This window comes from Streptomyces sp. NPDC048353 (genome assembly GCF_055587165.1).
The window spans coordinates 489,354-716,102 of the sequence record NZ_JBVJGU010000003.1 but is presented as its reverse complement, the minus strand read 5'-3'; the positions used below and the strand labels follow the sequence as shown (position 1 = coordinate 716,102).

Sequence of the window (226,749 nt, the reverse complement as noted above, 5' to 3'; positions counted from 1 at the left end):
CCCTGCGGGCCGGAGCGGCCGGCTTCGTCCTCAAGGACACCCCGCCCGGCGAGATCGTGGCCTCCGTCCGCCGGGTGGCCGCCGGCGACCCCGTCCTGTCCCCGGCCGTCACCCGCCAGCTGATGACCCATGTCGCAGAACAGCAGCCCCGGACCCGCCGCGCGCACGCCACCGCCCGCCTCGCCGAACTCGCCCAGCGGGAACGGGAGGTCGCCGTCGGCGTCGGCCGCGGCCACTCCAACGCCGAGATCGCCGCCGCCCTCTACATGAGCGTGCCGACCGTCAAGACCCACGTCTCCCGCGTCCTCGCCAAACTCGGCCTCAACAACCGCACCCAGATCGCCCTCCTCGTCCACGACGCCGGCCTCCTGGAGGACGACGGGACCCCGTGAGACGCCCGGGCCCGCCCGCCCGCCGACGTGCCGGGACCGTCCCGACCGCCCGGGAACCCCGCGTCCCGCCCGGCTACGCTGGACCGATGTCGGACATCGATCTGGGGGAGTACGGCCCGGACTTCACCGTGAATCCCCACCCGTACTACGCGAAGATGCGCGAAGCCGGCCCCGTCCACCGGATCCGCACCACGGACGGCAGCCGTCTGTGGCTGGTCGTCGGCCACGAGGCGGCCCGCGCCGCCCTCGCCGACCCGCGGCTCTCCAAGTCACCGTCCGTCGTCGGCATGACCATGCTGGACGAGCGGGTCATCGGCCCCAACCTCCTCGTCCTCGACCCGCCCGACCACACCCGGCTGCGCAGACTGGTCGCCGGGCAGTTCACCGCCCGGCGGGTGGAGAGCCTGCGGCCCCGCGTCGAGCGGCTCACGGGCGAACTCGCCGACGCGATGGCACCGGCCGGACACGCCGACCTGATCGACTCCTTCGCCTTCCCGCTGCCCATCACCGTCATCTGCGAACTGCTCGGCATCCCCGCCGCCGACCGCGACACCTTCCGCGCCTGGTCCAACGAGATCGTCGCCCCGACCGGCGCCGGGCCCGAGGCCGAGGCGATCGAGGGGCTCGCCGCCTACCTCGACTCGCTCATCGAGGACAAGCGCGCCGCCGGCCCCTCCGACGACCTGCTCTCCGACCTGATCACCGCCCGCGCCGAGGACGGCGACCGGCTCTCCCTCGCGGAACTGCGCGCCCTCGCCTACCTCCTGCTCATCGCCGGCCACGAGACGACCGTCAACCTCATCTCCAACGCCGTCCGGGCCCTGCTCACCCACCCCGCCGCCCTCGCTGCCGCGCGCGCCGACCCCGGTCTCCTCGACGGCGTCGTGGAGGAGACCCTCCGCTGGGAGGGGCCGGTGGAGAACGCGACCTTCCGCTTCACCCGGGAACCGGTACGGATCGGGGAGACGGTCATCCCCGCGTACGAACCGGTCCTGGTCTCGCTGGCCTCGGGCGACCGGGACCCGGCGCGCTACCCCGACGCCGACCGCTTCGACCCGCACCGCGACCCCCGGGGCCACCTCGCCTTCGGCCACGGCATCCACTACTGCCTGGGCGCCCCGCTCGCCCGCCTGGAGGCGCGGACCGCGCTCGGCACGCTCCTGGAACGCTTCCCCCAGCTGGAACTCGACCCGGAGGGCGGGGCGCCGGAGTGGCTTCCCGGCCTCCTCATGCGAGGCGTGCGCCGCCTCCCCGTCCGATGGTGAGGCCATGACCGCACTCGATCTCGCACACGCCCGACGGGTCCTGGACGCCCAGCCGTTCAGCCGCCTCCTCGGCGCCCGGCTCACCGCCTTCGGCGACGGGTCCGCCGCCCTGGAGCTCGACCTCCGCGAGGAGCTGCGGCAGCAGAACGGCTTCGCGCACGGGGGAGTGCTCTCGTACGCCGCCGACAACGCCCTCACCTTCGCCGCCGGCACCGCTCTCGGTGGCGCGGTCCTGACCGCCGGCTTCTCCATCCAGTACGTCCGCCCGGCTCTCGGCGTCACCCTGATCGCCCGCGCCGAGGTGGTCCACGCGGGCAAGCGCCAGGCGGTGGTCCGGTGCGACCTGCTGACCGTGTCCGAGGACGGGTCCGAAGCCCTCTGCGCGGTCGCCCAGGGTTCGGTGCTCGCCGCCGACGGCTGACCCCCGGGGCCGTGAAGACAGCCGCGGCGCGAGCACCGACCGGCTGACCGACCGGCCGGGGGAGCCCGCAAGGCCCCCACGCGCGATCCCCGTCAGGCCCCGGTCAGGCCTCCGGCCCGGCCCCGTCCGCGGGGATCTCCGCCAGGGCGACCGGCCGGCGCTCGCGCCGTGACCGCTCGCACGCCTCGGCGATCCGCAGCGCCCGCAGGGCCTCCCGGCCGTCGCAGGGGTTGGGCGCCGTGCCGCGGACCAGGCGTACGAACGCGTCCAGTTCGGCCTCGTACGCCGGGGCGAACCGCTCCAGGAAACCGGACCAGGGCTTCTCGGGGGGCGGCGGGCCGTGAGGCTCGACGGAGGAGAGCGGGGTCCGGTCGTCCAGGCCGACCACGATCTGGTCCCGGTCGCCCGCCAGTTCCATCCGTACGTCGTACCCGGCGCCGTTGCACCGCGTCGCCGTCGCCGTCGCCAGCGTGCCGTCGTCCAGCGTGAGCACCGCCGCCGCCGTGTCCACGTCCCCCGCCGCGCCGAACATCGCGGGACCGGCGTCCGAGCCGGTCGCGTACACCTCCACGACCTCCCGCCCGGTCACCCACCGCAGGATGTCGAAGTCGTGCACCAGGCAGTCGCGGAACAGCCCGCCCGACAGCGGCAGATACGCGGCGGGCGGCGGCGCCGGGTCGGAGGTGGCCGCCCGGACCGTGTGCAGCCGCCCGAGCCGGCCCGCGCGCACCGCCTCGCGGGCCGCGCGGTAGCCGGCGTCGAAGCGGCGCATGAAACCGAGCTGCAGCTCCGTGCCGGCGCTCTCCACCGCCCGCAGCGCGCGGAGGGTGCCCGGCACGTCGAGGGCGATCGGCTTCTCGCAGAACGCCGGGAGCCCGGCCCGCGCGGCGCGCGCGATCAGCTCGGCGTGCGCGGCGGTGGCGCTGGAGATGACCACCGCGTCCAGCGGACGGCCGAGCAGGGCCTCCACGGTCGGCTCGGCCCCGGCCCCGACCGCCCCCGCCACGGCCGCCGCCCGGCCCGGGTCGGCGTCCGCGACGACCAGCGATTCGATCTCCGGGTGACGGGCCAGCACGCCCGCGTGAAAGGCCCCGATACGGCCCGTTCCGATCAGTCCGATGCGCATGGCCCCAAGGTGCTGCCGGCACGACCCCCTGTCAAGGATTTGTCAGGACAATCGGACGTCACCACTTCCTGTCATCTTTTCCTCCGACTACGCTCGCCCCCGTGGCCAAGCAGTCCCCGCCCCCGCCGAGGTCCGTCGCCTCCCTCCCGCACCTCTCCGTCGACCGCACCAGCCCGGTCCCGCTGTACTACCAGCTCGCCCGGCAGCTGGAGGCGGCCGTCGAGAGCGGCGACCTGACGCCCGGCACCCTCCTCGGCAACGAGATCGACCTCGCCACCCGCCTCGGCCTGTCCCGGCCGACCGTGCGCCAGGCCATCCAGACCCTGGTCGACAAGGGCCTTCTGGTCCGCCGCCGGGGCGTCGGCACCCAGGTCGTGCACAGCCAGGTCCGGCGCCCGCTGGAGCTGAGCAGCCTCTACGACGACCTGGAGTCGGCCGGCCAGCGCCCCGCCACCCTCGTCCTGGTCAACCGCGTCGAGCCGGCCACCGCCCGGGTCGCCGCCGCGCTCGGCGTGCCGGAGGGCAGCGACGTCCGCTGCCTGGAACGGCTCCGCGCCGCCCACGGCGAGCCGATAGCCCGGCTGCGCAACCACCTGCCCGCCGGACTGCTCGACTTCGACACCGAACGACTGGAGGCCACCGGCCTCTACCGCCTGATGCGCGGCGCCGGTATCACTCTGCACAGCGCCCGCCAGACGGTGGGCGCCCGCGCGGCGACCCCCGCCGAGGCGGAGCTGCTCACCGAGGAGGAGGGCGCGCCGCTCCTGACGATGGAGCGCACCACGTTCGACGACACCGGCCGCGCCGTCGAGTTCGGGTCCCACGTCTACCGGGCCTCGCGGTACTCCTTCGAGTTCCAGCTGCTGGTCCGGCCCTGACCGACAACCCCGGTGACGGCCGGGCGCACCCCCATGACCGATACTGCAATGCACGCAGAAGGACATAAAGGAGGGCACGGCCTCGTGACCAGGGTTCGGACAGGAGGGGTACGCGCGGCCATCGGCGCCGTGCTCGCGGTGACGCTCACCGCCGCACTCGCCGGCTGCAGCAGTACGGGGGGCAAGCGGGCCGAGGACGCCCGCAAGGCCGCCGCCGCCCAGGGCAGGGCCGCCGTCGACACACCGAGGTGGACCTTCGCCATGGTCACCCACTCGGGCGACGGGGACACCTTCTGGGACATCGTCCAGAACGGCGCCAAGCAGGCCGCCGTCAAGGACAACATCAACTTCCTGTACGCCCACAGCGACGAGGCCCAGCAGCAGGCGCAGCTGATCGACTCGTACATCGCGAAGGGCGTCGACGGGCTCATCGTCACCCTCGCCAAGCCGGACGCGATGAAGACGGCGGTCGCCAAGGCGGTGAAGGCCGGCATCCCGGTCATCACCGTCAACTCCGGATCGGAGCAGTCCAAGGCCTTCGGCGCCCTCACCCACATCGGCCAGGACGAGGCCGTCGCCGGCGAGGCGGTCGGCGAGGAACTCGACAAGCGGGGGCGCAAGAAGGCCCTGTGCGTCCTGCACGAGCAGGGCAACGTCGGCCACGAGCAGCGCTGCGGCGGAGCGAAGAAGACCTTCGGCGGCGACCTGCAGAACCTCTACGTCGACGGCACCAACATGCCCGACGTGCAGGCGTCCATCGAGGCCAAGCTCCAGGCTGACCCCTCCATCGACGCGGTCGTCACCCTCGGCGCGCCCTTCGCCGACGCCGCCGTCCAGGCGAAGAAGACCGCCGGCAGCGACGCGGAGATCGACACCTTCGACCTCAACGCCAAGGTCGCCACCGCCCTCGGCGCCGGGACGCTCGGCTTCGCCGTCGACCAGCAGCCCTACCTCCAGGGGTACGAGGCCGTCGACCTGCTCTGGCTGTACAAGTACAACGCCGACGTCCTCGGCGGCGGCAAGCCGGTCCTCACCGGCCCGCAGATCATCACCAAGGACGACGCCACCGCGCTCAAGGAGTACACCGAGCGGGGCACCCGATGAGCACCACCAGCCCGTCCGGCCTCGACCACGTCGACGAACGGCTGCTGCGCACCTCACCGCTGCGCAAACTGCTCGCCCGGCCCGAACTCGGCTCGGTCGTCGGCGCGGCCGCCGTCTTCCTGTTCTTCGCGATCGTCGCCGACAGCTTCCTGCGCGCCTCCAGCCTCGGCACGGTCCTCTACGCCGCCTCCACCATCGGCATCATGGCGGTGCCCGTCGCCCTGCTGATGATCGGCGGGGAGTTCGACCTGTCGGCCGGCGTGATGGTGACCAGCTCCGCGCTGATCTCCTCGATGTTCAGCTACCAGATGACGGCGAACGTCTGGGTCGGCGTCGGCGTCTCCCTGCTCGTCACCCTCGCCATCGGCGTCTTCAACGGCTTCATGCTGACCCGCACGAAACTGCCCAGCTTCATCATCACGCTCGGCACGTTCCTGATGCTGACCGGTCTCAACCTCGGTCTCACCAAGCTGATCAGCGGCACCGTCTCCACCAAGTCGATCGCCGACATGGAGGGCTTCCCCTCCGCCAGGAAGCTCTTCGCCTCCCAGCTGACCGTCGGCGGCGTCGAGCTGAAGGTCACCATCCTGTGGTGGCTCGTCCTGGTGGCCCTGGCCACCTGGATCCTGCTGCGCACCCGCTTCGGCAACTGGATCTTCGCCGTCGGCGGCGGCGCCGACGCGGCCCGCGCGGTCGGCGTCCCGGTCTTCAAGACCAAGATCGGCCTCTACATGGGCGTGGCCTTCTGCGCCTGGGTCTCCGGCCAGCACCTGCTCTTCTCCTTCGACGTCGTCCAGTCGGGCGAGGGCGTCGGCAACGAGCTGATCTACATCATCGCGGCGGTGATCGGCGGCTGCCTGATCACCGGCGGCTACGGCTCCGCCATCGGCTCGGCGGTCGGGGCGTTCATCTTCGGCATGACCAGCAAGGGCATCGTCTACGCCGAGTGGAACCCGGACTGGTTCAAGTTCTTCCTGGGAGCGATGCTCCTCCTGGCGACCCTGCTGAACGCCTGGATCCGCAAGCGCGTGGAGGCGACCAAGTGACCACGACCCCTCCGCCGGCCCCGTCGCCCGCGCCCTCCGCCGCGCCGGATCCGGCGCCGCTGGTCGAGCTGGACGACGTCAGCAAGTACTACGGCAACATCCGGGCCCTCGAAGGCGTCTCGCTGGAGGTCCACCCGGGCGAGATCACCTGCGTCCTCGGCGACAACGGCGCCGGCAAGTCCACCCTCATCAAGATCATCGCGGGGCTCCACCGGCACGACGCCGGCACCTTCCGCATCGAGGGCGAGGAGGTCTCCCTGGCCAACCCGCGCGAGGCGCTGGACCGGGGGATCGCCACCGTCTACCAGGACCTCGCCGTCGTCCCCCTGATGCCGGTCTGGCGCAACTTCTTCCTCGGCTCCGAGCCCACCAAGGGCGCCGGACCGTTCAAGCGCCTGGACGTCGAGCGGATGCGCCGGACCACCCGCGCCGAGCTGCTGCGCATGGGCATCGACCTGCGCGACGTCGACCAGCCCATTGGCACCCTCTCCGGCGGCGAGCGCCAGTGCGTGGCCATCGCCCGGGCGGTCCACTTCGGGGCCAAGGTCCTCGTCCTCGACGAGCCGACCGCCGCGCTCGGCGTGAAGCAGTCCGGAGTGGTCCTGAAATATGTGGCCGCCGCCCGTGACCAAGGCCTCGGCGTGGTGCTCATCACCCACAACCCCCACCACGCCTACCTCGTCGGCGACCGGTTCATCCTGCTCAAGCGCGGTCTCATGTCGGGCAGCCACACCAAGACCGGCGCCGGCGCCGTCACCTTGGACGAGCTGACCCGCCAGATGGCCGGCGGCAGCGAGCTGGAGGACCTCCGCCACGAACTGGAGCGCCCCTCCGCCACGTGACGGCGCCCCGACACCCCACCTGGCAGAATCGAGCCGATGAGTACCTACCGCGACCTCACCCAGCGCGGCTCCGCCCGGGGCACCGTGCTGCGGACCGTCGGCACCCGCGAACGGCGCTCCCACCTGACCGCCCCGAAGGTGCCCACCGTCGGCATCGACATCGGCGGTACGAAGGTCATGGCCGGTGTCGTCGACGCGGACGGCACCATCCTGGAGCAGCTCCGCACCGAGACGCCCGACAAGTCCAAGAGCCCCAAGGTCGTCGAGGACACCATCGTCGAGCTGGTCCTGGACCTCTCCGACCGGCACGACGTGCACGCCGTCGGCATCGGCGCGGCCGGCTGGGTCGACGCCGAGCGGGCCACGGTGCTCTTCGCCCCGCACCTGGCCTGGCGCAACGAACCGCTGCGCGACGCGCTCGAGTCCCGGCTCGCCGTCCCCGTCATGGTGGACAACGACGCCAACACCGCGGCCTGGGCCGAGTGGCGCTTCGGCGCCGGACGCGGCGAGGACCACCTCGTCATGATCACGCTCGGCACCGGCATCGGCGGGGCGATCCTGGAGGAGGGCCGGGTCAAGCGCGGGAAGTACGGCGTCGCCGGCGAGTTCGGCCACATGCAGGTCGTCCCCGGCGGCCACCGCTGCCCCTGCGGCAACCGCGGCTGCTGGGAGCAGTACAGCTCCGGGAACGCCCTGGTCCGCGAGGCCCGTGAGCTGGCCGCCGCCGACTCGCCGGTCGCGTACAACATCATCGACCGGGTCCAGGGCAACGTCCCCGAGATCACCGGCCCGCTCATCACCGAGCTGGCCCGCGAGGGCGACGCCATGTGCGTGGAGCTGCTCCAGGACATCGGCCAGTGGCTCGGCGTCGGCATCGCCAACCTCGCCGCGGCCCTCGACCCCTCCTGCTTCGTCATCGGCGGCGGCGTCAGCGCCGCCGACGACCTCCTCATCGGCCCCGCCCGGGACGCCTTCCGACGGCATCTGACCGGCCGCGGCTACCGCCCCGAGGCCCGTATCGCCAAGGCCCAGCTCGGCCCCGAGGCCGGCATGGTCGGCGCCGCCGACCTCGCCCGGCTCGTCGCCCGCCGCTTCCGCCGCGCCAACCGCCGCCGGGTCGAACGCCACGAACGCTACGAGCGCTACGCCCAGGCACTGCTCAACGGCACCGCCGGACGCGCCTCCCGCACCACCCAGGACCCGCCCTCATGACCGTCCCCTCCCCGTCCGCCTCCCCCGAGCAGCGGACGAAGCTGCCCGAGGACCGGCGCCACATGATCCGCCGCCGCTGGCTGACGGCGATCATCATCGTCCTCCTCGTCGGCATCCCGGCCGGCTATCTGCTGATCTCCGCGGGCCAGAGCCGCGACAGCGGGCGGGACAAGGAGCGCGAGTCCTCGGCCGCGGGCCTCCAGGACAACTGGCCCTCCCAGATGAAGCGCCGGATCTTCGAGGTCCCCATCCCGGCCGGCAGCACCGACGTCGCCTACTACGAGACGAGCAACTGGCGCACCAGCCGCCTGTACGTCCGGTTCACGACCAGCGCCGGCAAGCTGGACACCTTCCTCGACCGGCTCGGCACCAGCCGCTCCGGCCTCACCGCCGGCGAGGTCACCATCGGCGAGCGCGACGCCTCGATCGTCGGCTGGGACTTCCCGCGCGACCGCGACTGGTCGGGCACCAGCATCACCCGCGACAAGCCGAGACCGGGCCAGGACCTCACCGTCGACCTCACCGACCCGGCGGCCCCGACCGTCTACGTCGTCTCCACCACCACGCCCTGACCGGTGTCCCCCACCCCCGGGACGACACCCCGGAGCCGGTCCGCTCCGGCCGGAGCGCCCTCGTCGGCACACCGCCCCCGGAGCGTGCTCATCGCCCCCCGCCACGGGCCGACCACGGGATGTGAGAGCGTGCAGGGCGTGAGTGAGACACCGACGAACACCCTGCAATACCGCGTCGACGGGCCGGACCAGGCCCCGGTCCTGGTCCTCGGCCCCTCGCTGGGAACGACCATGCACATGTGGGACCGGCAGATACCGGAGCTGACCCGGCAGTGGCGGGTCGTCCGCTTCGACCTGCCCGGGCACGGCGGCGCCCCCGCCCGGCCCTTCACCACCGTCGCCGAGCTGGGCGACCGGCTCCTGGCCACCCTCGACGAGCTGGGCGTCCAGCGCTTCGGGTACGCGGGCTGCTCCATCGGCGGCGCGGTCGGACTCGACCTCGCCCTGCGGGCACCCCACCGGGTCGCCTCCCTGGCCCTGATCGCCGCCTCGCCCCGGTTCGGCAGCGCCGACGAGTTCCGCCAGCGCGGGGTCGTCGTCCGGACCCACGGCCTCGAACCCATGGCGCGCACCGCCCCCGAGCAGTGGTTCACCCCGGGCTTCGCCGCCGGCCAGCCGGCGATCGTCGAGTGGGCCGTCCAGATGGTGCGCACGACCGACCCCGGCTGCTACGTCGGCGCCTGCGAGGCCCTCGCCCTCTTCGACGTCCGCGACGCCCTGGGCCGGATCGGCGTCCCCGCCCTGGTCCTGGTCGGCTCCGACGACCAGGTCACCGGCCCCGCCGAGGCCCGCACCCTGGTCGCCGGGATAGCCGACGCCCGGCTCGCCGTCGTCCCCGGCGCCTCCCACCTCGCCCCGGTCGAACAGCCCGGAGCCGTCACCGACCTCCTCACCGGCCACTTCGCGGGGATCGTCCACGACACCCAGAGCGCCCTGCCCGCCCCGCCGATGCCGCCCGTCTCCGCCCCGGTCGCCCCCGTCGCCGAGATCGCCCCGACGGCGGCCGTCCCCGAGGGAACGGGTTCCGTGCGGCCCGACCCGTACGACGAAGGCCTCAAGCTGCGCCGCGAGGTCCTCGGCGACGCCCATGTGGACCAGGTGCTCGACGACGGGTTCGGCGCCGACTTCCAGGCCCTGGTCACCCGCTACGCCTGGGGCGAGGTGTGGAACCGCGAGGGCCTGGACCGCCGCACCCGCAGCTGCGTCACCCTCACCGCCCTGATCGCCGGCGGCCACCTCGACGCCCTCGCCGACCACACCCGGGCCGCCCTGCGCAGCGGACTCTCCCCGGCGGAGATCCGGGAGGTCCTGCTGCAGACGGCGGTCTACTGCGGGATGCCCGCCGCCGACAGCGCCCTGCGCGTGGTGCGGCGGGTGATCGAGGAGGAGACCACCCCGTAGGGTGGGCCGTTCCATGCCGTCGTGAGGGGGACCCCGTGAAGCTGACGAAGAAGTCGCACGCCTGCATCCGCCTGGAGAAGGCGGGGCGGTCCCTCGTCGTCGACCCCGGCGGGTTCAGCGAGGAGGACGCCGCACTCGGCGCCGACGCCGTCCTCGTCACCCACGAACACCCCGACCACTTCGACGAGGGACGGCTGCGGGCCGGTCTCGAGGCCAACCCGGCGGCCGAGATCTGGACGCTGCGGAGCGTGGCCGAGCAGCTCTCGGCCGCGTTCCCCGGCCGGGTCCACACCGTCGGCGACGGCGACACGTTCACCGCCGCCGGCTTCGAGGTGCAGGTCCACGGCGAGCTGCACGCCGTGATCCACCCGGACATCCCCCGGGTCACCAACATCGGCTTCCTGGTCGACGACGCGGTCTTCCACCCCGGCGACGCCCTGACCCTGCCCGGCCGGCCCGTCGACACCCTGATGCTGCCGGTGATGGCCCCCTGGAACAAGATCTCCGAGGTCATCGACTACGTCCGCGAGATCAGACCGCGCCGGGCCTACGACATCCACGACGCCCTGCTCACCGACCTCGCCCGGCCGATCTACGACCGCCAGATCGGCGCACTCGGCGGCACGGACCACGGCCGGCTGGCCCCCGGCGACTCCACCGAGCTGTGACCGCGCCGCGGCCGCGGACGCGGTGACTGTCACACCCCGCCGTTAGGCTTGCGGCCATGCGCATCGCCACGTGGAACGTCAATTCGATCACCGCCCGGCTGCCCCGCCTCCTGGCCTGGCTGGAGAGCAGCGGCACGGACGTGCTCTGCCTCCAGGAGACCAAGTGCACCGCCGAGCAGTTCCCCACCGACGAGCTGCGCGAGCTGGGATACGCCTCCGTCGTCCACGCCACCGGGCGGTGGAACGGCGTCGCCCTGCTCTCCAAGGTGGGCCTTGACGACGTCGTCATGGGCCTGCCCGGCGCGCCCGACTACGAGACCGCGCAGGAGCCCCGCGCGATCTCCGCGACCTGCGGCCCGGTGCGCGTCTGGTCGGTGTACGTCCCCAACGGCCGCGAGGTCGCCCACGAGCACTACGCCTACAAGCTGCGCTGGCTGGAGGCGCTCCAGGCCGCCGTCGCCGAGGACGCGGCGGGCGGGCGCCCCTTCGCCGTCCTCGGTGACTACAACATCGCCCCGACCGACGACGACGTCTGGGACATCTCCCTCTTCGAGGGCGCCACGCACGTCACCGCCCCCGAGCGGGCGGCGCTCGCCGGTCTGCGCGAGACCGGGCTGACCGACATCGTCCCGCGCCCCCTCAAGTACGACCACCCCTACACGTACTGGGACTACCGCCAGCTCTCCTTCCCGAAGAACAAGGGCATGCGGATCGACCTCGTGTACGGCAACAAGCCGTTCGCCGACGCCGTGAAGGACAGCTACGTCGACCGCGAGGAGCGCAAGGGCAAGGGCGCGTCCGACCACGCCCCGGTCGTCGTCGACCTGGACATCTGACCCCCCGGCGCACGCCGGTCCGCGCGCCGGTGGTTCGCCGCGCGCCCCGGCGCCCGGACGATCTCCGCGCGCCGGGTGGTGCCGGGTGAGGGTCCGGTGCGACGCTGGACGGATGTACATCCCGTTCCTGGACAACTGGCGCAAGCGGCGCGAAGCCGAGAGCACCCCGCTGGCCGCGGCCTTCGACCGTGACCCGGAGGGGATGGGGGAGCTGCTCGCCGAGTGCGAGCTGCTGCGCGCCAGGGCCCAGGAGGCCGGGATCGCCCTGGACGACACCCCGCGCTCGCTCGGGGCGATCGACCAGCTCACCCCGCGCTGGCGCGACGATCCGGAGGAGCTGCCCTGGCTGGGCAATGACGCCGGCCTCTATCTGGGCACGGTGATCGTGCGCACGGTGCCCGGCGCGAGCTGGCAGCTGTGGCCCGGCGGGCAGCCGATCGTCCGGCTGGCCTCCGGCCGGGAGATCAACGTGGTCGAGGCCGGACTCGACTGGGCCGTGAGCGGATCGCCCGAACTCTCCCAGGTGTACGCGGAAGCCGCCGAGTACTGACTGTTTTCCTCACCTTCGGCAGTAAATACGGCTTATCCCCGTTTCATGCGTGTCGGTCGGCACGTCCCTTTTCGTGCTGAATAGTTTGCGCTGACCTCGACACCGCTGAGAAATGGGGCAGGGCAGCGTATGGCCGTCGTCGATCCGTTGATCGAGCTGCGTGACGTCAACAAGCACTTCGGCACCTTGCACGTCCTGCAGGGCATCAACCTCACCGTCGGGCGCGGGGAGGTGGTGGTGGTCATCGGACCGTCCGGATCGGGCAAGTCGACCCTCTGCCGGGCGATGAACCGGCTGGAGTCGGTCGAGTCGGGCGAGATCCTGGTCGACGGACGCCCCCTCCCCGAGGAGGGCAGAGCGCTCGCCCGGCTCCGGGCCGAAGTCGGCATGGTCTTCCAGTCGTTCAACCTCTTCGCCCACAAGACCGTCCTCGCCAACGTCTCGCTGGCCCAGATCAAGGTCCGCGGGCGCAAGCGCGAGGAGGCCGACCGGCGCTCACGCGAACTCCTCGACCGGGTCGGCCTCGCCGACCACGCGGACAAGTTCCCCGCCCAGCTCTCCGGCGGCCAGCAGCAGCGCGTGGCCATCGCCCGCGCACTCGCCATGGACCCCAAGGCGCTCCTCTTCGACGAGCCGACGTCCGCCCTCGACCCCGAGATGATCAACGAGGTCCTTGAGGTCATGCGACAGCTCGCCCGCGAGGGCATGACCATGGTCGTCGTCACCCACGAGATGGGCTTCGCCCGCTCCGCCGCCCACCGCGTCGTGTTCATGGCCGACGGCCGGGTCGTCGAGGACCGCACGCCCGAGGACTTCTTCACCGCCCCGCGCAGCGAGCGCGCCAAGGACTTCCTGTCCAAGATCCTCAAGCACTGACCGGGGAGGGACGCCATGCACCGTACGAAACGAACCCTCGCCGCCCTCGTGCTGCTGCTCGCCGCCGCCGTGACGGCCGCCTGCGGCAGGGAGGGCAGCCCACCGGTCAAGGGACCGCAGCCCGACGCCCTGCCCGTCTACCAAATCCGGACCGACTTCCGGCTGCCCTCCTCCCCGACGTGGGAGAAGGCGAAGCGGCGCGGCCACCTGGTCGTCGGCGTCAAGGAGGACCAGCCCTACATGGGGGAGAGGGACCCCGCCACCGGGACGTTCTCCGGCTTCGACATCGAGATCGCCAAGATGATGTCGGCCTCCCTCGGCTTCGACCCCGCCACCCTCGCGTACCGCACCATCGCCTCCGCCAACCGCGAGACCGCCCTGCAGAACGGCCAGATCGACTACTACGTCGGCACCTACACGATCAACGCCAACCGCAAGAAGCTCGTCGGCTTCGCCGGCCCGTACTACATGGCGGGCCAGTCCCTGCTCGTCCGTACCGACGAGAACGACATCCACGGCCCCCAGGACCTCGACGGCAAACGGGTCTGCTCGGCCGCCGGTTCCACCCCGTACCAGCGGATCGAGAAGGACTACCCCAAGGCCGACCTCGTCGCCTACGACACCTACTCCGTCTGCGTCGACAACCTGCTCACCTTCCAGGTCGACGCCGTCACCACCGACGACACCATCCTGATGGGCTACGCCGCCAAGGCCCCCGACGAACTCAAGGTCGTCGGCAAGCCGTTCTCCCAGGAGCCGTACGGCATCGGCGTCCCGCACGACGACAACGCCCTGCGCTTCGCCCTCGACGACGCCCTCGCCGCGCACGAGAAGAACGGCGACTGGAAGAAGGCGTACGACGCGACCCTCGGCCTGTCCGGGGTGCCCGCCCCCGCGCCGCCCGCCATCGACCGCTACCCGGCGAACTGAGGAGGAGAACGGCGACATGGACGTCCTGACACAGAACTTCTCCCTCTACGGCGACGGCTTCCTCGGCACCGTCGAACTCACCGTCTACGCCTCGGCCCTGGCCCTCGTCCTCGGCTTCCTGATGGCCTCCTTCCGGGTCGCCCCGGTCGGCTCCTTCCGCGTCTTCGGAGCCGTCTGGGTGACCGTCCTGCGCAACACCCCGCTCACCCTGCTCTTCTTCGCCGTGATGCTGGGCCTGCCCCGCTTCGGACTCGTGCTCCCCTTCGAGCTGTTCGCGGTCCTCGCCCTCGGCTGCTACACCTCGGCCTTCATCTGCGAGGTGCTGCGCTCGGGCATCAACACCGTGCCGCGCGGCCAGGGCGAGGCGGCCCGCAGCCTCGGCATGACCTTCGGGCAGACCCTGAGCACCGTCGTCCTGCCCCAGGCGTTCCGCTCGGTCATCCCGCCCATCGGCTCCACGCTCATCGCGCTGGCCAAGAACTCGGCCATCGCCGGAGCCTTCAGCGTCACCGAACTCCTGGGCACCTACAAGACGTTGAGCGAACTCGGCTACAACATCATCTGGACCTTCGTCTGGATCGCCGTCGGCTATCTGATCATCACCCTCACCATCAGCGCGATCTTCAACATCATGGAGAAGCGCTGGGGAGTCGCCCGATGAGCCAGTCCACCGCCCTCTACGACATCCCGGGCCCGCTCACCCGGCGGCGCCACCGGCTCTACGGCGTCCTCTCGACCGTGGTGATCCTCGCCCTGATCGGCTGGATCCTCTCCCTCCTCTTCGACACCGGGCAGTTCACCGAGACCAAGTGGGCACCGTTCACCTACGAGGGCATCCAGGAGCTGCTGCTTCGCGGCCTCGGCAACACCCTCAAGGCCTTCGCCTACGCCTCGGTGCTCTCCCTGGCGCTCGGCGGGATCCTGGCCGCCGGCCGGCTCTCCGAGCACCGGATCCTGCGCTGGGTCTCGACGCTGTTCGTCGAGTTCTTCCGCGCGATGCCCGTCCTGGTGATGATCTTCTTCATCTTCGTCGCGCTCAAGGTCCAGCCGCTGCCCGCGCTCGTCGCCGGACTGACCCTCTACAACGGCTCGGTGCTCGCCGAGGTGTTCCGCACCGGCGTCGACTCGGTCGACCGCGGGCAGCGGGAGGCGGCGTACGCGCTCGGCATGCGCAAGACGCAGGTGATGACCTACGTCCTGGTCCCGCAGGCCCTCCGCGCCATGCTGCCGACCATCATCAGCCAGCTGGTGGTGGCGCTGAAGGACACCTCGCTCGGATTCCTCATCACCTACGAGGAATTCCTGCACGCCGGCAAGCTGATCGCGTCGAACCTCGACTACGACCTGCCGTTCATCCCCGTCGTGATGGTCATCTCGCCGATCTACATCGGCATGTGCGTGCTGCTCTCGTGGTTCGCCACCTGGGTGGCGAGGAGGGAGCGCCGCGACCCCAAGACCAAGGCCGTGGAGCTCCCTCCCCCCGACCGGGGGACGCTGCTGCCGGGCGGGGGGCCTCCCACCGGCGCGTGAGGCGCCACCGGGGACACCGCGGCCGCACGGCGGCTCGCGAGGGGGCCGTACCCGTCCGGCAGCAGCCGGTGATCACTCCTCCCGCAGCGGAACCGACACGTACGACGGGTCGGTCGACGGCGAGGAGAAGGTCAGCTGCGCGCCGGTCGGGTTGTGCTCGATGTAGAGCGGGTCGACCGTGTCCACGACCACGGCGAGACGGTGACCGGCCGGCACGTCGTAGGCCGTGGAGAACAGCTCCAGGTCGACGGTGAACGGCCGGCCGGGCGTCTGTCCGTGGAAGGTGTACGGGGCGTTGCTGACCAGCTTGCCGAGGCCGAGCGGGCCCACGTCGTAGAGGTACGCGACGAGGGTGCCGCTCTCCTTGGTAGAGGTGACCGTGGTGTGCAGCCTGGCCGTGCCGCGCACCTTCCGGGCGGTGTCGTACCGCTCGGACTGCCAGACGCCGGCGAAGGCGCGGGGGAGCAGCGGGATGGAGGCGACGGGCGGGGTGTGGAGGAACTGGTCCAGGAGGTTGGAGAGGAGGACCACTCCGCCGTTGGCGCCGGAGTCGACGTTGGCCCATATCTTCCGGGAGCCGCCGAGCGCGATCCTGGCCTCGTCGGCGCCGACCGACTTCCAGTCGGGGTAGCCCTCGTAGCCGCCGGAGGAGCGGGGCTTGAGCTGGACGGGCTGCTCGCGGTCGATGCCGTTGTCGGCGCCCTTGAGATGGCGGTCGAACCAGCGGTGGGCGTTGGTCCAGGTGTCGTTGGGCAGTCCCAGCAGACCCGTCGCCTCGGCGGTGGCGTGGTCGCCGGGACGGAACTCCAGGCGCTTGGGGCCCTGGAGCTTCTCGTAGAAGGAGGCGTACTGGTTGGGCGGGAAGATGGTGTCGCCCCAGGCGTTCCCGAGCATGATCGCGGCGCCGTTGGCGTTGATCCGGTCCAGGTAGGTGGCGGCCGAGCGCTTCTTGCCCCAGGCGATCATCCCCTCTTCCTTGGTGAGGTCGGAGGAGAGGAAGTCGTCGAGGATGGAACGGAGTTCCGGCCCGGGGCGGCCGGTGAGGAAGCCGGCGCCGCCGAGCAGGCCGGCGGCCTGGCGGTGCTGGGTGCGACCGCTGTAGATCGACTCGATGAGGTCGGCCCAGCCGCTCAGTGCGGCGACGGCCTTGACGCGCTTGTCGTGCGCGGAGGTGAGCAGGCTGATCCCGGCGCCGTACGAGACGCCCGCCATGCCGACCTTGGCGGGGTCGGCGGGGGTGTGGGCGAGCGCCCAGTCGATGACCTTGGTGGCGTCGGCGACGTCCTTGGGGCCCGCGGTCTCGATCTCGCCGCCGGACTGCCAGAAGCCGCGGGAGTTGTAACTCACCACGACGTAACCGGAGTCGGCGAGCTTCTTCGCCTGGGCGAGGTACTCGATCTGGGGCATCGCCCAGCTGGTGGGGAGCACGATGACGGGGTAGCGGGCGGAGCCGTCGGCTCCGGCCGGGGTGACGACGTTGGCCTTGAGGACGGTGCCGCCGTCGCCGGCGATGTCCACGAAGCGGATGCCGGTCTCCGAGGCATGGGCGGCGGGCGCGAGCCCGAACGCCGTCCCCGCCACGAGAGCGGCCGAGACGGCGAGGGCCAGGGGTATGCGCACGGGTCACTCCTCACTGGGGTGTCACTGATGGGGGGCAGTGAAAGTGACCCGACGGTAACCGCGGAGACTTACTCGGGGTAACTGGTCGGTGAGTTACGTGCGGGTAACGATTATTGGACGAGCTGTCAGTTGAGTGCGCTCTTGGAACGCCACTCCGCCCAGGACAGATTCCACTCGCCGTAGCCGTTGTTCAGGGCCTGGGTCCCCTTGGCGTCGGAGCCGGTGATCTCGAAGGGGTCCCCGACCCGCACCGCGTCGTACACGGACCGCGCGTCCGCGTCGCTCATGCCGATGCAGCCCGAGCTCCTGTTGGCGCTGCCGAAGTAGGAGGCGTTCCAGGGCGCCGCGTGCGCGTACATCCCGGACCAGGTCAGCCGCATGGAGAAGTCGACCATCTTGTCGTAGGCGTCACCGAGTCCGACGGTCTCGGAGCGCATGTTGATGGTGCCCTCCTTCGACATGAGCACCGTCTTCCCCCGCCAGGACGCCTTGTCGCCACCGGGCGTACCGGCCGACATGGGCACGTCCTTCACCACCGCGCCGTCCCGCAGCAGGGTCAGCCGGTGACGGTCGAGGTCGACCTTGACGACCTGCCGCGCGCCGATGCCGAAGGTGGTGGTGTAGTCGCGGACGAACCAGCCGCCGGCGCCCGAGTCGACGCCGTTCAGCCGGGCGTCCAGCGTGACCTTGGTGCCCGGCTTCCAGTACTCCTTCGGCCGCCAGTCCACCCTGTCCTTGCCGGACCAGTCGCGCATCCAGCCCCAGGAGCCCTCGGTGCGGTTCGAGGTGGTGACGCGCAGGTGCCTCTCCACCTCCGCCTTGTTCTTCACCGGGTGGTCGAAGACGATCGACAGCGGCTGGCCGATGCCGACGGTGGTGTTCTTGCCGGGCGCCAGTGTCAGCTTGTTGACCTTCTCGGGCGGGGCGGTGGTGAAGGCGGCGGTGGCGCTGCCGCCGCCCGTGTCCTTCGCCTGGATCGCGTAGGCCGTCCCCGGGGCGGCCTTCCGCGAGGAGGTCCAGCTCCGGCCGTCGGCCGCGACCGTGCCGTCGAGCCGCGCACCCCGCGAGTCGGTCACCTCGACCCGGGCCAGCCTCCCCTCGGCGAGGCGCACCACGACCGGCTCGCCCGCGTTCGCGCGCTGACCGGTGAGGTTCACCGAGATCCGCGTCGCCGGCTTGGCCGGCTTGCCGTCGTCGGCCGCCGTCGTCCCGCCGGAACACGCGGTGAGGGCGGCCAGGGCGAGCGCCCCGGCGGCGGCGGTGAGCAGGGGACGCGGGCGTATGCGGTTCACGTGGGACGACCTCCGGTGTGGATCTCTTTCCCGGGGAGAGAGGGCCACGGGGCCGGAAGGGTTGCGACAATCCGATCTTTTTCCCCGATGTCGGATGTGAGACGGGACACGGCCCCACCGGCCCGCCCGGCTGAGCGCACGGGCTCTGCCCGGACACGACCTAGGCGCAGCGGCGGCCGATCGAGGCCAGCAGGCGGCGCATGCCGACGGCGTGCCCGCCCGTACCGACCACCAGCAGCCGGTAGAGAGCGCCCGACGGGCCGGGGAAGGAGGCCCGGCTCTCCGCGCGCAGTCGCGTCCGGCCCGGGCCCGCGGGGTCGAGACGGAAGGTCAGGGCGTACACCGAGAACCGGTGGCGCCCTTCGAGCGCCAGCTCGCGGTCGGGGTCCGCGCGGACCACCCGGAAGCCCGGCAGCGTGGAGCCCGCGACGAGCGGGCGCGGTCCGGACGCCGTGGGGTCGGCGCATCCCACGAGCCGGGCGTAGCGTGCCCCTCCGGGTCGGGAGAAGGTTCCGTCGACCGCGGCGAGCAGCTCGCGCCAGACGGTCTCGGCCTCCGCGGGGACGACGGTCGCGTGCTCGTCAAGGTATGGCAGCGGGGTGAACTCCATCCGACCGTCCCCCCTTTCGTGGTCGTCGGCGCCCGCGACGCGGTCTCACGGCCAGTATCCGCCCGCGTCACCGCCCATGGAGCACCGGCCCCGGCCGGTCTCGTACTCGATCGGGTCCGCACCCCGGCCGTCCGTGCCAAGCTGGTCCCGTGGAGAGTCCGAGCGACGTACCCGGCGTGCCCGATGTCTTCGACCCCCGCCGCTACGCCCGAGGCCTGCCGCACGCGGCCTTCCGGACCCTGCGCGACCGGCATCCGGTCGCCTGGCAGGAGGAGTACGCCGTGCTCGGCTGGCCCCCCGGTCCCGGGTTCTGGGCCGTCACCCGCCACGCGGACGTCGTCCGGGTGCTCAAGGACGCCGCCACCTTCTCCTCGTCCCTCGGCGCCACGCAGATCCGTGACCCCGACCCCGCCGACCTGCCGTTCATCCGGCGCATGATGCTCAATCAGGACCCGGCGCCGGATCCCCACGCGCGTGCGGACGCCGGCGACCGTCATGACCACGGCAGGCTCCGACGGCTCGTCAGCCGGGCCTTCACCCCCCGACGGATCGAGCGCTTCGCGGCCACCGCCCGCGAGCGGGCCCGGACGCTGCTCGCCGCCGCGGCGGAGGCGGGGCCCGAGGTGGATCTCGTCCGCGCGGTCACCGACGACTACGCCTTGCTCAATCTGACCGACCTCCTCGGCGTCCCCGCGCCCGACCGGGGCCTCCTGCTCGCCTGGACCGAGCGGGTCATCGCCTACCAGGACCCCGACGAGCCGCCCGTCCTCGACCCCGAGGGCCGGCCCGTCAACCCGCGCTCCCCGGCCATGCTGGCCGAGATGTTCGCGTACGCCCGGGAGCTGGCCGCGTACAAGCGGCTCCACCCCGCCGACGACGTGATGACCGCGCTGGCGACGGGCGAACTCCGGGACGCGGAGCTGGAGATGTTCTTCTTCCTGCTGACCGTCGCCGGCAACGACACCGTGCGCTCCGCCGCCCCCGGGGGACTGCTCGCCCTCGCCGAACACCCCGGCGAGCGACGCCGGCTGTGGGACGGGGAGGTGTCCGTGGACAGCGCCGTGGAGGAGCTCCTGCGCGTCCACCCGCCGGTGCTCTCCTTCCGGCGCACCGCCGCCCGCGCCACCGAACTGGCCGGTCGGACCATCGCCGCGGGGGAGAAGGTCGTCGTCTTCCACGCCTCCGCCAACCATGACGAACGGGTCTTCCCCGACCCCCTGCGGCTCGACCTCGCCCGGCGCCCCAACCCCCACGTCTCCTTCGGGGACGGCCCGCACGTCTGTCTGGGCGCCCACTTCGCCCGGCTTCAGCTGCGCGTCCTCCACGAGGAGGTGCGGGAGGCGGCGGCGCGGGGCGCCTTCACCCGCCTCGCCCCGGCCGGCCCGCCCCGCCGGCTGGTCTCCAACTTCGTCAACGGCATCAAGTCGCTGCCGCTTCGGGTGCGGTAGCCGTCCGCGCCGCCCGGGTCACGTCGGCGACCAGCTCCACCACGTCGGGTCCGTACGCCTCGGAGTTGACCACCTTCAGCAGGAGCACGAAGGGACCGGAGCCGTAGCTGCGGGCCAGCTTCTCGTGGTGCCGCGCGAGATAGCGGGTCGCCGCCTGGTTGGTGACGGCGAACTGTCCGCAGAAGAGGAAGACCGGCCGGCCGCCCTCGCCGCCCGTGAGCCTCGCGAGGAGGACGTACTCCCGCTCGCCCTGCACCCCGCGGTACACCTCGCCCCCGACCGTGATCATGCCCCGGTCGGGGACCGGATCCGACTCCACGTTCATCGTCAGACCGGGCAGCAGGGAGGACAAATGGGCCGCCATCCGCCGGTTGGAGTACGGTCCGCCGACGCAGAACTCCGTACGGTCGCCGAGGCCCTGGCGCGCCATGTCGTGCTGGACGATGTGGGCTTTCGCCCCGCAGTCCTTTATCAGCGCGGAGAGCTCCAGGAGCGCGGAGACGTCGACGTTGTGCACCGCGGCGTCGCTGCCCGCCTTGCGGTTCATCACCAGGACGCACTCGGAGCCGCTGGGGAGCCCGAAGAACGCCTGCTTGCGCCGGAGCCCGCGGCGCCACGCGTAGGTGCGGGTCAGCCAGCCCAGCGACGCGCTGACTCCGGTCGCGAGCACGCCGAGGACGACATTGCGCAGGTCTTCATTCATGGGCGCGCATGCTAGCGGGGGCGCCGCGGCGCGTCCGAGGCGGTCCTGACGATGCGGCCGCCCGGAAGTTACGCTGCGCGGACGGCTGTTGACTGGAGGTAGGGATGCGTCGTTCCGTGGCCCGCAACGGGTCGGTTCTCGTCGTCGCCACGACCGTGCTGCTGGCGGTGGGGGCGGCGGCCCCGCCGACCGGGGCGGTGACCGCTCCGGCGGCCGTGACCCGGTCCGGCCCCCCGGCCCCCGCCCCCGCGAAGGTACCGGTCGCCGTCGGGTACGGCGGAGCCGTCGCCAGCGTCGACCCGGACGCCTCCGCCGCCGGGATCGAGGTGCTCCGCGACGGCGGCAACGCCGTCGACGCGGCCGTCGCCGTGGCCGCGGCCCTCGGCGTCACCGAGCCCTACTCCGCCGGCATCGGAGGCGGCGGCTACCTCGTCCACTACGACGCCGCGAGCCGCACGGTGCGCACGGTCGACGGCCGCGAGACCGCGCCGCTCTCGGCCGACGCGCGCCTCTTCGTCGAGGACGGCGAACCCCTCCCCTTCGAGGAGGCCATGACCAGCGGCCTGAGCGTCGGGACCCCCGGCACCCCGGCGACCTGGCGGACCGCCCTCGACGCCTGGGGCACCAAGCCGCTGCGCCGCCTTCTCGCCCCCGCCACGCGGCTGGCCCGCGACGGCTTCACCGTCGACCCGACCTTCCGCGCGCAGACGGCCGCGAACGAGGCCCGCTTCCGCGACTTCCCCGCCTCCTCGAAGCTCTTCCTGCCGGGCGGCGCCCTCCCCGTCGTCGGCTCCACCTTCAAGAACCCGGACCTCGCCCGTACGTACGAGAAGCTCGGCCGGGAAGGCGTCGGCGCGCTCTACCGCGGCCCGCTGGCCCGGGACATCGTCGACACCGTGCGCAAGCCGCCGGTACGGCCGGGCGCGACGCGGGTGGTCCGCGCCGGGGACCTGACGGAGCGCGACCTCAAGGTGTACGAGACCGAACGGCGCCGGCCCACGAAGATCTCGTACCGCGGACTCGACGTGTACGGCATGGCGCCCTCCTCGTCCGGCGGCACCAGCGTCGGCGAGGCGCTCAACATCCTGGAGCGGACCGATCTCTCGGCCGCCTCCGAGGCCGCGTACCTGCACCGCTTCATCGAGGCGAGCCGGATCGCGTTCGCCGACCGGGGCCGTTGGGTCGGCGACCCCGCCTTCGAGGACGTGCCCGTCCGCGGCCTGCTCTCGCAGCGGTTCGCGGACTCGCGCGCCTGCCTGATCCGCGACGACGCCGTCCTGACCAGCCCGCTCGCGCCGGGGGACCCGCGCCACCCCGCCGACTGCGCGCGGGGCGGGACGGCGGCGCCGACGACGTACGAGGGCGAGAACACGACGCACCTCACGGTGGCCGACCGGTGGGGGAACGTCGTCGCCTACACCCTCACGATCGAGTCGACCGGCGGCAGCGGGATCACCGTGCCGGGGCGCGGCTTCCTGCTCAACAACGAACTGACCGACTTCTCCTTCGTCCCGGCGAACCCGGCGGTCCACGACCCGAACCTGCCCGGCCCCGGCAAGCGCCCCCGCTCGTCGATGGCCCCGACCATCGTGCTCGACCGGCACGGCCGGCCGGTCCTCGCCCTGGGCTCGCCGGGCGGGGCGACGATCATCACCACCGTGCTGCAGACCCTGACGGGCGTCGTCGACCGGGGACTGCCCCTCGTCGACGCCATCGCCGCGCCCCGGGCCAGCCAGCGGAACCAGACGACGACGGAGCTCGAACCGGGTCTCTGGAACAGCAAGCTGCGCGGCGAACTGGAGGCGATCGGTCACGCCTTCCGGCAGAACCCGGAGATCGGGGCGGCGACCGGCGTCCAGCGGCTGCCGGACGGTCGCTGGGTGGCGGCGGCGGAGACAACCCGCAGGGGCGGAGGCTCGGCGATGGTCGTACGGCCCCGGGGCTGAACCGGGGCCGTTCGAACGGAGTGCCGGAGGTGCCGGGTCAGGAGGGACGGGCGCCGGACCCGGTCGAGCGAGGCGCCGGGTCCGGGTGGTCCCTCGTGGTCGACGACCCGGCCGGTCTCGCGCTTCGCCTGCGGGGACGCCTCCGTCGTGAGCCCATGGTGCCAATTACTCTACCGGTATTAGAATGGGTGGATGGTACGTACCCCCTTGACTCCCGAAGAGCGCGAGCGCGGCGAGCGCCTCGGCCTGCTGCTGCGCGAAGCACGCGGCGACAGGTCCATGGCCGAGATCGCCACGGCCGCCGGCCTCTCCGCCGAGACGCTCCGCAAGATCGAGACCGGACGGGCCCCGACCCCCGCCTTCTTCACCGTCGCGGCCCTCGCCGGCGTCCTCGGCCTCTCCCTGGACGAGGTCGTCACGCGCTGCGCGCTCGTCCCGGTCTGACCCCCGAGCCGGTCCGATTCCTCGGGCGCCCGGAGCCGTGGGGGAGCGGCCCGGGGGCCCTGTGGGGCCTCCGGCCCGGTGGCATAGCCTCGGCCGCATGATGCCCGAGGAGCTGCGACGCGGCCGCTATGTCAGCCTGACCACCTTCCGCAGGAACGGCACCGGCGTGGCGACGCCCGTCTGGTACGCGGTGGAGGGCGACGAGCTGTACGCATGGACCCGTACGGACTCCTGGAAGGTCAAGCGGCTGCGCAACGACCCCCGGGTCACGGTCGCCGTCTGCGACGTGCGCGGGAACGTCGCCCCTGATGCGACCGCGACAGCGGGCACCGCCCGCCTGCTGACCGGCGAGGAGCTGCGCCGGGTGCGCAAGCTGCTGGCCCGGAAGTACACCTGGCAGTTCTGGTTCGTGGACTGGCCCGCCATGGTCGCCCGCCTTGGGAAGCGCCCGCACACCGGCATCGCCGTGACGTTCCCCACCGGCGCGTCCTCTCCTGAAAACCGTCCGTAGCCGCCCCGTAACACGACTGCGGTCGAATGCCCGCGGACCGGAATGTTCCAGTCGAGGGCACGGGCGGTGCGGCGGTATGACGGTGTATCAACTTCCGGCGGAGGTCGGCGCTTTCGCGCGCTGCCTCCGAGAGCTCGCGGGCCGTCTGGATCCGGGCGCGGGCTGGTACGGCGTCTTCGTGAGCCGGGACCCGGAGGGGCTGCGGGCCTGCTTCGACGGCACGGAGATCATGCCCTGGGACCTCGTCGAATCCCTCCTCCAGGACCTGGGGGAGGCGCCCTCCGGACCGACGGCCGCGCGGGTCGGTGCCCGCTACGCCGCGGCGGCCGTGGCCCACGACCGCCGGCCCGGCGGCGCCGAGGCCCTGCGGGAACGACGGGAGCTGAGGGAGCGGGAACGGCGGCACGCCGAGAACCGGGCGCGCGAACTGGGTGCCCTGCTCGACGCCGCCCCGGACTCCCCGGACGCGCCCCGGCTCCGGAACGACCTGGCCTGGGCACGGGACGACCGGCGCCGCGCCACGGCCCGCATCGCCGCGCTGACGGCCCGCCTGCACCGCCTGACCGGCACCCACGACGGCACGGGCGCCGCGGAACCGGGTGGCGGCGGTACGGGAATCGGGGCCACCGCCGCCGAACCGGGCGGCGGTGCGGGACCCGGCGCGGACGCCGTGGACCACGGTGGCGGTCCGGGACCCGACGCGCGCGCCGCGACCGCCAAGCGGCGCCCGCGCGGCGCCCGCTACGCCTGGATGGGCGCGACGGAGGAAGCCCCCCAGGCCGTCGCCGTACCTCAGGCCGTCGCCGTGCCCCCGACCGCCGGGGACCACGCGGCCGCACCGCGCGGCGCCCGGTTCGCCGCGGCCGAGGCCGCCCCCGACCCCCGGCCGCGCCCCCTTCTCCCCGCCGCCGACCTCGCCGCGGCCGAGCGCGCCGCCGGAAACGCGGTGTACGCGCTGGGCCGGCTGCGGGCCCAGGGCCGCAGCGGTGAGGCGCACGCCCTGCTCTGCGAGGCACTGGCCGGTCCGCCCGGTTGGCTGCCCCCGCTCGCCGCGGAACTGCACCGCGCGGGACTCGGCGCCGACTGGACCACCCTGCTCTGGGAGGCGGCCACGCTGCCGCCCGGCCGGCTCGCCGCCGTCGCCGGGGCGCTCGCGGACGCCGGCCGCGACGACGACTGCGATCAGCTCCTCCGCCAGGGCGTGAGCCGTCCCGTCGAGGAGCTGGCCGGCGCCTGCGCCGCCCTGCGCGCCGAGGAGCACCACCCCGAGGCCCGTGCCCTGCTCACCGCCTTCGTCCGGGTGCGCACCCCCGAGGACGCGGCCCGGCTCGCCGCCGTCGACCCGTACACCCTCGTCCCCCAACTCCTCGACGCCGCCGGGACGCTCTCCCCGGCCCACGTCCGGGCCCTGTCCCACGCGCTTCGGGTCGCCGGCCTCGCCGGCGCCTGAAGGCCGGGCGAGCCGCCCTCGCGCCGGTCACATCGGTCACACCGGAACAGGCCCGGACGTGTCGGTGCGTGTCCGACGTGGACCACTCGGGTATGAAACATGATCGACTCCTTTGCTTCGCGGCGGCGGTCTTGCTCCGGGGTGTGACGGGGCTTACGTTCTCCATCTACGCACCGCGTCTACGTGCGTAGAGGCTCTCTGACGCCGTGCCGAAGGAGCAGCTCATGACCGCTGTCGTACGCGCCGCACTCGTCCAGGCGACCTGGACCGGCGACACCGAATCCATGATCGCCAAGCATGAGGAGCACGCCCGCGAGGCGGCCCGGCAGGGCGCCAAGGTCATCGGGTTCCAGGAGGTCTTCAACGCCCCCTACTTCTGCCAGGTGCAGGAGCCCGAGCACTACCGCTGGGCCGAGCCGGTCCCCGACGGGCCGACCGTGCTGCGGATGCGCGAGCTCGCCCGCGAGACCGGCATGGTGATCGTCGTCCCCGTCTTCGAGATCGAGGACTCCGGCTTCTACTACAACACCGCCGCCGTGATCGACGCGGACGGCTCCTACCTCGGCAAGTACCGCAAGCACCACATCCCCCAGGTCAAGGGCTTCTGGGAGAAGTACTACTTCCGCCCCGGGAACATCGGCTGGCCGGTCTTCGACACCGCCGTCGGCAAGGTCGGCGTCTACATCTGCTACGACCGGCACTTCCCGGAGGGTTGGCGGCAACTGGGACTCAACGGCGCCCAGTTGGTGTACAACCCGTCCGCCACCCACCGCGGTCTCTCCTCGCACCTCTGGCAGCTGGAGCAGCCCGCGGCCGCCGTCGCCAACGAGTACTTCATCGCCGCGATCAACCGCGTCGGCCAGGAGGAGTACGGCGACAACGACTTCTACGGCACCAGCTACTTCGTCGACCCGCGCGGCCGGTTCGTCGGCGACCTCGCATCCGACAAGATCGAGGAACTCGTCGTCCGCGACCTCGACTTCGGACTGATCGAGGAGGTCCGGCAGCAGTGGGCCTTCTACCGCGACCGGCGCCCCGACGCCTACGACGGGCTGGTGAGCCCGTGAGCGCCCTCCACGACCGGCACAAGGCCGTCATCCCCGACTGGGTCGCCCTCTACTACCGGGACCCGCTCGAGATCACCCACGGCGAGGGCCGCCACGTCTGGGACGCCGAGGGCCGCAGGTACCTCGACTTCTTCGGCGGCATCCTCACCACCATGACCGCCCACGCCCTGCCCGAGGTCACCAAGGCCGTCGCGGAACAGGCCGGCCGGATCATCCACTCCTCCACGCTCTACCTCAACCGCCCGATGGTGGAGCTCGCCGAACGGATCGCCGCCCTCTCCGGCATCCCCGACGCGCGCGTCTTCTTCACCACCTCCGGCACCGAGGCCAACGACACGGCGCTGCTCCTGGCCACCACCCACCGCCGGTCGAACCAGATCCTGGCCATGCGCAACAGCTACCACGGCCGGTCCTTCTCCACCATCGGCATCACCGGCAACCGCTCCTGGTCGCCCACCGCCCTCTCGCCGCTCCAGACCCTGTACGTCCACGGCGGCGTCCGCACCCGCGGTCCGTACGCCGCGCTCAGCGACGACCGCTTCATCGAGGCGTGCGTCGCCGACCTCGAGGACCTCCTCGGCCACACCCGGGACGTCGCCGCGCTGATCGCCGAGCCGATCCAGGGCGTCGGGGGCTTCACCTCCCCGCCCGACGGGCTCTACGCCGCCTTCCGCCGGGTCCTCGACCGGCACGGCATCCTCTGGATCTCCGACGAGGTGCAGACCGGCTGGGGCCGCACCGGCGACCACTTCTGGGGCTGGCAGGCCCACGACCAGGCCGGACCGCCCGACATCCTCACCTTCGCCAAGGGCATCGGCAACGGCATGTCCGTCGGCGGGGTCGTGGCCCGCGCCGAGGTCATGAACTGCCTGGACGCCAACTCCATCTCCACCTTCGGCGGTTCGCCGGTGACGATGGCCGCCGGCCTCGCCAACCTCGGCCACCTCCTGGAGCACGACCTCCAGGGCAACGCCCGCCGCGTCGGCGGACTGCTCCTGGAGCGGCTGCGGGCCGTCGGCGCCGGAGTGGAGGCGGTACGCGAGGTCCGCGGCCGCGGCCTGATGATCGGCATCGAACTGACCGTACCGGGCACCGACGAGCCGCACCCCGAGGCGGCCGCCGCCGTCCTGGAGGCCGCGCGCGAGAACGGGCTGCTCATCGGCAAGGGAGGCGGTCACAGCACCAGCTCCCTGCGCGTCGCCCCACCGCTCTCGCTCACCGTCGCCGAGGCCGAGGAAGGGGCCGCGATCCTCGAAGCGGCGCTCCGCGCCCTCTAGCCCCACCCCCCGGGCCGCGCCGCCGGCCCCGTCGGCCCGGGGGAGCCCGCCCCCCAAGCCCTCACACCCCAGCGCACCCACCCGGTTCCTGTCAGGGGGAGACCCGTGAGCACCCGTACCCTCATCCGCGGCGGTCTGGTCGTCACCGCCGCCGACGAGCTGCACGCCGACGTCCTGATCGAGGACGGCCGCATCGCCGCCCTCGCCACCCACGGCTCCGACGCGGCCGCCCGCTGGACCGCCGACCGGACCATCGACGCCACCGACCGCTACGTCATCCCCGGCGGCGTCGACGCGCACACCCACATGGAGCTGCCCTTCGGCGGCACCGCCGCCTCCGACACCTTCGAGACCGGCACCCGCGCCGCCGCCTGGGGCGGCACCACCACCATCGTCGACTTCGCCGTCCAGAGCGTCGGCCACAGCCTGCGCGAAGGACTCGACACCTGGTACGCCAAGGCCGACGGCGTCTGCGCCGTCGACTACGCCTTCCACATGATCCTCTCCGACGTCAACGAGCACACGCTCAAGGAGATGGACAAGCTGGTCGAGGAGGGCGTCACCTCCTTCAAGCTCTTCATGGCGTACCCCGGCGTGTTCTACAGCGACGACGGCCGGATCCTGCGCGCCATGCAGCGCTCGGCGGGCAACGGCGGCCTGATCATGATGCACGCGGAGAACGGCATCGCGATCGACGTCCTCGTCGAACAGGCCCTGGCCCGCGGCGAGACCGACCCCCGCTACCACGGGGAGGTGCGCCGGGTGCTCCTGGAGGCCGAGGCGACCCACCGGGCCATCCAGCTCGCCCGGGTCGCCGGGGCGCCCCTCTACGTCGTGCACGTCTCCGCCGACGAGGCGGTGCGGGAGCTTGCCGCCGCCCGGGACATGGGGCTGCCGGTCTTCGGCGAGACCTGCCCCCAGTACCTCTTCCTCTCCACCGACAACCTCGCCGAGCCCGGCTTCGAAGGCGCGAAGTACGTCTGCTCCACGCCCCTGCGGCCCCGGGAACACCAGGAAGCGCTCTGGCGCGGGCTGCGGACCAACGACCTCCAGGTCGTCTCCACCGACCACTGCCCCTTCTGCTTCGCCGGTCAGAAGGAGCTCGGCCGCGGGGACTTCTCCAAGATCCCCAACGGTCTGCCCGGCGTCGAGAACCGGATGGACCTGCTCCACCAGGCCGTCGTCGACGGCCGCATCAGCCGCCGCCGCTGGATCGAGATCGCCTGCGCGACCCCGGCCCGCATGTTCGGCCTCTATCCGCAGAAGGGCACCCTCGCCCCCGGCGCCGACGCCGACGTCGTCATCTACGACCCGCACGTCCGGCAGACCCTCTCGGCGGAGACCCACCACATGAACGTCGACTACTCCGCGTACGAGGGGAAGACCGTCACCGGCCAGGTCGAGACCGTCCTCTCGCGCGGCGAGGTCGTCATCGACAAGCGGGAGTTCACCGGCCGGGCCGGACACGGCTGCTTCATCCCCCGCTCCACCTGTCAGTACCTGAACTAGGAGAAGCAGACGTGGACTTCGGACTCGTCCTGCAGACCGACCCGCCCGCGTCGGCGGTCGTCGGCCTGATGCGCCGGGCGGAACGCAACGGCTTCCGCTACGGCTGGACCTTCGACTCCGCCGTGCTCTGGCAGGAGCCCTTCGTCATCTACAGCCGCATCCTGGAGCACACCACCAGACTGACCGTCGGCCCGATGGTCACCAACCCGGGGACGCGGACCTGGGAGGTCACCGCCTCCACCTTCGCCACCCTCAACGAGATGTACGGCAACCGGACCGTCTGCGGCATCGGCCGCGGCGACTCGGCGATGCGGGTCGCCGGCCGCAAGCCCAACACCCTGGCCCGGCTCGGCGAGGCCATCGGCGTCATCCGCGACCTCGCCGAGGGCCGCGAGGCCGAGGTCGACGGCAGCACGATCCGCATCCCCTGGGTGAAGGACGGCCGGCTCCCGGTCTGGATGGCCGCCTACGGCCCGAAGGCGCTGGCCCTCGCCGGGCAGAAGGCCGACGGCTTCATCCTCCAGCTCGCCGACCCCTTCCTCACCGAGTGGATGGTCAAGGCCGTCCGGCAGGCCGCCACCGAGGCCGGCCGCGACCCCGACGCGCTCACCATCTGCGTCGCCGCGCCCGCCTACGTGACGGCCGACGACTCCCCGGAGGCCCTTGCGCACGCGCGCGAGCAGTGCCGCTGGTTCGGCGGCATGGTCGGCAACCACGTCGCCGACCTGGTCGCCAGGTACGGCGAGCACTCGGGGATGGTGCCGGAGGAGCTGACCGCGTACATCAAGAACCGGCACGGCTACGACTACAGCCACCACGGCCGGGCCGACAACCCCGACACCGCCTTCGTCCCCGACGAGATCGTCGACCGCTTCTGCCTCCTCGGCCCGGCCGAGGAGCACGTCAGGAAACTGCGCAGGCTGCGGGAGCTGGGCGTCGACCAGTTCGCCGTCTACGCCATGCACGACGCCAAGGAGGCCACCATCGACACCTACGGCTCCGACATCATCCCGGCGCTCGCCGACTGACCCCCGTGCCCGCACTCGCGCGGAGTGAGGGCAGCCGCCTCCCGTGACCGGGCCTCGCCCCGTGGCGGGAGGCGACTCCGGGCCACCGGGCCACCACGTGAACGGATGTACGGGGGCGGTCCCCGGTCGCCACCCCGACCACGGGGGGCCCGGGCCGGGCCGAGGAATCGTGCCTCCGAAGCCGCTTGGACCTTTACCTTCCGCTCGCCCGTCCCCTAGCCTGAAGTGGCGCCGATCACATCGGCGATCACCTGCATGTCGTGGTTCCCCATGGAAAAAGCGAAGGATAGGCGGTTGCCGATGGCCGGCACCCAGGACAAGGCCCGCGAATCCGGGACCGAGTCCTCCGAGTACACCCAGCGGCTGGCACGTCTGGAGCAATCGGGACTCAAGAGGTTCCTCCCCACCCAGGCGCCCTACAGATGGAATCTGCGCCGCCTCAAGCTCGGCCGCGTCCTCGACGTCGGGTGCGGCCTCGGCCGCAACCTGCTCAACTGCGGACCGGACAGCGTCGGCGTCGACCACAACGCCCACTCCGTCACCACCTGCCGCGAGCGCGGGCTGAACGCCTACACCCCCGAAGAGCTGGCCAAGGCCGAGGACTGCGGTCCCGGATCCTTCGACAGCCTGCTCTGCGCCCATGTCCTGGAGCACATGGAAGAGGGCATGGCGGTCGACGTCCTCGCGCAGTACCTCCCGCTGGTGAAGCCCGGCGGATCGGTCGTATTGATCACCCCACAGGAATCCGGCTACAAGACGGACGCCACGCACGTGCGCTTCGTCGGCTTCGAGGAACTGCGGCGCCACGCGGAGAAGGCGGGGCTCGACGTCGCCCGGACCTACTCCTTCCCCTTCCCGCGGCCGGTCGGAAAGGTCTTCCCGTACAACGAGTTCGTCCTCGTCGGGACCCTCGCCACCCCCTGAACGCGCCCCACGGACCCGTTGCGACGACGCCCCCACCGGGCGCGCGCGGCGGGTCCGTTCGCGTCCCCGCCGCAGCCGCGCGGGTCCGGTGCCGCGTCCGGCGCCTATTCTTGGTCGTGCCGGTCGCCGGACGGCGGCCGGTGGCCGACGAAGGAGTCCGAACGTGCCGTCGATGCTCGATGCCGTCGTCGTGGGGGCGGGCCCCAACGGACTGACCGCCGCGGTGGAGCTGGCCCGTCGCGGGTACTCCGTCGCCCTGTTCGAGGCCGCGTCCACGGTCGGCGGCGGCGCCAGGACCGAGGAGCTGACCCTGCCGGGCTTCCGGCACGACCCCTGCTCCGCCGTACACCCGCTCGGCGTCACCTCACCCGTCTTCAGGACGATGCCCCTGGACCGCTACGGCCTGGAGTGGCTGCACCCCCGGCTCCCCATGGCCCACCCGCGGGACGACGGCACGGCCGCCGTCCTCTCCCGGTCCGTGGGGGAAACCGCCGCCTCCTTCGGGCCGCGCGACGCCGGGACCTACCGACGGCTGGTCGCGCCCTACCTCAGCCGATGGGACACGCTGGCACGGGACTTCATGTCCCTGCCGCTGACGGCGCTGCCCCGCGACCCCCTCACGCTCGCCCGCTTCGGCCTCGACGGACTGCCCCCCTCCACCTGGCTGCTGCGCCGCTTCCAGGACGACAAGGCGCGCGCCCTGTTCGCCGGGCTCGTCGCCCATGTCATCGCCCCCCTCAACGGCTTCGCCACCACGGCGATCGGCCTCGTCTTCGCGCTGGCGGCGCACGCGGGCGGCTGGCCGCTGCCCCGGGGCGGCTCGCAGTCGATCTCGGACGCCCTCGCCGCGTACCTGAAGGACCTGGGCGGCGCCGTCCACACCGACTTCCACGTCAAGCGGCTCGACGACCTGCCGCCGGCCCGCGCGTACGTCTTCGACACCTCGCCCACCGCCCTCGCCCGGATCGCGGGCTTCGGCGGCCACTACGACCGCTACCGCTACGGCGCCGGCGTCTTCAAGATCGACTACGCCCTGGACGGACCCGTGCCCTGGACGGCCGAGGAGGCACGCCACGCCGGCACCGTCCAGATCGGCCCCTCCACCGCCGAGATCGGCACCGCGCTCCACCAGGCGTCCTCCGGGACGGCGCCCGACACGCCCTTCCTCATCACCGCCCAGCCCAGCCTCGTCGACCCCTCCCGCGCCCCCGAGGGGCGGCACGTCTTCTGGGCGTACGGCCATGTGCCCAACGGCTGGGACGGCGATCTCACCGACGCGATCGAGCGCCAGATCGAGCGCTTCGCGCCCGGCTTCCGCGACCGTGTCCTGGCCCGCGCCACCGCCGGACCGCCCGAGCTCGCCGCCCGCAACCCCAACTACGTGGGCGGCGACATCGCCTGCGGCGCGGCCCGCGGTCTCCAGCTCCTGCTGCGCCCCAAACTGTCCCTCTTCCCGTACCGCACCCCGCACCCCGCCGTCTTCCTCTGCTCCTCGGCGACCCCGCCGGGCCCGGGCGTCCACGGCATGTCCGGCCACAACGCGGCCAAGGCGGTGTGGCGCCGCCTGCGTGCGTCCGGCCGCTGACCGGGGCGCCGTCCGCGTATACGTACGCGGGGGGCGTCCCGGAAATCGGGCGGCGGAAGCGCCCGCCCTCGGGCGAGGATGACCCCATGACCCGTACGACGCCTCCCGGCATCACCCTCGTCCTCGGCGACATCACCGCCCAGCACGCCGACGCGATCGTCAACGCGGCGAACTCCTCCCTGCTGGGAGGCGGCGGGGTCGACGGCGCCATCCACCGCAAGGGCGGCCCCGACATCCTGGCGGAGTGCCGTGCGCTCCGCGCCGGGCACCACGGCCGCGGCCTGCCCACCGGCCAGGCCGTCGCCACCACCGCCGGCCGGCTCGACGCCCGCTGGGTCGTCCACACCGTCGGCCCGGTCTGGTCCCGCGACGAGGACCGTTCCGCACTGCTCGCCTCCTGCTACCGCGCCTCCCTCCGGGTCGCGGACGAGCTCGGCGCCCGCACCGTCGCCTTCCCCGCCGTCTCGACCGGCGTCTACGGCTGGCCTCTGGACGACGGCGCCCGCATCGCCGTCGAGACCGTCCGGGCGACGGCGACGGCGGTGGTCGCGGAGGTCCGCTTCGTCCTCTACGACGAGACGGCGTACGAGGCCTTCGCACGCCACCTGCGCTGACCGGCGCACGTGCGCGGGCGGATCCCGGCTGCCGAACGGACCACTCGCAGAGCCCCGCAACGGCGGCTCGGATAGGGTGACTGCGTAGGAATGACACCCCCCGGGGTTAGGTCGATGCGTTGGACACTGATCAGTCGCGGAGCGGGAAGCCGGGGCGGCCGCCGGCGGCCATCGGATACGCGGGTGTGCTGCGCGAAGTGCTGCCGATCGCCCTGTGGAGAGAGGACGCCGACGGCCGCGTCGTCGAATGGTCCCTCGCCGCCCAGGACCTCCTCGGTTACCGCCCCGACGAACTGCTCGGCCGCCCCGCCACCCCCGTCCTGGTCCCCGAGGCCAACCAGGAACTCGCCGACGACCTGACGCGCCGCGTCCACTCCGGCGAGACCGTCGTGGGCACCCTCCCCGTGCGCCACCGCGACGGCCACGACGTCACCATGGAGATGTGGATCGTCCCCGAGGTCGACCCGCGGGGGCGGCCCGGCGCCATGCTGATCGCGGTCGAGACCTCCGAGGTCCTGCGGATGCGGGACTCGCTCGCCGCCCTGCAGAGCCTCTTCACCCAGTCGCCCATCGGCCTCGCCACCCTCGGCCCCGACCTGCGCTTCCTGCGCGTCAACGACGCCCTGGCCCGGATGAACGGCGTCACCGCCGCCGCGCACCTCGGCAGACGGCTCACCGAAGTGGTGCCCGGCGTCAACGCCGCCGCCCTGGAGGCGACCATGCGCCAGGTGCTGGACCGCGGCGAGGCCGTCGTCGACGTCCGCCGCACCGGCCGCACGCCCGCCGACCCCGACCACGACCGCACCTGGTCCTGCTCGTACGCCCCCCTCCTCGACGGCTCCGGGCGGCGCCTCGGCCTGATCGCCTCCCTCATCGACATCACCGACGGCCAGCGCGCCCTCGTCGAAGCGGAACGCGCGCGCTCCCGCTTCGCACTCCTCGCCGAGGCCGGCGCCCGCATCGGCACCACCCTCGACCTGGGCCGGACCGCCGAGGAGATCGTCCGGGTCCTGGTGCCCCGGTTCGCCGACTCGGCCGACGTCCAGATGCTGGAGGCCGTCCTCGCGGCCGACGAGACCGCCGCCGCGGCCGGCTCCTCCGCCCAGGGCCTGCTGCGCCGGATCGCCGCCGTCTTCCCCGACCCGACCGCCCCCACCGCCCGGCTCACCGTCGGACAGACCTTCCAGATCCCGCTCGGCACGGTCTACGAACGGGTCGTCGCCGAAGGCCGTCCGATGAACCTCTACCACTCCGACCTCCCCGCCCTCTTTCCCGACCCCCGCTCCGCGGCCCTGCGCTCCTACTTCGAAGGCAACATCGGCTCGGCCCGCCTCGTCCCGCTGGTCGCCCGCGGCAAGGTGCTCGGCGCCGTCACCGTCACCCGGGTGTACGGCCGCGAGCCGTTCGACGAGCAGGACTGCGTCCTCGTCGACGAACTGGTCGCCCGCGCGGCCCTCAACATCGACAACGCGCGGATGTACACCACCCAGCGGGAAGCCGCCCTCACCCTGCAGCGGAGCCTGACCAACAGCTCGCTGCCCAAGGTCGAGGGGCTGGAACTGACGGGCCGCTACCTCCCCGCGAGCGACCACGACGTCGGCGGCGACTGGTTCGACGTCATCGCCCTCCCCGAGGGCCGCACCGCCCTCGTCATCGGCGACGTCATGGGGCACGGCATCCACGCGGCCGCCGTCATGGGCCAGCTCCGCACCGTCGTCCGCACCCTCGCCCGGCACGGCGTCCCGCCCACGGAGCTGCTCCGCTCCCTCGACGCCGCCGTCGCCGACCTGGGCGAGGACGAGATGGCGACCTGCGTCTACGCCGTCCACGACCCGGCAACGAGCAGCGTCGTCATCGCCCGCGCGGGCCATCCGCCACCGGCCGTGGCGACGGCCGACGGGGCGATCACCTTCCTGGAGGGCCCGCCCGGCACACCGCTCGGCACCGGCGTCCAGGACTTCCGCACCGACGAGGTGCGGCTGCCCCCGGGCAGCCTGCTGGTGCTCTACACCGACGGGCTCATCGAGGCCCGCGACCGCGACCTCGACCAGGGCATGGACGAGCTCGCCCGGGCTCTGTTCGACCTCGAACGCCCGCTCACCCAGCTCTGCGACGGCATCCTCGAACGGCTGCTGCCCTGCGCCCCGACCGACGACGTCGCCGTGCTCCTCGCCCGTACGCCACTGGGCTGACCGGGGGCTCACCAGGCCAGGCGCTCCAGCGCGTCCAGGTCCGGCACGCCCATCGCCGCCGCCTCCGCCGCGGGCGCCGTGGTCAGCGTCAGCTCCGCCCAGATCACCTTGCCGCGCTCGGTGTACCGGGTGCCCCACCGCTCGGCGAACTGCGCCACGAGGAACAGGCCCCGGCCGCCCTCGTCCGTGGTCGTCGCGTACCGCAGATGCGGAGAGGTGCTGCTCCCGTCGGCGATCTCGCAGATCAGGCGGCGGTCGCGCAGCAGCCGTACCTTGATCGGTTCCGCGCCGTACCGGATGGCGTTGGTGATCAGCTCGCTCAGGATCAGTTCGGCGGTGAAGGCGACGTCCCCCAGCTCCCAGGCGGCGATCTGGGCCGAGGCCGCGTTGCGCACCCCCGAGACGGCGGCCGGGTCGGCCGGCACGTCCCATTCGGCGATGCGGTCGGCGGGCAGCCGGCGGGTGTCCGCCACGAGGAGCGCGATGTCGTCGTCCGGAGCGGGGACGAGCAGCGCCGTCAGGACGTCCGCGCAGGCCTGCTCCGGGCTGCGGCCGGGCCTGGCCAGGGCGGAGCGGAGCAGGCCGAGGCCGGTGTCGAAGTCCCGGTCGCGGTTCTCCAGGAGGCCGTCGGTGAACAGCACCAGACGGCTGCCCTCCGGCAGGGACAGCTCGGTCGACACGAACGGCATCCCGCCCACGCCCAGCGGCAGGCCCGCGGGCAGTTCGGGGAACTCCACCCGCCCGTCGGCGTGCACCAGCGCCGGGCCGGGATGCCCGGCGCCCGCCATGGCGCAGCGGCCGCTGACGGGGTCGTAGATCACGTACAGACAGGTCGCGCCCGTGATCGGATCGCGCTCGGAGCCGACCGGCCCCTGCTCGTCCTCCTCCTGGCCGTTGCCGTTCCCCGTCTCCGGCCGGTCGATCCGGTCGATCAGCTCGTCGAGATGGCCGAGGAGTTCGTCGGGCGGCAGGTCCAGGGTGGAGAAGTTGTGCACCGCCGTGCGCAGCCGGCCCATCGTGGCGGCCGCGTGCAGACCGTGCCCGACGACGTCCCCGACGACCAGCGCCACCCGCGCGCCGGGCAGCGGGATCACGTCGAACCAGTCGCCGCCGACCCCCGCCTTCGCCGGCAGATAGCGGTGCGCCACGTCGACGGCGGACAGCTCCGGCAGCACGCGGGGGAGGAGGCTCCGCTGGAGGGTGACCGCCATCGCGTGCTCACGGGTGAAGCGGCGGGCGTTGTCGATGGAGACGGCGGCCCGTGCGGTCAGCTCCTCGGCGAACGACAGGTCGTCCTCGCCGAACGGCTCCGCCGTCTCCGCGCGCCAGAAGTTGGCCATGCCGAGGACGACTCCCCGGGCCTGCAGCGGCACCGCCACCAGCGAGTGCAGGCCGTAGTCGAGTGCGGCGGCGGCCCCCTCCGGGTCCTGCGCCCGCCAGCCGTCGGCCGCGCCCAGCTCCTCCACCAGGACCGCGTGTCCGCGGTCGAGCGCCGTCGCCATGGGCGTGGTCGGCACGACGCAGCGGATCGGATCGCCCACCGGCTGGAGCGGATGGTCGTCCCTGATGCCGGTGAGCGCCGCCCGGCGCATCTCCGTGTACGCCCCCGAGGGCTCCTCGCCGCGCAGCACCGGCTCCAGCAGCTCGACGGTGACGTAGTCGGCGAACCGCGGCACCGCGACCTCCGACAGCTCCTCCGCCGTGCGCTCCACGTCCAGGGTGCTGCCGATCCGCACCCCGGCGTCGTACAACAGCTGGAGCCGCCCCCGCGCCACCTCCGCCCGGCCGGAGAGCGCGGCGAGTTCGGTGGAGTCCCGGAGCGTCATCACGGTGCCGGTGGGGCGTCCGCGGTACGGCTCGGTGGGCCGTACGTTCACGGCCAGCAGGCGGTCGCCCGCCAGGTGCACCTCGTCCGTCACCGCCCGGCCGGAGGCGAGGAGAGCGGCGGTGGCCGGGTCCAGGCCGAGTTCGGTGACGTGCCGCTGCTCGGCGTCGGGCGGGAGGTCGAGGAGCCGGCGGCCCTCGTCGTTGGCGAGCAGCAGCCGGCGGTCGGCGTCGATGATGAGCACGCCCTCACGGACGGCGTGCAGGACCGCCTCGTGGTGTTCGTTGATCCGGGTCATCTCGACCGGGCCGAGGCCGTGCGTCTGGCGGCGCAGCCGCCTGCTGACCAGCGCGGCGCCGCCCACCGCGAGCAGCAGCGCCCCGGCGGCGGTGCCGAGCAGCAGCGGCAGCTGCCCCTCCACGACGTTCGACACGGCGTCGATCTCGATGCCGGTGCCGACCAGGCCGACGATGTCGCCGTCCTCCGTCCGCACCGGGACGATCGCCCGGACGGCGTCGGTCGGCTCGCCGGTGAAGATCTCGGTGAACGACTCGCCGCCCCGGGCCCGCGCGATGTCGCCGGTGGCGCGCTGCCCGATCAACTCGGGCCGGGCGTCGGTGTAGCGGATGCCGTCCGGGGTCATCACGGCGAGGAAGTCCAGACCCCCGGCCACCCGGGCCTCCTCGGCCGCCGTCTGGAGCTCGGCCGTAGGGTCGGGCGCCCGCAGCGCGTCCACCAGGCCGGGCGCGTGGGCGAAGGCCTCCGCGGCGGCGAGGGAACGGTTCCGCGCCTCGCGCTCGCTGTCGTAACGGGTCTGGAAGACCAGGGCGAGCGCGCCGACCGTCACCAGCAGGACCACGATGACCGCCTGCAGGGCAAACACCTGTCCGGCGACACTGCGCGTCCACAGCCCCCGTGGTCGGCCGAGACGTCCGGTCATGGGGTTCTTCTCGTGGATGTGGCTGTCATCACGGACTCGGCTGTCACCCGTCCACTTCCTCGGCTCGCCGCCGCCGCACACTTTCCTTCCTCCCATGCTGCCCCCGCCGGGCCCGGAAATCGAGGCGGCACCGGCCAGACGAGGTCGATGTCGTTTTCTCGCCAGCCGGGGACGGCCGCCGTCCACGATCCTGGACCCATGCACACCGACACCGAGCGCTGTGTGCGGGCCGTCCGGTCGAAGGACGCCCGCTTCGACGGCGTCTTCTTCACCGCGGTCCTCACCACACGGATCTACTGCCGTCCCAGCTGCCCGGTCGTGCCGCCCAAGGCGGAGAACATGGTCTTCCACCCCAGCGCCGCCTCCTGCCAGCGCGCCGGATTCCGGGCCTGCAAGCGCTGCCGGCCGGACACCAGCCCCGGTTCCCCGGAGTGGAACGTCCGCGCCGACGCCGTCGCCCGCGCCATGCGCCTCATCCAGGACGGCGTCGTGGACCGCGAGGGCGTCCCGGGACTCGCCGCCCGGCTCGGCTACTCCACCCGCCAGATCGAACGCCAGCTCCTCGCCGAACTGGGCGCGGGCCCCCTGGCCCTGGCCCGCGCCCAGCGGGCCCAGACGGCCCGCCTGCTGATCGAGACCACCGCGATGCCCATGGCGGAGATCGCCTTCGCCGCCGGATTCGCCTCGATCCGCACCTTCAACGACACCGTCCGCGAGGTCTTCGCGCTCGCCCCCGGAGAGCTGCGGGCCCGCGTCGGCGGCCCCCGCCCGGGGGGCTCCCGTGTCTCCGCCGGCGCCCCGGCGACGCCGGGTGTCCTCGCGCTTCGCCTGCCGTACCGCGCCCCGCTGAACCCCTCCAACCTCTTCGGCCATCTCGCCGCGACCGCCGTGCCCGGGGTGGAGGAGTGGCGGGACGGCGCCTACCGCCGGACGCTCGCCCTGCCGCACGGCCACGGCATCGTGGCTCTGGCCCCGCGACCCGACCACATCGCCTGCCGGCTCTCCCTCACCGACCCGCGCGACCTCACCCACGCCATCAGCCGCTGCCGCTGGATGCTCGACCTCGACGCCGACCCGGTCGCGGTCGACGAGCAACTGAGCCGCGACCCGCAGCTCGCGCCGCTCGTCGAGCGGGCGCCCGGACGGCGGGTGCCGCGCACCGTCGACGCCGCCGAGTTCGCGGTACGGGCCGTGCTCGGCCAGCAGGTCTCCACCGCGGCGGCCCGCACTCACGCCGCCCGCCTGGTCACCGCGCACGGCGTCCCCGTCGAGGACCCCGAGGGCGGCCTCACCCACCTCTTCCCGACCCCCGCCGCGCTCGTCGGCCTCGACCCCGAGACGCTCGCACTGCCCCGCAGCCGCCGCCACACCCTCCTCACCCTCGTCGAGGCGCTCGCCGACGGCTCCCTGGAGCTGGGCCCGGCCTGCGACTGGGAGGAGGCCCGCGCCCGGCTGCAGGCCCTGCCCGGCTTCGGGCCCTGGACCACCGAGGTCATCGCCATGCGCGCCCTCGGCGACCCGGACGCCTTCCTCCCCGGCGACCTGGGCGTCCGCCGCGCCGCCCACCACCTCGGGCTGCCGTCCACCCCGGCCGCGCTGACCGCCCGCGCCGCCGACTGGCGGCCCTGGCGCGCGTACGCCGTGCAGTACCTCTGGGCCACCGACAGCCACCCCGTCAACCACCTCCCCGCCTAAGGAAGCAGCCCCCGCCATGCCCACCGTCCAGCACCTGGTCGTGGACAGCCCGTACGACGCGCTGACCCTGGTCGCCGTCGACGGCGTCCTCAGCCGCATCCACATGACCGACCAGCGCCACCGCCCGCCGGAGGAGACCTTCGGCGCGCCCGACCCCCGCCCCTTCGGCGAGGCGGTCCGCCAGCTCGACGCCTACTTCGCCGGCGAACTGACCGCGTTCGACCTGCCGTTGAAGCTGATCGGCACCCCGTTCCAGCTTCGGGTGTGGGAGCAGCTGTGCCTGATCCCGTACGGCGAGACCCGGACGTACGGCGAACTGGCCGAGGCCCTCGGCAACCCCGGCGCCTCCCGGGCGGTGGGCCTGGCCAACGGCAAGAACCCGCTCTCCATCGTCGTCCCCTGCCACCGCGTGATCGGCGCGAGCGGTTCCCTGACGGGGTACGGCGGCGGCCTCGGCCGCAAACAGCGGCTGCTCGCCTTCGAGTCCGGCCGGTCCGACACCCTTTTCTGACGCGGACCGGCCCCCGGAGACGCCCCGGGCGGGCGCGTCAAAGCAGTCGGTCCAGGAGCGCCGGGAGCGCGGTGCCGATCGGCTCGCGTACGACCTCGTCGGCGATCTCGTCGTACGGCGTGGGCTGGGCGTTCACGACGACCAGCCGCGCCCCGTGTTCCGCGGCGATCCCCACCAGGGAGGCGGCGGGATGGACCTGGAGGCTCGTGCCGACCGCGAGGAAGACCTTCGTGGCCTTGGCGATCGACATCGCCGTGCCGAGGACGACCGGGTCGAGCCGCTGGCCGAAGAGCACGGTCGCCGACTTGAGGATGCCCCCGCAGTCCCGGCACGCCGGATCGTCCTCGCCCGCCCGCACCCGTTCCAGCGTCTCGTCCATGGGGGACCGGACATGGCACCGGGTACACACCACGGCCCGCGCGGAGCCGTGGAGTTCGAGGACCTTGCGCTCCGACACCCCGGCGAGCTGGTGGAGCCCGTCCACGTTCTGCGTGAGCACCCGGACCGGGTTCCCGCGCTTCTCGAACGCGGCGATGGCCCGATGGGCCACATTCGGCTCGGCACGCCCCACCGGCCCGTCCAGACGCATCCGCCACGCCCGCCGCCGGATCGCCGGATCGGCCATGTAGTACGCGTACGTCACGACCTTCTCGGCCTCCGGGTCGCGCGTCCACTCCCCGTCGGGCCCTCGGTAGTCGGGGATGCCGGAATCCGTGGAGATTCCGGCGCCGGTGAGTATCGCGACCATGGTCATGACCGGAGCGTAGGACCCGGCTCACGGGCGACGCCACGGATTTCCGGCCTCCTCGGCCGCCCGTCCCGGCGGCCTCGGCCCGTCGGCGCAGGGCGCACGAACGGGCCTGTCGCCCCCCGTTTGATCGATCGTCGAGGATCCCGCGCCCCGCTATGGGTGCGAATATCGCCTTATCGGGGGGTGGCACGGCCTCTTCCGCTCCGGATAGGGTCGGCCTCGGCGCGACTGCCTGTTCGAAAGCAAGGGATGCAAGGTGACGGACGGAGCAGTAACCGAGGTCGCACAGGGACGAGCACGCGTGCTCGTCGCGGCCGACAAGTTCAAGGGTTCGCTCACGGCCGTACAGGTCGCGGAGCGGGTCACGGCTGGGCTGCGGCGGGTCGTCCCCGAGCTGGAGGTGGAGACGCTGCCCGTCGCGGACGGCGGCGACGGCACGGTCGCGGCCGCGGTGGCGGCCGGTTTCGAGCGCCGTGAGGTGCGGGTGACCGGGCCCCTCGGCGAGCCGGTGACGGCGGCGTTCGCGCTGCGCGGGACGACGGCGGTCGTGGAGATGGCGGAGGCTTCCGGCCTCCAGCTGCTCCCGCCCGGTGTCTTCGCGCCGCTGACCTCGACCACGTACGGCTCCGGCGAGCTGCTGCGCGCCGCCCTCGACGCGGGCGCCACGAGCATCGTCTTCGGCGTCGGCGGCAGCGCCACCACGGACGGCGGCGCGGGCATGCTCGCCGCGCTGGGCGCGGTCTTCCTGGACGCGGCCGGCGAGCCGGTCGCCCCCGGCGGCGGGCCGCTGCGCGAGCTGGCCTCGGCCGACCTCTCCGGTCTCGACCCGCGCTTCGCCTCCGTCGACCTGGTCCTCGCCAGCGACGTGGACAACCCGCTGACCGGCCCGAAGGGCGCTCCGGCGGTCTACGGCCCGCAGAAGGGGGCGTCCCCCGAGGACGTCGAGACCCTGGACGCGGCCCTCGCCCACTTTGTCACCGTCCTGGAGAAGGCCATCGGTCCCAAGGCCTCGGAGTGCGCCGTCGCCCCGGGCGCGGGCGGCGCCGGCGGCATCGGCTACGGCGCGCTGGTCGGCCTGGACGCGAGCTTCCGGCCCGGCATCGAGCTGATGCTGGACGTCCTCGGCTTCGCCCCGGCCCTGGAGCGGGCCACCCTCGTCATCACCGGCGAGGGCTCCCTGGACGAGCAGACCCTCCACGGCAAGGCCCCCGCGGGCGTCGCGTCCGCGGCCCGCGCGGCGGGCAAGGAGGTCGTCGCGGTCTGCGGCCGCCTCGCCCTCGCCCCGGAGACGCTCGGCACGGCCGGCATCCGCCGCGCCTACCCGCTCACGGACCTGGAGCCGGACACGGAGAAGTGCATCGCCGAGGCGGGCCCCCTCCTGGAGCAGGTCGCGGCGAACATCGCACGCGACTTCCTGGCCTGAGGCGCCGAGGCCCGGCGTCGCGGGCGGGTCGGGCTGACGGCCGGCGGGCCGGTCCGACGGGACCGGCCCGCCGGCCCGGGGCCGGCCTTCCCGTCACGTGCCGGTCTCTCCGTCACGGTCCCGCCCGGCGGTCACGGTCCCGTGGCCACGGGCGGGGGCATGCCACCCCCGCTCGGCGCCCCCGCCCGGTTCGTCCGGGGCGCCGCCGCACACCCCGCTCCGGCGCCACCCGCGCCGCCGGGCCGGAGCGCCGCCCGGCCTGAGCACCGCCGGGCCTGAGCACCGCCCGGCCTGCGTGCCCGACGCCGAGGACCTCCGCCCAGATCGCGCGCAGGGTCTCCTCGACGGATCCCTCCGCGCTCTCGCCGTCCGAGACCGCGTCGGCGGCCCGCCCGGTCTGCGTGCCCGCGCCCCGCCGGGCCTGCGTGCCCGCACCCCGCCGGGCCTCAGCGCCCGTACCCCGCCCGGCCTGTGCCCGCACGGCGCCCGGCCCGAGCGCCCGCCCCCGCCCGCACTCCTCCCGCGCCGCCGCCGTCCCCCTCACCCCGCCGCCGTCAGGCGGAACGCGTCCAGGGCGAGCGTCATCTCCGTCAGGTCCCTCGGTCGCGACAGCGACCGTGACGTCAGCTGCTCCAGGCGCCGCAGCCGGTTGAAGACCGTGTTCCGGTGGCAGTACAACCGCCCCGCCGCCCGCCCCGCCGAACCCTCGCAGTCGAGCCACACGTCCAGCGTCTCCAGCAGGATCGCCCGGTCCGCCGGATCCAGTTCCAGGAGACCGCCCAGCACGCCCGTGATCAGCAGCCCCGCCATCTCCGGCTGCCCGACCACCAGCGCGGCCGCCATCCGCCGGTCCAGCCGGACGATCTCGTGGGACTCCGGCGGGCAGGTGCGCAGTGCCAGTTCCGCGAGCCGGCGGGCCCGGCCCAGCTCCGCGAGGCCCGAGACCACCGGACTGATCCCGCCGGGGCCCGGGCAGCGACCGGTCAGCAGCTCGGACAGCGCGTCCAGACCCGTGCCCTCCGTCAGCGACACCACCCCGATCTCACAGTCCGCCCGCATCCGCCACAGGAACCGCACCCCCGCGCCCTGCACCCGCCGGTGGAACGGCTCCGGCACCTCCCGCCGGTCGTAGCGCAGCACCACCACCGCGTACCGCCCGTGCTCCGGCAGATCCAGGCCCGCCGCCGCCCGCGAGACCACCTCAGGCGTCCGCTGGCCCTGCAACAGCGCGTCGAGCAGCGCCTGCAGCTGCTCGTCCGTACGCCGCCGCAGCTCCAGCTCCGTCGCCCGATAGGCCTCCGACGCCGTGTCCGCCTGCGCGTCCACCGCGTGCCACACCATCGTCGCCGACTGCATCAGCGCCGTCAGCTGCGCCGGATCCGCCGCCGCGCCCTCGATCAGCGCCTCCCAGACCAGATGCCCGGCCGACCGGTACGAGTGCACCACCAGCTCCAGCGGCATCCCCTGTTCCGCCCGCAGCCGGCCCATCTCGTCCGCGTGCTCCAGATCCCGCCGGGGCGAGTCGCGGGGCGCCGAGATCATCTCGATCCCGATCCGCATCGCCTCGTGGGCCTCCTGCCAGTGCTGGTCGTGCGGCACGATCCGGCCGTACGCCGGTTCGTACGCGTGCAGCTCTCTCAGATGCTCGTCCACCAGCTCCGGCAGCCGTGCCAGGAGCGCCGCGCACGCCTGTGCGAGCAGCTTCCAGTCGTCGCCGGTCCGCGGTCTGCGCCGTCCCATGCCCGGAGGATGCCATCCTTCCGCCGTATCCCACAGGCCCCTGACACGCACTGTTGTGCCCGTGCACAACCCGCCGCCGCGCCCGCTGGTCACCGGCAGCGTTTCCGCCGCCGGACGTGGACGGGCGGCCCCCGCGGTGCTGGGGTGAGCGCCACTGAACAGGCCACGGAATCCGAACAGGCCCCGGGAACGGGGCAGGCCGACGCAACGGACAGGCCACGGAGACCGGGCAGGCCACGGAAGGGGAGCCATGGGGGGTACCGCACTCGCGCTCGAGATAGCGGACCTGTCGGCGGGATACGGACCCGTACGCGCACTGCGAAGGGTGTCGCTCGACGTACCGGAAGGCGCCGTCGTCACCGTCCTCGGCGGCAACGGCGCCGGGAAGTCCACGCTGCTGCGCGCCGTCTCGCGCACACTGTCGTTCCACGGCGGCGCCGTCGTCTCCGGCACCGTCCGCTTCGGCGGCCGGGAGCTCGGCGGGCTCGCGCCCGACCGGGTCGTCGCCGCCGGCGTCTCCCAGGTGCCGGAGGGACGCCAGGTCTTCGCCCGGATGACCGTCGAGGACAACCTCCGCGCCGGAGCGCTGGGCGCCCGCGGCGACCGGGCCGCGAAGGCCTCGGCTCTCGCCCGGGTCCACGAACTCTTCCCGGTCCTCGCCGAGCGCGCGGGGCAGCGCGCCGGGCTGCTGTCCGGCGGCGAACAGCAGATGCTCGCCGTCGGCCGCGCCCTGATGGCCTCGCCGAGGCTGCTCCTCCTCGACGAGCCCTCGCTCGGCCTCGCGCCGCTGATGGCGGCCCGGATCGCCGACACCATCCGCGAGATCAACGCCCAGGGCACGGCCGTCCTGCTCGTCGAACAGAACGCCGCGCTCGCGCTGCGCCTCGCCTCCCGGGCGTACGTCCTGGAGGTCGGCGAGGTCACCCTCTCCGGCCCGGCCGACGAACTCGCCGCCTCCGACGAGGTACGCCGCCGCTATCTGGGCGTCGTCGACGAGGACGCCGCCGCCGACGCGGCCGGCGCCACCGCCGCCCATCCGGTGCTCTCCCGCTGGGAGGAGGCCCGATGAGCGACGACGCCACCACCCCGCCGGCCGCTCCGCAGGGCGTCGGCACACCCGTCCCCGCCCTGGAGGTACGGGACGTCACCGTCAGGTTCGCCGGACTCACCGCCCTGGACTCCGTCGGGTTCACCGTGCGCCCCGGCACCGTCCACGCGGTCATCGGCCCCAACGGCGCCGGCAAGTCGACCTGCTTCAACGTGCTCTCCGGGGTCTACCGGGCCACCTCCGGCTCCGTCCGCTTCGGGGACCGGGAGCTCACCGGCCTGCCCCCGCACCGGATCGCGGACCTCGGGGTCGCCCGGATCTTCCAGAACCTCGCCCTCCCGCCCCGGGCCACCGTCGAGGACAGCCTGATGCTGGGCCGCCACCGGCTCACCCGCACCGGCTTCGTCGCCGCCGGGCTCCGGCTCCCCTCCGCCTCCCGCGAGGACGCCCGGCACCGGGCCCGGGTACGCGAGATCGCCGCCTTCGTCGGCCTGGAGCAGCAGCTGGCGCAGCCCGCCGGGTCCCTCCCGTACGGACAGCAGAAGCTCGCCGAACTCGCCCGGGCGCTCTGCATGGAGCCCAAGCTGCTGCTCCTCGACGAGCCCGTCGCCGGGATGACCGCCGACGAACGCCGCCGTACCGCCGCCGTCATCGCCGGTGTGCGCGACAGCCTCGGGATCTCCATCGTCCTCGTCGAACACGACATGGGAGTGGTGATGCGGCTCGCCGACGCCGTCACCGTCCTCGACTTCGGCCGTCGCATCGCCGACGGCACCCCCGGCGACGTACAGAACGACCCGGCGGTCGTCCGCGCCTATCTCGGAGAGGAGACCGCCGAGTGACCACCTTCGCCGAACTCCTGCTCAACGGCGTCTCGTTGGGCTCGATCTACGCCCTCATCGCCCTCGGCTTCGTGGTGATCTTCCGCGCCACCGAGGTCGTCAACTTCGCCCACGCCTCGCTCCTGCTCGCCGGCGGCTACGTCACCGCCGTCCTCCACGAACTCCTCGGATTCTGGCCGGCGCTGCTCGTCGGCATCGCCGGCGCCGCCCTGGTCGGCGCGGCCGTCGAGTTCCTGGTCATGCGCCGCTACCGAGGCTCCGACCACAGCGTCCTCGCCATCGTCACCATCGGCGTCGACATCCTGCTCGCCACCGAACTCACCCGCCGCATCGGCACCGACATCCTCGCGCTCGGCGACCCCTGGGGCGACTCCGTCGTCACCCTCGGCCCGGTCACGATCGCCCAGACCCGGATCGCGGCCTTCCTCGCCGCCGCGCTGCTCATCACCGCGTTCCTGCTGGCCTTCCGCCACACCTCCTGGGGCGTCGCCATGCGCGCCGCCGCCGAGAACCAGGAGACCGCCGCGCTCATGGGCATCCGGCTCGGCCGGGTCTCGCTCGGCGCCTGGGCGGTGGCCGGCGGGCTCGCCGCCGTCGCCGCTCTCTTCCTCACCGTCTTCCCCACCCCCGGCCTGGAGCGCTCCACCTCCCTCGCCGCGCTGAAGGCCTTCCCGGCCGCGATCCTCGGCGGCCTCGACTCCACCACCGGCGCCCTCGTCGGCGGACTCCTCGTCGGCATCACCGAGTCCCTCGCCACCGGCTACCAGGGCGACCTGACCTTCCTCGGCCGGGGCATCGGCGACCTCGCGCCGTATCTGGTGATGGTCGCCGTCCTGCTCATCCGCCCGGCCGGTCTCTTCGGCACGAAGGAGCTGGCCCGTGTCTGACGCGCTGCCCCGCCGCGGGTTCGCCGCCGTCGCCCGCCCCCGGGTCTACGGCTGGGCCGTCGCCGGCCTCGTCCTCGCCGCCTTCCCGTTCTACCTGGACCGCTTCTGGCTCCAGGCCGGCCTGTTCGCCATGGCCGCCGCCATCGGAGCCATCGGCATCAACCTGCTGACCGGCGCCACCGGCCAGCTCTCCATGGGCCACTCCTTCTTCCTCGCCGTCGGCGCGTACGGCTACTGCGCCTTCGCCGGCGACGGCACGGACGGACTGGCCGGCCTCGGCCTGCCGGGCTGGCTCGCCGCCGTCCTCGCCGTCGCGCTCGCGGGCCTGGCCGGCGGGGTGTTCTCGCCGATCGCCGGGCGCCTGCGGGGCGCGTACCTCGGCATCGCCACCCTCGCGCTGATCTTCATCGGCCAGCACGTCCTCTTCAACGCCCACGACCTCACCGGCGGCTTCAACGGCCGGGCCGTGCCACCGCTCAGCCTCTTCGGCCTCACCTTCGACGACAGCGAACTCCTCATCGCCCAGGTGCCGTTCGGCGCCGCCGAGAAGCTCTGGTACCTCGGTCTGGTCCTGCTCCTCGCGGGCGCCCTCTTCGCCCGGGGTGTCCTGCGCGGCCGCCCCGGCCGCGCCATGAACGCCATCCGGGACCACCGGATCGCGGCGGGCGTCATGGGCATCCCCGTGGCCCGCTACCGCGCCGCCGTCTTCGTGCTCTCCTCGATGTACGCGGGCCTGGCCGGCGTCCTCCTCGCGCTGGTCTTCCAGCGCACCGTGCCGGAGTACTTCGGCATGATGCTCTCCCTCGAATACCTGGCCATGATCGTCATCGGCGGTCTCGGCTCGGTCGCCGGAGCGGTGGTCGGAGGCGTCTTCGTCTCCCTGCTGCCGCAGCTCCTCAACCGGTACAGCGACGCGCTTCCCCTGGTCTCCGCCCCCGGGACGGGCGGGATCGCACCGGGGGAGGCCTCGCGCTATCTCTACGGCGCCGCCGTCGTCGCGGTGGTGCTCTTCCTGCCCGGCGGCCTGGTCCGGCTGGCCGCACGGCGCACCACACACCCCTCACGCACCAAGCAACCCTCAAGCACCACGCGATCCTCAGGGGAGGACAGATGAACCACCGACGACAGGCTGTGCGGGGCCTGACCGCCGCACTCGCCGTCCTGGTCACGCTCACGGCCGCCGGATGCAGCTCCAAGGCGAAGAGCGGTGACGACCAGGGCACCGGCGCGGGCGGGGTGAAGGCCGGCAAGGGCGTCACCGACAAGACCATCGCCATCGGCGCGCTCACCGACATGACCGGGGTGTACGCCACCCTCGGCAAGAGCGTCACCCAGGCCCAGCAGCTGTACGTCAAGCAGACCAACGCGGCCGGCGGGATCTGCGGCCGGCAGCTGGAGCTGACGGTCCGCGACCACGGCTACGACCCCCAGAAGGCGCTGTCGGCCTACACCGAGCTGGAACCGAAGGTGGTCGGCTACGCCCAGTTCATCGGCTCCCCGTTCGTCGCCGCCGTCAAGCAGCGCATCGACGGCCAGGACAAGGGGGTCGTCCTGCCGCAGGCCTGGTCGGCCTCGCTGCTCGGCTCCCCGTACATCCGGGTCCTCGGCGCCACCTACGACGTGGAGACGATCAACGCGGTCGACTTCCTGGTCAAGGAGAAGGGCCTGAAGGCGGGCGACAAGCTCGGCCACGTCTACTTCGAGGGCGACTACGGCGAGAACGCCCTGGCCGGCTCGAAGTACGCCGCCGAGAAGGCCGGTCTCACGGTGGTGGAGCAGAAGATCAAGCCCACCGACAACGACATGTCGGCGCAGGTGGCGGCGTTGCGGAAGGAGGGGGTCAAGGCCATCGTCATCAGCGCGGGCCCGCGCCAGGCCGCCTCCCTGGTGGGCGTCGCGGCCGCCGTGAAGCTGCTGGTGCCGATCGTCGGCAACAACTCGGCGTTCGCCCCGCAGCTGCTCGGCACCCAGGCCGGACCGGCGCTGGAGAAGATGTACTGGTTCGCCTCCCCGAGCCTGCCGATCGGCGCGGACACCCCGGCCGCCAAGAAGCTCGTCGCCGACTACAAGACGGCCTACCCGAGCGACACCCTCGACAACGGCATCGTGGCCGGCTGGACCGCGGCCACCGTCTTCGGCGAGGCCCTGAAGAAGGCCTGCGCCGACAAGGACCTCACCCGCGAGGGCGTCGACAAGGCCCTCCTGACCCTGAACGCCCACGACGCCGGCTTCGGCATGACGCACGACTTCAGCGACCCGAAGGCACCCTCGTCACGCGAGTCCGTGATCATCCAGCCGGACAAGACCGTCCCCGGAGGCATGCGCACGGTCCGCGAGCCCTTCGTCTCCGAGGCGGCGCGGAGCTTCACCCCGAAGACGGGCTGACGGGCCCCACGGGGGCTCTCCGGGGCGGGCGGGGCGGGTGGACGAGCATCCGGCCCCGCCCCGCCCCCCCACGACGCACTCTCCAGCGGCTCCGACCGCCTCGCGGCACCGGAGACGAGAAAGGGCCCGGACGCATCAGCGTCCGGGCCCTTTCTCTCTGTCCGTACTTCCGCTACGGCAGCTGGGCCGCGCGAGCCTCCCGGCTCTCGCGGCGGTTGCCGCGGAAGGTGTTCACCCGACGGGCCGTCGCGAAGAGGGGGATCACGGCGCCCATCACGACCTGCAGCGCGCAGCCGGTCTGGAGCAGGAACTGTCCGCCCGGGGCGTCGAACGCCCAGGCCGCCAGCATGCCCATGGCACCGACGATCCAGGCGAGCATCGCCACCGCGAGGACACCCCGCGGCTTGGGGTACTCGACCCGGCTCACCATCAGCCACGCCACTCCGATGATCGCGAGCAGCGTCGGGATGAACGGCAGCTCCAGCAGCACGATCGAGACGACCGTCAGCGCGCCGAAGGGGCTCGGCATGCCCTGGAACATGCCGTCCTTCATCGTCACGCAGGAGAATCTCGCCAGCCGGAGCACCACCGCGAGCAGCACCACGATCGCGGCCACCGCCGAGACCTTCTGCTGCGCGTCGTCCGCGACCATTCCGTACACCAGCACGAAGTAGGCCGGGGCCAGACCGAAGCTGATCAGGTCCGAGAGGTTGTCCAGCTCGGCGCCCATCGGCGACGAGCGGAGCTTGCGCGCCACGATGCCGTCGAAGAGGTCGAAGATCGCCGCGGCCAGCATGAGGATCACGGCGGTGGCGGCGCTGTTGCGCGCCATGCCGTTCTCGGCGCTGCCCGTGAGGTGCGGGATGAGGATGCCGGTGGTGGTGAAGTACACCGCCATGAAACCGCACGTGGCGTTACCGAGCGTGAGGGCGTCCGCTATGGACAGCCTCATCGACAGCGGCATCTCCTCGGCGTCTTCGGCACCGTCCGCCTCGGCGTCGGCGACCCAGTCGCCGGCATGTGTGTCGGGATCAATCACGGTCAATGCGAGTCACCCCCGCGGTCGTGGTCTGACCGACCTCGACAGCGACGTCGACACCTTCCGGAAGGTAGATGTCAACGCGCGACCCGAAACGGATCAGACCGATGCGCTCGCCCTGCTCGACCTTCGTCCCCTGCGGGATGTACGGCACGATGCGGCGGGCCACGGCCCCCGCGATCTGCACCATCTCGATGTCGCCCAGCTCGGTGTCGAAGTGCCAGACAACGCGCTCGTTGTTCTCGCTCTCCTTGTTGAACGCCGGGACGAACCCGCCGGGGATGTGCTCCACGGACGTCACCGTGCCGGCCAGCGGCGCGCGGTTGACGTGGACGTTCAGCGGGCTCATGAAGATGGCGACCCGGGTCCGCCCGTCCTTCCACGGCATGATGCTCTGCACCACACCGTCGGCGGGGGAGATGACCCGGCCCTGAGCGATCTCGCGCTCGGGGTCGCGGAAGAACCACAGCATGCCCGCCGCCAGAGCGGTGGTGGGCACGGCGACAGCGGCCCAGCGCCCGGACCGGCGGGCCCGGGTGAGGCTGAGCGCCGCGGTGGCGACGGTCGGCAGAAGCCACGGCGATGCTCCGCGCGCGAGGCGTACGCCAGCGAGGCTGTCGCGAGGTGCAGAGGTTTGGCTGTGGGGCATGAATGACCTTCGTAGCGGATGATGCCGCACGGGCAAGGGGGACGGCGGCTTTCCGGCGATGCTATCGGTTGCGGGGCGCAACTGGGCAAGCCAGAAGCCGAGTCGGTCGGCCGGAAACCCTCGGCAAACGCTGACAGGGTGTGATCTTCTTCGCGGCCGAACCGACTCAAAAGCGACATCAACCCTGGAAGCGGTACTCCTCGAGCAACCGGCGACCGATGATCATTTTCTGGATCTCGGCGGTACCTTCACCGATGAGCAGCATCGGAGCCTCGCGGTAGAGGCGCTCGATCTCGTACTCCTTGGAGAACCCGTATCCACCATGGATACGGAAGGCGTCCTCGACGACTTCCTTGCAGTACTCGGAGGCGAGGTACTTCGCCATCCCTGCTTCGAGGTCGTTTCGCTCCCCGGAGTCCTTTTTGCGCGCTGCGTTCACCATCATCGCATGAGCGGCTTCCACCTTGGTAGCCATTTCGGCCAGCTTGAACTGGATCGCCTGGTGCTGGGCGATCTGCTTGCCGAAAGTGTGACGCTGCTGGGCATAGGAGACACCCAGCTCGAACGCACGCTGAGCGACACCGCAGCCACGGGCGGCGACATTCACCCGGCCGACTTCGACACCGTCCATCATTTGGTAAAACCCTCGGCCGGTGGTCCCGCCGAGGACCCGATTGGCCGGAATGCGCAGTCCGTCCATGATGAGCTCGGTGGTGTCGACCCCCTTGTAACCCATCTTGTCGATCTTCCCGGGGATGGTGAGGCCCGGGCGGACCTCTCCGAAGCCGGGCTCCTTCTCGACGAGGAAGGTGGTCATCGACTTGTGCGGGGCGGTGCCCTCGGGGTGTCCTTCGTCACTTCGGACGAGAACGGCGACCAGCGTTGACGTTCCGCCGTTCGTCAGCCACATCTTCTGGCCGTTCAGGACGTACTCGTCGCCGTCCTTGACCGCCTTGGACGTGATCGCCGACACGTCCGAGCCGAGGGCCGGCTCCGACATCGAGAACGCGCCGCGCGTCTCGCCGGCCGCCATGCGCGGAAGGAAGTGGTCCTTCTGCTCCTGGGTGCCGTGCTGCTTGAGCATGTACGCGACGATGAAGTGGGTGTTGATGATGCCGGAGACCGACATCCAGCCACGGGCGATCTCCTCCACGCAGAGCGCGTAGGTGAGGAGCGACTCGCCCAGGCCCCCGTACTCCTCGGGGATCATCAGACCGAAGACGCCGAGCTCCTTGAGCCCGTCGACGATCTCCTGGGGGTACTCGTCACGGTGCTCCAGCTCCGTGGCGACCGGGATGATCTCCTTGTCGACGAAGTCCCGGACGGTGGAGAGGATCTCCTGCTGCACATCGGTCAGACCGTGGGTCTGGGCGAGTCGCGCCATGACTACTTCCCCTGTTCCTTGAGCTGGGGGCGGCCGGGCTGCTCGCCGCCGCGCTCCTTGATGTACGTCTCCGTGGGGACCATCACCTTGCGGCGGAACACGCACACCAGGGTGCCGTCCTGCTTGTAGCCCTTGGTCTCGACGTAGACGATGCCCCGGTCGTTCTTCGACTTCGAGGGGGTCTTGTCGAGGACAGTGGTCTCGCCGTAGAGGGTGTCGCCGTGGAAGGTCGGCGCGACGTGGCGCAGCGACTCGATCTCCAGGTTGGCGATCGCCTTGCCCGAGACGTCCGGCACGGACATGCCGAGCAGCAGCGAGTAGATGTAGTTGCCGACGACGACGTTCTTCCCGAAGTCCGTCGTGTTCTCCGCGTAGTTCACGTCCATGTGCAGCGGATGGTGGTTCATCGTCAGCAGACAGAAGAGATGGTCGTCGTACTCGGTGACCGTCTTTCCGGGCCAGTGCTTGTAGACGGCGCCGACTTCGAACTCTTCGTAGGTACGGCCGAACTGCATCGGACTCAGGCCTCCGGGATCTCGAACTTGGTGGTGCGCTCCATGCCCGCGGCGCGGCCCTTGCCCGAGATGACCAGGGCCATCTTGCGGCTGGCCTCGTCGATCATCTCGTCGCCGAGCATCGCCGAGCCCTTCTTGCCGCCCGCCTCGGAGGTGTAGTAGTCGTACGCGTCGAGGATCAGTTCGGCGTGGTCGAAGTCCTCCTGCGAGGGCGAGAAGATCTCGTTCGCCGCGGCGACCTGGTCCGGGTGGAGCACCCACTTGCCGTCGAAGCCGAGGGCGGCGGCGCGGCGGGCGACCGCCTTGTAGCCCTCCTGGTTGCGGATCTGCAGGTAGGGGCCGTCGATCGCCTGGAGGTTGTTGGCGCGGGCCGCCATCAGGATCCTCATCAGGATGTAGTGGTAGGCGTCGGCGTCGTAGCCGGGCGGCTGCTCGCCGACCACCAGGGACTTCATGTTGATGGAGGCCATGAAGTCGGCCGGGCCGAAGATGATCGTCTCCACGCGCGGCGAGGCCTGCGCGATGGCGTTGACGTTGTTGAGGCCCTGCGCGTTCTCGATCTGCGCCTCGATGCCGATCTTGCCGACCTCGAAGCCCATGGTCTTCTCGATCTGCGTGAGCAGCAGGTCGAGGGCGGCGATCTGCTGGGCGTCCTGGACCTTCGGCAGCATGATGCAGTCGAGGTTCTGGCCGGCGCCCTCGACGACCGTGACGACGTCCCGGTAGGTCCAGTGGGTCGTCCAGTCGTTGACCCGCACGACCCGCGTCTTGCCCGTCCAGTCACCCTCGTTCAGGAACTTCACGATGGTGTGCCGCGCCTCGGGCTTGGCGAGCGGCGCGCAGGCGTCCTCCAGGTCGAGGAAGACCTGGTCGGCGGCGAGCCCCTGGGCCTTCTCCAGGAAGCGCGGGTTGGAGCCGGGGACCGCCAGGCACGAGCGACGCGGGCGGAGTCGGTTCACGGGGCTGGTCATGCGGGGACCTCCAGGGGGTCGAGCTTGTTCGCTTTCCGGATCTCGTCGACGATACGGCCGATGATCTCGGTGATTCCGAAGTCCTTCGGTGTGAAGACGGCGGCCACGCCCGCCCGCTTCAGATCCGCGGCATCGGCGTTCGGGATGATGCCGCCGACGATGACCGGGATGTCGTGCGCCCCCGCCTCCCGGAGGCGGTCCAGCACGTCCGGTACCAGCTCGGCGTGCGAGCCGGAGAGGATCGACAGGCCGACGCAGTGCACGTCCTCCGCGAGGGCCGCGTCGACGATCTGCTCGGGCGTCAGCCGGATCCCCTGGTAGACCACCTCGAAACCGGCGTCACGCGCGCGTACGGCGATCTGCTCGGCGCCGTTGGAGTGACCGTCCAGGCCCGGCTTGCCCACCAGGAGCCGCAGCCGGCCGGAGCCGAGCTCCGAGGCCGTCCGCGCGACCTTCTCCCGTACCACGGCCAGCGGCGTGCCCTCCTCGGCCGTCACCGCCACCGGGGCGGAGGAGACGCCCGTGGGGGCGCGGAACTCGCCGAAGACGTCCCGCAGCGCCCAGGACCACTCGCCGGTGGTGACGCCCGCGCGGGCGCACTCCAGGGTGGCCTCGAAGAGGTTCCCGTCCCCGGCGGCGATCGCCTTGAGCGAGGCCAGCGCCTCCTGGGCGCGGGCCTCCTCGCGGTTGTCCCGCCACTCGTGGAGCTTCGCCACCACCCGGGCCTCGTTGGCCGGGTCGACCGTCATGATCGCCGTGTCGAGGTCGGCGGTGAGCGGGTTCTCCTCCGTGGACTGGAAGATGTTGACGCCGACGATCTTCTCGTCGCCGGCCTCGATCCGGGCCCGCCGCTCGGCGTGCGAGGAGACCAGCTGCGACTTGAGGTAGCCGGACTCCACGGCGGCCATCGCGCCGCCCATCTCCTGGATCCGGTCGATCTCGGCCAGGCACTCCTCCACGAGGGAGCCGACCTTGGCCTCGATGACGTGCGACCCGGCGAAGATGTCCTCGTACTCCAGCAGGTCCGACTCGTGCGCGAGGACCTGCTGGATGCGCAGCGACCACTGCTGGTCCCACGGCCGGGGCAGGCCCAGCGCCTCGTTCCAGGCGGGCAGCTGGACGGCACGCGCGCGTGCGTCCTTGGAGAGGGTCACGGCCAGCATCTCGAGCACGATCCGCTGGACGTTGTTCTCCGGCTGCGCCTCGGTCAGCCCGAGGGAGTTGACCTGCACGCCGTAGCGGAACCGGCGCTGCTTGGCGTCCTCGATGCCGTACCGCTCGCGCGTGACCTTGTCCCAGATACGGCCGAAGGCGCGCATCTTGCACATCTCCTCGACGAAACGGACGCCCGCGTTCACGAAGAAGGAGATACGGGCGACCACCTCGCCCCTGCGCTCCTCGGGGACCTGCCCGGAGGCGAAGACCGCGTCGAGCACCGCGATCGCGGTGGACATCGCGTACGAGATCTCCTGGACCGGAGTGGCCCCCGCCTCCTGCAGGTGGTAGCTGCAGATGTTGATCGGGTTCCACTTCGGGATGTGGTTCACCGTGTAGGTGATCATGTCCGTCGTCAGCCGCAGCGACGGGCCGGGCGGGAAGACGTGCGTCCCGCGCGACAGGTACTCCTTCACGATGTCGTTCTGGGTGGTGCCCTGGAGCCGGGCGACGTCCGCGCCCTGCTCCTCGGCCACCACCTGGTAGAGCGCCAGCAGCCACATGGCGGTGGCGTTGATGGTCATCGAGGTGTTCATCTGCTCCAGGGGGATGTCCTGGAACAGCCGCCGCATGTCACCGAGGTGCGAGACCGGGACCCCGACCCGTCCGACCTCGCCGCGGGCGAGGATGTGGTCGGGGTCGTAGCCGGTCTGCGTCGGCAGGTCGAAGGCGACCGAGAGGCCGGTCTGCCCCTTCGCCAGGTTGCGCCGGTACAGCTCGTTGGACGCCTCGGCGGTCGAGTGACCGGCGTACGTCCGCATCAGCCACGGACGGTCCTTCTGGCGCTCAGTCATCTTTGGTCCCGGGCTCAGACGTTACGGAAGCGGTTGATGGCGTCGATGTGCTTGGCCCGCAGCTCCTGGTCGCGCACGCCCATGCCCTCCTCGGGGGCGAGGCAGAGCACGCCGACCTTGCCCTGGTGGACGTTGCGGTGCACGTCGTGGGCGGCCTGGCCGGTGTCCTCCAGGGAGTACACCTTGGACAGGGTCGGGTGGATCTTGCCCTTGGCGATCAGGCGGTTGGCCTCCCACGCCTCGCGGTAGTTGGCGAAGTGCGAGCCGATGATCCGCTTCAGGGACATCCAGAGGTAGCGGTTGTCGTACTCGTGCATGTACCCCGAGGTGGAGGCGCAGGTGGTGATGGTGCCGCCCTTACGGGTGACGTACACCGAGGCGCCGAAGGTCTCGCGGCCCGGGTGCTCGAAGACGATGTCGATGTCCTCGCCGCCGGTCAGCTCGCGGATGCGCTTGCCGAAGCGCTTCCACTCCTTGGGGTCCTGGGTGTGCTCGTCCTTCCAGAACTTGTAGCCCTCGGCGTTGCGGTCGATGATCGCCTCGGCGCCCATCGAACGGCAGATGTCCGCCTTCTGGTCGCTGGAGACGACACAGATCGGGTTGGCGCCGCCGGCCAGCGCGAACTGGGTGGCGTACGAACCGAGGCCGCCGCTCGCGCCCCAGATCAGGACGTTGTCGCCCTGCTTCATGCCGGCGCCGTTGCGGGAGACCAGCTGGCGGTAGGCGGTGGAGTTCACCAGGCCCGGCGCCGCCGCCTCCTCCCAGCTGAGGTGGTCCGGCTTGGGCATCAGCTGGTTCGACTTCACGAGGGCGATCTCCGCCAGCCCGCCGAAGTTGGTCTCGAAGCCCCAGATGCGCTGCTCCGGGTCGAGCATCGTGTCGTTGTGGCCGTCCGAGGACTCCAGCTCGACGGAGAGGCAGTGCGCGACGACCTCGTCGCCGGGCTTCCACGAGTTCACACCGGGGCCGGTGCGCAGGACGACGCCCGCGAGGTCGGAGCCGATGATGTGGTACGGCAGGTCGTGGCGCTTGCTGAGGTCGCTGAGCCGGCCGTAGCGCTCCAGGAAGCCGAAGGTGGACACCGGCTCGAAGATCGAGGTCCAGACCGAGTTGTAGTTCACGGAGCTGGCCATGACGGCGACCAGGGCCTCGCCCGGGCCGAGCTCGGGCAGCGCCACGTCGTCCACGTGGAGCGACTTGCGCGGGTCCTTCTCGCGGCTGGGAAGGCCGGAGAACATCTCGGCCTCGTCCTTGTGCACGGTCACCGCGCGGTAGGACTCGGGGAGCTTGATGTTGGCGAAGTCGGCGGACGTGGACTCCGACGACTGGATCGCGTCCAGGATTTCCTTCACGGGTGTGCCTCCGGCGGTGCGGCGTCCGAGGGGACGCTGAGGGATGCGTCTGGGGTTCTGCTGTGGAGGTGTGCCGTCGGTTCGGCGGGTGGTGCGTGGCTGCGCCGGGTGGGCGCGGAGGGTGCCTGTGACGCAGGCGTCCGGGCGCACAATCACGATCGCTTGTGGGGACAGCCGGCGCACGAGGAGACCTCTGCGCGCCGGCCGCCCGGACAACATCAACGTATGGCACCGCGTGTCACCTGACAAGGCACTGCGTGCCAACAATTTCACTCAGATGCAATCCGCCGGTCACACATGAGCGATGATCGATCGAAGGGCGGTGCAAAACGGACGAAGGCCGCCCCTCGTGGGGACGGCCTTCGCCTGGAAACTCGCCGGTCTCTTCCGGAAGCCGCCGGTCAGTCGCGGGTGAGCGCCTGCTGGATGGTCCGCATGACCTCGTCGAGCGGAGCGTCGGTACGCGCCACGGCCACGACCACCCCGCCCTCGGCGGAGACGGTCGCCGCCGCCTGCGGAGCGGCCGCCCTGGGGGCCGCGGGAGCGGACTGCGGGGCCGACGGCGCCTGCGCCGGGCGGCCGGCGCCTATGCCCGAGCCGAAGGTCTCCCGCACGATCGCGAAGGCGTGGTCCAGCTGCGCCTCCACGTCCCCCTGGCCGCCGGCCCGCAGCCAGCGGCGCAGGACGTGGTTGTGGGCGGTGACCACCGCCGACGCGGCCACCTCGGCCAGCAGCGGGTCGTCATTGCCGTCGTGGTGGTCGCGCTCGTCGAAGTGGCCGAGGAGATAGCGGGTGAACAGCCGCTCGTAGCGGGCCACCGAGGCGATCTCGCGCTCCCGCAGGGTGGGTACCTCGCGGGTCAGCCGGTAGCGCTCCACGGAGACCGCCGGGGACCCCGCGTACATCTTCATGACTTCCTTGATGCCCCGGCAGACGGTGTCCAGCGGGTGCTCGTGCGGCGGCGCGGCGTTCAGCACCGCCTCCGCCCGCACCAGGGTGTCGTCGTGGTCCGGGAAGATCGCCTCTTCCTTGGAGCGGAAGTGGCGGAAGAAGGTACGCCGCGCGACCCCCGCCGCGGCGGCGATCTCGTCGACCGTGGTGGCCTCGTACCCCTTGGTCGCGAACAGTTCCATGGCCGCCGTCGCCAGCTCACGGCGCATCTTGAGCCGCTGAGCGGCCGCGCGGGTGCCCGCCGCACTCTCCTGGGAGTCGGACGGGGACGTGGCACGGGGTGACTTAGCGGCCTTGGACATGTCCTGAACGTACTGCATCAGCGCGGGCGTGTGCCCAGGTGGGGGAGGGTCGCCGGGGTCGCCGGGGGAGCCCGAGGGGCTCAGCAACCCTCCCCAGCCCGCGTACGGATCAGCGTCGGGCATATTCGCGGAAGCCGCGCCCCGTCTTGCGGCCGAGGCAGCCGGCGGCCACCAGGTGCTCCAGGAGCGGTGCCGGGGCCAGGCCCGGGTCGCGGAACTCGCGGTGCAGCACCCGCTCGATCGCGAGCGAGACGTCCAGTCCGACGACGTCCAGCAGCTCGAACGGTCCCATCGGGTAGCCGCCGCCCAGCTTCATGGCGGCGTCGATGTCGTCCAGGGTGGCGTAGTGCTCCTGGACCATCTTGATCGCGTTGTTCAGGTACGGGAAGAGCAGCGCGTTCACGATGAAGCCGGCCCGGTCGCCGCAGTCCACCGGATGCTTGCGGATCTTCGCCGTGACCTCGCGGACCGTGGCGTGGACGTCGTCGGCGGTCAGCACCGTCCGGACGATCTCGACCAGCTTCATCGCCGGGGCCGGGTTGAAGAAGTGCATCCCGATGACGTCCTGCGGCCGCGAGGTGGCGCGGGCGCACGCGACGACGGGCAGCGAGGAGGTCGTGGTGGCGAGCACCGCGCCCGGCTTGCAGATCTTGTCCAGCGTGGCGAAGAGCTGCTGCTTGATCTCCAGGTCCTCGGCGACCGCCTCGACCGCCAGATCGACCTCGGCGAAGGCGTCGAGCGAGCCGGCCGGGGTGATCCGGGCCAGCGTCTCGTCCCGGGCCTCGCCGCTCATCCGGCCCTTGTCGACCGAACGGGTGAGGGACTTGGTGATCCGGGCCTTGGCCGTGTCCGCCTTCTCCTGCGAGCGGGCGGCCAGGACCACGTCGTAACCGGCCTTGGCGAAGACCTCGGCGATGCCCGAGGCCATCGTCCCGGAGCCGGCGACGCCGACGGAGCGGACCGGGCGGGTCGTCCGGCCGGCCGTGCCCCCGTCCTCCAGCGGCGTCAGCGCGTCACGGACCACGGTGGCCGAGCCGGGCGCGTCGTACGTGTAGAACCCGCGGCCCGACTTGCGGCCGGTCAGCCCCGCCTCGCTGAGCTGGCGGAGGATCGGCGCCGGGGCGTGCAGCCGGTCGCGCGACTCGCTGTACATCGCCTCCAGGACGGTACGGGCGGTGTCGATGCCGATCAGGTCGAGCAGCGCCAGCGGACCCATCGGCAGGCCGCAGCCCAGCCGCATGGCGGCGTCGATGTCCTCGCGGGAGGCGTACTTGGCCTCGTACATCGCCGCGGCCTGGTTGAGGTAGCCGAAGAGCAGGCCGTCGGCGACGAAGCCGGGGCGGTCGCCGACCGCGACGGGCTCCTTGCCGAGGGCGAGGGCGAGATCGGTGACGGCCTGGACCGCCGGCGGGGCGGTGAGGACCGAGGAGACGACCTCCACCAGCTTCATCGCCTGGACCGGGGTGAAGAAGTGCAGCCCGAGCACCCGCTCGGGGTGGGCGGAGTCGGCGGCGAGACGCGTCACGGAGAGCGCGTTGGTGCCGGTGGCGATGATCGCGTCGGGCCGGACGATGGAGTCCAGCGCCCGGAAGACCTCCTGCTTGGCCTCGTACGACTCGGGCACGACCTCGATCACGAGATCGGCGTCGGCCGCCGCCTGGAGGTCGGAGAAGGTACGGAACCGGGCGAGGACGTCACGGCGCTCCTCCTCGGTGATCCGCTCACGGGCCACCGCGCGGGCGGTGGAGGACTCCAGGGCGGCGACGGCCCGCGCGGCGGCGACGTCGCTGATGTCGATGCCGATGACCTCACGGCCGGCCCGGGCGAGGACGTCGGCGATGCCGGTACCCATGGTGCCGAGACCGACGACGGCGATGGTGGAGAGAGGGGTGTCCATCAGGGGACTCCAGGGAGAGAAGAGTGACGACTGAGGGCGGCAATGCGGGCGCGCACAGAACGCGCGGGAAAAGGCGACGGGCTCTGTCCCGGAGCCACGTCGAAAACTGCCGAACCGACAAACTCGTACTCACCACGGCTGCGTCACCAGGCCGTTGCGAGCGAAGCGGGGGGTGACCCGCTCACCTGAGGTTAACCGGCGGGTAACGAGCGCGCCAGTCCCGGGAAGTTCGGAAAATGTGATCTGGATCGCGGATACGCTGAACGCCATGGATATCGCCCGTGATCCCGAATTCTGCTCGATGATCGATCGATTGCGGAACGAGATCCACGGCGACTCCGCCGCATTCGAAAAACTCGTCTCCGCCGAAGACGAAAGCCTCTTCGCGGACGTCCTCACCGCGCCGGGGCAGCCCCTGTGGGCCCGCGAGATCGCCGCCTTCCGGCTCGGCCTCGCCGGCGACCCGCGCGCCTTCGAAGCGCTCGTCCTCCTGCTCAACCACCGGGACCCGGAACGCTGTGTCTCCGCCGCGTACGCGCTGACCCGGCTCGGCGACCCGCGCACGGCGCGGGCGGCCGCCGCCCTCGCCACCAACGAACTGCGCGCCGCCTACGCCCTGCTGCCGGTCCGTCTGCTCACCGATCTGCGCGCCCCCGAATCCGTACCGGCCCTGATCACCGTCCTCGAACGACGGCTGGCCGCCGGCGATCCGTACTGGCGCATCGGGCTCGCCTGCGTCGAGGGCCTGGGCGCGCTCGGCGACGACCGCGCCCGCCCCGCCCTCACGGCGGCCCTGCCCCACCCCCGGCTGGCCCCGGCGGCCCGCTCCGCGCTCACCCGACTCGACGGCTAGCGAGAGCGGGCGAACCGGTTCCGGCGGGCGGGCGGCCTCAGCCCGCGTGGCCGAGGAGGCCGTGCAGGGTCGCCCCGGCCGCCCGGTCCCCGGCGGAGCCGCGGCCCCGGGGGGCCTTCGCGGGCTCGGGCTCCGGCAGCGTCGCGCAGACCGCGTCCGCCTCCGCGCCCTCGGCGCCGCGCGGCACGCGCCCGGTGGCGAGGTACGCCTCCAGGTGGCCGTCCACGCAGTCGTTCCCGGCCAGCGACACGCCGTGGTTGCCGCCGCCCTCCTCGACCACCAGGCTGGAGCCGCGGACCATCCGGTGCAGCGCCACGGCCCCTTCGTAGGGGGTGGCCGCGTCGTCCGACGCCTGGAGGACGAGCACCGGCGGCACCGCCTCGTTCGTGACGTCCGGCGGCGTGAGCGACTCCACCGGCCAGAACGCGCAGGGAGCGTTGTACCAGGCGTTGTTCCAGGTGGAGAAGGGCGCCTTCGCGTGCACGTCCCAGTTGTCCTTGCGCCAGACGCTCCAGTCGCGCGGCCACGCCGCGTCCCGGCACTGCACGCTCGTGTAGACCGAGTAGCCGTTGTCGTCCGCGGCGTCGGCCGCCGCGATGCTCGTGTACGTCCGGGCCAGCGGGGCCGCGTCCTTCCTGGTGACGTACGCGGAGAACGCCTCGGCCAGCCTCGGCCAGTAGCCGTTGTAGTACCCGCCGGGCAGGAAGGTGTCCTCCAGCTCGCCCGGGCCGACCTTCCCGCCCGCGGGGGCCGTCCGCAGCTCGTCGCGCATCCGGTACCAGGCGGCCTCCACCGCCGCCGGGTCCGAGCCCAGCCCGTACGTCGCGTCCCGGCGGGCCACCCAGGCCATGAAGTCCTTGTGCCGGCTGTCGAAGGCGTAGTCCTGCGCGAGGTTGTCCTCGTACCAGACGCCCTGCGGGTTGACCACGGAGTCCAGGACGAAGCGCCGCACCCGCTCCGGATGGAGCCGGGCGTAGACCGCCCCGAGGTACGTCCCGTAGGAGTAGCCGAGGTAGTTGAGCCGCTCCGCGCCGAGGGCGGCCCGCAGGACGTCCAGGTCGCGGGCCGTGCTGACGGTGTCGATGTACGGCAGCACGTCGCCGTACTTCTTCCCGCAGGCCGCAGCGAAGGACCGCGCCCGCTCGACGCCCGCCGCCTCGCCCTCGGCTCCGCCCGGTACGGAGTCGTGCCGCACGGGAGCGAAGTGGCCCGGCCGGCAGTCCAGGGCGGGCTCGCTCCTGCCCACCCCGCGCGGGTCGAAGCCGATCACGTCGTACTCCGCCGCCACCTTCGCGGGCAGCGCGGCGGCGACGTACCCGGCGAGGGCCCGGCCGCTGCCGCCGGGCCCGCCCGGATTGACGACCAGCGGCCCCTGCGACTGCTTCGCGGTGTGCGGGACCCGGGTCAGCGCGAGCGTGATCGTCCGGCCCCCGGGGGCGTCGTGGTCCAGCGGCACCTTCAGCGTGGAGCACTGGAGCCGGGGGTAGGCGGCGGTGGCGCAGCCGGTCCAGACGACGGGCGCCAGGGGACGGGCGGTCGGTTCGGGCCGGGGCTCGGCGGACGCGGGCAGGACGGTGACCGTCCCGGCGACCAGTGCCCCAGTGGCGATCAGCATCCCTGCGCGTGAGTTCATAGGGCGTCCGTGCCCGGAACCCGGTGCGGAAGGACCTGTTCCGCCGAGAGCTCACCCGATCAGAGGAGGGTGAGCTGTGTCGGCTCCGCGAGCGCCGGCTCTTCGGGTACGGAGATCCGCCGCGCGGCGCCACGGCGGGCCGGGCCGATCCCGAACTCGTCGGCCAGCTCGTGGACCTGACGGGTGATCCGGCGCTGGTACCAGGTCGGCGCGTAGGCCCCGTCCGCGTACATCCGCTCGTACCGTCCCACCAGGCCCGGGTGGTGCTGCCGCAGCCACGCGAAGAACCACTCGCGCGCTCCGGGGCGCAGATGCAGGACGAGCGGGGTCACGGAGGTGGCGCCGGCGTCGGCGAGGGCGCGGACGGTCTCGCGGAGCTGCTCCGGGCGGTCCCCGAGGAACGGGATCACCGGCGCCATCAGGACCCCGCAGCCGATGCCGTGCTCGCCGAGCGTCCGCACGACCTCCAGCCGCCGCAGGGGCGAGGGCGTGCCGGGTTCGACCGTGCGCCACAGCTCCTCGTCGGTGAAGCCGACCGAGACGGAGATGCCGACGTCGGTCACCTCGGCGGCCTGCGTCAGGAGGTCGAGGTCGCGCAGGATCAGGGTGCCCTTGGTCAGGATCGAGAAGGGGTTGGCGTGGTCGCGCAGCGCCGCGAGGATGCCGGGCATCAGGCGGTAGCGGCCCTCGGCGCGCTGGTAGCAGTCGACGTTGGTGCCCATCGCGATGTGCGCGCCCTGCCAGCGCCGGGAGGAGAGCTGGCGGCGCAGCAGCTCGGGGGCGTTGGTCTTCACCACGATCTGGGAGTCGAAGCCGAGGCCGGTGTCGAGGTCCAGATAGGAGTGGGTCTTGCGGGCGAAGCAGTAGACGCACGCGTGCGTGCAGCCGCGGTACGGGTTCACCGTCCATTCGAACGGCATCCGGGAGGCGCCCGGCACCCGGTTCAGGATCGAGCGGGCCCGCACCTCGTGGAAGGTGATCCCGCGGAACTCGGGGGTGTCGAACGTACGGGTGGTGACCGCGTCCGCGCCGAAGAGCGCCGCCTCGGCCGCGGTGGCGGGGTCGTCGCCCAGATTGTCCCAGCGCATGGCCGCCTCCTCGTTCGTCGATGTCCAGCCCTCCGGCCACAATAGAACATATGTTCCCTTGATCGCCGCAACCCGGATTTGGGAGCCCCGGGCCCAGGTGGTTGGCTGGTGCCCCACCCTGAGGAACCGAGTGCTGGAGGAAGTGCAATGGCGCAGGTCGAGGCCACCACGGAGCGGATCATCGCGGCGGACGCGGAGACGGTGTTCGACGCTCTGGCCGACTACAACGGCACGCGCGCGAAGGTGCTGCCCGAGCACTTCAGTGAGTACGAGGTCCGGGAGGGCGGCGACGGCGAGGGCACCCTCGTCCACTGGAAGCTCCAGGCGACCAGCAAGCGGATCCGGGACTGCCTCCTGGAGGTCACCGAGCCCACCGACGGTCAGCTCGTCGAGAAGGACCGCAACTCCTCCATGGTCACCACCTGGACCGTCACCCCGGCCGGCGAGGGCAGCTCCAAGACGGTCGTCACCACCGTCTGGAATGGCGCGGGCGGCATCGGCGGCTTCTTCGAGAAGACCTTCGCCCCCAAGGGGCTGGCCCGTATCCACGACGCCGTTCTGGCCAACCTGGCCGCCGCCGTGGAGAAGTAACGCTCCGGCGGTCACCGATTCGAGTGGTCTCCCCGCGCCCCCGTACGAGCGCCCCGCGCGCCCAGGGGGCGCGGGCGCATGCGTAAACGCGCTGATGAGCGCCCCAAGTGCCACCCGGCGCAGGGCCGTTCGCGCCCCGTGCCGCCACGGCGACTCCGTACCGCCCGACTTGCTCCCCCTTCGCGCGCAATGCGAAGAATGGCGCGGCGCTGACGCCGTGACGAGGGGAGCAGCACGTGGGTGCGATCACACTGGCGAAGGACGACGTGCCGCTCGTCGCGGGCGACCCTCCCTCCGGCCACCGACCGCCCCCCGGCCCCGACGCGGCCCTCGACCCCCGCCGGGTCCGGCTCGTCTTCTGCGGACTCATGCTCGCGCTGCTGCTCGCCGCGCTGGAGCAGATGATCGTCGCCACCGCCCTGCCGAAGATCGTCGGCGAACTCCAGGGCCTGGACCGGATGTCCTGGGCGATCACCGCCTATCTCCTGACCGCCACCATCGGCCTCCCCGTCTACGGCAAGCTCGGCGACCTCTTCGGCCGCAAGGGCGTCTTCCTCTTCGCGATCGTCGTCTTCGTCATCGGCTCGGCCCTCGCCGGCTGGTCACGGACCATGGACGAGCTCATCGCCTTCCGGGCCGTCCAGGGCATCGGCGCGGGCGGACTCATGATCGGCGTCCAGGCGATCATCGCCGACATCGTCCCGGCCCGGGACCGCGGCCGCTACATGGGACTCGTCGGCGCCGCCTTCGGCCTCGCCTCCGTCGCCGGGCCCCTGCTCGGCGGCTTCTTCACCGACCACGTCTCCTGGCGCTGGTGCTTCTACTTCAACGTCCCCTTCGGCCTCGTCACCCTCGCCGTCGTCGCCGTCGTCCTCAAACTGCCCAAGCCGCGGACCCGCGGGAAGCTCGACGTCCTCGGTACGCTGCTGCTCGCCGCCGCCTCCACCTGCCTGGTGCTGCTCACCAGCTGGGGCGGGACCGAATACGCGTGGGGCTCCCGGGTCATCGTCGGTCTCGGCTGCGGCGCCGCCGCGACGACCCTGCTCTTCCTGGCCGTCGAACACCGCGCCTCCGAACCCCTCATCCCGCTGCGGCTGTTCCGCGACTCCGTCTTCACCCTCACCAGCCTCGTCGGCGCCGTCGTCGGCATCGCCCTCTTCGGCGCCGCCAGCTATCTGCCGACCTTCCTGCAGATGGTCGAGGGCGCCACCGCCACCGAGTCCGGCCTCCTCATGCTGCCGTTGATGGGCGGCATCGTCATCGCCTCCATCGTGTCCGGCCAGCTCATCAGCCGCACCGGCCACTACCGGATCTACCCGGTCCTCGGCGGCGCCGTCTCCGCCGTCGGCATGTGGCTGCTCTCCCGGATGGAGACCGACACCCCACGCCTGCACCACAGCGTCTGGCAGGCAGTCCTCGGCATCGGCATCGGCCTGGTCATGCCGGTCCTCATCCTGGCCGTGCAGAACTCCGTGCGCCCCTCCGACCTCGGCACCGCCACCAGCGCCCACAACTACTTCCGGCAGATCGGCGGCAGCGTCGGCGCCGCCGTCTTCGGCACCCTCTTCGCCTCCCGGCTCGACGACGCCCTCGCCGACTCCCTCCCGCGTACGGCCGGGACGGCGCTGCCCGCCGCCGAATCGATCACCCCGCAGACGGTGCACGCCCTGCCGCCCGCCCTGCGCGACGCCTACATCCAGGCGTACGCGGACGCGATGCCGCGCATCTTCCTCTACCTCGTGCCGGTCCTCGTGCTCGGCCTCGTCCTCGCCTTCTTCCTCAAGGAGAAACCGCTGGTGTCCCACCACACCCCCGCCCCCGAGGCCCCCACCGCCGTCCCCCGGGCCAGGGACGCCGCCGCCCACCCCGCCCCCCAGACCGCCGGGCTCCCCGTCTGCGGCACCGTCCAGCACCACGACGGCAGCCGCGTCCCCCGCGCCGCGCTGACCCTGATCGACGTCCAGGGGCGGCAGATCGGCCGCGGCGGCAGCGGCGAGGACGGCCGCTACGCCCTCAGCGTCCCGGGCCCCGGCGCGTACGTCCTGATCGCCGCCGCCGGCGGACACCAGCCGCAGGCCGTCTCCGTCACCGTCGGCGAACGGCCCGTCGAACTCGACGTCGTCCTCGGCGGAGCGGGCCGGCTGGCCGGAACGGTCCTCACCGCCGACGGCTCGCCGGTACGCGACGCGGCCGTCACCCTCACCGACGTGCGCGGGGAGGTCGTCGCCTCCACCCGCAGCGGACGCGAGGGCGGCTACGTGATCACGGAACTGGTCGCCGGGGAGTACACCCTCGCCGCCAGCGCCCCCGCCTTCCGCCCCGCCGCCCTCCCGGTGAGCGTCCAGTCCTCCCGCGAGACCCGCCAGGACATCGAGCTCGCGGGCGGCGCGGTGCTGCGCGGCACGGTCCGCGCGGGCGGCGGGCGCGCCGTCGAGGACGCCCGCGTCACCCTCCTCGACGCGGCGGGGAACGTCGTCGACACCCTGACCACCGGCCCGGACGGCACCTTCCGCTTCGTGGACCTCTCCTCCGGCGAGTACACCGTCATCGCCGCCGGATATCCGCCGGTCGCCACCGTCCTCCACCTCGCGGGCGGGGGCCGCACCGAACGCGATCTGCAGCTCGGCCACGAGGACTGACGACGGGTCCGCGACCGCTCCGCCGACACTTGTCCACAGGGGTGGTCGCGCCGCCGGTCGCCGCGTACGGTTTCCAGGCATGAAGATCCTGATCAGCGCCGACATGGAAGGCGCCACCGGTGTCACCTGGCCCGCCGACGTGCTGCCGGGCACCCCGCAGTGGGAGCGGTGCCGGTCCATGTTCACCTCGGACGTGAACGCGGCGGTGCTCGGCTTCTTCGACGGCGGCGCCGACGAGGTCCTCGTCAACGAAGCGCACTGGTCGATGCGGAACCTCCTCCTCGAACGGCTCGACGAGCGGGCCGAGATGCTCACCGGCCGCCACAAATCCCTCTCCATGGTGGAGGGCGTCCAGCACGGCGACGTCGACGGCATCGCCTTCGTCGGCTACCACACCGGCGCCGGCGCCGAGGGAGTCCTCGCCCACACATATCTCGCCAACTCCATCACCGGCGTCTGGCTGAACGGCGAGCGGGCGAGCGAGGGCCTGCTGAACGCCCATGTGGTGCAGGAGTACGGCGTGCCGGTGGTCCTCGTCACCGGCGACGACCTGACCTGCGAGGACGCCCTGGGATACGCCCCGGAGGCGCCCAAGGTCGCGGTCAAGGACCACGTCTCGCGGTACGCCGCGGTGTGCCGGACCCCGAGCCGCACGGCCGCCGAGATCCGCGCGGCGGCGAAGGCCGCGACCGCCCTCGCCGTGCGGTACGAGCCGGTGCGCGGCGGCCCGTTCACGGTGGAGCTGGAGTTCGACGCCGAACACCTCGCGGCCGCCGCCACGGTCGTGCCCGGCGTGGCCCGGAGCGGCGAGCGCCGCGTCGCCTACACCAGCGGGACGATGTACGAAGGCATTCGCACGTTCAAGGCGGTCACGACCATCGTCTCGGCCGCGGTGGAGGAGCAGTATGGCTGAGCCGACCCAGCAGCCCGACGCCGAGGCGCTCGACGAGGTGGTGGCCTTCACCTCCGAGCTGATCCGCATCGACACGACCAACCGGGGCGGCGGCGACTGCCGCGAGCGGCCCGCCGCCGAGTACGTCGCCGAACGCCTCGCCGGCGCCGGCCTCGACCCCGTCCTCCTGGAGCGGACCACCGGCCGCACCAACGTGGTGGCCAGGATCGAGGGCACCGACCCGTCCGCCGACGCGCTGCTCGTCCACGGCCACCTCGACGTGGTCCCCGCCGAGCCCGCCGACTGGGCCGTCCACCCCTTCTCCGGCGAGCTCCGCGACGGCGTGGTCTGGGGCCGCGGGGCGGTCGACATGAAGAACATGGACGCGATGGTCCTCGCCGTCGTCCGCTCCTGGGCCCGCCAGGGCATCCGTCCGCGCCGCGACATCGTCCTCGCCTACACCGCGGACGAGGAGGACAGCGCCGTGGACGGCTCCGGCTTCCTCGCCGAGCGGCACGCCTCCCTCTTCGACGGCTGCACCGAAGGCATCAGCGAATCGGGGGCGTTCAGCTTCCATCCGCAGCCCGGCATGACGCTCTATCCCATCGCGGCCGGCGAACGCGGCACTGCCTGGGTCAGGCTCACCGCCCGGGGCAGGGCCGGCCACGGCTCGAAGGTGAACGCCGCCAACGCCGTGACCCGGCTCGCCGCCGCCGTCGCCCGCGTCGGCGCCCACACCTGGCCGGTCCGCCTCACCCCCACCGTCCGGGCGGCCCTGCGCGAACTGGCCGCGCTGTACGGCATCGAGACCGACGTCACCGCCGACGACCTCGACATCGACGCGCTCTTGGAGAAGCTCGGCCCCGCCGCCGCGCTCGTCGCGCCGACCGTCCGCAACAGCGCCAACCCGACCATGCTCCACGCCGGGTACAAGGTGAACGTCATCCCCGGCCAGGCCGTCGCCTACGTCGACGGGCGGGTGCTGCCGGGCGGCGAGGAGGAGTTCACCGAGACGATGGACCGGCTCACGGGGCCGGACGTCGACTGGGAGTTCCACCACCGCGAGATCCCCCTGGAGGCGCCGGTCGACTCGCCGACCTTCGCCAAGCTGCGGGCCGCCGTGGAACGCTTCGACCCGGCCGGACACGTCCTCCCCTTCTCCATGTCCGGCGGCACCGACGCCAAGCAGTTCGCCCGCCTCGGCATCACCGGCTACGGCTTCTCACCACTGAAGCTCCCCCCGGAGCTCGACTACGGCGCGCTGTTCCACGGCGTCGACGAGCGCGTCCCCGTCGACGCGCTGCACTTCGGCGTCCGCGTACTCGACCACTATCTGAAGACGGCGTAGGGGAGTTCGACATGGTACCGACCGGCCCCTACGGCAGCTGGCCCTCACCCATCGACGCCGCCCTCGCGGCCTCGCACGACGGACGCCCCGAATACCTCGGCGCCGTCGGCGACGAGCTGTGGTGGACGGCGCCACGCCCCACCGAAGGAGGCCGGCGCGCCCTGGTGCGCCGCCGGGCCGACGGCGCCGAGGAACAGGTCCTGCCCGCGCCGTGGAACGTCCGCAGCCGGGTCCACGAGTACGGCGGACAACCCTGGGCCGGACAGGCCCGCGAGACCGGCGGCCCGCTGATCGTCTTCAGCCACTTCCCCGACCAGCGGCTGTACGCGTACGAACCGGACGGCGCCGGCGACGCGGCCGTGCCCCGGCCGCTCACCCCCCTCTCGGCCACCGGCGGGGGACTGCGCTGGGCCGACCCGGTCGTCCACCCCGACCGGGCCGAGGTGTGGTGCGTCCTGGAGGAGTTCACCGGGCCCGCGCCCACCGACGTGCGCCGGGTCGTCGCCGCCGTCCCCCTGGACGGATCGGCGGCAGAGGACCGCGCGGCGGTACGCGAACTCTCCGACGGCCACCACCGGTTCGTCACCGGCCCCCGGCTCTCCCCGGACGGCCGGCAGGCCGCCTGGATCGCCTGGGACCACCCCCGCATGCCCTGGGACGGCACGGAGGCGATGCTCGCCGACATCACGGCCGACGGCGTCTTCGCGGACCCCCGGCGCGTCGCGGGCGGACCCGCCGAGTCGGTCCCGCAGGTCGGCTGGACCCCCGACGGGCAGCTGCTGTACCTCAGCGACCGCAGCGGCTGGTGGAACCTCTACCGCGCCGGAGTGGACGGGGAGCCGGTCGCCCTGTGCCCCCGCGCCGAGGAGTTCGGCGGACCGCTCTGGAAGATCGGCCTCGGCTGGTTCAACCCCCTGGCGAACGGCCTCGTCGCGGTCATCCACGGCAAGGGCGCCACCGCCCTCGGGATACTCGACCCGGAGAGCGGCGAGCTGGTCGACGCGGCCGGCCCCTGGACCGAGTGGGCCCCCACCCTCGCCGCGCACGGCAGCCGCGTCGCCGGCGTCGCCGCGAGCCCCCGCAGCGCCTACGAGATCGTGGAGCTGGACACCTGCACGGGCCGGGCCCGGGTCGTCGGCTCGGCCCACGACGACCCGGTCGACCCCGCGTACTACCCCGAACCCCAGATCCGGACCTTCGCCGGACCGGACAACCGCGAGATCCACGCCCACGTCTACCCTCCGCACAGCCCCGACCGGATCGCCCCCGGCGACGAACTGCCGCCCTACGTGGTGTGGGCGCACGGCGGGCCGACGGCGCACGCCCCCCTCGTCCTCGACCTGGAGATCGCCTACTTCACCTCGCGGGGCATCGGCGTCGCCGAGGTCAACTACGGCGGCTCGACCGGCTACGGCCGGGAGTACCGCGAGCGGCTCCGGGAACAGTGGGGCGTCGTCGACGTCGAGGACTGCGCCGCCGTCGCCGAGGCGCTCGCCTCGGAGGGCACCGCCGACCCGGCGCGGCTCGCGATCCGCGGCGGCAGCGCGGGCGGCTGGACCACCGCCGCCTCGCTGGTCGGCAACGACGTCTACGCCTGCGGCACGATCATCTACCCCATCCTCGACCTGCTCGGCTGGGCCACCGACGAGACCCACGACTTTGAATCCCGCTATCTGGAGTCGCTGATCGGGCCGCTCGCCGAGGTGCCCGCCCGCTACAAGGAACGCTCACCGCTGGGCCATGTCGACCGGATCTCCGCGCCGTTCCTGCTGCTCCAGGGCCTCGACGACGTGATCTGCCCGCCCGCGCAGAGCGAGAGATTCCTGGCGGCGATGGCCGGACGGGGCATCCCGCACGCGTACCTCGCCTTCGAGGGGGAGGGGCACGGCTTCCGGCGCGCCGAGACGGTGGTCCGCGCCCTGGAGGCCGAACTGTCGCTGTATGCCCAGACCTTCGGCATCGAACGGCCCGACGTGCCCCGACTGGAGCTGCGGGGGTGAGGGCGGACCGGACGGCGGCGGGCCCGGCGGGTACGGGCGGCCCGACGGGTGCGGGCGGCGCGGCGAGGGCGGGTGGCTCGGCGGGCGTGGGTGGCGCGGGGGGTTCGGTGCGGGTGCTCGTGCGTCCCGCGCGGTTGAGGCCCGGGGCCCGGGTCGCGGTCGTGGCGCCCAGCGGACCCGTCCCCGAGGAGCGCCTCGCGGCCGGCCTCGACATCCTGCGCGGCTGGGACCTGGACCCGGTCGTCGCCCCCCATGTCCTCGAGACCCACCCCGCGTTGGACTACCTCGCGGGTGCGGACGCGGCCCGCGCCCGCGACCTCCAGGAGGCCTGGTGCGATCCCGGGATCTCGGCGGTGATCTGCGCGCGGGGCGGCTACGGCACCCAGCGGATGGTGGACCTGCTCGACTGGACCGCGATCCGGGCGGCGGGCCCCAAGGTCTTCGTCGGCTACAGCGACCTCACCGCCCTGCACGAGGCCTTCGCCGTGCGCGCCGGGCTGGCCACCCTGCACGGTCCGATGGTCGCGGCGGCGACCTTCCTCAACGACCTCCGCACCCAGGAGTCCCTGCGGGCCACCCTGTTCGCACCCGAATCGGTGCGGACCCTCGGGCTGGAGACCGCGCGGGCGCTCGTCCCCGGCCGGGCCCACGGCGTCACCCTCGGCGGCTGCGTCAGCCTGCTCGCCGCCGACCTCGCCACCCCGCACGCGCGGCCCTCGGCCCGGGGCGGCCTCCTGCTTCTGGAGGACGTGGGGGAGGAGCCGTACCGTCTGGACCGCGTCCTCACCCAGCTCCTGCGCTCCGGCTGGCTGGACGGCGTGGGGGCCGTCGGGCTCGGGTCGTGGGCGGAGTGCGGCCCCTACGAAGCGGTGCGCGCGGTGCTGGCCGACCGCCTCGGCGGGCTCGGCGTGCCGGTGGTGGAGGAGATGGGCTTCGGCCACGGCGAGACGGCGCTGACGATTCCGTTCGGGGTGCCGGGGGTGCTGGACGCCGAGACGGGCACGCTCACACTCGACGTACCCGCGCTGACCTGAGGCCCGGCCGTCTGCTCCCCGGACCACGTGCCCGCGCCGGTCTGAGTCCCGGCTGTCCCCAGGGCCACGCCTGCGCTGGCCTGGCCCGGTCTGCCTGGCGGCCTCTGGCGCCCCGTGTCACGGGGCGCCGGGGTCGGCCGGAGCCGGGCCGCCGCCGGCCGTTGGAGCGACCCGACGGCGCGGGCGAACGGCGGCGGGAGCGGTCAGCACAGGGCGGCGTAGCCCGGGCGCACGACCTCGTCGATCAGCCGCTGCCGCTCGGGGAGCGGCAGGAAGGCGGCGTCGAGCGCGGCGACCGTGAACTCCTCGAAGACCTCGGGGCCGTACCCGAAGGCGTCCGCCATGTGCTGGAACTCCTCGCTCATGGTGGTGCCGGAGACCAGACGGTTGTCGGTGTTGAGGGTGATGCGGAAGCCGAGCCGGCGCAGCTCGTCGATCGGGTGCGAGGCGTAGTCCTTCGCCGCGCCCGTCTGCAGGTTGGAGGTCGGGCAGACCTCCAGGGCGATGCGGTTGTCGCGGACGTAGGAGGCGAGGTGGCCCAGGGTGCCGTCCTCGGCGATGTCGTCCGTGATCCGCACGCCGTGCCCGATCCGCTCGCTGCCGCAGACCTGCACGGCCTCGTGGATCGACTCGGCGCCGACGGCCTCGCCCGCGTGGATCGTGAAGTGGCAGTTGTGCCGCTTCAGATGCTGGAAGGCGGGAAGGTGGCGGGCCGGCGGGTTGCCGATCTCGCCACCGGCGATGTCGAAGCCGGCCACGCCGTTCTCGCGGTGCGCGACGGTGAGCCGCGCGATCTCCAGCGAACGGTCGGTGTGCCGCATGCCAGTGAGCAGGGCCCGGACGGTGATCCGGCCGCCCGCGCGGCGCTCGCCCTCACGGAAGCCGTCGTTCACCGCCTCGACGACCTCGTCCAGGGTGAGCCCGCCCTCCAGGTGCTGCTCGGGGGCGTAGCGGACCTCGGCGTACACGACACCGTCCGCCGCAAGGTCCTCGGCGCACTCGGCCGCGATCCGCTCCAGGGCGGGGCGGGTCTGCATCACCGCGCAGGTGTGGGCGAAGGTCTCCAGGTACCGCTCCAGCGAACCGGAGTCGGCGGCGTCCCGGAACCAGACCGCGAGCGCCGCGGGGTCCTCGGTCGGCAGGGAGGTGTAGCCGCACTCGCGCGCCAGCTCGACGATCGTCGCGGGGCGCAGCCCGCCGTCGAGGTGGTCGTGGAGAACGGCCTTCGGGGCGCGCCGGATCCACTCGGAGACGGCGGGTACGGCGGGGGCGGCGAGGTTGTCAGACAAGTGCATGGCGCGGAAGTGTACGCGACGGTGGGCCCCCGCCGCTGTGACGGCGGTGACAGGGGGCGGGCAGGCGGTCGGTAAGGGCGGCCCGGCGCCGCGGCCGAGCGGACCGGCCGCCCCCGCTCGGCAGGGCGCGGAACGCCGCGCGTGGCCGTATCGGAGGGGCTGGGGCTCGCGGAATCGAGCGCTCCGGGGCTCAGTTCGACTGCAGGACGGGCAGCGCCGGCGCCCCCGTCGGAAGCATGTGCTTGGCTGCCAGGACCGGGGTCTCACCGACCCGTACCACCTGGGTGACCAGTACCGCCGGGGTGTCGGCCGGGCGCCCGAGCTGGTCCCCGCGTCGCTGTCCGACCAGGGTCGCGGTGACGCTGCTGTGTGCCCCGAGCGAGACCCCGCGGGAGGAGGTCGCGAGCACCGCCAGCATGGAGACGCGGCCCGGCGCCGGTTCGGTGCGCAGGGCGCGGGCGAAGTCCGGGTGCGCCCGATCCAGGACGTCGTCGGCGGCCGCCCACTCCTGGCTGAGCGCGGCCGCCGTACCCTCTCCGACCAGCAGGGACTCCCAGAACCTCAGCTCGGAACGGGCCGGGGCGAGCAGGTGCTGGGTGGTGAAGTCGGTGGGTTCCTCGACCGCCCGCAGCAGGGCCCGTACCCGCAGCGGCGAGCCCGTGCCGATCAGCTCCTCCAGTGGCTGGATGTGCTCGAAACCGCGCCGCGGCGGGTGGTCGGCGACGGTCCGGCCGACCCCGCGCCGCACCGAGAGCAAGCCGTCCTCCTGGAGCAGCAGCAGCGCCTCCCGCAGCGCCGGCCGGCTCACCCCCAGTTCGCCCGCGAGCTTGGGCTCGGAGGGGAGGGTCGAACCCGGGGGATAGGTGCCGTCGTGGATGGCGTCCGCGATCCGTTCGTAGAGCACCACGACCGGTCGCCGCCGCTGTCCGCTGACTGCCACTGCCCCTCCTCGGCTCACTTGTCGGCAAGTCAACGGTATTCGGATTCACAGGTCAAAGGGTCTTGACGTGTGACGCGCGTAGAGTCCAGCCTGTCTTCGCGCTACTTGTCAGACAAGCTCGGTGGGTGGCGTGCGCAACGACGTGACATCCATGGCAAAGGGGCCGATATGTCAGCCAAATCCGACCTCACGGGCCGCGGCCCCATGCTGGTGGCGATGGTCCTCGCCGTCCTCGGCTACCAGATCAACGCCACCATGCTCAGCCCCGCACTGCCGGATGTCATCGAGCGTCTCGGCACCACCACGGCCGCCGCCGGTCTCTCGCAGACCCTCTTCTTCCTGATGGCGGCCATCGGCCAGGTCACCCTCGCCCGCCTCAGCGACAAGCGCGGCCGCAAGCCGATGATGATCGTGTGCGCCGTGGTGCTGATCGTCGGCAACCTGCTCTGCGTCTTCGCGCCGAACATCGAGGTCTTCATCGCGGGCCGCATCCTGCAGGGCATCTCGGCCGCGATGTTCACCCTCGCCTTCCTCACGCTCAACCAGCTGCTCAGTCCCGCGGGCTTCGGCAAGGCGGCGGGCGTCATCACCGCCGTCAACGGCGGCCTCGCGGGCGTCGACGCCATCGCCGGCGGCCAGATCGCCGACACCATCGGCTTCCGCGGCATCTTCGTCTGCTCCACCCTGATCGCCGTGGCGGGTCTGCTCGGTGTACGGAAGTACGTCCCCGACGTCCCTGCCACCTCCCCCGAGGGCCGTTTCGACTCGCGGGGCATCGCCGCCCTCGCGCTCGGTCTCACCGGCATCCTCGTCGGCCTCGCCCAGGGCGCCGCCTGGGGCTGGACCTCCCCGCTCACCCTCGGCTTCCTGCTGGGCGGCCTCGCCTCGCTCGCCTTCTTCGTCGTCTCGCAGAAGAGCGCGGCCGACCCCGTCATCGACATCGAGGTCCTGGCCTCGCGTCGCGCCTGGCCGCTGCTCCTCACCACGATCTGCACCCTCGGCGGCGCGTTCGGGGCCATCGCGCTCACCATCCCGCTGTTCTCGCAGGACGTCCGCGTCGGCCTCGGCCTCTCCGCCGTCACCGCCGCCGTCCTCTTCCTGACGCCGATCCAGCTCATCGGTGTCATCTCCGCCCCGCTGACCGGCCGCCTCGGCCCGAAGATCGGCTGGCGCACCATCGTCGTCACCGGCGCGATCGCCAACTTCGCGATCTTCCTCTTCGCCACCTTCTTCCTGCACAACGAGTGGATCCTGGTCGCCTCGCTGGCCGCGCTGGGCGTCACCTACGGCGGGTTCATGCTCACCGGCCTCAACGGCCTCGCCGTCACCACCGCCCCAAAGGACAAGCCGGGCTCGCTCTCCGGCCTCAACGGCGCCTGCTTCGGCATCGGGGCCTCGCTCGGCATCGCCCTCGCCTCCGCCATGATCACGGCGGGCAGCGACGCCGGGGGCGTCACCGAGGCGGGCTACCAGCACGCGATGTACGCGGCGCTCGCGCTGCTCGGCCTGGGGGTCGTCACGGCTCTGCTCATCCAGCGGCCGGACCCGGCGGACGCGTCCGAGGACGAGCCCCAGCTGGTCCTCGCCCACCACTGACTGGGCGCGGCGACCCCGCTCGTACCCCGCGGTGGGGCCGGGCGGGGCGGCCGAGCTCCTGCCGCGGCCCCGTCGGGGCCCCGTCGGGCGGGCCGGTGCCGCCGAACACCGCCCGCGTACGCCGCGCGCATCTGCCACCCGCACCCGCCGTCTTCGTCCGCTGTCCCCGTCCGCCGAGTGCCCCGCTCCGGGTGTGGCGTTAGCATGATCGGATGAGCGACGACCCCGGCCGGTACCTCACGGCGGGCCCCCGCGTCGGCCTGCGGGCCTACGCGCTCGACGACGCGGCCGAGTTCACCGCCCATGTCCGCGCCGGCCGCGCGCTGCACCGCCCCTGGCTCTTCCCGCCGGACAGCCCGGCGGCGTACGCGACCTACGCGCGGGCGATCCTGGCGGATTCCGCTCGGGAGGGCTTCCTCGTCTGCGAGCGGGCGGAGGGCGGTCGCCTCGCCGGCTTCGTCAACATCAACAACATCGTCCGCGGAGCGTTCCTCAGCGGGACCCTCGGCTACGGCGCCTTCGCGCACGCCGCGGGCCGCGGGGTGATGTCCGAGGCGCTCGGGCTCCTGCTCCCGTACGCCTTCGGGCCGCTGGGGCTGCACCGGCTGGAGGCCAACATCCAGCCGGGCAACGCCCCCTCGCGCGCCCTGGTCCGCCGCGCCGGGTTCCGTCTCGAGGGCTTCTCGCCCGCGATGCTCTTCATCGACGGCGACTGGCGCGACCACGAACGCTGGGCGATCACCGCACCGCGGACCGGCCCCGCCGATCGCCCCGCACCCCCTGCCGGCTCCTCAGGGCCGGCCGCTCACCGCTTGTAGTTGATCTTCATGGTGTCCATGTCCGTCACGGACGACTTCAGCTCTCCGTGGCCGCGGCCGGATTCCCTGAGCGCGGTCTCCACCCGGTCCTCGGCGATCACCGCCGCCATCTCCTCGCCGTCCTCCGCGTCGGAGACGACGATCAGCCGGTACGAGAAGTGCTTCAGCGCCCTGTCATAGGCGAGCGAGCCCTCGGGCGTGAAGCGCATCCCCGTCAGACCGTGCTCGTCGACCTCGGCGAGGAGCCTGGCCCGGCTCTCCTCCGACAGGCCGTCGAACGTGCCGCGCACGATCACGCGGTAGGTGTGCTGGGGCCGGCTGCTCATGTCGCTCCGTAGGTACGTCGTCGTCGGAGAAGCAGAGTACGGCGGAGAGGCCGAGACGCATACGGAATATTTCGGGGCCCTCGACGCCCCGTCCGACCTCGGTTCGCCACCTCCGTACGGGCTGCTGCCCGCCGAACTGGACACACCGCGCGGTGCGTTGGTCCGCTCCGAGTGGTGCGTCGACTCGGCGTCACGATCTGCTACGAACCGATCTCGGCCCTGATCTCGGCCCTGATCTCGACCCCGACGGCTTCGCCGGGGTGCTCCTCGCCGACCTGGTCGTCTCCGCGCTCACCGGCCCGCCGGCTACGCGTCGGCGGCCGGGCGCCGGTCGACGTATTCGAAGACCGAGCCGTCCGGGTGGATGGCGACGAGATTGCGGCCGACGGGCGTGGGCACCGGCCCGGCGACGATCTTCGCGCCGGCCGCCGTCAGCGCGGTGAAGGCGGCGTCCACATCCTCGACGGAGAGGGTCGCCGCCACCTTCCGCAGCACCTCCAGCTCCGACTCCGGGCCGCTCATCAGCAGGAAGCAGCCGACCGCCGCCACCGACACCCCGCCCCGCTCGAAGCGCAGGGCCGGGCTTCCGGTGAGCCGCTCGTAGAAGTCCACCGCCGGGTCGAGGTCGTCGACGCAGACACGCAACGTGGATCCCAGGATCTCCATGGTGGAGAGCCTAGTTGGCGACCGGCGACGTGTGCCGCGATCTCACTGATCAAGCACGCGGCCGGCTGCCGTTCAGTCGGCGGGCAGGCCGAACCAGCGCAGGAGGACGGGGCGTGCGTCGTCGGGGGCGTCCTCGGGGTCGCGGGCATAGCGCGCGAGCAGGGCCAGATAGTCGTCGTGGAACGAGTCCAGCTCACCCCGCGTGAGGTGGATGAGACTGCGTGAACCCCGCATCCAGCCCTCGGACTCGGCCTGCCCGGCGGTGAACTGCCGGGCAAGCTCGATGTCCTCCTCCATCCGCATGCGGTCCAGCTCGGCCGACATGGCGCGCTCGGCCACCGTCAGCTCACCCTGCGGCGGTCTGCGGATGTCGAGGCCCCGCACCCCGCGCCACCAGCGCTCACGCCCTCCGGAGCGCTCGGGGATGTCCTCGATGAGGCCACTGCGCTCCAGCATGCGCAGGTGGTAGCTGAGCGTCCCGGTGTTCTCCCCGAGGGCGGCGGCGAGCGTGGTCGAAGTGGCCGGGCCCGCCGCGCTGAGGTGGCGCAGGATGCGCAGGCGCAGGGGGTGCGACAGGGCTTTGAGTACCTCGGGGGTGTCGACCGTGCGGTGCGCCGCGGCGTCCGCTGTCCGCTCTTCCGTCATGGCGGCAGTCTAACCGGATGGCAGCAATTTCTCTGCAGAGCTTCCTCTGCAGAGAAATCTCTGCAATGCTCTGTGTATGACGCTGAACCGAGAGACCCTGAACCGCACACTCCGCCGCTTCGCAAGTGCCGCTGCGGCGGCGCTGCTTGCCGGACTCGCCCTGGGTGCCGCACCCGCGCAGGGAGCTGAAGGGGTCGCGGAGCTGCCCGAGTTCGACTTCTCCGCGTGTCCGACCGTCGACGAGCTGCCCGCGGGCGCGGACCCCGGGACCTGGCGCTGCGAGGTCATGCACGCCACGGGCCGTCTGCGCATGGGTGCCATCGACGAACCGCTCACCGAACCCATGAAGATCACCTTCGCGGAGGGCCGTGTGGGCGGTGAATTTCGCCAGGTCTTCGGGAAGATGACAGCCGCGCCGATCCGGGTGGGAGGCACCCCGCTGACCCTGACTCCGCGGTACGGCGGCTACTCGGACTTCCTGTCCGACGACACCCGGCGCGGCGAGTTCGACATTACGTTCGCGATAGGCGTGGCGCACGGGCTGCCGGCCCCGCTGTCGTCTCGCTGTTCGGTGGGCAGCGCGGAGAACGCTGTCCACCTCGTGCTCAAGGACACCGATCCGACCCGGGTGATATCGAAGGATCCCCTGGTCGCCGCGTTCGGTGCCCAGGACGCGGAGTTCGCCGCCCCGGGCACGAGTGGCTGCGGCCCCCTCCGCCGCGTCCTCGACCGGGCCCTGGGCCTGCCGTCCGCGGCGGGAGCGAACGCCTTCGACATGGATGTCACCGTAGCCATCCGGCCTTATGGGGAGACCGGTTCGGGCGCGTGATCGAGGGCGGCCGCCGCGCTGCCGACGGCCTTGGTGACCTCGATCCTGATCCGGACCGTCACGGCGGGCGGGCGGGCGGGCGGGCGGGCGGGCGGATCGGGCAGCGGGCAGCGGGCGTTGGGCGTCGCCGCGCGGTGGTGGCAATCCGCAACGTTGCGGAGTCACGTCCTTCCGTCGCGGTGGCACAGTCGCATCCCGAGGGGGCCGGACGGCCGCCCCGTGCCGAGAGGAGCCACCGTGCCCACCGCTACGCACAGCAGATTCGGCCTGGCCTTGCTGGCCACCGGCGCCGTGGTCGCCGGCACGCTCGCCCTCGCGCCGCCGGCCGGCGCCGCCGGCGGCTCGTGCTCCGGGGCGGGACCGACGACGCCGTGGGGAAAGCCGACGGTCTACTGCGACACCTATGTCACCGCCAGCGTGCACCAGGGCGACACCCCCTTCGAGGGCGACTCGCGTGAGGTCGGCATCCTGTACGCGGGCCGCAACTGGTTCGTGTGCCAGAGCAAGGGCCGGGACAATCCGGTGATCCAAGGCGCCCAGAACAACTGGTGGCTCACGACCCTGGCCGATGTCGTCACGCGTCCCGGCGCCTCCGGCTGGGGCTCGTTCCCCGCCACCGCCGTGGTCCAGGGCGACGCGTGGCAGCCCGTACCCGGCGTCCCGCTCTGCTGACCGCCGCTCCGTCACCCCTCCGTGCCGAGGTCGGTGGGCGGGTCAGGCACCCTCCGTGCCGAGGGCAGTGGAGCCGGTCAGGGGACCCGGCACAGGATCTCGCCGTGCGGCACCAGGAACCACGCGTCCTCCCGGCGCCCCCACTCCCGCCACGCCTCCGCGATCGCGGTGAGACCGGCCGGCGTGGTGTGGCCGCCGTCCACCGCGAGTCGCGCGTAGACGGACTCGGTCGTGCGGTCCGCCCACAGCCCGCTCCACCAGGCACGCTCCTCCGGCGTGGCGAAGCACCACGTGGCTCCGGTCGTGGTGATGTCGGTGAAGCCGGCCCGCCGGGCCCAGGAGAACAGCCGCCGCCCGGCGTCCGGTTCGCCGCCGTTGCCCCGGGCGACCCGGTGATACAGCTCCAGCCACTGCGCCAGGGCGGGCGGTTCCGGGTACCACGCGAAGGCGCCGTAGTCGCTGTCGCGCGCCGCCACCACCCCGCCCGGCCGGCACACCCGCCGCATCTCGCGCAGGGCCCGCACCGGGTCGCCCACGTGTTGCAGCACCTGGTGGGCGTGGACGACGTCGAAGGAGTCGTCGGGGAACTCCAGGGCGTGGACGTCCGCCACCGCGAACCGTACGTTCGTCAGACCGCGCGCGGCCGCCGTCGCGCGCGCCGTGTCCAGGACGTCCCCGGCGGCGTCCACCGCGGTCACCCGGCCCGGGGCCACCAGCGCCGCCAGGTCGGCCGTGATCGTGCCCGGACCGCACCCCACGTCCAGGACGTCCAGGCCCGGACGCAGTTCGGGCAGCAGATAAGCCGCGGAGTTGGCGGCGGTACGCCAGCTGTGCGAGCGCAGCACCGACTCGTGATGGCCGTGGGTGTAGACGGCCGTCTCCCGTGGAGTGCCCGGTGGCGCTTGTCCCGGCGCCTCCCGCGAGGTGTCGCCCTCGGCTGCTGCCGGGGCCTGCGCTCGGGCCCTCGCCTCGCCCCCTCTCGAACCCTCGCTCGGCGTTTCCGACGGTGGCAGCGGGCTGAGCGTCATGACCGGACTCCTTTGTAGAGGTCTGCTGAGGTCTGGGGAGGACTGCCGAGGGGCGTGACGGCCACAGTACGCCGGTCGGTCGCATGTTGAGATAGGGATCTTGCTATATGGACAGCGGTGGAGTGAGCCCCGGGTTACGCCCGCCCTTCCTGGGCACCCGCGTGAGGAGCACCGCTGACCGTGCCCGCGCCACGCAGCCGTGGAGGAAGATCCGCCATGAACGCATCGTTGTCCGCGCTCGCCCAGCAGCTCCGTGTCGACGCGGTGCGAGCCGCCGACGCGGCCGGTTCGGGGCACCCCACCTCCTCGATGTCCGCCGCGGACATCGGCGCGGTGCTCCTCGCCCGGCATCTGCGCTACGACTTCGCCCGCCCCGACCACCCGGGCAACGACCGGCTCGTCCTGTCGAAGGGCCACGCCTCCCCGCTGCTGTACGCCATGTACCGGGCGGCCGGGGCCGTCGACGACGACGAACTGCTCACCTTCCGCCACCGCGGCAGCCGCCTCGAAGGCCACCCGACGCCCCGGCTGCCCTGGGTCGACGTCGCCACCGGCTCCCTCGGCCAGGGCCTGCCCGTCGGGGTCGGCATGGCGCTCGCCGGAATGTTCCTCGACCGGGTGCCGTACCGGGTGTGGGTGGTCTGCGGGGACAGCGAGATGGCCGAAGGGTCGATCTGGGAGGCCGTCGAGCACGCCGCGTACTCCGGGCTCGACAACCTCACCCTGATCGTCGACGTCAACCGGCTCGGGCAGCGCGGCCCCACCCGCCACCAACGCGACCTCGGCGCCTACGCCGCCCGCCTGGAGGCCTTCGGCTGGAACACGCTCTCGATCGACGGCCACGACCTCGACGCCGTCGACGCCGCGCTGCGCGAGGCCCGCGCCGGTGCCGGTCGGCCCACCGCGATCCTCGCGGCCACCCGCAAGGGCAGGGGCGTCGCCGCCGTCGAGGACCGCGAGGGCAAACACGGCAAGCCCCTCCCGGACGCCGAGGCCGCCATCGCCGAGCTGGGCGGCCGCACCGACCTGCGGGTCACGCCGCCCGAACCGCCCGCCGCCCAGGTGGCCCGTCCCGCACGCGACCGCACGCCGGATCTGCCGCGTTACGACAAGGGCGGCGACGAGGTGGCCACCCGTAACGCCTACGGCGAGGCTCTCGCCGCGCTCGGCTCGGTCCGCGAGGACGTCGTCGCGTTCGACGGCGAGGTCGGCGACTCGACCCGTACCGAGTTCTTCGCCAAGGCGCATCCCGAGCGGCACTTCGAGTGCTACATCGCCGAGCAGCAGCTCGTCGCGGCCGCCGTCGGAGTCCAGACGTGCGGCTACGTCCCGTACGCCACGACCTTCGCCGCCTTCCTCACCCGCGCCCACGACTTCATCCGGATGGCGGCCGTCAGCCGCGCCGGAATCAATCTCGTCGGCTCCCACGCGGGCGTCGCCATCGGCGAGGACGGACCCAGCCAGATGGGCCTGGAGGACCTGGCGATGATGCGGTCGGTGCACGGCAGCACCGTCCTGTACCCGTGCGACGCCAACCAGACGGCGAAGCTCGTCGCGGGGATGGCCGACCTGGACGGGGTCCGCTATCTGCGCACCTCCCGGGGCAAGACGCCCGTCCTCTACGACCCGGACGAGGAGTTCCCGGTGGGCGGCAGCAAAGTGCTGCGCAGCCATGGCGAGGACGACCGGGCCACCATCGTGGCCGCCGGGGTCACCGTGCACGAGGCGCTGCGCGCCGCCGACCGGCTGGAGGAGCGGGGCGTGCCCGTCCGCGTCATCGACCTCTACTCCGTCAAGCCGGTGGACAAGGCCACCCTCGACCAGGCGGCCGGCACGACCGGCTGCGTCCTGACGGTCGAGGACCACCGGCCGGAGGGCGGTATCGGCGACGCGGTCGCCGAGGCCTTCTCCAACGGCCACGGCGACATGCCCCGCCTGGCGCGCCTCGCCGTCCGCTCGATGCCGACTTCGGCGACTCCGGAGGAGCAGCTCCACGACGCGGGTATCGACGCGGACGCGATCGTCTCGGCGGTCGAGCTGATGGTGGAACGGGTCCTGGTGCGCTGACCTGCGGGGGCGGGGGCATCGCGCGAGAGCCCTCTGCCCCCCCGCTACACGACCACCGGCCACCGTTCACCAGACACCGATCACCGGCCACCGTTCACCAGACACCGATCACCGGCCGGCGTTCACCCGTTCACCCATCGCCCCGGACGGCGGCCGGCCCGCCCCCCGGCAGCCCTCCTCCCCGCCCCGGGGCAGTACTCCCCGCCGGTCCCGCCGGCCCCGGAGCGCCCACCCGACCGGCCCCCGCGCCGTCCCCCGAGGCGGGCGTTGAAGCGGCGGGGTGCCGTGAATCTTCGTATAAAGGGCAGTGGCGCCCTGGGTGTGCCGAACGAGGCTCGGGAGGTGCGGGACATGCGGCAGACGGCTCCGGAGGGCCGAGGCCCGGTGCGCTACGGACCCCCCGTTCCGGAACCCGGGCTGCCGGTCCTCCCCGGCCTGGCCTCCCTCCTCGCCGGGGCGGCCGCCCGCACCGCCGTCGAACCGCCCGGCGGCGGCCCCGTCCTGCGCGAGGCCGCGAGCGGTTACTGGTGGCGGCGCGGCCTGCGCACCCACCCCGAGGACGTCGTCGCCGCCCCCGGCGCCCAGTCCCTGCTGTTCGCCCTGATCGCCGCACACGGCGGCGACGTCCTGATGCCCCGCCCCTGCCCGGCCTGGTGGACCCCCCAAGCCCGCCTCCTCGGCCGCCCGGCCTACCACGTGCCGACCCCCGCCGAGTGCGGCGGCGTCCCCGACCCGTACGCCCTCCTGGAGACCGTCCGGCGGGTGCGCGCGGAGGGCGGCCACCCCCGGCTGCTCCTGCTCTCCGTCGCCGACGACCCCACCGGCACCGTCGCACCGCCCGAACTGGTCAGCGAGACCTGCGAAGCGGCCGTCGGCGAGGGGCTGCACATCATCAGTGACGAGACCTGGCGGGACACCCTGCACAGCCCCCGGGACACCGTCCTGGTCAGCCCCGCCGAGATGTGCCCCGAAGACGCCACCGTCCTCTACGACCTGGCGGCAGCGCTCACCCCGGCCGCCTGGCCCTGCGCCGTCGCCCGGTTCCCGCCCGCCGCCCCCTCCCGTACGGACCGCTACGCCGACCCCCGGGCCCGTACCCTCGACGTCCTCACCGCGCTCGGCGCCGTCGTCGCAGGACCCGTCGCGCCCGTGGCGGCCCACGCGCTCGACGAACCCGAGGACGTGACCGTACGGGCCGGGCGGACCGCCGCCCTCCACGCGCGCGTGACCGCCGCCGCGCACCGGGCCGTCCTCGCCGTCGGCGCGCTCGCCCTGCCCCCGCGGGCCGGCCGCCACCTCTACGCCGACCTCGGGCCGCTGCGCGCCGGGCTCGCCGCCCGGGGCGTCACCGACTCCCTGGAGCTGGAGAACCACCTCACCGAGCGGCTCGGCACCCCGGTCCCCGGAGGGCACCGCTTCGGCGACGAACTCGGTTCGCTGCGGGCCAGGTTCGACACCGGGGTCCTCCTCGGCGAGACCGAGGAACAGCGGATGGAGGCGTTCGCCTCCGCCACGCCCGAGGAATCGCCGCACGTCGCCGGTGCGTTGCGTTCCTTCGCGGCCGTCCTGGAGGAACTGCGGTGAGCCCGGGGACACTCCGGCCCCGCCCCGGGCCCCGACATCCCCGACGAGCCGCCGAGAACGGAGCCCGCAGATGACGGAACAGACGGCACAGCCGGCCCAGGCCCCGCGTACCGACGGCGCACGCACCGCCCCTCCCGTCCTCCAGCCCCTCGGCCGGATCCGGGACGACTGGCCGCGCTCCTTCGCGGACCGCCTCACCGCGCCCCTCCCCGGCGTCCGCGCCATGGCCCGTCTCGCCCGCGAGGGCGCCATCCGCCCCGGCGCCGACGGGCTCCGCGACATCCCGCTGCTGCCGTACGAACCCGGCCCGCTGCCCGCCATCGCACCGGGGACCGTCGCCCTGAGCTGGGCCGGGCACGCCAGCTGGATCGTCGGCATCGGCGGCCTCACCGTCCTCACCGACCCCGTCTGGTCCCGCCGGATCCTCGGCACACCGGCCCGCATCACCCCCGTCGGCGTGCGCTGGGAGGACCTGCCGCCCGTCGACGCGGTGGTCATCAGCCACAATCACTTCGACCACCTCGACGCCCCCACGCTCAAACGGCTGCCCAGGGACACCCCGGTCTTCGTACCCGCCGGACTCGGCCGCTGGTTCACCCGCCGGCGTTTCACCCGCGTCACCGAACTCGACTGGTGGGAGGCGGCCGAACTCGACGGCGTCCGCTTCGAGTTCGTCCCGGCCCACCACTGGTCCAAGCGCACGCTTCTCGACACCTGCCGCTCCCTCTGGGGCGGCTGGGTCCTGGCCGACCGGTCGGGGCGCCGGGTCTACTTCGCCGGGGACACCGGCTACGGCCACTGGTTCGCCGAGATCGGCCGCCGCCACCCCGGCATCGACCTCGCGCTGCTCCCCATCGGCGCCTACGCGCCCCGCTGGTGGCTCAGTGACGTCCACACCGACCCCGAGGAGGCCGTCCGCGCCTTCCAGGACCTCGGGGCACGGCGGATGGTGCCGATGCACTGGGCGACCTTCGTGCTGTCCTCCGAGCCCGTCATGGAACCCCTCACCCGGGTCCGCGCGGCATGGGAGCGGGCCGGGCTGCCCCGGGAGAACCTCTGGGACCTCCCGGTGGGCGCCTCCCGCCTCCTCGCCACCCCGTGACGACGGGCCGGGCACGGCTCTCCGACCACCCCGGCCCCAGGGGCCCCAGGCCCCTCAGGCCCCCAGCCCCTACGACCCCAGGCCCCCTCAGGTTCCCTCGGCCCCCTCAGGCTTCCTTCGCGCCGCTCCGGCGCGTGCCCCGCGCCCGCTTCCACAGCGCGGGAGCGCCGCTGACCAGCACCGTGAGGACCACCGCCGCGAGCACGCCCTGCCACGGCTCCGGGAACAGCGAGCCGCCGAGTATCCCGATCAGCTGGTACGTCGCCGTCCACGCCAGGCAGGCCGGCAGGTCCCCGCGGGCGAACCGGCGCAGCGGCATGGCCGCCAGCAGGCACGCCAGCATGACCGGGATCCGCCCCGCGGGCACCAGCCGCGAGAGCACCAGCACCGACACCCGGTGCGTCTCCAGACGCTCCCGCGCGTGGTCCAGCAGCTCCGGCGCCGCCCGCTCGCGCAGCGCCTCCAGCCACCGCGACCCGTTCTTCGAGCCGACCCCGCGCCTGCCCAGCCAGTACAGGGCCACATCGCCCAGGAGCGCGGCGGAGGACGCCACGAGGAAGACGAAGAGCAGCGCCCACGGCGCCGTCTGGTGGAAGGCGACCACCGCCGCCGTGCTGACGATCGCCCCCGTCGGCACCACCGGCACCAGCGCGCCCAGGGACACCAGCAGGAAGAGCGTGGGATAGCCGACGGCCTGCTGCGCCGACTCGGGCGGCAGCTCCCGTACCACCTCCCACAGTCGGTCGATCACCGGGCGACCTCCGGCCGCACCCGTTCGCCGTGGCCGAGCCGGTGCACCGTCACCTTCGGCGCGAGCCGGCGCGCGTGGCGGACGAACTCGTCGCCGGGCGCGTGGAACTCGTGCGGCCGTACCGCGTCCATCCCGATCGGCCAGTACGTGCCGTAGTGCACCGGCACCGCCGCGGCCGGCGAGAGCGCGGCCAGCGCCTGCGCCGCCCGGCCCGCGTCCAGATGGCCGTGCCCGAGGTGCGGGCCCCAGCCGCCGACCGGGAGCAGCGCCACGTCCACCGGCCCGACCGCCTCCGCCATCCCGTCGAAGAGGCCCGTGTCCCCGGCGAAGTACGTCCGCGCCTCACCCTCCAGGACGTACCCGAGGGCGGGGGAGCGGTGCGGCCCCACGGGCAGCCGCCGGCCGTCGTGCAGCGCCGGTACGGCCCGTACGGTCACGGCGCCCACGGCCAGCTCGTCGCCGGGCTCCACTTCGCACAGCCGCAGCCCGCGGGCGGCCAGCCTCCGCAGCCCCGGGACCGCGCCGGGGGCGCCACGCGGCACGATCAGCCGGGTACCCGGCGCGACGCGGGCGAGGGAGGGGAGATGGAGATGGTCGGCGTGCAGATGGGAGACGAGGACCGCATCGGCGACCGCCGCCTCGGGCGGCGGAGCGGCACCGCGCCGGCGCCGCAGGTGCGCGAGACGGCGCGCGAAGAGCGGGTCGGTGAGCAGCCGTACCCCGGAGTCCTCGACCGTGCAGGTGGCATGACCCCACCAGGTGACCTCCACCGGTACGCCCGCCCCTCTCCTCGTCGACGACCTCGCCACCACCGGGGTCCGCCCGGCGCACCTCCGGTGCGCTTCGGTACGACCCCGCCGCGGGCGCGGGCACCCGGCGTGCCCGCACTTCCGCATGCCCTCGGTACGGCCTCGGTACTCCGCGCTCCTGTGACGAGGGTAGATCTCCCGCGCGGACGACGCGGGGCGTCCGCGATGGGAGGCGGGGGGCCAGCCGTCGGTCGGCGACGCGAGGGGAGCCGCGGCGAGCACCCGGGGGACCACCGGACACGCGGCGCCGTGTCCGCGCCGCGGAGGCGTCCCGGCCGTCACCGAGGACGGCCGGCGCGCCTGCCACACCTGCGGATACTCCTCCCCGCCCTGACACCCGAACGCCCCCGGGAACCGCCGCGTGCGCCCTCCTCGCGGACCCGTGTTCGGAGTAGGGTCGGCCCCATGGACGACGTTCGGGTGGCGGCGATCGCCAGCCTCACCCCGCTCGAGGAACTCGACAGCGACCCCTTTCTGGTCGACACGCGCAGCCAGCACGCGATGTGCGACCGCTGGGCCCGCGACAAGGGCTACGTCGTCGCGAGGCAGTTGCTCTTCTACGCGATCCGCCCCGACCACGCCGCGCTCTGGGCGGACGTGGACGACGACGAGGTCGACCTCTTCGTCGCCCCCAACGACCGCGTGCTCGCCCGGGCGTTGACGGACGTGCACGGCTTCTACGCGGAGTGCGAGCGCCGGGGCGTCCGGCTGGAGACCGCGGGCCTCGACGAGCCGACGTACGACGCGCCCGCCAAAGCGGACGTCCACCGCCGGCTCTCCATGCCCACCGCGGGATACGACGGCTGCTAGAACGTGTTGCGAACGTCCCGTCTGGCCCGCAGGCAGACGGCGCTCCTCTGCGGACACGGTCTCGACCGAAGGCCGTGCGGGCCGCTTACTCGTCGTCGCCCTGACGGTCGTCGTCGCGGGCGGGACGCGCCGCCCTCCGGTCCAAGCGGTGTTTGGCCGCGGCGAGGGCGGTGGCAAGCGTGCAGGCCGCCGTCGCGGCCCCCGCGAGACTGCCCGCGAGCTGGATGAGGGAGATCCACTGGCTCATGATCTTTTTCCTGTCCATGAGGGAGGGGTGGGCCGGCCGGCACCGGTGACGGAACGAATCCTGCGCTTCGGCCGCGCCACCACGGCGTGATGTGCTGTCCTGTATGCGACAGGGGAGACGGACAGGGGCCTGACCAGCGGTTCAGCGACGTCGGCGGACGGCGTCGCGTGACACTCGGTGGACACCTCGGGGGACGGGCGGGGGGCGTCGTTGGCGACGGGGGAGCCGACCGACCAGAGCGTGTGGCCGGAGACCGGACCTGTGAGGAACCTGCTCGTGTTCCTCGACAGGCTCCGTGAGGAGAACGGTCGGGAGGGGCTGCGCGGCATCGCCGTACGGATGCACCTCCGCTCGCCCACCGCGGTCGGCGACATGCTCCGCGGCGTGCGCCTGCCGGCCGACCGGACACAACTGATCAGCTTGGTAAGGGCCCTGGGCGGCGGCTCGGTCGACGAGGAAAAGGGCGCGGAACTCTACCAGAAGGCGCGCACCGCGCGGGCTCGCCCCGCCCGCCCGGCTGCCTCCCTCTATACGGAGTACGTGCGCCAGATCGCCCCCGCCGAACTCCTCGACCGGACCGCGGAACTCGCCGAGCTGGCCGCCTTCGCCTCCGGAGGCCCGACCGAGAGCGCCTACCTGTGGTGGCAGGCCCCCGCGTGGGCCGGCAAGTCCGCTCTGATGTCGTGGTTCGCGCTGCACCCACCGCAGCGGGTCGACGTCGTCTCGTTCTTCGTGACCGCTCGGTTCGCCGTCCACAACGACCGGTGGGCGTTCATGGAAGCCGTCTCGGACCAACTCGCCGCCGTGAGCGGGAGCCGGGTGCCCCTCCCGTCCCGGGAGTTCCGCGAGGCGCACCTGACCAGACTTCTGGCCGCCACCGCCGAGTCCTGCCTGCGGCACGGCCGTCGGCTCGTCCTCCTCGTGGACGGCCTGGACGAGGACCAGGGCGTGTCCGGTGGCCCCGGGACGTACAGCATCGCCGCCCTGCTGCCCGCACGCCTGCCGAAGGGCCTGCGGGTCGTGGTCGCGGGCCGGCCGCATCCGCCGATCCCGCACGACGTGCCCGACGGCCACCCCCTGCGCCAGGGCGGCGTGGTCCGCCCCCTGCCGCCCTCCCGCCACGCACAGGTGGTCCGCACCACCGCCGAGCGCGACCTCAAGCGCCTGCTCCACGGCGACCCGGCGGGCCAGGACCTCCTGGGTTTGGTCACGGCGGCCGGCGGTGGACTCGCCCGTGACGACCTCGCAGAACTCACCGGACTCCCCGGCTACGAGGTCGAGGACCGGCTGCACGCGGTGACGGGCCGGGCCTTCACCGCTCACCCGGGCCTGTGGCAGCGTCCGGAAGGCTCCGACCTCTACGCGCTCGCCCATGAGGAACTCCAGGTCATGGCCAAGGCCGCCTTCGGCGCGGCCGGCCTCCTGCGCCACCGCCGACGCCTGCACGCATGGGCCGCGTCCTACCGCCGGCGCGACTGGCCCGAGGAGACACCCGAGTACCTGCTCACCGGCTACCCCCGGATGCTGCGGGCGGCGGCCGGCGAGACCGCCACCGGCGCGGCCGAGGCGGCAGCCGAGATGCTCCTCTGCGCCGCCGACCCGCTCCGCCACGACCGGATGCTCGACGTCTCCGGCGGAGACGCCGCCGCGTTCGCCGAGATTGCCACGGCCCAGGACTTCCTCCTCGGACAGGCTCGTCCGGACCTCACCTCGCTCCTGCGGCTGTCCGTCCACCGCAACGAACTGGCCGAGCGCAACACCGCGATGCCCCACGGTCTGCCGGCGGCCTGGGCGGTGCTCGGGCAGCCCCGTCGGGCCGAGGCGATCGCCGGCTCCGCATCCGACGGATTCGCCCAGACCCGAAGCCTCCTCTCCCTGGTGGAAGGCCTCGCCGAGGCCGGTGACCGGACCGGCGCGGAAGAGATCGCGCGTGGCTTTGCCCGCCCCGGGGACCGCGACCAGGCAACGGCCGCCATGGCCCGGGGGACCGCCCGGGCCGGCGACCTCGAGCAGGCCGAACGCATGGCCGCCGGCATCCACCACGCCCAGCACCGGGCCACCGCCCTCGCCGCGGTGGCCAAGTCGGCGGCGGCTGCCGGAGACCGGGAACGGGCGGTCACCCTGGCCGGCTCCGTCGAGGTCGCAGCCGGCTGCATCGAGGACGGCTACGGGCGCGTTCTCGGGTGGTGCGAACTGGCGGAGGCGCGCGCCTCCACCGGTGACGGGCCCCGGGCCCTGGCGGCCACCGCGGCAGCCGAAGAGGCCGCCCGGGCCCTGCCCTCAGAAGCCGCCTGGCACCACGCCTACGCCCGGTTGGTACGCAGCGCCGCCGCGACCGGCGACCTCGACCGGGCGCGCCGCCTCACCGCATCGTTCAGCATCTGGAAGTACCGGCGCGAGGACATGCTGGTCGGCCTCGCCCAAGGCCTGGCCCACGGCGGGGAGTTCGGCGCCGCGCAGAAGGTCGTCGACCTCATCACCCCACCCGCCCCGAACGGTACGGACCCTTCCGACGCAGAGCCGGAAGAAGTCAGAGCCCTGGGCGAGGCGTTCCGGTGGACGCAGGTGGCCGATGCGACCCGGGAACTCGCCGTCGCCCTCGCCGCGGCCGGCCATCACGACCGCGCCGTAGGCCTCGCTCGTGGCCTCTCCTCGCCCGCGGCCCGCGCCGACGTGCTGGCCCTCCTCGCCCGCGAACTCGCGTTCGTCGACCAGGCGAAAGCGACGGCTCTGGCGAGAGAGGCCGAGAACGCGGCCAGGGGCGACGCGGCTCCCGGAGGTCGGGACGGAAGCATGGCCGCCATGGCGCAAGGGCTCGCCCGGGCAGGTGATCACGAGGCCGCCGAAACCCTGGCTCTCGGTGTCACCGACGGGTACAGACGGCTCGCCGCCCTCGCGGTGGTGGCCCGCGAGCGCGGAGCCGCCGGAGAACACGAGGGAGGCATCGCCCTCGCTCGCATGGCGGTCAGCCGGGCCGGCGACATCACCTCGCCCCACTACCAAGGGCTTGCCCTCACCGCTCTCGCGGAGGTCCTGACCGACGCGGGCGACCTCACCAGCGCCGAGCTGGCCGTGCGACAGATCGACGATGACGAACGACGAGTCATGGCACTGGTCGCGTTGGCGGAAGCCGTCCTTCCGCCGCGCGGGACGACCGGAAGCCCCGAGCGAGCGGCCCCCCGTGCCGCCGCACTCGCCGAGGACGCCGAACACCTGGCCCACCGGATCGAGGGAGGGCAGCAACGATGCAGGGCGCTGACCGCGCTGGTGGGCCTGGCGGCCGACCGGGGTGACCTCGCCCACGCCAAGGACCTGGCCCGACGGACGGAGCGTCTCGCCCGCACGATCGAGGACGATCCGGCGGACCAGCAGCGCGCCCGTCGCGCACGCGCCCTGGTGTCCCTCGGATCGGTCCTGGCCGCGCACGGCCTGCCGGACTGGGCTCGCAGGCTGGCCGGAGCAGCCGAGGAGCTTGCCCAGGAGATCCGCTTCGTGCTGGTCATGGCCCTGGAGCTGTCCTGTGCGGCCGACCTGTACACACGCCTGGGCGCCCACGACCGCGCGGACGCGGCCATCGCGGCGATTCCGGACCTCAAGGAGCGCGCCAAGGCGTGTGCCCATGCCATCGGCTCCGCGGCGGGCGGGGCCGACCTCGCCGCCCAGGACCGGCCGGGGAGGAGAAGCGCGCCCCATCCGCCGGACCGAGTGGCGGAACTCGCCACCGCGGCGGAGGCGCTGATCCACCGGATCCAGGCACCGCACGCACGCGTGGAGGCCCTGACCGATCTCGCGCTGGCCTTGGCGCGGGCCGGTGCGGCGGACCGGGCCGCCGCACGGGTCGCCGACGCGGAGCCACTCGTCCGCTTCCTCGACCAGGAGTTGGCGCAGGTGATCACGCTGGCGAGCCTCTCCGATGCCGCTCTCTCCCCGCAGCGGGAGCGCCTGATCGCCCGGGCCCTCGCCGTCGGCCCGTGGGAGAACGTCCTGGACCGCCTGGCGGCCGTCGCGCCGGACGCCGTCCGGGTGGTGGCGGCCGAGCTGTTCTCCGGACCGTAGCGGCCCGCGAGGAACGCGCCGCACCTGCTCCGTGGTCCCGCGGGCCGTGCTGCGCCCACGCCTGGGAGCCGCCCCGCCGATACGGCCCCGGGGCCCGGGAGGCGGTGTGCCAGGCTGGGGGCAGGAACAGGTGAAAGGTGAACCAAGCGTGGGTGACGGGCGATGGCGCAGTGCCGACCGCTGGCGGAAGGCGGGCAGTGCCCTGGGGCGGGTGATCGTGGTCTGGGCCGTGTCGACCCTCACCCTGCTGGCCCTGGCCGGGCTGCTGCCCGACTTCGAGCTCCAGTCGTCCCAGGACGGCGACAGCATCACCCGGACCGCGCTCACCGCCGGCTGGGCCGCGGGCGCGTTCGGGCTGCTCGGCGCGCTCGTGTGGCCGCTGATCGTACGCGCGCTGCTGCTCGTACCGGCCCTCCTCCTCGGGCTGTTGGTCTTCTTCCTCAACGGCTCGCTGCTCCTCCTCGCCCTCTGGCTGATACCCGACGGGCGCGGCACGGCCGAGCCGGAGACCGCCGTCGTGGTCGCCGCGGTGATGTCCGCCGTCGCCTCGGCCACCTCCACCGCGCTCGCCGTCGGCGACGACGACGCCTACCGCCGCCGCCTCTACCGCCTCGCCGCCCGCCGACGCCCCCGGGCGGTCGTCTCGCCCGGCGGATCCGGCGCCCCCGAGGCGTCCCACGGCACCGTCTTCCTGCAACTCGACGGCGTCGGCCATCGAGTGCTGCGCGACGCCGTCGCCGCCGGGCTGATGCCGACCGTCGCCGGCTGGCTCGACACCACCCACCGGCTCACCCCGTGGCGCACCGACTGGTCCAGCCAGACTGGGGCCAGTCAGCTCGGCATCCTGCACGGCTCCAACGAGGACGTGCCCGCCTTCCGCTGGTACGAGAAGGACACCGGCCGGCTGATGGTCAGCAACCGGCCGGCGAGCGCCGTCGAACTCCAGCGCCGCGCCATCGAGCGCACCGGTGACGGCGGGCTGCTGACCGTCGACGGGGCCTCCCGGGGGAACCTGTTCAGCGGGGGCGCCGAGCAGCTCGCGCTCGTCCTGTCGATGGCCGCCCGCCGGGGCCGCCGCAACCGCTCCCGCGCCGGCTACTTCGCGTACTTCGCCGACCCCGCCAACGCCGTCCGCACCGCCGGTTCGTTCGTCGCCGAGGCCGCCCGCGAAGTGGTCCAGTCGACCCGGGCGCGGCTGCGCAAGGAGTCCCCGCGGGTCTCGCGCGGCGGCGCCTACCCCGTCATCCGGGCCTTCGCCACGGTCGTCGAGCGGGACGTGGTGGTCGCCGCCGTGATCGGGGACGTCCTGGCGGGCCGGACGGCCGTCTACGCCGATCTCGTCGCCTACGACGAGGTGGCGCACCACTCCGGTCCGCACGGCAGGGACGCCGACCGGGTCCTCGCGCGGCTCGACCGCTCGATCGCCCTGATAGCGGAGGTCGCCGCGCACGCGCCCCGGCCGTACCGGATCGTGCTCCTCTCCGACCACGGCCAGAGCCCGGGGGAGACCTTCGAGGGCGCGTACGGACTCACCCTCAAGGACCTCGTACGCGCCGGGTGCGGGCTGCCCGTCCCGCGCAAGGTGCGGCGCACGCCCAGCGGCTCGGAGGCCAGGGACGCGGCGCGGGACGCGCTGCGCAGCGCGCTGCACCGGCCGGCCGACGGGGAGGACGGCGACGCCGCCGAGGGGTCGGGCCGGCCGGCCGGCCCGCTGGTCCTGGCCTCCGGCAATCTGGGGCTGATCTCCTTCCCCGGCGTCCCGCACCGCATGACCCGGGAGGAGATAGACCGCCGCCACCCCGCGCTCCTGCAGACCCTCGCCGACCATCCCGGCATCGGCTTCCTGCTGGTGGCGAGCGACGAGCACGGGTCCGTGGTGCTCGGCCCGGACGGCGCGGAGGTGCCGGTCGCGGAGCTCGCCGACGACGGGCCGCTCGCGGTCTTCGGGCCGGGCGCGGCGGACGCGGTGCGGCGGACGGACGGCTTCCCGCACGTCGCCGACATCATGGTCAACTCGATGTACGACCCCGAGACCGGCCGGGTGCACGCCTTCGAGGAACAGATCGGCTCGCACGGCGGCCTCGGAGGGGAGCAGGCGCGTCCGTTCCTCATGTCGCCGCTGGACCTCACGGCGCCGCCGGCCGGCCTGGCGGGAGCCGAGCAGGTGCACCGCGTGCTGCGGGGGTGGCTGAGGGAGTGCGCGGGACCGCAGGTGCCGCTCCCGCAGGTGACGCCCGCGCGGGCGTCGCAGGAGATTTCACGGCCCGACATCGATTCGGAATCACTTCTTCCGGTTGACGGGGCGGCGGGGCAGGACAAAACCAGCTGATTTGGACGGGTGTTCGGCGTGTCCGACCATGGTCGGGTTTGTACGACGGAAGGCGCACCACCCCTCATGAGCACGGCCCCGACTCCCCAGGCCACCGCCCCCGCCCGCCAGGACGGCACGCCGGGCAGACCGCAGGGCACCCCCGCCCCGCTCGACACGGAGCCCGGCGGCCCGCGGGACAGCGGGCAGGACGGCAAGCACGCCCGGCGGTTCGGGCTGCCGGTCGCGACGGCCCTGGTCATGGGCAACATCATCGGCGGCGGGATCTTCCTGCTGCCGGCCTCCGTCGCCCCCTACGGCACGATCAGCCTGGTCGCCTTCGCCGTCCTCACCCTCGGCGCGATCGCCCTCGCCCTCGTCTTCGGCCGCCTCGCCCGGCGCCACCCGCGCACCGGCGGCCCGTACGTCTACGCCCGCGAGGCGTTCGGCGATTTCGCCGGCTTCCTGGCCGCGTGGTCGTACTGGATCACGGCCTGGGTCTCCAACGCCGCCCTCGCCGTCGCCGCCGTCGGCTACCTCGATGTCCTGATCCCCCTCCACGGCTCCACGCCCGCGACCCTCGCGGCCGCGCTCACCCTCCAGTGGCTGCCCGCCCTCGCCAACCTCGCCGGCACCCGGTACGTCGGCGCCGTCCAGCTCGTGGCGACCGTGCTGAAGTTCGTACCCCTCCTCCTCGTCGCCGTCGGCGGACTGTTCTTCTTCGACGGCGACAACCTCGGGCCCTTCCTCGCCGAGGGCGACAGCGCCGCTGGCGCGCTCTCCGCCTCCGCCGCGATCCTGCTCTTCAGCTACCTCGGCGTCGAGTCGGCCGCCGTCAGCGCCGGCGAGGTCCACGACGCGCGGCGCAACGTCGGCCGCGCCACCGTCCTCGGCACGCTCGGCGCCGCCGCGATCTACCTCCTCGGCACGCTCGCCGTCTTCGGCACCGTCGCCCACGACCGGCTCGTCGACTCCACGGCACCGTTCTCCGACGCCGTGAACGCGATGTTCGGCGGCTCCTGGGGCGGGACGGCGATCGCCTGCATGGCGCTGGTCTCCATGGTCGGCGCGCTCAACGGCTGGACGCTGCTCAGCGCCCAGACCCCGTACGCCGCCGCCCGTGACGGGCTCTTCCCGCAGGCCTTCGCCCGCAAGCGGCGCGGGGTCCCCACGGTGGGGGTCGCCGTGACCGTCGTCCTCGCCTCCCTGCTCACCGTCTACAACTACACGGTCGGCACCGAAGGCGTCTTCAAGACCCTGGTCCTCGTCACCACCTTCACGGCCACCGTCCCCTACCTCCTCTCCAGCGCCGCCCAGATCTACTTCCTGGTCTCCGGCCGGCCGGAGCGCGTCGACCGCGGCCGCCTGGTCCGCGACACCGTCCTCGCCGGGGCGGCCTTCGCCTTCTCGATGTGGCTGGTCGCGGGATCCGGCTACGCGGCCGTCTATCAGGGGGTGCTGTTCCTCTTCGCCGGAGTCCTCGTCTACGCGTGGATGGCGGCCCGCAGGAACCGCGCGGCCGCCTGACGTCGACGTTCCCCGCGCCGCCGCCTGACGCCGATGTCCCCCGCGCCGCCGCCTGACGCCGATGTCCCCCGCACCGCCGCCTGACGCCGATGTCCCCCGCACCGGCGCCTGGCGCCGATGTCTCCCGCGGCCGGGATAGCGGTGTGCTGCCCGGTCGCGCCCGCCACGCCCCCGGTCCGGTGAATTCCGGCGTCCCCGCGTAGGCCGCCCGGGCGTATCACGGCCGGGGGAGGGAGAAGCCAGGGCGAACCGGGGCAGTTTGGATCTCCATGAGGTCCCTGTCCGCGCCACCCACCGCTCCCGACGCCCCGGCGGCCGGGACCGGCACGGCCGGGCAGCGGCGGCGGATCGGCCGGCGAGCGCGCCGGCGCGCCGTACTGGTTGCCGTCCTCCTCGTCCTGGCCGCTCTCTTCGGGGCCGGTTGCGGGGCGGCCGGTCCCGCCGCCGTCGAGACCAGGTCCGCCGCGTCCACCACGCCCGACCCGGTCGGGGAAGCGCACGACACGGCCGAGTCCGAGAACGCCGCTCCCGGCCGGGACCGGTCCCGGCGGAGGGCCGCCGCCCGGGGCGGACGGTTCTCGCGCACGGCCCCGACCGCCCCGCGCGCCGGGGCCGACGCGCCGCTGCGACGACCCGTTGCGCGCTCCGGCGCCCCGCGGTGCCGGGTGATGCGCTGCTGAGAGGCCCGTACCCCTCACCAGCCCCTCACCCCCGCACCGCAAGGAGCTTCGCCATGCCCATCGACCACTTCGCCGTGCTCAACGCCCTGCTGCGCGCGGAGGCCTCCCGCGACGAACGCCCCGTCCACGCCACCGCGCCGGAACCGGAACCCGCCCCGTCCCGGGAGGCCCCGGCCGCCGGCGTCCGCGCCCCCGCCCGGGAGGAGCACGCCGCCCGCTGAGCGAGATCGGCACCCGCGCCCGGTCAGTCGGCCGGCGGGTCGGCCTGCCGCGCGGTCGAGGGCTCGACGCCCGTCGACCGGCCCGGCGGCCCGCTCGCCGACCTGCCCCCGCCGCCCCCACGGGGCCCGTACGCGACCGGTCTCCTGGGGTTTGGCAGACTCGACACCATGATGATCAGAGACGCCGTGGCGGAGGACTGGCCGAGCATCTGGCCGTTCTGGCACGCGATCGTGTCCGCGGGGGAGACGTACGCCTGGGACCGCGACACCGGCGAGGACGCGGCCCGGGAGCTGTGGATGGCGCCGGGGAGCCGGGTGTTCGTGGTCGAGGAGGCCGGCGAGGTGCTCGCCTCCGCCTACGTCCGCCGCAACTACGGCGGCCCGGCGGCCCGTGTCGCCAACGCCGGGTTCATGGTGGCGCCGCGCGCGGCGGGCCGGGGCGTGGGCCGCCGCCTCGCCGAACACGTCCTGGCGGCGGCGAAGGAGGACGGCTACACGGCGATGGTGTTCAACGCGGTCGTGGAGACCAACCCCGCCCTCGGGCTCTGGCGCTCCCTCGGCTTCACCGTCGTGGGCACGGTGCCGGGAGCGTTCCTGCACCCCGTGCACGGTCCGGTGGGCCTCCACATCATGCACCGGGAGCTGTGACCCGCCGCGCCCGGACGGCGGCCACCGCGCCTGCCACTGGCGTCCCCCGTCAAACGCCGGCAGCGCCCGGGGCGGGAGTGGTCGACGGACGGCGGGCGTGTAGTGCGACGAGCAGCGACAGCGCGCAGGCGAGCAGCACCAGCGCCACGAGCGCCGGGACCAGGCCGACCAGCGGGCCCGCCACCAGACAGCACAGCCCTCCCACGGCCAGGGCCGTCGGCCGCCGGCCGGTGGAGCGCAGGACGATCGCGGCCGCGCCCAGCAGGAACACCCCGACGCCGCCCGTCGGCGACCAGGCCACCACCCCGTGGAGCGGCTCCGCGAGACCGTAGTGCCCCGTGTCGGCGACCTGGTGGACGACCTTCTTCATGCCGAGGGCGCAGAGCACCACGCCCGCGACCAGCGGCAGGTGGAGGAAGGTGTACACGTCCCGGGCGAAGCGGGTGCGGGCGTCGCCGCAGAGGCCCGCGAGCCGGTGCTCGGCCGCCTCGCCGAGCTGTCGGACGTACAGCCGCCACAGCGCCGCCGAGAGCAGCAGCCCGGCGGCCGCCGCGCCGAGGACGGCCGCGGTGAGCCGGAAACCGGACATCCCCATGCCCATCGCCACGATCGACTCGCCCAGCGCGATGATCACGATCAGGCTGTGGCGCTCGGCGAAATGGCCCAGGGAGCCGACCCGCCAGCCGGACGAGCCGGTCACGTAGATCCCGCCGGTCGACGGCCACCGCGCCCAGCCACAGCAGCAGCCGCACGTTGCCGTCGTACGCGCTGCCGATCAGCAGCAGCACCAGCGGCGGCAGCACGGAGGCCAGCGCGGTGCGCCGCAGCGTCGCGCGCAGGGGCGCGTCGTCCGGGTCGGAGAGCCGAAATGCGCTTGTGCGGTACGGACGTTGGGCTCCCGTCCGCCCCTCGGGCCACCCACCCCGGGCTTCCCGGGGCCCGTTTGGCAGACTTCCGCTGTCCCGGCGGGGAAACGCCGGATGGACAGCGAGGAGCACCGGCGTTGAGCGTCAGCATCGAAGGACGGATAGACCTCGCGGGGCCGGTGGGTAAACTGCTCCACCGGCGCCCGCTGAAGAACGGCACGGTCATGCAGTCGTTCGGCGTCGACCCCGTGTCGGGCGACATCTTCGTCGCCCAGCTGATGGGCGGCGGCACCCGGCTGCCGGACGAGTCCGCGCCGCTCTCCTATGCCGACCGCAACCTGCACGGTGACCTCTGCGTCACCCGCCTCGACCCCGCGGGGGCCGTCACCGGGCACATGTATCTGCGCGGCTTCGGCCACGGCGTCGCCCTCGGCGTGGAAAACCGGGCCGGGGTGGTCCGCCTCTGGACCGAGACCGCGTCCAAGCCGAACGGCAAGAACGAGGGCTTCGGCACCGCCGTCACCAGCTTCGACTTCCGATCCGGCACGGTCCTCGACCACGGCTCCCCGCTCCACACCCCGCCCTACCGGCCCGCGCCCGGCGCCGAGTTCGTCACCTGCACGATCGACCGCGGCGCCGCCGAACTCGTCGTCCGCTTCCACCACGACGGCGCCGGCTACTTCGAGCGCCACGACCTGGAGAAGGCACGGGCCGGTGTGTGGGAGCCGCTCCAGCGCATCCCCCACCCCGACCAGAAGGGCTGGTTCCAGGGATACACGTCCCACGCGGGCGTGCTGTACCTGCTCTCGGGCATGCCCATCAGCCCCGACCACCCCGACAACCCGCCGCCGGGGAACGTCCATCTGACCGCCGTCGACTGGGCTACCGGCGCCATCCTCGACCAGCGGCTGTGCGTCGCCGCGCCCGGCCTGCCGTTCCGCGAGCCCGAGGGGATGGCCGTCGTGGTACGCGACGGGGTGCCGCACCTCTGCTTCGGCTTCGCCGGCGAGCTGACCGGCCCGCGCACCTGCACCCTCATGTTCCTGTCCGGCGCGCCGGAGACCGACGGCGTGAAGGTGCTGACGGACTGGCGGCCCCTCGCCCTGGCGGCGGGGGTCACCGCCGACCGGTACGCCCCCGAGGGCCGGCTGATCGCCCTCGGCGGGACGACGACCCTCCAGCTCAGGGGCGGCGTGAAAGGCGCCTTCGCGGCCGACGGGATCATCGCCACGCTGCCCGACGCGCTGACGCCGACCCTGACCGTCCGGGCCAACGTCCCCCGCAACAACATCGCCGGCGTGTGCGTGGCCCGCGTCGAGGCGAGCAGCGACCGGCAGTTGCGGATCTACGGCGGACGCGACACCCACGTCATCACCTGGGCGCAGCTGGACAGCTTCAGCGCCATCTGGAGCTGACGGCCCGGCGCGCGAGCCGAGCCACCCGCCCCCGCCCTTCCCCGACACCCGTCAAGGAGACGCCCCCCCCATGCCCCAGAACCGCCGCGGCATCCTCGGTGCCGCCCTCGCCCTGCCCGCCGCCCTCACCGTCGGCAGCCTGGCCGCCGCCTCCCCGGCCGCCGCCGCCCCCGCGGGCGTCGAGGCCGGCGAGTGGACCGACCTCGTCCTCGAACCCGGCATCACCCCGCAGGCCGGGGCCACCCCGCAGGTCCGCATCCTCACCCTCGCAGGAACGGCCTACCTCCAGGCGCGCGGCCTGATCTCCTGCAACCTCACCGCGGACGCCCGCATCGCCACCCTCCCGGCCGGCCTCACCCCGAGCTGGTACGCCCGCGCCACCGCGCCGCGCAACAACCACCAGGGCGTCAACGCCTGCCGCTTCGAGGTCAACCCGTCCGGCGCGGTCAGCGTCTACGGCGCCACCGCCACCAGCCCGATCACCTGGGTCCAGCTCGACTCGGTGCAGACCGTCTGGCGTTAGCCGTATCGACCCGCGGCACCCGGCCGCGGGGCCCCGCATTACCTGGGACGTCATCGACCCCGGCCGTGCGCGGCGGCATCGTGGTGGCCACCGGGACTCGGGCGGCGCACTCCGTCCGAGCTCCGGGCCCACCATCGGCCCGAACTCCCCACGGAGCGTGATCCGCCATGTCCCAGGCCCTGCTCACCGGTCTCTCCCGCACCAACCGCCCCCAGTCCATGGTGCGCCGCTTCCTCGCCCTCGACGCCGCCGTCACCGGCGGCAACGGGCTCGCCTACCTCGCCGCCTCCGGACCGCTGGGGGAGCTGCTCGGCGTCGGCTCAGGGCTGCTGCTCGAACTCGGCCTGCTGCTCACCGTGTTCGCCGCCGGGGTCGCCTGGCTCGCGACCCGCCCGCGTCCCGCCGCCCTCGGCGTGCGGCTCGTCGTAGACGTCAACGCCCTGTGGGCCGTCCTCAGCCTCGTCGCCCTCGTCGCCTGGCTGGAGCCCACCACCGCCGGCCTGGTGTGGATCCCGGCGCAGGCGGCCGTCGTCGCCGCCTTCGCCGTCCTCCAGTGGTCGGCCCTGCGGGCTACGGAGTAGAACCCGACGACCGCAGGTACGCGACCGTCGCCGGGTCGGCCGGGAGGAGCGTCTCGATGGCCAGCTCGGCGACCGTCACGTCCATCGGCGTGTTGAACGTCGAGATCGACGACACGAACGACAGCACCCGCCCGTCGTGCTCGATCCGCAGGGGCAGCGCGACATACGGGTACGGCTCCGGATCCTCCCGGCCCGGACCGTCCTCCCCCTCGGCCGCGGCCTCCGGCACGGGATACGCGGCTACTTCCTCGTACAGCGCCCGCAGCGCCGCCGAGCGGGCCAGGCCGATCTGCCGCTCCATCTGGTGCAGCAGGTGCGCCCGCCACTCACGGAGATTGCGGATCCGCGGAGCGAGCCCCTCCGGGTGCAGCGTCACCCGCATCACGTTCACCGGCGGGGTCAGCAGGTGCTCCGGCAGCCCGGCCAGGAGCCGCCCGATCGCCTCGTTGGCCGCCACCACGGTGTACGAGCCGTCCACGACGAGCGCCGGATACGGGTCGTAGCCGGAGAGGAGTTGCTCGATCCCCTTCCGCAAGGTCTCCATGCGCGGGGCGTCGAGCGCCGTCTCCGTGTACCGGGGGGCGTAACCCGCCGCCAGCAGGAGCGCGTTGCGCTCCCGTACCGGCACGTCCAGGTGCTCGGCGAGACGCAGGACCATCTCCTCGCTCGGCCGGGACCGGCCCGTCTCGACGAACGAGATGTGCCGGGCCGAGGAATCGGCCCGTATCGCCAGCTCCAGCTGGCTCAGCCGACGCTGCTCGCGCCACCCCCTCAGGAGCGGCCCTACGCCCGGACCCGTCACGAGAGTTGTCATGGCCCGACGGTATCCCAGGTGTCGGCCCGGGTATCGAGTCTCCGGGACCGTATCGTCACGGTCAGCAACCCCGACCGGAGGGAGTACGGACATGCCCACAGAGCCGCTGTCGCAGAAGGAGATCGAGGACCGCCTGCGCGAGCTTCCCGGCTGGACGCTCGCGGACGACCGGATCACGCGTACGTACCGTCTGGGCGACCACTTCGCCGCCACCGCGCTCGTCGTCCACGTGGCGCAGATCCAACAGGAGCTCGACCACCACTCCGACCTGACGCTCGGCTACGACACTGTCGCCGTCTCCGTGCACACCCACTCGGCCGGCGGCACGATCACCGAGAAGGACTTCGCCCTGGCGGAGCGTGTGGAGGCGGTGGCCCCGGCCCACGGGGCGCACTGACCCGGCCGCCGGCCCCCACGCCCCGCCGGGGCCCACCGCCCGCGCGGCCGGACTAAGCGCAGCATGCTGCCGGCGGGGCCGCGACACCCCCTAGGCTCTGTCGTCAGATGTCACGCCCACATGAGGAGTGAGGCGAGGGTAACGGCGGCTTCGTAGGAATCAGCGGTCTTTTCGTACCTCGTAGCGATGCCTCGCCACTGCTTGAGACAGTTGAAGCACCGTTCCACGACATTGCGCTGTTTGTAAGCCTCGCGGTCGAAGGCCGTTGGGCGACCTCCATGGTTGCCACGCCGGGCCCGGTTTCGAACCTGGTCGGCCCGCTCGGGGATCGTGTGCGGGATGCCGGCGGCGGAGCCAGGTGCGGATCGCCTTCGAACTGTAGCCCTGGTCGCCCAGGACGTGATCTGGCCGGATGCGGGGCCGTCCCGGTCCGATCCGGGGCACTCTGATCGCTTCCATCACGGTGGTGAACCGGGTGCAGTCGTTGGTGTTTGCCGCCCGTGACGACAAAGGCGAGGGGACGGCCCCGGCCGTCACATGCCAGGTGGATCTTGCTGGTCAGTCCACCTCTGGACCGGCCGAGCGCCGGGGTTGCGGAGCCCTCTTTTCGGGCTCCGGCGGCGTGCTGGTGGGCACGCACGACGGTCGAGTCAACCGAGACGAGCCATTCGACATCGCCGGCCGCATCGGCTTTCGCCTGGGCAGCCCGGAGCATCCGGTCGAACATCCCATCCATCGCCCACCTACGGAAGCGGGTATGGAGCGTGGCCCATGGACCGTATCGCTCGGGCACATCCCGCCAGGCGACGCCGGTGCGGAACTTCCACACGATCCCGTTCAGGACACGGCGGTCGTCCAGCCCGCTTCCGTCCCCGCAGCGATACAGGCAGCAACGGCCGCGCGAACTCCCACTCGGCATCCGACTCGTGGCGGTGCGTCATACCACCATGATCCAGCAGGAAAGATCATCTGAAGGCACCGCCTAGAAAGGGGGGTCCGCGGAATACCCGTCCTCCCGCAGGGGAACGGATGCGGTCTTCGCCCTGGCGGCACGCTGCTCGGCGACGGCGGGGTGGGCGGCGACCGCTTCGGCCGCTCGCCCTTGCTTGACGAGGACCTCGAACAGGTCCTCACGTGCTTTGACGGTACCCAGATCCCGCAGTTCCGCCTCGGCTTGCGCGAGGTGGCCGGCGGTACTGAGCAGGTCGGCTCTGACGAGGCGGGGATCGTTGAACGGGTCCGGGTGGGCCTCGACCACAGCGATCGCTTCCTCAGCGCGACCGAGACTGGCGAGGGCGAAGGCCCTCCATGAGTAGCGAAATTCCTCGTGGCCATGGTGGGGAACGGTCAGGGGGTGGTCCAGAAGGTAGAGCAGCTCTTCGGGACGGTCGAACAGCGGGTGGACGAGTGGGGCCAGGAGGTTGGAGCAGTCGTACCAACTGAAGCCGGGTTCGGCCACGGCGATTGCGTCGTCCAACCGGCCGTCCTGCAACAGGGTCCCGGAGAGCCAGGCCCGATACCCGACCCAGTCGTCAGCGGCGATAGCCTCCCGCATCACCGTCTCGGCCTCGTCGGCCCGGCCGCAGTCGCGGAGGGCACCGGCGAAGATGTCAAGGACGGTGTGGGCGTGCTCTCCGGTGGCCAGCTCACGCAGGGCGTCCAGCCGGTGGTGGCGTGACAGCAGTTCGGCGTAGGCGGTCAGGGTGTTCTGGGTGCCATAGCGTTGCACGGCGATGTCCGTGCCGAGGACGCGGATCGCCTCGTCGGCGCGGTTCATACGTTCCAGCATCCGAGTCTGGAGTACCAGGACTCCTTCGTCGATGGAAGCCCAACGGCTCTTCTCAAGGGCCTGCCGCGCAGTCTCGGCGTGCGGGGCGATCAACTCCAGCACCCGCTCGTCTCGGCCCTGGCCCTCGGTGATCTCCACCAGCACCGACCGAATCCACCACCCCCCAAGATGCGGCACGAGCAGATCGACGGCCTCGTCAACACGCCCTGCCCTGACGAGCAGCTCGGCAAAGTCCCGGCACACATACTCCGAGGTACGCCCCTCCTCGCCAGGACGGACCAGATCCAGGGCCTCGCCCGTCCGGCCCGCCCGCAGCAGAACGTTCGCGTTCGCCCAGAGGGACGGCCGCCACCCGAGAGCCACAAACGGCTCCATCATCTCGATGGCCCGACCGAACGCGCCCCTCAGACACAGCTCCTGCGCCGCGCGCTCCGCGCAGAACCACTCAGCGCGCTCTTCCGCTGCCTGAATCACCAGGTCCAGGTGACCGCGCTCCAGCAGGAGATCCACTTTTCGGGGAGGCAGGCCACCGTAGTTGTCGACCTGCCATGAAAGATCATCTATGTTCACGGTTGAAAGCGTAGAAGGAGTCACTGACAGGTGCCCGGTCGCCTGAATGGGCTGCCGGCGAGGTAGCGGCCTCCGTGTACCGCTCTCGGGCTGATGCATGGCTTTGGCGACAGAACTTAGGAGCGTGGCGGCGTTGTGGCCTCGCCGTTTCTGACCGGGCGCGTGTGGATCTTCGCGAAGCAGGCCGGGATCGCGCTGCCCTCGTCGTGGCCGCGGGCCCGGTAGGCGCTCGGGGTCTCGCCGACCAGCTCGGTGAAGCGTGTGCTGAACGAGCCCAGGGACGTACACCCGACCGCGAAGCACACCTCCGTGACCGTCAGGTCGCCCCGCCGCAGCAGGGCTTTCGCCCGCTCGATCCGGCGGGTCATGAGATAGCTGTACGGCGTCTCCCCGAAGGCGGCCCGGAAGCTGCGGGAGAAGTGGCCCGGCGACATGAGCGCGACACGCGCCAGCGCCGGCACGTCGAGGGGATCCGCGTACGCGCGGTCCATCAGGTCGCGGGCCCGGCGCAGCCGGACGAGGTCCTCCAGGGTCACCCGACCACGATCCCACACGGCCGAGCCGCGCGGGGCGTGCCCGCGCGCCCCGGTCCGCCCGCCCCGGTCCGCCCGCTTCGGGAAGGGGCGGCCCGGGCGGCCCGGGCGACCCGGGGATCAGCGGGACGACGGGCCCCGGCCCCGAACGCCCCGGTCGCGAAGGCCCCAGCCCCGAACGCCCCGGTCGCGCTGGCTGTGACCTCGCGGGGCTCGCGGCCCAGGAAGCGCCTGACCCCGTCCGTCGCGGAGGCGCTGGGTCCCTCGGCCGGAGCCCCCGACGGCCCGGCGGTGAGTTTGCCGGAACGGCAAGGCATGTGGCGTTTCCGGCCCGCCCGTCGCAGCCTGGGCCCATGAGTCCTCACGAGCCCGAGCACGGGCACCCGAACCCGCACCCGCACCCGCACGGCGGGCAGCCCCGCCAGGGCGCCGGCCACGGCCACCACGAGGTGGGCCACGCCGTCGACTGGGCCGAGATGGCCGTGCTCCTGGAGCGCCAGGCGGAGATCGAGAGCCCCCTCTACGCGGAGGCGGCCGCCTGGCTCGGCACCCTCCTCCCCGGCGACGGCGTCCGCCGGATCCTGGACATCGGCAGCGGCCCCGGCGTCCTGACCGCGCTGCTCGCGGAGGCCTTTCCCGCCGCGGAGACCGTCGCCGTCGACGGCACCCCGGAGCTGCTGGAGCGGGCCCGGGACCGCGCCGAGGCCCGCGGTCTCGGCGGACGGCTCACCACCCTGCACGCCGAACTCCCCGCGGCCATCGGCGGACTGGGCGACGCCGACCTCCTCTGGGCCGCCAACACCCTCCACCACATGGGCGATCAGCGGGCCGCGCTGGCGGCCTTCGCCGAACGCCTGCGGCCCGGCGGCCTCCTGGTCCTCGTCGAGGGCGGCCTGCCCGCCCGCCACCTGCCGTGGAACCAGGGCATCGGCCGCCCCGGCCTGGAGGCCCGGCTCGACGCGCTGCACGCGGAGTGGTTCGGCGAGATGCGGTCGGCGCTGCCCGGCGCCAGGGACGAGGTCGACGACTGGCCCGCGCTGCTCTCCGCCGCCGGGCTCACCCCGGCCGGCACGCGCACCTTCCTGGCCGACAGCCCCGCCCCCGTCGCCCCGGTCGTAAGGGAGCAGGCCGTCGCCCACTTCGAGCGCCTGCGCGTCACCTGCGAGGGCTCGGCCGCGGAGGACGACCTCAAGGCCCTGGACCGGCTCCTCGACCCGTCCGAGCCGCTCTCGCTGCACCGCCGCACGGACCTGTTCCGGCTCGCGGCCCGTACCGTCCACGCCGCCCGGAAGGGGTGACCGCCGCCGTCCGGGGCGGGCTCGGCGCGCGGGCTCAGGACACCGGCTCCAGCCGCCACCACTGGGAGGGGGAGTCGGTGTCCTCCCACTGCCGGACGTTCCCGCCGTCGTCCATCGAGCCGTCCTCGACCTCCAGGAGCAGCCCGCTGACGAAGCTCACCAGCGCGACCGTGCCCGGCGTCTGGAGGTCCTGCTCGATGATCCACTCCTGGGCGCCGAAGTTGTTCGCCTTCCACAGCTGGACGTTGGCGCCGTTCTCGGTCGAGGCGTTCGCCACGTCGAGCCGCTTGCCGCCGGCCGCGTTGACCAGGTGATGGAGGCCGCCGCCGTTCGGGACCGGCGTGATGTGCCAGTGCTGGCCGGGTGTGCCGTTCTCCTTGCCCTGCTGGACGTTGGCGCCGCTGCGGCTCGACCCTCCGTACACCTCCAGCAGCAGCCCGCTGGCCACGTTCCTCACCCGGTAGAGACCCTCCTCGACCGGTGCGGGCGATCCGCTCACTCTCTACCCCTTGCTCGACGTGGTCAGGTGGAAGGTGCGCCGGTAGGTCGCGGGGGAGACCCCCACCGCACTGCGCATGTGCTGCCGAAGGGAGTTGCCGCTGCCGAACCCCGCCCGGTCCGCGATGTGGTCCACCGACAGATCGCTGGTCTCCAGCAACTGCTTGGCCAGCTCCAGGCGTTGGGCGGTGAGCCACTGCCCGGGCGTGGTCCCCGCCTCGTCGCGGAAGCGGCGCGTGAAGGTCCGTACGCTCATCCGCGCGTGCCCCGCCAGCTCGTTCAGGGTCAGCGGCCGGTCGAGCCGCTCCAGGGCCCAGGCGCGGGTGGGCGCGGTGGTGGCGGCCGTCGGCTCGGGGACCGGACGCTCGATGTACTGCGCCTGGCCGCCGTCCCGCCACGGCGGGACGACGCAGCGGCGGGCGACGAGATTGGCCATCGCGCTGCCGTGGTCCTTGCGGACCAGGTGCAGACAGAGGTCGACCCCGGCCGCGACCCCCGCCGACGTCAGGATGTCCCCGTCGTCCACGAACAGCACGTCCTCGTCGAGCAGCACGTCCGGGAAGAGGGACCGGAAGTGCGCGGCCTCCCACCAGTGGGTGGTGGCACGGCGCCCGTCGAGCAGGCCGACCGACGCCAGGGCGTACGCACCCGTGCAGATGGAGACGATCCGGGTGCCGGGGCGCACCCGCCCCAGGGTCTCCGCCAGCCGGTCACGGAGCGAGCCGTCCTCGGCGAGCGCGCGCAGTTCGTAGGTGGGCGGCACGACGAGGGTGTCGGCCAGCGCCAGCTCCTCCGGCCCGTGCTCGGGGACGATCGAGAAGCCGTCCGAGGTGCGGACCGGCGCGCCGTCGAGGGAGCAGACGCGCACGTCGTAGAGGGACGAGCCGTCCACGGCGGCCGGGGCGCCGAGGATCCGGGCGGGAATGCCCAGCTCGAACGGGATCACACCGTCCAGGGCGAGCACCGCCACCCGGTGGGGCGGCGGCAGGGAGGGGTCGCGGTGCTCGGGTGGCGACGGCCGACAGGTGGTCATGGCCAGATTCTGTCACATCATGGCCTTCTGGCCAGTACTGGGCGGCGGGAATCTCGCCGACGCTGGAGGCTCACCACGCGACACCGCACCGGACACCGCACAGGAGAGCCCTTCATGAACGCCGCCCCCGCCGCCGCCCCCACCACGATGCGCGCCGTCACCGCCACCGAATGGGGCGGCCCCGAGGTCCTCACCGAGACCCGCGTCGCCCGCCCCGAGCCCGGCCCCACCGAGATCCTGGTCCGGGTCCACGCGGCCGGCCTCAACCCGATCGACTGGAAGTCCCGCGCCACCGGCGGCTTCGGCATGTGGGACGAGACCCCCGTCCTCGGCTACGACGTCTCCGGCGTCGTGGAGGCCGTCGGCCTCGGTGTCACGCTCTACGCCCCCGGCGACGAGGTCTTCGGCATGCCGGAGTTCCCGCGGCAGGCCGGCGGGTACGCCGAGTACGTCACCGCCCCGGCCCGTCACTTCGCCCGCAAGCCCGCCTCCCTCTCGCACGTCGAGGCCGCGGCGCTCCCGCTCGCCGGCCTCACCGCCTGGCAGGCCCTCGTGGAGACGGCCGCGCTGCGTCCCGGCCAGCGGGTCCTCGTCCACGCGGCGGCGGGCGGCGTCGGCCACCTCGCCATCCAGATCGCCAAGGCCCGCGGGGCGTACGTCCTCGGCACGGCGAGCGCGGCCAAGCACGAGTTCCTGCGCTCGCTCGGCGTCGACGAGCCCGTCGACTACACGACGACCGACTTCGCCGAGACCGTACGGGACGTGGACGTCGTCCTCGACTGCTTCGGCGGCGACTACGGCACCCGCTCGCTTCCGGTGCTCCGCGACGGCGGCACGCTGGTGACCCTGCCGTCCCCGGACGCCGTCCCGGCGCCCGAGCGGGGCATCCGCACCGGCTTCACCCTCGTCGAGCCGGACTACGCCGGGCTCCTCGGCCTCGCCGAACTGGTCGAGTCGGGACGGCTGCGGCCCGAGGTCGACACGGTCCTCCCCCTGGCGGAGGCGGCGAAGGCGCACGAGCTGGGCGAGTCGGGCCGCACCCGCGGCAAGATCGTCCTCACCGTCGCCTGACCACCGCGAACGACCGCCCTACCGCCGCACACGACCGCCCTCCGGCCGGGGATGCATCCTCCGGCCGGAGGGCGGTCGCGCGGCGCCGCGGACGCGGTGCCGAAGGGTCGTGCGGATCTCGCCGGGGTCTGATCGACAGGAACCCCTGGGGCTCAGGCGCCGGCGTTGAACTCGGCCGGGTCCGGGCCGAGGCGGCGGCTCTCGTCGAGGACGGCGATCGCGCCCATGTCCTCGTCGTCCAGCTCGAAGCCGAAGACGTCGATGTTCTCCCGGATGCGGTCCGGGGTCACCGACTTCGGGATGACCACGTTGCCCGTCTGGAGGTGCCAGCGCAGCACCACCTGGGCGGGGGTGCGGCCGTGCTTCTGGGCGATCGCGACGATCGCCGGAACCTCCAGGAGCCCCTTGCCCTGCCCCAGCGGCGACCACGCCTCGGTCGCGATGCCGTGGTCGGCGTGCGCCTTGCGGGACTCCTGCTGCTGCAGGTGGGGGTGGAGTTCGATCTGGTTGACGGCCGGGACGATCGACGTCTCGCCGATCAGCCGCTCCAGGTGCTCGGGGAGGAAGTTCGACACCCCGATGGCCTTGGCGCGGCCGTCGGCGTGGATCTTCTCGAACGCCCGGTACGTGTCGACGTACGCGTCCTTGGCCGGCACCGGCCAGTGGATCAGGTACAGGTCGACGTAGTCCAGGCCCAGCCGGTCGAGCGAGGCGTCGAAGGCGCGCAGGGTCGAGTCGTACCCCTGCTCGGTGTTCCACAGCTTCGTCGTGACGAAGAGCTCGTCGCGCGGGATCCCCGAGCCGGTGACGGCCCGGCCCGTGCCCGTCTCGTTCTCGTAGATCGCGGCCGTGTCGATGGAGCGGTAGCCGGCCTCCAGGGCCGTGGTCACCGCCTGCGCCGCCTCGTCGTCCGGCACCTGCCAGACGCCGAAGCCGAGCTGCGGCATCCGCACGCCGTTGTTCAGGGTGAGGGAAGGGACCTTGTTGTCCGTGCTCACGAGGGGTCGATCCTAACGTCGTCGGGTGGTACTCCCAGGGTCAACGATCGGGCGGCGGATCGCATTCCGCCGTGCCGCTCGCCCCGTCCTTCCGGATACCACCGCTCGCGCCGAGATACGCCTCCCGGACGACGGGATCGGCTACGCCCGGCGGACCCTCCGGGCCCGGGGCGGCCCGGTGCCGGTCAGCCGTACAGCGCCTCGACCTCCGTCGCGTACACCTTCTCGATCGCCTTCCGCTTCAGCTTCAGCGACGGGGTGAGCAGGCCGTGCTCCTCGCTGAAGGGGTGGGCCAGGATCCGGAACGTCCGTACCGACTCCGGCTGCGAGACGAGGGTGTTGGCCGAGACCACCGCCCGCCGGATCTCCGCCTCCAGGCTCGGGTCCCGCACCAGATCGGCCGCGGGCAGCGGCATCCGCCCCTGCATCGCCAGCCAGTGCTCCACCGCCTCCTGGTCCAGGGTCACCAGCGCGGCGATGTAGGGTCGGTCGTTGCCCACGACGATGCACTGGGCGATCAGCGGATGCGACCGGATCCGCTCCTCCAGACCGGCCGGCGACACGCTCTTGCCGTTGGAGGTCACCAGGATCTCCTTCTTCCGCCCGGTGATCGTCAGATAGCCCTCCTCGTCGAGCATGCCCAGGTCCCCGGTGGCCAGCCAGCCGTTGTCGAGCACGGCGGCGGTGGCGCGCGGGTCGTTGAGGTACCCCGAGAAGACCTGCCCCCCGTGCAGCCACACCTCACCGTCCTCGGCGATGTGCACGGTCGTCCCCGGGACCGGCTGCCCGACCGTCCCGTACTTCACGCGCTCGGGCGGGTTCGCCGTGGCCGCCGCCGAGGACTCCGTCAGGCCGTACCCCTCGAAGACCGTCACTCCCGCGCCCTCGAAGAACAGCCCGAGCCGCCGGTCCATCCCCGACCCGCCCGACATCGCGTGCCGGACCCGCCCGCCCATGGCCTCGCGGACCTTCCCGTACACGACCTTCTCGAAGAACTGGTGCTGCACCCGCAGCGCCGCCGAGGGCCCGGGTCCGAGCCCGAACGCCCGGTGCTCCATCGCCTCGGCGTACTTGACCGCCACCTCCACGGCCTTGTCGAAGGGGCCCGCCTTCCCGTCGGCCTCCGCCTTGCGGCGGGCCGCGTGGAAGACCTTCTCGAAGACGTACGGCACGGCCAGGATGAACGTCGGCCGGAACGCGGCCAGATCGGGCAGCAGCTCCGAGGCCGTGAGGGCCGGCTGGTGGCCCAGCTTCACTCCGCTGCGGACCGCCGCCACCTCCACCATCCGACCGAAGACGTGGGCGAGCGGCAGGAAGAGCAGCGTCGAGGCCTCGTCGCCCGGCTTCGAGTGGAACACCGGCTCCCAGCGGCCCACCAGCATGTCCGTCTCGAACATGAAGTTGGAGTGCGTGATCACGCACCCCTTGGGGCGGCCCGTCGTGCCGGAGGTGTAGATGATCGTGGCGACCGAGTCGGGGGTCACCGCCCGCCGGTGCCGGTGGACGACGTCCTCGTCGATCCCGGCGCCCGCCTCCATCAGTTCGGCGACCGCGCCACGGCCCGCGTCCAGCTGCCACAGCCGCTGCATCCGGGGGAGCCGGTCGATGACCGAGCCGATGGTCATCGCGTGGTCCTCGTGCTCCACCACGCACGCCGTCACCTCGGCGTCGTGCAGCATCCAGTAGACCTGCTCCGCCGAGGAGGTGGGGTAGATCGGCACCGACTGCACGCCGAGCGTCCAGAGCGCGAAGTCGAAGAGCGTCCATTCGTAACGGGTCCTGGCCATGATCGCGACCCGGTCACCGAACCGCACGCCGTGCGCGATGAGCCCCTTGGCGAGGGCCAGCACCTCGTCGCGGAACTGCGCGGAGGTCACCTCCCGCCACACGCCCCCGGCGTCCTTGCGGCCGAGCACGACCCGGTCCGGCGCCTCCAGGGCGTGGTCGAACACGGCGTCCGCCAGACCGCCGACCTGAGGCGCCGCCTCGACGGGCGGCACGGTGAACTCGCGCAAAGACCTGCTCCTCGACCGCTCGTTGTCGCGCTCCGTACGGCGCGGGTGACGGTACCCCACGGGCCTGCCCGGCGGGAGGGCCTTCACGAAGTCGGGACATTGTGCATACGCACAGGTCAGCGCGGGGAGGAAGGACAAGTGGCGGAGCGGCGCCGGTCGTTACTGACTCGCCGGTAAGCAGCCGGGGAGCGAATCTCCACGGAATCTGTACCGGCCGATCACCGCCGCGCTCCCGACGCGGGCGCGCGGCCGATCACCACCCCGCTCCCGACACGCGGGCGCGCGGCCCGGCCTCCGGCGCGGGCTCGCGGCCGGTCGCCCGCCCCGGCCCTCAGTGCGGGCGGTGCAGCCGGTCGCCGCCCGCGAGGATCGCCGTGGCCAGGGCGTCCGCCGCCCGCTGGGTCGCCCCGCCCCGCCGCCCCTTGCGCAGGACGAAGTCGACCTCGCCCAGCTCCGGCAGCCCGGCCCGCGCGGGCACCCGGCTCAGCCCCGGCGGCACCAGGCCCCGCGTGTGCGCCATCACCCCGAGCCCGGCCCGCGCCGCCGCGATGTTGCCGCTCAGGCTCGAACTCGTGCACGCGATCCGCCACGCCCGCCCCTGCGCCTCCAGGGCCTCCAGCGCCCGCGCCCGGGTGATCCCCGGCGGCGGGAAGACGATCAACGGAACCGGCCGGTCCGGGTCCAGGCGCAGCTGGGGCGAGCCGATCCAGATCAGCGCGTCCTGCCACACCAGCTCGCCGCCGGTCTCGTCCGCGCGCCGCTTGGCGAGGATCAGATCGAGCCGTCCTGCCTCCAGCCGGGCGTTCAGGGTTCCCGACAGCTCGACCGTCAGCTCCAGGTCCACCTCGGGGTGCTCGCTCCGGAACGACTGGAGGATCTCCGGCAGCCGGGTCACCACGAAGTCCTCAGAGGCCCCGAAGCGCAACCGCCCGCGCAGCCGCGTCCCGGTGAAGAACGCCGACGCCCGCTCGTGCGCCTGCAGGATCGTCCGGGCGAAGCCGAGCATCGCCTCGCCGTCCTCCGTCAGCTCCACGCTGTGCGTGTCCCGGGTGAACAGCGGACGCCCGGTCGCCTCCTCGAGGCGTCGCACGTGCTGGCTGACGGTCGACTGCCGCAGCCCGAGCCGCCGCGCGGCCTGCGTGAAGCTCAGCGTCTGGGCGACCGCGAGGAAGGTGCGCAGCTGCGCGGGGTCGTACACGCGACGAGGCTATCGCGCGGCGGCGCGGCTATCGCGGAACGTGATGACAGTCAGAGCGCTGTACGGGATTCCCGATCAAAGGGGGAGGGGTCAGGATGGCAGGGCACGCACCGCGTCCGAGAGCAGTGGAGCCCATGAGCCGTCGTACGACCCTTCTGCCGTCCCGGCCGCCGATCGACCCGTACGTCCTGGCGCTGCTCGGTACGGTCGGTCTCGCGGTCCTGCTCCCGGCCTCCGGCACGGCGGCCGTCCTCGCGAACGGCGCGTCCACGGCGGCGATCGCCCTCCTCTTCTTCCTCTACGGCGCCCGGCTCTCCACCGGCGAGGCCCTCGAAGGACTCCGGCACTGGCGGCTCCACGTCACCGTCCTGGCCTGCACCTTCGTCGCCTTCCCGCTCCTCGGCCTGGCCGCCCGTGGCCTGGTGCCGACGGTGCTCCCGCCCGAGCTGTACAGCGGGTTCCTCTTCCTCTGCCTGGTCCCCTCCACCATCCAGTCCTCGATCGCCTTCACCTCGATCGCGCGCGGGAACGTGCCGGCCGCGATCTGCGCGGGCTCCTTCTCCTCGCTGGCCGGCATCGTGCTGACCCCGCTGCTCGCCGCCGCGCTGCTGGGCGGCACCACGGGCGGTCTCTCGGCCGACTCGCTCCTGAAGATCGTCTTCCAGCTGCTCGTCCCGTTCCTGGCCGGGCGGCTGCTGCGCCCCTGGGTCGGCGGCTTCCTGGTCCGGCACAAGAAGGGCCTCGGCCACGTCGACCGGGGCTCGATCCTCCTCGTCGTCTACACCGCCTTCAGCCTGGGCATGGTCGCCGGCATCTGGCACCAGGTCACCCCGGCGCGGCTCGGGCTGCTGCTCGCCGTGGAGGCCGTGCTGCTCGCGGTGATGCTCGCGGTCAGTTGGTACGGCGCGAAGCGGCTCGGTTTCGGGCGCGAGGACCGGATCGCGATCCAGTTCGCCGGCTCGAAGAAGAGCCTGGCGGCCGGACTGCCGATGGCGGGCGTGCTGTTCGGCGCCCACGCCTCGCTCGCGGTGCTGCCGCTGATGCTCTTCCACCAGATGCAGCTGATGGTCTGCGCCGTGATCGCCAAGCGCCGCTCCCGCGACCCCGAGCCGGAGCCCGCCCACGGCCCGGACCCTCGTACGGTCACAGCCTCCCGGGCTGTTCCCCGGCGTGGCGAGATCACATCCACACCCCGCCCGTGAAGATCAACGGGACGGTTACGGTGCTCCCATGCCCGCACTCGATCCCGGCCGCACCGCACTCGTTCTCGTCGACCTGATGGAACGCATCGTCGCGCTGCCCCTCGCCCCCCGTCCCGGAACGGACGTCGTCGCCGCCGCGACCCGGCTCGCCACGACCTTCCGCGCCGCCGGCGCCCCCGCCGTCCACATCAGGGTGGAACGGCCGAACATCGACACCCAGCCGCCCGGCAGCGACCTCGTCCCCGCGCCCGTCCACGACGGCGACCGCGTGGTCGTGAAGCGCACGATCGGCGGGTTCCACGGGACCGGGCTCCACGAGCTCCTGGCCGCGCGTTCCGTCACCACGCTGGTCTTCGGCGGCATCGCCACCAACCTCGGCGTCGAGTCGACCGCCCGCGCCGCCTGCGACCTCGGCTACGACGTCGTCTTCGCCGAGGACGTCATGACCGCCTTCACGGCGGAGGAGCACCGCGCCTCCGTCACCCTCGACTTCCCCCGCCTCGGCACGGTCGCCCCGGCCGCGGACATCACCCTGGACGGACCCGCGTGAACCGGGTCCCGATACGTTACGGCGCCCGCCCCTGCTCCCTGGTCGTCTGCCGGGGCTGCTGCTGCGGCGACGCCCGCAAGCACCCCGGCACCGACCACGCCGGCCAGCTCGCCCGGCTGCGCGAGGCCGCCGCGGCCTCCGGCGGCCGGCTGATCGTCCGTACCAGCGACTGTCTGGGCCCGTGCGCACAGGCCAACGTGGTCGTGGTCCAGCCCTCCGCCGAGGGCCGCCGCCGGGGCGGCCGGGCCGCCTGGATCGGCTGGACCGCCGACGACGACTGCCTCGACGACATCCTCGCCTGGACGGCGGCGGGCGGCCCCGGAGTCGCCGACCCTCCGGCCACCCTCACCCTCCAGATGATCGAGCCCCCGAAGAACTGACGCCCGGAAGGGACGGGTCCGGGGGCGCGGGGCGGCACGAGGGGGTGCGCCGACCGCCGGGCCGCCGCTCCCTCGGGTCGCCGGGTCTTTGCGCCCGGGGCCGCCGGGTCGCCGTTCCGCCGGTGCGGCCACGGGACCCCCGCGGCGGCCCCGCTCTGCCCCGGTCAGCCCCGGGGGGCTTCGGCCCCGAGGGCTATCCGGTGCTCACCCGCGTACACGTTCATGTCCGGGCCGCGCAGGAAGCCGACCAGCGTCAGCCCCGTCTCGGCCGCCAGGTCCACGGCCAGCGAGGACGGTGCCGAGACCGCCGCGAGGACCGGGATCCCCGCCATCACCGCCTTCTGCGCCAGCTCGAACGAGGCCCGGCCCGACACCAGCAGCACGGCCCGGTCCAGCGGCAGCCGGTCCTCCCGCAGCGCGCGGCCGATCAGCTTGTCGACCGCGTTGTGGCGCCCCACGTCCTCCCGTACGTCCAGCAGCTCCCCGTCCTCGGTGAAGAGCGCCGCCGCGTGCAGACCGCCGGTCCGGTCGAAGACCCGCTGCGCGGCCCGCAGCCGGTCGGGGAGGCCGGCGAGCAGCTCGGGCGTGATCCGGACCGGGGGAGCGTCGGCGATCGGGTAGCGGGTGGTGGTCCGCACGGCGTCCAGGCTGGCCTTGCCGCACAGCCCGCACGACGACGTGGTGTACACGTTCCGCTCCAGGGTGATGTCCGGGAGGGTGACACCGGGAGCCAGCCGCACGTCCACCACGTTGTACGTGTTGCCGCCGTCCTCCGTGGCTCCCGCGCAGTACACGATGTTCCGTACGTCGGAGGCGGCGCCGAGCACCCCCTCGCTCACGAGGAACCCGGCCGCCAGGGCGAAGTCGTCTCCCGGGGTGCGCATGGTGACGGCGAGCGGCTTGCCGTCGAGACGGATCTCCAGCGGCTCCTCGGCCACCAGCGTGTCGGGGCGCGTGGTCACGGCCCCCGCGCGGATCCGGATGACGCGCCGTCGCTCGGTGACCCGTCCCATGGTGGCCCCACCCATTCTGTGCGTGATCGGAGAACCGCACCGGCCCTCGCCGCGGAGGTAGCCGCCGGCCGCCGGGTCGTCGCGCGACGAGGTGGTGACCTCGACGGTCTCATTGTCCTGCACGCCGCACCGTGAGGTCGCGGCCCGCCCGGACGGCGGTCTCACGGGGCAGAAGCCGCCCCGTCCGTCCCTCCTCGCCCCACCGGCCCCGACCGGCCCCGTTGTCACGGTCTCCCAACAGGTACGGGCGATTATTGGTGGTTTACGTGTCCTGTTACCCATCAGTCGCTGGCAAGACTGGGTGGTTCCTGCTTGCACCACGCACCACGCACCACTCGAACCCAAGGGGGTCCCGGGCATGACGGGCACTCGAATCGCCGCGCTCGGGCACTACCAGCCCGCCAAGGTACTGACCAACGACGACCTGGCCGCGCTGGTCGACACCAGCGACGCCTGGATCAGCAGCCGGGTCGGCATCAGGACCCGCCACATCGCCGGCCCCGAGGAACCGGTGGACGAGCTGGCCGCCCACGCCGCCGGCAAGGCCCTGGCCGCCGCCGGGCTGGGCCCCGCCGACATCGACCTGGTCCTCGTCGCCACCTCCACGGCGATCGACCGGTCGCCCAACACCGCCGCCCGGGTGGCCGCCCGGCTCGGCATGGGGTCGCCCGCCACCATGGACCTCAACGTCGTGTGCGCCGGCTTCACCCACGCGCTCGCCACCGCCGACCACGCCCTGCGGGCGGGGGCGGCCCGCCGGGCGCTGGTCATCGGCGCCGACAAGATGACCGAGGTCGCGGACTGGACCGACCGCACCACCTGCGTCCTCGTCGGCGACGGCGCCGGGGCGGCCGTGGTCGAGGCCACGGACGACGGCCAGGAGCCGGGCATCGGACCGGTGCTCTGGGGCTCGGTCCCCGAGATGGGGAACGCCGTCCGGATCGAGGGCACCCCGCCCCGCTTCGCCCAGGAGGGCCAGTCCGTCTACCGCTGGGCGACCCAGCGGCTGCCCGCGCTCGCCCGCGAGGTCTGCGAGCGGTCGGGCATCACGCCCGAGGACCTCGCCGGGGTGGTCCTCCACCAGGCCAATCTGCGGATCATCGAGCCGCTCGCCGCCAAGATCGGCGCCGTCAACGCGGTCGTCGCCCGCGATGTCGTCGACTCCGGCAACACCTCGGCCGCCTCCATCCCGCTCGCCCTCGCCAAGCTGGTCGAGCGCGGTGAGCTGCCCTCCGGCTCGCGCGCCCTGCTCTTCGGCTTCGGCGGGAACCTCTCGTACGCCGGGCAGATCGTCCGCGTCCCGTAGGGGGTGTGGCCGGCCGGTGTGGCAACCGGCGGAGTCCCGCTCCCGTTCGGCGGAGCCCGGTGGCGGGGTGCCGGGGGCGCATCTAGCTTCGATCGGGGTGAGGGTCGTCCCGCGCCGCACACGGAATCCGTCCGTAGGCGCCCCTCGCGTGACCGGGAGGCCGCCGTGCGCGCCGTACATGTCGCTTCCGCCGCCCTGCTCGTGACGCTGGCCGTCCCGCTCGGCGCGGTCGCGGCCCTCGCCGACGAGGGCACCGGGAACGACATCACGTCCTTCGCCTTCGCCGTCACGCCCTCGAGCGTGGCGCCGGGCGGCACCGTCACCCTCACCTCCGAGGGGTGCGAGGTCCCGTTCGTGACCGCCGAGTCCGGTGTCTTCGACACCGTCACGCTGGACGAGGGCCGCACGGGCACCGCCACCGTCGACGCGGAGGCCAAGGTCGGTGCGGCGTACGACGTCACCTTCGACTGCGAGGGCGAACGGGGGACGACCTCCCTGACCATCGCAGCTCCGGCCGGCGGCCCCACGACCGGCGGGCACACGGCCGGCGGGCCGACGCCGGACACCTCGGCCCCGGACGCCCCGACGCCTGACGCCCCGGCCCAGGACGATCCGGCCCTCGACGTTCAGGCCCCCGAGGCGCCGACGGCCGGAGGGCACGTCCCCGCCGGTCAGGCGACCGGCGGTCACCCCACGCAGGGCGGATCCACCGGCGGCCAGGTCGCCGGAGCCCATCCCTCAGGCTCCACCGGATCCCACCCCGCCGGCACCGCCGCGGACCACGGGGTCCGGGCCGGCTTCGGCGGCGCCGACGGCCGGCTCGACACCGCCGAGGTGGTCGCCGGCGGCGTGCTGATCGCGGGCGCCCTCGGCGGAGCCGCCTGGCTGACGCTCCGCCGCCGCCGCGCCGACGGACCCGCCTGAGCGGGGACGTCGGGACCCCGAAACGGCCCCTCCGCCCGGGGTGACGAGGCCCGCGGCGGAGGGGCGCCCCCTCCGCCGGTCCCGGAGCGGAGACCACCCGAGAAGTCAGAGCCGGAACACGGACACGGAAGAAGGGAAAAGAGCGGTCGTGCGGGGAATCAGCGGTCCGGCGCCGGGGGCGGGCCCGGGCACGCGCGGCGCCTGGGGCGTCGTGGTCGTCGTCCTGCTCGTCGGCGTCCATCTCGTACGGGCGGGCACGGCGGAGTACCGCGCCGGCGGCCCGCCCCGGCCCCTCCCCGCCGCGGCCCCCGGCCACGTCGCGGCAGCCACCCCCGTACGGGCCCCGGCGCCCCTGCCCGCCTCGCCCCCCGAGCGGCTGCGTGTCCCCGCCGCCCGCATCGACGCGCCCGTCACGGACGTCGGCCTGGACGCCGGGCGGTGGATCGCGACCCCGCCGGCGTACGAGAAGAACCTCGTCGGCTGGTTCACCGGCTCCGTCACCCCGGGTGCACAGGGCACCGCCGTCCTCGTCGGCCATGTCGACACCCCCGACGGCAAGGCCGTCTTCTTCGAACTCGGCTCGCTCACCCGGGAGCGCAGGATCGAGATCACCCGCGTGGACGGCAGGACCGCCGTCTTCTCCGTGTACGGCGTCGAGACCGTCCCGAAGGAGAACTTCCCGGCCGCCCGGATCTACCGCGCCACCGGACACCCCGAGCTGCGCCTGATCACCTGCGGCGGGAGCTTCTCCCCGGAGAAGGGGTACGACGGCAACGTCGTCGTCTCGGCCCGTCTGGTCGCCGTGCGCTGATCCGCACCGGGAACCCCGCTCGGCGGCAGACCGAAGCCCCAAGACTCCTTTGTCCTCAGTCAGGAAAAAGTCGCACCGGTTGCTGCGCAACTTCTTCCCACTCCAGGACGCCGCTGCTACGTTCCCCTCGAAAGCGCGACGGACAGCGCCGCGTACGGCGCGACGCACGCCGACGGTTCCGACTCGGGAGGGGCGCGTGAGACGCATGACGGCACGACCCGCCAACGCGCACCAGGCGCGACTGCTCCGGCTGTTGCGCGACGGAGGCCCCCACTCCCGCGCCCAGTTGGGCGACCGGGTCGACCTCTCCCGTTCCAAGCTCGCCGTCGAGGTGGACCGGCTCCTCGACACCGGCCTCGTCGTCGCCGACGGCCTCGCCGCCTCACGCGGCGGACGCCGTTCGCACAACATCCGGCTCGCCCCCGGACTGCGCTTCCTCGGCATCGACATCGGCGCGACCTCGATCGACGTGGCCGTCACCAACGCCGAGTTGGAGGTCCTCGGGCACCTCAACCACCCGATGGACGTCCGCGAGGGCCCCGTCGCCGTCTTCGAGCAGGCCCTGGCGATGGCGGCGAAACTCCGCGCCTCGGGGCTTGCCGAGGGCTTCGACGGCGCCGGCATCGGCGTCCCCGGCCCCGTCCGCTTCCCCGAGGGCGTTCCGGTCGCGCCGCCGATCATGCCCGGCTGGGACGGTTTCCCCGTCCGGGAGGCGCTCAGCCAGGAACTCGGCTGCCCCGTCATGGTCGACAACGACGTGAATCTGATGGCGATGGGGGAGCAGCACGCGGGCGTCGCCCGGTCGGTCGCCGACTTCCTCTGCGTCAAGATCGGGACGGGCATCGGCTGCGGCATCGTCGTCGGCGGCCAGGTCCACCGCGGTACGACGGGCAGCGCGGGCGACATCGGGCACATCCAGGTCGAACCGGACGGCCGCCCGTGCGCGTGCGGCAACAAGGGCTGCCTGGAAGCGCACTTCAGCGGTGCCGCCCTCGCCCGCGACGCCGAGGAGGCGGCGCGCGCGGGCAGGTCGGAGGAGCTCTCCGTCCGCCTGGCGGCCGCCGGCCGGCTCACCGCCGTGGACGTCGCCGCGGCGGCCGCGGCCGGAGACGCCACCGCGCTCGACCTCATCCGGGCGGGCGGCGACCGGGTGGGTCAGGTCATCGCCGGACTCGTCAGCTTCTTCAACCCCGGTCTGGTGGTGATCGGGGGCGGGGTCACCGGCATCGGTCACACCCTCCTCGCCAGCATCCGCACCCAGGTCTACCGCCGGTCCCTGCCCCTGGCCACCGGCAACCTCCCCATCGTGCTGGGCGAGCTGGGTCCCGCCGCCGGAGTGACCGGCGCGGCCCGCCTCATCAGCGACCACCTCTTCTCCCCGGCGTAGAACCGCCACCGGCGCCGCACCTGCCCGCCGCACCTGCCCGCCGCACCTCGTCACCTCACGTACCTCGTCACCTCGCGTACCTCGTCACCTCAGCCACCCCCGTACCTCCCGCCCGCACCCCGTCACCTCCCACCCGCTCAGGCGCAACCCGCGTCCGCCGAGGGGAACTTCGTCATGGCACCGCACCCGCCCTCACCGCCCCCGCCTCCACCACCGCTGCTCACCATGTCCGGCATCACCAAGTCCTTCCCCGGCGTCCGGGCCCTGGACGGCGTCGACCTGGAGGTCGCCGCCGGAGAGGTCCACTGCCTCCTCGGCCAGAACGGCGCGGGCAAGTCCACCCTCATCAAGGTCCTCGCCGGCGCCCACCAGCCCGACGGCGGACGGATTACCTGGTGCGGCGAACCCGTCCACCTCCGTTCTCCGGCCGCCGCCATGCGCCTGGGCATCGCCACCATCTACCAGGAGCTCGACCTGGTCGAAGGGCTCTCCGTCGCCGAGAACGTCCACCTCGGCCACGAACCCACCACCGCCGGCTTCGTCGTCCGCGCCCGCGTCGCCCGTGCCACCGCCGCCGCGCTGCTGCGGCGGCTCGGCCACCCGGAGATCGACCCGGCCCGGCTCGTCGGCGAACTCTCCGCCGCCCAGCGGCAGATCGTCTCCATGGCCCGCGCGCTCTCCCACGACGTCCGGCTCATCGTGATGGACGAGCCGTCGGCCGCCCTCGACCCCGACGAGGTCGAGAACCTTTTCCGTATCGTCGCCGACCTCACCACCGAGGGCGTCGCCGTCGTCTACATCTCCCACCGCCTGGAGGAGATCCGCCGCATCGGCGACCGCGTCACCGTCCTCAAGGACGGCCGGGCCGTGGCCGGCGGTCTGCCCGCCGGATCCACCCCCACCCGGGAGGTCGTGGCGCTGATGACCGGCCGGAACGTCGAGTACGTCTTCCCCGCCCGACCGGCCGGGCCGGCGGCCGGCGCACCCGTCCTCCAGGTCCGGGGCCTCGCCCGCGCCGGCGAGTTCGCGCCCCTCGACCTCGACCTGCGGCCGGGCGAGATCGTGGGCCTCGCCGGACTCGTCGGCTCCGGCCGCTCCGAGATCCTGGAGACGATCTACGGCGCCCGCCGGCCCACCGCCGGCCGGGTCCTCGTCGACGGCCGTCCGCTGCGCCCGGGCAGCGTGCGCGCCGCCGTCCGCGCAGGGCTCGGCCTCGCCCCGGAGGAACGCAAGGCGCAGGGCCTGCTCCTGCTGGAGTCCGTCACCCGCAACGTCTCCGTCTCCTCGCTCGCCCGCTTCTCGCGCGCCGGCTGGATCGACCGCGCCGCCGAACGCTCCGCCGCCCGCACCGCCACCCGCGAGCTCTCCCTCAGGCCCGACAACCCCGACGCCCCGGTCCGCACCCTCTCCGGCGGAAACCAGCAGAAGGCCGTCCTGGCCCGATGGCTGCTGCGCGGCTGCCGGGTCCTGCTGCTCGACGAACCCACCCGGGGCGTCGACGTCGGAGCCCGCGCCGAGCTGTACGCCGTCATCCGCCGGCTCGCCGACGACGGTCTCGCCGTCCTTCTCGTGTCGAGCGAGGTGCCGGAGGTGCTCGGCCTCGCCGACCGGGTCCTCGTCCTGCGGGAGGGCCGGGTCGTCCACACGGCGCCCGCCGGTGACCTCGACGAACACCGCGTACTCGACCTCGTGATGGAAGGGAGCCCGACGGCATGACGCTGTCCACCGCCAAGACGCCCGTGCCCGCGCAGGAGGGCGCCGGCCGCGGGCCCGGCCTCCGGGCCGATGTCCGCACCCTCTCCCTGCTCGGGGTCCTCGCCGTACTGATCGCGGTCGGCGGCCTCACCAGGCCCGACGAGTTCCTCGCCACCTCCAACCTCCAACTCGTCCTCACCCAGGCCTCGGTGATCGGCGTCGTCACGGTCGGCATGACCTTCGTCATCACCAGCGGCGGCATCGACCTCTCGGTGGGCGCCATCGTCGCCCTCGCCTCCGTCTGGGCGACCACGCTCGCCACCCAGGAGTACGGTTTCGCCGGCATCCTCTTCACCGCCGTCGTCGTCGGCACCGGCTGCGGCCTGGTGAACGGTCTCCTCATCGCCTACGGCCGCCTGGTGCCGTTCATCGCCACGCTGGCGATGCTCGCCTCCGCCCGCGGCCTCGCCCTGCAGATCACCGACGGCCGCACCCAGATCGTCACCGTCGACTCCGTCCTCGACCTCGGCATCCCCGACGCCTACGTCCTCGGCGTCCCGCCGCTGGTCCTCGTCTTCGCCGCGGTCACGGCCGCCGGGTGGCTGCTCCTCAACCGCACCACCTTCGGACGCCGCACGGTCGCCGTCGGGGGCAACGCCGAGGCCGCCCGCCTCGCCGGCATCGACGTCCGCCGCCAGCGGCTCTACCTCTACCTGCTCTCCGGGCTGTGCTGCGGCATCGCCGCCTTCCTTCTGATCGTCCTGTCCGGCTCGGGCCAGAACACCAACGGCAACCTCTACGAACTCGACGCCATCGCCGCCGCGATCATCGGCGGCACCCTGCTCACCGGCGGGCGCGGCACCATCGTCGGCTCCGTCCTCGGCGTCCTCGTCTTCACGACGATCACCAACATCTTCGCGCTCAACAATCTCCAGAGCGACGTCCAGCAGATCGCCAAGGGCGCGATCATCGTCGCCGCCGTCCTGGTCCAGCACCGCACCCTGCGCCACGGCGAGCCCTGACCCACCGCCCCGGCCTCCCCGCCGCTGCCCCCGAACCCCGAACCCCGAACCCGAACCCCGTAACGCCCTCACCCCCGAAGGGATCCCTCGCCATGCCAGAAACCAGCCGCAGAGGACTGCTGTTCGGCACCGCCGCCGTCTCCGCCGGCGCCCTGCTCACCGCCTGCACCAGCAACGAGCCCAAGAGCCAGGCAACGGCCGCGAGCAACGCCCCCGCCGCCGACGACAAGCCCGGCACCCCCGTCACGATCGGCTTCGCCGGTCCCCAGGCCGACCACGGCTGGCTCAACGCCATCAACCAGAACGCCAAGAACCGGGCGAAGACGTACGCCGACGTCACCCTGGAGATCACCGAAGGCTCCAACGACACCGCCGCCCAGATCGGCCAGATCCAGACCCTGATCAACAAGAAGGTCGACGTCCTGGTCATCCTCCCCGCCGACGGCAAGGCGCTCACCCAGGTCGGCCTCCAGGCCATGAAGGCCGGCATCCCCGTCGTCAACCTGGACCGGGTCTTCGCCTCCCCGCAGGCGTACCGCTGCTGGATCGGCGGCGACAACTACGGCATGGGCCTCAACGCCGGCCGCTACATCGGTGAGAAGCTCAAGGGCAAGCCGGACGCCACCGTCATCGAACTGGCCGGCATGGACAGCCTGGAGCTGACCCGGCAGCGCACCCAGGGCTTCGACGACGCCCTCAAGAACTACCCCAACATCCGCAAGGTGGCGCGTCAGGCCGCCGACTTCACCGTCGAGTCCGGGCAGGCCAAGATGGCCCAGCTCCTCCAGGCACAGAGCTCCTTCGACGCGCTCTGGAACCACGACGACGACCAGGGCGTGGGCGCGCTGCGCGCCATCGCCCAGGCCGGCCGCAAGGACTTCCTCATGGTCGGCGGCGCCGGCGCCAAGTCCGCCATGGACGCCATCAAGGCCGACGACAGCGTCCTCAAGGCGACCGTCCTCTACCCGCCGACCATGGCCGCCTCCGCCATCGACCTGGCCCGCGCCCTCGGCCAGAAGAAGGGCGTCGGAGGCCTGTCGGAGCTGGAGATCCCCGCCTCCCTCACCCTCTACTCCGCCGTCGTCACCAAGGACAACGTCGACGAGTACCTGCCCACCGGCTTCAACTGACCGGGCCCGCGCCGCACACCGACACCGCGCGCCGCACACCGCACGCCGTGCGGCGCAACACGAGACGGAGGAACCGTATGGAACAGCCGGAGAACGGGGCCGCGCCGCCGCCCCTCGGCGTCGGGATGGTCGGGTACGCCTTCATGGGAGCCGCCCACTCGCAGGGCTGGCGCACCGCGGGCCGCGCCTTCGACCTGCCGCTGCGCCCCGTCCTCGCCGCCGTCGCCGGCCGTGACGCGGCGGCCGTCCGGGCCGCCGCCGACCGGCACGGCTGGGCGGCGGCCGAGACCGACTGGCGGGCCCTCGTCGCCCGCGACGACGTGCAGCTCGTGGACGTGTGCACCCCGGGCGACAGCCACGCGGAGATCGCCGTCGCCGCCCTGGAGGCGGGCAAGCACGTCCTGTGCGAGAAGCCGCTCGCCAACTCGGTCGCCGAGGCCGAGGCCATGGTGGCCGCCGCCGACGCGGCGGCCACCCGCGGCCAGGTCGCCATGGTCGGCTTCAACTACCGCCGGGTGCCCGCCCTGTCGTACGCCCGCCGGCTGATCGCGGACGGCAGGCTCGGCGCGCTGCGGCACGTACGGGTCACCTATCTCCAGGACTGGCTGGTCGACCCCGCCTTCCCGCTGACCTGGCGCCTGGAGCGGGAGCACGCGGGCTCGGGGGCGCTGGGGGACCTCGGGGCGCACGCCGTCGACCTCGCGCAGTACCTGGCGGGGGAGCCGCTGGTCGGGGTGTCGGCGCTCACCGAGACCTTCGTCCGGGAACGCCCCCTGCCCGCCGCGGCGGCGGCCGGTATGTCCCGGGGCCCCGGCGCCGGCGCGTACGGCGCGGTGACGGTGGACGACGCGGCGCTGTTCACCGGGCGGCTCGCCTCCGGAGCGCTCGCCTCCTTCGAGGCGACCCGGGTGGCGGCGGGCCGGAAGAACGCCCTGCGCCTGGAGATCAACGGGGAGAAGGGATCCCTCGCCTTCGACCTGGAGCGGCTCAACGAACTGTCCTTCCACGACCACACCGAGCCGGCCGGCACCGCCGGCTTCCGCCGCATCCTCGTGACCGAGCCCGGCCACCCGTACCTGGAGGGCTGGTGGCCGCCCGGACACGTACTCGGCTACGAACACACCTTCGTCCACCAGGCCCGCGACCTGGTCCTCGCCATCGCCTCCGGCGCCTCCCCGGCCCCGTCCTTCGCCGACGGGCTCCAGGTCCAGCGGGTCCTGGCCGCCGTGGAGGAGAGCGCGGGCAAGAACGCCGTCTACACCCCCGTACCGACGTAAAGGAGGCCGTGCCGTGCCCCGTCCCTTCACCCTCTTCACCGGCCAGTGGGCCGATCTGCCCCTGGAGGAGGTCTGCCGGCTCGCCCGCGACTTCGGCTACGACGGCCTCGAACTCGCCTGCTGGGGCGACCACTTCGAGGTCGACAAGGCGCTCGCCGACCCGTCGTACGTCAAGGGGCGGCGCGCGCTCCTGGAGAAGTACGGGCTGACGTGCTGGGCCGTCTCGAACCATCTGGTCGGCCAGGCCGTCTGCGACCACCCGATCGACGAACGGCACCAGGCGATCGTCCCCGCCCGGATCTGGGGGGACGGCGAACCGGAAGGGGTACGGCGCCGGGCCGCCCGCGAACTCGCCGACACCGCGCGGGCCGCGGCGGCCCTGGGCGTCGACACCGTCGTCGGCTTCACCGGCTCGTCGATCTGGCACCTGGTCGCGATGTTCCCCCCGGTCCCGGAACGGATGATCGAGCGCGGCTTCGAGGACTTCGCGGACCGCTGGAACCCCATCCTGGACGTCTTCGACGCCGAGGGCGTCCGCTTCGCGCACGAGGTCCACCCCAGCGAGATCGCGTACGACTACTGGACCACCCAGCGCGCCCTGGAGGCGGTCGACCGCCGTCCGGCGTTCGGCCTGAACTTCGACCCGAGCCATTTCGTCTGGCAGGACCTGGACCCGGTCGGGTTCCTCTGGGACTTCCGCGACCGGATCTACCACGTCGACTGCAAGGAGGCCCGGCGCCGGCTCGACGGCCGCAACGGCCGGCTCGGCTCGCACCTGCCCTGGGGCGATCCACGGCGCGGCTGGGACTTCGTTTCCGCCGGGCACGGCGACGTGCCGTGGGAGGACGTCTTCCGCATGCTCCGCTCGATCGGCTACGCCGGTCCGATCTCGGTGGAGTGGGAGGACGCCGGCATGGACCGGCTGACCGGCGCCCCCGAGGCCCTCTCGGTCCTCAGGCGATACGACTTCGATCCCCCGTCCGCCTCCTTCGACGCGGCCTTCGGCGGCGAGCACTGACTCCGGTGTCCGCGAGGGCGCTACGCCGCGTACGTGCCCCGTGACGGCTCGTACAAGCACCGCCCCACCCGCCGCCCGTGGGGGGGCCTGCGGGCCCCCGCACGTCACTGACCACGGGAAATGCCGGTGAAACGCACCCCGAACCCCTGGTAGAGTTATCCATGTCGCCGCGGGGAACACCCCGGAGCGACAGACACCTGGTCCGGGTGGCGGAATGGCAGACGCGCTAGCTTGAGGTGCTAGTGCCCTTTATCGGGCGTGGGGGTTCAAGTCCCCCCTCGGACACCACACGAAAGTGCCGGTTGAGATCACTCTCGACCGGCACTTTTCGTTGCCCGGAAGACTCCGTGCTTCCACGACCTACGCCCGACGTGCCACCACCAGGCGGCAGTGCGGGCTCCCGTCCGGCCGGCGGCCCAGGGACTCCATCGGCAGCAGGTCCACCGAGAAGCCCGTCCGCTCCAGGTTCGCGCGGACGTCCGCCAGGCGGAACGTGCGGTAGTACATGACGAACGGCGGCCGCCGCACCGCGTTGCGCACCCGCATCACCCCGTCGAAGCCGAGCAGCGTCCAGTACGGCAGCGAGCCGACGCGCGGCGGGGCCGGCAGCGGGAAGGCGAACGTGCCGCCCGGCCGGAGAACCGCGTGGACCTGGGCGAAGAGCGGCCGCTGCTCGCGGGGGAGGAAGTGACCGAAGGCGCCGAAGCTGACCGCCAGGTCGAAGGCCCCGGCGAACGGCAGCGCCAGCGCGTTCGCGCGCACCAGGGCCGCCTCCGGATGGGCGCGGCGGGCCTCGGCCAGCATCCCCGCGCTGAAGTCGACCCCGGTGATCCCTTTCGCGCACACCGACCCGAGGACGGAGAGGCCGGCGCCCGTGCCGCAGCACACGTCGAGGCCGGTCCCGAAGGGGCCCAGGGGTCGGAGCGTGTCGCTCACCGCGGCCAGCAGCCGGTCCGAGGTGCGGAACGGAGTCTCGTCGAAGGACGTCGCCAGCAGGTCGTAGCCGCGCTCCACCGAGGAGAGCGCCTGCACCATCAGCTCACGGGCTGTCGGGCCCTGGGGGGAGAACATGTGCCGACACTACGCCGTCGGCCGGCCCGCCCGGCGGCGGCCAGGAGGGCGCGGTGCCCGTCAGCTGGCAGGCGAGCAGATAGAGGGGGATCGGCGGGGTGTACGGCGAGGTGCCGTCGGGATGGTGGATCAGCCGCGGACCGCGGTCGGGGATCTCGGCGCCCGGGGCGTAACAGGCCGGCATCGGCCACCGGAGATCCAGGTCGGAACCGGCCGGCACGAGCCACCACCACCAGTCGGTGTCCGCGTACACACAGCCCTTCGCGGGCAGCCGGGAGAGCACCCGGAAGCCGTAGCGGGCCGGGACGCCCACGGCGTCGCAGCCCAGCGTCGTACGCAGCTGCGGGGGAACCACCAACCGGGTCGAACCGGCGTCCGGGGCGCGGCGGGCTCGCGGCGTCAGCAGCGTCGCCATCGACCTCAGCACGGCTGCCCCGTGCCGTGGGCCAGCTCCGCCCAGACGATTCTGGCCGTCCCGTGCCCGGTGCTGTCCGCGCCCCACGCGTTGCACAGGGCGTCCACCAGGACGAGCCCCCGGCCGCGCTCCTCCTCGCCGCAGTCGCGTATCCGCGGATCGGCGGCCCCGCCCTCGTCCCGTACCGCTATGCGCAACCGCGCCTCGCCCTCGCGCAGTTCGCAGACGACCCGGCTGCTCGCGGTGTGCACGACGGCGTTGGTGACCAGCTCGGAGACGATGAGCGTGACCGTGTCGCGTATCTCCGGATCGCAGCCCCAGAGGATGAGGCGCTCTTCCGCCAGTCTGCGGGCGCGTGCCACGGCCACGGTGCGGGCAGGAAGCTCGAAGGCGAAACGGCGGATGTCGTGCGAGCCCGAGGAGCCCAGGGGAGGGGTGGCCGTGTGCGAGGTGTCCGTGCGAGGGGTGTCGGTCCGTGGGCGCTGGGTCGTGACGCGGGGGCGCAGAAGGCCTGAGGGGAGCGCGTTACCAGAAGCCACGACCGGTTCCTCACAACAGTGGGTAAGCAGTGCCGTACGTCGCCCCCACCGCGGCGGCGCGCGGCAGCAGCGCGTACTGGTTCACCGGAACACTCTGCTCCCGAAGCGAACACTTGGCAAGTGGCACTCTGAAAATTGCAGAGTGCTGTGTTCTCTCTGGCCGTCTTCATGGCACACTCGGTCCCAACAGCGCGTCGGGGAGGTCTGAGAGTGAGCGAGCCGCGGTCCGCCCCCACGGTGGGACAGGTCGTTCTCGGCAAGCGACTGCAGGACCTGCGCGAGCGGGCCGGCCTGAAGCGGGAAGAGGCGGCCAAGGTCCTCCGGGTCGCCCCGGCCACCATCCGGCGGATGGAGACCGCGGAAGTCGCGCTGAAGATCCCGTACGTCCAGCTGCTGCTGAAGGCGTACGGCATCACGGAATCCGAGGCGGAGGGATTCATCGCCCTCGCCGAGGAGGCCAATCTCCCCGGCTGGTGGCAGCGGTTCCACGACGTGCTGCCCGGCTGGTTCTCCATGTACGTCAGCCTGGAAGGGGCCGCGAGCCTCATCCGGGCCTATGAACCACAGTTCATTCCCGGTCTGCTCCAGACCGAGTCGTACGCCCGTGCCATTCTGCGCAGCGGGGCGGTGGGCGGCAGCAATGCCGAGGACATCGAACGTCACGTGGCCCTGAGGATGGAGCGGCAGTCCCTGTTGACCAGGGACGACGCCCCGACGTTCTGGGTCATCATGGACGAGACGGTGCTCCGCCGACCGGTCGGCGACGGGCCCCAGGTGATGCGCGACCAGCTCGACCGGCTGCTCGAAGCGTCCGAGCTGCCGAACGTCACCCTGCAGATCGCGGAGTTCGCGTCCGGCCACCACCCCGGCACCTACGGACCGTTCGTCCTCTTCCGCTTCGCCATGCCCGAACTCCCGGACATGGTCTACAGCGAGTACCTGACCGGCGCGGTCTATCTCGACGCGCGCCCGGAGGTGGCTTCCCATCTCGAGGTCATGGACCGCATGGCGGCCCAGGCCGCGACTGCACAACGTACGAAGGAGATCCTCCGGGATCTCCGCGAGGAGCTGTGAATGGATCGCATATACAACGGCATGCCCGCCGCGGATCTCGGTGCCGAGGGATGGCACAAGCCGTGGAGCGGCGGGAACGGGGGCAACTGCGTGGAAGCCATGAAGCTGGCCGACGGCAGAGTCGCCGTGCGACAGTCCGCAGACCCTGAGGGACCCGCGCTCATCTACACGCACGGAGAGATCGCCGCCTTCATTCAGGGGGCGAAATCAGGTCAAGCCGACTTTCTGTTGACCTGACCCCTTCCATCACACCCCTACCGTCGCGTAACTCTTGCTCCACTGACCACAGTTCCTCTCCGCCGACCAGGAGCGCCGATGACCCAGGACCCCGCAGCCGTACGGATCGACACGAGCAAGCCGCATCCGGCGCGGATGTACGACTGGTTCCTGGGCGGCAAGGACAACTACCCGGTCGACGAGGAGATGGCCCGCCAGCTCCTCACCGTCGACGCCCGCGGCCGGGACATGGCCCGGGTCAACCGGGCCTTCATGCACCGCGCCATCCGCTGGCTCGGCGCCGAAGGCGTCCGCCAGTACCTGGACATCGGGACCGGCATCCCGACCGAGCCCAACCTGCACCAGATCGCCCAGGAGGTCGCGCCGGAGTCGCGGATCGTCTACTGCGACAACGACCCGATCGTCCTCGCCCACGCGGCCGCGCTGCTGCGCTCGACGCCCGAAGGGGCCACCGAGTACATCCAGGCGGACGCCCGGGAGCCCGAGGTCATCCTCGAAAGGGCCGGAAAGGTCCTCGATTTCGACCAGCCCATCGCCCTGTCGATGCTGGCCCTGCTGCACTTCGTCGGGGACGAGGACGGCGCCTACGACCTCGTCGGCAAGATCGTCGAGAAGCTGGCCCCGGGCAGCTATCTCGTCCTCTCCCATGTCACCGGCGACTTCGACCCCGAGGGCGCGGCGAGAGCCGTCGGGATGTACAAGGCGCGGGGGCTGACCCTGCGGCCGCGCTCGCGCGACGAACTGGCCGCGTTCTTCGACGGGATGGAGCTGGTCGAGCCCGGTGTCTCCCTGACCGCCGCATGGCACCCGGAGCTGGGCGAGCCGGTCCCCGTGCTCGGGGACGACCCGATCCCGGGCTGGGCCGGCGTCGCCCGCAAGCTCTGACCGTACGCCGGGCCGAAGCCCGCGGGCCGTAACGGCCCGCGGGCTTCGGCGTCCCCGGCAGAGGCGGTTCCGGCCGGCGGCGCCGTCAGCCCTGTCCGCCGCCCGGCTTCACCAGGGTGACGAGGAACGTCCGCGCCGGTGCGATGTTCCCCGCCGCGTCGATCGTGCGGTACTCCACCCTGTGCGTGCCGTAGTCGGGCGTCGCGTCGTCCCACGGCACCGCCCGGCTCCGGCCGAGCTTGCCGTAGACGAGACCGTCGACGACGGTACCGCCGGGTGAGAAGCGGAACGGCCCGTCGGCGTCCGTCGGCCAGCCGTAGTACGTGTACCAGCCGTCGCCGTCCACCCGGAACTGGCTGACCACCGCGCCCTGCCGGTCGTCCCGGGCGGACAGCCCCATCGTGAACTCCCCGTCGTAGACGTGCTCCACCGGCCGGCCGGGGCGACGCACCGTGCGCAGCGGGGGCGAGAGCGCGTACGACGCGGTGGCGGGACGGGCGTCCACCGTCCACCGCAACGCGGCGGGCGTGCCGGGGATGCGGGCCGTCAGCGTGTGCGTCCCGGGGGAGAGCCGCAGCGCTCCCAGGTCGAGATCGCGGTCGTTGCCCGGGGTGGCGACGGGCCGCCCGTCGAGGGCCCATCGCACGGCGGGGGCGTAGTGCGCCGGACGGGTCGTGTCGGCGTGGACCACCGACCGCGCCCCGACCGGGGAGGCCGTCGGGGTATGTCCGGTGAACGCGGGGTTCGTGGTGTCCCGGGGCGTGGTGAGCGCGGTGTCCACGGTCCAGCCGACGCTCCGGGTCAGGGCGGCCGACGCCCGGATCGCGGGGTCGCGGACGAACGGGGTCGGGTCGCTCACCGTCGCCGTCAGCGCGTGCGTCCCCGGAGCCAGGCGGAGCGCGCGCAGGTCCAGCGAGCGGGCGCCGCCGGTGCGCAGGGGCCGCCCGTCCAGCCGCCACACCACGTCGAGGGCGCCGCCCACCGGGTGCAGGGTCTCCACCCACACCGTCCGGTCGTCCCCGAGCGGCGCGGTGTTCGGCGTGTGGTCCTGGAGCAGGTTCACCTTCGCCGAGATCGCCTGGACCATCACCTCCCGCTCCACCTGGTCGAAGGCGTAGCCGAGCGTCTTCATCAGGGAGTGCCTGCTCGGCCGGCCGACGCCCTGGGTGGTGTAGAGGCCGCCTTCGTACCGGCCGACGGTCCCGCCGGACTCGCTTTCCTCGCCCAGCCAACGCCACCACTTGGCGCGCTTCTCCCGCATCTCCCGCTCGGTCAGCAGGGTGTGGTGCGCCGAGGCGGGCTCCGGACCGGAGTAAGCGCCGCCGGGGACGCCCCGGGCGTAGTAGTCGTACTCGTCCTGGAGTCCGCCGAGCGAATGGCCGATCTCGTGCGGTGTGATGAGGGAGGAGAGGGCGTTGCCGCCCGACGCGGTGGCGTAGCTGCCGCCCGCGCCGCCGTAGGTGTCGCTGTTCGCGAGCGCCACGATCTGCCGGTTGGCGGCGCTGGTGCCGGGGACGAGATCGGCGAGCGCGGCGGCCCGGCCGCTGTCGACCGTCAGGAGCCGCTGGACGCTCTCCGGGTCGCAGCCGCCCCAGAAGCCCATGTTCAGCGGGGTGTCCCGGGCCGGTGCGTCGAGGCCCGGGTCGCAGTCGACGCCCGACTCGGGCGAAGGGAGCTCCACCGCCCAGACGTTGACGTACGAACGGTAGGAGGCGAAGGGTTCGATGCTCCACAGGACGCTCAGGTGCTTATCGACGTCCGCCCGGAACTCGCCCTTCTCCTCCGCCGTGTAGCCGTCGCCCATGACCACCAGGTTGAACCGCTTGGCGGCCGGACCGGTGCTCTGGACGGGGACGACGGTGGCCCCCGCCGTGACGGAGTGCGCGGCGGAACCGAGGGCGGGGGAGCCGGGGCGCGGGGCGGGGGCCGGTTCGGCGACGGCCGGTCCCGCCGCCACCAGCGCGGTGGTCAGCAGACCGGCCGCTCCGAGGACGGCCGCCGCCCTGCGCAGACGTGTGCCAGGAAAGGTCATGGGGCGCGAGCGTATGCCGTGCCCCCGGGGGCGTAAAGACGTTCGTCGGCCGTACGGATCAGCGCCGGAGGTAGGCGAGTCCGGCGTGCTCGGCGGTGTATCCGTCGACCAGCCGACGCGCCACGGACACCGAGTCGACCAGCGGATGCAGCGCGAACGCCTTGACCGCGGTTCCCCTCGACCCGCTCTCCGCCGCGGCGAGCACCTCGCGTTCGACCGCCTTGACCGCCGTCACCAGGCCCACCGCGTGGTACGGCAGCGGGGAGACGGAGACCGGATGGGCGCCGGCCGCGTCCACGAAGCAGGGGACCTCGACGACGGCGTCCGCGTCCAGCACCGACAGGGTCGTGCGGTTGCGGACGTTGAGGATCAGCGTGGCCCGTTCGTTGCGGGCGATGGCCCGCATCAGGGCCAACGCCACCTTCTCGTAGCCTCCCGACTCCAGATCGTCCTCGTCGCGCTCGCCGACGCCCGCCGCCTCCCGGTTGGCCGCCATGTAGGTCGCCTCGCGGTCGGCGAGGGTACGCCGCCAGGTCGCCAGGGCGGGCGTGTCCGGCTTGCCCATCTCCTCGTAGAAACCGGCCTGCTGCTCGCGGAGGTACGCGCCGCGGGTCCGCTCCGTCTGCCGGTAGGCGCGGACCGCCTCGCGGTTGAAGTAGTAGTAGTGCAGGTACTCGTTGGGGATCGCGCCCAGCGTGCGCAGCCACTCCGGGCCGAACAGCCGGCCCTCCTCGAAGGAGCCGAGGGCCTCTTCGTCGGCGAGCAGCCGGGGCAGGACGTCGTGCCCGCCGACGCGCAGGCCGCGCAGCCAGCCGAGGTGGTTCAGGCCGACGTAGTCGATCCAGGCCTCGTCCGGGTCGGCGCCGAGGACGCGGGCCACCCGGCGGCCGAGGCCCACGGGGGAGTCGCAGATGCCGATCACCCGGTCGCCGAGGATCCGGGACATCGCCTCGGTGACCAGCCCGGCCGGGTTGGTGAAGTTGATGACCCAGGCTTCGGGGGCCAGTTCGGCGACGCGCCGCGCGATGTGCGAGGCGACCGGTACGGTCCGCAGCCCGTACGCGATCCCGCCCGCGCCGACCGTCTCCTGGCCGAGGACCCCCTCGGCGAGCGCGATCCGCTCGTCGGCGGCCCGCCCCTCCAGGCCGCCGACCCGGATCGCCGAGAAGACGAAGTCGGCCCCGCGCAGCGCCTCGTCGAGATCGGTGGTCGCGGTGACCTCGGGGGCGTCCGGCACCCCGGCCCCCTGCTCGGCGAGGACCCGGGCGACGGCCGAGAGCCGGCCGGCGTCGAGGTCGTACAGCGTCACACGGTCGACCCGGCCCTCCGCGTGGTCCCCGAGCAGGGCGCCGTACACGAGCGGCACCCGGAATCCGCCGCCTCCGAGAATCGTCAGTTTCATGGTCGTACGCTACTCGGATGCATGTACTGAGCAGCAGGATTCTGCTTCGTCCGGCCGATCCCGAGCCGTCCCGTCGCTTCTACGGCGAGACGCTCGGGCTTGCGGTGTACCGCGAGTTCGGCACCGGCCCCGAGCGGGGGACGGTCTATTTCCTCGGCGGCGGGTTCCTGGAGGTGTCCGGCCGGGTCGCCGCCGCACCGACGGAGCCGCCCGAGCTGCGGCTCTGGATGCAGGTCGCCGATGTGCGCGCGGTCCGCGAGGAGCTGCGGGGCAAGGACGTGGAGGTGGTGCGGGAGCCGGTGACCGAACCCTGGGGCCTGGTCGAGATGTGGCTCGCGGACCCCGACGGGGTCCGGATCGCCGTCGTGGAGGTGCCCGAGGAGCATCCGCTGCGCTACCGGCCCTGAGGCGGGGCGCACGGAGCTCGCGGCTCCCCGGGCCGGGCGGGATCAGCCCACGTCGAGGGCGTTGCGCAGGCCCAGTCGGTAGCGCAGCCGGTCGTGGCGCTTGAGACCTTCCAGCTCCGGGGCCCGGAAGAGCGGCTTCACCGCGCACCGTGCGGCGGGGGAGTGCGTACGGTCCAGCAGGGCGTTGACGGCCTGGCGGGCCGAGGCGTTCGCCCCCTCCATCGTGGCCAGGTCGATGTCCACGGCCACGTAGTCGCCGGCCAGATAGAAGTTCGGGACCGCCGTCGCCGCCCGCGGGCGGTTGTGGAAGGTGCCGACCGGGTGGATCAGGAGCTGGTCCTCGTTGGTCGGGTTCGGGGTGCCGAGGCCGTCGACGCCGGGGTCGAGGAACCAGGAGTGCAGGGCGCCGTCCTTCAGGACCGTACGGCCGGTGTCGTTGAAGGCGGCCTTCAGCTGCGCCCACACCTCCCGGGCGACCTCGGCGCGGGTGCACTGCTTGGCGGTCCTGCCGTAGAGGATGCCCGGCCGGTCCCACTCCGAGATGTCCACCGAGAGGCAGTCGACGACGGCCCCGTCGCCGTAGTCGGCCGGGAAGTGCCGGGACGGCCAGTGGCCGGCCTGCTGGATCGAGGTCAGGGACCAGGGCGAGTCGATGAGGTTGGCGTGGCCGGCGAGCAGCGGGGCGCGTTCGGTCAGATAGAACTGGATGCCCGTCATCCAGTCGGTCTCCAGCCGGTCGCACCGCGCCAGCTGCGGGTCCGCGGCGCGCAGGGCGGCGCCCCAGGTCCGCCGGGCGTGTTCCACCGGCATCGCGGAGATGTAGTGGTCGGCGGTCACCTGACGGCGGGCCCCCTGCGGGTCCTCGATCACCGCGGCGGAGATCCGCCCGGCCCCGGCGTCGTACGCCATCTCCCGTACGGTCCAGCCGACGCGGAACTCCACGCCGAGCGAGGTCAGATGGGCGACCCACGGGTCGATCCAGGCCTCGTTCGTGGGCAGGTTCAGGATCCGGTCGAGGGGTCCGTCGGCGCCGCGTCCCAGGGCGTTGAAGGCGAAGGCCTCCAGGAGGGTGGCGACCGTGCGGGTGCTGGCCTCCTCGGCCTTGGTCGCCACGATGTTGCGGGTCAGTCCGACGGCCAGGATGCGCTGGTAGTCGTAGCTCATCCGTTCGGCGCGCAGGAACTCCCACCAGGGGGTCCGTTCCCACGCCTGGTCGCGGCGCTCGTCGCAGCTGGTGAGGAAGACGAGGAAGCGGTTGACGAAGTACGCCGCCTCGTGGAGCGGGATGGAACTCGCGGTCTCCAGGAGCGCGGTGAGCGCGCGGCGGATCTCGTCGAGGGTCAGCTCGGCCGGCCGGTGGCCGGGCCAGGGGAGGGGGATGCGCAGGTCCTCGCGGCCGGTGCGGGCGAAGGCCATCTCGGCGGGGGCGACGAGGTTGTCCCAGACGCCGTGGGGGTTGCCGGGGAAGGGGATGCGCCGCATCGTGTCCGGCAGGTTGTGGTAGATGCCCGGGATGAAGCGGAAGCCGTGTTCGGCGGGGAGCGGCCGCCGGCCGCCGCGCGCGCTGTCGGGGACGTCCATGGAGCGGGCCTTGCCGCCCAGCGCCCGGCGTTCGTAGACGGTGACGCGGAAGCCGCGCTCGGCCAGTTCGTGGGCGGCGGTGAGGCCCGCGACCCCGCCGCCGAGGACGGCGACGGAGGCCGGTGCCCGCGTGCCCGACCGGGTCGCCGCTGTCTGCGCCCGCGCCTCGGCGGCCGGTACGGCGCCGAGCGCGACCCCGCCGGTGACGGCGGCCGCCCCCGCGACGAAGGTCCGACGTGAACGTGACCCACGCTCCATGCCCCAACCCCTTTACCGGTGGTAACCCTGATGTCCGGCGCAGGAGCATACGGGCGCCCGTCGGCCCCCGGAAGCATCGCGCGGGCCCGCCCGTACACATGGCGCGATCCCGCCCCTCCCGTCCCGGGACACAATGGGCGCATGTCCCGACGCGCCACCCGCCCGAAGAAGTCCACCCCGGCCGCACCGTCCGTCACCCCGGACGCGCCCTGCCCCTGCGGGCTCGCCGCCGCGTACGGAGCGTGCTGCGGCCGCTTCCACTCCGCGGGTAAGACCATGACCCCGGCGGCCCCCACGGCCGAACTCCTCATGCGCTCCCGCTACTGCGCCTTCGTCGTCCGCGACGAGGCGTACCTGCTGCGCACCTGGGCGCCGGAGACCCGCCCCGCCGCCGTGGACTTCGATCCGTCCCTGCGCTGGACGGGCCTGGAGATCCGCGCGACGTCCGACGGCACGGCGTTCCACCAGCGGGGCACGGTGACCTTCCTCGCCCACTACACCCAGGCCGGCGCCCCGGGCTCCCTCCACGAGCGCAGCCGCTTCACCCGCCACGAGGGGGCGTGGGTGTACGTCGACGGAGACTTCCTCGACGAGGAGTGACCCTCGCGGGCCCGTTCAGCCGGTCGTGACGTCCGCCGGGGTGCGGCGGCCCGGGGGGAAGCCGTTCGCGAGATCCTCCGCCACCAGCTTCTTGGCGATCGCGTCCGTCGCCGCCCGCAGTTCCGGTCCGCTCGGGCGGCCGCGTTCCTGTTCGATCCGGGCGGTCAGCCAGTCCGACCAGGCGTGGGTGATCACGTCGGCCTCGCGCCGGCCCGCCGGGGTGTGCGAGAGCAGCGTGCCGTCCCGCGTGAGGAACCCTTCGTCCACCATCCGGTCGAAGACCGGGAGCAGTACCTCCGGAGGCAGCCGGCGCCCCGCCGAGATCAGGCCGAGGCTCGCGTGCCCGACCATCCGCGTGAAGAGCTCGACCTGCATCACCGCCCACGCCCCCGCCGGGTCGAGCCGGGTGTCGGAGCCGGCGACGACCCGCCGGGCGGTGTCCAGGTCGGTCTTGCGCATGATCCGGCCGACGGAGAGCTCCAGCAGCTTCGCCGAGTCGCCCGAGGTGGTCGGGGAGGCGAAGCCCTCGCCCATGTCGGGGGCCGAGGCCCGGGCCGTGTCCCGCAGCTTCACCTGCTTGAGGAAGAGCGACACGACGAAGCCGACGGCGGCGACCGGCACCGTCCACAGGAAGACCGTGTGGAGGGTGTCCGCGTACGCCTGGACGATCGGCGCCGCCACCTCGTCCGGCAGCCCGTGCAGCCCGGCCGGGCTCTGGGCGGCCCCGGTGACGACGGACGGGTCCGGTGCGCCGGGGACCGCTGCCGCGGCGCCGGTCCCCTCCGCCAGGTTGGGCCGCAGCGCGTTGGCGTAGATCGTCCCGAAGACGGCCGTGCCGAAGGCGCTGCCGAGCGTACGGAAGAAGGTGACGCCCGAGGTGGCGGTGCCGAGGTCGGCGTACTCCACGGTGTTCTGCACCGCGATCGTCAGCACCTGCATGCACAGACCGATGCCGACCCCCAGCACGAACATGAACAGCGACTCCCACCACGTGCCGGTGTCCGTGCCCATCAGGGAGAGCAGGAACAGGCCGAGACCCATCACCGCGCAGCCCAGGATCGGGAAGATCCGGTAATGGCCGGTCTTGCTCACCACGTTGCCGCTGAAGATCGAGGCGATGAGCAGACCGACGACCATGGGGAGGGTCCGGATGCCGGAGACGGTGGCGGAGTCCCCGTCGACGTACTGGAGGTACGTCGGGAGGAAGGTCATCGCGCCGAGCATGGCGAAGCCGACGACGAAGCTCAGCACCGAGCAGACGGTGAAGACCGGGTTGGCGAACAGCCGCATGGGCAGCATCGGTTCCGCAGCCCGGGTCTCCACCCGGCAGAAGAGCGCCAGCGCGACCAGACCGCCGGCGAAGAGCCCGATGATCACGGGGGAGCCCCAGGCGTACTCGTTGCCACCCCAACTCGTCGCCAGGATCAGGGCGCTGGAGCCGACGGCGACCAGCGCGATGCCGGCGTAGTCGATGACCGGGCGGCTGGCCGAGCGTACGGAGGGGATGGTGCGGGCGGCGGCGATGACGACGAGGATCGCGATCGGCACGTTGACGTAGAACGCCCAGCGCCAGGTCAGGTGGTCGGTGAAGAGACCGCCGAGCAGGGGGCCGATGACGGTGGAGACGCCGAAGACCGCCCCGATCGCGCCCTGGTACTTGCCGCGTTCGCGCAACGGGATCACATCGGCGATCAGCGCCATCGAGGTGACCATCAGACCGCCGGCGCCGATGCCCTGCAGACCGCGCCAGGCGATCAGCAGCGTCATGTTGGTGGCAAGTCCGCAGAGGAACGAACCGGTGATGAAGACGATCGCGGAGATCTGGAAGATCAGCTTGCGGCCGAAGAGATCGCCGAACTTCCCGACCAGGACGGTCGCCACCGTCTCGGCCAGCAGGTACGCGGTGACCACCCACGACATGTGGGCCGCGCCGCCCAGGTCCGAGACGATCGTCGGCAGGGCGGTGCCGACGATCGTCTGGTCCAGGGCGGCCAGGAGCACGCCGAGCATGATCGTGCCGAAGACGATGTTGCGACGGCGTCCGTCGAGCACGGGGGGCCCGGTGGCCGGGGGCGCGGGCGCGGCTTCGCTGCGGGTGGTCACTCTGGCAGCCTCACACCGGCCGCCGGGCCACGCATGCGGGGGACCGCCGAACCGGTACGGGCCCCGGCGGTCGTACCGGCGGTCGCTACGGCTCTCGCGTCCGGTGGAGCCCCGGACGCGCACCGGGCCGCGCCCGACGGCGCGGGGACGTCACATCGGGCCCACCGGGAGCAGCGGGTGGTGCTTGGCCAGGATCTTGTTGGCGCGGGCCAGTGTCGACAGGGCGTGCTCGCGGTCCGCCCGGTCCTCCGCGCAGAGCGGCCCGCGGAACCGGTACACCTCGCGCGCCGCGCTGTCGGCGTCGACCTCCGCCTGCAGGACGTGCAGCGGCAGGCAGGAACCGATCATCGCGGCCACACGGTCGGGGATCGGGACGGGAACGAGGCGCGAGGGCGAGGTGATCACTGGTCAGTCCTTGTGGGTCCGGTGCGGAGGTGGGGTCTCCCTACATACGTACCGGATGAGGATGAGGGTCCGTCGACGGGGATGTCTCCGGCGGGCAACGGTCCGCGAGTCGCTCGGCGCGGTGGGCGGGCCGGGTCCCGGCGGGCGCGCCGGAGGGGCGGACGGGTGGCGCGGGACGTTCTCGCAGGTGCGTGACGCGCGGGGCGATCTTCGGGCCGGGCCGGCGCCCCCGGCCGCCCGGGCGTTCGTCGAACAGCGAGACGGGATTCCGCATCCGGCGGCAGTTCGATCAAGGGGGAATGTGAAGCATCTCACCTTGCTTTCCCGCCGCTTGACGGGTCGCCAGACCGCCGATCCGTGCGCCCCGCGCCCCCGCCCCGCACCCCCCTGCGCCCCTTCCGCACCCCCTGACGCCTCCGCCTACGCCTCCGTCTACGCCTGCGCCTACGTCTCCGACGCCGACAGCACCTCGGACAGGTCGTACGACACGGGCTCCTCCAGCTGGGCGTACCCGCAGGACTCCGGCGTACGGTCCGGGCGCCACCGCTTGAACTGCGCGGTGTGGCGGAACCGGTCGCCCTCCATGTGGTCGTAACCGACCTCGCAGACCCGTTCCGGCCGCAGCGCCACCCAGGACAGGTCCTTCTTGCCCGACCAGCGGCTCGGCGCCCCCGGCAGCCGCGCGCCCTCGTGGGCGGACTCCTCGGTCCACATCGCCCAGGGGTGCCCGGTGGGCGGGTCCATCCGCAGCGGCTCCAGCTCCTCGACCAGCTCCGCCCGCCGCCTGGCCGTGAACGCCGCGCAGACGCCGACGTGCTGGAGGGTGCCGGCGTCGTCGTACAGGCCGAGCAGGAGCGAGCCGACGATCGGCCCGCTCTTGTGGAAGCGGTATCCCGCGACCACGGCGTCGGCCGTCCGCTCGTGCTTGATCTTGTACATCAGCCGCTCGTCCGGCCGGTACGGCACGTTCAGCGGTTTGGCGATCACGCCGTCCAGGCCCGCCCCCTCGTACTGCTCGAACCAGCGCGCCGCCACCTCCGGGTCCGTCGTCGCGGGCGCCAGGTGGACCGGTGCGTCCACCCCGCGCAGGATCTCCTCCAGGGCGGCCCGGCGCGCCGTCAAGGGCGCGTCGAGCAGGGACTCGTCGCCGAGGGCGAGCAGGTCGAAGGCGATGAACCGCGAGGGCGTCCTCTCGGCCAGCATCCGGACCCGCGAGTCCGCGGGGTGGATCCGTTCGCTGAGCCGGTCGAAGTCGAGGCGGCCGCCGTGCTCGATCACGATCTCGCCGTCGACCACGCACCGCCGCGGCAGCCGGGCGGCCAGCGCCTCGGCCAGCTCCGGGAAGTACCGGGTCAGCGGTTTGCCCGTACGGCTGCCGATGACCAGCTCGGGACCGTCGCGGTGCACGATGGCGCGGAAGCCGTCCCACTTCGCCTCGTACTGCATCCCCGGCGGAATCTTCTTCACCGACTTGGCCAGCATCGGTTTCACGGGCGGCATCACCGGCAGATCCATGGGTCGATTGTCCGGTATGCGGGGATTGTCGGCGAGCCCTACGCTGACACGCATGGCAGGCAAGGCGGCAGCGGTGGAACTGGAAGTCGGCGAGCGGACCGTACGCGTGTCCAATCCGGGCAAGGTGTATTTTCCCGAGCGCGGCTACACCAAGCTCGACATGGTCACCTACTACCTGACCGTCGGTGAGGGCATCACCCGCGCCCTGCGCAACCGGCCCACGACCCTGGAGCGCTACCCCGACGGGGTGACCGGCGAGTCGTTCTTCCAGAAGCGCGCCCCGAAGTACCTCCCGGAGTGGATCCCGACCGCGCACATCACCTTCCCCAGCGGCCGTTCCGCCGACGAGATGTGCCCCACCGAGCCCGCCGCCGTCATCTGGGCCGCCAACCTCGGCGCGGTCACCTTCCACCCCTGGCCGGTCCGGCGCGACGACACCGAGCACCCCGACGAGCTGCGCATCGACCTCGACCCGCAGCCGGGCACGGACTACGCCGACGCCGTGCGCGCCGCCCACGAACTGCGCACCGTCCTCGACGAGGCCGGGCTGCGCGGCTGGCCCAAGACGTCCGGCGGCCGCGGCCTGCACGTCTTCGTGCCGATCGAACCCCGGTGGACCTTCACCCAGGTCCGCCGGGCCGCGATCGCCTGCGGGCGGGAGCTGGAACGCCGCATGCCGGAGCGCGTCACGACCAAGTGGTGGAAGGAGGAGCGCGGCGAGAAGATCTTCGTCGACTACAACCAGACCGCCCGCGACCGCACCATCGCCTCCGCCTACTCGGTACGTCCCCGGCCGCACGCACCGGTCTCCGCGCCGCTGCGCTGGGAGGAGGTCGACGACGCCGTTCCGGAGGACTTCGACATCAAGACGATGCCGGTCCGGTACGCCGAGGCCGGCGACGTCCACGCGGACATGGACGACCACCGGTTCGGCCTGGAGACCCTCCTCGACCTCGCCCGCCGCGACGAGGCCGACCACGGACTGGGAGACCTGCCCTACCCGCCGGAGTACCCCAAGATGCCGGGCGAGCCGAAGCGGGTGCAGCCCAGCCGGGCCAGGAAGGCGGCGGACTGAGGGCCGCGCCTCGCGCCCCGGGGTGGCACGGTCGTCCGGAGGCCGTCATGACGCCGCCCCGGCCCGGGCGGGCGCGAGGCCCGCCCGGACCGGGGCGTTCCATCCCGGCCAGGAGGAGGGGTCCCGGCGGGGACGATCGGCCCGGCCCGTCGGATCAGTCGATCGACCAGCGCTGCAGCTCCGCGCCGGTGTCCTCCCGCAGGGTCACCTGGGCGCCGTCGGTGGCGGAGGCGGCGGTGAGCACCAGACCGTTCGCGGCCGAGGCGATGGTGTGGTCGCCGTCGTCGAGCTCGGTGACCTTCCAGCCCTGACCGGGCGCGTCCGAGCACGGCCGCTGGACGAGGGCGGCGCCCGCGGTACCTGCCCCGGCGTCCGCGCACATCCCGGACGTCTTGTTCGTCAGGGTGTAGACGCCGTCAGACCGAGGGGCGAACGTCCAGGTCTGGTTACCGCCGCGGTTCGGCGCCCAGAGGACCATGGCCGTCCCGGAGCCGGTGGAGCCGCCCGGGTTGTCCAGGGCCTTGCCTCCGGTCTCGACGCTGTGCGCGCCCTCCACGGTCGTGCCCTTGCCCGGCCAGGGGACGCCCGGAGCCTGGTAGAAGCCGATGCCGGCCGCGGTCCAGCGGGGTCCGTGCGCCGCCAGGCGCTGGCGGAAGCCGTTCCAGTCGCGGGCGGACTGCTGCGTCCAGCCGACCTCGGCGAGGGCGGGAAGGCGGGGGAAGCTCATGAAGTCGGTGTACTCGGAGGGCTGGGGCCAGCGGGTGGCCGGGGTCGGCAGCGCGCTGCTCCCCTCGTAGGCGCGGTCGGCCCACAGGGCGGCCTCGACGCCGGCGATCTGCCCGGCCGGGACGACCGAGCCGGTGCCGTCCATCTTGGCGGTGGCCGTGGTCGGGTCCCACTCGTAGGACCGCCGCACCGGCACGTAGCCGGACCAGCTCAGCCCGTAGGGGGTGGTCACGTCGTACTTCATGTCCAGGTACGCGTGGTCGGAGGGCGACATCACGAACCTGGCGCCCTGGGCGACTCCGTTGCGGACGAAGCGGATGCTCTCGGTCTCGTCCGCCGTGCCGACGCTCTCCCGGTCGTCCTCCTCGCCCCAGTACTGCATGAGGCTGCCGGCGGGGATCGTGGCCTGGCCGAGCTGGTGCCAGCCCATCACGGTCTTCCCTCGCCCGGTGGTCGCCGAGGTGGCCGCCTTGACGTAGGCGGCGTACTGCTCCGGGGTGGCCTGCGGGGTCTCGTCGCCGCCGAGGTGGACGTAGGGGCCGGGGGTGAGCTTGGCCACCGCCCTGACGACGGTGTTCACGAAGCGGCGCATGTTGGTTGTGTGCTTGGGGTCCTCGAGGCAGTAGAGGCTGATGCCGACGTCGAAGCCGGAGTAGGGCGGCTTCGCCTTGTCGTCGCAATTCAGTCCGGGCACCGAGGCGAGCGCCGCCTGGGTGTGGCCGGGGCCGTCGATCTCGGGGACCACGGTCATGAAGCGGGACGTGGCGTAGGAGACGATCTCCTTGTAGTCCTTCGCCGAGTGACCAGCCCTTGCCGCCGGTGTGGCCGCTCTGCGTGCTGGCCCCGATCTTCGTCAGCTCGGGGATCTCGTCGATGGCGATGCGCCAGCCCTGGTCGTCCGTCAGGTGCAGATGCAGCGTGTTGATCTTGTACGCGGCCGCCTGGTCGATGAAGCGCTTGACCTGGTCGACGGGGTAGAAACGGCGGGCGGTGTCCAGCATCGCCCCGCGGTACGCGTAACGGGGCGCGTCGGAGATCCGTGCGGGGGCGACGGTCCAGGGACCGGCCTGCCGGGTGCGCGACTCCACCTTGGCGGGGAAGAGCTGGCGCAGCGTCTGCACGCCGCGGAACAGGCCCTCCGCGCCCTGGGCCCGCACGACGACGCTGTTCTTGTCCGACGTCAGGGTGTATCCCTCGGCGCCCAGCTTCTTGGGGCCGTTCGGGTCGAGGACGACGGACTGCCGCGCCGCCCGGGGCGCCGTGACGACCGGCAGGGAGTGGCCGGTGGCCGGGGCGAGCTGCTGGGAGAGGTACCTGCCGACGCCCACCGCCGCCGGGTTCTTCGACAGGACGGTGATGCGGGTCGCGGGGGTGAGCGTGAACCCCTTGCCTTCCACCGCCTCCTGGGAGACCGGCTGCGGCACGAGGGCGTAGGGGGCGGCGGTGGGCTCGGGGGGAGCGACCGCCGCCTGCGAGGCCGTCGCCGGCAGCAGCGGCAGGGAGAGGGCGGCGGTGGCGAGTGCGGCGAGACATCTGCCGCGTCGGTTCGACCAGCGCATGATTGACTCCTTCGGACGGAAGGGCACGGGGCCGCCCCGGGGGAGGGCGGCCAAGAGGGCGCGATGCGCGCCGGGCGACGGTGGGGCGTGGTCCCGTCCGCCGGATGCCGGACCGTCAGGGGTCCGTCCGGCGTCCCGCGGGGACGCGTACCGGCCGTCGATGTCCCGGCGTGCCGTGAGCCCTGCGTGAGAGGTACTCATCGGGGCACAGCGCGGGAGCATGGGTTGTGCTTACAGTTGCTTCAACCTTGTGCGTTGTGCGCAACTTCAGTCAAAAGGTGTCAGGGGGTGAGGAGGGCGTCAAGCCCTTGGAGGGCAGAACTTCCGTCTCTTTGACCCGTCATGTCCCAAGACGCGTCACGGGCCATGTCCCGGGCCATGAACGCCGCGCCCACACAGGCCGCCAGGTCGCCGTACCGCGCGAGCCGGAGATCCGGCCCGGCGGGTGACGAGAGTCGGTCCCCGAGAGCCGCCCGCAGCGAGGCGAGGCCCCCCGCCCCCGCCGTGGCCTGCTCGCCGGCGAGCACGACCCGCTCCGGGGCATGGCGGCCGACCGCGGTCGCCAGGGCGCCGGCCAGGGCGTCCAGGGCGTCCGTACAGACCGCCCGGGCGTCCGGATCCCCGGCCTCGGCGCGGTGGTAGACCTCGCGGGCGGTGATTCCGCGCCATCCGGTCCGCCGTCCGTACCGTCGTGTGACGGCGGTGGTGGAGGCGATGGTCTCCAGGCATCCGTGGCGACCGCAGTGGCAGGCTTCGCCGCCCTCCGGACGCACCACGAGGTGGCCGAACTCCGCCGTTCCGCGAGGTCCGGCGGGGACGGCCCGGCCGTCGACGAAGGCCGCCGCGGCGATGCCGTCGCCCACCGAGACGTAGAGGAAGGACCGGCAGTCGGCGCCGGCTCCCGCGCGGGCCTCGGCGAGCCCTCCCGCCACCGCCTCGTGGCCGACGGCGACGGGCAGGTCCAGGTGCTCGGCCGTCCAGTCCCCGATCGGGACGCCCCGCCAACCCAGCGCGGTGGCGCGGACCGCCCGCCCCGTCGCGGCGTCGACGGTGCCGGGAAGGGCCACCCCCACGGCCGTGGGACGGCAGCGCTCGGCGAGGGCGGCGGCGCAGGCGAGGACGCTGTCCACGACGGCGTCCGGCCCGCGCTGGGGCCGGGTGAACCAGCGTTCCCGGTGGCGCGGTTCCCCGTCGGGCCCCAGCGCGCATCCCTGGATGAAGGCGCCGCCCACCTGGAGGGCGATCACGGTCTCGCGGTCGGGCCGTCGGCGTCGTCGCGCCGGCGGCCGCGGGCGGGTCGCCTCCGCCGACGGCACCCGCTCCCCGCGTACGGTCGTGTTCACGGGTGGCTACTTGACGGAGCCGGCGGTGAGGCCGGAGACGACCTTCCGCTCGATGAGCGCGAACAGGATGACGACGGGCACGATGGCGATGACCGAACCGGCGAACAGGTAGTTCCACTGGACGGTGTAGTTGCCGATGAAGCTGTTGATGCCGACCGTCAGCGGCTGGTTCTCCGGCATGGTGGAGAGCGTCAGCCCCATGACGAACTCGTTCCACGCCGCGATGAAGGTGAAGATCATCGCGGTGACGACCCCCGGCATGGCGAGCGGCAGGGTGATCCGCAGCAGCGCGCCTCCCCGTCCCAGCCCGTCGATCATGGCCGACTCCTCCAGGGCCTCCGGGATGGAGGCGAAGTAGGCGGTGAGGATCCAGATCGCGAAGGCCAGGTTGAAGGCCGCGTTGCAGAGGATCAGCGTCCAGACGGAGTTGAGCATGTCCAGCTGGTAGAACTCGCGGTACAGGCCGACGAGCAGCGAGGTCGGCTGGAACATCTGGGTGATGAGCACCAGCAGCAGGAAGAGCTTGCGCCCCCGGAACCTCATGCGCGCGGTGTAGTACGCGGCGGGGATGGCGACCAGCAGCACCAGCAGGGTGGACCCGGCGGCGACGAGCAGGGTGACCCGCAGGTTGTCCCCGAGGTGGGACTCCCGCCAGACGTCGACGAAGTTGGCCCACTGGAAGTCGTTCGGCAGGTAGGTGGCGTCGCGGAGTTCGTGCGCCGGCCGCAGCGCGGTGATCACCATCTCCGCGTACGGCATCAGGAAGAGGGCCGCGAGCAGCCAGGCGACGGCGGTGATCAGCAGGGTCCGCGGGTTCAGGGCGCGGGGGGCCCGGGACACGGCGGGCCGCGGGCCGCCCGTGCCGGAGCGGGCGGGCGGGACCTTCCGGGGGGTCTTCGCGGGGTCGAGGGTGTGCTGGGCCATCAGTTCTCCTCCTGGTTCCAGCGGCTGGCCTTGAGGAAGACGACGACCATGACCACGACGAGGGCGAAGTTCACGACGGACATCGCCGCGGACTGTCCGATGTCGGAGTTCTTGAGCTGGTACATGAACACGGTGGTGGTGGCGGTGTCGCTGTCCGGGCCGCCGCGGGTCATGCTCCAGATGATGGGGAACGAGTTGAAGACGTTGATCAGGTTGATGACGACGCCGACGAGGAACGCGGGCCGCAGCAGGGGCAGGGTGATCCGCAGGTACGTCTGCCAGGTGTTGGTGCCGTCCACCCGGGCGGCTTCGTAGACCTCCGCGGGGATGGTCTGCAAGCCCGCGAGCAGGGTGTACGTCGTGAACGGGAGGGAGACGAAGACGGCGACGAACATCATCCAGGGCCAGGCCGTGGAGGGATCCCCCAGCCAGTCCTTGGGGCCGTCGACGATCCCGAGGTCGGTCATCAGCGTGTTGAGGACGCCGGCGGTCTGGTTGAGCATCCATTTGAAGCCGATGGCGGTCATCACGACCGAGGCGGCCCAGGGCGCGATGAGCGCCCAGCGGGTGAGGCGGCGGCCCGGGAACCTCTGGTTGAAGAGCTGGGCCAGGGCCAGGGAGATCACCATGGTGGCGGTGACCACGACCAGGGTCCACACCACGGTCGACAGGACGACCGAGGGCAGGGCCGGCTCCTCGAACAGCTGCGTGTACTTGTCGAAGCCGGCCGAGCCGCGGACGAACCCGCTGCTGCTGATCTTCAGGAACGAGGTGCGGACCATCTCGTAGACCGGCCAGAGCACGACCAGGACGATGAGCAGGACGGCCGGACCGATCCAGGGCAGGGGCCCCAGCCGGGCCAGGCCGCCCCGGCCCTTGCGGCCGGAGCCGTCGGTGGATGAAGTGCTGGACACGAAGGTGCCTTCCGTGACGGTGCGGTGCGCGGGCCTACTGGTCGGAGACCGTCTTCTGTGCCTTCTTCTGGAGCTCGCCCAGGACCTTGGCTGGTTCGTTCACCGCCGTGCCGCCGCTCTTCTTGATCTCCGCCGAGACGGCGTCCCACGAGGTGTCGCCCAGCGGGTAGAAGACCGCGTTCGGCAGCAGGGCGAAGAAGGGCTCGAGGTCCTTGTGCCTGCCGTTGCCGGTCATCTCCTGGAGCGTGTCCTTGGTGACGGGCATCAGGTTGTACATCTCGTCGAACTTCAGCGTGTTCTCCTTGGAGTACGCGAAGTCGAGGAACTGCCGGACCTCTTCCTTGTGGCCGTTGTCCTTGAAGGCCATCATCCAGTCGGCGACGCCGAGGGTGGAGGTCAGCGCCCCGGTCCTGCCGGGGATGGGCGCGACGCCGTAGTCGACCTTGCCGTCCTTGGACATCTGGATCAGGGACGGGTGGCCGTTGAGCATCGCGGTCTTGCCGGCGGCGAAGTCGGCGAAGGCGGTCTTGCGGTCCGTCGTCGCGGGGTTGGCGTAAGTGAGCCCGGGTGCGACCAGGTTCGACTTCAGCCAGCCGAACGCCTCGACGTTGGCCTTGCTGTCCAGCGTGTAGGCGCCCTTGGCGTCGGTGAACCCCCCGCCGTTTCCGAGCTCCCAGATCAGCGACTCGCCCTGGGCCTCCTCGGGGCCGAGCGGCAGCGCGTACGGGGTGACGCCGGGGACCTTGGCCTTGATCTTCTGCGCGGCGGCCTTGAGGTCGTCCCAGCTCTTCGGGGCCTCGGTGACGCCGGCCTTGGCGAAGACCGTCTTGTTGTAGAAGAAGGCCCTCGCCGAGGAGACGAACGGTATGCCGTACTGCGTGCCGTCGACCTCGCCGGCCTTGGCGAAGCTGTCGATCAGATTGGCGCGCGTCTTCTCCGACAGCACCTCGTCGGCCCGGTAGAGCAGGTCGTCGGCGACCTTGTCGGCGTAGCCGCCGGTCTGGAGGACGTCCGGGACGTTGCCGCTCTGGATCATCGTCTTGACCTGGGAGTCGATGTCGTTCCAGTTGATCACCTGGACGTCGACCTTGATCTTCGGATGGGCGGCGGTGAAGCGCTGCGCGACGTCCTTCCAGTAGGCCGTCGAGCTGTTCGAGGCCTTGTCGCCGTAGTCGGCCGCCACCAGCTTCAGGGTGACCTCCCCGTTCTCCGACGCGCCGCCGCCGCCGCTGCCGCAGGCGGTGAGGGCGAGGGCGCCGAGTACGCCCGTACAGGCCGCCGTGATCAACCGCTTGTTCATGGTCAGTACCGCCTTGTCTGCTGGCCGGTCGAGACGACACGGCCGTGTGGCCGGGAACTGCAGCAGATCCGGAGCTTGCTCATACCTGGCGCTTTCGCGCAGGATTCGCTCATTAACGAGCATCTGCTGTGGGTGCAGTAAACACGAAGCAAGCGGTGTCGGACTAGGCTTGTTACGCAAAAGATGCTTCTGGCCCGATGTCGGCAGCGCGGCGGGAGCGGGGGAGTGCGCGGTGCGTGCTCGGGCCCGCGCGACGAGGGGGCCGGGCGGGCGCGAGGGCGCGGGGTCCGTGACCCCGTACGGACGGATACGGACGCATACGGAAGAGGGCGCCCCCGGCCGGGGGCGCCCTCTTCAGGTGCGGGATGTGCGAAGTGCGTCAGACGCTGATGACCTCGATGCCCGCGTCGGTGAGCCGCGCCGCCATGTCGGGGGCGAGGCCGGAGTCGGTGACGAGCACGTCGATCCGGTCGAGACCGCAGATCCTGGCGAAGGCGCGCTTGCCCATCTTGGACGAGTCCGTCGCGAGGACCACCTTCCGGGCGCGCTCCGCCAGGAGCCGGCTGATGCCGGCCTCGTCCTCGTGGTGCGTCATCACGCCGAGCTGCGGGTCCACACCGTCGACGCCGAGGACGGCGACGTCCAGCACCACCTGGTTCAGGACCCCCTGGGTCAGCGGGCCCACCAGCTCGTAGGTCTGGGGCCGTGCGACGCCGCCGGTCACCACGATCTTGAACTGCGGGCGGACGGCCAGCTCGCTCGCGATGTTCAGCGCGTTCGTGACGACGGTGTACCTCGGCCCGGAGCCGCTCTCCCCGCGCTCCGCCGCCTCTCCGCCCGCCCGGAGGGTGAGGGCCCGCGCCACCTCCGTGGTGGTGGTGCCGCCGTTGAGCCCGACGACGTCCCCCGGGGTCAGCAGATCCGCCACGGCGCTCGCGATGCGCTGCTTCTCGGAGACCTGCCGCGAGGACTTGTACCGCAGCGGAAGCTCGTACGAGACCCCGTGCGCGATGGCCCCGCCCCGCGTGCGGACGAGCAGCTGCTGCTCGGCGAGTTCGTCGAGGTCCCGCCGAATGGTCGCGGGGGAGACGGACATCGTGGCGGCCGCGCCCTCCACCTCCAGCTTGCCGTCGACCGCGAGCAGCTCCAGCAGCTTGCTCCACCGCTCCTGCTTGGACATCCGCCGCTTCCCCTCCGTGCCCTGGAACTCCGATGCGCGCGCCGAGGGTCGATGCAGGCCTGCCCGGCCGGCGGCCGGGCCCTCGGGAGACGTGCGCGGAGCTGATCGTAACGCCGCGGAACGCACAGGGTGCACCAGGGGCGATTCCCGTACGGCGTCGGCCTCGGGCCCCCGAACCCTGGACGGGAGGGGGGTTGACGGCTGATACTCCCTCCACGAGAAGTGATGGAAGTCGCTCGCTAAGTGCAGTTATCACGCATTTTCGATCACATGGATGGTTCGATACCCATGGACAGAGGCAGCTCGCCGGCCCTGGCCGGACACCTCTCGCCCCCCGACGCCCGGCGCGAGGCCGACCGAGGGCCCCGCCGATCCCGCGGCCCGCGCCGCTCCCACCGCCCCGCGGTGTCCGTCGCCCCCGCGGACCCCCTCGCGCCCGGGACCGGCCATGTCCGGTGAGGCCCCCGCGCAGGGGTGCGTCCTCGGGCTCGACGTCGGCGGCACCGGAATGAAGGGGGCGGTCCTTGACCACGGCATGCGGCCGGTGGAGACGGTCCACCGGCGCACCCCCCGCGCCGACGGACCGCTCGCCGTGGTCGACGCCATCACCGACACCCTGTTCACCCTGAACGCGCTGGCCGCCGAGCGGGCCCTGCCGGTGCACCACGCGGGCGTGGTGGTGCCGGGCATCGTCGACGACGAGCGGCGAAGGGCCGTGTGGTCGGCGAACATCGGATGGCGTGACCTCCCCCTCGCCGCCCTCCTGGAGGAACGCACCGGGCTGCGCGTCACGTTGGGCCACGACGTGCGCGCGGGCGGCATGGCCGAACGCGCCCTCGGCGCCGCCCGGGGCGCACGGAACGTGCTCTTCGTCGCCATCGGCACCGGTATCGCCGCCGCCCTCGTCTGCGAGGGCACCCCGGTCCACTCCGGCGGCTACGCCGGCGAACTCGGCCATGTCGTCGTCGAACCCGGGGGCAGGCCCTGCCCGTGCGGCAGCGCAGGCTGCCTGGAGACCGTGGCGTCCGCCACCGCCGTCGCCGCCTCGTACACGGCGCGCACCGGACTGGTGGTGACCGGCGCCGCAGATGTCGCAGCCCTGGCCGAACAGGGCGACCCCATGGCGCGCGCGGTCTGGCAGCGGGCGGCCGACGGGCTGGCGGACGCGCTGGCGACCGCCACGGCTCTGCTGGCACCGGAGTCGATCGTGCTCGGCGGCGGTCTCGCCGAAGCGGGCCCCCTGCTGCTCGACCCCGTGCGGGCCGGTCTTGAGCAACGGCTCACCTTCCAGCGCCCACCCGTCCTCGTCCGGGCCGAGCTGGGGGACCGGGCCGGCTGCCTCGGCGCGGGCCTCGCCGCCTGGTGCGCGGCCGGGCACGCGCCCACCCCTCAGCGGACAGGAGTCCCCGCGCCGTGATCCTCACCGTCACCCTCAACACCGCCCTCGACATCACCTGGGGCGTCGACAGCCTGCGGCCCCGCACCTCCCACCGGGTCGACACCGCGTACGAACGAGCCGGCGGCAAGGGGGTGAACGTCGCCCGCGTCCTCACCGCCCTCGGCCACCGGCCGGTCGCGACCGGGCTCGTCGGCGGGCCCACCGGCCGTCTGATCCGCGAGGAGCTGCGTGCCGCGGGCGTCCGGCAGGCGTTCCTCGACGTGGCCGGCGACTCCCGGCGGACCCTCGCCGTCGTCGCGCGCGACGACGGCGACGCCACCGTCTTCAACGGGCGGGGCCCGTACGTGGGCCCCGCCGAGTGGGAGCTGTTCTGCCGGCACTACGACCTGTTGCTCGCCGCGGACGTACGGGTGGCGGTGCTGAGCGGCAGCCTCCCCCCGGGCCTGCCGGCGGACGCGTACGGGCGGCTGATCCGCACGGCCGCGGCGGCCGGGGTGGCCACGGTGCTCGATACCAGCGGCCCCGCCCTCGTCACGGCGCTGGGGGCCGGGCCCGACGTGATCAAGCCCAACGCCGACGAGCTGACGGCGGCGACGGGGTGCGACGACCTCCCGGCGGCCGCCGCGGCCCTGCGGGCCCTGGGCGCCCGGACGGTCGTCGCGTCGGCCGGCGCCGACGGTCTGCACGCGATCACCCCCGAGGGGACGTGGCGGGCGGCGCCCCCGGAGCGGTTGTCGGGCAATCCGACGGGCGCCGGCGACGCCTGCGTGGCCGCGATCGCGGCCGGCCTGGCGGCCGGCGCCGGGTGGCCGGACATCCTGCGCCAGGCGGTGGCCCTGTCGGCCGCCGCGGTCCCCTGCCCGGTCGCCGGTGACATCGACACCGCCGTCCACGAGCGGTTCCTGAGGGAAGCCACCGTCGAGGAAAGGGTCGAGGAGACGCACGCGGCCGACGCCGTGTAGCCGTCCTCTTCCCACCCGCGCCTTCCAAATTGTGCTCGCACATGCTTATTAGTGCCTACTTTCGCGCAACAATTGACACTGACGATGTTTGTGGCGCAGCATGCTGAGGAATCCGCCCTTCACCGCCCCTTCGAGCGCAAGGACTTCGCGTGACCACCTACAAGACCTCCCGCACCTCCGTCGAGATCGCCTCCCAGCCCGAGACCTGGACGCAAGCGGCCCGCTCCGCCGGCTCGTTCAACGCCGTCCTGCCCCGCCGCGGCGAGCGCGTCGCCGTCGTCGGATGCGGCACCTCCTGGTTCATCGCCCACGCCTACGCGCAGTTGCGCGAGAGCGGCGGACACGGGGAGACCGACGCGTTCGCGGCCTCCGAGTTCCCGGCCGGCCGCCGCTACGACCGGATCCTGGCCCTCACCCGCTCCGGCACCACCACCGAGGTCCTGGACCTGCTGGCGAAGGTCAAGGGCACCGTCGCGACCTCCGCCATCACCGCGGACCCGGCGACGCCCGTCATGACGGCCGCCGACGCCGTCGCCGTCCTCGACTTCGCCGACGAGGAGTCGGTCGTGCAGACGCGGTTCGCGACCACCGCCCTGGTCCTGCTCCGCGCGCACCTGGAGGCCGAGAACGCGCTGCCGGCCGGGGTGCGCACGGTGGCCCGGGCCATCGAGGACGCGCGGCTCGCCCTGGACCTGCCGCTCGGCGACGCGGTCACCGGCGCCGAGCAGTTCACCTTCCTCGGGACGGGGTGGACCTACGGGCTCGCCCTGGAGGCCGGCCTCAAGATGCGCGAGGCCGCCGGGGCCTGGACCGAGGCGTACCCGGCCATGGAGTACCGCCACGGCCCGATCAGCATCACCGGCCCCGGCCGCGTCGCCTGGCTGTTCGGCCCCGCGCCGGACGGACTCGCCGACGACATCGCACGGGTCGGCGGCCACCTGGTCTCCCTCTCGGTGGACGGGCCCCGGTCCCTCGACCCCCTCGCCGACCTGATCGTCGCCCAGCGCCTCGCCGTCCACCTCGCCGAGGCGCGCGGCTACGACCCCGACCGGCCCCGCAACCTCACCCGTTCCGTGATCCTCGGCACCGAATCCGTGTGACCCCGCCCGCCCGCCCGGCACCGGTGGCCGACGCCGGTGCACCACCACCGCCTTGGGGAGACCCCGCATGCCACTGACGTCCACCGACGACATCGTCGGCCCCGCACACGCCACCCGCGGCGGGGTCGGCGCGTTCAACGTCGTCCAGATCGAACACGCCGAGGCGATCGTCGCCGGAGCGGAGCGGGCGGGGCTGCCCGTCATCCTCCAGATCAGCGAGAACACCGCCCGCTACCACGGCTCGCTCGCCCCCATCGGGCTCGCCTCCCTCGCCCTCGCCCGGGCGGCCGCCGTGCCCGTGGCGGTCCACCTCGACCACGCCGAGTCCCCGGAGCTGGTCACCGAGGCCGTCGCACTCGGCTTCACCTCCGTCATGTTCGACGCGTCGAAGCTCTCCTACGAGGACAACGTCGCCGCCACCCGGGCCGTCACCGAGCGATGCCACCGGGCCGACGTCTGGGTCGAGGCCGAGCTGGGCGAGGTCGGCGGCAAGGACGGGGCGCACGCCCCCGGCGTCCGCACCGACCCCGACGAGGCCCGCGCGTTCGCCGCGGCGACGGCCGTCGACGCCCTGGCGGTCGCCGTCGGCAGCTCGCACGCCATGCTCAGCCGGGACGCCGTCCTCGACTACGCCCTCATCGCCCGGCTGCGGAGCGCGCTCGACGTGCCCCTGGTGCTGCACGGCTCCTCGGGCGTCGACGACACGGGTCTCACCGAGGCCGTCGCGGCGGGCATGACCAAGGTCAACATCTCGACCCACCTCAACAAGATCTTCACCCGTACCGCCCGCGAACACCTCCAGGCGTCCCCCGGGGTCGCCGACCCGCGCCGGTACCTCGGCCCGGCGCGGGACGCGGTGGCGGCGGAGGTGGCCAGGCTGCTGACGGTCCTCGCGGGGCCCCGGACCGCCGCCGCGCCCCCCGCGGCCCGGTCGGCCGGCTCCGGCACCTCGCCCGAAGCCCGCGCCGTCACGGGGGCGTAGACCCGAGGGGGCGCGCACCCAGGGGCCCGGCCGACCTCCTCCGGCAGACCGCGACCGGGCCCGGCGCGCCGCATTGAGCGAACGTTGATGGGCTGTTTACGGCCACCGGGCAGCGTGGCCTCCATGCAGACCGACACCACCGTACGGACCGCCCCCGACGCCCCCGACATGACCTGGCTGGAGAACGCCCTGTGCGCCCAGGCGGGACCCGAGTTCTTCTTCCCGGCCCCCGGCTCCTCCACGCGGGAGGCGAAGCAGCTCTGCGGGGCGTGCGAGGGGCGGGTGGCGTGCCTGGAGTACGCCCTGGAGAACGACGAGCGGTTCGGCGTCTGGGGCGGGCTCTCCGAGAAGGAGCGGTTCCGGCTGCGGCGCGGCCGGGGCTGACCGGCGGGGGAGCCGTCGTCCGCGCTGGTGAGCGAGCCGATATCGGGATGCCGTGGCACCATGATCCGCACTACGATCACGCAGCCATGGAGCCCCATCACACGCGTGTCACGGACGAGGAGCTGGCCGCTTTCGGCCGCACGATCGGCAGACTGCGGAGCCTGCCCCTCGGAGATCCCGCCCGGATGCGCGGCGAGGAGATCGCCGCGACCTTCGCCCGCGAGAGCCGCAACAAGCGCCGCAAGGCCCGCAGGGCCGAGCGGTCCGCCGCCGACGCCGCGCTGAGCGCGCGCACCGCGACCGGCGCGCTCGACCGGCGGGAGGACGCCCCCCTGGCGGCCGCCGCCGACGGCTCACCCGGGGTCTTCCTCCGGACCCGCCACTGCTACGTCTGCAAGGCGGGCTACCGTCAGGCCGACCCCTTCTACCACCGGCTCTGCCCGCCCTGCGCCGCCGACAACACCGCCCGCCGCGCGCTCTCCGCCGACCTCACGGGCCGCCGCGCGCTGCTCACCGGCGGCCGGGTGAAGATAGGTTTCCACCTGGCCCTGATGATGCTGCGCGACGGCGCCGAACTGCTCGTCACCAGCCGTTTCCCGCACGACACCCTGCGCCGCTTCCGGGCCGCCGAGGGCAGCGAGGGGTGGCTGGACCGGCTCACCGTCGTCGCGATCGACCTGCGCGACCCCCGCCAGGTCCTGGGCCTGTGCGAGCGGCTGCTCGCCGACGGCCGGCCGCTCGACATCCTCGTCAACAACGCCGCCCAGACGATACGCAGGCCCCCGGAGTCGTACGCCCTGCTCGCCGCCGGGGAGCGGAAGGCGCTGCCACCGGGGGTCATCCCCGCTCCGGGGTACGAGTCCGCCGACCGCGTACCGGTCCTGGCCGGCCTGGAGCCGGACGAGGCCGGGCTGCTGCCGGACCCGTCCCCCGCGAACTCCTGGTCCGTGCGGCTCGGCGACCTCGACGCCGCCGAACTGCTGGAGACCCAGCTCGTCAACGCCGTCGCCCCGACTCTGCTCTGCGACCGGCTGCTGCCCCTGCTCCTGGCGTCGCCCCGGCCGCGCCGGTACATCGTGAACGTGTCGGCCGTCGAGGGGCGCTTCGCCGTACGCAACAAGACGGGCGGCCACCCCCACACCAACATGGCGAAGGCCGCCCTCAACATGCTCACCCGGACCAGTGCCGCCGAACTCGCCGAGCGGGGCGTGCACATGTGCAGCGTGGACACGGGCTGGATCACGGACGAGAACCCGGCGCCCCGCAAGACGCGGATCGCCGCCGCGGGCACCCGCACGCCGCTGGACGTCGTGGACGGCGCGGCGCGGATCTACGACCCGATCGTGCGCGGCGAGGCGGGCGAGCCGCTCTCGGGGGTCTTCCTCAAGGACTACGCCGTGGCGGAGTGGTGACCGGGCCGGCGGGCCCCGGCTCCCGCGGACACCGCTGACCACCGCGCCGAACCGGCGCGGTGGTCAGGGACGGCCGCCGCGCGGACGGGCGCCGGACCCTGGGGTCCGGCGCGCCGCGCGGGTCCGGTGGTCACTCGGCGGCGCGGGCCGCCATGCGGGCCTTGCGGGCGGCGAGCTTCTCGTCGAACTTGCTCGCCTCGCTGTCCAGGCCGTTCATGTAGAGCCCCAGCTCCTCCTGGGCCTTCAGGCCCTCCGGGCCGAGGCCGTCGATCTGCAGGACCTTGAGGAAGCGGAGCACCGGCTGCAGCACGTCGTCGTGGTGGATGCGCATGTTGTAGATCTCGCCGATCGCCATCTGCGCGGCCGCCCGCTCGAAGCCCGGCATGCCGTGTCCGGGCATCCGGAAGTTCACGACGACGTCCCGCACGGCCTGCATGGTCAGGTCGGGGGCGAGCTCGAAGGCCGCGCCCAGGAGGTTGCGGTAGAAGACCATGTGCAGGTTCTCGTCGGTGGCGATCCGGGCCAGCATCCGGTCGCAGACCGGGTCGCCGGACTGGTGACCGGTGTTGCGGTGCGAGATGCGGGTGGCCAGCTCCTGGAAGGCGACGTACGCGACCGAGTGCAGCATCGAGTGGCGGTTGTCCGACTCGAAGCCCTCGCTCATGTGCGCCATCCGGAACTGCTCCAGCTTGTCCGGGTCCACGGCGCGGGAGGCCAGCAGATAGTCGCGCATCACGATGCCGTGACGGCCCTCCTCGGCGGTCCAGCGGTGCACCCAGGTGCCCCAGGCGCCGTCGCGGCCGAAGAGGCTGGCGATCTCGTGGTGGTAGCTGGGCAGGTTGTCCTCGGTCAGCAGGTTCACCACGAGGGCGATCTTGCCGATGTCGGTGACCTTGGACTGGGACGGGTCCCAGGCCTCGGCGTCCTCGAAGAAACCGGGGAAGTTCCGAGCGTCGGACCACGGGACGTACTCGTGCGGCATCCAGTCCTTGGTGACCTTGAGGTGCCGGTTGAGCTCCTTCTCCACGACCTCTTCCAGCGCGTACAGCAAACGGGCGTCCGTCCACCCCGTCGAGCTGTCGAGGTGGGGAGAGGTGAGCGTCACGGGTGACTCCTGGGGACGGGGAAAAGGGGACGAAATACCTACGCATTCGTAGGTTACGAAACCGTAGGTTAAGGCTCCGTAAGGCGGTCGGCCAAGCCCGTCTCGGCGATGTCCGGTTACGTTCCGTTATGTGTGCAGCTACCGGCCGGTCGCCGGAGAGGCAGGTCACGCCGGTTCGGCCGCGCCCCGCCGGTGTGATCCCGGCTACACAGCGCAGGCGAGGACTCCTCCCCGGGAGCCCCCGCCCGCGCCCTCGCCGGCCTCCGCTTCACTCCCGCGTGAGGTGCGCCTCCCGCTCCTCCGGGTCCTCAGCCGGAGCCGGCTCGGGCTCCGCGTGCAGGAGGCCGTCCCGGACGGCCTCGGCCGTCGTCGGGCGGAGCTCGCCGTCGAGGAGGAGCCAGCGCGTGATGCCGATCGACTCCAGGAACGCCACGTCGTGGCTCGCCACGATCAGCGCGCCCTCGTACGCCTCCAGCGCCGCCGTGAGCTTGCGGACGCTCGCCATGTCGAGGTTGTTCGTCGGCTCGTCCAGCATCAGCAGCTGCGGCGCCGGCTCGGCGAGCAGCAGCGCCGCCAGCGTCGCGCGGAACCGCTCCCCGCCGGAGAGCGTGCCCGCCGGCTGCTCCGCCCGCGCCCCCTTGAAGAGGAACCGCGCGAGCCGCGCCCGGATCGTGTTCGCCGTCGCCGTCGGCGCGAACCGGGCGACGTTGTCCACCACGCTCAGCTCGTCGTCCAGGACGTCGAGCCGCTGGGGCAGGAAGCGCAGCGGCACGTGGGCCACCGCCTCGCCGCCGACCGGCGGGATCTCCCCGGCGACGGTCCGCAGCAGCGTCGTCTTGCCGGAGCCGTTCCGGCCGACCAACGCGATCCGTTCGGGTCCGCGCAGATCGAACACGCCCCGGATCCGCGCGCCGTGGCGCAGCTCCAGGCCGGTCAGGGTGAGCACCTCCCGGCCCGGGTGGACCGTCGTGCGCGGCAGCTCGATCCGGATCTCGTCGTCGTCCCGTACCGCCTCCACCGCCGCGTCGAGGCGTTCCCGCGCCGCGTCGAGCCGCTCGGAGTGCAGGGCGCGGTGCTTGCCGGCCGCGACCTGGGCCTCGCTCTTGCGGTTGTTCGCCACGATCTTCGGGACGACCTTGTTCTGCGCGCTCTTCTGCGCGTACCGCTTGCGCCGGGCCAACTTCAGGTGTGCGTCAGATAGTTCACGCTTCTGCCGCTGTACGTCGGCCTCGGCGACGCGCACCATCCGTTCGGCCGCCTCCTGTTCGGCCGCGAGGGCCCGCTCGTACGCGGAGTACGCGCCGCCGTACCAGGCCACCTCCCCGTCGCGAAGATCGGCGATCTGGTCCACCCGCTCCAGGAGTTCACGGTCGTGGCTGACCACGACCAGGACCCCGGACCAGGCCTCCACGGCGGCGTACAGCCGCCGCCGCGCGTGCAGGTCGAGGTTGTTGGTCGGCTCGTCGAGCAGCAGGACGTCGGGCCGGGCCAGCAGCAGCGCTGCCAGCCTGAGCAGCACGGACTCGCCCCCCGACACCTCGCCGATGGTCCGGTCGAGGCCGATGTGCCCCAGGCCGAGCTGATCGAGAGCGGCGAGGGCGCGCTCCTCGACGTCCCAGTCGTCGCCGACCGCCGCGAAGTGCTCCTCGGCCGGGTCGCCGGCCTCGATGGCGTGGAGCGCCGCACGGGTCCGGTCGATGCCGAGGGCCTGGTCGACGCGGAGGGTCGTGTCGAGCACGAGGTTCTGCGGGAGGTAGCCGACCTCGCCGACCGTCCTGACCGTGCCCTCGGTGGGGGTCAGTTCGCCGGCGACGAGCTTCAGGAGGGTGGACTTCCCGGAACCGTTCAGACCGATCAGACCGGTCCTGCCGGGTCCGACCACCAGCCGGAAGTCGTCGAGGACCTCGGTGCCGTCCGGCCACGAGAAGGAGAGGGAAGAGCAGGTGATGAAGGTGGGATGGGTCGCCATGGGGGCCTCCCGGTTGCATGAGCGTGGGCTGGGGCAACGGGTGAGACACCGGGGAGCGCGCGCCGAAGGCAGGCTCGTACGCCGAGGTCGAGGACGGCACACGCGGCACGGTGAGGCGCGCGCGGCACGGTGTCTCGAACTCAGACGAGCAACGGCCTTCTCCGATCGGGCGACGACACGAACAGGTCAGGACGGTACGCCGGTCGAAAACGGGGGGCAAACGATTTACGCGGGCGGTCGCCCCGCAGCCGCCCTACCCCTCCAGTAGCTCCATCAGGTCACGGTCCCAGTCCAGGTACTGGTGCTCGCGCCCCGGGGGCACCAGGTGCCGGGCGCGCTCCAGGAAGTGGCGCAGCTCCGAGGTGCGGATGTGGAGGACGGCGACGCCCTCCGGAGCGTGGAACTCCACGACGGTGCGGTCGTAGCCGTACGGACGCACGCGGACGTCCCCGACCCCGGCCGGCCCCTCGACGCCCTCGGCCAGCAGCTCGCGCGCGAACGCCCACGACACCTCGACGCCTTCCAGCGTCGCGGGCGGCGGGAACGCCATGCTGACCGCGTAGGGGTCCTCGCGGTCGTAGCGCAGTGTGGCGGGGACGGTCTCCATCCGGGGAGCGGATGCGACCAGACGGGCCTCGACGGCCTGCTCGATGACGGTGGACAAGGCCAGCTCCTGTCGCGCGGCTTCGGTTCCTGACGTCTCCCTGAGAAGCAAGGGAAGTCTCCCTGACACTGGGAAAGACGAACGATCGGGCCGGAACGTGCACCGGGGGGTCACGTGAGCTGTGTCACCGCTCCGGGACGGCCGGGGTCGCGGCCCGGGGCCCGTGTCCGACGGGCCGGTGGCCGGGAGGCGCCCTGGACGGGGTCTGCGGGGTGGGCTAGCTTCCGGCGCCATGACGTCCATGGGGAAGACGAGACGAACGATGTCGGTGGGGCTGACCGGGGTGGCGCTGGCCCTCACCCTGGCGGTCCCGGCGCGGGCCGGGGAGACCCCCACGGCCCCACCGGCCCCGGGGGCCGCGAGCGCCCCCGGCGGCTGGCAGCTCACGCCGACCGGTACGGACGCCCGGTTCCGGGGGCTCGCGGCGGTGGACCGCCGGACGGCCTGGGCCGCGGGCTCGAAAGGCACGGTGCTGCGGACCACCGACGGCGGCCGGAGCTGGCGCGCGGTGTCCCCGCCCGGCGCAGGGGAGCTGGAGTTCCGCGACGTGGAGGCGTTCGACGCCCGGCGCGCGGTGGTGCTGGCCATCGGCGAGGGGGAGGCCTCACGGGTCTTCCGTACCGAGGACGGCGGCGCCACTTGGACCGAGTCCTTCCGGAACACCGATCCGCGGGCCTTCTACGACTGCATGACCTTCTTCGACCGTCGCCACGGCCTGGCGATGAGCGACCCCGTCGACGGGAAGTACCGCATCCTGTCCACCCGCGACGGCGGCCGCTCCTGGACGGTGCTCCCCGACCGGGGCATGCCCGCGGCGCTGCCGGGGGAGGCGGGGTTCGCGGCGAGCGGCCAGTGCCTGGTCTCGTCCGGCCCCAGGGACGTGTGGCTGGCGACGGGCGGCGGGGCCACGGCGCGGGTGCTGCACTCCGCCGACCGTGGTCTGACCTGGACCGTCGCCGAGTCGACCGTCCCGGCGGGCGATCCGGCGCGGGGCGTCTTCGGGCTCGCCTTCCGCGACCGTACGCACGGGATCGCGGTCGGCGGGGACTACCGCACGGGCCAGCCCTCACCACGGGCTGCGGCGGTGACCGGCGACGCCGGACGCACCTGGCGGCCCTCCGCGACGCCCCCGCCCGCCTACCGCTCGGGCGTCGCCTGGCTGCCCTCCGCCGGACGGCCCGGGCACGGCGGGCAGGCCGCGCTCGCCGTCGGCCCGACCGGCACGGACCTGACGACCGACGGCGGCAGGACCTGGCGGACGGTGGACACCGGCTCCTTCGACACCGTCGACTGCACACGGGACGGCGCGTGCTGGGCGTCGGGGGAGAAGGGCAGGATCGCCCGCCTCGGCCGACCGGACACGCCCTAGGACGGCAACTGCTCCCGATACGGAGCGAGTTCGGGCGCCGTCTTCGTCGCGTAGAACTCCGTGATCCGGTACGCGCACACGCCCTCGACGGTGAAGGGGTCGGCCGCGGCGATCTTCTCGATCCGCTCGCGGTCGACCCCGGCGGCGAGGATGATCCCGCCGTCACGCGGGTTCTTGCGGCCGGAGGCGATGAACACCCCGGCCGCGTACTGCGCGTCGAGCCAGGCGATGTGCGCGTCGAGCAGCGGGTCGACCCGCTCGACGGGGGCGGTGTAGGTCAATTCCAGAACGAACATGGCCGCAGGTTACCCGGGGGCGGGAGCGCACCGGAGACGTGTTCGCCTGTCGGGCCGAGGGCGTGTTTCGGATGGAGCGTCGTCCGCCCGCAGGCCAGAGGGGACTTTCGAAACCGGCTCCAGGGGCCCCGTAGGGTGGCCGTCATCATGACGATCATCGACATTCCCGCGGGCTGGCCCGCCGACGAGGCCACCGCCCGGGCCGTCCAGCGCGAGCTGCGCGGGCGGCTCGTGCTCGACGAGCCCGGCCCGGCGGCCGGCACCGGGCACGTCACGGGACTCGACGTGGCGTACGACGACGAGCGCGACCTCGTCGCCGCGGCCGCCGTCGTCCTCGACGCCCGGACGCTCGACGTCGTGGAGGAGGCCACGGCCGTCGGCCGGGTCTCCTTCCCCTACGTCCCGGGGCTGCTGGCGTTCCGGGAGATCCCGACCGTCCTCGCCGCGCTGGGCTCCCTCACCGCCGCCCCCGGTCTGCTCGTCTGCGACGGCTACGGCCTCGCCCACCCCCGCCGCTTCGGCCTCGCCAGCCACCTCGGGGTCCTGACGGGACTGCCGTCGATCGGCGTCGCCAAGAACCCCTTCGTCTTCACCCACGACCGGCCCGGCCCCGCCCGCGGCGACGCCAGCCCGCTCCTCGCCGACGGCGAGGAGGTCGGCCGCGCCCTGCGCACCCAGGCGGACGTCAAACCGGTGTACGTCTCCGTCGGGCACCGCGTCTCCCTGGAGACCGCCTGCGCCCACACGCTCCACCTCGCCCCCCGCTTCCGCATCCCCGAGACCACCCGGCGGGCCGACGCGCTCTGCCGCCGCGCCCTGAAGGCGGCGCTCGGCGCGGAGGCCTGACCGTGCCGGCCGTCGGGGCCGTACCCACGACGATCTGAGTACGCGTACGGATGCGAGTCGTGATCACGGTCGGCAGAGTGGGGCTCATGACGTCCCCCGCCCCGCACTCCTCCGCGCTCCCCACCCGGCTCCTCGCCGTCGCCGGGCTCGTCGCCCTGGCATGGGTCTGCGCCATGGTCTACACCGTCGCCGTCTGGGTGTCGGCGTGATCGGCAGGCTCCAGTGCGTCGTCCTGGACTGCACCGACCCCCCGGAGCTGGCCCGCTTCTACCAGCTGCTGCTCGGCGGCGAGGTCGACCGGCCCGATCCCCGGTGGGCCTGCGACGACGGCTGGGCCACCCTGCACGACGCCGCCGGCTCTCCCGTCCTCGCCTTCCAGGGCGTGGCCGACCACCGGCCGCCCGTCTGGGGCGCGCCCGAGCAGCAGTTCCACCTCGACATCGAGGTCGACGACCTGCAGGCCGCGCACGACGCGGTCCTCGCGCTGGGCGCCTGGCGGCTGGACGACGGCGGTGACGACCGGGGGTGGCGCATATACGCCGACCCGGCCGGTCACCCCTTCTGCCTCGTACGCCACTGAGCCCGACCGGTCTCGTACGCCACTGAGCCCTGCCGCCGACGCGAGCGGCGGCGGGTCGTCCTCGGCGGCGTTCTCAGCCCTCGTACGCCACCCGGAAGCGGATCCCCGCCGCCCGCAGCCGGTCGATCAGCGCGTCGCCCATCGCGACCGCCGTCGTGACCTGGCCGGAGGTCTTCGGCAGGTCGTCGAAGGCCAGGCAGAGCGCCGACTCGGCCAGCATCTTCGCCGTCTCGTCGTATCCCGGGTCGCCGCCCGAGACCTCCGTGAACACCCGCCGTCCGCCGCCCTCGCCGACGAACCGCACGGAGAACCAGCTCCGGGCGCGCCGCTCCGCGCTCGGCCCCTGGCCCGGCTGGTAACGCTCCATCAGCCAGCGCCGTACGGGCGCCAGTTGGGCGGCCGCCACGCCGGTGCCGACCGCGGCCGCGCCGCCCAGTGCCATGGGGAGGGTCCGGACCGAGGCGTAGTGGCGGTAGCGGAAGTCCGGACCGTACCGCTCCAGCGCCGCCGCCGAGCGGGCCACGACCTGCGCGTCCAGGGTCGGCAGCGGCAGCGCCCAGGTGCCGGTCTCCCGGCTGAACCGCGGTCCTGCCAGCGGCGCCCGGGCCCGTCGTCCCACCAACCGCGGTTCGTGCAGCCGCCGTTCGTGCGCCGCGCGCAGCATCTCGCGGCCGCGCCCCATCGCCGTGAGCGCCGAGGCGAAGGTCCCGCCCGAGAAGACGGCGCCCGCCCGGACGAAGCCGTCGACCCGCAGCGGTACGTCCCGGGGGAGCCGTTGGACGGTGAAGTACGCGCCGAGGTCGTGCGGTACGGAGTCGAAACCGCACGCGTGCACGATCCGGGCCCCGGTCTCCCGGGCCCGCGCGTCGTGCCGGACGTACATCAGGTCGACGAACTCCGCCTCGCCGGTGAGGTCCACACAGTCCGTGCCGGCCTCCGCGCAGGCGGCCACCAGGTTCTCGCCGTACCAGACGTAGGGGCCGACGGTGGTCGCCACCACCCGGGTGGACGCGGCGAGTTCGCGCATCGCGTCCGGGTCGGCCGAGTCGGCCACGATCAGCGGCAGCTCCGCGCACCGCGGCCAGCGGGCCGCCAGTCGGTCCCGCAGCGCCTTCAGTCTGGCGCGCCCGCGCCCGGCCAGTGCCCACCGGCACCCGGCCGGGGCGTGCTCCGCCAGATACTCCGCGGTGAGCTCGCCCACGAACCCGGTCGCCCCGAAGAGAACCAGGTCGTGGGCCCGTGCCGCCGCGTCCCGCTCCGTGCCGGCCTCTGTCTCCATCCAGCCCCTCCGCCGTCGCCCGCGCCGTCGTCCGGGCGCGTGTCGTCGGCGGAGCCTAGCGGAACTCCGCCCCCACGCAATTTCCAAGCGCTTGCTCGGCCCGGGGTCTTGTGCGACGTGGAACACGTTCCTAGCATCTCCGGTGTTACATCATTGGTGTCACACATAGCTGGGGGCTTGATGGCAGGGACGCGGAACGCCCGGAACGGCCCGCTCTCCGGGGTGCGCGTGGTCGAGCTGGCCGGCATCGGGCCCGGCCCCTTCGCGGCCATGCTCCTGGCCGACCTCGGCGCCGACGTCGTCCGCGTCGACCGGCCCGGCGGCCCGGGGCTCGGCATCGACCCCGCGTACGACCTCACCAACCGCAACAAACGCTCCGTCCTCGTCGACCTCAAGGCCCCGGACGGGCCCCCGGCCGTCCTCGACCTCGTCGAGAAGGCCGACATCCTCGTCGAGGGGTACCGCCCCGGCGTCGCCGAGCGCCTCGGCGTCGGCCCCGACGCCTGCCTCGCCCGCAACCCCCGGCTGGTCTACGGCCGGATGACCGGCTGGGGCCAGGACGGGCCGCTCGCCGCCGCCGCCGGGCACGACATCGCGTACATCGCCCTCACCGGCACGCTCCACATGATCGGCCCCGACCCGGACGGCCCGCCCACCGTGCCCGCCAACCTCGTCGGCGACTACGCCGGCGGCTCCCTCTACCTCGTCGTCGGCGTCCTCGCCGCCCTCCAGCACGCCCGCGCCCACGGCGAGGGCCAGGTCGTCGACGCGGCCATCGTCGACGGCGCCGCCCACCTCGCCACCATGATCCACGGCATGCTGGCGGCCGGCGGCTGGCAGGACCGCCGGGGCGTCAACCTCCTCGACGGCGGCTGCCCCTTCTACGGCACCTACGAGACCGCCGACGGCGGCCACATGGCGGTCGGCGCCCTGGAGCAGCGGTTCTACGACGAGTTCGTACGCCTCCTCGGCATCGAGGACACCGCCCCCGCCCGGCAGGACCCGGGCCGCTGGGCCGAGCTGCGCACCGCCGTCGCCGACCGCTTCCGCACCCGTACGAGAGACGAGTGGACCGCCGTCTTCGCCGGGACCGATGCCTGTGTGGCGCCGGTCCTCTCGCTGCGCGAGGCCCCCGCACACCCGCACCTCGCCGCCCGCTCCACCTTCGTCGAGCACGGCGGCCTGACCCAGCCGGCGCCCGCACCCCGCTTCTCCGCCACCCCCGGCGCCGTCCGCACCGGACCCGCCCTGCCCGGCGCCGACACCCACGAGGTCGCCCGCGACTGGGACGTCCCCTCCCTCACCGCCAAGGAGCCGCAGGCATGAAGCGCCAGCTCTACACCGCCGACCACGAGTCCTTCCGCGAGACCGTCCGCACCTTCCTCGCCAAGGAGGTCCTGCCCCACTACGAGCAGTGGGAGAAGGACGGCATCGTGGCCCGCGAGGCCTGGCGCGCCGCCGGACGCCAGGGGCTGCTCGGCCTCGCCGTCGACGAGGAGTACGGCGGCGGCGGCAACGCCGACTTCCGCTACAGCGCGGTCCTCGCCGAGGAGTTCACCCGCGCCGGCGCCCCCGGGTTCGCCCTCGGCCTGCACAACGACATCATCGGCCCGTACCTCACCTCGCTCGCCACCGAGGAACAGAAGCGGCGCTGGCTGCCCGGCTTCTGCTCCGGCGAGCTGATCACCGCCATCGCGATGACCGAGCCGGGTGCGGGATCCGACCTCCAGGCCATCCGGACCACCGCCGAGGACCGGGGCGACCACTGGGTCCTCAACGGCTCCAAGACCTTCATCTCCAACGGCATCCTCGCCGACCTGGTGATCGTCGTCGCGCGCACGACCCCCGAAGGCGGCGCCCACGGGCTCTCGCTCCTCGTGGTCGAACGCGGGATGGCGGGCTTCGAACGCGGCCGGAACCTCGACAAGATCGGCCAGAAGTCCCAGGACACGGCGGAGCTCTTCTTCCACGACGTCCGCGTCCCCAAGGAGAACCTCCTCGGCGAGCTCAACGGCGCCTTCGTGCACCTCATGACCAACCTCGCTCAGGAGCGGATGGCCATCGCCGTCGCCGGCATCGCCGCCGCCGAACACCTCCTGGAGATCACCACGCGGTACGTCAAGGAGCGCGAGGCGTTCGGCCGGCCGCTGGCCCGGCTCCAGCACATCCGTTTCGAGATCGCGGAGATGGCCACCGAGTGCGCCGTCACCCGTACGTTCCTCGACCGGTGCATCGTCGATCACTCGAACGGGGAACTCGACGCCGTCCACGCCTCGATGGCGAAGTGGTGGGCCACCGAGCTGCAGAAGAGGGTCGCCGACCGCTGTCTGCAACTGCACGGGGGGTACGGCTACATGGCCGAATTCCCGGTCGCCAGGGCGTTCACCGACGGCCGCATCCAGACCATCTACGGCGGCACGACCGAGATCATGAAGGAGATCATCGGCCGTTCCCTGCTCGGCTGACCCCCACCCGCGCCCGGGGCCCCGGCCGGGACCCCTCCGCTGTCCACCCTCCTGAAAGGCTTCTCGTGAGCACCGAAGCGTACGTGTACGACGCGATCCGCACCCCGCGCGGCCGCGGCAAGGCCAACGGCGCCCTGCACGGCACCAAGCCCATCGACCTGGTCGTCGGCCTGATCCACGAGCTCCGCGGCCGCTTCCCGGGCCTCGACCCGGCCGCGATCGACGACATCGTCCTCGGCGTCGTCGGCCCGGTCGGCGACCAGGGCTCCGACATCGCCCGTATCGCCGCCATCGCCGCGGGGCTCCCCGACACCGTCGCCGGCGTCCAGGAGAACCGCTTCTGTGCCTCCGGCCTGGAAGCCGTCAACATGGCGGCGATGAAGGTCCGTTCGGGCTGGGAGGACCTGGTCCTCGCCGGCGGCGTCGAGTCCATGTCCCGCGTCCCGATGGCCTCGGACGGCGGCGCCTGGTTCGCCGACCCGATGACGAACTACGAGACGAACTTCGTCCCGCAGGGCATCGGCGCCGACCTCATCGCCACCATCGAGGGCTTCTCCCGCCGCGACGTCGACGAGTACGCCGCCCTCTCCCAGGAGCGCGCCGCGACCGCCTGGAAGGACGGCCGCTTCGACCGCTCCGTCGTCCCGGTCAAGGACCGCAACGGCCTCGTCGTCCTCGACCACGACGAGCACATGCGCCCCGGCACGACCGCCGACTCGCTCGCCTCCCTCAAGCCCTCGTTCGCCGCCATCGGCGACATGGGCGGCTTCGACGCCGTCGCCCTGCAGAAGTACCACTGGGTCGAGAAGATCGACCACGTCCACCACGCGGGCAACTCCTCCGGCATCGTCGACGGAGCCTCCCTCGTCGCGATCGGCTCCCGGGAGGTCGGTGAGCGGTACGGAATCACCCCGCGCGCCCGGATCGTCGCCGCGGCCGTCTCCGGCTCCGAGCCCACCATCATGCTCACCGGACCCGCGCCCGCCACCCGCAAGGCGCTCGCCAAGGCCGGTCTGACGATGGACGACATCGACCTGGTCGAGATCAACGAGGCCTTCGCCGGCGTCGTCCTCCGCTTCGTCAAGGACATGGACATCAGCCTCGACAAGGTCAACGTCAACGGCGGCGCCATCGCGCTCGGTCACCCGCTGGGTGCCACCGGCGCGATGATCCTCGGCACCCTCGTCGACGAGCTGGAGCGCCAGGACAAGCGCTACGGCCTGGCCACGCTCTGCGTCGGCGGCGGCATGGGCATCGCCACGATCGTCGAGCGCGTCTGACCGTCCGTTCCCTTCCCACTTTCGGAGACACTCCAATGAACGAGAGCACCACCATCCGCTGGGAGCAGGACGAGTCCGGCGTCGTCACCCTCGTCCTCGACGACCCGAACCAGTCGGCGAACACCATGAACCAGGCGTTCAAGGACTCCATCGCCGCGATCGCCGACCGGGCCGAGGCCGAGCGCGACTCCATCCGCGGCATCGTCTACACCTCCGCCAAGAAGACCTTCTTCGCCGGCGGCGACCTCAAGGACATGATGAAGGTCGGGCCCGAACAGGCCCAGCAGGTCTTCGACACCGGCATGGCCATCAAGCGCGCCCTGCGCCGCATCGAGACCCTCGGCAAGCCGGTCGTCGCCGCCATCAACGGCGCGGCCCTCGGCGGCGGCTACGAGATCGCCCTCTCCGCCCACCACCGCATCGCCCTCGACGCGCCCGGCTCCAAGATCGGCCTGCCCGAGGTCACCCTCGGCCTCCTCCCCGCGGGCGGCGGCGTCACCCGTACCGTACGGCTGATGGGCATCGCCGACGCCCTGCTGAAGGTGCTCCTGCAGGGCACGCAGTACTCGCCGGCACGTGCCCTGGAGAACGGCCTCGTCCACGAGCTGGCCGCCACCCCCGAGGAGATGCTGGCCAAGGCCCGCGCCTTCATCGACACGCACCCCGAGTCCCAGCAGCCCTGGGACGTCAAGGGCTACAAGATCCCCGGCGGCACGCCCTCGAACCCGCGCTTCGCCGCCAACCTGCCGGCCTTCCCCGCCAACCTGCGCAAGCAGCTGAACGGCGCCCCCTACCCGGCCCCGCGCAACATCCTCGCCTGCGCCGTCGAGGGCTCCCAGGTCGACTTCGAGACCGCCCAGACCATCGAGGCCCGGTACTTCACCGAGCTGGTCACCGGCCGGACCGCGAAGAACATGATCCAGGCGTTTTTCTTCGACCTCCAGGCCGTCAACTCCGGCGCCAACCGCCCCCAGGGCGTCGAGCCCCGCCCCGTCCGCAGGGTCGCCGTCCTCGGCGCCGGCATGATGGGCGCCGGCATCGCGTACTCCTGCGCCCGCGCGGGCATCGACGTCGTCCTCAAGGACGTGTCCGCGGAAGCCGCCGGGCGCGGCAAGGAGTACTCCGAGAAGCTCTGCGCCAAGGCCGTCTCCCGGGGCCGTACGACCCAGGCGAAGGCGGACGAGCTGCTCGCCCGCATCACGCCGACCGCGGACGCGGCCGACCTGGCCGGCTGCGACGCCGTGATCGAGGCCGTCTTCGAGGACACCGCGCTCAAGCACAAGGTCTTCGAGGAGATCCAGGACGTCGTCGAGCCGGACGCGCTGCTGTGCTCCAACACCTCGACGCTGCCGATCACCGTGCTCGCCGAAGGCGTCTCCCGCCCGGAGGACTTCATCGGCCTGCACTTCTTCTCGCCCGTCGACAAGATGCCGCTGGTCGAGATCATCAAGGGCGAGCGCACCGGCGACGAGGCCCTGGCCCGCGCCTTCGACCTCGTCCGGCAGATCAACAAGACCCCGATCGTCGTCAACGACTCGCGCGGCTTCTTCACCTCGCGGGTCATCGGCCAGTTCATCAACGAGGGCGTGGCGATGGTCGGCGAGGGCGCCGACCCGGCCTCCGTCGAGCAGGCGGCGGCCCAGGCCGGCTACCCGGCGAAGGTCCTCTCCCTCATGGACGAGCTGACCCTCACCCTGCCCCGCAAGATCCGCGAGGAGACCCGGCGCGCGGTCGAGGAGGCCGGCGGCACCTGGGCCGGGCACCCCTCGGACGCGGTGATCGACCGGATGGTCGACGAGTTCGGCCGCACCGGCCGCAGCGGCGGCGCGGGCTTCTACGCGTACGACGAGGACGGCAAGCGGGCCGGGCTGTGGCCGGGGCTGCGGGAGCACTTCACGCGCGCCGACGTGACCCTCCCCTTCGAGGACATGAAGGAGCGGATGCTCTTCTCCGAGGCGCTGGACTCCGTGCGCTGCCTGGAGGAGAACGTCCTCACCTCGGTCGCCGACGCCAACATCGGCTCCGTCATGGGCATCGGCTTCCCCGCGTGGACCGGTGGCGTCCTGCAGTACATCAACGGCTACGAGGGCGGGCTCGCCGGCTTCGTGGCACGCGCGCGTGAACTGGCCGAGCGCTACGGTGACCGCTTCCTGCCGCCGGCGTTGCTGGTGGAGAAGGCGGAGCGGGGCGAGGTCTTCACCGACGCGTGACGGCGGGGACCGCCCCCGGCCGGCTCACGGGTCCCGTGGCGCCGGCCGGGGGCGGTCCCGCCGCGCGGGCCGCGGTCAGTCCCGCTTCGCCTGACCGAACGCGGCCCGCAACTCCTCGCGCAGCGACCGCTGGAAAGCCGTGACGAGGGCCTGGACCACCATCGGCTGCATGTGCGCCGACAGCGACTTCATCGCCGCCAGATGGTCCGGGTCCGACGCGCGCTCGCGGTACGGGTTCCACACCTCGTCCTGGAACAGCCGGGACAGCTCCTGCGCCGCCGCCCGCGCGTGCTCCAGCAGGACGGCGCGGGAGGCCAGGATCGTCTCGTGCGCGATCGGCACGTCCAGCAGCTCGACACCGAGCCGCAGCAGCGTGCCGTCGAGACGGAACACCTCCGGGTCGGACCCCTGGTCGAGGACGCCCATCGCCGCGAGGCGCGCGACGTCCTGGTCGGTCAGCGCCCGCCCGGCCCGCCGCTCCAGCTCGCGCCGGGTGATCTCCTCGGCCGACTCGGGCGCCCAGGAGGCCACCAGCGCGCGGTGGATCGCCAGGTCCTGGGCGCTCAGCTCGGGCGGCAGCTGCTCCAGGTACCGCTCGATGGCGGCCAGCGTCATGCCCTGGCGCTGGAGCTCCTCGATCAGGGCCAGCCGCGACAGGTGCTCGGGGCCGTAGTGCCCGACCCGCCGGGGTCCGATCACCGGCGGCGGCAGCAGCCCCTTGGTGCCGTAGAAGCGCACCGTGCGCACGGTCACCCCCGCCCGCGCGGCCAGCTCGTCGACGGTGTACGTCGGCCCCTGCCCCTCCTGCCGCGCCCCGCTCTCGGTGGCCATCGCAGGCGCCTCGCTTCCCGTCCCCGTACCGTGCCGTCCCCGTTGGTGCAACAGTATTGCTGTCTCACCGGCGTTGTAAAAGGTGCGGGACGTCCCGGCCGTCCGCGGGGTCAGCGGGAGGCGGGGACGCGGCCGGTCACCACCACCGCGCCGTCGGGGGTGCGCCGCGCGAGGTCGCCGGTCCGGAGGTAGCCGTCAGGGGTGAAGGAGCGGACGTTCTCCTCGGGCGCCCGGTAGTAGCCGCGTGGGGTGTACGGGCCGCGGGCGAGGAGCTCGCCGACCTCGCCCGCGGGCACGTCCCGGCCGGCGCCGTCGACGATGCGGAGTTGGTCGTCGGGCGAGAGCGGGCGGGCCCCCGGGGCGGCGTCCTCGTCCGGTCCCACCGGCCGGCCCAGGAGGAACGGTCCCTCGGCCTTCGCGAGGACGTGCTGGATCCGGCAGCCCGGTGCGGCGCCGCCGATCCGTTCGGCGTCCGCCCGGTGCGGGGGCGCGCCCCCGAGCTGCACGAGGCGCAGGGTGCTCACGTCGGCCCGGGCCGTGGGGAGCGCGTCGAGCCACGGCCGGGCGACGTCGGGGCCCATCGACGCGACGGTGACCCGTTCCCGCTCGACGGCCGTCAGGCAGGCGGCGGGGTCGGGGTCCTCGACCAGGACGACGGTGCCGCCGACGGAGAGGGTGCCGACGATGCCGGGGCAGCCGAGGGCGAGCGGCGACTCGGCGGGCAGCGCGGACAGGTACACGTCGTCCTCGGTGAGCGCCACCCGCTCGGCGGCGGCCCGCGCCTGGTAGGCGTAGTCGTTGTGGGTGCGCGGAACGAGCCGGGGTGACGCGGGTGTGTCGGCGGAGAGCAGGAAGAACGCCACCTGGTCGGCGCTCTGCGGGAGGGCGGGCTCGGGGGCGGCGTCGATGGAGTCGAGCGGGGCGTACTGACAGCCCGACGGATCGGTCGTCAGGCCGCCGTACGGGGACGCGGTGCCGGGAGCCTCGTAGGTGAACACCCGCCGCAGGAACGGCCATCGGGCCGCGATGTCCGCCGTCATCGCGGTGTGGTCGAAGCCCGGGTACGCCGCGGGGCCGACGTGGCCGACGGCCTGGGTGAGCCGCACGAGGCCGGCCACCTCGGGGGTGCGGTACGCGAGCGGGCAGAGGACGGGGACCGCGCCCGCGCGCATCAGCGCGAAGACCGTGACGACGAACTCGGGGACGCTCGGCAGCTGGACGAGGACCCGCTGCCCGGGCCGGATGCCCCGCAGCCGGAACCCGGCGGCCCTGCGGTCCACCCGCCGGTTCAAAGCCGCGTAGGTGAGACGGATGTCGCCCTGGACGAGCGCGGTCCGGGGCCCGTACGCGAGGGCCCAGCCGCGCAGCAGGTTGTCCAGCGTGTTGCCCCGCCAGAGCCCGGCCGACCAGTAGCGGTCGACGAACTCCTCGGGCCAGGGTGTGCAGCCGTCGAGCATGGAGACGCTTCGCTTTCTGTCCCGGTGGCAGAGACCCGCGCCGACGACGGCGCGTGGCTTGTGATCCAATCCCGCGCCGCCCCCGCGGGCAATGCGCTGTCCCGACCATGCCCACCGCGCCCCCTCGGCGAAAGATCCAACCCCCGCCGCTGACCTGCCCCGACACCACCCCGAACCGCCCCACCGCGGCGCGGGACAGGACCCCCGACAAAACCCGGAAGCGCCCCACCCCCTCGCCGGGGCAGGATGCCGTTCCGTGAACCCTCTCCTGTCCGGCCTGGCCGCCAACCCGGCGCTCCCGCCCGATCTGGTCGACCGATTGATCGCGGTCGCTGACGAGGACCTCGCGGCGGACCTGGCGGCCCGCCCGGACCTCACCCGCGCGCAGGCGGTCGCGTTGGTCTCGCGCCACGAGGAGAGTGCCTGGTACCTCGCGCGGGGCAAGTTGACCGCCGCCGACATCGATCCGGCGCGGCTGCCACTGGCCGCTCTCGCCCTGCTCGGCCAAGGGGCCGGGCCTCCGGAGTGGGCGCGCCTGTTCGCCCCCGACCCGGCGGTCGAGCGCCGCGAACGGCTGGCCGCCTGCCCCGGTCTCCCGGCCGATGTGGTGGAGACGCTCGCCGCGGACGCGGACGCACGGGTCGTCGAGGAGCTCGCGCTGTGGACCACGCCGGAGACCGCCGCCGGACTGGCCGCGCATCCGTACGCGGAGGTGCGCCGCGCGGTGGCGGTCAACGAGGCGACGCCGCCGGCGGTGCTGGCGGCGCTGCTCACCGGCGACGGCCTCCCGCCCGCCGAGCGGTGCCGGGTCTGCGACCGGGAGGAGACGCCGTTCGTCCACGACCCGCACTGCCCCCGGCCGGACTGCGATCTGCCGCCGGACGCCTCCTGCGACGGCTCCCACCGGTCCGCCCTCCACGCCGTACGGGAGGCGGCGCTGCGCAACCCCGCCACACCCGCCGAGGCCGTCGTCGCCTTCACCGACGACCCGTCCCCGCTGCGCCGGTCGGCGCTCGCCGCCCGCTCGGACCTGCCCGCCGAGGTGTACGCACGGCTCGCCGAGGACGCCTCGCCCCTGGTGCGGGCCGACCTCGCCGGAAACCCGGCGATCGCCCCCGCCGTCATGCGCGTCCTCGCCTCGGACCGCGCCGAGGAGGTGCGGCGAGCCGTCGCCCACCACCCCCGGGTGCCTCTCGACACCCTCGCCTCCCTCGCCGGCGGCACCAGGATCGGCGCCGGTCTGCCGCCCCGGATCGCGGCGGCTTCGCCCGCCGAGGTGGGGCGGCTCGCCGCGTCACCGGACCCGGCCGTCCGGATGCTCGTCGCCCGACGGCGCGACCTCCCGGCTGCCGTCCGCGACGCGCTCGCCACCGACCCCGACGCGAAGGTGGTCGCCTCCCTCGCCCCGCACCCCGGCCTCTCCGAGGCGCGACTGCGCGCCATGGCCGACCGGCACGGAGGCCGGGTCGCCGCCGCGGTCGCGTCCAACCCGGACGCGCCCCCGGCGCTCCTCGAGGACCTGGCCCGGCACCGACCGACGCCCCGCAAAGCCCTCCACGCGATCGCCGGACACCGCCACGCCCCCGCGTCGGCGCTTCTTGCCTGCCTCGAAGACGCCAAGGCCCGACCGCTCGCGGCAGGCCATCCTTCCCTCCCGCCCCGGACGCTCGTGGAGCTGCTCACCGACCCGGACGAGCGGGTGGCCGAAGCGGCGGCCGCCAACCCGTCGCTCCCGGCGGTCGTGAGGGAGGGGCTCGTGCCTTAGGGGTGCGCGGGTCACGGTCGCCCCCGCCGTGGGGTGGGGCGTGTACATGACGCTAGAGTCACGTGCTTGTTCGAACAGAGGTGTGAGGGCAGGGGAGGGGCATGTACGCCGAACTCAGAGACACGGCCACCGAATTGGCCGGCGTCCTGTGGCGGGAGCACACCGTGTACCGGGAACGGGGCGGTGGGGTCGTCATCCGGGGGGAGCACGTCGGGCGGTGGATCAGCCTGGCGCCGACCGGGGGGAAGGACCAGGCGCGGGTGCGCGCCGGGCGGCTTCTCGACGGGGGGACCACAGCGCCCGCGCGGTCCGAGGTCGTCGTCGACCTCTCGCTCGGGACGAGCGAGCTGGCCGCGGTCTGCCGGCGGCTGCTCGCCGACGTCGCGGCCGCCGATGACCGGCCGGCCGCCGCCGGCCGCGGGCGGGCGGCGCGCCCCCCGAAGCCCGGCCGTGAGCGCCGGGAGCGTCCGAGGCGCCACACCGGCGTGGGTTCCTGGCTGGTGCTGATCTGCGTGGTGGGTGTCGTGGGCCTGTGGGCCTACAGCGTGTTCGGCGCCGCCGGCTCCTGACGGCCACGTCCCCCGGCGGACCGGGCGGGGAGGTCAGTCCTCCGTGACCGGCGGTCCGACCACGGTGGTGCGGCCCTCGCGGAAGAAGCGCCGGTGCCGCACGCGGACCAGCAGCATCACCACCGCGCCCAGCACGATCGAACCGATCCCCAGCAGGAAGACGCCGCCGACGCCGCCGGCCGAGGTGGAGCCGTAGTCGGGGTCCGTCATGTCGTACGCGCCCCGCGCGAAGGCCGCCAGCATCATCAGGCCGCCCGCCAGTGGCATGACCCCCATGACCAGCAGGTTCCGCGCGGAGCGCCGCAGCTCCGCGCGGAAGTACCACACACAGGCGAAGCCCGTCACGCCGTAGTAGAACGCGATCAGCAGGCCGATCGACAGCACCGCGTCCCCCAGGAAGTCGGGGGAGACGAGCGTGAGCAGGACGAGGACGGCGGCGGTCGCGCAGCCGATGTACACCGTCCCGTACGCGGGTGTGAGGAAGCGCGGATGGGTGCGGCCGAAGGCCGCCGGCAGGGCGCCGTGCGCGGCCATCGACAGCGTGATCCGGGGCATGGCGCCGACCCCGGTCAGCAGCGCCCCCACGGCCGAGACGGCGATGGCGAGCGTGACGACCTTCCCCAGGGCGTCGCCGAGGACCGCCGGAGCGAGCCCGGTGAGGGCGTCGGCCGCCGTCTCCTCGTTGCCGAGCCCGAGCCCCGTGTCGCCCGTCCCCGCGAAGGAGAGCGCCGCGCAGGCCGTGAAGACGTAGGTGACGAGGAGGATCAGGGTCGACGCCACCGCCGCCCGGCCGGGTGTGCGCCCGCTGTCGACCGTCTCCTCGTTGAACGTGATCAGCGCGTCCCAGCCCCAGTAGATGAACAGACTCAGCAGCACCGACTCGGCGAAGGGCCCCCAGCCCCCGAACCCGAAGGGGTTCAGCCAGTCCGCCGAAGGGGTCGTCACACCGGCCCCGGCGAAGGCGGCCACCCCGAAGACGAGCAGCGCGAGGAGCTGCAGCCCGATCATCGCGTACTGCAGGTGGGCGGCGAGCTGGATGCCCCGGTACGCCACCAGCGTGGTCACGGCCAGCAGGACGACGGCGAGCGCCGTGACGGCGAAGGTGTCGTCGGCCGCCGCGTCGAGACCGACGAGGGCGAACAGCGCGGTCGCGCCGACCTGCGCCAGCGTCGTCATCACCAGGACGGTGGCGATCAGGACCGCCCAGCCGCCCGCCAGCCAGCCGGCGGCCGGACCGAAGACGCGGGTCGTCCACACGAACGTGGCGCCGCAGTCCGGCATCCGGCGGTTCAGCTCCCGGAACGCGAACGCGGTGAGGAGGATCGGCACGAAGCCGAGGACCAGCGCGGCCGGCGCGAGGTCGCCGACCGCGAGGACCACCAGGCCGAGCGTCACGGCGATGCTGTATGCCGGGGCGACGGAGGCGAGGCCCAGCGAGATGGTCGCGAGCAGCCCCACGGAGTCGCCCCGCAGCCCCTTGTCGGTGAGGTGCGGGGCGGCGGGCGGAGATGGGTCGGTGGTCATGGCGGCCTCCCGGGAGGGAGACTACGACCGGAAGGCCGTGCTCGCCGGGCCGACGCGCCCGCCGACGTGATCACCCCGGCGAGCGAGCGGGTCAGCCCGCCGCGTACCCCGTCACCGGATAGTGATCACTGAGGTTGGTGTAGGTGTACCGGGTGCCCCAGCTGGAGACCGTCCACGGCGCGCTCCGCTCCAGCACCACGTCGTTCGTCCAGCCCGCGGGCCGGGCGTGGCCCGCGCGGTGCAGGACGTAGTCGAGGTCCTCGCGGGGGTCGACCGGGTAGCGCTCGGAGGCGATCGAGTTCAGCTCGGTGTCGAAGGAGTACGGGTGTCCCGTGCGGGCCTGGGCGCCCGTGACGCCCAGGTCGGCCAGCATGGTGCCGTACTCCGCCGTGTGCGAGTCGACGTTGAGGTCGCCGGCCACCACGACCTGCTCGCCCGCGGGGATGTTCTTGGCGTCGAGGAAGGCGTCCATCGCCTTGAACTGGCGGCTGCGCATCTGCGCCGCCTCTCCGGCGGAGCATCCCGGGTCGGTGGACTGGGCATGGGTGCCCACGACATGGACCCTGCTGCCGTTCACGTCGAGGACGGTGTAGACGAAGCCCTTGTTCGAGTACCAGTCGGAGCCGCAGGCGTCCTTGTAGACGTACTGCTCCTTGCGGACGATCGGCCACTTGCTGAGGATGGTCACCCCGCCGTCCTCCGGGGTGGTGGCGGAGTACGCGCCGCCGGTGGCGTCCCAGCCGCTCTTGGAGCGCCCCATCACGGGGGTCTGGTGCGGGTACTGCCCGGCCGCGTTCGCCTTGAGGGCGTCGGAGGAGGCGTTGTCGAACGCCTCCTGGAGGACGACCACGTCGTTGCCCTGGAAGAAGGAGGCGGCGGGTATGGCCTTGGCCCGGTGGTCCTGTCCCCAGTTCGGGTAAAGGGTCTTGGAGAACAGGAACGCGTTGTAGGAGAGCACCTTGAGCCGGGGGGTCTCGGCGGCCGAGGCCGCGGAGGCGGTCGTCGCCAGCGTGGCGGCGGCGAGCGCGCCGGAGAGGGCCACGCCGAGGGCGCGACGCTGGAGCGGGACAAGCGGCACTGGAACTCCCGTAAGGTAGTGGGGGGTTGGACCGGCGCCGCACATCAAATCAGCCGTGGTTACCTTCCGGTAGCCGTTGGGTGCCGGGAATGTTGCGCGGGCCGCACCAGTGCGCCAACTCTCGCGCGGTCGAACCGATTCGCACGAAAAGTCGTTTTTGCGACCAGGTAAGATGCGCGCATGACCCTCGCGCAGAATTCGACGATCTTCAACATGGACCTCGGTCCGCTCAACCCCGTCACGGCGGAGCTCATCCTCGGCGTCGTGCTGTTCGCCCTGACCTTCCTCATCCTGGCGAAGGGCATCCTGCCGAAGATCAACCGCACCCTCGCCGAGCGCGAGGACGCGATCGGCGGCGGCACCGAGCGCGCCGACGACCTGCGCGCCGAGGCCGCCGGGATCCGTGAGCAGTACGAGGCGGAGCTGGCCGAGGCCCGCCACGAGGCCGCCCGCATCCGCTCCCGCGCCACCGAGGAGGGCGCGGCCGCCATCGCCGCCGCCCGCGCCGAGGGCGTCGCCGAGCGGGACGCGATCCTCGCCGCCGGTGCCGAGCGCATCGCCGCCGAGCGGGCCGCCGCCGAGCGCGAGCTCACCGCCGACGTCGACGCCTGGGCCCACGCCCTCGCCGGTCGCATCGTCGGCGAGCCGGTCGGCGCCGACCGCGCCTGACCCGCACCGCACCACGTGTACGGGGCCGTGCCCCGGGCCCACGCCCGGGACACGGCCCCGACCCATATCCGCCCTTTGCCTGGTACGCCCCGGAAGCGCAGGCTGAGAGGGTGAGGAGAGAGAACGGCGTGACCGCACCGCAGGACCCCGCGAGCCCCGGCGAGACGACCGCCCTCCCCGCCGGGCCGCCACCAGCGGAGACGGCCGCACCCTCGCCCGCCGCCCCCGCGCAGACGCCCGCCCCGGCCGAAACCGCCGCACCCTCGCCCGCGCCGCCGCCCGTCGGCGGAGTGCTGTGGAGCGTCGCCGGAGACGTCCGCGCGCTGCTGATGCTGCCCGCCGCCCTCACCATGCAGGTCGCCCACCCCGCCGTCGGCGCCGGAGTCGACGAGCACTCCGTCTTCCGCACCGACCCCTGGGGCCGCGGCGAGCGCTCACTGCGCTCCGTCATGCTGTGGGTGTACGGCGGCGAGGCCGCGGCCGAGGAAGGACGCCGGCTGCGGCGGCTCCACCGCACCATCCAGGGCACCGACGCCCACGGCCGCCGCTACCACGCGCTCACCCCCGCCCACTACGCCTGGGTCCACGCCACCGGCTTCCCCGTCTACCGGTACGGGCTGCGCTACCTCCACCGCCCGCTCACCCCGGACCAGGAGCGCCGGCTCTACGCGGAGTGGCTCCAGGTCGGCCGGATCCTCGGCATCCACGACCGGGACATGCCCCGGACGATCGAGGAGTTCTGGCCGTACTACCGCGCCGTGCTCCGCGACGAGCTGGAAGCCACCGTCGTCGTCCGCGAGCTCGTCGACCCGGACCAGCCGGTGCCGCCGCCCGACCGCGGGCCGCTGCCGCTCCGGCTCCTGTTGCGGCTGCTGTGGCCGCTGATCCTGCCCCGGTTCGCCCGCTTCCGGTACTTCGTCACCGTCGGGCTCATGCCCCCGGACGCCCGCGAGGCCATCGGGCTGACCTGGAGCGACCGCCAGGAGAAGCGGCTGCGCCGCTTCGCCCTGGTCGTCCGCACCCTCGTCCCCCTCCTCCCCGAGCGGCTGCGCTATCTGCCCATGGCGCGCGAGGCCCGCCGCCGCGCCCGGCTCAGCGGAGCAGCCCGCCGCGCGCGATGACCTGCGCGTACCAGCGTGCGCTGTCCTTCGGGGTACGGCGCTGGCTCGCGAAGTCGACGTACACGATCCCGAACCGCTTGCCGTAGCCGTACGCCCACTCGAAGTTGTCCAGCAGCGACCAGAGGAAATAGCCGCGCACGTCCGCCCCGTCGGCGATCGCCCGGTGCGTCGCCGCGAGGTGCGCGTCCAGGTAGGCGACCCGCTCGGGGTCGTGGACCGCGCCCTCCGGGTCGGCGTAGTCGTCGTAGGCGGCGCCGTTCTCGGTGATCAGCAGGGGCACCCCCGGCAGCTCGTCGCGCAGCCGCACCAGCAGGTCGTACAGCCCGTCCGCGTCCACCGGCCAGTCCATCGCCGTCCGCGGCCCCGGCGCCGGCAGGAACCGCACCCGCTCGGCGGCGCCGGGCCACGGCGAAGGCGTCTCCGACGTGCCCGCCGCGACCACGGACGGGGAGTAGTAGTTGACCCCGAGCGAGTCGATCGGCGTCGAGATCGTCTCCAGATCGCCGTCCCGGACGAAGGACCAGTCCGTGAGGTGTGCCGTGTCGGCCACCAGATCGTCCGGGAGCCGGCCGTGGAAGACCGGATCGAGGAAGAGGCGGTTGCCGACCGCGTCGATCCGCCGGGCGGCGTCCCGGTCCTCCGGCGCATCCGAGAGCGCCCTGACGGCGTGCAGATTGAGCGTCAGCGACACCTCGGACGAGGCGGGAAGCGCCCCGCGCAGCACCCGCGCGGCCAGGCCGTGCGCGAGGTTGAGGTGGTGGGCGGCGCGCAGGGCGTCCGCCTCGTCGGTACGACCGGGGGCGTGGACCCCGGAGCCGTACCCCAGGAAGGCCGCGCACCAGGGCTCGTTGAGGGTCGTCCAGGTGGAGACCCGGTCGCCGAGCGCCTCGGCGGCGAGGGAGGCGTACTCCGCGAACCGCTCGGCGGTCGCGCGCTCCGGCCAGCCCCCGGCGTCCTCCAGCTCCTGGGGGAGGTCCCAGTGGTACAGCGTGGCCACGGGCCGGATCCCCGCGTCGAGCAGCTCGTCGGCCAGCGCGCGGTAGAAGTCCAGGCCCTTCTGCGCGGCCGGCCCGCGGCCGGTCGGCTGGACCCGGGGCCAGGAGAGGGAGAAGCGGTAGTCGGTGAGCCCCACCTCCTTCATCAGGGCGACGTCCTCGCGCACCCGGTGGTAGTGGTCGGCGGCGATGTCACCGGTGTCGCCGTTGCGCACCTTGCCCGGAATCCGGCTGAAGGTGTCCCAGATCGACGGCGTACGGCCGTCCTCGGCCGCCGCACCCTCGATCTGGTAGGCGGCGGTGGCCGAGCCCCAGCGGAAGCCGGCAGGGAAGAGAGCGTTCATGGGTGAGGAACTCCCGTGACGAGGAAGAGGCGAAAGGAGTGAGAAGCGGCGAGAAGGAGGGGGAGGCGGGGCGCCGACCGCGGCCGGTGGCGGCCGGCCGGTCAGCCCTTGACCGCGCCCTGCATGATGCCGCCGACGATCTGCCGGCCCAGCAGGCCGAAGACGAGCAGCACGGGCAGCGTGCCCAGCAGCGTCCCCGCCATGATCACCGACTGGTCGTGCACGTACCCGCCGCCCAACTGACGCAGCGCGACCTGCACGGTCGGGTTCTGCGAGGAGAGGGCGACGATCGGCCAGAAGAAGTCGTTCCAGGCGGCCATGAAGGTGAGCAGCCCGAGGACGGCCATCCCCGGTTGGGCGATCGGCACCACGATCGACCAGAAGATCCGGGCGGAGGAGGCGCCGTCGACCCGGGCCGCCTCGATCAGCTCGTCCGGCAAGGACTGCACCAGGTACTGGCGCATGAAGAAGACCCCGAAGGCGGAGACGAGTCCGGGCAGGATCACCGACTGGAGCTGGTTCACCCAGCCCAGTTCGGCGATGACCATGAAGAGCGGGATCACGCCGAGCTGGGGCGGGATCATCATCGTGCCGACGGTGAGCGCCAGCAGCGCGCCCCGGCCGCGGAAGCGCAGTTTGGCGAAGGCGAACCCGGCGAGCGTGCAGCAGAGCACGGTGCCGACGGTGATCGACCCGGAGACGACGAGGGAGTTGAGGAGCGCCGTGCCGATGTCGGCCTCCTCCATCACCGCCCCGAAGTTGTGGAAGAGGTTCGACCCCGGCAGCAGGGTCGGCGGGACCTGCGCCAGATCGGCGTTGGAGCGGCTGGCGGCCACGATGGTCCAGTAGAACGGGAACGCGGAGACGAGCACGGCGAGGATCAGGATCGCGTAGGTGATCCTGCCGCCGTGCCCCGTGCGGGCGGTGCGCGCGGTCATGCCCGGCCCTCCTCTCGACGTGAACGGCGGCGGGCGATCAGGGCGTTGACCCCGACCAGGAGCAGGATGAGGAGGAACATCAGCCAGGCGATCGCGGCCGCGCGGCCCAGATGGAAGAAGCCCCAGCCCTGTTCGTACAGATAGAGCCCGAGGGTCTGGTACTGGTGCGAGATGCCGCCCGAGATCGATCCCTCGAAGAGCAGCGGCTCGCCGAAGAGCTGGGTGGCGCCGATGGTGGAGACGACGGTGGTGAAGACGATCGTGGGCCGCAGACCGGGCAGGGTGACATGGACGAACTGCCGCCAGCGGGACGCCCCGTCCATCTCCGCCGCCTCGTACAGCTCCGACGGGATCGACTGCATGCCCGCGAGGTAGATCAGCGCGTTGTAGCCGGTCCAGCGCCAGACGACGATCGACGAGACGGCGATCTGCGAAGCGAGCGTGCCGTTCTGCCAGTCGACCGGGCCGAACCCCACCAGCGACAGGACGTAGTTGACCAGCCCGAAGTCCCGGCCGAAGAGCTGGGCGAAGACGAGGGTGGCGGCGGCGACGGAGGTCGCGTACGGCAGGAGCATGGCGGTACGGAAGAAGGTCCGGCCGCGCAGCTTGTAGTTGAGCAGGTGAGCCAGGCCGAGCGCCATCGCCAGCTGCGGCACGGTGGACAGGACCCCGATGGTGAACGTGTTGCGCAGCGCGGTCCAGAAGAACTCGTCGGTGAGCAGCGCGGTGTAGTTGCCGAAGCCGCGCCACTCCATGTCCCCGGGGGTCTGCAGCTCGACCCGGTAGAGGGAGACGAAGGCGGTGTAGAGCAGCGGGAAGAGCCCGAAGGCCGCGAACAGGGTGAAGAACGGGGCGAGATAGGCGTACGGGACGAGGGTGGCCCACCGGCTGCGGCGGGTGCCGCCGGTGGACCGGGCCGACGGCGGCGGGACGGGGGCCGTCGTCGGCCCGGAGGCGGTGAGGGTCACGGTGCGGCCCTTCGGTCGGTCGGGGGAGGCGAGCGAGGCAGGGGGATGGGGGAGACGGGGAGGGGGCGGAGCCGGGCGGGGGCAGAGGCGGGGGCGGCCCCCTCGCCCCGGCCCCACCCGGGGCTCGGCTCAGCCGGTGGCGTTGCCGGGGGTCCGGCTCAGCCGGTGGCGTTCTCCACGCCCTTGCGCGCGTTCGACCACGCCTTCTCCGGGGACGTGCCCTTGCGCTCCACCTCGCTCAGCGCGTTGGTGATCTGGTCGGCGACGTTCTTGTCGTGGACCCCGAGGACCTGGACGGGCGCCGCCTTCGCCGCGTCGCCGAAGATCGTGCCGATCGGGGCGCCGGAGAAGTACGGGTCCGTCGCCGACGCGACCTGCGCGATCGCGCCGGTCGAGGAGGGGAAGTTGCCCTGCTTCCTGAAGAGCGCCGCCTGCTGGGCCGGAGCGGTCAGCCACTGGATCAGCTCGTACGCCTCCTTCTTGTGCTTCGCCGCGCGCGGCACGGAGAGGTAGGAGCCGCCCCAGTTCCCGGCGCCGCCGGGCAGCTTGGCGATGTCCCACTTGCCCTTGCCGGCGTCACCGGCCTGGCCCTTGATGTAGCCGAGCATCCAGGCGGGGCACGGGAGCGTGGCGAAGGAGCCCGCGGAGAACGCCTGGTTCCACTGCGGCGACCACTGGTCGAGCTTGGCGCTCAGACCGGCCTTCGCCGCCTGCGTCGACGTCTCCCAGGCGTGCTTCACGGCCGGGTTGTCGGCGTAGATCAGCTTGCCCGAGGCGTCGTAGTAACGCTCCTTCTCCTGGCCGACCATGACGGTGTAGAGGCTGCCGACGCTGTCCAGCCACGCGCTCTTGCCCGGGGCCTTGGCCTGGTACTGCCTGCCGAGCTCCAGGTACCCCTCCCAGGTGGACCACTTGCGCGCCAGCTCGGTGCGGTCGGTCGGCAGCCCGGCCTGCCGGAAGAGGTCGGTGCGGTAGCACATCGCCTCGGGGCCGACGTCCGTGCCGAGACCGAGGACCTTGCCGTCCTTCGTCATCGCGCCGGCCCAGGTGGCGGGAGCGAACTCGCCCTCGAGCTTGGCGGCGCCGTACCGGGTCAGGTCCTCGAACTTGTCCGCCTGCTGCTGGGTGACGGAGGCGATCCGGCCGACCTCGATGCCCTGGACGTCGGCGAGCCCGCCCCCGCCGGCCAGCCGGGTCTGCAGCGACTTCCAGTAGTCCTGCTCGTCCTCCGTGTCGGTCTGCTTGATCGTGACGTTCGGGTGGAGCTTCTCGTACGCGGCGTACAGCCCGGCCTCCTTGTAGCCGAACGAGCCGAAGAGGTCGACGGTGATCGTGACCTTCCCGCCCGCGCTGTCGGAGGCGCCGTCGGATCCCCCGGATCCACAGGCGGCGAGGAGGGCCCCGGCGAGGGCGACCGCGCCGAGTCGGACGGCGGTTCTCCTGGCGGCTCGGGCAGTGGGCATGGAAGCCTCCCTTGGCTTCGAAAGTCCGTCGAGAGCGCTCGGCAGAAGCCGTGGGCCGGGTTTTGAGAGCGCTCTCAAGAATGCGTCTGGAGCGTGCCTCCCCGGCGATGCTCCCGTCAAGAGCCGAACGCGAAACAGTTCCCGGAGACGGGCCCCCGAAGGGGGCCGGGGCGGAGGCGCGCGGAGGATCAGGCGACGGCGCGGAGAGGGCGGGCAGAGGGGCGTACGCGGTCGGGCGACGGCGCGCGGGCGGTTCAGGCGGCCGGGTCCCGGGGGGCTCAGGCGGAGGCGCGCAGGACCAGTTCCGTCGGGGTGATCACGGACTCGGCACCCTCGCCGTCCAGGGTGCGCATCAGCAGCCGTACCATCAACCGCCCCATGCCCTCGATGTCCTGATGGACCGTCGACAGCGGCGGGTCGGTCGCCTCCGCGACCTGCCGCATGTCGTCGAAGCCGACGAGGGCGACGTCCTCCGGCACCCTGCGGCCCTGCTCGCGCAGGACCCGCAGCGCCCCGGACGCCATGAGGTCGTTCGCCGCGAAGACGGCGTCCAGGTCGGGCCGCCGCCGCAGGAGCGCGGCCATCGCCCGGGCCCCGCTCTCCTCGGTGAACGCCCCCTCCTCCACCAGCGCGGGGTCGGCGTCGGGCAGCTCGTCGCGGTAGCCGTCGAGCCGGTCGAGCGCGGAGGTCTGGTCGCCCGGGCCCGTGATGTGCGCGATGGTCCGGCGGCCGAGCGTACGGCGGAGATGGCGGACGGCCGCCCGTGCGCCGCCGCGGTTGTCGCAGTCGACGTAGGGGACCGCGGGCTCGTCCGCGGGCCCCGTCCAGCCCGGCCGTCCACCGAAGACCGTCGGGACCTGCACGCGCCGGACGATCGAGGGCAGTTCGTCGTCGTTGTGCAGCGAGAAGGCGAGCGCACCGTCGACGTGGCCGCCGCCGAGGTAGCGGGCGATCCGCTCGTGGTCGCCGGGCCCCTCCACCCAGAGGAGCACCAGTTGGGCGTCGTGCGCGGTCAGCTCGCGGCTGATGCCCCGTACCTGCTGCTCGAAGAAGGGATCGGAGAAGATCCGGAACTCCGGCTCGGCGATGATCACGGCGACGGCGCCGTTGCGCCGGGTCACCAGGGTCCTGGCCGCGTGGTTGGGGATGTAGCCCAGCTCCTCCACGGCCTTGCGCACCTTCTCCACGAGGATCTCGCGGACGCCCGCCCCGCCGTTGACGACCCGCGACACCGTCGCCCGGGAGACTCCGGCGCGCGCGGCGACGGCTTCCAGGGTGGGGCGCGCCCCGGACGTCGGCTCGCTCAAGGCTGGCTCCTCACGGACGGGACCACGGGGGCCGGCGGCGGACGGGAGCGGCCGGCGGTGGACGGGGGACGACGGTGCTGACAGGGAAGAGGTTAACGGGTGGCCGACATCCGGGGGCGGGACGTGAAAGCGCTCTCACCTGCCGTCACCGGCTCACGAGGCCCCTGTCGCCGTCGCGGCCGGCGCCCGGCGGCGGCAGCCCCCTGCCGCGGTCCGTTGCCCGGCGGCGGTCGTCAGCCGCGCCGCAGGACGTCGACGCTCGGCAGCGAGCGGTGGCGGTGGTGCGCCTCGGCGATCCCCGCGAGCGCGGGGCGGTCCAGGGCGCGGTAGGCGAGGGCCAGCAACTCGGCCGCGTACGCCTCCCGCTCGGGCTCGCCGTACGACGCCCAGTGCAGATCCCGGCCGAGCGCCAGCGCCTCGGCCGGATCGCCGGCGGCGGCCCGTCGCAGGGCCTCCTCGCGGGCCTTCCGGAGCGCGGCCGGGTCGTCGAACAGCTCCTCCACGAAGGTGCCGAAACGGTACGCGTCGGCAGCGCCGTGCGGCGGTCGGTCCAGCGCCGTCGCCCCGGTCACCAGGGCGCCCGCCCCGTCCAGGGTGGTGACCCGGTCGGCGTCGACCGCCCCGTGGCCGTACTCGTACGTCTGCGCGTAGGCGAGGCCCGTCTCCGTGCGCTCCGCCGTCTCGAAGCCGAGGAGCAGACCGCGCAGCGCGCCGAGGTCGGCGAGCCGGGCCGTCTCCGCCTCCTCGCCGTCGGCCGCATACGCGGCGAGATCGCGCTGCGCCGCCTCGACGCGGCCCCGCAGCGCTTCCAGCGGGGTGCGGTGACGGCGCTCGACGTCGTCGCCGTCGTTGGTCCAGTACGAGGCCACGCCCGCGCACGTGCGCCCGTCGTCGGACCAGAGGCCGAAGTGCAGCCCGTCGGAACCGCCGTGCAGGAAGGTCAGGAACTCCGGCGGATCGCGGTAGTAGCGGCCGTGCACCCGGATGTCGAGCCCGTCGCGGGGCAGGGCGTCGGGGTCGGCGAAGAGGTCCGTCACGCCGCAGGGCGCGACGCCCAGGTCGCGCAGCGCCCGGCGCTCCACCGGCCCGAGAGCGGCGAGGAAGTCCAGGAAGCGGAGGAAGGAGGCGGGCGGTTCGAGCCCCCACTCGGCGCCGATCCGCCGCACGACGGCGTCCCGCACCGCCGGATCGCCGTACCGCTCCCCGTCCGTCACCACGTCCCCCACCCCGCCCGTCTCCCTCGTCCGTCCACGCGTCCGGCCGCGCACCTGGTCATGCCGTCGGTGAGCGTATCCGGAGCACGGACGCGCCCCTTCCCGCCCCGGGGGGAGGGCGGGAAGGGGCGCGACGCCGTACCGGCGCACACGGCGACCGGCGCGTACGGCGAGCGCGGTGGGCGCGGCGACCTGCGTGCGGACCGGTCAGCGTGCGGATCGGGTCGGCGTGCGGAGCGTCACCGTGCCGACAGATCACCGTGCCGACGGATCACCGTGCGGACGGATCACCGTGCACGGATCCGCCGCCCGGGTCGGGTCAGTGTGCGTCCCGAGCGCCGTGCTCGTGCACGGTGTTCGTCTGCGCGATCTTCTTCCACGACCGGGGCTGCACGGGCTTGGCCCGTCCCGGGAGCGCGGCCGGAGCGTCGGCGCCGGCGGACGAACGGGCCGCCGACCGGCCCGGCGCCGCCGCGCCGCCCGCTTCCGTCCCCGCCGCGGTCGGCGCGGCCGGCTTCACCGGCTGGTAGAGCCAGGTGTCGAAGAGCCCCGCGAGCGGCTTGCCCGAGATCCGCTCGGCGTACTTCACGAAGTCGGCGACCCTGGCGTTGCCGTAGGCGAACTCCGTCGGCCAGCCCTTCAGAATGGCGAAGAAGTCCTCGTCGCCGATCTCGTTGCGCAGTGCCTGGAGGGCCAGGGCGCCCCGGTCGTAGACGGCGACGTGGAACTGGTCGTCCGGGCCCGGGTCGCCCGGCTTCACGGTCCAGAACGGGTCGTCGGCCGCGCGGGTGGAGTAGACGTAGTCCGCCAGCTCCTGCGCGGTGCCCTCGCCCTCCTTCTCCGACCACAGCCACTGGCTGTAGCGGGCGAAGCCCTCGTTGACCCAGATGTCCTTCCAGCGGTCGACGGAGACGCTGTCGCCGTACCACTGGTGCGCCAGCTCGTGCACGACCACGGAGACGTTCGCGCCGTTGGCGAACTGGCGCGGGCTGTAGAACGGCCGGGTCTGCGTCTCCAGCGCGTACCCGCTGGTCACGTTGGGGACGTACCCGCCGAGCGCGTTGAAGGGGTACGGTCCGAAGACCTCCTCCAGCCACTCCGCGACCTCGGTCGTACGCTCGATGCTCGCGCGGGCGGCGCCCGCGTTGTCGCCGAGGTCCCTGCTGTACGCGTTGAGGACCGGCAGCCCGTTCGCCGTCTTGTCGGTCGTGATGTCGAACTTCCCGACCGCGAGGGTGGCCAGATAGGTCGCCTGGGGCTTGTTCGAGCGCCAGTTGTAGCGGGTCCAGCCGAGGCGCGACGACTGCGACTGCAGCACGCCGTTGCTGATGGCCTGGGTGCCGTCCGGGACGGACACGGAGACGTCGAAGGTGGCCTTGTCCAGCGGGTGGTCGTTGGACGGGAACCACCAGGCCGCCGAGTCCGGCTCCTGCGCGGCGACGCCCCCGTCGGGGGTGCGGTGCCAGGCGGTCCAGCCGCCGATCTTTACCTCGGAGGGCTTGCCGGCGTAGCGCACCACGACGGAGACGGTCCGGTTCTTCTCCAGTGGGGCGGCCGGGGTGATCTCCAGCTCCTGCTCGCCGGAGGTGGTGAAGCGGGCCTTCTTGCCGTTCACCCGGACCTCGCTGACCTTCAGTCCGAGGTCGAGGTTGAAGCGGGAGAGGTTCTGCTTCGTGGTGGCGAGGATCGTCGCCGTCCCCTCCAGCAGGTCGGTGGCGGGCTGGTAGGTCAGCCGCAGGTCGTAGTGGGAGACGTCGTAACCGCCGTTCCCACTGGCCGGGTAGTAGGGATCGCCGATGCCCGGGGCGCCCGGAACGAAGTCGGCGGCCGATGCCGGGATCGCCAGCAGGAGGGAGGCCGCGAGAGCGCTCGGAACGATGATTCTGCGGTGCACAGGAGCTCCAAGTCGGGAGACGTCAGAGAAGTAAGACGTGCGGGTAGCCGTCGGTCCTTATCGACACTATTCAGGCCCCTCGACGGTCGTCATGTCCATGGGCACTCCTGTCACACGATCGCCATTCGGCCGACATGAAGCATCCGCACCGCCCGGCTCCCGACGGCACTCTTTTGCTCGGGAGTTGACGACGGTACGTTCCGCCTCATGCCGATACGTGTGCGGACAACCCGCGGAGCCCGTCTGTCGTGCAGAACCCTGGTGCTGGCCGCCACGGCGGCCCTGACCACCGCGCTCCTCACCCCGACCGGAGCCCAAGCGGTCCCGTCCCCTGCGGGGACGCAAGCGGCCAAGGACCCGACCGGAACCCGAACGGCCCTCGCCCCCACCGGCGTCCGCGCTCCGGCCGCGACGGCCGCCCCCTCCCGGGCGCCGCTACGGGAGTCGGCGCCGGTGTACTCCTACCCCGACGCCGTCCGGGAGTCCGTCTGGGTGGACACCGGCCTCGACGGCGACGGGGACGGCCGCTCCGACCGGGTCGCCGTCGACATCGTCCGGCCCCGGGAACCCGCCGCCGCCGGCCGGAAGATCCCGGTCATCATGGACGCCAGCCCCTATTACGCCTGCTGCGGCCGGGGCAACGAAGGCCAGAAGAAGACCTACGACGCCGACGGCGACCCCGTCCTGTTCCCGCTCTTCTACGACAACTACTTCGTGCCGCGCGGCTACGCCTTCGTCGCCGTCGACCTCGCCGGCACCAGCCGTTCCGACGGCTGCGACGACGTCGGAGGCCCGTCCGACGTCCGGTCGGCCAAGGCCGTCGTCGACTGGTTGAACGGCCGGGCCCGCGGCTACACCACCCGCAGCGGCGCCACCCGCGCCCGGGCCACCACCTGGTCCACCGGCCGGGTGGGCATGATCGGCAAGAGCTGGGACGGCACCGTGGCCAACGGAGTCGCCGCCACCGGCGTCGAAGGGCTGGAGACCATCGTCCCGATCGGCGCGATCTCGTCCTGGTACGACTACTTCCACTCCCAGGGCGCCCCGCTCTACGACGCCAACCCCAGCTGGCTCTCCGACTACGTCAACAGCCCTGAGGCGCGCGAGCGTTGCGGGGCCGTCCAGGAACGCATCACGGCCGCCACCCCCTACAGCGGCGACTGGACCCGGGCCTGGAGCGAGCGCGACCACGTCGCCGACGCCGGAAAGGTGAAGGCGAGCGTCTTCGTCGTGCACGGGCAGCAGGACCTGAACGTCCGCGCCGGGCAGTTCGGCCGCTGGTGGGAGGCCCTCGCCGCCCGGGGCGTCGAACGCAAGATCTGGCTTTCGCAGACCGGGCACGTCGATCCCTTCGACTTCCGCCGCGCCGACTGGGTCCGCACCCTGCACCGCTGGTTCGACCACTACCTCCTCGGTTACGCGAACGGCATCGACCGTGAGCCGATGGCGGACATCGAACGGGCCCCGGACCGCTGGTCCACCGACCGCGTCTGGCCGCCGCGAGGCACCGAGCCCACCACCCTGCGCCCGGCCGAGGGATCGGCGCCCGGCGTCGGCCGCCTCGGAAGGACCCCGGCCGCGCCCGGCGCCGTCGCGCGGTTCACCGACGACCCGAGCCTCGGGGAGAACGACTGGGCCGCGCGGATCGACACCCCCACCCCCGCCAAGGCCGGGTTCGTCACCCGCCCGCTCAGCCGTGACCTGCGGCTCGCCGGCTCCTCGAAGGTGACGGTCACGGCGACGCCGACGACCGCGACGGCGCATCTGACGGCCGTCCTCGTGGACATCGGCCCGGACACCATCCGTGACTACGGGTCAGCCGGCGAGGGCATCACCACCCTGCCCTACCGGAGCTGCTGGGGCGCGAGTACCCCCGGCGACAGCGCCTGCTTCAAGGAGACCGAGGCCCGTACGGCCGACGTCGGTCACACCGTCGTCAGCCGGGGCTGGGCGGACCTCGGGACCTGGGCCGACCCGCGCAAGGGCCGGCCGCTGACCCCCGGGAAGGCGTACACGATCACGATCGACCTGGCGGCGACCGACCATGTCGTCCCGGCCGGCCACCGGCTCGCCCTGATCGTCGGCGGCACCGACAAGGGCCTCCTCGACCCTCCGTCGACCAGGCCCACGATCACCCTCGACCTGGGCCGTACCTCGGCGCGGCTGCCGCTGGTCGGCGGCGCACCCGCCTTCGCCCGGGCCACGTCCGGACCCTGGACCGCCGTCCCGGCCCCGACCGTACGGGCGCCGCACGGCCTGACCGTCCCGGAGCGCTCCGGCCACCCGATCCCGGGAGGCCCGCGATGACCCGTCCTCCCTCCCGACGGTCCGCGCGCGGTGCCGGCCGGCGTCCGTTCGCGCTCGCGATCGGCGTCGCCGCCCTCGTCCTTCCGCTCGTCACCGTCCCCGCCGAGGCCGCCGGGAGCACGCCGCCCGCGCCGCTCCCGCGGACCGGCTTCGAGACGAGCCAGGGCGCCCGCTGGACCACGCAGGCCGAGGAACGGGCCTTCCTGGCGGCGGTGGACCGCGGCAGCGACCGCGTGTCCGTCCGTTCCATCGGGACCACGCAGCAGGGCCGCCCGATCCGCCTGGCGACACTCGGCGCGAGCGGGCCCGGCGGCCCGCACCCCGCGGGAGAGGAGGGGGACGCGGACGCGGACGACGGCTCCCGGGCGCGCGCCACCGTGCTCCTCGTCTGCAGCCAGCACGGTGACGAGCCGTCGGGTCGGGAGGCCTGTCTGAGCACCGTCCGCGACCTGGCCTACGCGCGGGACGCGAAGACCCTCCGCTTCCTGTCCCGTACCACCGTCCTGGTCGTCCCGACCGCCAACCCCGACGGGCGGGAGGCCGACACCCGGGGCAACGCCGACGGCGTCGACGTCAACCGCGACCACCTCGCCCTCACCACCGCCGAGGGGCGCGCGCTCGCGGCCGTGATCAGGGACCGGCGCCCGGAGGTGATCCACGACCTGCACGAGTACAGCGGCACCTCGCCGTACTACGACAAGGACCTGCTGGCGCTCTGGCCCCGTAACCCCAACACCGCCGCCTTGGTCCACGACGAGGCGCACACCCTCTCGGAGTCCTACGTCCGGCCGGCCGCCGGCGCGGCGGGCTTCGGCAGCGGGATCTACGGCATCTGGACCGACCCGCTGACCGGGCGGCCGATCAAGCAGGTCGCGGGGGACGGACAGGAGCGCATCCTGCGCAACACCGCCGGCGTCAAGCACGCCGTCGGGCTGCTCGTCGAGACCAGGGTCGAGGCGCTGAGCGCGGCGGAGAAGGACGACCACGCCCGCAACCAGCGGCGCAGGGTGACCACGCAACTCACCGCCCTCAAGGGCGCCTTCGCCTTCGTCGAGGAGCGGCGCGGACCGCTCCTCGCGGCCACGGCGGCGGCCCGGCGCGCGGGCTTCGCCGACCGCGGTCCGGTCCTGCTCGGCGGCGCAGACAACGACCCGCCGACACCGGCGGAGACCCTCGTCGACCCGCCCTGCGGCTACCGCCTCGACGGACGGCGGTACGCCGAGGTCGGCGACGAGCTGGCCCTGCACGGGATCACGGTCCGGCGGAGCGGTGACGGCTGGTTCGTCCCGCTGCGGCAGTCGCGGCGCGCGCTCGTCCCGCTCCTGCTGGACGGCCGCGCGACCTACCGGCTGACCGACGGACAGCCCGTGAAGGTCTGTTGATCCGCCGACTTCCGTCCGACCTGTGGTACTGCGTTACGGAGACAGTGTGTTTGCCCCGTCATGGTGCGAAAGGTGTCATCTGTGTCGCAGGAAGACCCGCCCCCGGGCGGACGTGGAGAAGACGCCGACCGGGCGCGCCGGGAAGGCCCGGGAGGCCGGGACGGACGGGAGGGCCGGCAGGCCCGCCGCAGGGGCCGTAAGGGCGGGGCGGAGGGCGAAGGCCCGGCGCACCGGGTGGCCCGGGGCGTCAAGGGGGTGAAGGGGGGCCGGGAATGGCTGCCGGTGACGGCGGACCTCCCCGGCCATCCCGAGCGCCACCTCCGCGCCCGTACGGACTGGATCGTGTTCGGGGTCACGGCCGTTCTCACCGTGGCGTTCGTCGTCTGGGGGGCCACGGCCACCGACAGTCTGCAGAGCGTCTCCAGCAGCCTCCTCGACGGGCTGATCCGCGACGGCGGCTGGGCGTTCATGCTGGCGGCCTCCGGCTTCGTGGTCTTCGCGCTGTGGCTGGCGATCAGCCGCTACGGCCGGATCACCCTCGGGCAGGAGAGCGAGGGCCCGGAGTTCCGGACCGTCTCGTGGGTCGCCATGATGTTCAGCGCCGGCATGGGCATCGGCCTGATGTTCTACGGCGTCAGCGAGCCGCTCGCCCACTACACCACCCCGCCGCCCGGGACCCATCCCGTCGACCCGGAGGAGCGGATGGGGATCTCGATGGCCACCACGCTCTTCCACTGGACGCTGCACCCCTGGGCGATCTACGCCGTGGTGGGGCTCGCCATCGCGTACTCCACCTTCCGGCGCGGCCGGCGCCAGACCATCAGCGCCGTCTTCGTGCCGCTGATGGGGGAGCGGCGGGCGTACGGCGGTCCCGGCCGGGTCATCGACATCCTGGCGATCTTCGCGACGCTCTTCGGCTCGGCCGCCTCGCTCGGCCTCGGCGCGCTCCAGATCGGCAGCGGCTTCGAGGAGCTGGGCTGGATGGAGAAGACCGGGACCGGGCTGCTGGTCGGCATCATCGCCGTCCTCACCCTGGCCTTCGTCCTCTCCGCCGTCTCCGGCGTGGAGAAGGGCATCCAGTGGCTCTCCAACACCAACATGGTGCTCGCGCTGGTGCTCGCCGTCTTCGTCTTCATCGCCGGCCCCACCATCATCGTGCTCGACCTGCTGCCCACCTCCCTCGCCGCCTACATCGGCGACCTGCCGCAGCTGGCCGGCCGGACCGAGGCGACCAGCGGCGACGACATCCACGCCTGGCTCGGCAGCTGGACGGTCTTCTACTGGGCATGGTGGATCTCCTGGACGCCGTTCGTCGGCATGTTCATCGCGCGGATCAGCCGGGGCCGGACGATCCGGCAGTTCGTCGGCGGCGTCATCCTCGTGCCCAGCGCCGTCAGCCTGGTCTGGTTCGCGATCTTCGGCGGCACGGCGATGAAGCTCGACGAGGAGCGGCGGCTGCCCGAGGAGAGCACGCCCGAGGGTCAGCTCTTCGGCCTGCTGCAGGAGTTCCCCCTCACCGGGACGACGAGCCTGCTCGTGATGATCCTCGTCGGCATCTTCTTCGTCTCCGGCGCGGACGCGGCCTCGATCGTCATGGGCACGCTCTCCCAACGCGGGGCCTTCGAACCGACCCGTCCCGTGGTCGTCTTCTGGGGCGTGGTGACCGGCGCGGTCGCCGCGATCATGCTCCTCATCGGCGACGGCCAGGGCGACGCGCTCGCGGGGCTGCAGAACCTCACGATCCTGGTCGCGGCGCCGTTCGTGCTCGTCATGCTCGGGATGTGCCTGGCCATGATGAGGGACCTGCGCGAGGACCCGCTGATCGTCCGGAACGAGGTCGGCGCGGAGGCCGTCGAATCCGCGGTGATCGCGGGCCACGAGCAGTACGACGGCGACTTCGAACTGCGCATCGGGCCGGGCCCCGGGGAACCGGATGAGCGTCCTTGATCATCCTGCGTTAGGGTTACCGACTGGTAATGATCATCCTCTGAACGGGTCCCCACGGCCCGGAAGTTGGAGACCCCCCATGAAGTACGCGAAGCCGATACGCCGCACCATGATCGCGCTCACCACGACGGCGCTGCTGGCCGGTGGCCTGCTGCTCGGCCAGACGGCGGCCGCCCCGGACGCCTCGGCGGCCGGTGGCGGCAAGATCGTCTGCGAGATCGACAAGATGCGTCAGCAGTCGCACTCCCTGCGCGCGAAGGCGGCCAAGCTCCAGAAGCTCGGTGCCACGGCCGAGGCCCGCAAGGCCCGTGCCCAGGCCGACGCCCTCGACCGCCGCGTCCAGGCCTGCGTCGACGCGGACGACAACGCGGGCAAGCCCTTCAACTGACGCCCGACCCCCGGCCGCGGCCCCGCCCCCTCTCAGGTGCGGGGCCGCACCCATGCGCGCGCCCACGCACGCGCCCACGCCCGCACCGGGCCGCGGCCTCGGCAGGTCCGGCGGGACACCCCTTAGGATTCGTCTCCTGATGACTGCCACTCTCGTCGCCAAGGACCTCGCCGCCGGCCACGGCGAACGCTCCCTCTTCGCCGGCCTCGACCTCGTCGTCGCCCCCGGCGACGTCATCGGCCTCGTCGGTGTCAACGGCGCCGGCAAGTCGACCCTGCTCCGGTTGCTCGCCGGCCTCGACACCCCCGAGGACGGGGAGCTGAAGCTCTCCCCGCCCACCGCCACCGTCGGCCACCTCCCGCAGGAGCCGGAGCGCCGCGAGGGCGAGACGGTACGGGAGTTCCTCGCCCGCCGCACCGGGGTCGCCGCCGCCCAGACCGCCATGGACGAGGCCGCCCAGGGCCTGGTCGACGGGGCGCCCGGAGCCGACGACGCGTACGCCGAGAGCCTGGAGCGCTGGCTCGGCCTCGGCGGAGCCGACCTCGACGAACGCGCCGAGGAGGTCGCCGACTCGCTCGGCCTCACCGTCGGCCTCGACCAGCCGATGACCTCCCTCTCCGGCGGCCAGGCCGCCCGCGCCGGACTCGCCTCCCTGCTCCTCTCCCGCTACGACGTCTTCCTCCTGGACGAGCCGACCAACGACCTCGACCTCGACGGCCTGGAGCGTCTGGAGGCCTTCGTCCAGGGGCTGCGCGCCGGAACGGTCGTCATCAGCCACGACCGCGAGTTCCTCACCCGCACCGTCACCAAGGTCCTGGAGCTGGACCTCGCCCAGCAGCAGATCACGCTGTACGGCGGCGGTTACGAGGCGTACCTGGAGGAGCGGGACACCGCCCGGCGGCACGCCCGCGAGGACTTCGAGGAGTACGCCGGCCGGAAGGCCGCCCTGGAGGCGCGCGGCCACATGCAGCGCTCCTGGATGGACAAGGGCGTCAAGAACGCCCGGCGCAAGGCCACCGACGGCGACAAGCTGGGGCGCAACGCCCGGAGCGAGGCCAGCGAGAAGCAGGCCGCGAAGGCCCGGCAGACCCAGCGCATGATCGAGCGGCTCGACGTCGTCGACGAGCCCCGCAAGGAGTGGGAACTGCGGATGGAGATCGCCGCCGCTCCGCGCTCCGGCTCGGTCGTGGCGACGCTGCGCGAGGCGGAGGTGCGGCGGGGCGACTTCCGGTTCGGGCCCGCCACCCTCCAGATCGACTGGGCGGACCGGGTCGCCATCACCGGCGCCAACGGCGCGGGCAAGTCGACCCTGCTCGCCGCGCTCCTCGGCCGCCTGCCGCTCGACTCCGGGGACGCCGTCCTCGGGTCGGGCGTCGTCGTCGGCGAGGTCGACCAGGCGCGCAAGCTGTTCCACGGCTCGGAGTCCCTGCTCGACGCCTTCTGCGCGGCCGTCCCGGAGACGGAGCCCGCCGAGGTGCGGACGCTGCTGGCGAAGTTCGGCCTCAAGGTCGAGCACGTCCTGCGCCCCGCGACCACGCTCTCCCCGGGGGAGCGCACCCGCGCCGCCCTCGCCCTCCTCCAGGGCCGCGGGGTGAACCTGCTGGTCCTCGACGAGCCGACGAACCACCTCGACCTCGTGGCCATCGAGCAGCTGGAGTCCGCGCTCGACAGCTACACCGGCACCCTGCTCCTGGTCACCCACGACCGCCGGATGCTGGACGCCGTCCGCACGACCCGCCGCATCGAGGTCGCGGCGGGCAAGGTGACCGAACTCTGACGACCGCCCGCGTCGGGCGCGCGCCCGACGGGGCCACGCCCTGCGCGGTGCCGCGCGGAGGCGTGAACTGTACGCGTACGGACCCGCGCGGGACACCGCGGTGAGCGCCGACGGCGACACCGCGAAGACCGTCGCCGCCCCCTGGGGGCGGCGCATTCCAGGAGAGACCATGACCGACCTGCTGACCCGGCTCACCGAGATGCTGGACGACCTCGACGCCGACGTCGACGAGACCATCGACCTGGCCGACGAGATCGCCGCCTCGGGCGACGCGGCGATGCTGCCCCGGCTCCAGGCGGAACTGGACCGGGCCCTCGTCGAGCGCAACGCCTACGCCCGCGAACTCCTCGGCGGCGTCCTCGCCGCGATCGGCGGCCCGGACGCCCTGCCGGCGCTGCTGCGGGCCTCCGCCGTGGACCTCGGCGACGACCAGGACTCCCTGGCGGCGGAGATCGTCGACCTGGTCCAGGCCGACCCGACCCGCTCCCGCGCCCTCCTCGAGCCCCTGACGCGGGACGACGACCTGACGGTGGCCAACCGCGCGGAATGGGCCCTCCGCTTCCTCCCGAACGCCTAGGGGCAGGGGGCGGGCCGCCGGCGGGCCTTCGCGCGGTACGAGCGGTGCCGGCGGGAAACCGGGCCCGGTCGCACGACCGGGCCCGGAATACGTCAGCGGCCGCGCCGCTTGCCCCCGCCGCCCTCGTTGAGGAGGCCCGCCTTGCGCAGGGCGTCCGCCATCGCGCTGTTCGACGGCGCCGGGGTGGCGGCCTTCGAGCGGCCACGGTCGCCGCCACCGCCACCGCCACCGCCACCGCCACCGCCTCCGGCGCCGCGGCGCTGCTGGGGCGGCCGCCCCCGCTCCTTCTTCGGTGCGGCACCACCCGCCGCGTCCGCCGAGGCCTCGTCGTCCAGCCGCAGCGTCAGCGAGATCCGCTTGCGCGGGATGTCCACCTCCATGACCTTCACCCGGACCACGTCCCCCGGCTTCACGACGTCCCGCGGGTCCTTCACGAAGGTCTTCGACATCGCCGACACGTGCACCAGACCGTCCTGGTGCACACCGATGTCCACGAACGCGCCGAACGCCGCCACGTTCGTGACCACACCCTCCAGGACCATGCCCGCCACCAGGTCGCCGATCTTCTCGACGCCCTCCTTGAAGGTGGCGGTCCTGAACGCCGGCCGCGGGTCCCGGCCCGGCTTCTCCAGCTCGCGCAGGATGTCGGTCACCGTCGGCAGACCGAACGTCTCGTCCACGAAGTCGTCCGCCCGCAAGGAACGCAGCGCCCCCGTGTTGCCGATCAGCGAGGCCACCTCGCCGCCCGTCGTCTTCACCATCCGCCGCACCACCGGGTACGCCTCCGGGTGCACCGACGACGCGTCCAGCGGATCGTCGCCGCCCCGGATGCGCAGGAAGCCCGCGCACTGCTCGTACGCCTTCGGGCCGAGCCGCGCCACGTCCTTGAGCGCCCTGCGCGACCGGAAGGGGCCGTTGGCGTCGCGGTGCGCCACGATGTTCTCGGCGAGCCCGGCGCCGATGCCCGAGACCCGGGAGAGCAGCGGCGCCGACGCGGTGTTGACGTCGACGCCGACGCCGTTCACACAGTCCTCGACCACCGCGTCCAGCGAGCGGGAGAGCTTCACCTCGGACAGGTCGTGCTGGTACTGCCCGACGCCGATCGACTTCGGGTCGATCTTCACCAGTTCGGCCAGCGGGTCCTGGAGCCGCCGCGCGATCGAGACCGCGCCGCGCAGGGACACGTCCAGACCGGGAAGCTCCTGCGAGGCGAACGCGGACGCGGAGTACACCGAGGCGCCCGCCTCCGACACCATCACCTTGGTGAGGTTCAACTCCGGGTGCCGGGCGATGAGATCGGCGGCGAGCCGGTCCGTCTCGCGCGAGGCCGTGCCGTTGCCGATGGCGACCAGCTCGACCCCGTGCGCCTCGGCGAGCCGCGCCAGCTTCGCCAGCGACTCGTCCCACTTGTTGGCCGGGACGTGCGGATGGACGGTGTCGGTGGCCACGACCTTGCCGGTCGCGTCGACGACGGCGACCTTGACGCCCGTACGGAAACCGGGGTCGAGGCCCAGCGTCGCCCGCGTCCCGGCCGGGGCGGCGAGCAGCAGGTCCCGCAGGTTCGTGGCGAAGACCCGTACCGCCTCGTCCTCCGCCGCCGTCCGCAGCCGCAGCCGCAGGTCGATCCCCAGGTGCACCAGGATCCGGGTGCGCCAGGCCCACCGGACCGTGTCCAGCAGCCACTTGTCGCCCGGCCGGCCCCGGTCGGCCACACCGAAGCGCGCGGCGACCGTCCCCTCGTACGAGGACGGGCCGGGGGTCTCCGACGGCTCCTCCGGCTCCAGCTCCAGGGCGAGGACGTCCTCCTTCTCGCCGCGCAGCATGGCGAGGATCCGGTGCGAGGGGAGGGCGGTGAACGGCTCGGCGAAGTCGAAGTAGTCGGCGAACTTGGCGCCCGCCTCCTCCTTGCCCTCCCGGACCCTGGCGGCCAGCCGGCCCCGTCCCCACATCCGCTCGCGCAGCTCGCCGATCAGGTCGGCGTCCTCGGAGAACTTCTCGGTCAGGATCGCGCGGGCACCGTCCAGGGCGGCGGCCGCGTCGGCGACGCCCTTGCCGCCGTCCACGAAGGCCGCGGCGGCGGCCGCCGGGTCCACCGACGGGTCGGCGAGCAGCCCGTCGGCCAGCGGCTCCAGACCCGCCTCGCGGGCGATCTGCGCCTTGGTGCGCCGCTTGGGCTTGAAGGGCAGGTAGATGTCCTCCAGACGGGCCTTGGTCTCGGCCGCCCTGATCCGCGCCTCCACCTCCGCCGACAGCTTGCCCTGCTCCCGCACGGAGTCGAGGACGGCGGTCCGCCGGTCCTCCAGCTCCCGCAGATAGCGCAGCCGCTCCTCGAGCGTGCGCAGCTGCGCGTCGTCGAGCGTCTCCGTCGCTTCCTTGCGGTAGCGCGCGATGAACGGCACGGTCGAGCCGCCGTCGAGCAGCTCGACGGCCGCCCTCACCTGTCGCTCGCGTACGCCGAGTTCCTCGGCGATCCTGCTTTCGATGGACGTCGTCACGGTGTCCCGACTCGCCTTCTCGTGCCTCAAGCTTGCGCTTGCATTCTGCCGCTTCACCGCGCCCGACGCCGCACGCCCCCCATCCCGCGCGCGGCGAGGCCCCGGCGATCGCGCACGCCGGGAGGCCGCGCGCACGCGCCCCGGCGGCGCCGGTCCCCAGTGGCATCGACGGGTGCCTCCTCGCCGGCATTCGTGCGGGCGCCCGCCGGGACCGGACCCGGCCGCCGCCCGCCGGGACCAGCCCCGCCGTGCCGCAGAGATCAGCCCCGCCGGGCCTGCGGGGCAGAACGGGAGTCCGGTATCTGCCCGCGCCCGTCCACCGGACCGGGCCTCCCCGCGCCCACCCGGCCGGGATCAGCCCTTGCCGGTCAGGTCGGGCGGGAACGCGCCCGCCGCGGCCGCCGTGAAGAGGAAGGTGCGGGCCAGCTCCGTCAGCCGCTCCACGCCGGGCGCGCCCAGGTGCTCGTACGGGGCCGAGTCGAGGCGGTCGGTGTGGTCCTCCAGCTCCGCGCGCAGGGCCGTGCCCGCGGCGGTCAGGTCGCCCTCGGCGTCCAGCAGGCCGCGGTCGCGCAGGCGCTCCACCGCCGCGTCCCAGTCGGCCTTCCGCCAGCCGCGCGAGCCGAGCACCCAGCGCGGGGCCATGCCCTTGCCGGTCGCGGTGTGGCTGACCAGCGCCTCCAGCGGGTCGAGGCCGAGGGTGAGCAGCGCGGCCAGGTGGCCGTCGCCCCGGTACTCCCGCAGGAGCGTCGCGGCGTGCCAGTACCGCAGGTGCGGCTCCTCGGGGACGGGCAGGTCGGCGTTGCCCGCGTAGAGCGGCCGGGCGTGCCGGGTACAGGCCTCCGTGGCCCGCAGCGCCAGCTCGGCGGCCTCCGCCATCTCCGGCGACGCGACCGTCTCCTCGCCGAGCAGCCGGCGCAGGGTGGCGTCCGCCACCCGGAGCCGGGCGTCGAGGACGGTGGCGGGGTCGGCGATCTCCCAGACGGCGGGGAGATGCCGGGCGAGCAGCTCGTGGTTGTAGTTGTAGAAGGTCGCGGCGACCGCCCCCGGCCCGACGGCCCCCAGCACGGCGCTGCGCGCGGCGAGCCGCATCGCGCTCTGGTCGTCGAAGCCGAGGCCCTTGAACTCCACGTCCAGGTCGGGCGAGAAGTAGAGGGTGGAGTGCAGCGGGTTGAGCGCGTTGTGACAGCGGCGGCCGGCGCGCGGCGGCAGTGAGGTCGTCATGAACCGAACGTTACCGACTGGTCGGTACGACGGGAACCGCCGGACCCCGGCCGCCGCCGCTTGCGGGGAACTTGAGGTCCCGGCCCCACCGTCTGCGGTGGAACCGCCGGGTCCCGGCGGCCGGCCGCATGCGGGACCGCCGGGCCCCAGCCTGCGGCCGCATGCGGGAACCGCCGGACCGCGGCGAGCCCGCCGCCTGCGGGAACGGGGGGTCCCGGCCCGGCCGTCTGCGGTGGAACCGCCGGGTCCCGGCCGCCGGCCGCATGCGGGACCGCCGGGCCCCAGCCTGCGGCCGCATGCGGGAACCGCCGGACCGTGGCGAGCCCGCCGCCTGCGGGAACGGGGGGTCCCGGCCCGTCTGTCTGCGGTGGAACCGCCGGGTCTCGGCCCTGCCGCCTGCGGGGAACGGGGGGTCCCGGCCCTGCCGCCCGCGCGGACCGCGACCAACCGGCCGCCTGCGGGAACTGCCGGCCCTCGGCCGCCTGCCGCCCGAGCGGCCCGCGGCGAGCCTGCCGCATGCGGGACCGCCGGACCGTGGCGAGCCCCCGCCTGCAGGGAACGGAGGCCCCCGGCCCTGACGCCTGCGGGAACCGCCGGGCCCCAGCCTGCGGCTGCCTGAGGGAACCGCCGGACCGTGGCGAGCCCGCGCCTGCAGGGAACGGAGGCCCCCGGCCCCGCCGCCCGCGCGGACCGCCGGGCCGCGGCGAGCCGGCCGCCTGCGGAACCGCCGGGCCCCGCCCGCCCGCCGCCCGCCACCCCCGCCGCCCGATGGCAGGAAAGGTGGGTTCTTCGTCATTGCGGCCATCCCGCGCCGCCCGAAGGATGGAGGCATGACGAAGCGACCCGTGCTCGTCGTCCTCTTCGACGACGTGCAGAGCCTGGATGTCACCGGACCGGTGGAGGTCTTCGCCGGCGCCGGCCGCTGCCGGGGAGCCGACGGCTCGTACCCGATCCGTACGGCTTCGCTCGACGGCGGCCCGGTCCGCACCCAGAGCGGCCTGCGGATCCTCCCGGACTCCACGCTCGCCGAGGCCGTCGCGGCCGGCCCGCCGCACACCCTCCTCGTCCCCGGGGGCGAGGGCACGCGCGGGCCCGACCCGCGGCTGGTCGACTGGCTGCGGGAGAACGCCCCGCGGGCCGAGCGTCTCGTCTCCGTCTGCACGGGCGCCCTGCTCCTCGCCGACGCCGGCCTGCTCGACGGACACCGGGCCACCACCCACTGGGCCTACTGCGACCACCTCGCCCGCTGCCACCCCGCGGTCGACGTCGATCCGGACCCCATCTTCGTCCGCGACGGCCGGCTCTCCACCTCGGCCGGAGTCACCGCGGGCATCGATCTCGCGCTGGCCCTGGTCGAGGAGGACCTGGGCCGGGACGCGGCCCTCACCGTCGCCCGCCACCTGGTCGTCTTCCTCCGCCGGCCCGGCAACCAGGCCCAGTTCAGCGCCCAGCTCGCGGCCCAGACCGCCCGCCGGGAACCGCTCCGCGACCTCCAGCACTGGATCAGCGAGCACCCCGACGGCGACCTCTCGGTCGAGGCGCTGGCCGCCCGCGCGCGGCTCTCGCCCCGCCACTTCGCCCGCGCCTTCCAGGCGGAGACCGGCACCACCCCCGGCCGGTACGTCGACCGCGTCCGGCTCGAACACGCCCGCAGGCTCCTGGAGGAGTCCACCCACGGCGTCCAGGAGGTCGCCAGGGCCGCCGGCTACGGCACCTCCGAGGCCATGCGCCGGGCCTTCGTCAAAGCGCTCGGCACGGCCCCGGCCGACTACCGCCGCCGCTTCCACGCACCCGTTCACCCCACCGGCCGATAGGAACCCCATGCAGATCGCCGTCCTCCTCTACGACCGCTTCACCAGCCTCGACGCCGTCGGACCCTACGAACTCCTCGCCCGGCTCCCCGGAGCCGAGACCGTCTTCGTCGCCAAGGAGACCGGCCCGGTCAGGGGGGACCAGGGCAGCATCGCCGTCGTCGCCGACAAGACCCTCGCCGAGGTGCCGCACCCGGACATCGTCCTCGTCCCCGGCGGCCCCGGCTCGCGCGAGGCCATGCACGACCCGGAGATCCTCGCCTGGCTCCGTACCGCCGACGCGACCAGCACCTGGACCACCTCGGTCTGCACCGGCTCCCTCATCCTCGGCGGCGCCGGCCTGCTGGTCGGCCGCCGGGCCACCACCCACTGGCTCGCCCTCGACGACCTGACGCCGCTGGGCGCCGAGGCCACCGGCGAGCGCGTCGTCTTCGACGGCAAGTACGTCACCGCCGCCGGCGTCTCCTCCGGCATCGACATGGCACTGCACCTGCTCGGCCGGATCGCGGGCGACGAGGCCGCCCAGACGGTCCAGCTGCTCACCGAGTACGACCCCCAGCCGCCCTACGACGCGGGCTCGCCGGACAAGGCCCCGGCCGCGATCGTCGCCCGCTGGCGCGGCCAGGCGGGGAAGGTCCTCGCCCAGGAAGGCTGAACCCCGGCCCGCCCGGACCCAGGACCTTTCGTCCGGACCAGGCGGGACTTTCGGGACAGGGCCTACGCCCCGTACGTGAACCGGGGCACGCGGCGCTCCAGGAAGGCGGCGACCCCCTCCGCGGTGTCGCCGCTGCCGCGCGCCTGCTCCGCCCAGTACGCGTCCCGGTCCGTGCGGCCGTCCGCGAACTCCTTCGCCGCGGCCTGGGTCAGCAGCGAGCGCGCGACCAGCACCCCGGTGAACGCGGCCACCCGCTTCTCCAGGTCCCCCGACGGCAGCACCTCGTCCACGAACCCGGTGCGCAGTGCCCGCTCCGTGTCGATCAACTCCCCGGAGAACAGGAGGTACTTGGCGGCCGACGGTCCCACCAGCGCGGTCAGGCGCCGGGTCGAGGAGGAGGGGTAGACGATGCCGAGCTTGGACGGCGTGATCCCGAAGAGCGCGCCCTCCTCCGCGAACCGCAGATCACAGGCGGCCGCGAGCTGGCTCCCGCCGCCCACGCAGTAGCCGCGCACGGCCGCGAGCGTCGGCTTGGGGAAGGCGGCCAGCGCCTCCTCCGCCCGTACCGCCAGCGACTGCTGCTCGTCGCCCGGCTCACGCAACGTCGAGATGTCCGCGCCGGCGCAGAAGGTCCCGCCCTCGCCGGTGAGGACGAGCGCGCGGACCGCCGGGTCGGCGGCGAGCGGGGCGAGCAGCCCGGGCAGGCTCCGCCACATCCCGGCCGTCATCGCGTTGCGCTTGGCCGGGTTCGAGACGACGACGGTGGCGACCCCGTCGGCGACGGAGGTCTTCAGGTGCGGCTCGGTGGGCTCCATGCGGCGGATGCTATCCGGGCACCCCGACCGTACGATCAAGAAGGGGGTGCGAGAGGCCGGTCCGACGAGGAGGCGCGCATGCCCCGGGAACCCCACGACGCGGTACGGGAGAGCAAGCGGCTCAACCGCAGCTTCGGCTGGCTCGTCCTGCTCGGCGTCCTGCTCGTCCTCGGCGGGATCGTCGGGCTGATCTACACCGGCGTCGCCACGCTCACCTCGATGCTGCTGTTCGGCTGGCTGCTGCTCATCGGCGGCTTCGTGGGGCTGCTGCACGCGATCGAGTCGCGCGGCACGAACTACTTCTGGCTCGCGGTGGTGGTCGCCGCCCTGAACCTGGCGGCGGGCGTTGTCGTCATCCGGCATCCGGAGGGCTCCGCCGAGGCGCTGACGATGTTCGCGGCGCTGCTCTTCCTCACCGGCGGCGTCTTCCGGCTGGTGGGCAGTGTGGTGGTCCGCGGACCCCAGTTCGGCTGGACGCTGCTGCAGGGCGCGTTCGGGCTGCTGCTCGGACTGCTCGTCCTCCTCGACTGGCCCGACAGCAGCCGCTATGTTCTCGGCTGCTTCTTCTCGCTGGCCCTGCTCTTCGACGGTCTCGGCCTGATCGCCATCGGCGTCGGCGGCCGGCGGATCGTCAGCATGGTCGCCCCTCCGGAGGAGCCGATTCCGAACCCGTCAGCGACAGATCAGGACCAGTCGAACAACTGACGTTGGCATACTCAGCCGATCAGAAGGCGGCCGATAAGTGTCGACTTCTGGTCAGTAGGCCGGTGTGGACCGCCGGGTTATCAAACTCGACCTCGTGGCGACAATCGAGCACGAGGGTGGAAGCCGGACGATGGGAAGCCGCGGGAGCGTGCCCGCCCGGCCGCCGTCCTACGAAGGGGTCTGGCGCTTCACCGCTCCCGCGGTGGACGTCTCCGTCCCGCAGGCCAGGCACGCGGTCCGCGATCTGCTGAACCGTCAGGGCGTGCCGGCCCACGAGGACACCGTCCAAGGACTACTGCTGATCGTCTCGGAGCTGGTCACCAACGCGGTGAAGCACGCGGCGCTGCTCTCCCCCGAAGTGGCCGTCGAAGTGGCCATCGGCGCGGAATGGATCCGGGTGTCCGTCGAGGACAACCACCCCTACCGCCCCAAAGCCCTGGAAGCCGACTACGGCCAGACCGGCGGACGCGGACTGCTCCTGGTGCGCGAGACCGCACTGGAAGCCGGCGGAGCCTGCGACGTCGAACACACCGCCGGCGGCGGCAAGATCATCTGGGCCGCGCTGCCCCTCACCCCCGGAACACCCGCCCCCGCCCCCGGCGGCCCGGCCGCCGCCACCGCGGCGCCCGGCCCCCTCCCCGGAATCCCGGCGCCCGGCCCCCTCCCCGGAATCCCGGCGCCCGGGACAGCCCGGGAAGGGGAAGGCCCTCCCGGCGCCGGGCACATCGTGCCGTACGGAATCACCAGCCGCCGGCCGGACCCGTCAGCTCCTTGACCGCCGGACGCGCCGCGTCGAGCACCGTCATGAACCAGGCGGAGAACGGCGCGGTCGCATGGCGCTCGGCCAGCTCGGCCGCCGTCACGAACGCGGTCTCCTCGACCTCCTCCGGATCCGGCCGCACATAGCTCTGCACCATGCCGACGAAGAGATGGTTGTACTCCTGCTCCACCAGGCCCGACGCCGGGTCCGGGTGGTTGTAGCGGACCGTGCCCGCCTCCGCGAGCAGCGACGGCGAGACACCCAGCTCCTCGAACGTGCGCCGCGCGGCGGCCGCGAACGGCGCCTCGCCCGGATACGGATGGCCGCAGCAGGTGTTCGACCAGACACCGGGGGAGTGGTACTTGCCCAACGCGCGACGCTGCAGCAGCAGACGGCCCGCCTCGTCGAACAGGAACACCGAGAACGCCCGGTGCAGCCGGCCCGGCGCCTGGTGTGCGGAGAGCTTCTCGGCCGTCCCGATCGTGTTGCCGTCCTCGTCGACCAGCTCCAGCATGATCGACGCCTGGACGCCGTTCGGCGAGATTCCGTTCGGCGAGCTGTGTGCCGCGGTGGCTGGTGTGGTCGCCATACCCGTCCTTCTTCGCTTCGGTCTCGGCCCGGTGAGGGCACCTCAGTCTGCCGTACAAAAGCGGCTTGTCCGTACTTCGGCGGCCGGACATGGCCGGGCCCACCACACCGGAGTACACCCGGTGTGGTGGGCCCGCCCGACCCCTCAGACGCCGAAAGCCGCCGGATAGTGGATCGTGCCCATGGGCACGGGCCCGGAACCGTCCAGGACCAGCGCCATCATCGCCTCGTCGGGGACCTCGAAACCTGGCTTGATCCCGTACTGCGAAGCCCGTGCGAATCCGAACCGGGGGTAGTACTCCGGATGGCCGAGCACCAGCACGAGCCGCTCGCCGCGCAGCCGCGCCGCGTCGAGCACCGCCCGGACGACGGCCTGCCCGGCGCCGGAACGCTGATGGGCCGGGGCCACGGCGACCGGCGCCAGAGCCGTCGCCGGAACGTCACCCACCCGACAGCGGGTGATCAGCGCGTAGGCCGCGACCGTGCCGTCCGGCGCCTCCGCGACGTACGAAAGCCCCGGCAGCCAGGCGCTCCCGTCCTCGCGCAGGGCGTCCACCAGCGCGGCCTCGTCGCCGCCCGCGAACGCCGCCGTGTTGATCCCCCGTACGACCGGAACGTCGGCCGGGGTCTCCTCCCGGGTGCGCCAGCGGGGATCGGTGGGACGCAGGACGTAGCCGGTGTAGCCGAACTCGGCGCCGTGGTCGCGGCGCATCGCGATCTCCTCACGGGTGACGGCGAGCGCCTCGGCCATACCCGGCGCGGCCGGGTCCGCCGCGTCGGCCCGAGCGGCGAGCGGGCCGTAGTACTCGTCCCAGTCGCTCTCGGGCTGCCGGATGGTCCCGAGGACGTGGTAGCCGGCCTCGACCGAGGCCGCGGTGTTCTCGGCGCCGCCACGGAGCCGGTAGTGCCGGTCCCAGAAGGCGCGGGCCTCCGGGGAGGGGTCGTCGGCCGTCCACTCGCACTCGGTGAGCACGAGCGTGCCCCCGGGCGCGAGGAGCCGGCGCCAGCCGGCCAGGGCGGTGTCGAACCCGATCGAGTACGCCGAGCTCTCGGCCCAGACCAGGTCGAAGGAGCCGTCCGGGAGAGGAAGCTCACCCATGTCGGCGTGCAGGGTACGGACGGACGCGCCGAGCCCGCGGGCCTCGGCGGCCTCCCGCAGTTCCCGCAGGAACGGCTCGTGCAGATCGACCGCCGTCACCTCGGCGCCCGCCTCGGCGGCGAGGAACAGAGCGGAGCGGCCGGGGCCGCACCCCAGGTCGAGCACGCGCGGACGCGCGGGAAGCGGCCCGGCGAGGTCGAGCAGACGACGGGTGGTGGTGTCGGAGCCGGGACCCTGGCGCGGAAGACCGCGGTGCAGGGCGAAGAAGGCCTCGTACAGAGCGTGGGTGTTGTCGGACAACGTGGGAAACCCTTGTGAGAGAGGGCCCCGGCCGACGACATGACGTACCGGTCGGCGTCACGGCCCGGACGGCGGTGACGCGGCGGACCGGGAGATCAGATCAGCCGGAGACCCGGGAGCTGAAGCAGGACCGGGCGCTGCCGCACGGGGCAGCCTCCATCGCGACGGTCATCAACCTCAGCTCCTCTCACCTACGGGTTCGTGCGCCGAGATTAACAGGGGCGGGGCCCCCGGGTCACAGACAGAGCCCGGCCTCGTGGGCGGCGTGGCCCGCGGGCTCCAGCTGGAAGGTGCAGTGCTCCACGTCGAAGTGCGAGCCCAGGCACCCCTGGAGGTCGTGGAGCATCTTCTCGTGCCCCACCGAGTCCAGGGCGCCCTGGTCGACCACCACATGGGCGGAGAGGACCGGCATCCCGGACGTGATCGTCCAGGCGTGCAGGTCGTGCACGTCCTCGACGCCGGGCAGCGCCAGTATGTGCGCCCGTACCTCCGCCATGTCGACGCCCTTGGGGGCCGACTCCAGCAGCACGTCCAGGGTCTCGCGCAGCAGCTTGACCGTGCGCGGCACGATCATCAGGCCGATCGCGATCGAGGCGATCGGGTCGGCGTACTGCCAGCCCGTGGCGAGGATGACACCCGCCGCGACGATGACCGTCACCGAACCGAGGGCGTCCGCCAGGACCTCGAGATACGCGCCGCGGACGTTGAGGCTCTCCTTCTGGCCGCGGACCAGCAGGGAGAGGGAGACCATGTTCGCGACCAGACCGATCAGCGCGAACGCGATCGCGAGTCCCCCCTTGGTCTCGGCCGGTTCGATGAACCGCTGGATCGCCTCGTACAGCACGTAGCCGCCCACGCCGAGGAGCAGCAGGCAGTTGGCCAGGGCGGCGAGGATCTCGGCCCGCGCGAAGCCGAAGGTGCGGTGGTCGGTGGGCGGCCGGTTGGCGAAGTGGATCGCGAGCAGCGCCATGGCGAGGCCGACGGCGTCCGTCGCCATGTGGGCGGCGTCGGCGATCAGCGCGAGAGAGTCGGCGAGGATGCCGCCGACGATCTCGATCACCATCACGGAGAGGGTGATCGCGAGCGCGATGCGTAGCCGCCCCTGGTAGGCGGCAGCCGCCGTGCCCGTGGGCGGCGGCCCTCCGTGGCTGTGCCCGTGGTCGTGTCCAGCCCCCATGACAAGGCCTCCCGGTCGTGTCGTTCCCTGTGCCCCGCACGCAAGTGAACTACGGGAGGGGGGTACCTGCAACACGGCACTGAACACCGTTGTCATATGCCCTGACCTGCGGTGATGGCCCCTGGTCAGAGGCCCGTGGCGATCACGGCGGCGCCGGGGGTAAGCGGCCGTCCCAGGGGGTGCCTCGCGCGGTTTGTGGGCGGGGGTGCCGATCGATCATGATGATCTCCGCAGCACGCGGCGCGCTCGCACCGATGCGAGGGGGCCCGGGGGAGTCCTCCCCGCGAAGCCTCGGTGAACTCGCGCTTTCGTTCATCCGATAGCCTCGGCCGACGTGCCGCCGCCCTTCGACGGGCCGCACCACCGTGCCCCGGGCCGTGTGCCGGGGGCCCCCGCCGGCCCGTCCGCCAGCTCCAAGGAGTGAGTTCGTCTGTCGACCGCCATCCTCACCGGTCCGCCGGTACCCGGATCGTCGCTCGACGGCGATCTGCGGTCACTCGGCTTCGACGTCAGGGTCGCCTCCGGCCCGCACGAGACGGGCGCGCTGCTCGCCGCCGTGCCGGCGGCCGAGCGGGTCGCCGTGGTCGACCCGCGGTTCGTCGGACACCTCCACGCGTTGCGGCTGGCCCTCACCGACCCCCGCTTCCCCGCCGCGGCGGCCCCCGGCGCCCTCACCGCGCGGCCGGAGGCCCGGACCGCCCTGACCCGCGCGCTGACCGCCCTGCCGCCGGCCGGCACCACACCCGCGCCGGCCGACGCGACCCGGACCGAGGCGCCCGACGCCTCCGACGCGGCCGGGACCGCCACGGCGACCGCACCCGACGGCACCGCGACCGCCGCCGACACCGCCCTCGTGACGGCTCCCGCCGCGACGGGCAGCCTGCCCGACACGCTCGCCGACGCCCTCGACGCCGAGGGCGTGGCCGTGCACCGGCCCGAGCTCGGCTCGCTCGTCGCCTCCGTACCGGCCGACGCCGAGGCCCGCCACGCCGCCCGCGCCGCCGTCGCGGCCGTCGACGACGAGGCCGTACGCCTGCGCTCCGCGGTCAAGGCCCACGACGGCTTCTTCACCACGTTCTTCATCAGCCCGTACTCCCGTTACATCGCCCGCTGGTGCGCCCGGCGCGGGCTGACCCCCAACCAGGTCACCACCGCCTCGCTCCTCACCGCCCTCCTCGCGGCCGGCTGCGCCGCCGCGGGCGAGCGCGGCGGCTACATCGAGGCCGGCGTCCTGCTCCTCGTCTCCTTCGTCCTGGACTGCACCGACGGGCAGCTCGCCCGCTACTCCCTGCAGTACTCGACGATGGGCGCCTGGCTCGACGCCACCTTCGACCGCGCCAAGGAGTACGCCTTCTACGCCGGCCTCGCCCTCGGCGCCGCCCGCGACGGCGACGACGTGTGGGCCCTGGCGCTCGGCGCGATGGTCCTGATGACCTGCCGCCACGTCGTCGACTTCTCCTTCAACGAGGCCAACCACGACGCCCAGGCCAACACCAGCCCCACCGCCGCCCTCTCCGACCGGCTCAACGGCGTCGGCTGGACCGTCTGGGCCCGGCGCATGATCATCCTGCCGATCGGCGAGCGCTGGGCGATGATCGCGGTCCTCACCGCCGTCACCAGCCCCCGGATCGTCTTCTACGCCCTGCTGATCGGCTGCGCGTTCGGCGCCTGCTACACCACGGCGGGCCGGCTCCTGCGCTCGGTCACCCGCAAGGCGCGCCGTACCGACCGGGCCGCCCAGGCCCTCGCCGACCTCGCCGACTCGGGCCCGCTCGCCGAGCTGGTCGCCCGGGCCGGCCGCCGCCCCGCGCTGCGCCCGCTGTTCCGTGCCCCGGTGCTGTGGGCCGCGGCCGGGACGGCGCTCCTGCTCGCCGTCGCCCTCGCGGAGCCCTTCGGCTCCCCCCTCACGGCCGTCGCCGCGCTGCTCTACGCCCTCCTGGCCGGCGGCGCGGTCGTCCGCCCCCTCAAGGGCGCCCTCGACTGGCTCCTCCCCCCGTTCTTCCGCGCCGCCGAGTACACCACCGTGCTCGTGCTGGCCGCCAAGGCCGACGCCCCGGGGGCCCTGCCCGCCGCATTCGGGCTGGTCGCGGCGGTCGCCTACCATCACTACGACACGGTGTACCGCATTCGCGGCGGCACCGGCGCGCCGCCCGCCTGGCTGGTGCGCACCATCGGCGGTCACGAGGGCCGCACGCTCCTGGTGACCCTGCTCGCCGCGCTGCTCGCGAGCCGTGGCGACGACTTCACCCTGGCGCTCACCGCCCTCGCGGTCGCCGTGGCGCTCGTGGTGCTCGTGGAGTCCATCCGCTTCTGGGTGTCCTCCGGAGCACCTGCCGTACACGACGAAGGAGAAACAGCATGATTGGCCTCGTACTGGCAGCCGGTGCCGGACGGCGTCTGCGCCCCTACACCGACACGCTCCCGAAGGCCCTCGTGCCCGTCGACGGTGAGACGACCGTCCTCGACCTCACGCTGAAGAACTTCGCGGAGGTCGGCCTCACCGAGGTCGCCGTCGTCGTCGGCTACCGCAAGGAGGCCGTGTACGACCGCAAGGCGGAGCTGGAGGCGAAGTACGGCGTCAGCCTCACCCTCATCGACAACGACAAGGCCGAGGAGTGGAACAACGCCTACTCCCTGTGGTGCGCGCGTGAGGTCCTGAAGAAGGGCGTCATCCTCGCCAACGGCGACACCGTGCACCCGGTCTCCGTCGAGAAGACCCTGCTCGCCGCCCGCGGCGAGGGCCGGAAGATCATCCTCGCCCTCGACACGGTGAAGAGCCTCGCCGACGAGGAGATGAAGGTCATCACCGCCGACGGCAAGGGCGTCCAGCGCATCACCAAGCTGATGGACCCGGCCACCGCCACCGGTGAGTACATCGGTGTCACCCTCATCGAGCCCGAGGCCGCCGAGGAGCTCGCCGACGCCCTGAAGACCACCTTCGAGCGCGACCCCGACCTCTACTACGAGGACGGCTACCAGGAGCTCGTCAACCGCGGCTTCACCGTCGACGTGGCGCCCATCGGCGACGTGAAGTGGGTGGAGATCGACAACCACGACGACCTGGCGAAGGGCCGTGACATCGCGTGCCAGTACTGACCCGGCTCATCCCGTCGCCGGTCGTCGTCGACATCCGCCGAGGAGCGCTGGACGACCTGTCCGCGCTCCTCGCGGACCAGCGGATCTCCAGCAACGGCAAGATCGCCGTCGCCATCAGCAGCGGCTCGGGCGTCAAGCTGCGTGACCGCTTCGCCCCCGAGCTGCCGGGCGCCGACTGGTACCCCGTCGACGGCGGCACCATCGACGCGGCGGTCAAGCTCGCCGACGCGATGCGCGGCAAGCGGTACGACGCCGTCGTCGCGCTCGGCGGCGGCAAGATCATCGACGTGACGAAGTACGCGGCGGCCCGTGTCGGCCTGCCGCTGGTGGCCATCGCCACGAACCTGTCGCACGACGGCATCTGCTCGCCGGTGTCCACCCTGGACAACGACAACGGCCGCGGCTCCTACGGCGTCCCGACCCCGATCGCGCTCGTGATCGACCTGGACGTGATCCGGGACGCCCCGGTGCGCTTCGTCCGTTCGGGCATCGGCGACGCGATCTCCAACCTCTCCGCCATCGCGGACTGGGAGCTCTCCCACCGCGAGACGGGGGAGCCGGTCGACGGCCTCGCCGCGGCCATGGCCCGCAGCGCGGGCGAGGCGGTCCTGCGCCACCCCGGTGGCGTCGGCGACGACGACTTCCTGGTCACCCTCTCCGAGGGCCTGGTGATGTCCGGGATCGCCATGTCGATCAGCGGCGACACGCGCCCCTCGTCGGGCGCCTGCCACGAGATCAGCCACGCCTTCGACCTGCTCTTCCCGACCCGCGCGGCCAGCCACGGCGAGCAGTGCGGCCTCGGCGCGGCCTTCGCGATGCACCTGCGCGGCGCGTCCGAGGCGTCCGAGCTGATGGTCGACACCCTGCGCCGGCACGGGCTGCCCGTACTCCCGGAGGAGATCGGGTTCAGCGTGGACGAGTTCGTCCGCGCCGTGGAGTTCGCCCCGCAGACCCGTCCGGGCCGCTTCACCATCCTCGAGCACCTCGACCTGTCCACAGACGAGATCAGGGACGCGTACGCCGACTATGCCAAGACCATCCGTAGCTGAGCTCCGCCCGGTCGTCCACCCGGCGGGAGTGAAGGACCGGCGCAGCGGGGAGCACTGGGCCGGCCGCCTGTACATGCGGGAGATCTCGCTGCGGGTGGACCGCTACCTCGTGAACACCCGGGTCACGCCCAACCAGCTGACCTACCTGATGACCGTCTTCGGTGTCCTCGCGGCCCCGGCGCTCCTCGTGCCCGGGATCTGGGGCGCCGTCCTCGGCGTGCTGATGGTCCAGATGTACCTCCTGCTCGACTGCGTCGACGGTGAGATCGCCCGCTGGAAGAAGCAGTTCTCGCTCGGTGGCGTGTACCTGGACCGGGTCGGCGCCTATCTGTGCGACGCCGCGGTCCTCGTCGGCTTCGGCCTGCGCGCGGCCGACCTGTGGGGCCCCGGACGCATCGACTGGCTGTGGGCCTTCCTCGGCACGCTCGCCGCGCTCGGCGCCATCCTGATCAAGGCCGAGACCGACCTGGTCGGCGTCGCCCGGCACCAGGGCGGGCTGCCCCCGGTCAAGGAGGCGGCGTCCGAGCCGCGCTCCTCCGGCATGGCGCTGGCCCGCAAGGCCGCCGCCGCGCTCAAGTTCCACCGGCTGATCCTCGGCATCGAGGCGTCGCTGCTGATCCTGGCCCTGGCCGTGGTGGACGCGGCTCGCGGCGACCTGTTCTTCTCGCGGCTCGGCGTCGCGGTCCTCGCGGGCATCGCGCTGGTCCAGACGCTGCTGCACCTGGTGTCGATCCTGGCGTCGAGCCGGCTGAAGTGAGGACAAGCGTGAGTACGCCGATGAAGCTGGGCGCCGTCATCATCACCATGGGCAACCGGCCCGACGACCTGCGCGCGCTCCTCGACTCGGTCGCCAAGCAGGACGGCGCCCCGGTCGAGATCGTCGTGGTCGGCAACGGCGCCCCGGTCACCGGGGTGCCGGACGGCGTCCGCACCATCGACCTGCCCGAGAACCTGGGCATCCCCGGCGGCCGTAACGTCGGCATCGAGGCCTTCGGCCCCGGCGGTACCGACGTGGACGCCCTGCTCTTCCTGGACGACGACGGACTGCTCGTCGGCACCGACACCGCCGAGCTGGTCCGCCAGGCCTTCACCGCCGATCCGCGGCTGGGTATCATCAGCTTCCGGATCGCGGACCCGGAGACCGGCCTGACCCAGCGCCGGCACGTCCCGCGCCTGCGGGCCTCCGACCCGATGCGCTCCTCGCGCGTGACCACCTTCCTCGGCGGCGCCAACGCCGTCCGTACGAAGGTGTTCGCCGAGGTCGGCGGCCTGCCGGACGACTTCTTCTACGCCCACGAGGAGACGGACCTCGCCTGGCGGGCCCTCGACGCCGACTGGATGATCGACTACCGTTCCGACATGGTGCTGCTCCACCCCACCACGCCGCCGTCACGGCACGCGACCTACCACTTCAACGTGGCGCGCAACCGCGTGTGGCTGGCCCGCCGCAACCTCCCCGCGCCCCTGGTCCCGGTCTACCTCGGCGTGTGGCTGCTGCTCACCCTGGCGCGACGGCCCTCCGTCCCCGCCCTCAAGGCATGGTTCGGCGGATTCCGGGAAGGCTGGACGACTTCCTGCGGTCCCCGCCGTCCCATGAGGTGGCGTACGGTGTGGCGGCTGACCCGACTGGGACGCCCGCCCGTCGTCTGACATCGTGGTACCCGACTTGCCGCGCATCTTGAATACGAAAGTTTCGACTTGTGAGTGACACAACCCACGACGGTGGGGTCGCGACGAGCGCCCCGCCGTCCGCCGACGACGGCCTGAGTCCGGCCGCGCTGGCCGCGAAGCACGGTCTGTCGGTCAGCGGCGCCCGGCCGGGGCTCATCCAGTACATCCGGCAGCTGTGGGGCCGGCGCCACTTCATCCTGGCCTTCTCCCAGGCGAAGCTCACGGCCCAGTACAGCCAGGCGAAGCTCGGCCAGCTGTGGCAGGTGGTCACCCCCCTGCTCAACGCGCTGGTCTACTTCCTGATCTTCGGGCTCATCCTCAACGCGGACCGGGGCATGTCGCGGGAGGTGTACATCCCGTTCCTCGTGACCGGCGTCTTCGTGTTCACCTTCACGCAGAACTCCGTGATGGCCGGTGTGCGCGCGATCTCCGGGAACCTCGGCCTGGTGCGGGCGCTGCACTTCCCCCGCGCCACCCTGCCGATCTCCTTCGCGCTCCAGCAGCTCCAGCAGCTGCTGTTCTCGATGATCGTGCTCATCGCCATCGCGGTCGCCTTCGGCAGCTACCCCGCCGTCAGCTGGCTGCTGATGCTCCCGGCGCTGCTGCTGCAGTTCGTCTTCAACGCCGGCCTGGCCATGATCGTGGCGCGGATGGGTGCCAAGACCCCGGACCTGGCGCAGCTCATGCCGTTCATCATGCGGACCTGGATGTACGCGTCCGGCGTGATGTTCTCCATCCCCGTGATGCTCGCCGAACAGCCGACCTGGATCGCCGACCTGCTGCAGTACAACCCGGCGGCCCTCCACATGGACCTGATCCGGTTCGCGCTGATCGACGGCTACGGCGCCTCCAACCTGCCCCCGCACGTCTGGATCGCCACCCTGATCTGGACCGTGGTGGTGGGCCTGGGCGGCTTCGTCTACTTCTGGAAGGCCGAGGAGAGGTACGGCCGTGGCTGACCACGACAGCGACCAGGGACGCATTCCCACCGTCATCGCGGACGAGGTCCACATCGTCTACCGCGTCAACGCCGGAGCCGGCGGCAAGGGCAGCGCCACCGCGGCGCTGAGCCGGATCCTCGGCCGCGGCAAGGGGGAGGCCGCCCGCGGCGTCCGCCGGGTGCACGCCGTCCGGGGGGTGTCCTTCACCGCCTACCGCGGCGAGGCCATCGGCCTGATCGGCTCCAACGGCTCGGGCAAGTCGACGCTGCTGCGCGCCATCGCCGGCCTGCTCCCGACGGAGAGCGGCAAGGTGTACACCGACGGGCAGCCCTCGCTCCTCGGTGTCAACGCGGCGTTGATGAGCGACCTCACCGGCGAGCGGAACGTCATCCTCGGCGGGCTCGCCATGGGCATGAGCAAGGAGGAGATCCGCGACCGGTACCAGGGGATCGTCGACTTCTCCGGCATCAACGAGAAGGGCGACTTCATCAGCCTGCCGATGCGGACGTACTCCTCCGGCATGGGCGCCCGGCTCCGCTTCGCGATCGCGGCCGCCAAGAACCACGACGTCCTCATGATCGACGAGGCGCTGGCGACCGGCGACCGGAAGTTCCAGATCCGTTCCGAGGAGCGCATCCGCGAGCTCCGCAAGGAGGCCGGCACGGTCTTCCTGGTCAGTCACAGCAACAAGTCGATCAGGGACACCTGCGACCGGGTGCTGTGGCTGGAGAAGGGCGAGCTGCTCATGGACGGGCCCACGGAAGAGGTCCTGAAGGCGTACGAGCGCGAGACCGGGAAGTAGCCCGCGACCGTGTGCGAAGGGGCCTCGCCGGCGACGACCGGCGGGGCCCCTTCGCCGTATCCGGCGGCCGTGCCCCGCGACCTTCCGGGCTTCGGGTGATCGCGTTGCGCACCGTCCCGGCCGCCCGTGCGTCGCGCTGCGTCACCTGGAATGTTCATGCGGTCAACATCGGGCAGGATGAGCCCATGGCAGCCTTCTCGGGGGGAAAGTCCTACCACCACGGTGATCTTCGCAACGCCCTGATCTCCGCGGCCGTCGACCTCGCCACCGAAGGTGGCCCCGAGCGGGTCGTCCTGCGCGAGACCGCCCGCCGGGTCGGCGTGTCGCCCACCGCCGCCTACCGTCACTTCGACGGCCGGGGCGAGCTGCTGCGGGCCGTCACGGTCCACGCCCAGCGGGCGCTCGCCGACTCCATGGAGCGCGCCGCCGCCCGCGCCCCGGGCGCCGACGACCCCACCCTCGCCGCCGAGCTGCGGCTCGCCGCCCTCGGCCGCGGCTATGTCGGCTTCGCGCTCGACCACCCCGGCCTCTACCGCGCCGCGTTCTGCACCCCCCGCTCCTCCTGCGCGGACGGCTGGGCCCCCACCGGACAGACGTCCGAGCCCGAGCCCGAGATCCGGGCGTTCACCCTGCTGACGGACGCGCTGGAGGCCCTGGCCCGGACCCGCGGGCTCCCCGACCGGGTCCGCCCCGCCACCGAGATGGCCGCGTGGTCCGCCGTACACGGACTGTCACTCCTGCTGCTCGACGGGCCGCTGCGGCGGCTGCCGGCGCCTCGCCGTCAGGCCGTGGTCGAGTCCACCCTCGCCATGGTCGTCTCCGGAACCCGCGCCGACTGAACGTCAACGGAACGTGAACTTCCCCGCTAGCGGGCGATGTTGACGCGCCCGCGGATGTTCTCCCCGTGTGCCCGACACCCCTGCGTGGTGACGGGCGTTGTACAACGTAAGCTGTACCGGTGCTGATTCGTGGCAAGTGGGGCGATACCCCCTAGGCATCCCGGCCGTCAGGCGGCGTTCCCTCCGGGGAGGCCCGGTGGCGTGTCCGAAATAGGATGGATTGGATCGGCAGTGTAGAACAGGAGATGTGACGGCCATGACGCGAAATCTCCAGCTCCCCGAGAGTGTCGCCGTCCCCGCGTCGGGCAGCGCTCAGTGACGGGATCCCGGCAGGCGCGCCCCGACGCCACCTCGCGCTCCACGCTCGACAAGGCCACGGAAGAGAACTTCCCCGTGGCCCCCTTCTTCCTGCCCCGCGCCTGGCGCGAGGACCTCATGGCCGTGTACGGCTACGCCCGCCTCGTCGACGACATCGGCGACGGCGACCTCGCCCCCGGCGGCGCCGACGCCCGCCGCCTCGGCGTCGCCCCCGAGCGGGCCGAGGACCGGCTCGCGATGCTGGACGCCCTCCAGGCCGACCTCACCCGGGTGTTCGACCCCGCCGACGGCGGGCCCCGCCACCCCCTGCTCAGGGCGCTGCTGCCGACCGTCCGGCGCCGCGCCCTCACCCCCGAGCCCTTCCTCGGACTGATCGAGGCCAACCGCCAGGACCAGCTCGTACGCCGCTACGAGACGTACGACGACCTCGCCGCCTACTGCGCCCTCTCCGCGAACCCCGTCGGACGTCTCGTCCTCGCCCTCACCGGCACCGCGACCCCCGAACGGATCCGCCGCTCCGACGCCGTCTGCACCGCCCTGCAGATCGTCGAGCACCTCCAGGACGTCGCCGAGGACCTCGGCCGCGACCGGATCTACCTCCCCGCCGAGGACATGAAACGTTTCCTTGTCACCGAGGACGACCTGGCCCGGCCCACCGGCAGCGCCTCGGTGCGCGCCCTCCTCGCCTTCGAGGCCGAGCGCGCCCGCGCGCTGCTCGACGACGGCGCCCCGCTGGTCGCGAGCGTGCACGGCAGGCTGCGCCTCCTCCTCGCCGGGTTCACCGCCGGCGGGCACGCCGCGCTCGACGCGATCGCCGCCGCCGGCTTCGACGTCCTGCCGGGGCCCCCGAAGGCCACCAAACCGAGTCTGATCCGCCACACGGGAGCGGTCCTGCTCCGCGCGCGGAGAGAGGGGTGAGCCGGACCGTGGAGGAACAGACGGAGACATCCCCACCGGTACAGGCCGCGTACAGCTACTGCGAGGCCGTCACCGGACAGCAGGCCCGTAACTTCGCCTACGGGATCCGGCTGCTGCCGACCGAGAAGCGCCAGGCCATGTCGGCCCTGTACGCCTTCTCCCGGCGCGTCGACGACATCGGCGACGGCGCCCTCGCCGGCGAGGTCAAGCGGGAACGCCTGGAGGCCACCCGCGCGCTGCTGGAGAGGATCCGCGCGGGAGCGGTCGACGACGACGACACCGACCCCGTCGCGGTCGCCCTCGCCGACGCCTCCCGCCGCTTCCCCATCCCGCTCGGCGGCCTCGACGAACTCATCGACGGCGTCCTGATGGACGTCGACGGCGAGACCTACGAGACCTGGGACGACCTCAAGGTCTACTGCCGGTGCGTCGCCGGCGCGATCGGACGGCTCTCGCTCGGCGTCTTCGGCGCCCAGCCCGGCGCGCACGGCGCCGAACGCGCCCCCGAGTACGCCGACACGCTGGGCCTCGCCCTCCAGCTCACCAACATCCTCCGGGACGTGCGGGAGGACGCGGGCAACGGCCGCCTCTACCTGCCCGCCGACGACCTCGCCAAGTTCGGCTGCGGCGACGGCTTCCACAGCGACACCCCGCCGGCCGGGTCCGACTTCACCGGCCTCGTCCACTACGAGGTCCGGCGCGCCCGGGCCCTCTTCGCCGAGGGCTACCGACTGCTGCCCATGCTCGACCGGCGCAGCGGCGCCTGCGTCGCCGCCATGGCCGGCATCTACCGACGGCTGCTCGACCGGATCGAACGCGACCCCGGAGCCGTCCTTCGCGGCCGCGTCTCACTCCCCGGCCACGAGAAGGCGTACGTCGCCGTCCGCGGCCTCTCCGGCCTCGACACCCGCCACATCTCCCGGCACACCGTCAGGAGGCGCGGCTGATGGCGTCGCGCACCACCCCGGGCCGGGCAACCCCGGACCACGCCGTCGCGTCCCTGCCCGTGAGGGCCCTGGGCCGTGTCCGGAAAGTAGCGCGGTCTGCCCGCAGGGCAGGGCCCGCGGCGTCTGGTGCGTGCGCTCGCAAGGCGGAGGGTCGCCCTCGTACGGGGCGTACTCGGGTGATCCCGCCAACGCAGCGTGGGGGCACCTCCCGTGCCCGAAGGGCTACGGGGGAGCGTGCCAGGCGGCGCGGCCAGGCGGGACTTTTCGGACACGACCTCAGGGGGAAGCCATGACCCACGACACCGCGCGCCCCGGCGGACAGCCGCACGCCGTCGTGGTCGGGGGCGGCCTCGCCGGGATCACCACCGCACTGCGGCTCGCCGAGGCGGGCGTGCGCGTCACCCTGCTCGAAGGCCGTCCACGCCTCGGCGGACTCGCCTTCTCCTTCCAGCGCGGCGACCTCACCGTCGACAACGGCCAGCACGTCTACCTGCGCTGCTGCACCGCCTACCGCTGGTTCCTCGACCGCGTCGACGGCGCCCGCCTCGCACCCCTCCAGGACCGGCTCGACGTCCCCGTCCTCGACGTCGCCCACCCCCGCGGCCCGCGCCTCGGACGGCTGCGCCGCACCGCGCTGCCCGTCCCGCTGCACCTGGCGAAGAGCCTCGCCACCTACCCCCACCTCTCGCTCGCCGAACGCGCCGGCGTCGGACGCGCCGCCCTCGCCCTCCAGCGGCTCGACCCCGCCGACCCGGCCCTGGACGGCATCGACTTCGCCACCTGGCTCGGCCGGCACGGCCAGAGCCCCCGCGCCATCGAGGCGCTGTGGGACCTGGTCGGCGTCGCCACCCTCAACGCCACCGCGCCCCACGCCTCCATGGGCCTGGCCGCCATGGTCTTCAAGACCGGCCTCCTCTCCGAGCCCGGCGCCGCCGACATCGGCTGGGCGCACGTTCCGCTCGGCGAGCTCCACGACACTCGCGCCCGCAAGGCCCTCGACTCCCTCGGCGTCCGCACCGCCCTGCGCACCAAGGCCGAGCGGATCACCCGTACGGCCGAAGGCGGCTGGAGCGTCGACGTGGCCGGCGAGACGATCGAGGCGGACGCCGTCGTCCTCGCCGTACCGCAGCGCGAGACCCGTGCACTCCTGCCCGACGGCGCTCTCGACGACCCCGACCGGCTCCTCGACATCGGCACCGCCCCCATCCTCAACCTGCACGTCGTCTACGACCGCAAGGTGCTCCGGCAGCCGTTCTTCACCGCCCTCGGCTCCCCGGTCCAGTGGGTCTTCGACCGCACCGAGTCCTCCGGCCTGCTGAGGGGCGGGCTCGACGGGGCCCCGGGCGGTCAGTACCTCGCCGTCTCCCAGTCCGCCGCCCAGGACGACATCGACGAACCCGTCTCCGTCCTGCGCGAGCGCTACCTCCCGGAGCTGGAGCGACTGCTCCCCGCCGCCCGCACCGCCCGGGTCAGGGACTTCTTCGTCACCAGGGAGAGGACGGCGACCTTCGCCCCCACCCCGGGCGTCGGCCGGCTCCGCCCCGGCGCCCGCACCCACGCCCCCGGCCTCTACCTGGCCGGCACGTGGACCGCCACCGGCTGGCCCGCGACCATGGAGGGCGCCGTCCGCAGCGGTTTCAGCGCCGCGGACGCCGCGCTCCGCGCCCTCGGCCGCCGCCATGAACATCCGCTGCAGGAGGCGGTATGAGTGTGAGTACTGGAACAAGAGGAGAGACCGTGCCGACTGTGCCCCCGGTGAAACCGGCCGTCGACACCGCGGACGTGACCGCCCTGCTGGAGCGGGGGCGGACCCTGTCCACCCCCGTGCTGCGGGCGGCCGTCGACCGGCTCGCACCGCCCATGGACACCGTGGCCGCCTACCACTTCGGCTGGATCGACGCGCGGGGCAACCCCGCCGACGGGGACGGCGGCAAGGCCGTCCGCCCGGCGCTCGCCCTGCTCTCGGCCGAGGCCGCCGGAGCCCCCGCCGAGGTGGGCGTCCCCGGCGCCGTCGCCGTCGAGCTCGTCCACAACTTCTCGCTGCTGCACGACGACCTGATGGACGGCGACGAACAGCGCCGCCACCGCGACACCGTCTGGAAGGTCCACGGCCCCGCCCAGGCCATCCTCGTCGGGGACGCCCTCTTCGCGCTCGCCAACGAGATCCTGCTCGAGATCGGCACCGTCGAGGCCGGGCGGGCCACCCGCCGCCTCACCACGGCCAGCCGCAAGCTCATCGACGGGCAGGCCCAGGACATCTCCTACGAGCACCGCGAGCGGGTCACCGTCGAGGAGTGCCTGGAGATGGAGGGCAACAAGACGGGCGCGCTCCTCGCCTGCGCCGTCTCCATCGGCGCGGTCCTCGGCGGCGCCGACGACCGCACGGCGGACAAGCTGGAGGAGTACGGCTACCACCTCGGCCTCGCCTTCCAGGCCGTCGACGACCTCCTCGGCATCTGGGGCGACCCGGAGTCCACCGGGAAGCAGACCTGGAGCGACCTGCGCCAGCGCAAGAAGTCCCTCCCGGTCGTCGCCGCCCTCGCCGCCGGCGGCGAGGCCTCCGAGCGGCTCGGCGAACTGCTCGCCGCCGACGCCAAGTCCAACGAGTTCGAGTCCTTCTCCGAGGAGGAGTTCGCCACCCGCGCCGCCCTCATCGAGGAGGCCGGCGGCCGCGACTGGACCTCCCAGGAGGCCCGCCGCCAGCACGCCATCGCCATCGACGCCCTGCACGGGGTCGACATGCCCGAGCGGGTCCGGGCGCAGCTCACCGCGCTCGCCGACTTCGTCGTCGTACGGAAGAGATGATCACCATCACCCTGATATGAGTTCGCAGTCGCCGGCCGGTGCCATCCGGCGCCGGCCGACGGCAGACCCGAAGCAGCGGAAGTACACCTACTGCACGAAGGGGACGCCATGACAGCGACGACCGACGGAAGCGCCGGGGCCGTGGGCCCCCTGGCGGCCGCGGCCAGCGAAGTATCCGACACCACCGCCGTGACGGCCGGCCTCCAGGAGGCGGCCGTCCGGACCGCGGAGCCCGTGACGGCCGGCCGGGACCGGCTCGCCAAGCCCACGGGCGGACAGGACCGGCTCACCGTCCGGACCGCGGACCCCGGCCAGGACCGGCTCACCGTCCGGACCACCGAGCCGGCGCCCGGCCCGGACCCGCTCACCGTCGGGGCCGCCGAGCCCCCGGAGGGCGGCGGCCTCGACCGGCTCGCCGCCCGGGCCGCGGAGCGCTCCATCGCCCATCTCCTCGGCCGCCAGGACGCCGAAGGCTGGTGGAAGGGTGACCTGGAGACCAACGTCACCATGGACGCCGAGGACCTCCTCCTGCGCCAGTTCCTCGGCATCCAGGACGAGGAGACGACCCGGGCCGCCGGCCTCTTCATCCGGGGCGAGCAGCGCGAGGACGGCGCCTGGGCCACCTTCCACGGCGGGCCCGGCGAACTCTCCGCCACCGTCGAGGCGTACGTCGCGCTGAGGCTCGCGGGGGACCTGCCCGACGATCCGCACATGGCGCGCGCCGCCGCCTGGGTCCGGGAGCGGGGCGGGATCGCCGCGGCCAGGGTCTTCACCCGGATCTGGCTCGCGCTCTTCGGCTGGTGGCGCTGGGAGGACCTGCCCGAGCTGCCTCCCGAGCTGATCTTCCTGCCGAAGTGGTTCCCGCTCAACATTTACGACTTCGGCTGCTGGGCGCGGCAGACCATCGTGCCGCTCACCGTGGTCTCCGCCAAGCGCCCGGTCCGCCCGGCCCCCTTCCCGCTGGACGAGCTGCACGCCGACCCGGCCCGGCCGAACCCGTCCAGGCCCCTGGCGCCCGCGGCCAGTTGGGACGGCCTCTTCCAGCGGCTCGACAAGGCCCTGCACCTCTACCACCGGGTCGCTCCGCGCCGGCTGCGCAAGGCGGCGATGAACGCCGCCGCCCGCTGGATCGTCGAGCGCCAGGAGAACGACGGCTGCTGGGGAGGCATCCAGCCGCCCGCGGTCTACTCGGTGATCGCCCTCCACCTGCTCGGCTACGACCTCCAGCACCCGGTCATGCGCGCCGGTCTCGACTCCCTGGACCGGTTCGCGGTCCGGCGCGAGGACGGCGCGCGGATGATCGAGGCGTGCCAGTCGCCGGTCTGGGACACCTGCCTGGCGACCATCGCCCTCGCCGACGCGGGCGTGCCGGCGGACCACCCGGCCCTGGTCAGGGCCGCCGACTGGATGCTGGGCGAGGAGATCGTCAGGCCCGGCGACTGGGCGGTGCGCAGGCCCGGACTCCCGCCGGGCGGCTGGGCGTTCGAGTTCCACAACGACAACTACCCGGACATCGACGACACCGCCGAGGTCGTCCTCGCGCTGCGTCGGGTGCGGCACCCCGACCCCGCCCGGATCGAGTCCGCGATCGCCCGCGGCGTCCGCTGGAGCCTCGGCATGCAGTCCGGTAACGGCGCCTGGGCGGCGTTCGACGCCGACAACACCAGTGCCTTCCCCAACCGGCTGCCCTTCTGCGACTTCGGCGAGGTCATCGACCCGCCGTCGGCCGATGTCACCGCCCATGTGGTGGAGATGCTCGCCTACGAGGGCAAGGCCAGCCACCCCCGTACCCGTCGGGGGATCGAGTGGCTGCTCGCCGAACAGGAGCCGTTCGGGGGCTGGTTCGGCCGCTGGGGCGTCAACTACGTCTACGGCACCGGTTCGGTGGTCCCGGCCCTCGTCGCCGCCGGGATGCCCGCCTCCCATTCGGCGATCCGCCGGGCCGTCGCCTGGCTGGAGTCCGTACAGAACGAGGACGGCGGCTGGGGCGAGGACCTGCGCTCGTACAAGGAACGGGCCTGGATCGGCCAGGGCGCTTCCACCGCGTCGCAGACGGCCTGGGCGCTGCTGGCGCTCCTGGCCGCGGGCGAGCGCGCGTCCACGGCGGTGGAGCGGGGTGTCGCCTGGCTGGCCGAGACCCAGCGGCCGGACGGCTCCTGGGACGAGCCGTACTTCACCGGTACCGGCTTCCCGTGGGACTTCTCGATCAACTACCACCTCTACCGTCAGGTGTTCCCGCTCACCGCGCTCGGACGGTATGTGAACGGCGAGCCGGCCCCCTCCAGGGAGGGCTGATGGGCGAGGAGCCGCGGTCCGCGGGCTCCGTGCCGCCGCTGCTGATCGCCTGCGCCCTGGGCATCGAGCGGCTCGCCCTGCGCGGCGGCGGCCGGGGCGGCGCGCCGGGGCCCTTCGCCGTCGTCCGTACGGGCATGGGACCCGCGCAGGCCCGGCGGACCGTGTCCCGGGCGCTCGGAGAGGAGGCCTGGCGGGACGCCGCCGTCGTGGCCTCCGGATTCTGCGCGGGTCTCGCCGCCGGGATGCACCCGGGCGATCTGATCGTCGCCGAGGAGACCCGGGGACCGGACGGCACCACCCGCTGCACCGGGACGGAGCTGCTGGTCGAGGCGGTGAGCCGGGCGCTGCCCGGGCGGACGGTGCACACCGGCCCGCTGACCGGCTCCGACCACGTGGTGCGCGGCCCCGAGCGGTCCGAGCTGCGGGACACCGGGGCGATCGCGGTGGACATGGAGTCGGCCGCCACGCTCCGTACCGCTCTGGCCGCCGGACCCCGCCCGGTTGCGGCCGTACGGGTGGTCGTGGATGCTCCGGAGCACGAACTTGTCCGAATTGGCACGGTACGGGGAGGAATATCTGCTTTCCGGGTTCTTCGTGCCGTCCGCCCCGCATTCTTCGAATGGCACCGTTCTTTGCTGCTCCCCAGGAGGTGAACGAGTTATGGCCATGCCGCTCCGTCAGTCCATCCGCGTCGGGACCTATCTCTTCGAACAGAAGTTGCGCAAGCGCGAGAAGTTCCCTTTGATCGTCGAACTGGAGCCGCTGTACGCCTGCAACCTCAAGTGCGAGGGCTGCGGGAAGATCCAGCACCCGGCGGGAGTGCTCAAGCAGCGCATGCCGGTCGCCCAGGCGGTCGGCGCGGTCCTGGAGTCCGGGGCGCCCATGGTCTCCATCGCCGGCGGCGAACCGTTGATGCACCCTCAGATCCACGAGATCGTCCGACAGTTGGTGGCGAAGAGAAAGTACGTCTTCCTCTGCACCAACGCCATGCTGCTGCGCAAGAAGCTGGAGAACTTCACCCCCTCCCCGTACTTCGCCTTCGCCGTGCACATCGACGGGCTGCGTGAGCGGCACGACG

200 protein-coding genes, 1 tRNA gene and 3 pseudogenes (2 of these 204 running past the window's edge) are annotated in these 226,749 nt (G+C 73.0%); 127 read left to right on the top strand and 77 right to left on the bottom strand.

Features of this window, described 5'->3' with window-relative positions; translation table 11 throughout:
- The 3 genes from ACZ6RC_RS13495 to ACZ6RC_RS13485 form a co-directional block, all read left to right on the top strand.
- Positions 1-392 carry the 3' portion of a response regulator gene (locus tag ACZ6RC_RS13495; RefSeq protein ID WP_391135702.1) on the top strand. The gene continues 280 nt to the left of window position 1, outside the view, so 392 of the gene's 672 nt are visible here — the last part of the coding sequence; the start codon falls outside the window, past its left edge; its stop codon occupies positions 390-392.
- 86 nt (positions 393-478) lie between these two features.
- On the top strand, positions 479-1,657 hold the full coding sequence (locus ACZ6RC_RS13490) for a cytochrome P450 family protein (protein ID WP_391135699.1): 1,179 nt from the start codon (positions 479-481) through the stop codon (positions 1,655-1,657).
- 4 nt (positions 1,658-1,661) lie between these two features.
- Positions 1,662-2,078, top strand: a complete 417-nt coding sequence (locus ACZ6RC_RS13485) for a PaaI family thioesterase (protein WP_469582073.1) — start codon at positions 1,662-1,664, stop codon at positions 2,076-2,078.
- 103 nt (positions 2,079-2,181) lie between these two features.
- Here the strand turns inward: ACZ6RC_RS13485 and ACZ6RC_RS13480 are convergent, their stop codons facing one another.
- A complete protein-coding gene (locus ACZ6RC_RS13480) occupies positions 2,182-3,204 on the bottom strand; it encodes a Gfo/Idh/MocA family protein (protein WP_469582071.1) in 1,023 nt (340 codons plus the stop codon).
- 101 nt (positions 3,205-3,305) lie between these two features.
- Between ACZ6RC_RS13480 and ACZ6RC_RS13475 the strand changes: the two genes are divergently transcribed.
- The 14 genes from ACZ6RC_RS13475 to ACZ6RC_RS13410 all read left to right on the top strand — a co-directional run bounded on the left by ACZ6RC_RS13475 (position 3,306) and on the right by ACZ6RC_RS13410 (position 15,649).
- Positions 3,306-4,082: a GntR family transcriptional regulator gene (locus ACZ6RC_RS13475; protein WP_469582068.1), complete on the top strand. Its 777-nt coding sequence runs from the start codon at positions 3,306-3,308 to the stop codon at positions 4,080-4,082.
- Between the two features lie 84 nt (positions 4,083-4,166).
- Complete coding sequence (locus tag ACZ6RC_RS13470) at positions 4,167-5,186, top strand: sugar ABC transporter substrate-binding protein (protein ID WP_453611722.1); 1,020 nt, start codon at positions 4,167-4,169, stop codon at positions 5,184-5,186.
- Positions 5,183-6,232 carry an ABC transporter permease gene (locus ACZ6RC_RS13465; RefSeq protein ID WP_391135687.1) on the top strand — a complete coding sequence of 350 codons (1,050 nt, stop codon included), beginning with the start codon at positions 5,183-5,185 and terminating at the stop codon, positions 6,230-6,232. The genes ACZ6RC_RS13470 and ACZ6RC_RS13465 overlap by 4 nt, the downstream gene beginning before the upstream one ends.
- Complete coding sequence (locus tag ACZ6RC_RS13460) at positions 6,229-7,074, top strand: ATP-binding cassette domain-containing protein (protein WP_391135684.1); 846 nt, start codon at positions 6,229-6,231, stop codon at positions 7,072-7,074. The genes ACZ6RC_RS13465 and ACZ6RC_RS13460 overlap by 4 nt, the downstream gene beginning before the upstream one ends.
- Positions 7,075-7,110: 36 nt before the next feature.
- A complete protein-coding gene (locus ACZ6RC_RS13455; protein WP_391135681.1) occupies positions 7,111-8,286 on the top strand; it encodes an ROK family glucokinase in 1,176 nt (391 codons plus the stop codon).
- Positions 8,283-8,858: a hypothetical protein gene (locus tag ACZ6RC_RS13450; RefSeq protein ID WP_391135678.1), complete on the top strand. Its 576-nt coding sequence runs from the start codon at positions 8,283-8,285 to the stop codon at positions 8,856-8,858. Before ACZ6RC_RS13455 ends, ACZ6RC_RS13450 begins: the two co-directional genes overlap by 4 nt.
- Before the next feature lie 138 nt (positions 8,859-8,996).
- Positions 8,997-10,259 (top strand): bifunctional 3-oxoadipate enol-lactonase/4-carboxymuconolactone decarboxylase PcaDC, encoded by a 1,263-nt coding sequence (gene pcaDC, locus ACZ6RC_RS13445; protein WP_469582062.1) that lies wholly within the window; start codon positions 8,997-8,999, stop codon positions 10,257-10,259.
- Positions 10,260-10,294: 35 nt separating this feature from the next.
- A complete protein-coding gene (locus tag ACZ6RC_RS13440; protein ID WP_469582059.1) occupies positions 10,295-10,927 on the top strand; it encodes an MBL fold metallo-hydrolase in 633 nt (210 codons plus the stop codon).
- Between the two features lie 56 nt (positions 10,928-10,983).
- A complete protein-coding gene (locus tag ACZ6RC_RS13435) occupies positions 10,984-11,763 on the top strand; it encodes an exodeoxyribonuclease III (protein WP_391135667.1) in 780 nt (259 codons plus the stop codon).
- Between the two features lie 112 nt (positions 11,764-11,875).
- Positions 11,876-12,313: a DUF6278 family protein gene (locus ACZ6RC_RS13430; protein WP_469582055.1), complete on the top strand. Its 438-nt coding sequence runs from the start codon at positions 11,876-11,878 to the stop codon at positions 12,311-12,313.
- 129 nt (positions 12,314-12,442) lie between these two features.
- Positions 12,443-13,189, top strand: coding sequence for an amino acid ABC transporter ATP-binding protein (locus tag ACZ6RC_RS13425; RefSeq protein ID WP_391135660.1), 747 nt, complete (start codon positions 12,443-12,445; stop codon positions 13,187-13,189).
- A 15-nt stretch (positions 13,190-13,204) separates the two neighbouring features.
- A complete protein-coding gene (locus ACZ6RC_RS13420; protein WP_469582051.1) occupies positions 13,205-14,119 on the top strand; it encodes a glutamate ABC transporter substrate-binding protein in 915 nt (304 codons plus the stop codon).
- A 16-nt stretch (positions 14,120-14,135) separates the two neighbouring features.
- A complete protein-coding gene (locus tag ACZ6RC_RS13415) occupies positions 14,136-14,780 on the top strand; it encodes an amino acid ABC transporter permease (RefSeq protein ID WP_391135654.1) in 645 nt (214 codons plus the stop codon).
- On the top strand, positions 14,777-15,649 hold the full coding sequence (locus ACZ6RC_RS13410; RefSeq protein ID WP_469582048.1) for an amino acid ABC transporter permease: 873 nt from the start codon (positions 14,777-14,779) through the stop codon (positions 15,647-15,649). The genes ACZ6RC_RS13415 and ACZ6RC_RS13410 overlap by 4 nt, the downstream gene beginning before the upstream one ends.
- Before the next feature lie 72 nt (positions 15,650-15,721).
- Here ACZ6RC_RS13410 and ACZ6RC_RS13405 read toward each other — a convergent pair whose 3' ends face one another.
- The 3 genes from ACZ6RC_RS13405 to ACZ6RC_RS13395 all read right to left on the bottom strand — a co-directional run bounded on the left by ACZ6RC_RS13405 (position 15,722) and on the right by ACZ6RC_RS13395 (position 19,171).
- Positions 15,722-17,269: an alpha/beta fold hydrolase gene (locus tag ACZ6RC_RS13405; protein WP_469582045.1), complete on the bottom strand. Its 1,548-nt coding sequence runs from the start codon at positions 17,267-17,269 to the stop codon at positions 15,722-15,724.
- 125 nt (positions 17,270-17,394) lie between these two features.
- A complete protein-coding gene (locus ACZ6RC_RS13400) occupies positions 17,395-18,561 on the bottom strand; it encodes a L,D-transpeptidase (RefSeq protein ID WP_391135646.1) in 1,167 nt (388 codons plus the stop codon).
- Between the two features lie 160 nt (positions 18,562-18,721).
- Positions 18,722-19,171 carry a hypothetical protein gene (locus tag ACZ6RC_RS13395; protein ID WP_469582041.1) on the bottom strand — a complete coding sequence of 150 codons (450 nt, stop codon included), beginning with the start codon at positions 19,169-19,171 and terminating at the stop codon, positions 18,722-18,724.
- Between the two features lie 149 nt (positions 19,172-19,320).
- On the opposite strand from ACZ6RC_RS13395, the gene ACZ6RC_RS13390 reads away from it, so the two are divergent.
- On the top strand, positions 19,321-20,619 hold the full coding sequence (locus tag ACZ6RC_RS13390) for a cytochrome P450 (RefSeq protein WP_469582039.1): 1,299 nt from the start codon (positions 19,321-19,323) through the stop codon (positions 20,617-20,619).
- Here ACZ6RC_RS13390 and ACZ6RC_RS13385 read toward each other — a convergent pair.
- A complete protein-coding gene (locus ACZ6RC_RS13385) occupies positions 20,591-21,322 on the bottom strand; it encodes a hypothetical protein (protein ID WP_469582036.1) in 732 nt (243 codons plus the stop codon). The genes ACZ6RC_RS13390 and ACZ6RC_RS13385 overlap by 29 nt on opposite strands.
- A 104-nt stretch (positions 21,323-21,426) precedes the next feature.
- On the opposite strand from ACZ6RC_RS13385, the gene ggt reads away from it, so the two are divergent.
- From ggt to ACZ6RC_RS13325, 12 genes are all read left to right on the top strand, one after another.
- Complete coding sequence (ggt, locus tag ACZ6RC_RS13380) at positions 21,427-23,268, top strand: gamma-glutamyltransferase (RefSeq protein ID WP_453611695.1); 1,842 nt, start codon at positions 21,427-21,429, stop codon at positions 23,266-23,268.
- Between the two features lie 192 nt (positions 23,269-23,460).
- Complete coding sequence (locus ACZ6RC_RS13375; protein WP_391135632.1) at positions 23,461-23,712, top strand: helix-turn-helix domain-containing protein; 252 nt, start codon at positions 23,461-23,463, stop codon at positions 23,710-23,712.
- Between the two features lie 97 nt (positions 23,713-23,809).
- On the top strand, positions 23,810-24,223 hold the full coding sequence (locus tag ACZ6RC_RS13370) for a PPOX class F420-dependent oxidoreductase (protein WP_469582031.1): 414 nt from the start codon (positions 23,810-23,812) through the stop codon (positions 24,221-24,223).
- A gap of 76 nt (positions 24,224-24,299) precedes the next feature.
- A complete protein-coding gene (locus ACZ6RC_RS13365) occupies positions 24,300-25,673 on the top strand; it encodes a UL36 very large tegument protein (RefSeq protein ID WP_469582028.1) in 1,374 nt (457 codons plus the stop codon).
- A gap of 224 nt (positions 25,674-25,897) precedes the next feature.
- Complete coding sequence (locus ACZ6RC_RS13360) at positions 25,898-26,740, top strand: nitrilase-related carbon-nitrogen hydrolase (RefSeq protein WP_469582023.1); 843 nt, start codon at positions 25,898-25,900, stop codon at positions 26,738-26,740.
- A complete protein-coding gene (locus ACZ6RC_RS13355) occupies positions 26,737-28,017 on the top strand; it encodes an aspartate aminotransferase family protein (RefSeq protein WP_391135619.1) in 1,281 nt (426 codons plus the stop codon). The genes ACZ6RC_RS13360 and ACZ6RC_RS13355 overlap by 4 nt, the downstream gene beginning before the upstream one ends.
- A 105-nt stretch (positions 28,018-28,122) precedes the next feature.
- Complete coding sequence (hydA, locus tag ACZ6RC_RS13350; protein WP_469582020.1) at positions 28,123-29,526, top strand: dihydropyrimidinase; 1,404 nt, start codon at positions 28,123-28,125, stop codon at positions 29,524-29,526.
- Positions 29,527-29,537: 11 nt separating this feature from the next.
- Positions 29,538-30,554: a TIGR03842 family LLM class F420-dependent oxidoreductase gene (locus tag ACZ6RC_RS13345; RefSeq protein ID WP_469582016.1), complete on the top strand. Its 1,017-nt coding sequence runs from the start codon at positions 29,538-29,540 to the stop codon at positions 30,552-30,554.
- A 300-nt stretch (positions 30,555-30,854) separates the two neighbouring features.
- Positions 30,855-31,478: a class I SAM-dependent methyltransferase gene (locus ACZ6RC_RS13340; protein ID WP_391135611.1), complete on the top strand. Its 624-nt coding sequence runs from the start codon at positions 30,855-30,857 to the stop codon at positions 31,476-31,478.
- Between the two features lie 163 nt (positions 31,479-31,641).
- Positions 31,642-33,063, top strand: coding sequence for a phytoene desaturase family protein (locus tag ACZ6RC_RS13335; RefSeq protein ID WP_391135608.1), 1,422 nt, complete (start codon positions 31,642-31,644; stop codon positions 33,061-33,063).
- 86 nt (positions 33,064-33,149) lie between these two features.
- Positions 33,150-33,677, top strand: coding sequence for an O-acetyl-ADP-ribose deacetylase (locus tag ACZ6RC_RS13330; protein WP_469582012.1), 528 nt, complete (start codon positions 33,150-33,152; stop codon positions 33,675-33,677).
- A gap of 119 nt (positions 33,678-33,796) precedes the next feature.
- Positions 33,797-35,869 (top strand): SpoIIE family protein phosphatase, encoded by a 2,073-nt coding sequence (locus ACZ6RC_RS13325; protein ID WP_453611679.1) that lies wholly within the window; start codon positions 33,797-33,799, stop codon positions 35,867-35,869.
- A gap of 8 nt (positions 35,870-35,877) precedes the next feature.
- Here the strand turns inward: ACZ6RC_RS13325 and ACZ6RC_RS13320 are convergent, their stop codons facing one another.
- Positions 35,878-38,634 (bottom strand): SpoIIE family protein phosphatase, encoded by a 2,757-nt coding sequence (locus tag ACZ6RC_RS13320; RefSeq protein WP_469582007.1) that lies wholly within the window; start codon positions 38,632-38,634, stop codon positions 35,878-35,880.
- A 198-nt stretch (positions 38,635-38,832) separates the two neighbouring features.
- Here ACZ6RC_RS13320 and ACZ6RC_RS13315 point away from each other — a divergent pair, with 198 nt between their 5' ends.
- Together ACZ6RC_RS13315 and ACZ6RC_RS13310 are read left to right on the top strand one after the other, a co-directional pair.
- Positions 38,833-40,329 carry an AlkA N-terminal domain-containing protein gene (locus ACZ6RC_RS13315; RefSeq protein WP_469582004.1) on the top strand — a complete coding sequence of 499 codons (1,497 nt, stop codon included), beginning with the start codon at positions 38,833-38,835 and terminating at the stop codon, positions 40,327-40,329.
- 16 nt (positions 40,330-40,345) lie between these two features.
- Positions 40,346-40,840 carry a methylated-DNA--[protein]-cysteine S-methyltransferase gene (locus tag ACZ6RC_RS13310; protein ID WP_469582001.1) on the top strand — a complete coding sequence of 165 codons (495 nt, stop codon included), beginning with the start codon at positions 40,346-40,348 and terminating at the stop codon, positions 40,838-40,840.
- Positions 40,841-40,877: 37 nt separating this feature from the next.
- Here ACZ6RC_RS13310 and ACZ6RC_RS13305 read toward each other — a convergent pair whose 3' ends face one another.
- Positions 40,878-41,594, bottom strand: coding sequence for an SIR2 family NAD-dependent protein deacylase (locus ACZ6RC_RS13305; protein ID WP_469581996.1), 717 nt, complete (start codon positions 41,592-41,594; stop codon positions 40,878-40,880).
- A gap of 253 nt (positions 41,595-41,847) precedes the next feature.
- Here ACZ6RC_RS13305 and ACZ6RC_RS13300 point away from each other — a divergent pair, with 253 nt between their 5' ends.
- Entirely contained in the window at positions 41,848-43,014 is a 1,167-nt protein-coding gene (locus ACZ6RC_RS13300; RefSeq protein WP_391135586.1) for a glycerate kinase, read from the top strand.
- Between the two features lie 540 nt (positions 43,015-43,554).
- On the opposite strand, the gene ACZ6RC_RS13295 is transcribed toward ACZ6RC_RS13300, so the two are convergent.
- Complete coding sequence (locus ACZ6RC_RS13295; protein WP_391135583.1) at positions 43,555-44,754, bottom strand: PucR family transcriptional regulator; 1,200 nt, start codon at positions 44,752-44,754, stop codon at positions 43,555-43,557.
- A gap of 250 nt (positions 44,755-45,004) precedes the next feature.
- On the opposite strand from ACZ6RC_RS13295, the gene ACZ6RC_RS13290 reads away from it, so the two are divergent.
- Genes ACZ6RC_RS13290 through ACZ6RC_RS13270 form a run of 5 tightly spaced genes read left to right on the top strand, consistent with a single transcriptional unit; the run spans position 45,005 to position 49,916 of the window.
- Positions 45,005-45,823 carry an ABC transporter ATP-binding protein gene (locus tag ACZ6RC_RS13290; RefSeq protein WP_391135579.1) on the top strand — a complete coding sequence of 273 codons (819 nt, stop codon included), beginning with the start codon at positions 45,005-45,007 and terminating at the stop codon, positions 45,821-45,823.
- On the top strand, positions 45,820-46,644 hold the full coding sequence (locus tag ACZ6RC_RS13285; protein ID WP_469581991.1) for an ABC transporter ATP-binding protein: 825 nt from the start codon (positions 45,820-45,822) through the stop codon (positions 46,642-46,644). The genes ACZ6RC_RS13290 and ACZ6RC_RS13285 overlap by 4 nt, the downstream gene beginning before the upstream one ends.
- Entirely contained in the window at positions 46,641-47,531 is an 891-nt protein-coding gene (locus tag ACZ6RC_RS13280; protein WP_469581988.1) for a branched-chain amino acid ABC transporter permease, read from the top strand. Before ACZ6RC_RS13285 ends, ACZ6RC_RS13280 begins: the two co-directional genes overlap by 4 nt.
- Positions 47,524-48,645, top strand: a complete 1,122-nt coding sequence (locus tag ACZ6RC_RS13275) for a branched-chain amino acid ABC transporter permease (RefSeq protein WP_469581985.1) — start codon at positions 47,524-47,526, stop codon at positions 48,643-48,645. The genes ACZ6RC_RS13280 and ACZ6RC_RS13275 overlap by 8 nt, the downstream gene beginning before the upstream one ends.
- Positions 48,642-49,916, top strand: coding sequence for an ABC transporter substrate-binding protein (locus ACZ6RC_RS13270; protein WP_453611658.1), 1,275 nt, complete (start codon positions 48,642-48,644; stop codon positions 49,914-49,916). Before ACZ6RC_RS13275 ends, ACZ6RC_RS13270 begins: the two co-directional genes overlap by 4 nt.
- 172 nt (positions 49,917-50,088) lie before the next feature.
- On the opposite strand, the gene pssA is transcribed toward ACZ6RC_RS13270, so the two are convergent.
- The 9 genes from pssA to ACZ6RC_RS13225 form a co-directional block, all read right to left on the bottom strand.
- Positions 50,089-50,955: a CDP-diacylglycerol--serine O-phosphatidyltransferase gene (gene pssA, locus ACZ6RC_RS13265; protein WP_391135972.1), complete on the bottom strand. Its 867-nt coding sequence runs from the start codon at positions 50,953-50,955 to the stop codon at positions 50,089-50,091.
- Positions 50,948-51,604 (bottom strand): phosphatidylserine decarboxylase, encoded by a 657-nt coding sequence (locus tag ACZ6RC_RS13260; RefSeq protein ID WP_391135563.1) that lies wholly within the window; start codon positions 51,602-51,604, stop codon positions 50,948-50,950. The genes pssA and ACZ6RC_RS13260 overlap by 8 nt, the downstream gene beginning before the upstream one ends.
- A 178-nt stretch (positions 51,605-51,782) precedes the next feature.
- Positions 51,783-52,988, bottom strand: a complete 1,206-nt coding sequence (locus ACZ6RC_RS13255) for an acyl-CoA dehydrogenase family protein (RefSeq protein WP_391135560.1) — start codon at positions 52,986-52,988, stop codon at positions 51,783-51,785.
- 2 nt (positions 52,989-52,990) lie between these two features.
- Positions 52,991-53,503 carry a MaoC family dehydratase gene (locus tag ACZ6RC_RS13250; RefSeq protein ID WP_351211650.1) on the bottom strand — a complete coding sequence of 171 codons (513 nt, stop codon included), beginning with the start codon at positions 53,501-53,503 and terminating at the stop codon, positions 52,991-52,993.
- Between the two features lie 5 nt (positions 53,504-53,508).
- On the bottom strand, positions 53,509-54,474 hold the full coding sequence (locus tag ACZ6RC_RS13245; protein WP_469581979.1) for an HpcH/HpaI aldolase/citrate lyase family protein: 966 nt from the start codon (positions 54,472-54,474) through the stop codon (positions 53,509-53,511).
- A complete protein-coding gene (locus ACZ6RC_RS13240; protein WP_469581975.1) occupies positions 54,471-56,483 on the bottom strand; it encodes a protein meaA in 2,013 nt (670 codons plus the stop codon). The genes ACZ6RC_RS13245 and ACZ6RC_RS13240 overlap by 4 nt, the downstream gene beginning before the upstream one ends.
- 14 nt (positions 56,484-56,497) lie before the next feature.
- A complete protein-coding gene (gene ccrA / locus ACZ6RC_RS13235; protein WP_391135550.1) occupies positions 56,498-57,835 on the bottom strand; it encodes a crotonyl-CoA carboxylase/reductase in 1,338 nt (445 codons plus the stop codon).
- A 401-nt stretch (positions 57,836-58,236) separates the two neighbouring features.
- The gene (locus ACZ6RC_RS13230; RefSeq protein WP_469581971.1) at positions 58,237-59,088 is read right to left on the bottom strand and encodes a TetR family transcriptional regulator; all 852 of its coding nucleotides are present in this window, start codon (positions 59,086-59,088) and stop codon (positions 58,237-58,239) included.
- Between the two features lie 109 nt (positions 59,089-59,197).
- Complete coding sequence (locus tag ACZ6RC_RS13225) at positions 59,198-60,985, bottom strand: 3-hydroxyacyl-CoA dehydrogenase family protein (RefSeq protein WP_469581968.1); 1,788 nt, start codon at positions 60,983-60,985, stop codon at positions 59,198-59,200.
- A 268-nt stretch (positions 60,986-61,253) separates the two neighbouring features.
- Here ACZ6RC_RS13225 and ACZ6RC_RS13220 point away from each other — a divergent pair, with 268 nt between their 5' ends.
- On the top strand, positions 61,254-61,838 hold the full coding sequence (locus tag ACZ6RC_RS13220) for a HEAT repeat domain-containing protein (RefSeq protein ID WP_469581966.1): 585 nt from the start codon (positions 61,254-61,256) through the stop codon (positions 61,836-61,838).
- Between the two features lie 37 nt (positions 61,839-61,875).
- Here ACZ6RC_RS13220 and ACZ6RC_RS13215 read toward each other — a convergent pair whose 3' ends face one another.
- A complete protein-coding gene (locus ACZ6RC_RS13215; protein WP_469581963.1) occupies positions 61,876-63,471 on the bottom strand; it encodes an alpha/beta hydrolase in 1,596 nt (531 codons plus the stop codon).
- Between the two features lie 59 nt (positions 63,472-63,530).
- A complete protein-coding gene (locus ACZ6RC_RS13210) occupies positions 63,531-64,559 on the bottom strand; it encodes an Rv2578c family radical SAM protein (protein WP_391135535.1) in 1,029 nt (342 codons plus the stop codon).
- A 147-nt stretch (positions 64,560-64,706) separates the two neighbouring features.
- On the opposite strand from ACZ6RC_RS13210, the gene ACZ6RC_RS13205 reads away from it, so the two are divergent.
- The 6 genes from ACZ6RC_RS13205 (at position 64,707) to ACZ6RC_RS13180 (ending at position 73,063) form a co-directional block, all read left to right on the top strand.
- A complete protein-coding gene (locus tag ACZ6RC_RS13205; protein ID WP_391135532.1) occupies positions 64,707-65,150 on the top strand; it encodes an SRPBCC family protein in 444 nt (147 codons plus the stop codon).
- 236 nt (positions 65,151-65,386) lie between these two features.
- Positions 65,387-67,789 (top strand): MFS transporter, encoded by a 2,403-nt coding sequence (locus ACZ6RC_RS13200; RefSeq protein ID WP_469581959.1) that lies wholly within the window; start codon positions 65,387-65,389, stop codon positions 67,787-67,789.
- A gap of 79 nt (positions 67,790-67,868) precedes the next feature.
- A complete protein-coding gene (locus ACZ6RC_RS13195; protein ID WP_391135527.1) occupies positions 67,869-68,702 on the top strand; it encodes a M55 family metallopeptidase in 834 nt (277 codons plus the stop codon).
- Positions 68,695-70,029, top strand: coding sequence for a M20/M25/M40 family metallo-hydrolase (locus ACZ6RC_RS13190; RefSeq protein WP_391135524.1), 1,335 nt, complete (start codon positions 68,695-68,697; stop codon positions 70,027-70,029). The genes ACZ6RC_RS13195 and ACZ6RC_RS13190 overlap by 8 nt, the downstream gene beginning before the upstream one ends.
- Before the next feature lie 11 nt (positions 70,030-70,040).
- Positions 70,041-72,029 carry a dipeptidyl-peptidase 5 gene (locus tag ACZ6RC_RS13185; RefSeq protein WP_469581955.1) on the top strand — a complete coding sequence of 663 codons (1,989 nt, stop codon included), beginning with the start codon at positions 70,041-70,043 and terminating at the stop codon, positions 72,027-72,029.
- Positions 72,030-72,136: 107 nt separating this feature from the next.
- Positions 72,137-73,063, top strand: coding sequence for a S66 peptidase family protein (locus ACZ6RC_RS13180; protein ID WP_469581952.1), 927 nt, complete (start codon positions 72,137-72,139; stop codon positions 73,061-73,063).
- A gap of 203 nt (positions 73,064-73,266) precedes the next feature.
- On the opposite strand, the gene ACZ6RC_RS13175 is transcribed toward ACZ6RC_RS13180, so the two are convergent.
- A complete protein-coding gene (locus ACZ6RC_RS13175) occupies positions 73,267-74,358 on the bottom strand; it encodes an adenosine deaminase (RefSeq protein ID WP_469581949.1) in 1,092 nt (363 codons plus the stop codon).
- Between the two features lie 190 nt (positions 74,359-74,548).
- A complete protein-coding gene (locus ACZ6RC_RS13170) occupies positions 74,549-75,298 on the bottom strand; it encodes a GntR family transcriptional regulator (RefSeq protein ID WP_469581947.1) in 750 nt (249 codons plus the stop codon).
- A gap of 168 nt (positions 75,299-75,466) precedes the next feature.
- Here ACZ6RC_RS13170 and ACZ6RC_RS13165 point away from each other — a divergent pair, with 168 nt between their 5' ends.
- Both ACZ6RC_RS13165 and ACZ6RC_RS13160 read left to right on the top strand, forming a co-directional pair.
- Positions 75,467-76,894, top strand: coding sequence for an MFS transporter (locus ACZ6RC_RS13165; protein ID WP_469581944.1), 1,428 nt, complete (start codon positions 75,467-75,469; stop codon positions 76,892-76,894).
- Between the two features lie 212 nt (positions 76,895-77,106).
- The gene (locus ACZ6RC_RS13160) at positions 77,107-77,712 is read left to right on the top strand and encodes a GNAT family N-acetyltransferase (protein WP_469581941.1); all 606 of its coding nucleotides are present in this window, start codon (positions 77,107-77,109) and stop codon (positions 77,710-77,712) included.
- On the opposite strand, the gene ACZ6RC_RS13155 is transcribed toward ACZ6RC_RS13160, so the two are convergent.
- The 3 genes from ACZ6RC_RS13155 to ACZ6RC_RS13145 all read right to left on the bottom strand — a co-directional run bounded on the left by ACZ6RC_RS13155 (position 77,700) and on the right by ACZ6RC_RS13145 (position 79,349).
- Positions 77,700-78,038 carry a DUF6204 family protein gene (locus ACZ6RC_RS13155; protein ID WP_469581938.1) on the bottom strand — a complete coding sequence of 113 codons (339 nt, stop codon included), beginning with the start codon at positions 78,036-78,038 and terminating at the stop codon, positions 77,700-77,702. The genes ACZ6RC_RS13160 and ACZ6RC_RS13155 overlap by 13 nt on opposite strands.
- Positions 78,039-78,344: 306 nt before the next feature.
- Entirely contained in the window at positions 78,345-78,704 is a 360-nt protein-coding gene (locus tag ACZ6RC_RS13150) for a VOC family protein (protein WP_391135488.1), read from the bottom strand.
- Positions 78,705-78,776: 72 nt separating this feature from the next.
- Positions 78,777-79,349, bottom strand: a complete 573-nt coding sequence (locus ACZ6RC_RS13145; protein ID WP_469581934.1) for an ArsR/SmtB family transcription factor — start codon at positions 79,347-79,349, stop codon at positions 78,777-78,779.
- A gap of 76 nt (positions 79,350-79,425) precedes the next feature.
- On the opposite strand from ACZ6RC_RS13145, the gene ACZ6RC_RS13140 reads away from it, so the two are divergent.
- Both ACZ6RC_RS13140 and ACZ6RC_RS13135 read left to right on the top strand, forming a co-directional pair.
- Positions 79,426-80,178, top strand: coding sequence for a hypothetical protein (locus tag ACZ6RC_RS13140; RefSeq protein WP_469581931.1), 753 nt, complete (start codon positions 79,426-79,428; stop codon positions 80,176-80,178).
- A 237-nt stretch (positions 80,179-80,415) separates the two neighbouring features.
- Complete coding sequence (locus tag ACZ6RC_RS13135; RefSeq protein ID WP_391135479.1) at positions 80,416-80,850, top strand: hypothetical protein; 435 nt, start codon at positions 80,416-80,418, stop codon at positions 80,848-80,850.
- Positions 80,851-80,927: 77 nt separating this feature from the next.
- On the opposite strand, the gene ACZ6RC_RS13130 is transcribed toward ACZ6RC_RS13135, so the two are convergent.
- Positions 80,928-81,878 carry a methyltransferase domain-containing protein gene (locus tag ACZ6RC_RS13130; RefSeq protein ID WP_469581927.1) on the bottom strand — a complete coding sequence of 317 codons (951 nt, stop codon included), beginning with the start codon at positions 81,876-81,878 and terminating at the stop codon, positions 80,928-80,930.
- 216 nt (positions 81,879-82,094) lie between these two features.
- On the opposite strand from ACZ6RC_RS13130, the gene ACZ6RC_RS13125 reads away from it, so the two are divergent.
- The 3 genes from ACZ6RC_RS13125 (at position 82,095) to ACZ6RC_RS13115 (ending at position 86,631) form a co-directional block, all read left to right on the top strand.
- Positions 82,095-83,945: a transketolase gene (locus ACZ6RC_RS13125; RefSeq protein ID WP_469581924.1), complete on the top strand. Its 1,851-nt coding sequence runs from the start codon at positions 82,095-82,097 to the stop codon at positions 83,943-83,945.
- Positions 83,946-84,296: 351 nt separating this feature from the next.
- Positions 84,297-85,529, top strand: coding sequence for an aminotransferase class I/II-fold pyridoxal phosphate-dependent enzyme (locus ACZ6RC_RS13120; RefSeq protein ID WP_469581922.1), 1,233 nt, complete (start codon positions 84,297-84,299; stop codon positions 85,527-85,529).
- Between the two features lie 70 nt (positions 85,530-85,599).
- Positions 85,600-86,631, top strand: coding sequence for an MBL fold metallo-hydrolase (locus tag ACZ6RC_RS13115; RefSeq protein ID WP_391135469.1), 1,032 nt, complete (start codon positions 85,600-85,602; stop codon positions 86,629-86,631).
- Positions 86,632-86,737: 106 nt separating this feature from the next.
- Here ACZ6RC_RS13115 and ACZ6RC_RS13110 read toward each other — a convergent pair whose 3' ends face one another.
- Positions 86,738-87,382 carry a DedA family protein gene (locus ACZ6RC_RS13110; RefSeq protein ID WP_469581918.1) on the bottom strand — a complete coding sequence of 215 codons (645 nt, stop codon included), beginning with the start codon at positions 87,380-87,382 and terminating at the stop codon, positions 86,738-86,740.
- Complete coding sequence (locus ACZ6RC_RS13105) at positions 87,379-88,152, bottom strand: MBL fold metallo-hydrolase (RefSeq protein ID WP_453611606.1); 774 nt, start codon at positions 88,150-88,152, stop codon at positions 87,379-87,381. Before ACZ6RC_RS13105 ends, ACZ6RC_RS13110 begins: the two co-directional genes overlap by 4 nt.
- Before the next feature lie 444 nt (positions 88,153-88,596).
- Between ACZ6RC_RS13105 and ACZ6RC_RS13100 the strand changes: the two genes are divergently transcribed.
- Positions 88,597-89,001, top strand: coding sequence for a recombinase family protein (locus tag ACZ6RC_RS13100; RefSeq protein ID WP_391135460.1), 405 nt, complete (start codon positions 88,597-88,599; stop codon positions 88,999-89,001).
- 85 nt (positions 89,002-89,086) lie between these two features.
- Here ACZ6RC_RS13100 and ACZ6RC_RS13095 read toward each other — a convergent pair whose 3' ends face one another.
- Positions 89,087-89,248: a hypothetical protein gene (locus ACZ6RC_RS13095; protein ID WP_469581915.1), complete on the bottom strand. Its 162-nt coding sequence runs from the start codon at positions 89,246-89,248 to the stop codon at positions 89,087-89,089.
- 276 nt (positions 89,249-89,524) lie between these two features.
- Between ACZ6RC_RS13095 and ACZ6RC_RS13090 the strand changes: the two genes are divergently transcribed.
- The 6 genes from ACZ6RC_RS13090 to ACZ6RC_RS13065 all read left to right on the top strand — a co-directional run bounded on the left by ACZ6RC_RS13090 (position 89,525) and on the right by ACZ6RC_RS13065 (position 98,688).
- Positions 89,525-93,304: a hypothetical protein gene (locus ACZ6RC_RS13090; RefSeq protein ID WP_469581912.1), complete on the top strand. Its 3,780-nt coding sequence runs from the start codon at positions 89,525-89,527 to the stop codon at positions 93,302-93,304.
- Between the two features lie 148 nt (positions 93,305-93,452).
- The gene (locus ACZ6RC_RS13085; protein WP_469581909.1) at positions 93,453-95,633 is read left to right on the top strand and encodes a phage holin family protein; all 2,181 of its coding nucleotides are present in this window, start codon (positions 93,453-93,455) and stop codon (positions 95,631-95,633) included.
- 66 nt (positions 95,634-95,699) lie between these two features.
- Positions 95,700-97,139, top strand: coding sequence for an amino acid permease (locus tag ACZ6RC_RS13080; protein ID WP_469581906.1), 1,440 nt, complete (start codon positions 95,700-95,702; stop codon positions 97,137-97,139).
- A 269-nt stretch (positions 97,140-97,408) separates the two neighbouring features.
- Positions 97,409-97,819 (top strand): hypothetical protein, encoded by a 411-nt coding sequence (locus tag ACZ6RC_RS13075; protein WP_469581903.1) that lies wholly within the window; start codon positions 97,409-97,411, stop codon positions 97,817-97,819.
- A gap of 53 nt (positions 97,820-97,872) precedes the next feature.
- Positions 97,873-98,040, top strand: coding sequence for a hypothetical protein (locus tag ACZ6RC_RS13070; RefSeq protein WP_469581900.1), 168 nt, complete (start codon positions 97,873-97,875; stop codon positions 98,038-98,040).
- Positions 98,041-98,208: 168 nt separating this feature from the next.
- On the top strand, positions 98,209-98,688 hold the full coding sequence (locus ACZ6RC_RS13065) for a GNAT family N-acetyltransferase (RefSeq protein ID WP_469581897.1): 480 nt from the start codon (positions 98,209-98,211) through the stop codon (positions 98,686-98,688).
- A 49-nt stretch (positions 98,689-98,737) separates the two neighbouring features.
- Here ACZ6RC_RS13065 and ACZ6RC_RS13060 read toward each other — a convergent pair whose 3' ends face one another.
- Positions 98,738-99,388: a low temperature requirement protein A gene (locus ACZ6RC_RS13060; protein ID WP_469581894.1), complete on the bottom strand. Its 651-nt coding sequence runs from the start codon at positions 99,386-99,388 to the stop codon at positions 98,738-98,740.
- 303 nt (positions 99,389-99,691) lie between these two features.
- Here ACZ6RC_RS13060 and ACZ6RC_RS13055 point away from each other — a divergent pair, with 303 nt between their 5' ends.
- The 3 genes from ACZ6RC_RS13055 (at position 99,692) to ACZ6RC_RS13045 (ending at position 102,073) form a co-directional block, all read left to right on the top strand.
- Complete coding sequence (locus ACZ6RC_RS13055; RefSeq protein ID WP_469581891.1) at positions 99,692-100,969, top strand: phage baseplate protein; 1,278 nt, start codon at positions 99,692-99,694, stop codon at positions 100,967-100,969.
- A gap of 70 nt (positions 100,970-101,039) precedes the next feature.
- Complete coding sequence (locus ACZ6RC_RS13050) at positions 101,040-101,492, top strand: hypothetical protein (protein ID WP_469581886.1); 453 nt, start codon at positions 101,040-101,042, stop codon at positions 101,490-101,492.
- A gap of 167 nt (positions 101,493-101,659) precedes the next feature.
- Positions 101,660-102,073 carry a hypothetical protein gene (locus ACZ6RC_RS13045; protein WP_469581884.1) on the top strand — a complete coding sequence of 138 codons (414 nt, stop codon included), beginning with the start codon at positions 101,660-101,662 and terminating at the stop codon, positions 102,071-102,073.
- Here ACZ6RC_RS13045 and ACZ6RC_RS13040 read toward each other — a convergent pair.
- On the bottom strand, positions 102,063-102,887 hold the full coding sequence (locus ACZ6RC_RS13040; RefSeq protein WP_469581881.1) for a helix-turn-helix domain-containing protein: 825 nt from the start codon (positions 102,885-102,887) through the stop codon (positions 102,063-102,065). The two genes, ACZ6RC_RS13045 and ACZ6RC_RS13040, sit on opposite strands and share 11 nt — an antisense overlap.
- 91 nt (positions 102,888-102,978) lie before the next feature.
- On the opposite strand from ACZ6RC_RS13040, the gene ACZ6RC_RS13035 reads away from it, so the two are divergent.
- Positions 102,979-103,284, top strand: coding sequence for a 4a-hydroxytetrahydrobiopterin dehydratase (locus ACZ6RC_RS13035; protein WP_453611581.1), 306 nt, complete (start codon positions 102,979-102,981; stop codon positions 103,282-103,284).
- A 110-nt stretch (positions 103,285-103,394) separates the two neighbouring features.
- Here ACZ6RC_RS13035 and ACZ6RC_RS13030 read toward each other — a convergent pair.
- From ACZ6RC_RS13030 to ACZ6RC_RS13020, 3 genes and pseudogenes are all read right to left on the bottom strand, one after another.
- Positions 103,395-104,225 (bottom strand): annotated as a pseudogene (locus ACZ6RC_RS13030) (IS5 family transposase).
- 41 nt (positions 104,226-104,266) lie between these two features.
- Positions 104,267-105,643: a hypothetical protein gene (locus tag ACZ6RC_RS13025; RefSeq protein WP_469581878.1), complete on the bottom strand. Its 1,377-nt coding sequence runs from the start codon at positions 105,641-105,643 to the stop codon at positions 104,267-104,269.
- A 116-nt stretch (positions 105,644-105,759) separates the two neighbouring features.
- The gene (locus ACZ6RC_RS13020; protein WP_469581875.1) at positions 105,760-106,179 is read right to left on the bottom strand and encodes a helix-turn-helix domain-containing protein; all 420 of its coding nucleotides are present in this window, start codon (positions 106,177-106,179) and stop codon (positions 105,760-105,762) included.
- Between the two features lie 350 nt (positions 106,180-106,529).
- Between ACZ6RC_RS13020 and ACZ6RC_RS13015 the strand changes: the two genes are divergently transcribed.
- Positions 106,530-107,474: a class I SAM-dependent methyltransferase gene (locus ACZ6RC_RS13015; protein ID WP_469581872.1), complete on the top strand. Its 945-nt coding sequence runs from the start codon at positions 106,530-106,532 to the stop codon at positions 107,472-107,474.
- Positions 107,475-107,508: 34 nt separating this feature from the next.
- On the opposite strand, the gene ACZ6RC_RS13010 is transcribed toward ACZ6RC_RS13015, so the two are convergent.
- Positions 107,509-107,973, bottom strand: coding sequence for an RICIN domain-containing protein (locus ACZ6RC_RS13010; RefSeq protein WP_469581869.1), 465 nt, complete (start codon positions 107,971-107,973; stop codon positions 107,509-107,511).
- A 3-nt stretch (positions 107,974-107,976) separates the two neighbouring features.
- The gene (locus tag ACZ6RC_RS13005; RefSeq protein WP_469581866.1) at positions 107,977-109,005 is read right to left on the bottom strand and encodes a GlxA family transcriptional regulator; all 1,029 of its coding nucleotides are present in this window, start codon (positions 109,003-109,005) and stop codon (positions 107,977-107,979) included.
- A gap of 114 nt (positions 109,006-109,119) precedes the next feature.
- On the opposite strand from ACZ6RC_RS13005, the gene ACZ6RC_RS13000 reads away from it, so the two are divergent.
- Entirely contained in the window at positions 109,120-110,076 is a 957-nt protein-coding gene (locus ACZ6RC_RS13000; protein WP_469581863.1) for an NADP-dependent oxidoreductase, read from the top strand.
- Positions 110,077-110,228: 152 nt separating this feature from the next.
- On the opposite strand, the gene ACZ6RC_RS12995 is transcribed toward ACZ6RC_RS13000, so the two are convergent.
- The 3 genes from ACZ6RC_RS12995 to ACZ6RC_RS12985 form a co-directional block, all read right to left on the bottom strand.
- On the bottom strand, positions 110,229-111,023 hold the full coding sequence (locus ACZ6RC_RS12995) for an aldo/keto reductase (protein WP_391135969.1): 795 nt from the start codon (positions 111,021-111,023) through the stop codon (positions 110,229-110,231).
- Between the two features lie 236 nt (positions 111,024-111,259).
- Entirely contained in the window at positions 111,260-113,089 is a 1,830-nt protein-coding gene (locus ACZ6RC_RS12990) for an AMP-dependent synthetase/ligase (RefSeq protein WP_453611565.1), read from the bottom strand.
- 331 nt (positions 113,090-113,420) lie between these two features.
- Positions 113,421-114,287 (bottom strand): LysR substrate-binding domain-containing protein, encoded by an 867-nt coding sequence (locus ACZ6RC_RS12985; RefSeq protein ID WP_469581860.1) that lies wholly within the window; start codon positions 114,285-114,287, stop codon positions 113,421-113,423.
- Between the two features lie 134 nt (positions 114,288-114,421).
- Between ACZ6RC_RS12985 and ACZ6RC_RS12980 the strand changes: the two genes are divergently transcribed.
- Genes ACZ6RC_RS12980 through ACZ6RC_RS12970 form a run of 3 tightly spaced genes read left to right on the top strand, consistent with a single transcriptional unit; the run spans position 114,422 to position 116,419 of the window.
- Positions 114,422-115,489, top strand: a complete 1,068-nt coding sequence (locus tag ACZ6RC_RS12980) for a bile acid:sodium symporter family protein (protein WP_453611560.1) — start codon at positions 114,422-114,424, stop codon at positions 115,487-115,489.
- 28 nt (positions 115,490-115,517) lie between these two features.
- Entirely contained in the window at positions 115,518-116,039 is a 522-nt protein-coding gene (locus tag ACZ6RC_RS12975) for an isochorismatase family protein (protein ID WP_469581856.1), read from the top strand.
- The gene (locus ACZ6RC_RS12970) at positions 116,036-116,419 is read left to right on the top strand and encodes a (2Fe-2S) ferredoxin domain-containing protein (RefSeq protein WP_469581853.1); all 384 of its coding nucleotides are present in this window, start codon (positions 116,036-116,038) and stop codon (positions 116,417-116,419) included. Before ACZ6RC_RS12975 ends, ACZ6RC_RS12970 begins: the two co-directional genes overlap by 4 nt.
- Positions 116,420-116,583: 164 nt before the next feature.
- Here the strand turns inward: ACZ6RC_RS12970 and fdhD are convergent, their stop codons facing one another.
- Positions 116,584-117,432 (bottom strand): formate dehydrogenase accessory sulfurtransferase FdhD, encoded by an 849-nt coding sequence (gene fdhD / locus ACZ6RC_RS12965; protein ID WP_469582844.1) that lies wholly within the window; start codon positions 117,430-117,432, stop codon positions 116,584-116,586.
- Positions 117,433-117,790: 358 nt separating this feature from the next.
- Here fdhD and ACZ6RC_RS12960 point away from each other — a divergent pair, with 358 nt between their 5' ends.
- The 10 genes from ACZ6RC_RS12960 to ACZ6RC_RS12915 all read left to right on the top strand — a co-directional run bounded on the left by ACZ6RC_RS12960 (position 117,791) and on the right by ACZ6RC_RS12915 (position 128,290).
- Positions 117,791-118,738: a beta-ketoacyl-ACP synthase III gene (locus tag ACZ6RC_RS12960; RefSeq protein WP_453611553.1), complete on the top strand. Its 948-nt coding sequence runs from the start codon at positions 117,791-117,793 to the stop codon at positions 118,736-118,738.
- A 165-nt stretch (positions 118,739-118,903) separates the two neighbouring features.
- The gene (locus ACZ6RC_RS12955; RefSeq protein WP_469581848.1) at positions 118,904-119,662 is read left to right on the top strand and encodes a hypothetical protein; all 759 of its coding nucleotides are present in this window, start codon (positions 118,904-118,906) and stop codon (positions 119,660-119,662) included.
- Positions 119,663-119,810: 148 nt separating this feature from the next.
- Entirely contained in the window at positions 119,811-120,473 is a 663-nt protein-coding gene (locus ACZ6RC_RS12950; RefSeq protein ID WP_469581844.1) for a class F sortase, read from the top strand.
- Positions 120,474-120,678: 205 nt separating this feature from the next.
- Positions 120,679-121,860: an ROK family transcriptional regulator gene (locus tag ACZ6RC_RS12945; protein ID WP_469581840.1), complete on the top strand. Its 1,182-nt coding sequence runs from the start codon at positions 120,679-120,681 to the stop codon at positions 121,858-121,860.
- Positions 121,861-122,034: 174 nt separating this feature from the next.
- A complete protein-coding gene (locus tag ACZ6RC_RS12940) occupies positions 122,035-123,576 on the top strand; it encodes a sugar ABC transporter ATP-binding protein (RefSeq protein ID WP_469581837.1) in 1,542 nt (513 codons plus the stop codon).
- Positions 123,573-124,577, top strand: a complete 1,005-nt coding sequence (locus ACZ6RC_RS12935; protein ID WP_469581834.1) for an ABC transporter permease — start codon at positions 123,573-123,575, stop codon at positions 124,575-124,577. The genes ACZ6RC_RS12940 and ACZ6RC_RS12935 overlap by 4 nt, the downstream gene beginning before the upstream one ends.
- Before the next feature lie 92 nt (positions 124,578-124,669).
- Entirely contained in the window at positions 124,670-125,707 is a 1,038-nt protein-coding gene (locus tag ACZ6RC_RS12930) for a substrate-binding domain-containing protein (protein ID WP_469581831.1), read from the top strand.
- 77 nt (positions 125,708-125,784) lie between these two features.
- A complete protein-coding gene (locus ACZ6RC_RS12925; protein WP_469581828.1) occupies positions 125,785-126,984 on the top strand; it encodes a Gfo/Idh/MocA family protein in 1,200 nt (399 codons plus the stop codon).
- Positions 126,985-126,997: 13 nt separating this feature from the next.
- Positions 126,998-128,002, top strand: coding sequence for a sugar phosphate isomerase/epimerase family protein (locus tag ACZ6RC_RS12920; RefSeq protein ID WP_469581825.1), 1,005 nt, complete (start codon positions 126,998-127,000; stop codon positions 128,000-128,002).
- Between the two features lie 200 nt (positions 128,003-128,202).
- Positions 128,203-128,290, top strand: a tRNA-Leu gene (locus ACZ6RC_RS12915).
- 72 nt (positions 128,291-128,362) lie between these two features.
- On the opposite strand, the gene ACZ6RC_RS12910 is transcribed toward ACZ6RC_RS12915, so the two are convergent.
- Genes ACZ6RC_RS12910 through ACZ6RC_RS12900 form a run of 3 tightly spaced genes read right to left on the bottom strand, consistent with a single transcriptional unit; the run spans position 128,363 to position 130,027 of the window.
- Positions 128,363-129,073, bottom strand: a complete 711-nt coding sequence (locus tag ACZ6RC_RS12910; protein WP_469581822.1) for a class I SAM-dependent DNA methyltransferase — start codon at positions 129,071-129,073, stop codon at positions 128,363-128,365.
- Positions 129,042-129,488: a hypothetical protein gene (locus tag ACZ6RC_RS12905; RefSeq protein ID WP_469581819.1), complete on the bottom strand. Its 447-nt coding sequence runs from the start codon at positions 129,486-129,488 to the stop codon at positions 129,042-129,044. The genes ACZ6RC_RS12910 and ACZ6RC_RS12905 overlap by 32 nt, the downstream gene beginning before the upstream one ends.
- A 5-nt stretch (positions 129,489-129,493) precedes the next feature.
- Positions 129,494-130,027 (bottom strand): ATP-binding protein, encoded by a 534-nt coding sequence (locus tag ACZ6RC_RS12900; RefSeq protein ID WP_469581816.1) that lies wholly within the window; start codon positions 130,025-130,027, stop codon positions 129,494-129,496.
- A 210-nt stretch (positions 130,028-130,237) separates the two neighbouring features.
- Between ACZ6RC_RS12900 and ACZ6RC_RS12895 the strand changes: the two genes are divergently transcribed.
- From ACZ6RC_RS12895 to ACZ6RC_RS12885, 3 genes are all read left to right on the top strand, one after another.
- Positions 130,238-131,101, top strand: a complete 864-nt coding sequence (locus ACZ6RC_RS12895) for a helix-turn-helix domain-containing protein (RefSeq protein ID WP_469581811.1) — start codon at positions 130,238-130,240, stop codon at positions 131,099-131,101.
- A complete protein-coding gene (locus tag ACZ6RC_RS12890; protein WP_137992288.1) occupies positions 131,102-131,338 on the top strand; it encodes a DUF397 domain-containing protein in 237 nt (78 codons plus the stop codon). It abuts the gene before it with no gap.
- A gap of 78 nt (positions 131,339-131,416) precedes the next feature.
- Positions 131,417-132,223, top strand: coding sequence for an SAM-dependent methyltransferase (locus ACZ6RC_RS12885; protein WP_391135359.1), 807 nt, complete (start codon positions 131,417-131,419; stop codon positions 132,221-132,223).
- A gap of 85 nt (positions 132,224-132,308) precedes the next feature.
- On the opposite strand, the gene ACZ6RC_RS12880 is transcribed toward ACZ6RC_RS12885, so the two are convergent.
- Together ACZ6RC_RS12880 and ACZ6RC_RS12875 are read right to left on the bottom strand one after the other, a co-directional pair.
- Positions 132,309-134,255, bottom strand: a complete 1,947-nt coding sequence (locus ACZ6RC_RS12880) for a M64 family metallopeptidase (RefSeq protein WP_469581808.1) — start codon at positions 134,253-134,255, stop codon at positions 132,309-132,311.
- A 58-nt stretch (positions 134,256-134,313) separates the two neighbouring features.
- Positions 134,314-135,657 (bottom strand): 6-phospho-beta-glucosidase, encoded by a 1,344-nt coding sequence (locus ACZ6RC_RS12875; protein ID WP_469581805.1) that lies wholly within the window; start codon positions 135,655-135,657, stop codon positions 134,314-134,316.
- Positions 135,658-135,674: 17 nt separating this feature from the next.
- Between ACZ6RC_RS12875 and ACZ6RC_RS12870 the strand changes: the two genes are divergently transcribed.
- Positions 135,675-136,064, top strand: coding sequence for a VOC family protein (locus ACZ6RC_RS12870; RefSeq protein WP_469581801.1), 390 nt, complete (start codon positions 135,675-135,677; stop codon positions 136,062-136,064).
- A gap of 42 nt (positions 136,065-136,106) precedes the next feature.
- On the opposite strand, the gene ACZ6RC_RS12865 is transcribed toward ACZ6RC_RS12870, so the two are convergent.
- On the bottom strand, positions 136,107-137,903 hold the full coding sequence (locus tag ACZ6RC_RS12865; protein ID WP_391135347.1) for an FAD-dependent oxidoreductase: 1,797 nt from the start codon (positions 137,901-137,903) through the stop codon (positions 136,107-136,109).
- Positions 137,904-138,044: 141 nt separating this feature from the next.
- Between ACZ6RC_RS12865 and ACZ6RC_RS12860 the strand changes: the two genes are divergently transcribed.
- Positions 138,045-138,503 (top strand): YchJ family protein, encoded by a 459-nt coding sequence (locus ACZ6RC_RS12860; protein WP_469581797.1) that lies wholly within the window; start codon positions 138,045-138,047, stop codon positions 138,501-138,503.
- 15 nt (positions 138,504-138,518) lie between these two features.
- Here ACZ6RC_RS12860 and ACZ6RC_RS12855 read toward each other — a convergent pair whose 3' ends face one another.
- The 3 genes from ACZ6RC_RS12855 to ACZ6RC_RS12845 form a co-directional block, all read right to left on the bottom strand.
- Entirely contained in the window at positions 138,519-140,606 is a 2,088-nt protein-coding gene (locus tag ACZ6RC_RS12855) for an MDR family MFS transporter (protein WP_469581792.1), read from the bottom strand.
- A gap of 150 nt (positions 140,607-140,756) precedes the next feature.
- Positions 140,757-140,954, bottom strand: a complete 198-nt coding sequence (locus ACZ6RC_RS12850) for a hypothetical protein (RefSeq protein ID WP_391135963.1) — start codon at positions 140,952-140,954, stop codon at positions 140,757-140,759.
- A gap of 501 nt (positions 140,955-141,455) precedes the next feature.
- Complete coding sequence (locus tag ACZ6RC_RS12845; protein ID WP_391135339.1) at positions 141,456-142,526, bottom strand: ATP-dependent DNA ligase; 1,071 nt, start codon at positions 142,524-142,526, stop codon at positions 141,456-141,458.
- A 52-nt stretch (positions 142,527-142,578) separates the two neighbouring features.
- Between ACZ6RC_RS12845 and ligD the strand changes: the two genes are divergently transcribed.
- The gene (gene ligD / locus ACZ6RC_RS12840; protein WP_469581789.1) at positions 142,579-143,601 is read left to right on the top strand and encodes a non-homologous end-joining DNA ligase; all 1,023 of its coding nucleotides are present in this window, start codon (positions 142,579-142,581) and stop codon (positions 143,599-143,601) included.
- Positions 143,602-143,755: 154 nt separating this feature from the next.
- Here ligD and ACZ6RC_RS12835 read toward each other — a convergent pair whose 3' ends face one another.
- The 7 genes and pseudogenes from ACZ6RC_RS12835 to ACZ6RC_RS12805 form a co-directional block, all read right to left on the bottom strand.
- Complete coding sequence (locus ACZ6RC_RS12835) at positions 143,756-145,078, bottom strand: RICIN domain-containing protein (protein ID WP_469581786.1); 1,323 nt, start codon at positions 145,076-145,078, stop codon at positions 143,756-143,758.
- A gap of 133 nt (positions 145,079-145,211) precedes the next feature.
- Positions 145,212-145,886, bottom strand: a pseudogene (locus ACZ6RC_RS12830) (glycoside hydrolase family 20 zincin-like fold domain-containing protein); the annotation flags it as partial.
- A gap of 281 nt (positions 145,887-146,167) precedes the next feature.
- Positions 146,168-147,229: an ROK family protein gene (locus ACZ6RC_RS12825; protein WP_469581783.1), complete on the bottom strand. Its 1,062-nt coding sequence runs from the start codon at positions 147,227-147,229 to the stop codon at positions 146,168-146,170.
- 6 nt (positions 147,230-147,235) lie between these two features.
- A complete protein-coding gene (locus tag ACZ6RC_RS12820) occupies positions 147,236-148,153 on the bottom strand; it encodes a carbohydrate ABC transporter permease (RefSeq protein WP_469581780.1) in 918 nt (305 codons plus the stop codon).
- Positions 148,153-149,067: a carbohydrate ABC transporter permease gene (locus tag ACZ6RC_RS12815; RefSeq protein WP_469581777.1), complete on the bottom strand. Its 915-nt coding sequence runs from the start codon at positions 149,065-149,067 to the stop codon at positions 148,153-148,155. The genes ACZ6RC_RS12820 and ACZ6RC_RS12815 overlap by 1 nt, the downstream gene beginning before the upstream one ends.
- Before the next feature lie 34 nt (positions 149,068-149,101).
- The gene (locus ACZ6RC_RS12810; protein WP_469581774.1) at positions 149,102-150,367 is read right to left on the bottom strand and encodes an extracellular solute-binding protein; all 1,266 of its coding nucleotides are present in this window, start codon (positions 150,365-150,367) and stop codon (positions 149,102-149,104) included.
- Between the two features lie 379 nt (positions 150,368-150,746).
- Positions 150,747-151,547 carry a DeoR/GlpR family DNA-binding transcription regulator gene (locus ACZ6RC_RS12805; RefSeq protein WP_453611500.1) on the bottom strand — a complete coding sequence of 267 codons (801 nt, stop codon included), beginning with the start codon at positions 151,545-151,547 and terminating at the stop codon, positions 150,747-150,749.
- 448 nt (positions 151,548-151,995) lie between these two features.
- Here ACZ6RC_RS12805 and ACZ6RC_RS12800 point away from each other — a divergent pair, with 448 nt between their 5' ends.
- The 6 genes from ACZ6RC_RS12800 (at position 151,996) to ACZ6RC_RS12775 (ending at position 157,786) form a co-directional block, all read left to right on the top strand.
- On the top strand, positions 151,996-152,964 hold the full coding sequence (locus ACZ6RC_RS12800) for an ROK family protein (protein WP_469581770.1): 969 nt from the start codon (positions 151,996-151,998) through the stop codon (positions 152,962-152,964).
- Positions 152,961-153,908, top strand: a complete 948-nt coding sequence (locus tag ACZ6RC_RS12795) for a 1-phosphofructokinase family hexose kinase (protein WP_469581767.1) — start codon at positions 152,961-152,963, stop codon at positions 153,906-153,908. The genes ACZ6RC_RS12800 and ACZ6RC_RS12795 overlap by 4 nt, the downstream gene beginning before the upstream one ends.
- 149 nt (positions 153,909-154,057) lie before the next feature.
- Entirely contained in the window at positions 154,058-155,008 is a 951-nt protein-coding gene (locus tag ACZ6RC_RS12790) for an SIS domain-containing protein (RefSeq protein WP_469581764.1), read from the top strand.
- A 67-nt stretch (positions 155,009-155,075) separates the two neighbouring features.
- On the top strand, positions 155,076-155,990 hold the full coding sequence (locus tag ACZ6RC_RS12785; protein ID WP_469581761.1) for a class II fructose-bisphosphate aldolase: 915 nt from the start codon (positions 155,076-155,078) through the stop codon (positions 155,988-155,990).
- A gap of 123 nt (positions 155,991-156,113) precedes the next feature.
- Positions 156,114-156,374, top strand: coding sequence for a WhiB family transcriptional regulator (locus ACZ6RC_RS12780; protein ID WP_391135306.1), 261 nt, complete (start codon positions 156,114-156,116; stop codon positions 156,372-156,374).
- Positions 156,375-156,460: 86 nt separating this feature from the next.
- On the top strand, positions 156,461-157,786 hold the full coding sequence (locus ACZ6RC_RS12775; RefSeq protein WP_453611488.1) for an SDR family oxidoreductase: 1,326 nt from the start codon (positions 156,461-156,463) through the stop codon (positions 157,784-157,786).
- A gap of 130 nt (positions 157,787-157,916) precedes the next feature.
- On the opposite strand, the gene ACZ6RC_RS12770 is transcribed toward ACZ6RC_RS12775, so the two are convergent.
- From ACZ6RC_RS12770 to ssgD, 3 genes are all read right to left on the bottom strand, one after another.
- The gene (locus ACZ6RC_RS12770; RefSeq protein ID WP_469581756.1) at positions 157,917-158,891 is read right to left on the bottom strand and encodes an acyl-ACP desaturase; all 975 of its coding nucleotides are present in this window, start codon (positions 158,889-158,891) and stop codon (positions 157,917-157,919) included.
- Positions 158,892-159,159: 268 nt separating this feature from the next.
- Positions 159,160-160,860, bottom strand: coding sequence for an ABC-F family ATP-binding cassette domain-containing protein (locus tag ACZ6RC_RS12765; RefSeq protein ID WP_453611482.1), 1,701 nt, complete (start codon positions 160,858-160,860; stop codon positions 159,160-159,162).
- Between the two features lie 253 nt (positions 160,861-161,113).
- On the bottom strand, positions 161,114-161,524 hold the full coding sequence (ssgD, locus tag ACZ6RC_RS12760; protein ID WP_453611479.1) for a spore wall synthesis regulator SsgD: 411 nt from the start codon (positions 161,522-161,524) through the stop codon (positions 161,114-161,116).
- A 232-nt stretch (positions 161,525-161,756) separates the two neighbouring features.
- Between ssgD and ACZ6RC_RS12755 the strand changes: the two genes are divergently transcribed.
- A complete protein-coding gene (locus ACZ6RC_RS12755; protein ID WP_469581750.1) occupies positions 161,757-162,893 on the top strand; it encodes a WD40/YVTN/BNR-like repeat-containing protein in 1,137 nt (378 codons plus the stop codon).
- Here the strand turns inward: ACZ6RC_RS12755 and ACZ6RC_RS12750 are convergent.
- The gene (locus tag ACZ6RC_RS12750) at positions 162,890-163,189 is read right to left on the bottom strand and encodes a YciI family protein (RefSeq protein WP_391135288.1); all 300 of its coding nucleotides are present in this window, start codon (positions 163,187-163,189) and stop codon (positions 162,890-162,892) included. The genes ACZ6RC_RS12755 and ACZ6RC_RS12750 overlap by 4 nt on opposite strands.
- Positions 163,190-163,336: 147 nt before the next feature.
- On the opposite strand from ACZ6RC_RS12750, the gene ACZ6RC_RS12745 reads away from it, so the two are divergent.
- The 3 genes from ACZ6RC_RS12745 (at position 163,337) to ACZ6RC_RS12735 (ending at position 164,615) form a co-directional block, all read left to right on the top strand.
- Complete coding sequence (locus tag ACZ6RC_RS12745; RefSeq protein ID WP_469581746.1) at positions 163,337-164,035, top strand: endonuclease V; 699 nt, start codon at positions 163,337-163,339, stop codon at positions 164,033-164,035.
- An 86-nt stretch (positions 164,036-164,121) separates the two neighbouring features.
- Complete coding sequence (locus tag ACZ6RC_RS12740; RefSeq protein ID WP_391135283.1) at positions 164,122-164,244, top strand: hypothetical protein; 123 nt, start codon at positions 164,122-164,124, stop codon at positions 164,242-164,244.
- Complete coding sequence (locus ACZ6RC_RS12735; RefSeq protein WP_391135280.1) at positions 164,241-164,615, top strand: VOC family protein; 375 nt, start codon at positions 164,241-164,243, stop codon at positions 164,613-164,615. The genes ACZ6RC_RS12740 and ACZ6RC_RS12735 overlap by 4 nt, the downstream gene beginning before the upstream one ends.
- A gap of 73 nt (positions 164,616-164,688) precedes the next feature.
- Here ACZ6RC_RS12735 and ACZ6RC_RS12730 read toward each other — a convergent pair whose 3' ends face one another.
- Complete coding sequence (locus ACZ6RC_RS12730; RefSeq protein WP_469581742.1) at positions 164,689-165,894, bottom strand: saccharopine dehydrogenase family protein; 1,206 nt, start codon at positions 165,892-165,894, stop codon at positions 164,689-164,691.
- 180 nt (positions 165,895-166,074) lie between these two features.
- Between ACZ6RC_RS12730 and ACZ6RC_RS12725 the strand changes: the two genes are divergently transcribed.
- The 4 genes from ACZ6RC_RS12725 to ACZ6RC_RS12710 all read left to right on the top strand — a co-directional run bounded on the left by ACZ6RC_RS12725 (position 166,075) and on the right by ACZ6RC_RS12710 (position 171,849).
- Positions 166,075-167,220, top strand: coding sequence for a CaiB/BaiF CoA transferase family protein (locus tag ACZ6RC_RS12725; RefSeq protein WP_469581738.1), 1,146 nt, complete (start codon positions 166,075-166,077; stop codon positions 167,218-167,220).
- Positions 167,217-168,359 carry an acyl-CoA dehydrogenase family protein gene (locus tag ACZ6RC_RS12720; protein ID WP_391135271.1) on the top strand — a complete coding sequence of 381 codons (1,143 nt, stop codon included), beginning with the start codon at positions 167,217-167,219 and terminating at the stop codon, positions 168,357-168,359. Before ACZ6RC_RS12725 ends, ACZ6RC_RS12720 begins: the two co-directional genes overlap by 4 nt.
- Positions 168,360-168,424: 65 nt before the next feature.
- Entirely contained in the window at positions 168,425-169,639 is a 1,215-nt protein-coding gene (locus ACZ6RC_RS12715; protein ID WP_469581735.1) for an acetyl-CoA C-acetyltransferase, read from the top strand.
- Positions 169,640-169,674: 35 nt separating this feature from the next.
- Positions 169,675-171,849: a 3-hydroxyacyl-CoA dehydrogenase NAD-binding domain-containing protein gene (locus ACZ6RC_RS12710; RefSeq protein ID WP_453611461.1), complete on the top strand. Its 2,175-nt coding sequence runs from the start codon at positions 169,675-169,677 to the stop codon at positions 171,847-171,849.
- A gap of 75 nt (positions 171,850-171,924) precedes the next feature.
- Here ACZ6RC_RS12710 and ACZ6RC_RS12705 read toward each other — a convergent pair whose 3' ends face one another.
- A complete protein-coding gene (locus ACZ6RC_RS12705; protein ID WP_469581731.1) occupies positions 171,925-172,680 on the bottom strand; it encodes a MerR family transcriptional regulator in 756 nt (251 codons plus the stop codon).
- Positions 172,681-172,790: 110 nt separating this feature from the next.
- The gene (locus tag ACZ6RC_RS12700; RefSeq protein WP_469581729.1) at positions 172,791-174,206 is read right to left on the bottom strand and encodes an AMP-binding protein; all 1,416 of its coding nucleotides are present in this window, start codon (positions 174,204-174,206) and stop codon (positions 172,791-172,793) included.
- Between the two features lie 187 nt (positions 174,207-174,393).
- Here ACZ6RC_RS12700 and ACZ6RC_RS12695 point away from each other — a divergent pair, with 187 nt between their 5' ends.
- Positions 174,394-175,902: a hypothetical protein gene (locus ACZ6RC_RS12695; protein ID WP_469581726.1), complete on the top strand. Its 1,509-nt coding sequence runs from the start codon at positions 174,394-174,396 to the stop codon at positions 175,900-175,902.
- Between the two features lie 101 nt (positions 175,903-176,003).
- Positions 176,004-176,471, top strand: coding sequence for a hypothetical protein (locus tag ACZ6RC_RS12690; RefSeq protein WP_453611453.1), 468 nt, complete (start codon positions 176,004-176,006; stop codon positions 176,469-176,471).
- A gap of 33 nt (positions 176,472-176,504) precedes the next feature.
- Here the strand turns inward: ACZ6RC_RS12690 and ACZ6RC_RS12685 are convergent, their stop codons facing one another.
- Both ACZ6RC_RS12685 and sph read right to left on the bottom strand, forming a co-directional pair.
- A complete protein-coding gene (locus ACZ6RC_RS12685; protein WP_391135253.1) occupies positions 176,505-177,995 on the bottom strand; it encodes an APC family permease in 1,491 nt (496 codons plus the stop codon).
- 91 nt (positions 177,996-178,086) lie between these two features.
- A complete protein-coding gene (gene sph, locus ACZ6RC_RS12680) occupies positions 178,087-179,118 on the bottom strand; it encodes a sphingomyelin phosphodiesterase (RefSeq protein WP_469581720.1) in 1,032 nt (343 codons plus the stop codon).
- A gap of 135 nt (positions 179,119-179,253) precedes the next feature.
- On the opposite strand from sph, the gene ACZ6RC_RS12675 reads away from it, so the two are divergent.
- Entirely contained in the window at positions 179,254-179,742 is a 489-nt protein-coding gene (locus tag ACZ6RC_RS12675; RefSeq protein ID WP_453611446.1) for a F0F1 ATP synthase subunit B family protein, read from the top strand.
- Positions 179,743-180,032: 290 nt separating this feature from the next.
- The gene (locus tag ACZ6RC_RS12670) at positions 180,033-180,863 is read left to right on the top strand and encodes an oxygenase MpaB family protein (RefSeq protein ID WP_469582840.1); all 831 of its coding nucleotides are present in this window, start codon (positions 180,033-180,035) and stop codon (positions 180,861-180,863) included.
- Here the strand turns inward: ACZ6RC_RS12670 and ACZ6RC_RS12665 are convergent.
- The 7 genes from ACZ6RC_RS12665 to ACZ6RC_RS12635 all read right to left on the bottom strand — a co-directional run bounded on the left by ACZ6RC_RS12665 (position 180,835) and on the right by ACZ6RC_RS12635 (position 189,986).
- The gene (locus ACZ6RC_RS12665) at positions 180,835-182,202 is read right to left on the bottom strand and encodes a GH1 family beta-glucosidase (protein WP_391135244.1); all 1,368 of its coding nucleotides are present in this window, start codon (positions 182,200-182,202) and stop codon (positions 180,835-180,837) included. The two genes, ACZ6RC_RS12670 and ACZ6RC_RS12665, sit on opposite strands and share 29 nt — an antisense overlap.
- Before the next feature lie 101 nt (positions 182,203-182,303).
- The gene (locus ACZ6RC_RS12660; protein WP_469581713.1) at positions 182,304-183,140 is read right to left on the bottom strand and encodes a carbohydrate ABC transporter permease; all 837 of its coding nucleotides are present in this window, start codon (positions 183,138-183,140) and stop codon (positions 182,304-182,306) included.
- Positions 183,137-184,108 carry a carbohydrate ABC transporter permease gene (locus tag ACZ6RC_RS12655; protein WP_469581710.1) on the bottom strand — a complete coding sequence of 324 codons (972 nt, stop codon included), beginning with the start codon at positions 184,106-184,108 and terminating at the stop codon, positions 183,137-183,139. Before ACZ6RC_RS12655 ends, ACZ6RC_RS12660 begins: the two co-directional genes overlap by 4 nt.
- Before the next feature lie 158 nt (positions 184,109-184,266).
- Positions 184,267-185,571, bottom strand: coding sequence for an ABC transporter substrate-binding protein (locus ACZ6RC_RS12650; protein WP_469581707.1), 1,305 nt, complete (start codon positions 185,569-185,571; stop codon positions 184,267-184,269).
- Between the two features lie 278 nt (positions 185,572-185,849).
- On the bottom strand, positions 185,850-186,878 hold the full coding sequence (locus ACZ6RC_RS12645; RefSeq protein ID WP_391135233.1) for a LacI family DNA-binding transcriptional regulator: 1,029 nt from the start codon (positions 186,876-186,878) through the stop codon (positions 185,850-185,852).
- Positions 186,879-187,111: 233 nt separating this feature from the next.
- A complete protein-coding gene (locus ACZ6RC_RS12640) occupies positions 187,112-188,104 on the bottom strand; it encodes a hypothetical protein (RefSeq protein ID WP_469581703.1) in 993 nt (330 codons plus the stop codon).
- Between the two features lie 307 nt (positions 188,105-188,411).
- Positions 188,412-189,986: a M1 family metallopeptidase gene (locus ACZ6RC_RS12635; protein WP_469581701.1), complete on the bottom strand. Its 1,575-nt coding sequence runs from the start codon at positions 189,984-189,986 to the stop codon at positions 188,412-188,414.
- A 207-nt stretch (positions 189,987-190,193) separates the two neighbouring features.
- Here ACZ6RC_RS12635 and ACZ6RC_RS12630 point away from each other — a divergent pair, with 207 nt between their 5' ends.
- From ACZ6RC_RS12630 to ACZ6RC_RS12605, 6 genes are all read left to right on the top strand, one after another.
- Positions 190,194-192,293 carry a Xaa-Pro dipeptidyl-peptidase gene (locus ACZ6RC_RS12630; RefSeq protein WP_469581698.1) on the top strand — a complete coding sequence of 700 codons (2,100 nt, stop codon included), beginning with the start codon at positions 190,194-190,196 and terminating at the stop codon, positions 192,291-192,293.
- Positions 192,290-193,675 carry a M14 family metallopeptidase gene (locus ACZ6RC_RS12625; RefSeq protein WP_469581695.1) on the top strand — a complete coding sequence of 462 codons (1,386 nt, stop codon included), beginning with the start codon at positions 192,290-192,292 and terminating at the stop codon, positions 193,673-193,675. Before ACZ6RC_RS12630 ends, ACZ6RC_RS12625 begins: the two co-directional genes overlap by 4 nt.
- A 60-nt stretch (positions 193,676-193,735) precedes the next feature.
- A complete protein-coding gene (locus tag ACZ6RC_RS12620; RefSeq protein ID WP_469581691.1) occupies positions 193,736-195,622 on the top strand; it encodes a BCCT family transporter in 1,887 nt (628 codons plus the stop codon).
- A gap of 79 nt (positions 195,623-195,701) precedes the next feature.
- Complete coding sequence (locus ACZ6RC_RS12615) at positions 195,702-196,010, top strand: hypothetical protein (protein ID WP_391135219.1); 309 nt, start codon at positions 195,702-195,704, stop codon at positions 196,008-196,010.
- Between the two features lie 139 nt (positions 196,011-196,149).
- A complete protein-coding gene (locus ACZ6RC_RS12610; RefSeq protein ID WP_469581688.1) occupies positions 196,150-197,787 on the top strand; it encodes an ABC-F family ATP-binding cassette domain-containing protein in 1,638 nt (545 codons plus the stop codon).
- A 169-nt stretch (positions 197,788-197,956) separates the two neighbouring features.
- Positions 197,957-198,364 (top strand): hypothetical protein, encoded by a 408-nt coding sequence (locus tag ACZ6RC_RS12605; RefSeq protein WP_469581684.1) that lies wholly within the window; start codon positions 197,957-197,959, stop codon positions 198,362-198,364.
- 92 nt (positions 198,365-198,456) lie between these two features.
- On the opposite strand, the gene ACZ6RC_RS12600 is transcribed toward ACZ6RC_RS12605, so the two are convergent.
- Both ACZ6RC_RS12600 and ACZ6RC_RS12595 read right to left on the bottom strand, forming a co-directional pair.
- Positions 198,457-200,859, bottom strand: coding sequence for a Tex family protein (locus ACZ6RC_RS12600; protein ID WP_469581680.1), 2,403 nt, complete (start codon positions 200,857-200,859; stop codon positions 198,457-198,459).
- A gap of 354 nt (positions 200,860-201,213) precedes the next feature.
- The gene (locus tag ACZ6RC_RS12595) at positions 201,214-202,080 is read right to left on the bottom strand and encodes an SCO6745 family protein (RefSeq protein ID WP_391135208.1); all 867 of its coding nucleotides are present in this window, start codon (positions 202,078-202,080) and stop codon (positions 201,214-201,216) included.
- An 830-nt stretch (positions 202,081-202,910) separates the two neighbouring features.
- Here ACZ6RC_RS12595 and ACZ6RC_RS12590 point away from each other — a divergent pair.
- Both ACZ6RC_RS12590 and ACZ6RC_RS12585 read left to right on the top strand, forming a co-directional pair.
- Positions 202,911-203,894, top strand: coding sequence for a GlxA family transcriptional regulator (locus ACZ6RC_RS12590; protein ID WP_453611418.1), 984 nt, complete (start codon positions 202,911-202,913; stop codon positions 203,892-203,894).
- Positions 203,895-203,901: 7 nt separating this feature from the next.
- A complete protein-coding gene (locus tag ACZ6RC_RS12585; RefSeq protein WP_469581675.1) occupies positions 203,902-204,546 on the top strand; it encodes a DJ-1/PfpI family protein in 645 nt (214 codons plus the stop codon).
- 62 nt (positions 204,547-204,608) lie between these two features.
- On the opposite strand, the gene ACZ6RC_RS12580 is transcribed toward ACZ6RC_RS12585, so the two are convergent.
- Positions 204,609-205,361, bottom strand: a complete 753-nt coding sequence (locus ACZ6RC_RS12580) for an enoyl-CoA hydratase/isomerase family protein (protein ID WP_469581672.1) — start codon at positions 205,359-205,361, stop codon at positions 204,609-204,611.
- Positions 205,362-205,439: 78 nt separating this feature from the next.
- On the opposite strand from ACZ6RC_RS12580, the gene ACZ6RC_RS12575 reads away from it, so the two are divergent.
- Both ACZ6RC_RS12575 and ACZ6RC_RS12570 read left to right on the top strand, forming a co-directional pair.
- Positions 205,440-206,066, top strand: coding sequence for an HdeD family acid-resistance protein (locus ACZ6RC_RS12575; RefSeq protein ID WP_391135195.1), 627 nt, complete (start codon positions 205,440-205,442; stop codon positions 206,064-206,066).
- A 130-nt stretch (positions 206,067-206,196) separates the two neighbouring features.
- Positions 206,197-206,643: pseudogene (locus tag ACZ6RC_RS12570) on the top strand (ATP-binding protein); the annotation flags it as partial.
- Positions 206,644-206,806: 163 nt separating this feature from the next.
- Here ACZ6RC_RS12570 and idi read toward each other — a convergent pair.
- From idi to ACZ6RC_RS12555, 3 genes are all read right to left on the bottom strand, one after another.
- On the bottom strand, positions 206,807-207,415 hold the full coding sequence (gene idi, locus ACZ6RC_RS12565) for an isopentenyl-diphosphate Delta-isomerase (RefSeq protein ID WP_469581668.1): 609 nt from the start codon (positions 207,413-207,415) through the stop codon (positions 206,807-206,809).
- A gap of 144 nt (positions 207,416-207,559) precedes the next feature.
- A complete protein-coding gene (locus ACZ6RC_RS12560) occupies positions 207,560-208,813 on the bottom strand; it encodes a GNAT family N-acetyltransferase (protein ID WP_469581665.1) in 1,254 nt (417 codons plus the stop codon).
- A gap of 235 nt (positions 208,814-209,048) precedes the next feature.
- Positions 209,049-209,990: a cation diffusion facilitator family transporter gene (locus ACZ6RC_RS12555; protein ID WP_391135185.1), complete on the bottom strand. Its 942-nt coding sequence runs from the start codon at positions 209,988-209,990 to the stop codon at positions 209,049-209,051.
- A 430-nt stretch (positions 209,991-210,420) separates the two neighbouring features.
- Here ACZ6RC_RS12555 and ACZ6RC_RS12550 point away from each other — a divergent pair, with 430 nt between their 5' ends.
- The 15 genes from ACZ6RC_RS12550 to hpnH all read left to right on the top strand — a co-directional run.
- Positions 210,421-212,352, top strand: coding sequence for a DUF5941 domain-containing protein (locus ACZ6RC_RS12550; RefSeq protein ID WP_469582837.1), 1,932 nt, complete (start codon positions 210,421-210,423; stop codon positions 212,350-212,352).
- Positions 212,349-213,086 carry a phosphocholine cytidylyltransferase family protein gene (locus ACZ6RC_RS12545; RefSeq protein ID WP_391135182.1) on the top strand — a complete coding sequence of 246 codons (738 nt, stop codon included), beginning with the start codon at positions 212,349-212,351 and terminating at the stop codon, positions 213,084-213,086. The genes ACZ6RC_RS12550 and ACZ6RC_RS12545 overlap by 4 nt, the downstream gene beginning before the upstream one ends.
- Positions 213,074-214,135 carry an iron-containing alcohol dehydrogenase family protein gene (locus ACZ6RC_RS12540; RefSeq protein WP_391135179.1) on the top strand — a complete coding sequence of 354 codons (1,062 nt, stop codon included), beginning with the start codon at positions 213,074-213,076 and terminating at the stop codon, positions 214,133-214,135. Before ACZ6RC_RS12545 ends, ACZ6RC_RS12540 begins: the two co-directional genes overlap by 13 nt.
- Positions 214,113-214,892 carry a CDP-alcohol phosphatidyltransferase family protein gene (locus ACZ6RC_RS12535; protein WP_391135176.1) on the top strand — a complete coding sequence of 260 codons (780 nt, stop codon included), beginning with the start codon at positions 214,113-214,115 and terminating at the stop codon, positions 214,890-214,892. The genes ACZ6RC_RS12540 and ACZ6RC_RS12535 overlap by 23 nt, the downstream gene beginning before the upstream one ends.
- A gap of 20 nt (positions 214,893-214,912) precedes the next feature.
- Positions 214,913-215,785, top strand: a complete 873-nt coding sequence (locus ACZ6RC_RS12530; protein ID WP_469582834.1) for a glycosyltransferase family 2 protein — start codon at positions 214,913-214,915, stop codon at positions 215,783-215,785.
- Positions 215,786-215,835: 50 nt separating this feature from the next.
- The gene (locus tag ACZ6RC_RS12525) at positions 215,836-216,765 is read left to right on the top strand and encodes an ABC transporter permease (protein WP_391135173.1); all 930 of its coding nucleotides are present in this window, start codon (positions 215,836-215,838) and stop codon (positions 216,763-216,765) included.
- Positions 216,758-217,549 carry an ABC transporter ATP-binding protein gene (locus tag ACZ6RC_RS12520; RefSeq protein ID WP_391135170.1) on the top strand — a complete coding sequence of 264 codons (792 nt, stop codon included), beginning with the start codon at positions 216,758-216,760 and terminating at the stop codon, positions 217,547-217,549. The genes ACZ6RC_RS12525 and ACZ6RC_RS12520 overlap by 8 nt, the downstream gene beginning before the upstream one ends.
- 185 nt (positions 217,550-217,734) lie before the next feature.
- Positions 217,735-218,388 carry a TetR/AcrR family transcriptional regulator gene (locus ACZ6RC_RS12515; protein ID WP_469581656.1) on the top strand — a complete coding sequence of 218 codons (654 nt, stop codon included), beginning with the start codon at positions 217,735-217,737 and terminating at the stop codon, positions 218,386-218,388.
- A gap of 315 nt (positions 218,389-218,703) precedes the next feature.
- Positions 218,704-219,624: a squalene synthase HpnC gene (gene hpnC / locus ACZ6RC_RS12510; RefSeq protein WP_391135164.1), complete on the top strand. Its 921-nt coding sequence runs from the start codon at positions 218,704-218,706 to the stop codon at positions 219,622-219,624.
- A complete protein-coding gene (gene hpnD, locus ACZ6RC_RS12505; protein WP_391135161.1) occupies positions 219,621-220,571 on the top strand; it encodes a presqualene diphosphate synthase HpnD in 951 nt (316 codons plus the stop codon). The genes hpnC and hpnD overlap by 4 nt, the downstream gene beginning before the upstream one ends.
- Positions 220,572-220,860: 289 nt before the next feature.
- The gene (hpnE, locus tag ACZ6RC_RS12500; protein WP_469581653.1) at positions 220,861-222,279 is read left to right on the top strand and encodes a hydroxysqualene dehydroxylase HpnE; all 1,419 of its coding nucleotides are present in this window, start codon (positions 220,861-220,863) and stop codon (positions 222,277-222,279) included.
- Positions 222,276-223,376, top strand: coding sequence for a polyprenyl synthetase family protein (locus ACZ6RC_RS12495; protein ID WP_391135155.1), 1,101 nt, complete (start codon positions 222,276-222,278; stop codon positions 223,374-223,376). The genes hpnE and ACZ6RC_RS12495 overlap by 4 nt, the downstream gene beginning before the upstream one ends.
- Before the next feature lie 108 nt (positions 223,377-223,484).
- Positions 223,485-225,671, top strand: coding sequence for a squalene--hopene cyclase (shc, locus tag ACZ6RC_RS12490; RefSeq protein WP_469581650.1), 2,187 nt, complete (start codon positions 223,485-223,487; stop codon positions 225,669-225,671).
- A complete protein-coding gene (locus tag ACZ6RC_RS12485; RefSeq protein ID WP_391135148.1) occupies positions 225,671-226,324 on the top strand; it encodes a phosphorylase family protein in 654 nt (217 codons plus the stop codon). The genes shc and ACZ6RC_RS12485 overlap by 1 nt, the downstream gene beginning before the upstream one ends.
- Positions 226,325-226,331: 7 nt before the next feature.
- Positions 226,332-226,749 carry the beginning of an adenosyl-hopene transferase HpnH gene (gene hpnH / locus ACZ6RC_RS12480; protein ID WP_391135145.1) on the top strand. It continues 605 nt past the right edge of the window, so only the first 418 of its 1,023 coding nucleotides appear in the window; the start codon lies at positions 226,332-226,334; its stop codon lies beyond the right edge, outside the window.

What these genes read in the sequence shown, in the direction of transcription:
- ACZ6RC_RS13490 (WP_391135699.1), top strand. Translation starts at nt 479, where the DNA reads ATGTCGGACATCGATCTGGGGGAGTACGGCCCGGACTTCACCGTGAAT.
- ACZ6RC_RS13485 (WP_469582073.1), top strand. Translation starts at nt 1,662, where the DNA reads ATGACCGCACTCGATCTCGCACACGCCCGACGGGTCCTGGACGCCCAG.
- ACZ6RC_RS13480 (WP_469582071.1), bottom strand. Translation starts at nt 3,204, where the DNA reads ATGCGCATCGGACTGATCGGAACGGGCCGTATCGGGGCCTTTCACGCG.
- ACZ6RC_RS13465 (WP_391135687.1), top strand. Translation starts at nt 5,183, where the DNA reads ATGAGCACCACCAGCCCGTCCGGCCTCGACCACGTCGACGAACGGCTG.
- ACZ6RC_RS13455 (WP_391135681.1), top strand. Translation starts at nt 7,111, where the DNA reads ATGAGTACCTACCGCGACCTCACCCAGCGCGGCTCCGCCCGGGGCACC.
- ACZ6RC_RS13450 (WP_391135678.1), top strand. Translation starts at nt 8,283, where the DNA reads ATGACCGTCCCCTCCCCGTCCGCCTCCCCCGAGCAGCGGACGAAGCTG.
- ACZ6RC_RS13435 (WP_391135667.1), top strand. Translation starts at nt 10,984, where the DNA reads ATGCGCATCGCCACGTGGAACGTCAATTCGATCACCGCCCGGCTGCCC.
- ACZ6RC_RS13430 (WP_469582055.1), top strand. Translation starts at nt 11,876, where the DNA reads ATGTACATCCCGTTCCTGGACAACTGGCGCAAGCGGCGCGAAGCCGAG.
- ACZ6RC_RS13425 (WP_391135660.1), top strand. Translation starts at nt 12,443, where the DNA reads ATGGCCGTCGTCGATCCGTTGATCGAGCTGCGTGACGTCAACAAGCAC.
- ACZ6RC_RS13420 (WP_469582051.1), top strand. Translation starts at nt 13,205, where the DNA reads ATGCACCGTACGAAACGAACCCTCGCCGCCCTCGTGCTGCTGCTCGCC.
- ACZ6RC_RS13415 (WP_391135654.1), top strand. Translation starts at nt 14,136, where the DNA reads ATGGACGTCCTGACACAGAACTTCTCCCTCTACGGCGACGGCTTCCTC.
- ACZ6RC_RS13410 (WP_469582048.1), top strand. Translation starts at nt 14,777, where the DNA reads ATGAGCCAGTCCACCGCCCTCTACGACATCCCGGGCCCGCTCACCCGG.
- ACZ6RC_RS13395 (WP_469582041.1), bottom strand. Translation starts at nt 19,171, where the DNA reads ATGGAGTTCACCCCGCTGCCATACCTTGACGAGCACGCGACCGTCGTC.
- ACZ6RC_RS13385 (WP_469582036.1), bottom strand. Translation starts at nt 21,322, where the DNA reads ATGAATGAAGACCTGCGCAATGTCGTCCTCGGCGTGCTCGCGACCGGA.
- ggt (WP_453611695.1), top strand. Translation starts at nt 21,427, where the DNA reads ATGCGTCGTTCCGTGGCCCGCAACGGGTCGGTTCTCGTCGTCGCCACG.
- ACZ6RC_RS13375 (WP_391135632.1), top strand. Translation starts at nt 23,461, where the DNA reads ATGGTACGTACCCCCTTGACTCCCGAAGAGCGCGAGCGCGGCGAGCGC.
- ACZ6RC_RS13370 (WP_469582031.1), top strand. Translation starts at nt 23,810, where the DNA reads ATGATGCCCGAGGAGCTGCGACGCGGCCGCTATGTCAGCCTGACCACC.
- ACZ6RC_RS13365 (WP_469582028.1), top strand. Translation starts at nt 24,300, where the DNA reads ATGACGGTGTATCAACTTCCGGCGGAGGTCGGCGCTTTCGCGCGCTGC.
- ACZ6RC_RS13360 (WP_469582023.1), top strand. Translation starts at nt 25,898, where the DNA reads ATGACCGCTGTCGTACGCGCCGCACTCGTCCAGGCGACCTGGACCGGC.
- ACZ6RC_RS13340 (WP_391135611.1), top strand. Translation starts at nt 30,855, where the DNA reads ATGGCCGGCACCCAGGACAAGGCCCGCGAATCCGGGACCGAGTCCTCC.
- ACZ6RC_RS13330 (WP_469582012.1), top strand. Translation starts at nt 33,150, where the DNA reads ATGACCCGTACGACGCCTCCCGGCATCACCCTCGTCCTCGGCGACATC.
- ACZ6RC_RS13320 (WP_469582007.1), bottom strand. Translation starts at nt 38,634, where the DNA reads ATGACCGGACGTCTCGGCCGACCACGGGGGCTGTGGACGCGCAGTGTC.
- ACZ6RC_RS13315 (WP_469582004.1), top strand. Translation starts at nt 38,833, where the DNA reads ATGCACACCGACACCGAGCGCTGTGTGCGGGCCGTCCGGTCGAAGGAC.
- ACZ6RC_RS13310 (WP_469582001.1), top strand. Translation starts at nt 40,346, where the DNA reads ATGCCCACCGTCCAGCACCTGGTCGTGGACAGCCCGTACGACGCGCTG.
- ACZ6RC_RS13305 (WP_469581996.1), bottom strand. Translation starts at nt 41,594, where the DNA reads ATGACCATGGTCGCGATACTCACCGGCGCCGGAATCTCCACGGATTCC.
- ACZ6RC_RS13295 (WP_391135583.1), bottom strand. Translation starts at nt 44,754, where the DNA reads ATGGGACGGCGCAGACCGCGGACCGGCGACGACTGGAAGCTGCTCGCA.
- ACZ6RC_RS13290 (WP_391135579.1), top strand. Translation starts at nt 45,005, where the DNA reads ATGGGGGGTACCGCACTCGCGCTCGAGATAGCGGACCTGTCGGCGGGA.
- ACZ6RC_RS13285 (WP_469581991.1), top strand. Translation starts at nt 45,820, where the DNA reads ATGAGCGACGACGCCACCACCCCGCCGGCCGCTCCGCAGGGCGTCGGC.
- ACZ6RC_RS13270 (WP_453611658.1), top strand. Translation starts at nt 48,642, where the DNA reads ATGAACCACCGACGACAGGCTGTGCGGGGCCTGACCGCCGCACTCGCC.
- ACZ6RC_RS13260 (WP_391135563.1), bottom strand. Translation starts at nt 51,604, where the DNA reads ATGCCCCACAGCCAAACCTCTGCACCTCGCGACAGCCTCGCTGGCGTA.
- ACZ6RC_RS13255 (WP_391135560.1), bottom strand. Translation starts at nt 52,988, where the DNA reads ATGGCGCGACTCGCCCAGACCCACGGTCTGACCGATGTGCAGCAGGAG.
- ACZ6RC_RS13250 (WP_351211650.1), bottom strand. Translation starts at nt 53,503, where the DNA reads ATGCAGTTCGGCCGTACCTACGAAGAGTTCGAAGTCGGCGCCGTCTAC.
- ACZ6RC_RS13245 (WP_469581979.1), bottom strand. Translation starts at nt 54,474, where the DNA reads ATGACCAGCCCCGTGAACCGACTCCGCCCGCGTCGCTCGTGCCTGGCG.
- ACZ6RC_RS13240 (WP_469581975.1), bottom strand. Translation starts at nt 56,483, where the DNA reads ATGACTGAGCGCCAGAAGGACCGTCCGTGGCTGATGCGGACGTACGCC.
- ACZ6RC_RS13230 (WP_469581971.1), bottom strand. Translation starts at nt 59,088, where the DNA reads ATGTCCAAGGCCGCTAAGTCACCCCGTGCCACGTCCCCGTCCGACTCC.
- ACZ6RC_RS13225 (WP_469581968.1), bottom strand. Translation starts at nt 60,985, where the DNA reads ATGGACACCCCTCTCTCCACCATCGCCGTCGTCGGTCTCGGCACCATG.
- ACZ6RC_RS13220 (WP_469581966.1), top strand. Translation starts at nt 61,254, where the DNA reads ATGGATATCGCCCGTGATCCCGAATTCTGCTCGATGATCGATCGATTG.
- ACZ6RC_RS13215 (WP_469581963.1), bottom strand. Translation starts at nt 63,471, where the DNA reads ATGAACTCACGCGCAGGGATGCTGATCGCCACTGGGGCACTGGTCGCC.
- ACZ6RC_RS13210 (WP_391135535.1), bottom strand. Translation starts at nt 64,559, where the DNA reads ATGCGCTGGGACAATCTGGGCGACGACCCCGCCACCGCGGCCGAGGCG.
- ACZ6RC_RS13205 (WP_391135532.1), top strand. Translation starts at nt 64,707, where the DNA reads ATGGCGCAGGTCGAGGCCACCACGGAGCGGATCATCGCGGCGGACGCG.
- ACZ6RC_RS13195 (WP_391135527.1), top strand. Translation starts at nt 67,869, where the DNA reads ATGAAGATCCTGATCAGCGCCGACATGGAAGGCGCCACCGGTGTCACC.
- ACZ6RC_RS13190 (WP_391135524.1), top strand. Translation starts at nt 68,695, where the DNA reads ATGGCTGAGCCGACCCAGCAGCCCGACGCCGAGGCGCTCGACGAGGTG.
- ACZ6RC_RS13185 (WP_469581955.1), top strand. Translation starts at nt 70,041, where the DNA reads ATGGTACCGACCGGCCCCTACGGCAGCTGGCCCTCACCCATCGACGCC.
- ACZ6RC_RS13175 (WP_469581949.1), bottom strand. Translation starts at nt 74,358, where the DNA reads ATGCACTTGTCTGACAACCTCGCCGCCCCCGCCGTACCCGCCGTCTCC.
- ACZ6RC_RS13165 (WP_469581944.1), top strand. Translation starts at nt 75,467, where the DNA reads ATGTCAGCCAAATCCGACCTCACGGGCCGCGGCCCCATGCTGGTGGCG.
- ACZ6RC_RS13160 (WP_469581941.1), top strand. Translation starts at nt 77,107, where the DNA reads ATGAGCGACGACCCCGGCCGGTACCTCACGGCGGGCCCCCGCGTCGGC.
- ACZ6RC_RS13155 (WP_469581938.1), bottom strand. Translation starts at nt 78,038, where the DNA reads ATGAGCAGCCGGCCCCAGCACACCTACCGCGTGATCGTGCGCGGCACG.
- ACZ6RC_RS13150 (WP_391135488.1), bottom strand. Translation starts at nt 78,704, where the DNA reads ATGGAGATCCTGGGATCCACGTTGCGTGTCTGCGTCGACGACCTCGAC.
- ACZ6RC_RS13145 (WP_469581934.1), bottom strand. Translation starts at nt 79,349, where the DNA reads ATGACGGAAGAGCGGACAGCGGACGCCGCGGCGCACCGCACGGTCGAC.
- ACZ6RC_RS13140 (WP_469581931.1), top strand. Translation starts at nt 79,426, where the DNA reads ATGACGCTGAACCGAGAGACCCTGAACCGCACACTCCGCCGCTTCGCA.
- ACZ6RC_RS13130 (WP_469581927.1), bottom strand. Translation starts at nt 81,878, where the DNA reads ATGACGCTCAGCCCGCTGCCACCGTCGGAAACGCCGAGCGAGGGTTCG.
- ACZ6RC_RS13125 (WP_469581924.1), top strand. Translation starts at nt 82,095, where the DNA reads ATGAACGCATCGTTGTCCGCGCTCGCCCAGCAGCTCCGTGTCGACGCG.
- ACZ6RC_RS13120 (WP_469581922.1), top strand. Translation starts at nt 84,297, where the DNA reads ATGCGGCAGACGGCTCCGGAGGGCCGAGGCCCGGTGCGCTACGGACCC.
- ACZ6RC_RS13115 (WP_391135469.1), top strand. Translation starts at nt 85,600, where the DNA reads ATGACGGAACAGACGGCACAGCCGGCCCAGGCCCCGCGTACCGACGGC.
- ACZ6RC_RS13100 (WP_391135460.1), top strand. Translation starts at nt 88,597, where the DNA reads ATGGACGACGTTCGGGTGGCGGCGATCGCCAGCCTCACCCCGCTCGAG.
- ACZ6RC_RS13095 (WP_469581915.1), bottom strand. Translation starts at nt 89,248, where the DNA reads ATGAGCCAGTGGATCTCCCTCATCCAGCTCGCGGGCAGTCTCGCGGGG.
- ACZ6RC_RS13080 (WP_469581906.1), top strand. Translation starts at nt 95,700, where the DNA reads ATGAGCACGGCCCCGACTCCCCAGGCCACCGCCCCCGCCCGCCAGGAC.
- ACZ6RC_RS13075 (WP_469581903.1), top strand. Translation starts at nt 97,409, where the DNA reads ATGAGGTCCCTGTCCGCGCCACCCACCGCTCCCGACGCCCCGGCGGCC.
- ACZ6RC_RS13070 (WP_469581900.1), top strand. Translation starts at nt 97,873, where the DNA reads ATGCCCATCGACCACTTCGCCGTGCTCAACGCCCTGCTGCGCGCGGAG.
- ACZ6RC_RS13065 (WP_469581897.1), top strand. Translation starts at nt 98,209, where the DNA reads ATGATGATCAGAGACGCCGTGGCGGAGGACTGGCCGAGCATCTGGCCG.
- ACZ6RC_RS13050 (WP_469581886.1), top strand. Translation starts at nt 101,040, where the DNA reads ATGCCCCAGAACCGCCGCGGCATCCTCGGTGCCGCCCTCGCCCTGCCC.
- ACZ6RC_RS13045 (WP_469581884.1), top strand. Translation starts at nt 101,660, where the DNA reads ATGTCCCAGGCCCTGCTCACCGGTCTCTCCCGCACCAACCGCCCCCAG.
- ACZ6RC_RS13040 (WP_469581881.1), bottom strand. Translation starts at nt 102,887, where the DNA reads ATGACAACTCTCGTGACGGGTCCGGGCGTAGGGCCGCTCCTGAGGGGG.
- ACZ6RC_RS13035 (WP_453611581.1), top strand. Translation starts at nt 102,979, where the DNA reads ATGCCCACAGAGCCGCTGTCGCAGAAGGAGATCGAGGACCGCCTGCGC.
- ACZ6RC_RS13015 (WP_469581872.1), top strand. Translation starts at nt 106,530, where the DNA reads ATGAGTCCTCACGAGCCCGAGCACGGGCACCCGAACCCGCACCCGCAC.
- ACZ6RC_RS13005 (WP_469581866.1), bottom strand. Translation starts at nt 109,005, where the DNA reads ATGACCACCTGTCGGCCGTCGCCACCCGAGCACCGCGACCCCTCCCTG.
- ACZ6RC_RS13000 (WP_469581863.1), top strand. Translation starts at nt 109,120, where the DNA reads ATGAACGCCGCCCCCGCCGCCGCCCCCACCACGATGCGCGCCGTCACC.
- ACZ6RC_RS12995 (WP_391135969.1), bottom strand. Translation starts at nt 111,023, where the DNA reads ATGCCGCAGCTCGGCTTCGGCGTCTGGCAGGTGCCGGACGACGAGGCG.
- ACZ6RC_RS12980 (WP_453611560.1), top strand. Translation starts at nt 114,422, where the DNA reads ATGAGCCGTCGTACGACCCTTCTGCCGTCCCGGCCGCCGATCGACCCG.
- ACZ6RC_RS12975 (WP_469581856.1), top strand. Translation starts at nt 115,518, where the DNA reads ATGCCCGCACTCGATCCCGGCCGCACCGCACTCGTTCTCGTCGACCTG.
- fdhD (WP_469582844.1), bottom strand. Translation starts at nt 117,432, where the DNA reads ATGGGACGGGTCACCGAGCGACGGCGCGTCATCCGGATCCGCGCGGGG.
- ACZ6RC_RS12960 (WP_453611553.1), top strand. Translation starts at nt 117,791, where the DNA reads ATGACGGGCACTCGAATCGCCGCGCTCGGGCACTACCAGCCCGCCAAG.
- ACZ6RC_RS12945 (WP_469581840.1), top strand. Translation starts at nt 120,679, where the DNA reads ATGACGGCACGACCCGCCAACGCGCACCAGGCGCGACTGCTCCGGCTG.
- ACZ6RC_RS12940 (WP_469581837.1), top strand. Translation starts at nt 122,035, where the DNA reads ATGGCACCGCACCCGCCCTCACCGCCCCCGCCTCCACCACCGCTGCTC.
- ACZ6RC_RS12935 (WP_469581834.1), top strand. Translation starts at nt 123,573, where the DNA reads ATGACGCTGTCCACCGCCAAGACGCCCGTGCCCGCGCAGGAGGGCGCC.
- ACZ6RC_RS12930 (WP_469581831.1), top strand. Translation starts at nt 124,670, where the DNA reads ATGCCAGAAACCAGCCGCAGAGGACTGCTGTTCGGCACCGCCGCCGTC.
- ACZ6RC_RS12925 (WP_469581828.1), top strand. Translation starts at nt 125,785, where the DNA reads ATGGAACAGCCGGAGAACGGGGCCGCGCCGCCGCCCCTCGGCGTCGGG.
- ACZ6RC_RS12910 (WP_469581822.1), bottom strand. Translation starts at nt 129,073, where the DNA reads ATGTTCTCCCCCCAGGGCCCGACAGCCCGTGAGCTGATGGTGCAGGCG.
- ACZ6RC_RS12905 (WP_469581819.1), bottom strand. Translation starts at nt 129,488, where the DNA reads ATGGCGACGCTGCTGACGCCGCGAGCCCGCCGCGCCCCGGACGCCGGT.
- ACZ6RC_RS12890 (WP_137992288.1), top strand. Translation starts at nt 131,102, where the DNA reads ATGGATCGCATATACAACGGCATGCCCGCCGCGGATCTCGGTGCCGAG.
- ACZ6RC_RS12885 (WP_391135359.1), top strand. Translation starts at nt 131,417, where the DNA reads ATGACCCAGGACCCCGCAGCCGTACGGATCGACACGAGCAAGCCGCAT.
- ACZ6RC_RS12880 (WP_469581808.1), bottom strand. Translation starts at nt 134,255, where the DNA reads ATGACCTTTCCTGGCACACGTCTGCGCAGGGCGGCGGCCGTCCTCGGA.
- ACZ6RC_RS12875 (WP_469581805.1), bottom strand. Translation starts at nt 135,657, where the DNA reads ATGAAACTGACGATTCTCGGAGGCGGCGGATTCCGGGTGCCGCTCGTG.
- ACZ6RC_RS12870 (WP_469581801.1), top strand. Translation starts at nt 135,675, where the DNA reads ATGCATGTACTGAGCAGCAGGATTCTGCTTCGTCCGGCCGATCCCGAG.
- ACZ6RC_RS12865 (WP_391135347.1), bottom strand. Translation starts at nt 137,903, where the DNA reads ATGGAGCGTGGGTCACGTTCACGTCGGACCTTCGTCGCGGGGGCGGCC.
- ACZ6RC_RS12860 (WP_469581797.1), top strand. Translation starts at nt 138,045, where the DNA reads ATGTCCCGACGCGCCACCCGCCCGAAGAAGTCCACCCCGGCCGCACCG.
- ACZ6RC_RS12850 (WP_391135963.1), bottom strand. Translation starts at nt 140,954, where the DNA reads ATGATCGGTTCCTGCCTGCCGCTGCACGTCCTGCAGGCGGAGGTCGAC.
- ACZ6RC_RS12845 (WP_391135339.1), bottom strand. Translation starts at nt 142,526, where the DNA reads ATGGATCTGCCGGTGATGCCGCCCGTGAAACCGATGCTGGCCAAGTCG.
- ligD (WP_469581789.1), top strand. Translation starts at nt 142,579, where the DNA reads ATGGCAGGCAAGGCGGCAGCGGTGGAACTGGAAGTCGGCGAGCGGACC.
- ACZ6RC_RS12835 (WP_469581786.1), bottom strand. Translation starts at nt 145,078, where the DNA reads ATGACCGTGGTCCCCGAGATCGACGGCCCCGGCCACACCCAGGCGGCG.
- ACZ6RC_RS12820 (WP_469581780.1), bottom strand. Translation starts at nt 148,153, where the DNA reads ATGGCCCAGCACACCCTCGACCCCGCGAAGACCCCCCGGAAGGTCCCG.
- ACZ6RC_RS12810 (WP_469581774.1), bottom strand. Translation starts at nt 150,367, where the DNA reads ATGAACAAGCGGTTGATCACGGCGGCCTGTACGGGCGTACTCGGCGCC.
- ACZ6RC_RS12805 (WP_453611500.1), bottom strand. Translation starts at nt 151,547, where the DNA reads ATGTCCAAGCAGGAGCGGTGGAGCAAGCTGCTGGAGCTGCTCGCGGTC.
- ACZ6RC_RS12800 (WP_469581770.1), top strand. Translation starts at nt 151,996, where the DNA reads ATGTCCGGTGAGGCCCCCGCGCAGGGGTGCGTCCTCGGGCTCGACGTC.
- ACZ6RC_RS12785 (WP_469581761.1), top strand. Translation starts at nt 155,076, where the DNA reads ATGCCACTGACGTCCACCGACGACATCGTCGGCCCCGCACACGCCACC.
- ACZ6RC_RS12780 (WP_391135306.1), top strand. Translation starts at nt 156,114, where the DNA reads ATGCAGACCGACACCACCGTACGGACCGCCCCCGACGCCCCCGACATG.
- ACZ6RC_RS12775 (WP_453611488.1), top strand. Translation starts at nt 156,461, where the DNA reads ATGGAGCCCCATCACACGCGTGTCACGGACGAGGAGCTGGCCGCTTTC.
- ACZ6RC_RS12765 (WP_453611482.1), bottom strand. Translation starts at nt 160,860, where the DNA reads ATGGCGACCCATCCCACCTTCATCACCTGCTCTTCCCTCTCCTTCTCG.
- ACZ6RC_RS12755 (WP_469581750.1), top strand. Translation starts at nt 161,757, where the DNA reads ATGACGTCCATGGGGAAGACGAGACGAACGATGTCGGTGGGGCTGACC.
- ACZ6RC_RS12750 (WP_391135288.1), bottom strand. Translation starts at nt 163,189, where the DNA reads ATGTTCGTTCTGGAATTGACCTACACCGCCCCCGTCGAGCGGGTCGAC.
- ACZ6RC_RS12745 (WP_469581746.1), top strand. Translation starts at nt 163,337, where the DNA reads ATGACGATCATCGACATTCCCGCGGGCTGGCCCGCCGACGAGGCCACC.
- ACZ6RC_RS12740 (WP_391135283.1), top strand. Translation starts at nt 164,122, where the DNA reads ATGACGTCCCCCGCCCCGCACTCCTCCGCGCTCCCCACCCGGCTCCTC.
- ACZ6RC_RS12730 (WP_469581742.1), bottom strand. Translation starts at nt 165,894, where the DNA reads ATGGAGACAGAGGCCGGCACGGAGCGGGACGCGGCGGCACGGGCCCAC.
- ACZ6RC_RS12725 (WP_469581738.1), top strand. Translation starts at nt 166,075, where the DNA reads ATGGCAGGGACGCGGAACGCCCGGAACGGCCCGCTCTCCGGGGTGCGC.
- ACZ6RC_RS12720 (WP_391135271.1), top strand. Translation starts at nt 167,217, where the DNA reads ATGAAGCGCCAGCTCTACACCGCCGACCACGAGTCCTTCCGCGAGACC.
- ACZ6RC_RS12710 (WP_453611461.1), top strand. Translation starts at nt 169,675, where the DNA reads ATGAACGAGAGCACCACCATCCGCTGGGAGCAGGACGAGTCCGGCGTC.
- ACZ6RC_RS12705 (WP_469581731.1), bottom strand. Translation starts at nt 172,680, where the DNA reads ATGGCCACCGAGAGCGGGGCGCGGCAGGAGGGGCAGGGGCCGACGTAC.
- ACZ6RC_RS12690 (WP_453611453.1), top strand. Translation starts at nt 176,004, where the DNA reads ATGTACGCCGAACTCAGAGACACGGCCACCGAATTGGCCGGCGTCCTG.
- ACZ6RC_RS12685 (WP_391135253.1), bottom strand. Translation starts at nt 177,995, where the DNA reads ATGACCACCGACCCATCTCCGCCCGCCGCCCCGCACCTCACCGACAAG.
- sph (WP_469581720.1), bottom strand. Translation starts at nt 179,118, where the DNA reads ATGTGCGGCGCCGGTCCAACCCCCCACTACCTTACGGGAGTTCCAGTG.
- ACZ6RC_RS12675 (WP_453611446.1), top strand. Translation starts at nt 179,254, where the DNA reads ATGACCCTCGCGCAGAATTCGACGATCTTCAACATGGACCTCGGTCCG.
- ACZ6RC_RS12665 (WP_391135244.1), bottom strand. Translation starts at nt 182,202, where the DNA reads ATGAACGCTCTCTTCCCTGCCGGCTTCCGCTGGGGCTCGGCCACCGCC.
- ACZ6RC_RS12660 (WP_469581713.1), bottom strand. Translation starts at nt 183,140, where the DNA reads ATGACCGCGCGCACCGCCCGCACGGGGCACGGCGGCAGGATCACCTAC.
- ACZ6RC_RS12650 (WP_469581707.1), bottom strand. Translation starts at nt 185,571, where the DNA reads ATGCCCACTGCCCGAGCCGCCAGGAGAACCGCCGTCCGACTCGGCGCG.
- ACZ6RC_RS12630 (WP_469581698.1), top strand. Translation starts at nt 190,194, where the DNA reads ATGCCGATACGTGTGCGGACAACCCGCGGAGCCCGTCTGTCGTGCAGA.
- ACZ6RC_RS12625 (WP_469581695.1), top strand. Translation starts at nt 192,290, where the DNA reads ATGACCCGTCCTCCCTCCCGACGGTCCGCGCGCGGTGCCGGCCGGCGT.
- ACZ6RC_RS12620 (WP_469581691.1), top strand. Translation starts at nt 193,736, where the DNA reads ATGGTGCGAAAGGTGTCATCTGTGTCGCAGGAAGACCCGCCCCCGGGC.
- ACZ6RC_RS12615 (WP_391135219.1), top strand. Translation starts at nt 195,702, where the DNA reads ATGAAGTACGCGAAGCCGATACGCCGCACCATGATCGCGCTCACCACG.
- ACZ6RC_RS12610 (WP_469581688.1), top strand. Translation starts at nt 196,150, where the DNA reads ATGACTGCCACTCTCGTCGCCAAGGACCTCGCCGCCGGCCACGGCGAA.
- ACZ6RC_RS12605 (WP_469581684.1), top strand. Translation starts at nt 197,957, where the DNA reads ATGACCGACCTGCTGACCCGGCTCACCGAGATGCTGGACGACCTCGAC.
- ACZ6RC_RS12595 (WP_391135208.1), bottom strand. Translation starts at nt 202,080, where the DNA reads ATGACGACCTCACTGCCGCCGCGCGCCGGCCGCCGCTGTCACAACGCG.
- ACZ6RC_RS12590 (WP_453611418.1), top strand. Translation starts at nt 202,911, where the DNA reads ATGACGAAGCGACCCGTGCTCGTCGTCCTCTTCGACGACGTGCAGAGC.
- ACZ6RC_RS12585 (WP_469581675.1), top strand. Translation starts at nt 203,902, where the DNA reads ATGCAGATCGCCGTCCTCCTCTACGACCGCTTCACCAGCCTCGACGCC.
- ACZ6RC_RS12580 (WP_469581672.1), bottom strand. Translation starts at nt 205,361, where the DNA reads ATGGAGCCCACCGAGCCGCACCTGAAGACCTCCGTCGCCGACGGGGTC.
- ACZ6RC_RS12575 (WP_391135195.1), top strand. Translation starts at nt 205,440, where the DNA reads ATGCCCCGGGAACCCCACGACGCGGTACGGGAGAGCAAGCGGCTCAAC.
- idi (WP_469581668.1), bottom strand. Translation starts at nt 207,415, where the DNA reads ATGGCGACCACACCAGCCACCGCGGCACACAGCTCGCCGAACGGAATC.
- ACZ6RC_RS12555 (WP_391135185.1), bottom strand. Translation starts at nt 209,990, where the DNA reads ATGGGGGCTGGACACGACCACGGGCACAGCCACGGAGGGCCGCCGCCC.
- ACZ6RC_RS12545 (WP_391135182.1), top strand. Translation starts at nt 212,349, where the DNA reads ATGATTGGCCTCGTACTGGCAGCCGGTGCCGGACGGCGTCTGCGCCCC.
- ACZ6RC_RS12535 (WP_391135176.1), top strand. Translation starts at nt 214,113, where the DNA reads ATGCCAAGACCATCCGTAGCTGAGCTCCGCCCGGTCGTCCACCCGGCG.
- ACZ6RC_RS12530 (WP_469582834.1), top strand. Translation starts at nt 214,913, where the DNA reads ATGAAGCTGGGCGCCGTCATCATCACCATGGGCAACCGGCCCGACGAC.
- ACZ6RC_RS12515 (WP_469581656.1), top strand. Translation starts at nt 217,735, where the DNA reads ATGGCAGCCTTCTCGGGGGGAAAGTCCTACCACCACGGTGATCTTCGC.
- hpnE (WP_469581653.1), top strand. Translation starts at nt 220,861, where the DNA reads ATGACCCACGACACCGCGCGCCCCGGCGGACAGCCGCACGCCGTCGTG.
- ACZ6RC_RS12495 (WP_391135155.1), top strand. Translation starts at nt 222,276, where the DNA reads ATGAGTGTGAGTACTGGAACAAGAGGAGAGACCGTGCCGACTGTGCCC.
- shc (WP_469581650.1), top strand. Translation starts at nt 223,485, where the DNA reads ATGACAGCGACGACCGACGGAAGCGCCGGGGCCGTGGGCCCCCTGGCG.
- ACZ6RC_RS12485 (WP_391135148.1), top strand. Translation starts at nt 225,671, where the DNA reads ATGGGCGAGGAGCCGCGGTCCGCGGGCTCCGTGCCGCCGCTGCTGATC.